The organism is Pedobacter nutrimenti (assembly GCF_003208655.1).
Classification (GTDB): Bacteria; Bacteroidota; Bacteroidia; order Sphingobacteriales; family Sphingobacteriaceae; genus Pedobacter; species Pedobacter nutrimenti.
Window position 1 is genome coordinate 57,672 of sequence record NZ_QKLU01000003.1, and the last position, 230,686, is coordinate 288,357.

The 230,686-nt window shown below is 40.7% G+C and carries 192 protein-coding genes and 1 tRNA gene (2 of these 193 only partly in view); 130 read left to right on the top strand and 63 right to left on the bottom strand.

The annotated features are described in order from the left end of the window. Together B0O44_RS08450 and B0O44_RS25375 are read right to left on the bottom strand one after the other, a co-directional pair. Positions 1-766, bottom strand: the start of a protein-coding gene (locus B0O44_RS08450) for a CusA/CzcA family heavy metal efflux RND transporter (RefSeq protein ID WP_068402223.1). Its footprint begins 3,608 nt before the window's first position; only the first 766 of its 4,374 coding nucleotides appear in the window; its start codon is at positions 764-766; the stop codon falls past the left edge of the window. A 93-nt stretch (positions 767-859) separates the two neighbouring features. Beyond that, positions 860-1,177: a DUF6660 family protein gene (locus B0O44_RS25375; protein WP_368388870.1), complete on the bottom strand. Its 318-nt coding sequence runs from the start codon at positions 1,175-1,177 to the stop codon at positions 860-862. 271 nt (positions 1,178-1,448) lie between these two features. On the opposite strand from B0O44_RS25375, the gene B0O44_RS25355 reads away from it, so the two are divergent. Further along, complete coding sequence (locus B0O44_RS25355; RefSeq protein WP_073233006.1) at positions 1,449-1,664, top strand: GDCCVxC domain-containing (seleno)protein; 216 nt, start codon at positions 1,449-1,451, stop codon at positions 1,662-1,664. A gap of 224 nt (positions 1,665-1,888) precedes the next feature. Here B0O44_RS25355 and B0O44_RS08465 read toward each other — a convergent pair whose 3' ends face one another. Genes B0O44_RS08465 through B0O44_RS08475 form a run of 3 tightly spaced genes read right to left on the bottom strand, consistent with a single transcriptional unit; the run spans position 1,889 to position 4,760 of the window. After that, a complete protein-coding gene (locus B0O44_RS08465; RefSeq protein WP_068402219.1) occupies positions 1,889-3,118 on the bottom strand; it encodes a hypothetical protein in 1,230 nt (409 codons plus the stop codon). After that, positions 3,115-3,558: a QcrA and Rieske domain-containing protein gene (locus tag B0O44_RS08470; protein WP_068402217.1), complete on the bottom strand. Its 444-nt coding sequence runs from the start codon at positions 3,556-3,558 to the stop codon at positions 3,115-3,117. The genes B0O44_RS08465 and B0O44_RS08470 overlap by 4 nt, the downstream gene beginning before the upstream one ends. 2 nt (positions 3,559-3,560) lie before the next feature. Next, positions 3,561-4,760: a di-heme oxidoredictase family protein gene (locus tag B0O44_RS08475; protein WP_068402215.1), complete on the bottom strand. Its 1,200-nt coding sequence runs from the start codon at positions 4,758-4,760 to the stop codon at positions 3,561-3,563. A 121-nt stretch (positions 4,761-4,881) separates the two neighbouring features. Between B0O44_RS08475 and B0O44_RS08480 the strand changes: the two genes are divergently transcribed. The 16 genes from B0O44_RS08480 (at position 4,882) to B0O44_RS08560 (ending at position 24,825) form a co-directional block, all read left to right on the top strand. After that, positions 4,882-5,547: a metal-dependent transcriptional regulator gene (locus B0O44_RS08480; protein ID WP_068402213.1), complete on the top strand. Its 666-nt coding sequence runs from the start codon at positions 4,882-4,884 to the stop codon at positions 5,545-5,547. A 395-nt stretch (positions 5,548-5,942) separates the two neighbouring features. Next, positions 5,943-6,314, top strand: a complete 372-nt coding sequence (locus tag B0O44_RS08485) for a hypothetical protein (RefSeq protein WP_110829289.1) — start codon at positions 5,943-5,945, stop codon at positions 6,312-6,314. Between the two features lie 85 nt (positions 6,315-6,399). Then, the gene (locus B0O44_RS08490; RefSeq protein WP_110829290.1) at positions 6,400-10,785 is read left to right on the top strand and encodes a CusA/CzcA family heavy metal efflux RND transporter; all 4,386 of its coding nucleotides are present in this window, start codon (positions 6,400-6,402) and stop codon (positions 10,783-10,785) included. A gap of 17 nt (positions 10,786-10,802) precedes the next feature. Continuing rightward, positions 10,803-11,966 (top strand): efflux RND transporter periplasmic adaptor subunit, encoded by a 1,164-nt coding sequence (locus B0O44_RS08495; protein WP_110829292.1) that lies wholly within the window; start codon positions 10,803-10,805, stop codon positions 11,964-11,966. Then, entirely contained in the window at positions 11,966-13,198 is a 1,233-nt protein-coding gene (locus B0O44_RS08500) for an MFS transporter (RefSeq protein ID WP_110829293.1), read from the top strand. Before B0O44_RS08495 ends, B0O44_RS08500 begins: the two co-directional genes overlap by 1 nt. Before the next feature lie 35 nt (positions 13,199-13,233). Further along, positions 13,234-13,446 (top strand): hypothetical protein, encoded by a 213-nt coding sequence (locus tag B0O44_RS08505; protein ID WP_110829295.1) that lies wholly within the window; start codon positions 13,234-13,236, stop codon positions 13,444-13,446. 64 nt (positions 13,447-13,510) lie between these two features. Next, positions 13,511-14,200: a HupE/UreJ family protein gene (locus tag B0O44_RS08510; RefSeq protein WP_110830376.1), complete on the top strand. Its 690-nt coding sequence runs from the start codon at positions 13,511-13,513 to the stop codon at positions 14,198-14,200. Between the two features lie 11 nt (positions 14,201-14,211). After that, entirely contained in the window at positions 14,212-14,838 is a 627-nt protein-coding gene (locus B0O44_RS08515; protein WP_110829297.1) for a hypothetical protein, read from the top strand. A gap of 246 nt (positions 14,839-15,084) precedes the next feature. Then, positions 15,085-15,552, top strand: a complete 468-nt coding sequence (locus tag B0O44_RS08520) for an HYC_CC_PP family protein (protein WP_110829298.1) — start codon at positions 15,085-15,087, stop codon at positions 15,550-15,552. A gap of 81 nt (positions 15,553-15,633) precedes the next feature. Further along, positions 15,634-16,113 carry a DUF3347 domain-containing protein gene (locus B0O44_RS08525; RefSeq protein ID WP_110829300.1) on the top strand — a complete coding sequence of 160 codons (480 nt, stop codon included), beginning with the start codon at positions 15,634-15,636 and terminating at the stop codon, positions 16,111-16,113. A 60-nt stretch (positions 16,114-16,173) separates the two neighbouring features. Further along, the gene (locus B0O44_RS08530) at positions 16,174-16,740 is read left to right on the top strand and encodes a DUF3347 domain-containing protein (RefSeq protein WP_110829302.1); all 567 of its coding nucleotides are present in this window, start codon (positions 16,174-16,176) and stop codon (positions 16,738-16,740) included. Positions 16,741-16,745: 5 nt separating this feature from the next. After that, a complete protein-coding gene (locus B0O44_RS08535) occupies positions 16,746-17,222 on the top strand; it encodes a heme-binding domain-containing protein (protein ID WP_110829304.1) in 477 nt (158 codons plus the stop codon). A gap of 11 nt (positions 17,223-17,233) precedes the next feature. Next, complete coding sequence (locus B0O44_RS08540) at positions 17,234-20,029, top strand: multicopper oxidase domain-containing protein (protein ID WP_110829306.1); 2,796 nt, start codon at positions 17,234-17,236, stop codon at positions 20,027-20,029. Positions 20,030-20,047: 18 nt separating this feature from the next. Continuing rightward, on the top strand, positions 20,048-22,609 hold the full coding sequence (locus B0O44_RS08545; protein WP_110829308.1) for a heavy metal translocating P-type ATPase: 2,562 nt from the start codon (positions 20,048-20,050) through the stop codon (positions 22,607-22,609). A 1,719-nt stretch (positions 22,610-24,328) separates the two neighbouring features. Further along, entirely contained in the window at positions 24,329-24,496 is a 168-nt protein-coding gene (locus tag B0O44_RS24950; RefSeq protein WP_170123289.1) for a hypothetical protein, read from the top strand. A gap of 83 nt (positions 24,497-24,579) precedes the next feature. After that, the gene (locus tag B0O44_RS08560) at positions 24,580-24,825 is read left to right on the top strand and encodes a hypothetical protein (protein WP_110829313.1); all 246 of its coding nucleotides are present in this window, start codon (positions 24,580-24,582) and stop codon (positions 24,823-24,825) included. A 429-nt stretch (positions 24,826-25,254) separates the two neighbouring features. Here B0O44_RS08560 and B0O44_RS08565 read toward each other — a convergent pair whose 3' ends face one another. From B0O44_RS08565 to B0O44_RS25380, 5 genes are all read right to left on the bottom strand, one after another. Beyond that, on the bottom strand, positions 25,255-27,222 hold the full coding sequence (locus B0O44_RS08565; RefSeq protein WP_110829315.1) for a heavy metal translocating P-type ATPase: 1,968 nt from the start codon (positions 27,220-27,222) through the stop codon (positions 25,255-25,257). A 171-nt stretch (positions 27,223-27,393) separates the two neighbouring features. Continuing rightward, a complete protein-coding gene (gene feoB / locus B0O44_RS08570; RefSeq protein ID WP_110829317.1) occupies positions 27,394-29,508 on the bottom strand; it encodes a ferrous iron transport protein B in 2,115 nt (704 codons plus the stop codon). Positions 29,509-29,953: 445 nt separating this feature from the next. Next, complete coding sequence (locus B0O44_RS08575) at positions 29,954-31,201, bottom strand: efflux RND transporter periplasmic adaptor subunit (RefSeq protein ID WP_245943624.1); 1,248 nt, start codon at positions 31,199-31,201, stop codon at positions 29,954-29,956. A 4-nt stretch (positions 31,202-31,205) separates the two neighbouring features. Beyond that, positions 31,206-35,576, bottom strand: coding sequence for a CusA/CzcA family heavy metal efflux RND transporter (locus B0O44_RS08580; protein WP_110829319.1), 4,371 nt, complete (start codon positions 35,574-35,576; stop codon positions 31,206-31,208). A gap of 183 nt (positions 35,577-35,759) precedes the next feature. Next, positions 35,760-36,131: a DUF6660 family protein gene (locus B0O44_RS25380; RefSeq protein WP_394340866.1), complete on the bottom strand. Its 372-nt coding sequence runs from the start codon at positions 36,129-36,131 to the stop codon at positions 35,760-35,762. A gap of 897 nt (positions 36,132-37,028) precedes the next feature. Here B0O44_RS25380 and B0O44_RS24955 point away from each other — a divergent pair. The 4 genes from B0O44_RS24955 (at position 37,029) to B0O44_RS25360 (ending at position 38,532) form a co-directional block, all read left to right on the top strand. Next, positions 37,029-37,199 (top strand): hypothetical protein, encoded by a 171-nt coding sequence (locus B0O44_RS24955; protein ID WP_170123290.1) that lies wholly within the window; start codon positions 37,029-37,031, stop codon positions 37,197-37,199. Positions 37,200-37,339: 140 nt separating this feature from the next. Then, positions 37,340-37,723 (top strand): ArsR/SmtB family transcription factor, encoded by a 384-nt coding sequence (locus tag B0O44_RS08595; RefSeq protein WP_110829325.1) that lies wholly within the window; start codon positions 37,340-37,342, stop codon positions 37,721-37,723. Beyond that, the gene (gene merTP, locus B0O44_RS08600) at positions 37,716-38,324 is read left to right on the top strand and encodes a mercuric transport protein MerTP (RefSeq protein ID WP_110829326.1); all 609 of its coding nucleotides are present in this window, start codon (positions 37,716-37,718) and stop codon (positions 38,322-38,324) included. Before B0O44_RS08595 ends, merTP begins: the two co-directional genes overlap by 8 nt. After that, entirely contained in the window at positions 38,314-38,532 is a 219-nt protein-coding gene (locus B0O44_RS25360; RefSeq protein WP_110829328.1) for a GDCCVxC domain-containing (seleno)protein, read from the top strand. The genes merTP and B0O44_RS25360 overlap by 11 nt, the downstream gene beginning before the upstream one ends. A gap of 232 nt (positions 38,533-38,764) precedes the next feature. Here the strand turns inward: B0O44_RS25360 and B0O44_RS25190 are convergent, their stop codons facing one another. Beyond that, a complete protein-coding gene (locus tag B0O44_RS25190; protein ID WP_110829330.1) occupies positions 38,765-39,220 on the bottom strand; it encodes an ArsR/SmtB family transcription factor in 456 nt (151 codons plus the stop codon). 782 nt (positions 39,221-40,002) lie between these two features. On the opposite strand from B0O44_RS25190, the gene B0O44_RS08620 reads away from it, so the two are divergent. The 7 genes from B0O44_RS08620 (at position 40,003) to B0O44_RS08650 (ending at position 46,665) form a co-directional block, all read left to right on the top strand. Next, entirely contained in the window at positions 40,003-40,491 is a 489-nt protein-coding gene (locus tag B0O44_RS08620) for a DUF3347 domain-containing protein (protein ID WP_110829339.1), read from the top strand. Positions 40,492-40,575: 84 nt separating this feature from the next. Beyond that, a complete protein-coding gene (locus B0O44_RS08625) occupies positions 40,576-41,469 on the top strand; it encodes a hypothetical protein (RefSeq protein WP_110829341.1) in 894 nt (297 codons plus the stop codon). An 80-nt stretch (positions 41,470-41,549) separates the two neighbouring features. Next, positions 41,550-42,197, top strand: coding sequence for a DUF4136 domain-containing protein (locus B0O44_RS08630; RefSeq protein ID WP_110829343.1), 648 nt, complete (start codon positions 41,550-41,552; stop codon positions 42,195-42,197). 26 nt (positions 42,198-42,223) lie between these two features. Then, positions 42,224-43,141 (top strand): DUF2231 domain-containing protein, encoded by a 918-nt coding sequence (locus tag B0O44_RS08635; RefSeq protein ID WP_317047143.1) that lies wholly within the window; start codon positions 42,224-42,226, stop codon positions 43,139-43,141. 11 nt (positions 43,142-43,152) lie between these two features. Continuing rightward, positions 43,153-45,414: a multicopper oxidase domain-containing protein gene (locus B0O44_RS08640; protein ID WP_211321342.1), complete on the top strand. Its 2,262-nt coding sequence runs from the start codon at positions 43,153-43,155 to the stop codon at positions 45,412-45,414. 114 nt (positions 45,415-45,528) lie between these two features. Next, entirely contained in the window at positions 45,529-45,909 is a 381-nt protein-coding gene (locus tag B0O44_RS25415; protein ID WP_110829347.1) for an HYC_CC_PP family protein, read from the top strand. Positions 45,910-45,972: 63 nt separating this feature from the next. After that, positions 45,973-46,665, top strand: a complete 693-nt coding sequence (locus B0O44_RS08650; RefSeq protein WP_146229787.1) for a hypothetical protein — start codon at positions 45,973-45,975, stop codon at positions 46,663-46,665. A 207-nt stretch (positions 46,666-46,872) separates the two neighbouring features. Here B0O44_RS08650 and B0O44_RS25280 read toward each other — a convergent pair whose 3' ends face one another. Further along, positions 46,873-46,998, bottom strand: a complete 126-nt coding sequence (locus tag B0O44_RS25280) for a metal-sensitive transcriptional regulator (RefSeq protein WP_262512044.1) — start codon at positions 46,996-46,998, stop codon at positions 46,873-46,875. 138 nt (positions 46,999-47,136) lie between these two features. On the opposite strand from B0O44_RS25280, the gene B0O44_RS08655 reads away from it, so the two are divergent. The 32 genes from B0O44_RS08655 (at position 47,137) to B0O44_RS24960 (ending at position 84,217) form a co-directional block, all read left to right on the top strand. Next, complete coding sequence (locus B0O44_RS08655; RefSeq protein WP_211321343.1) at positions 47,137-48,408, top strand: type II restriction endonuclease; 1,272 nt, start codon at positions 47,137-47,139, stop codon at positions 48,406-48,408. A 64-nt stretch (positions 48,409-48,472) separates the two neighbouring features. Then, positions 48,473-48,868, top strand: a complete 396-nt coding sequence (locus B0O44_RS08660) for an HYC_CC_PP family protein (RefSeq protein ID WP_110829352.1) — start codon at positions 48,473-48,475, stop codon at positions 48,866-48,868. Between the two features lie 100 nt (positions 48,869-48,968). Beyond that, positions 48,969-49,337, top strand: coding sequence for a heavy-metal-associated domain-containing protein (locus tag B0O44_RS08665; protein WP_110829354.1), 369 nt, complete (start codon positions 48,969-48,971; stop codon positions 49,335-49,337). A 47-nt stretch (positions 49,338-49,384) separates the two neighbouring features. Next, entirely contained in the window at positions 49,385-50,677 is a 1,293-nt protein-coding gene (locus tag B0O44_RS25285; protein ID WP_110829356.1) for an efflux RND transporter permease subunit, read from the top strand. Positions 50,678-50,679: 2 nt separating this feature from the next. Further along, positions 50,680-52,617, top strand: coding sequence for an efflux RND transporter permease subunit (locus B0O44_RS25290; protein ID WP_110829358.1), 1,938 nt, complete (start codon positions 50,680-50,682; stop codon positions 52,615-52,617). Beyond that, positions 52,604-53,851 carry a TolC family protein gene (locus B0O44_RS08680; RefSeq protein ID WP_110829360.1) on the top strand — a complete coding sequence of 416 codons (1,248 nt, stop codon included), beginning with the start codon at positions 52,604-52,606 and terminating at the stop codon, positions 53,849-53,851. The genes B0O44_RS25290 and B0O44_RS08680 overlap by 14 nt, the downstream gene beginning before the upstream one ends. Further along, positions 53,829-55,037, top strand: coding sequence for an efflux RND transporter periplasmic adaptor subunit (locus B0O44_RS08685; protein ID WP_110829362.1), 1,209 nt, complete (start codon positions 53,829-53,831; stop codon positions 55,035-55,037). Before B0O44_RS08680 ends, B0O44_RS08685 begins: the two co-directional genes overlap by 23 nt. A 4-nt stretch (positions 55,038-55,041) precedes the next feature. Further along, the gene (locus B0O44_RS08690; protein ID WP_110829364.1) at positions 55,042-56,259 is read left to right on the top strand and encodes an efflux RND transporter periplasmic adaptor subunit; all 1,218 of its coding nucleotides are present in this window, start codon (positions 55,042-55,044) and stop codon (positions 56,257-56,259) included. A 31-nt stretch (positions 56,260-56,290) separates the two neighbouring features. Next, a complete protein-coding gene (locus B0O44_RS08695; protein WP_110829366.1) occupies positions 56,291-56,848 on the top strand; it encodes a DUF3347 domain-containing protein in 558 nt (185 codons plus the stop codon). 164 nt (positions 56,849-57,012) lie between these two features. Continuing rightward, positions 57,013-57,459, top strand: a complete 447-nt coding sequence (locus tag B0O44_RS08700) for a hypothetical protein (RefSeq protein ID WP_110829368.1) — start codon at positions 57,013-57,015, stop codon at positions 57,457-57,459. A 93-nt stretch (positions 57,460-57,552) separates the two neighbouring features. After that, entirely contained in the window at positions 57,553-58,746 is a 1,194-nt protein-coding gene (locus B0O44_RS08705) for a TolC family protein (protein ID WP_110829370.1), read from the top strand. After that, a complete protein-coding gene (locus B0O44_RS08710; RefSeq protein WP_110829371.1) occupies positions 58,743-60,422 on the top strand; it encodes an efflux RND transporter periplasmic adaptor subunit in 1,680 nt (559 codons plus the stop codon). Before B0O44_RS08705 ends, B0O44_RS08710 begins: the two co-directional genes overlap by 4 nt. Before the next feature lie 7 nt (positions 60,423-60,429). Continuing rightward, positions 60,430-60,891, top strand: coding sequence for a YybH family protein (locus B0O44_RS08715; RefSeq protein ID WP_110829373.1), 462 nt, complete (start codon positions 60,430-60,432; stop codon positions 60,889-60,891). 373 nt (positions 60,892-61,264) lie between these two features. Continuing rightward, positions 61,265-62,248 carry a heavy metal-binding domain-containing protein gene (locus tag B0O44_RS08720; RefSeq protein WP_110829374.1) on the top strand — a complete coding sequence of 328 codons (984 nt, stop codon included), beginning with the start codon at positions 61,265-61,267 and terminating at the stop codon, positions 62,246-62,248. 37 nt (positions 62,249-62,285) lie between these two features. Next, positions 62,286-62,720: a hypothetical protein gene (locus B0O44_RS08725; RefSeq protein WP_110829376.1), complete on the top strand. Its 435-nt coding sequence runs from the start codon at positions 62,286-62,288 to the stop codon at positions 62,718-62,720. 124 nt (positions 62,721-62,844) lie between these two features. Next, positions 62,845-66,063 (top strand): efflux RND transporter permease subunit, encoded by a 3,219-nt coding sequence (locus B0O44_RS08730; RefSeq protein ID WP_110829377.1) that lies wholly within the window; start codon positions 62,845-62,847, stop codon positions 66,061-66,063. Positions 66,064-66,247: 184 nt separating this feature from the next. Continuing rightward, positions 66,248-66,430, top strand: coding sequence for a hypothetical protein (locus B0O44_RS24865; protein WP_146229788.1), 183 nt, complete (start codon positions 66,248-66,250; stop codon positions 66,428-66,430). Between the two features lie 24 nt (positions 66,431-66,454). Beyond that, complete coding sequence (locus B0O44_RS08735; RefSeq protein ID WP_110829379.1) at positions 66,455-67,762, top strand: multicopper oxidase family protein; 1,308 nt, start codon at positions 66,455-66,457, stop codon at positions 67,760-67,762. Positions 67,763-67,772: 10 nt separating this feature from the next. Then, positions 67,773-69,869 (top strand): copper-translocating P-type ATPase, encoded by a 2,097-nt coding sequence (locus B0O44_RS08740; RefSeq protein WP_110829380.1) that lies wholly within the window; start codon positions 67,773-67,775, stop codon positions 69,867-69,869. Between the two features lie 26 nt (positions 69,870-69,895). After that, on the top strand, positions 69,896-70,408 hold the full coding sequence (locus B0O44_RS08745; RefSeq protein ID WP_110829381.1) for a GNAT family N-acetyltransferase: 513 nt from the start codon (positions 69,896-69,898) through the stop codon (positions 70,406-70,408). A 32-nt stretch (positions 70,409-70,440) separates the two neighbouring features. Next, a complete protein-coding gene (gene lgt, locus B0O44_RS08750; protein ID WP_110829382.1) occupies positions 70,441-71,283 on the top strand; it encodes a prolipoprotein diacylglyceryl transferase in 843 nt (280 codons plus the stop codon). A gap of 99 nt (positions 71,284-71,382) precedes the next feature. Further along, the gene (locus B0O44_RS08755; RefSeq protein ID WP_110829383.1) at positions 71,383-72,252 is read left to right on the top strand and encodes a class I fructose-bisphosphate aldolase; all 870 of its coding nucleotides are present in this window, start codon (positions 71,383-71,385) and stop codon (positions 72,250-72,252) included. Positions 72,253-72,430: 178 nt separating this feature from the next. Next, positions 72,431-72,964, top strand: coding sequence for a helix-turn-helix domain-containing protein (locus B0O44_RS08760; protein WP_170123291.1), 534 nt, complete (start codon positions 72,431-72,433; stop codon positions 72,962-72,964). A gap of 681 nt (positions 72,965-73,645) precedes the next feature. Next, the gene (locus B0O44_RS08765; RefSeq protein ID WP_110829385.1) at positions 73,646-74,428 is read left to right on the top strand and encodes a phosphatase PAP2 family protein; all 783 of its coding nucleotides are present in this window, start codon (positions 73,646-73,648) and stop codon (positions 74,426-74,428) included. 1,044 nt (positions 74,429-75,472) lie between these two features. Next, positions 75,473-75,997, top strand: coding sequence for a helix-turn-helix domain-containing protein (locus tag B0O44_RS08770; RefSeq protein WP_245943625.1), 525 nt, complete (start codon positions 75,473-75,475; stop codon positions 75,995-75,997). A gap of 62 nt (positions 75,998-76,059) precedes the next feature. Then, entirely contained in the window at positions 76,060-76,737 is a 678-nt protein-coding gene (locus B0O44_RS08775) for a DUF305 domain-containing protein (RefSeq protein WP_110829386.1), read from the top strand. A gap of 58 nt (positions 76,738-76,795) precedes the next feature. Further along, complete coding sequence (locus tag B0O44_RS08780; RefSeq protein ID WP_110829388.1) at positions 76,796-77,416, top strand: DUF305 domain-containing protein; 621 nt, start codon at positions 76,796-76,798, stop codon at positions 77,414-77,416. Positions 77,417-77,442: 26 nt separating this feature from the next. After that, positions 77,443-77,787: a four-helix bundle copper-binding protein gene (locus B0O44_RS08785; RefSeq protein WP_110829390.1), complete on the top strand. Its 345-nt coding sequence runs from the start codon at positions 77,443-77,445 to the stop codon at positions 77,785-77,787. 274 nt (positions 77,788-78,061) lie between these two features. Beyond that, the gene (locus B0O44_RS08790) at positions 78,062-80,851 is read left to right on the top strand and encodes a multicopper oxidase domain-containing protein (protein WP_245943626.1); all 2,790 of its coding nucleotides are present in this window, start codon (positions 78,062-78,064) and stop codon (positions 80,849-80,851) included. A gap of 10 nt (positions 80,852-80,861) precedes the next feature. Next, positions 80,862-83,414, top strand: coding sequence for a heavy metal translocating P-type ATPase (locus B0O44_RS08795; protein ID WP_110829392.1), 2,553 nt, complete (start codon positions 80,862-80,864; stop codon positions 83,412-83,414). Positions 83,415-83,446: 32 nt separating this feature from the next. After that, positions 83,447-83,935: a DUF305 domain-containing protein gene (locus tag B0O44_RS08800; protein WP_211321344.1), complete on the top strand. Its 489-nt coding sequence runs from the start codon at positions 83,447-83,449 to the stop codon at positions 83,933-83,935. A 218-nt stretch (positions 83,936-84,153) separates the two neighbouring features. After that, positions 84,154-84,217 (top strand) — tRNA-Met (locus tag B0O44_RS24960). Between the two features lie 148 nt (positions 84,218-84,365). On the opposite strand, the gene B0O44_RS08805 is transcribed toward B0O44_RS24960, so the two are convergent. Both B0O44_RS08805 and B0O44_RS08810 read right to left on the bottom strand, forming a co-directional pair. Further along, positions 84,366-86,543, bottom strand: a complete 2,178-nt coding sequence (locus tag B0O44_RS08805) for a TonB-dependent receptor (protein ID WP_110829396.1) — start codon at positions 86,541-86,543, stop codon at positions 84,366-84,368. Between the two features lie 114 nt (positions 86,544-86,657). After that, positions 86,658-87,056 carry a hypothetical protein gene (locus tag B0O44_RS08810; protein WP_110829398.1) on the bottom strand — a complete coding sequence of 133 codons (399 nt, stop codon included), beginning with the start codon at positions 87,054-87,056 and terminating at the stop codon, positions 86,658-86,660. 558 nt (positions 87,057-87,614) lie between these two features. Here B0O44_RS08810 and B0O44_RS08815 point away from each other — a divergent pair. Beyond that, positions 87,615-88,427: a helix-turn-helix domain-containing protein gene (locus B0O44_RS08815; RefSeq protein WP_245943627.1), complete on the top strand. Its 813-nt coding sequence runs from the start codon at positions 87,615-87,617 to the stop codon at positions 88,425-88,427. Positions 88,428-88,518: 91 nt separating this feature from the next. Next, the gene (locus B0O44_RS08820) at positions 88,519-89,751 is read left to right on the top strand and encodes a TCR/Tet family MFS transporter (protein ID WP_110830384.1); all 1,233 of its coding nucleotides are present in this window, start codon (positions 88,519-88,521) and stop codon (positions 89,749-89,751) included. A 96-nt stretch (positions 89,752-89,847) separates the two neighbouring features. On the opposite strand, the gene B0O44_RS08825 is transcribed toward B0O44_RS08820, so the two are convergent. From B0O44_RS08825 to B0O44_RS08840, 4 genes are all read right to left on the bottom strand, one after another. Then, on the bottom strand, positions 89,848-90,705 hold the full coding sequence (locus tag B0O44_RS08825; protein WP_245943628.1) for a HipA domain-containing protein: 858 nt from the start codon (positions 90,703-90,705) through the stop codon (positions 89,848-89,850). A gap of 61 nt (positions 90,706-90,766) precedes the next feature. Then, positions 90,767-91,096 carry a HipA N-terminal domain-containing protein gene (locus B0O44_RS08830; RefSeq protein ID WP_110829402.1) on the bottom strand — a complete coding sequence of 110 codons (330 nt, stop codon included), beginning with the start codon at positions 91,094-91,096 and terminating at the stop codon, positions 90,767-90,769. Between the two features lie 2 nt (positions 91,097-91,098). After that, on the bottom strand, positions 91,099-91,317 hold the full coding sequence (locus B0O44_RS08835) for a helix-turn-helix transcriptional regulator (protein WP_110829404.1): 219 nt from the start codon (positions 91,315-91,317) through the stop codon (positions 91,099-91,101). Positions 91,318-92,017: 700 nt separating this feature from the next. After that, complete coding sequence (locus B0O44_RS08840) at positions 92,018-92,902, bottom strand: hypothetical protein (protein WP_146229789.1); 885 nt, start codon at positions 92,900-92,902, stop codon at positions 92,018-92,020. A gap of 397 nt (positions 92,903-93,299) precedes the next feature. Between B0O44_RS08840 and B0O44_RS08845 the strand changes: the two genes are divergently transcribed. The 7 genes from B0O44_RS08845 (at position 93,300) to B0O44_RS08870 (ending at position 98,989) form a co-directional block, all read left to right on the top strand. Next, entirely contained in the window at positions 93,300-93,908 is a 609-nt protein-coding gene (locus B0O44_RS08845; RefSeq protein ID WP_110829409.1) for a porin family protein, read from the top strand. Positions 93,909-93,931: 23 nt separating this feature from the next. Continuing rightward, positions 93,932-94,990, top strand: a complete 1,059-nt coding sequence (locus tag B0O44_RS08850; RefSeq protein WP_110829411.1) for a sensor histidine kinase — start codon at positions 93,932-93,934, stop codon at positions 94,988-94,990. 4 nt (positions 94,991-94,994) lie between these two features. Then, positions 94,995-95,744, top strand: a complete 750-nt coding sequence (locus tag B0O44_RS08855; RefSeq protein ID WP_211321345.1) for a LytR/AlgR family response regulator transcription factor — start codon at positions 94,995-94,997, stop codon at positions 95,742-95,744. 274 nt (positions 95,745-96,018) lie between these two features. Then, positions 96,019-96,867 (top strand): hypothetical protein, encoded by an 849-nt coding sequence (locus B0O44_RS08860; protein ID WP_211321346.1) that lies wholly within the window; start codon positions 96,019-96,021, stop codon positions 96,865-96,867. Positions 96,868-97,188: 321 nt separating this feature from the next. After that, the gene (locus B0O44_RS08865; protein WP_245943629.1) at positions 97,189-97,710 is read left to right on the top strand and encodes an RNA ligase family protein; all 522 of its coding nucleotides are present in this window, start codon (positions 97,189-97,191) and stop codon (positions 97,708-97,710) included. Between the two features lie 18 nt (positions 97,711-97,728). After that, on the top strand, positions 97,729-97,896 hold the full coding sequence (locus B0O44_RS25200) for a hypothetical protein (protein ID WP_245943630.1): 168 nt from the start codon (positions 97,729-97,731) through the stop codon (positions 97,894-97,896). Next, positions 97,868-98,989, top strand: coding sequence for an AAA family ATPase (locus tag B0O44_RS08870; protein ID WP_245943631.1), 1,122 nt, complete (start codon positions 97,868-97,870; stop codon positions 98,987-98,989). The genes B0O44_RS25200 and B0O44_RS08870 overlap by 29 nt, the downstream gene beginning before the upstream one ends. 474 nt (positions 98,990-99,463) lie before the next feature. Here B0O44_RS08870 and B0O44_RS08875 read toward each other — a convergent pair whose 3' ends face one another. Both B0O44_RS08875 and B0O44_RS08880 read right to left on the bottom strand, forming a co-directional pair. Beyond that, on the bottom strand, positions 99,464-99,871 hold the full coding sequence (locus tag B0O44_RS08875; RefSeq protein ID WP_110829416.1) for a hypothetical protein: 408 nt from the start codon (positions 99,869-99,871) through the stop codon (positions 99,464-99,466). Continuing rightward, a complete protein-coding gene (locus tag B0O44_RS08880; RefSeq protein WP_110829418.1) occupies positions 99,868-101,256 on the bottom strand; it encodes an MFS transporter in 1,389 nt (462 codons plus the stop codon). Before B0O44_RS08880 ends, B0O44_RS08875 begins: the two co-directional genes overlap by 4 nt. An 86-nt stretch (positions 101,257-101,342) precedes the next feature. Between B0O44_RS08880 and B0O44_RS08885 the strand changes: the two genes are divergently transcribed. After that, on the top strand, positions 101,343-102,197 hold the full coding sequence (locus B0O44_RS08885; RefSeq protein WP_110829420.1) for an AraC family transcriptional regulator: 855 nt from the start codon (positions 101,343-101,345) through the stop codon (positions 102,195-102,197). Positions 102,198-102,283: 86 nt separating this feature from the next. Here B0O44_RS08885 and B0O44_RS08890 read toward each other — a convergent pair whose 3' ends face one another. Next, the gene (locus tag B0O44_RS08890) at positions 102,284-102,634 is read right to left on the bottom strand and encodes a GNAT family N-acetyltransferase (protein WP_110829422.1); all 351 of its coding nucleotides are present in this window, start codon (positions 102,632-102,634) and stop codon (positions 102,284-102,286) included. An 88-nt stretch (positions 102,635-102,722) separates the two neighbouring features. Here B0O44_RS08890 and B0O44_RS08895 point away from each other — a divergent pair, with 88 nt between their 5' ends. Continuing rightward, entirely contained in the window at positions 102,723-105,011 is a 2,289-nt protein-coding gene (locus tag B0O44_RS08895) for a glycosyl hydrolase family 95 catalytic domain-containing protein (RefSeq protein WP_110829424.1), read from the top strand. Positions 105,012-105,272: 261 nt separating this feature from the next. On the opposite strand, the gene B0O44_RS08900 is transcribed toward B0O44_RS08895, so the two are convergent. Beyond that, complete coding sequence (locus tag B0O44_RS08900; protein WP_110829427.1) at positions 105,273-105,665, bottom strand: RidA family protein; 393 nt, start codon at positions 105,663-105,665, stop codon at positions 105,273-105,275. A 214-nt stretch (positions 105,666-105,879) separates the two neighbouring features. On the opposite strand from B0O44_RS08900, the gene B0O44_RS08905 reads away from it, so the two are divergent. Beyond that, positions 105,880-106,854, top strand: coding sequence for a helix-turn-helix transcriptional regulator (locus B0O44_RS08905; protein WP_110829430.1), 975 nt, complete (start codon positions 105,880-105,882; stop codon positions 106,852-106,854). 151 nt (positions 106,855-107,005) lie between these two features. Next, positions 107,006-107,491, top strand: a complete 486-nt coding sequence (locus B0O44_RS08910) for a hypothetical protein (RefSeq protein ID WP_146229790.1) — start codon at positions 107,006-107,008, stop codon at positions 107,489-107,491. A gap of 76 nt (positions 107,492-107,567) precedes the next feature. Here B0O44_RS08910 and B0O44_RS08915 read toward each other — a convergent pair whose 3' ends face one another. Together B0O44_RS08915 and B0O44_RS08920 are read right to left on the bottom strand one after the other, a co-directional pair. Beyond that, entirely contained in the window at positions 107,568-108,290 is a 723-nt protein-coding gene (locus tag B0O44_RS08915; RefSeq protein ID WP_170123292.1) for a LytR/AlgR family response regulator transcription factor, read from the bottom strand. Positions 108,291-108,301: 11 nt separating this feature from the next. Further along, positions 108,302-109,339, bottom strand: a complete 1,038-nt coding sequence (locus B0O44_RS08920; protein ID WP_110829437.1) for a sensor histidine kinase — start codon at positions 109,337-109,339, stop codon at positions 108,302-108,304. Between the two features lie 200 nt (positions 109,340-109,539). Between B0O44_RS08920 and B0O44_RS08925 the strand changes: the two genes are divergently transcribed. Continuing rightward, on the top strand, positions 109,540-110,961 hold the full coding sequence (locus B0O44_RS08925) for a C1 family peptidase (protein ID WP_170123293.1): 1,422 nt from the start codon (positions 109,540-109,542) through the stop codon (positions 110,959-110,961). 30 nt (positions 110,962-110,991) lie between these two features. On the opposite strand, the gene B0O44_RS08930 is transcribed toward B0O44_RS08925, so the two are convergent. The 6 genes from B0O44_RS08930 to B0O44_RS08955 form a co-directional block, all read right to left on the bottom strand. After that, positions 110,992-111,489, bottom strand: coding sequence for a DinB family protein (locus B0O44_RS08930; protein WP_110829441.1), 498 nt, complete (start codon positions 111,487-111,489; stop codon positions 110,992-110,994). A gap of 90 nt (positions 111,490-111,579) precedes the next feature. Next, the gene (locus B0O44_RS08935) at positions 111,580-112,446 is read right to left on the bottom strand and encodes a helix-turn-helix domain-containing protein (protein ID WP_110829443.1); all 867 of its coding nucleotides are present in this window, start codon (positions 112,444-112,446) and stop codon (positions 111,580-111,582) included. Between the two features lie 100 nt (positions 112,447-112,546). After that, positions 112,547-113,899 carry an MFS transporter gene (locus B0O44_RS08940; RefSeq protein WP_110829445.1) on the bottom strand — a complete coding sequence of 451 codons (1,353 nt, stop codon included), beginning with the start codon at positions 113,897-113,899 and terminating at the stop codon, positions 112,547-112,549. 8 nt (positions 113,900-113,907) lie between these two features. Then, positions 113,908-114,708, bottom strand: coding sequence for an alpha/beta hydrolase (locus B0O44_RS08945; RefSeq protein WP_110829447.1), 801 nt, complete (start codon positions 114,706-114,708; stop codon positions 113,908-113,910). A gap of 4 nt (positions 114,709-114,712) precedes the next feature. Further along, positions 114,713-115,828, bottom strand: a complete 1,116-nt coding sequence (locus B0O44_RS08950) for an alcohol dehydrogenase catalytic domain-containing protein (protein ID WP_110829449.1) — start codon at positions 115,826-115,828, stop codon at positions 114,713-114,715. A gap of 21 nt (positions 115,829-115,849) precedes the next feature. Then, complete coding sequence (locus B0O44_RS08955) at positions 115,850-116,980, bottom strand: alpha/beta hydrolase-fold protein (RefSeq protein ID WP_110829451.1); 1,131 nt, start codon at positions 116,978-116,980, stop codon at positions 115,850-115,852. 128 nt (positions 116,981-117,108) lie between these two features. Between B0O44_RS08955 and B0O44_RS08960 the strand changes: the two genes are divergently transcribed. The 9 genes from B0O44_RS08960 to B0O44_RS09000 all read left to right on the top strand — a co-directional run bounded on the left by B0O44_RS08960 (position 117,109) and on the right by B0O44_RS09000 (position 129,533). Next, a complete protein-coding gene (locus tag B0O44_RS08960) occupies positions 117,109-117,969 on the top strand; it encodes an AraC family transcriptional regulator (RefSeq protein WP_110829453.1) in 861 nt (286 codons plus the stop codon). Between the two features lie 119 nt (positions 117,970-118,088). Next, the gene (locus B0O44_RS08965; protein ID WP_110829455.1) at positions 118,089-118,913 is read left to right on the top strand and encodes a phytanoyl-CoA dioxygenase family protein; all 825 of its coding nucleotides are present in this window, start codon (positions 118,089-118,091) and stop codon (positions 118,911-118,913) included. A gap of 63 nt (positions 118,914-118,976) precedes the next feature. Next, positions 118,977-120,554 carry an alpha-amylase family glycosyl hydrolase gene (locus B0O44_RS08970; RefSeq protein WP_110829457.1) on the top strand — a complete coding sequence of 526 codons (1,578 nt, stop codon included), beginning with the start codon at positions 118,977-118,979 and terminating at the stop codon, positions 120,552-120,554. A gap of 43 nt (positions 120,555-120,597) precedes the next feature. Next, a complete protein-coding gene (locus B0O44_RS08975; RefSeq protein WP_110829459.1) occupies positions 120,598-123,558 on the top strand; it encodes a SusC/RagA family TonB-linked outer membrane protein in 2,961 nt (986 codons plus the stop codon). Positions 123,559-123,574: 16 nt separating this feature from the next. Next, positions 123,575-125,173: a RagB/SusD family nutrient uptake outer membrane protein gene (locus B0O44_RS08980; RefSeq protein WP_110829462.1), complete on the top strand. Its 1,599-nt coding sequence runs from the start codon at positions 123,575-123,577 to the stop codon at positions 125,171-125,173. Positions 125,174-125,183: 10 nt separating this feature from the next. Then, a complete protein-coding gene (locus tag B0O44_RS08985) occupies positions 125,184-126,197 on the top strand; it encodes a SusE domain-containing protein (protein ID WP_110829464.1) in 1,014 nt (337 codons plus the stop codon). Between the two features lie 11 nt (positions 126,198-126,208). Then, positions 126,209-128,518 (top strand): glycoside hydrolase family 65 protein, encoded by a 2,310-nt coding sequence (locus B0O44_RS08990; RefSeq protein ID WP_110829466.1) that lies wholly within the window; start codon positions 126,209-126,211, stop codon positions 128,516-128,518. Positions 128,519-128,575: 57 nt separating this feature from the next. Continuing rightward, positions 128,576-129,139: an RNA polymerase sigma factor gene (locus tag B0O44_RS08995; protein WP_110829468.1), complete on the top strand. Its 564-nt coding sequence runs from the start codon at positions 128,576-128,578 to the stop codon at positions 129,137-129,139. Further along, positions 129,126-129,533, top strand: coding sequence for a hypothetical protein (locus B0O44_RS09000; protein ID WP_110829470.1), 408 nt, complete (start codon positions 129,126-129,128; stop codon positions 129,531-129,533). The genes B0O44_RS08995 and B0O44_RS09000 overlap by 14 nt, the downstream gene beginning before the upstream one ends. A gap of 63 nt (positions 129,534-129,596) precedes the next feature. Here B0O44_RS09000 and B0O44_RS09005 read toward each other — a convergent pair whose 3' ends face one another. Continuing rightward, positions 129,597-129,962, bottom strand: a complete 366-nt coding sequence (locus B0O44_RS09005) for a DUF6249 domain-containing protein (RefSeq protein WP_110829472.1) — start codon at positions 129,960-129,962, stop codon at positions 129,597-129,599. Positions 129,963-130,085: 123 nt separating this feature from the next. After that, complete coding sequence (locus tag B0O44_RS09010; RefSeq protein ID WP_110829474.1) at positions 130,086-132,476, bottom strand: TonB-dependent receptor domain-containing protein; 2,391 nt, start codon at positions 132,474-132,476, stop codon at positions 130,086-130,088. 138 nt (positions 132,477-132,614) lie between these two features. Between B0O44_RS09010 and B0O44_RS09015 the strand changes: the two genes are divergently transcribed. From B0O44_RS09015 to B0O44_RS09060, 10 genes are all read left to right on the top strand, one after another. Next, the gene (locus tag B0O44_RS09015) at positions 132,615-133,634 is read left to right on the top strand and encodes a sensor histidine kinase (RefSeq protein WP_110829476.1); all 1,020 of its coding nucleotides are present in this window, start codon (positions 132,615-132,617) and stop codon (positions 133,632-133,634) included. Between the two features lie 14 nt (positions 133,635-133,648). Beyond that, complete coding sequence (locus B0O44_RS09020; protein WP_110829478.1) at positions 133,649-134,347, top strand: LytR/AlgR family response regulator transcription factor; 699 nt, start codon at positions 133,649-133,651, stop codon at positions 134,345-134,347. A 141-nt stretch (positions 134,348-134,488) separates the two neighbouring features. After that, on the top strand, positions 134,489-136,879 hold the full coding sequence (locus B0O44_RS09025; RefSeq protein ID WP_110829480.1) for an ABC transporter permease: 2,391 nt from the start codon (positions 134,489-134,491) through the stop codon (positions 136,877-136,879). Between the two features lie 106 nt (positions 136,880-136,985). Beyond that, positions 136,986-137,558, top strand: coding sequence for a hypothetical protein (locus tag B0O44_RS09030; RefSeq protein ID WP_110829482.1), 573 nt, complete (start codon positions 136,986-136,988; stop codon positions 137,556-137,558). A 10-nt stretch (positions 137,559-137,568) separates the two neighbouring features. Then, positions 137,569-137,853: a winged helix-turn-helix domain-containing protein gene (locus B0O44_RS09035; protein WP_110829484.1), complete on the top strand. Its 285-nt coding sequence runs from the start codon at positions 137,569-137,571 to the stop codon at positions 137,851-137,853. A 149-nt stretch (positions 137,854-138,002) separates the two neighbouring features. Further along, complete coding sequence (locus tag B0O44_RS09040; RefSeq protein WP_211321347.1) at positions 138,003-140,126, top strand: TonB-dependent receptor; 2,124 nt, start codon at positions 138,003-138,005, stop codon at positions 140,124-140,126. Between the two features lie 16 nt (positions 140,127-140,142). Then, on the top strand, positions 140,143-140,793 hold the full coding sequence (locus tag B0O44_RS09045; protein ID WP_146229791.1) for a hypothetical protein: 651 nt from the start codon (positions 140,143-140,145) through the stop codon (positions 140,791-140,793). A gap of 33 nt (positions 140,794-140,826) precedes the next feature. Continuing rightward, positions 140,827-141,513 carry a hypothetical protein gene (locus tag B0O44_RS09050; RefSeq protein ID WP_110829490.1) on the top strand — a complete coding sequence of 229 codons (687 nt, stop codon included), beginning with the start codon at positions 140,827-140,829 and terminating at the stop codon, positions 141,511-141,513. A gap of 135 nt (positions 141,514-141,648) precedes the next feature. Further along, positions 141,649-142,257 carry a Crp/Fnr family transcriptional regulator gene (locus tag B0O44_RS09055; protein ID WP_110829492.1) on the top strand — a complete coding sequence of 203 codons (609 nt, stop codon included), beginning with the start codon at positions 141,649-141,651 and terminating at the stop codon, positions 142,255-142,257. Positions 142,258-142,304: 47 nt separating this feature from the next. Beyond that, a complete protein-coding gene (locus B0O44_RS09060; protein ID WP_110829494.1) occupies positions 142,305-143,000 on the top strand; it encodes an alpha/beta fold hydrolase in 696 nt (231 codons plus the stop codon). A 21-nt stretch (positions 143,001-143,021) separates the two neighbouring features. Here B0O44_RS09060 and B0O44_RS09065 read toward each other — a convergent pair whose 3' ends face one another. Then, positions 143,022-143,789, bottom strand: a complete 768-nt coding sequence (locus B0O44_RS09065) for a DUF4253 domain-containing protein (RefSeq protein ID WP_110829496.1) — start codon at positions 143,787-143,789, stop codon at positions 143,022-143,024. A 63-nt stretch (positions 143,790-143,852) separates the two neighbouring features. Here B0O44_RS09065 and B0O44_RS09070 point away from each other — a divergent pair, with 63 nt between their 5' ends. Both B0O44_RS09070 and B0O44_RS09075 read left to right on the top strand, forming a co-directional pair. Continuing rightward, positions 143,853-144,242: a nuclear transport factor 2 family protein gene (locus B0O44_RS09070; protein ID WP_110829498.1), complete on the top strand. Its 390-nt coding sequence runs from the start codon at positions 143,853-143,855 to the stop codon at positions 144,240-144,242. A gap of 73 nt (positions 144,243-144,315) precedes the next feature. Beyond that, on the top strand, positions 144,316-145,248 hold the full coding sequence (locus B0O44_RS09075; RefSeq protein ID WP_110829500.1) for a hypothetical protein: 933 nt from the start codon (positions 144,316-144,318) through the stop codon (positions 145,246-145,248). A gap of 53 nt (positions 145,249-145,301) precedes the next feature. On the opposite strand, the gene B0O44_RS09080 is transcribed toward B0O44_RS09075, so the two are convergent. Continuing rightward, a complete protein-coding gene (locus B0O44_RS09080; protein WP_146229792.1) occupies positions 145,302-147,314 on the bottom strand; it encodes a M1 family aminopeptidase in 2,013 nt (670 codons plus the stop codon). Positions 147,315-147,383: 69 nt separating this feature from the next. Then, positions 147,384-148,184 (bottom strand): helix-turn-helix domain-containing protein, encoded by an 801-nt coding sequence (locus B0O44_RS09090; RefSeq protein WP_110829505.1) that lies wholly within the window; start codon positions 148,182-148,184, stop codon positions 147,384-147,386. 113 nt (positions 148,185-148,297) lie between these two features. Here B0O44_RS09090 and B0O44_RS09095 point away from each other — a divergent pair, with 113 nt between their 5' ends. Then, positions 148,298-148,903: a hypothetical protein gene (locus tag B0O44_RS09095; protein ID WP_110829506.1), complete on the top strand. Its 606-nt coding sequence runs from the start codon at positions 148,298-148,300 to the stop codon at positions 148,901-148,903. Next, positions 148,900-149,145: a hypothetical protein gene (locus B0O44_RS09100; protein WP_110829508.1), complete on the top strand. Its 246-nt coding sequence runs from the start codon at positions 148,900-148,902 to the stop codon at positions 149,143-149,145. Before B0O44_RS09095 ends, B0O44_RS09100 begins: the two co-directional genes overlap by 4 nt. Positions 149,146-149,216: 71 nt before the next feature. On the opposite strand, the gene B0O44_RS09105 is transcribed toward B0O44_RS09100, so the two are convergent. After that, the gene (locus B0O44_RS09105; protein WP_211321348.1) at positions 149,217-150,071 is read right to left on the bottom strand and encodes an AraC family transcriptional regulator; all 855 of its coding nucleotides are present in this window, start codon (positions 150,069-150,071) and stop codon (positions 149,217-149,219) included. A gap of 86 nt (positions 150,072-150,157) precedes the next feature. Here B0O44_RS09105 and B0O44_RS09110 point away from each other — a divergent pair, with 86 nt between their 5' ends. The 4 genes from B0O44_RS09110 to B0O44_RS09125 all read left to right on the top strand — a co-directional run bounded on the left by B0O44_RS09110 (position 150,158) and on the right by B0O44_RS09125 (position 154,067). Continuing rightward, on the top strand, positions 150,158-151,693 hold the full coding sequence (locus B0O44_RS09110) for an MFS transporter (protein WP_110830397.1): 1,536 nt from the start codon (positions 150,158-150,160) through the stop codon (positions 151,691-151,693). Between the two features lie 399 nt (positions 151,694-152,092). Further along, a complete protein-coding gene (locus B0O44_RS09115; protein ID WP_110829510.1) occupies positions 152,093-152,758 on the top strand; it encodes a DUF6266 family protein in 666 nt (221 codons plus the stop codon). A 2-nt stretch (positions 152,759-152,760) separates the two neighbouring features. Beyond that, entirely contained in the window at positions 152,761-153,390 is a 630-nt protein-coding gene (locus tag B0O44_RS09120; protein WP_110829512.1) for a DUF6266 family protein, read from the top strand. Positions 153,391-153,446: 56 nt separating this feature from the next. After that, positions 153,447-154,067 (top strand): hypothetical protein, encoded by a 621-nt coding sequence (locus tag B0O44_RS09125; RefSeq protein WP_110829514.1) that lies wholly within the window; start codon positions 153,447-153,449, stop codon positions 154,065-154,067. Between the two features lie 65 nt (positions 154,068-154,132). Here B0O44_RS09125 and B0O44_RS09130 read toward each other — a convergent pair whose 3' ends face one another. The 5 genes from B0O44_RS09130 to B0O44_RS09150 all read right to left on the bottom strand — a co-directional run bounded on the left by B0O44_RS09130 (position 154,133) and on the right by B0O44_RS09150 (position 159,703). Beyond that, positions 154,133-156,778 carry a carboxypeptidase-like regulatory domain-containing protein gene (locus B0O44_RS09130; RefSeq protein WP_146229793.1) on the bottom strand — a complete coding sequence of 882 codons (2,646 nt, stop codon included), beginning with the start codon at positions 156,776-156,778 and terminating at the stop codon, positions 154,133-154,135. 97 nt (positions 156,779-156,875) lie between these two features. Continuing rightward, positions 156,876-157,718 (bottom strand): GLPGLI family protein, encoded by an 843-nt coding sequence (locus tag B0O44_RS09135; RefSeq protein ID WP_110829518.1) that lies wholly within the window; start codon positions 157,716-157,718, stop codon positions 156,876-156,878. Positions 157,719-157,732: 14 nt separating this feature from the next. Beyond that, positions 157,733-158,287: a thioredoxin domain-containing protein gene (locus B0O44_RS09140; protein WP_110829519.1), complete on the bottom strand. Its 555-nt coding sequence runs from the start codon at positions 158,285-158,287 to the stop codon at positions 157,733-157,735. A 2-nt stretch (positions 158,288-158,289) separates the two neighbouring features. Next, the gene (locus B0O44_RS09145; protein WP_110829521.1) at positions 158,290-159,333 is read right to left on the bottom strand and encodes a BF3164 family lipoprotein; all 1,044 of its coding nucleotides are present in this window, start codon (positions 159,331-159,333) and stop codon (positions 158,290-158,292) included. Between the two features lie 136 nt (positions 159,334-159,469). Further along, the gene (locus tag B0O44_RS09150; RefSeq protein ID WP_146229794.1) at positions 159,470-159,703 is read right to left on the bottom strand and encodes a hypothetical protein; all 234 of its coding nucleotides are present in this window, start codon (positions 159,701-159,703) and stop codon (positions 159,470-159,472) included. Between the two features lie 327 nt (positions 159,704-160,030). On the opposite strand from B0O44_RS09150, the gene B0O44_RS09155 reads away from it, so the two are divergent. From B0O44_RS09155 to B0O44_RS09175, 5 genes are all read left to right on the top strand, one after another. Next, complete coding sequence (locus B0O44_RS09155) at positions 160,031-160,606, top strand: RNA polymerase sigma-70 factor (RefSeq protein WP_110829525.1); 576 nt, start codon at positions 160,031-160,033, stop codon at positions 160,604-160,606. 82 nt (positions 160,607-160,688) lie between these two features. Then, positions 160,689-161,810 (top strand): FecR family protein, encoded by a 1,122-nt coding sequence (locus tag B0O44_RS09160; RefSeq protein ID WP_110829527.1) that lies wholly within the window; start codon positions 160,689-160,691, stop codon positions 161,808-161,810. Between the two features lie 351 nt (positions 161,811-162,161). Beyond that, positions 162,162-165,440: a TonB-dependent receptor gene (locus B0O44_RS09165; RefSeq protein WP_170123294.1), complete on the top strand. Its 3,279-nt coding sequence runs from the start codon at positions 162,162-162,164 to the stop codon at positions 165,438-165,440. Between the two features lie 11 nt (positions 165,441-165,451). After that, positions 165,452-167,023 carry a RagB/SusD family nutrient uptake outer membrane protein gene (locus B0O44_RS09170; RefSeq protein WP_211321349.1) on the top strand — a complete coding sequence of 524 codons (1,572 nt, stop codon included), beginning with the start codon at positions 165,452-165,454 and terminating at the stop codon, positions 167,021-167,023. Positions 167,024-167,034: 11 nt separating this feature from the next. Continuing rightward, the gene (locus tag B0O44_RS09175; RefSeq protein WP_110829531.1) at positions 167,035-168,117 is read left to right on the top strand and encodes a TlpA disulfide reductase family protein; all 1,083 of its coding nucleotides are present in this window, start codon (positions 167,035-167,037) and stop codon (positions 168,115-168,117) included. A 67-nt stretch (positions 168,118-168,184) separates the two neighbouring features. Here the strand turns inward: B0O44_RS09175 and B0O44_RS09180 are convergent, their stop codons facing one another. Then, on the bottom strand, positions 168,185-169,126 hold the full coding sequence (locus tag B0O44_RS09180; RefSeq protein ID WP_110829532.1) for a bifunctional UDP-sugar hydrolase/5'-nucleotidase: 942 nt from the start codon (positions 169,124-169,126) through the stop codon (positions 168,185-168,187). A gap of 326 nt (positions 169,127-169,452) precedes the next feature. On the opposite strand from B0O44_RS09180, the gene B0O44_RS09185 reads away from it, so the two are divergent. From B0O44_RS09185 to B0O44_RS09205, 5 genes are read left to right on the top strand one after another with little or no spacing between them, the layout of a single operon-like run. Then, positions 169,453-169,998 carry a phage tail protein gene (locus B0O44_RS09185; protein WP_110829534.1) on the top strand — a complete coding sequence of 182 codons (546 nt, stop codon included), beginning with the start codon at positions 169,453-169,455 and terminating at the stop codon, positions 169,996-169,998. 10 nt (positions 169,999-170,008) lie between these two features. Beyond that, on the top strand, positions 170,009-170,575 hold the full coding sequence (locus tag B0O44_RS09190; RefSeq protein WP_110829536.1) for a phage tail protein: 567 nt from the start codon (positions 170,009-170,011) through the stop codon (positions 170,573-170,575). 11 nt (positions 170,576-170,586) lie between these two features. After that, the gene (locus tag B0O44_RS09195; RefSeq protein WP_211321350.1) at positions 170,587-171,144 is read left to right on the top strand and encodes a phage tail protein; all 558 of its coding nucleotides are present in this window, start codon (positions 170,587-170,589) and stop codon (positions 171,142-171,144) included. A gap of 6 nt (positions 171,145-171,150) precedes the next feature. Further along, positions 171,151-172,296 (top strand): ABC transporter substrate-binding protein, encoded by a 1,146-nt coding sequence (locus B0O44_RS09200; RefSeq protein WP_110829538.1) that lies wholly within the window; start codon positions 171,151-171,153, stop codon positions 172,294-172,296. Between the two features lie 44 nt (positions 172,297-172,340). After that, positions 172,341-178,574, top strand: coding sequence for a YDG domain-containing protein (locus B0O44_RS09205; RefSeq protein WP_110829539.1), 6,234 nt, complete (start codon positions 172,341-172,343; stop codon positions 178,572-178,574). Between the two features lie 71 nt (positions 178,575-178,645). On the opposite strand, the gene B0O44_RS09210 is transcribed toward B0O44_RS09205, so the two are convergent. Then, positions 178,646-179,134: a hypothetical protein gene (locus B0O44_RS09210; RefSeq protein WP_110829541.1), complete on the bottom strand. Its 489-nt coding sequence runs from the start codon at positions 179,132-179,134 to the stop codon at positions 178,646-178,648. A 400-nt stretch (positions 179,135-179,534) separates the two neighbouring features. Between B0O44_RS09210 and B0O44_RS09215 the strand changes: the two genes are divergently transcribed. From B0O44_RS09215 to bglX, 8 genes are all read left to right on the top strand, one after another. Then, positions 179,535-183,647 (top strand): hybrid sensor histidine kinase/response regulator transcription factor, encoded by a 4,113-nt coding sequence (locus tag B0O44_RS09215; protein ID WP_110829542.1) that lies wholly within the window; start codon positions 179,535-179,537, stop codon positions 183,645-183,647. A gap of 502 nt (positions 183,648-184,149) precedes the next feature. Then, positions 184,150-187,410: a SusC/RagA family TonB-linked outer membrane protein gene (locus tag B0O44_RS09220; RefSeq protein ID WP_170123295.1), complete on the top strand. Its 3,261-nt coding sequence runs from the start codon at positions 184,150-184,152 to the stop codon at positions 187,408-187,410. 14 nt (positions 187,411-187,424) lie between these two features. Then, positions 187,425-189,200: a RagB/SusD family nutrient uptake outer membrane protein gene (locus tag B0O44_RS09225; RefSeq protein ID WP_110829545.1), complete on the top strand. Its 1,776-nt coding sequence runs from the start codon at positions 187,425-187,427 to the stop codon at positions 189,198-189,200. Between the two features lie 49 nt (positions 189,201-189,249). Next, on the top strand, positions 189,250-192,138 hold the full coding sequence (locus tag B0O44_RS09230; protein ID WP_170123296.1) for a SusC/RagA family TonB-linked outer membrane protein: 2,889 nt from the start codon (positions 189,250-189,252) through the stop codon (positions 192,136-192,138). An 11-nt stretch (positions 192,139-192,149) separates the two neighbouring features. After that, positions 192,150-193,865: a RagB/SusD family nutrient uptake outer membrane protein gene (locus B0O44_RS09235; RefSeq protein WP_110829548.1), complete on the top strand. Its 1,716-nt coding sequence runs from the start codon at positions 192,150-192,152 to the stop codon at positions 193,863-193,865. Positions 193,866-193,889: 24 nt separating this feature from the next. Next, a complete protein-coding gene (locus B0O44_RS09240; protein WP_110829550.1) occupies positions 193,890-195,167 on the top strand; it encodes a DUF1735 domain-containing protein in 1,278 nt (425 codons plus the stop codon). Between the two features lie 33 nt (positions 195,168-195,200). Then, complete coding sequence (locus B0O44_RS09245; RefSeq protein ID WP_110829552.1) at positions 195,201-196,157, top strand: glycoside hydrolase family 26 protein; 957 nt, start codon at positions 195,201-195,203, stop codon at positions 196,155-196,157. Between the two features lie 32 nt (positions 196,158-196,189). Then, entirely contained in the window at positions 196,190-198,433 is a 2,244-nt protein-coding gene (gene bglX, locus B0O44_RS09250; protein ID WP_110829553.1) for a beta-glucosidase BglX, read from the top strand. A gap of 115 nt (positions 198,434-198,548) precedes the next feature. Here the strand turns inward: bglX and B0O44_RS09255 are convergent, their stop codons facing one another. From B0O44_RS09255 to B0O44_RS09290, 8 genes are all read right to left on the bottom strand, one after another. Further along, entirely contained in the window at positions 198,549-200,963 is a 2,415-nt protein-coding gene (locus B0O44_RS09255; protein ID WP_110829555.1) for a phosphocholine-specific phospholipase C, read from the bottom strand. Between the two features lie 54 nt (positions 200,964-201,017). Then, positions 201,018-202,583 carry a SusD/RagB family nutrient-binding outer membrane lipoprotein gene (locus B0O44_RS09260; RefSeq protein WP_110829556.1) on the bottom strand — a complete coding sequence of 522 codons (1,566 nt, stop codon included), beginning with the start codon at positions 202,581-202,583 and terminating at the stop codon, positions 201,018-201,020. Between the two features lie 12 nt (positions 202,584-202,595). Continuing rightward, complete coding sequence (locus B0O44_RS09265; RefSeq protein ID WP_211321351.1) at positions 202,596-205,928, bottom strand: SusC/RagA family TonB-linked outer membrane protein; 3,333 nt, start codon at positions 205,926-205,928, stop codon at positions 202,596-202,598. 266 nt (positions 205,929-206,194) lie between these two features. Then, entirely contained in the window at positions 206,195-207,349 is a 1,155-nt protein-coding gene (locus B0O44_RS09270; RefSeq protein ID WP_110829559.1) for a FecR family protein, read from the bottom strand. 110 nt (positions 207,350-207,459) lie between these two features. Beyond that, positions 207,460-207,999, bottom strand: a complete 540-nt coding sequence (locus B0O44_RS09275) for an RNA polymerase sigma factor (RefSeq protein ID WP_110829561.1) — start codon at positions 207,997-207,999, stop codon at positions 207,460-207,462. A 138-nt stretch (positions 208,000-208,137) separates the two neighbouring features. After that, on the bottom strand, positions 208,138-208,626 hold the full coding sequence (locus B0O44_RS09280) for a cupin domain-containing protein (RefSeq protein ID WP_110829563.1): 489 nt from the start codon (positions 208,624-208,626) through the stop codon (positions 208,138-208,140). Positions 208,627-208,630: 4 nt separating this feature from the next. Further along, a complete protein-coding gene (locus B0O44_RS09285) occupies positions 208,631-209,692 on the bottom strand; it encodes an alpha/beta hydrolase (RefSeq protein ID WP_110829565.1) in 1,062 nt (353 codons plus the stop codon). Between the two features lie 22 nt (positions 209,693-209,714). Continuing rightward, the gene (locus B0O44_RS09290) at positions 209,715-210,470 is read right to left on the bottom strand and encodes a carboxymuconolactone decarboxylase family protein (protein WP_110829567.1); all 756 of its coding nucleotides are present in this window, start codon (positions 210,468-210,470) and stop codon (positions 209,715-209,717) included. A gap of 167 nt (positions 210,471-210,637) precedes the next feature. Between B0O44_RS09290 and B0O44_RS09295 the strand changes: the two genes are divergently transcribed. Both B0O44_RS09295 and B0O44_RS09300 read left to right on the top strand, forming a co-directional pair. After that, the gene (locus B0O44_RS09295) at positions 210,638-211,531 is read left to right on the top strand and encodes a helix-turn-helix domain-containing protein (RefSeq protein WP_110829569.1); all 894 of its coding nucleotides are present in this window, start codon (positions 210,638-210,640) and stop codon (positions 211,529-211,531) included. A gap of 165 nt (positions 211,532-211,696) precedes the next feature. Then, complete coding sequence (locus tag B0O44_RS09300) at positions 211,697-212,314, top strand: hypothetical protein (RefSeq protein ID WP_110829571.1); 618 nt, start codon at positions 211,697-211,699, stop codon at positions 212,312-212,314. Positions 212,315-212,351: 37 nt separating this feature from the next. Here the strand turns inward: B0O44_RS09300 and B0O44_RS09305 are convergent, their stop codons facing one another. The 4 genes from B0O44_RS09305 to B0O44_RS09320 form a co-directional block, all read right to left on the bottom strand. Continuing rightward, the gene (locus B0O44_RS09305; protein ID WP_110829573.1) at positions 212,352-213,155 is read right to left on the bottom strand and encodes a helix-turn-helix domain-containing protein; all 804 of its coding nucleotides are present in this window, start codon (positions 213,153-213,155) and stop codon (positions 212,352-212,354) included. Between the two features lie 19 nt (positions 213,156-213,174). After that, a complete protein-coding gene (locus B0O44_RS09310) occupies positions 213,175-213,576 on the bottom strand; it encodes a GlcG/HbpS family heme-binding protein (protein WP_110829575.1) in 402 nt (133 codons plus the stop codon). Positions 213,577-213,613: 37 nt separating this feature from the next. After that, complete coding sequence (locus tag B0O44_RS09315) at positions 213,614-214,402, bottom strand: SDR family oxidoreductase (RefSeq protein ID WP_110829576.1); 789 nt, start codon at positions 214,400-214,402, stop codon at positions 213,614-213,616. 123 nt (positions 214,403-214,525) lie between these two features. After that, the gene (locus tag B0O44_RS09320) at positions 214,526-215,356 is read right to left on the bottom strand and encodes an AAC(3) family N-acetyltransferase (RefSeq protein ID WP_110829578.1); all 831 of its coding nucleotides are present in this window, start codon (positions 215,354-215,356) and stop codon (positions 214,526-214,528) included. A gap of 134 nt (positions 215,357-215,490) precedes the next feature. Between B0O44_RS09320 and B0O44_RS09325 the strand changes: the two genes are divergently transcribed. Genes B0O44_RS09325 through B0O44_RS09345 form a run of 5 tightly spaced genes read left to right on the top strand, consistent with a single transcriptional unit; the run spans position 215,491 to position 220,371 of the window. Further along, a complete protein-coding gene (locus B0O44_RS09325; protein ID WP_110829580.1) occupies positions 215,491-216,042 on the top strand; it encodes a hypothetical protein in 552 nt (183 codons plus the stop codon). Between the two features lie 57 nt (positions 216,043-216,099). Next, positions 216,100-216,819 (top strand): YARHG domain-containing protein, encoded by a 720-nt coding sequence (locus B0O44_RS09330; protein WP_110829582.1) that lies wholly within the window; start codon positions 216,100-216,102, stop codon positions 216,817-216,819. A 31-nt stretch (positions 216,820-216,850) separates the two neighbouring features. Next, entirely contained in the window at positions 216,851-217,792 is a 942-nt protein-coding gene (locus B0O44_RS09335; protein ID WP_110829584.1) for a hypothetical protein, read from the top strand. Positions 217,793-217,812: 20 nt separating this feature from the next. Then, positions 217,813-219,402, top strand: a complete 1,590-nt coding sequence (locus tag B0O44_RS09340) for a Na+/H+ antiporter (protein WP_110829586.1) — start codon at positions 217,813-217,815, stop codon at positions 219,400-219,402. A gap of 42 nt (positions 219,403-219,444) precedes the next feature. Beyond that, positions 219,445-220,371, top strand: coding sequence for a hypothetical protein (locus B0O44_RS09345; RefSeq protein WP_146229795.1), 927 nt, complete (start codon positions 219,445-219,447; stop codon positions 220,369-220,371). A 25-nt stretch (positions 220,372-220,396) separates the two neighbouring features. Here the strand turns inward: B0O44_RS09345 and B0O44_RS09350 are convergent, their stop codons facing one another. Further along, complete coding sequence (locus tag B0O44_RS09350; protein WP_110829589.1) at positions 220,397-220,984, bottom strand: FG-GAP repeat protein; 588 nt, start codon at positions 220,982-220,984, stop codon at positions 220,397-220,399. A gap of 162 nt (positions 220,985-221,146) precedes the next feature. Here B0O44_RS09350 and B0O44_RS09355 point away from each other — a divergent pair, with 162 nt between their 5' ends. Both B0O44_RS09355 and B0O44_RS09360 read left to right on the top strand, forming a co-directional pair. Continuing rightward, positions 221,147-221,995 (top strand): helix-turn-helix domain-containing protein, encoded by an 849-nt coding sequence (locus tag B0O44_RS09355; RefSeq protein WP_110829591.1) that lies wholly within the window; start codon positions 221,147-221,149, stop codon positions 221,993-221,995. 62 nt (positions 221,996-222,057) lie between these two features. Next, on the top strand, positions 222,058-223,485 hold the full coding sequence (locus tag B0O44_RS09360; RefSeq protein ID WP_211321352.1) for a S41 family peptidase: 1,428 nt from the start codon (positions 222,058-222,060) through the stop codon (positions 223,483-223,485). A 17-nt stretch (positions 223,486-223,502) separates the two neighbouring features. On the opposite strand, the gene B0O44_RS09365 is transcribed toward B0O44_RS09360, so the two are convergent. The 6 genes from B0O44_RS09365 to B0O44_RS09385 form a co-directional block, all read right to left on the bottom strand. Continuing rightward, on the bottom strand, positions 223,503-224,432 hold the full coding sequence (locus B0O44_RS09365; protein WP_110829593.1) for a helix-turn-helix domain-containing protein: 930 nt from the start codon (positions 224,430-224,432) through the stop codon (positions 223,503-223,505). Between the two features lie 78 nt (positions 224,433-224,510). After that, the gene (locus B0O44_RS09370) at positions 224,511-225,410 is read right to left on the bottom strand and encodes an SDR family NAD(P)-dependent oxidoreductase (RefSeq protein WP_110829595.1); all 900 of its coding nucleotides are present in this window, start codon (positions 225,408-225,410) and stop codon (positions 224,511-224,513) included. Between the two features lie 143 nt (positions 225,411-225,553). Further along, positions 225,554-226,300, bottom strand: coding sequence for a hypothetical protein (locus tag B0O44_RS09375; RefSeq protein WP_110829597.1), 747 nt, complete (start codon positions 226,298-226,300; stop codon positions 225,554-225,556). Between the two features lie 129 nt (positions 226,301-226,429). Continuing rightward, the gene (locus B0O44_RS09380) at positions 226,430-226,777 is read right to left on the bottom strand and encodes a DUF1801 domain-containing protein (RefSeq protein WP_110829598.1); all 348 of its coding nucleotides are present in this window, start codon (positions 226,775-226,777) and stop codon (positions 226,430-226,432) included. 14 nt (positions 226,778-226,791) lie between these two features. Next, positions 226,792-227,058: a hypothetical protein gene (locus B0O44_RS24870; protein WP_146229796.1), complete on the bottom strand. Its 267-nt coding sequence runs from the start codon at positions 227,056-227,058 to the stop codon at positions 226,792-226,794. Between the two features lie 226 nt (positions 227,059-227,284). Continuing rightward, positions 227,285-228,562: an erythromycin esterase family protein gene (locus tag B0O44_RS09385; protein WP_110829600.1), complete on the bottom strand. Its 1,278-nt coding sequence runs from the start codon at positions 228,560-228,562 to the stop codon at positions 227,285-227,287. Between the two features lie 109 nt (positions 228,563-228,671). On the opposite strand from B0O44_RS09385, the gene B0O44_RS09390 reads away from it, so the two are divergent. Together B0O44_RS09390 and B0O44_RS09395 are read left to right on the top strand one after the other, a co-directional pair. After that, positions 228,672-229,790: a sensor histidine kinase gene (locus B0O44_RS09390; protein WP_110829602.1), complete on the top strand. Its 1,119-nt coding sequence runs from the start codon at positions 228,672-228,674 to the stop codon at positions 229,788-229,790. After that, entirely contained in the window at positions 229,787-230,467 is a 681-nt protein-coding gene (locus B0O44_RS09395) for a LytR/AlgR family response regulator transcription factor (RefSeq protein ID WP_110829604.1), read from the top strand. Before B0O44_RS09390 ends, B0O44_RS09395 begins: the two co-directional genes overlap by 4 nt. A 19-nt stretch (positions 230,468-230,486) precedes the next feature. Here B0O44_RS09395 and argH read toward each other — a convergent pair whose 3' ends face one another. Beyond that, positions 230,487-230,686, bottom strand: partial view of an argininosuccinate lyase gene (gene argH / locus B0O44_RS09400; protein ID WP_110829606.1) — the 3' portion only. It continues 1,414 nt past the right edge of the window; 200 of the gene's 1,614 nt are visible here — the last part of the coding sequence; the start codon falls outside the window, past its right edge — the gene reads right to left on this strand; its stop codon occupies positions 230,487-230,489.

A 230,686-nucleotide genomic window follows, 5' to 3' on the forward strand; every position in this document is an offset into this window, starting at 1 on the left:
GACTATTTTTAACTACGATCTTGTTAATATCAGAGATACTGCCTACGAATCCTTCACTTCGGATGAAGTATGCATTAGGTTTTTTATCAATATAAGCGCCACCCGTGTTTTGATTATTCTGTTCTAATGAAGTGAAGACGTCATTAATACTTAAGTTAAAGCTTCTTAACTTATCAGGATCCAGCGCAATTTCATATTGTTTTAATAAGCCGCCGAAGCTGTTCACCTCTGCAATGCCGGGTGTGCCTAAAAGTTGCTTTCTTACAATCCAGTCCTGAATGCTTCTAAGTTCAAGTGCAGTATATTTTTTCTCAAATCCCGGCTTGGCATGGATCACGTATTGATATATCTCACCAAGACCAGTCGATATAGGTGAGATCTCAGGGTTTCCCAAACCGCCGGGAATATTATTTTTAGCCTCAGCTAACTTTTCATTAACCTGTTGACGTGCCCAGTAAATATCTACGTCATCGTGGAACACAATGGTCACTACGGATAATCCGAACCTTGATATGGAACGAACCTGCTGTATTTCAGGAATAGTAGACATGGACTGTTCTACCGGATAGGATATTAAGCGTTCTATTTCCTGGCTGGCCAGTGAAGGGCTTAAAGTAATAACTTGCACCTGATTGTTTGTAATATCAGGTACTGCATCTATAGGAAGCTGTTTAAGGGAATAAATACCCCAGGCAATTAATGCAAGGGTAAACAGTCCAATAACAAGCTTGTTCTGTATAGAAAACTGAATGATTTTTTTCAGCATCGAATTAAAATTATGTTAGATAAAAAACTAATTAATGCATAGTCGACAACACTTCATGAGAAATGAACCGCAAGCAATAACATGATGATTTAACTAACTTAATTGAGGCGGTTGCCAAATGGAAAGAGAAACGGAAGCTGCATTGGCCGAATATAAATCAACATATTCCTTTTTCAATATTAAGGATATGGTTTTTATATGCACAACTTGATTGATTGGTATAGGTGTATTGCAGCAGGAGCAAGAACAAAATGGAGAACAGGAATCAAGATCAGATTTTGAATGGCCGTCGTCTGCTATAGTTTTAGAAATTCTATTTGTTACAGTAGCTCTGGAATTGTTCATATCCTTACAAGGCACGAAATTCATGACAAGGATGATAATAACAATAAGCCAGTTAACTATTTTCACAAAAAAATATTTTTTCCAAATGTATAAAAATATAATTCAGTATTACAAGAGAAAAATAAAATTTTTGCATCTATTGTTGAAGGTAGGATAAATCGTGTAATTTGAAGACGTATTGAAGAGATCCGGATATTATTTGCTAGGAACTCCAAAAGCATTGCTTATGGGGAAGGACAAGCTGTTGTAAAATTTGATTCTACGCAGATTTCTTTAGCACAATTGGAAGAGGCAGTAGAGAAAGAAACAGGTTATAAAATCATAAATAAATCAACCAATGACAACTAAAGCAATAATACTAGAATCTACCATAACTTGCCCTGTTTGCCAACATCAAAAAATGGAGATAATGCCGACAGATTCTTGCCAGTACTTCTATGAATGCGAAAAATGCAAGACAAGATTAAAACCTCAAGATGGAGACTGCTGTGTGTTCTGTAGCTATGGGACAGTTCCATGTCCCCCAATACAAGAAAACAAATCGTGTTGCTGAAATTCTGTAGAGGTGTAACAAACTCGTAGGAAAAAACAACATGGCGGCGAAGTCAAATCGTGGGGACAAAAAGAAGAATTTAAAAATGTCAATTACTTTCTTAGACATTATTTTTTTATTCTTCTATACCATTTCGATTCAAGTATGGTTTTTGGCGCGTATGCGTACTTCGCCCTGTTAAATAATGTAAATTGATTTTGGCTATTTCATTTTCAAAGTTCCAATTAAAAATAAGTTGATACTCCAAATTGTATTGCGGCAGTTTTGGTTGGTGGGTTGCCTAACAAATCCTTTTGACTTTGAATTCTGTAATTAGCCCTTAGAACGGTTTGTGGTCTTGGTCTAAAGCTAATCCCAGGCATTATGCTCCATAATTCATCACCAATATTTTCGTCTGTTTCTTTGAATTTTCCAACATTCCAATCAACATATTCAAAGCGGCAGGCAAGATTGATGGTGGCATTTTGCCAACCCAGAATTTCTCTTTTTAATATTGGCTGTACAATGTCGGCATATCCTCCTTGTTGTTTATTACCAAATTGTTGCGAATATGTTGTGGGAACATCTATATTGATCCATGCCCATTCTGCGGTAATAAAAGTGTTAAGGTTAGGCAAAGTGGTGTTAAAATCAATAGCAAATATATTTAACCTTCTTTTGTCGTCTATTACAATCCCGTCATCTAGCCATTTGTTATATATCCCGCCCATATAGGATAATCCGATTTCTCCTATTTTATTATGTCGGACTGCAATTTTTCCTGTCAATAGCGGTTGACCGCTGGCCATTTCTTCAAACCTTTCAGTATTCTCTTTTGCAGCTGGTAAAAAGGTCTTATTCTCTTTGTTGGCAATAATCGAATTATCAAACCCACTGGATGCATAAATTTCATAACCAAACATCCAATTTGTATTATAGTGTTTTCCATAAATGCCAAATCCGGCGTTACTCCATGTTGCAGGTAACATTTGTGTCATCGCAATCGGACGATCCGTAAATTCCCATTTTGGCCCATCATGGTTTTGATTGAAGGCACCTATTGGGTTCATAATCATTCCACCTCTTAAATTCAATAGGGGATGAAGCTCAAGATCGAGGGCGGCAAATTCTATTGCAATTTCCTTTTCGGCTGGTTCAAATTCAATTTCAGATAAAAATTTAATGCGTTTGCTAATAGTGGAAGCAACAAATAGCGTCATTCTTCTAAACTGAAATTGATGTCCCTCGGAAACACCATCTGTACCTGAATGTTGCCAGTTTGCTTCCATATACCCCCCTAAAGAAACTGGTAATTTCCCCACAGTGATGAATGGTCGTTCGTAAACGGCATCCATATTTAAGGATTGTTTAGCTGTGTCTAATGTTGATCTTTTAAGAAGTTTCGGGTCAATTTGAGCTTCTGCTATGTAGTATCCAATTAATATAATTGTGAGTGTAGTAATTACTTTTTTCATATCGCTTTAAGGGAGATTTTTAGTTGATTCGTTTCGATAACGATTGCAAATGTTCGCAGGTTGGTATCAGCCGGGCCATTTTGCATTATTCCTTTGTTGTTAAATTCACTACCGTGGGCGGGACATTGCAGTTTGTCTCCAAATACTTGTAATTCTGCTCCTAAGTGAGTGCATTCCATCCATAAAGCGGAATACGTGTTTTCATTAAAGCGGTATATGCATATAGGAAATTTTAGCAGATCATTGGTCACAATGATATATTTCTTAAATTGTTTTTTATTAGACTTGATTATAAAATCTGATATAGGGACAACCAAATTATCATCAGCAATTTCTCCTGATAAAATCTGTAAAGAACTACAACTTTCTAGCAGGGTTGGAATTCCCAGCCCTGCTAAACAAGCATAACCACAGTTTTTTATAAAATCTTTTCTTTTCATGGCTACAGTGACTTTAAAAATTTGATGAGTGCATTTTTATCAGCCGCTGAAAGCTGGATATATTCATTTCTTGCATTAGCAGCCTCGCCACCATGTAAGGTTATAGCCTCTTCAATACTTTTTGCTCTCCCGTCATGTAATAGGTGATATTGTCCGCCTTGAGAGTTTGGTGAAAGACCTAAGCCCCAAAGTGGTGGTGTTCTCCACTCAAAAGTTTTTGCAGTCCCTTCTGTATAAGCATCATCAAGTCCTGCTCCCATGTCATGCAATAATAGATCAGTATAAGGATGGAAAGTTTTGTTAGACAGTGCCTTTGTAGTGGATATGCCTGTTTTTAAAGTGGGTTTATGACAACCTGAACAATTTATCCTGTCAAATATTACCCGACCATTTTTAACTTCAGAGTCATTTTGCTGACGTTGAATGGGGGCTTTAAGCGTTTGCAAATAAAACACAACATCATTTACGGTTTGGGTCGAAATCTCTGGATCAATGGTAAGATGAGTATAAACATCTACCGGATCGTAACTTGAAGTAATTCCTATATCTTGGTTATATGCATTTACAGTTTGATGTAACAGACTATAAGCAGCAGCCTTTTTACCAAATCGATGGATATATTTTCCATCTTTTTGAATTGCATTAGCAAAGGGAATTATATACTGCGGCAGGTTACCATAGTTTGGAACTCCGGAAATCCCATCGTTGTCATTGTCGTCTGGATCTGCCATTGCCAGAATGTCTGCATCAGAAACAAGTTCTAAAAGACCTAATCCAGTATTAGCAGGAGGTGTGAATTTAGAAAAGGTAGCTCCTAAGGGTATTTGTTCTGGCATATATCCAGGTATAGCTCTATTCTGTAATTGAGGGCCACCCTGATTTAGAAACTTGTTACCTGTTTCGTCAATTTGTCCGAAACGGGTAAGTGTGGTAAATGGATGTCCCTTGCCATCCCCTGCATGGCAACTTCCACAACTTGTAGCTACAAAAACTGGCCCTAAGCCTTTTTCAGGAGTAAAGATTTCGTCATTAAATGCTACATCTCCTGATAGAAACCTTCGGCTTTCCTCATAACTTAACCCTTCAACCGGCCCATCTAATAAGTTCTCGTCTTTAGGCGAAGCTGGTTCCAGCTTAGAACAGGATTGTATAATTGTGACAAGTCCAACTAAAATACATGTAACAAGTAAAGATTTTTTCATTGGTCTAATTTTAATATTTCAATATGCAAATATATAAAGTTAGATATCACTAACAAAATTAATTCGACTATTCGATTTTTTATTAGATGATTCGGAAAGGTTTTATGTTTAACTTTGTTCTATGATTTCCCAAACAGAAGAAAACTATCTAAAAGCGCTTTTCATTTTGGCTAATGAAAACGGAGAGACTGGTGTGAATGAATTGAGTAAGTTTTTAGGAATAAAGATGCCAACTGTGACTAGCATGATGAAGAGTCTAGCAGATAAAAATTTAGTTCGGTATATAACCTATAAGCCAGTAATCCTTACGGTGACAGGAAAGAAAGAAGCTGCATCAATTATCCGAAAACACCGTCTTACTGAAATGTATCTAGTGGAAAAAATGGGGTTTGGCTGGGATGAAGTGCATGAGATAGCAGAACAGGTTGAGCATGTAAAGTCAAATGCCTTATTTGATAAAATGGATGAAGCCCTCGATTTCCCAAAATTTGATCCTCATGGTGCGCCTATACCTGATAAAAATGGAAAAATAGATTTTCCTGATCAAAGAAAATTAAGTGAGTGCAAAGTTGGAGAAACTATTCAATTATCTGGTGTTATTCACTCTTCTGATGTTTTTTTGAAGTTTTTAAACAGTAAAAATTTAAAACTAGGAACCATACTTACTGTTCAATTAATAGAAGCATTTGATGGAACAAGGGAGCTTAGCTACGACGAAAGAACAGCAGAAATTCTAAGTGAAATTGCTTGTGAAAAACTATTGGTGCAGAACTTAAAGCATATATGATTAAAGACCTCAGTTGGGCAATTCGTTTGAAGCAAAAAAACATACAATGGAATTAAAATTTTGATATATTTGAAACCATGAAATGGTTCGTTTGCCTTTTTTCATTTTATGTACTCTTTTTAACTGGTGTTCCCTGCAACCTAGAGGATAATTGTTGTACTGATGAGATCTGCTTTGAACGAAATAATAATAAAGAACTAGAAGGTCAAAAGAATCAAGAAAATTGCCCATGACCTTTTTTTGCTTGTGGTGTTTGTTTTGGAGTGCTTCCAGTGACGGCTTTTATAGCATTTTTTTCAGGCCTCACCTGCAATGTCTGAGTTAAATTATTTCTATTTCGATAGCAATTTATACAATTGCACAGGATTTCTAACAGTTAAGTATATATTTGCAACATGAGATTATGGATTGCCCGTGTTTTTATTGGCTTTGCGTTCAGCCTTTTATTGGCTCATAACCTCATTTCGCACCATCATGATGAAGAAGCAATTGAGTATGCCGGAGATCACCACGATCATCAGGATCATCATGAAGACCGCTCAGCGACCCCTTTTGATAATGTAAAACTTGATGGTGACTTTGTTCAGAAATTAGATTTCCAGCACTTAGATGTCAGTGTACCTGTGAATTTGGTTTTGGTGTTGTATAATTTTACACAGGAACCCATTGTAATTGTTCAACAGTATTGTACACCACCACCTGAGCATCCCCCTGCGCTATTTCATATAGATGCAGCTTCACTAAGAGGCCCCCCTGTTTATTGTTAATTACCGGAATTATTTGCTGTTGAAGTAAATGAACAGGATTGCCTATGCAATCTCTTTTTCTGATTTTTTACAATAAACTTTCAAAATGCTCAATAAGATCATAGAGTTTTCTATTAAGAATAAGCTTGTTATTGGTTTATTTACCCTTGCATTGATTGCATGGGGTGCTTATTCCATTACCCGATTACCTATTGATGCCGTACCTGATATTACAGACAATCAGGTTATGGTCATCACTGTCACCCCAAGTCTGGCCGCCCAGGAAGCCGAAAGGTTAATTACTTTTCCGGTAGAGCAAACAATGGCCAGCATTCCGGGCATTAGTCAAATCCGTTCCTTTTCCCGTTTTGGCCTGTCCATAGTTACTGTAGTTTTCAAAGAAGATGTAGACATCTATTGGGCACGTCAGCAGATTGGAGAACGTTTAAATGATGCCGCCAAACAAATTCCTGAAGGTGTGGGTAAGCCTGAAATGGCTCCTCTTACCACAGGTCTGGGTGAAATATACCAGTATGTGATCCACCCTAAAAAAGGTTATGAAAAGAAATACGATGCCACTGAATTACGTACCATTCAGGATTGGATCGTTAAACGCCAGTTATTGGGTACTCCGGGAGTTGCCGAGGTCAGCGGCTTTGGTGGTTATGTCAAACAGTATGAAATTGCTGTAAATCCTGATCGCCTGCGTAGTGTAAATGTCAGTATTGCCGACATATTTAAAGCACTGGAAACCAATAATCAAAATACTGGAGGTGCTTACATTAATAAGTCACCAAATGCCTACTTTATCAGGAGTGAAGGCTTAGTGGGTGGTTTGGACGATATTGGAAAGATCGTGATCAAAATCAATAACAGAATCCCCGTACTAATCCGGGATGTGGCTACTGTTCAGTTTGGAAACAGTGTGCGTTATGGTGCTGCAACACGAAATGGAGAAGGTGAAACAGTTACAGGTATTGTGATGATGCTGAAAGGTGCCAACTCTTCTGAGGTGATCAATAACGTGAAGGAAAGAATTGAGCAGATCAAAAAGACCTTACCTGAAGGTGTAACTATTGAGCCTTTTTTAGATCGTAAAAAGTTGGTTGATAATGCGATTGGTACGGTATCCAAAAACCTGATTGAAGGAGCATTGATTGTGATCTTCATTTTAATCCTGTTTTTGGGGAACCTACGTGCGGGGTTGGTAGTGGCTTCTGTAATTCCATTATCTATGCTGTTTGCCATCTGTATGATGAACCTGTTTGGGGTTTCGGGCAATTTGATGAGCCTGGGGGCGATAGATTTTGGACTTATTGTGGATGGGGCAGTAATTATAGTGGAAAGTATCGTTCACCGTATTGCCATAGGAAGCTTTGCCGCAAAAGGAATTGCCCGGCTCAATCAGCAGCAAATGGATGAAGAGGTTTATCAGGCTTCCTCTAAGATCAGAACAAGTGCCGCATTTGGGGAAATCATAATCCTGATTGTATACCTGCCTTTATTGGTATTGGTGGGTATTGAGGGTAAGATGTTCAGGCCTATGGCAGAAACGGTGATGTTTGCAATTCTAGGTGCATTTATTCTATCACTTACCTATGTGCCTATGATGGCCGCTTTAGGTTTAAGCAAGAACACGACCCATAAGCGTAATTTTTCAGATAAAATGATGGATTACTTCCAGAGATTATACAGTCCGCTAATCAAAAAGGCTATTCAGCACAAGGCAGTTGTGGTCATAGCAGCAATTGTTCTTTTTGTGATCAGCGTAATAACCTTTAACCGTTTGGGCGGGGAATTTATCCCTCAATTGGATGAAGGAGATTTTGCGGTGGAAACAAGGGTGCTAACCGGAAGTTCGATTGACCAGATGATCGAGGTATCCAGAAAGGCGCAAAAGATCATTCTTGGCTTTCCTGAAGTCAAACAGGTGGTAAATAAAATCGGATCAGGAGAGATTCCAACCGACCCGATGCCCATTGAAGCGGGTGATATGATGGTGATCCTGAAGGATAAAAGCGAGTGGACAAGTGCCAAGACCAGAGAGGAACTGGCCGATACGATGCAGAAGGCGCTTGCTGTAATACCAGGGGCTACTTTTGGCTTTCAGCAGCCCATCCAAATGCGTTTTAATGAGCTGATCACTGGTGCCAAACAGGATGTGGTGCTGAAGGTTTACGGAGAAGACCTGGATGTACTGACCGCTGAGGCGGCAAAGATCGGTAAACTGATCAAGCCTATTCAGGGGGTGTATGATACTTATGTCGAAGAAGTGACAGGTTTGCCTCAGATACAGGTGAAGTTTAACCGGGATAAAATTGCTCAATATGGATTAAATGTTGAAGAGATCAACCGCACCATTAAAACCGCATTCGCAGGTGAAACCGCAGGTTTGGTTTACGAGGGGGAAAAACGGTTTGATATGGTTGTACGCTTAGACAAACAAGATAGACAGGATATTGGTAATGTTAGAGGACTATATATTTCTACACCAACAGGTCAGCAAATTCCTTTGGAGGAAGTCGCTTCAGTGGAATTTAAAAATGGCCCAAATCAAATTCAACGGGACGATACCAAGAGAAGAATCACCATTGGTTTTAATGTCCGTGACCGTGATGTGGCCAGCATTGTAGAAGAAATTCAAGCTAAGATTGATCAGAAAATAAAGTTTCCTGCTGGTTACTATGTTACCTATGGCGGCCAATTTGAAAACCTTCAGGCAGCCAACAAACGATTGGCGTTTGCGCTTCCGGTGGCGTTGTTGCTCATTCTTTGCTTACTCTATTTTACTTTCAATTCTATCAAACAGACCTTGCTTATTTTTACCGCCATCCCGCTTTCCGCTATTGGTGGTGTCTTTGCATTATTGATCCGGGATATGCCTTTCAGTATTTCAGCAGGTGTTGGTTTTATTGCACTCTTTGGTGTTGCAGTGTTAAATGGAATTGTTTTGATCTCTGAGTTTAACCGCTTAAAAGAAGAGGGTATGTCCGATATTACTGAGCGGGTACTCACCGGAACCAAAATAAGGTTACGTCCGGTACTCATGACTGCGGCGGTTGCTTCATTGGGCTTTCTTCCCATGGCCATTTCTAATTCATCGGGAGCGGAAATTCAGCGTCCTTTGGCTACAGTGGTGATCGGTGGTCTGCTTACCGCTACATTGCTTACGCTGTTGGTACTCCCTGTGTTATATATCTTTTTTGAGAAAAAATTTAACAAACCAAAAGCAGGTACTGCCTTGAACACACTTATTGTTCTGGCATTGTCATCTATTTTGTTCATGCCTTCTGGTGCATTTGCCCAAGATGGCCCGGTAGAAAAGTTGAGCCTTCAACAAGCGATTGATTTAGCCTTGAAAAATAATAATGGTGTTAAGGCTGCGGCATTTGGAATTGATTATCAAAAGGAACTAAAAAAAGGCAGCCTTACGCTTGAACGTACCAATGTGATCTATCAGCAGGGACAGATCAATAGTAATACAAGGGACAACCACATTAGTGTCAGCCAAAAAATAGAATTTCCAACCGTTTATTCAGGACAGTCCAAGTTAGCATCAGAGAATGTAACCAAGGCACAGGGGCAATTTGATGTTCAGGCATTGATATTGATTAATAAGGTTAAAAGTGTTTACTATAAGCTGGTATATCTGGACGAAAAAAAGACCCTGATACATTATCAGGATAGCCTATATACCAATTTGCTAAAGGCGAGTGACCTGCGTTACCGTACAGGAGAAAGTAACCGATTGGAAAAGGTAACCTCGGAAACACAATTAATGGAACTTAAAAATGCGGGTAGACAAGTTGAAGCAGATATTCATATTGCTCAAAAAGAACTGCAAACATTGCTCAATACCGACCAGCAGATTATTGTCCTTGAAAATAAACTTCAGAGAAAGCCTTTTAAGGTTAATCAGGATAGCGCCATACTAGCGGATAATCCTTACCTGAATTATTTGAAACAGGAATTGAGAGTTAAGCAACAGGAAACCCAGGTTCAAAAAGCAAAAGGATTGCCTGATTTTTCGGTTGGATATTTTAACCAGTCTTTTAATGGGCTGCAAAACTTTAACGGGATGACACAGAACTATACGGGCTCGGATCGGTTTAGTGGTTTTCAGGTAGGTATCGGTATTCCATTGTTGCCTGGGGGAAACAGGGCTAAGGTAAATGCGGCTAAAGTAAGCCAGCAAATTGCATCAGCAAATCTACAGGATCAGCAAAGTATTTTGCAGGGCAATTTTAGTCAGCTTTTACAACAGAGTCAGAAAAATGCCAGCACACTGGACTATTATGAACAAGGCGCGTTAAAACAAGCTGATCTGATCATTAAGAATGCAGAAGCAGGGTTTAAAGGGGGTGAAATTGCTTACCTGCAATACTTACAAAGTTTAGCCTTAGCCATTAAAATTAAATCTGATTACCTGGATGAGCTGTTTGCTTATAACCAGAATCTATTGGATATAGAAAATATCACAGGTAAAAAGTAAAAATAGAAAATAGCAAAATGAAGACACTTAATTATATCGCAGCTTTCACGCTGTCACTTTTAACCATTACAGCCTGTAATCAGGCTTCCACAGAAGAAAAGAAAGAGGAGGCTGCCACCGCTAAACCTAGTGATGAAGTAACCTTGTCTAAAGACCAGTACGAAGTTGCCGCGTTACAAACAGGTAAATTAGAAATGCGTTCATTGAGTGATGTCATTAAAGCAAATGGTGCTATTGATGTACCCCCGGAGAATATGGTTTCCATATCTGCTCCTTTAGGAGGGTATATCAAAAGCGCTGGTTTATTATTAGGTCAGCAAATCAGCAAAGGACAAGTAATTGCCACTATTGAAAATCCTGAATTTATTGATATTCAGCAGGAATATTTGGAAAGCAAAAGCCGTTTTGAGTTTTTGGCCCTGGAATACAAAAGGCAGGAACAACTTAGGCGAGAAGATGTAAACTCGGCAAAAATTTTTCAGCAGGTAAATTCTGAATACAAAATAATCCAGGCGCGAATGAATGGGTTGGAGCAGAAACTGTCGCTGATAGGGATTAATGCGAAAAGCCTTCAATCTGGAAAGATTTCTAAAACCAGTAATTTGTATTCACCTATTAACGGATATGTAACGCTCAACAACGCAACTACCGGAAAATATGTCAATCCAACGGACGTAATATTTGAACTGGCCAATAAAAGTCAAATGCACCTCGCATTGAATGTTTACGAAAGGGATGCTTCTAAAATTAAAGTAGGTCAATCTATTAAATTCGCATTGGCGAATGAAACCGGATACAATCGCAATGCGAGAGTTTTTCTGATTGGAAAATCGACTGGTAATGAGGGAACTGTACCTGTTCATTGCCGTTTGCTTAATGCCGAAAACGCAGCTTTGTTCCCAGGTATGTATGCCAAAGCAATGATTGAAACTACAAATCAGTCTGTACCAGCCTTACCTAACGAAGCTATTGTGCAATCAGATGGCCTGGATTACATATTTATCCAGACCACTTCTTCAGATGCAAAAGGATCTACATTTAAAATGATCCCGGTGAAGAAAGGTATTGAACAGGAAGGACATACAGAGGTTATCTTGCTAGAGACTTTTGACCGTAATTCTACTGTTGTACTTAAAGGAGCTTACACGCTTCTTTCAGCAATGAAAAATGTAGAGGAATAATGGCACAGGCAAAACTCATAACGGTGTTAAAGGAGCCTTTTCAGGCGCTAAGACATAAAGCATTTGCTATCTTGTATTTCGCGCAAACTATCAGTTTGTTAGGTGATGCGTTTACCTGGGTAGGGCTTGCATTGTTATCCTATCAGTTTGGTAAGGAAAATTCAGCGGTAATTCTAGCCTCTGCATTAACGCTTAGAGTGGTTGCCTTCATCATTTTTTCCCCCTTTGCCGGAGTACTAGCGGATCGGGTTGACCGAAAAAAAATATTGTATATCACACATTTTATCAGAATGGTAATTATCTGCTGTTTGCCTTTTGTAAATGCCGAATGGCAGATTTATGTACTGGTTTTTCTTTTAAATGTGTTCAATGCTTTTTTTACGCCAACTTATAAATCTATAATTCCACAGGTTGTTGACCAACGGAATTACAGGCAGGCGATTGGTTTATCTACTGCAACATTTCAATTGTTAGGGGTACTTGGGCCAGGATTAGCCGGAATTATAGCCGTATGGTTTGGAGCAAGGGATATATTCTTTGTTGATGCAGCATCATTTATTCTTGCAGGTATATTGATCTTGATGCTTCCAGCTCAACTGATAAGTAGACCTGTTCATTCAATATCAGAGAAGCCTTTATCTGCATGGGCAGATGTAGTCAAAGGAGCAAAACTACTCTTTGGAAATAAGCTGATCCGATTTGCCCTGGCCATTGAATTTATTTCTGCAATTGCAGGGGCACAAATCTTAGTGAACACAGTTGTTCATATCAAAAGCGGGCTTTTACTGGGTGATAAACAATATGGTTGGGTAATGGCTGCCTTTGGTATCGGCGCAGCGGTAGCGGCTTTTGTTGCGGGCAATCTGGATAAGTCTAAAAGCAGACGTGTATCGCTGATAGTTGGTGTATTGCTACTTGGACTAGCTATAGCAGGAGCAAATTATGTCAGTTATACTGTTTTGTTAGTCCTTTGGCTGTTTGCCGGATTAGGTCAAAGTTTAGCAGAGATGCCTTCCGAAACGTTGATAGGAGAAAATATAGCCTCAGTGGAACAAGGGAAAGTATTCGGTTCTCATTTTGCCTTTTCCCATTTATGGTGGGCGATTGCTTATCCCATTGCTGGGTTCACCGGAAGCTATTTTCCAGGAAATGACTTCCTTTATGGGGGCATCATTTCATTGGGGATATTGGCGATTGCCCTTCTTCTTATATCAAAAACAAATAAACAATAAATTCTATAATCCATTAATCATTAAAAAAAATCAAAATGAAAAAAACACTAATTATTGCAGCCATGTCTTCGATGTTATTCGCGGCTTGTTCAAATGAAACTAAGAAAGAAGCAACCACAGATTCAACAGCTACAGAAACTATGGCGACAACTGTGGATACTACGGTCGTGAAGTCCGATAGTACAGCAGTAGCTAAAGACACAGTAGCAATGGACAGTGCTGAAGCGGCGCATGGTCACAAACACTAATTAAATAAAAAATTGGTGTATCCTGATTATAAGATTTGGATACACCTGCTTTTAAATGGAAAATATGAATTTTAAAAAAATAATTTCGTTTGCCGTACTACTTATCCTGGGCGGTATGAGCAATCACCTTTTTGCGCATGGGGTGGATGGTGATACACAGACCTTCTTAACAGGTAATGAAGGTGTGGCTTTCGGCCCCTTTCTTTACATTGGAGCTAAGCACATGCTTACAGGATATGACCACCTGCTTTTTCTTGTTGGGGTGATTTTCTTTTTATATAAGCCTAAAGAAGTACTGCTTTACGTCAGCTTCTTTACCATAGGCCATAGCATCACTTTGTTGCTGGGGGTGATGTGCAATATTGCCATTAATGCTTATCTGATAGACGCAATTATCGCACTTTCTATTGTGTATAAAGGATTTGACAATCTCGGAGGTTTTCAGCGTTTCTTCGGTAAACAACCCAATACCAAAGCCGCAGTACTGATATTTGGTTTATTTCATGGTTTTGGTTTAGCCAGTAAATTGCAGGATTTCAATTTCGGTAGGGAAGGTTTATTTACCAATTTATTAGGCTTCAATATCGGTGTGGAAATAGGCCAGTTTATCGCACTTGCTCTGGTTCTTGCATTGATCACCATATGGCGCAGATATCCAAGCTTTATGAAGTTCTCTACTTTTACAAATACCATGCTCATGGCAGCAGGATTTCTCCTATTAGGTTTCCAGTTAACAGGTTATTTCACATCTTAATAAAACATACAATGGCAGAAATGAGTCATCAAATCTTAGAAAAAAGTAAAATTATAAAAGCAGTATTGATTGCATTAGTAGCCGCCGCTATCTTATTGGTTACAGCAATCTTACCTGCTGAATACGGTATTGACCCATTAGGAACAGGGAAGGCTTTTGGTTTTGGAAAACTATATGTTCCAAATAATGGTATGGGTGAAGAGTCTCAAATGATGGTCAAAAAAAACAACCCTGTTATCAAATTGGAAAAGGCAGGTTCAGGTCCAGATGTAAAAAGACCAACAGAGGCTGATTTACCCGCTCCGATGCAACAATATGCACATAGAGAAGATAGCATTGAAGTAATTGTTCCGGCGGGTAAAGGAATAGAATATAAAATTCACATGCTTAAACACGGACAGATGAAGTACGAATGGGTGACTAATAGTGGTGATCTTTATTTCGATTTTCATGGAGAACCGAAAGAATTGAAGCCAAGTAAAAACACTTATTTTGATAGTTATACCATTGCTTACTCAAACAATATGGTGGGTACTTTTCTGTCCCCGTTTGAAGGAAAACATGGTTGGTATTTCAGGAATAGTGGTGACAAGGAAATTAAGGTCACTTTAAGAATGAAAGGTGAGTATGCACTTTAACATCCTATAAAAGCTATAATTAAGGGTTTACTGATATTCGTAGACCCTTAATTGCTCTACTGGGAAATAACCATCTTACTATTGACTATTAATTTATTATCTTGCTATCAAAAGGTTCTGTTAAACTATTTTAAACAATAGCTGTATTGAACTGTTCTACAATTAATGATGCATGCCAGAATTATATAAAATTATAACAAAATAATATAAATCCAGGTGGTGAAATATCACGTAATTTTGATATTGATGAAAGGAAAACTATCCGTACCATTAAAAGCAGTGTTTTTACTGGTTGTGTTTTTATTAAACACAGTGGTTGGTTTTGCCTGCGCTGTTACGATGCAGCATAGTACTCCTCAAGAGGAGCAACATGCTATAGAATCACATAAACATACAGGTCATGATCATGCTAATCATGACCATTCTAAATCAGCGGACGCTCATCATGATTTAACAGATAATCATACCACTAAAAAAGATAAAGATGAATGCTGTAAGGATGAAGTCACAAAACTGTTAAAGGAAGACAAAGTATCGCCTTCTAAAATAGCATTCAGCATACAGCCAACGACTTTTTTCACTTTACTTCCCACTTATTGTCAGTTAGATGCTTTGGCATTCTCTGTATATCAACCCAATACTAAATATTTCGTAAGAAGCTATCATCCACCCATACGGGATATACGGATAAGCATTCAAAGTTTTCAGATTTGATTAAAGTGATTTCATAGTTTTTGCATGGAGGAGTAACTCCTATGCCTATAATTTTCTATAAATCATTGAAATCAAATCATCATGAAAAGAATATTTCTTTTAGTTGCATTTTTAGCAACATCCCTTGTATATAATAGCTATGCGCAAGACCACTCTGATCACACTCAATCTGGCGACCTGCTAAATCTTTACTATAAAACCAAGGACGCACTTGTAGCAGGAAATGCTAATCTTGTGGCCTCAAAATCAGCAGAATTGGTTAAGGTATTAAATAGTACTGAAGATAAAACTGTCAGTAAGACAATGAAAGTTTCTTTGTTGGAACATGCGGGTATGATTGCTGAAAGCAAGGACCTGAAAAGTCAACGTGAACATTTTGCAGGTCTTTCTAATGGAATGATTGCACTCGCTAAATCTACGAAGTTATCCGCCGAACCTATTTACCAGCAATATTGCCCAATGAAAAAGGCCAACTGGCTAAGCAGTGAGAAAGCAATTAAAAATCCGTATTACGGCAACTCCATGCTGACATGTGGCAAAATAGTAGAAACCATTAAGTAATCTTTTTTTAGCCTCAAGCTTTTTGTTTGGGGCTTTACTTCGTATTTTAATAAAAACATCATGAAAAACATCATATTGAGTATGGCTGCGTCCATCCTTTTTTTAGCTGCCTGTAACAATGAAACCAAGAAGAAGGAAACTACTGACAGTATATCAGCAACCACTGTAGACACTGCTTCAAAATCACAACAGAACTCACCGATCCACAACATTATTCGTGCTTATTTACAGTTAAAGAATGCACTTGCTAAAGATAACGACAAAGATGCGGCATCGTCTGGTAAAGCGTTGGAAGCTGCGTTGGCAGGCTTTGATAAATCTTCTCTGACCGCAGAGAAGGCTAAACTATATGAGGATATAGCTACCGATGCAAAGGAACATGCAGAGCATATTGGTGCAAATGTCGGCAACATCAAGCATCAGCGTGAACATTTTGAAACGCTAAGTCAGGATATCTATGATCTGGTTAAGGGATTTGGTGCGGGGCAGAAGCTGTATGTTGACCATTGCCCAATGTACAATGAGAACAAAGGTGCAAATTGGATTAGTGAGTCCAAAGACATCAGCAATCCTTATCTGGGACAGTCTATGCCGACATGTGGTACTGTTAAAGAGGAATTACAATAATAGCCATGAGCGGCATAAAGAAAATTCTTCTTGGGTTATTGGTAATCCTTATAATGATCCAGTTTATACACCCTGCCCGCAACAAAAGCGGGCAGGGTATGCCAAATGATATTTCCAAAATGGTTGCCATGCCAGGTGATGTACGGGGAATCTTGAAAAAAGCCTGTTACGACTGCCATAGTAACAATACAGATTATCCCTGGTATACCTACATACAGCCCATGCACTGGTTTATGAATTACCATATACAATCTGGTAAGGAAGAATTAAATTTTAATGAATTCGGCGCCTACACTCCAAGAAGACAGCAGAGTAAATTACGCTCCATAGAGAACAGTTTAAAAGATGGCAGTATGCCCTTGTCTTCTTACACCCTGATCCATAGAAATGCGATTTTGAGCGAAGCGGAGAAATCGCTAATTATCAATTGGGTTCAAACCTCAAAGGATAGTTTTAAAAAAGAATCTTTAACTAACCCTTAATCACCAAGGAAATGAAAAACATATTAATGGCCTTTTTATTGATCTTTTATTCTATAGCTTCTGCTCAGGATGCCAAGAGAATGAAAATGCCTAACAACGGAACTGATAAACAGGTACAGACTATTTATACCTGTCCTATGCACCCGGAAATACAATCTAATAAGCCTGGAAACTGTCCGAAATGTGGTATGAAGCTCGTGGTTCAAAAAACAAAAGCTGCTAAACCAAAAGCGTCTGCCCCAGCTAAGAAGCAACAACCTGCAAAGGCATCAGATATGGGTAATATGAAGATGCCAATTCAAAAACAAGGAAGTAACGAACCATCAAAAGCGGTACCTTATACTTGTCCGATGCACCCCGAAATACATGCTTCAAATCCTGGTAATTGCCCTAAGTGCGGAATGAAACTGGTGCCGGAAAAAATTAAGACTACCACACCTAAGCATGACCAAATGGAAATGCCGATGAAAGATACGCCCAAAAAGAATGACAAAGAGGAAGACATGGGGGGTATGGACATGGGGGATAACAGTACCACATTAGAAAACATTAAAAAGGCAAAGGTAAATTTAGGGCCAATTAAAACGATCGCAAGTAAAGTCCCACCTCGTACTGTTCGTTATGATCTTTACATTGCTGATACAACCGTTACCTACGGGAAGAAAACAAAACGAGCAATTGCTGTAAATGGACAGATACCGATGCCAACACTAACTTTTACACAAGGTGATACGGCATTGATATATGTACATAACAAGCTGAATGAAGAGACATCCCTACACTGGCATGGCCTGTTTTTACCAAACAAAATGGATGGGGTTCCTTTCCTAACTCAAATGCCCATCAAACCACATTCTACATACATATATAAATTCCCCATCGTTCAGCATGGTACACACTGGTACCATAGTCATAGCGAACTCCAGGAACAGATTGGTATGTACGGTGCTTTCATTATGAACAAAAGAAAAGAATGGGACATTCCAACCATTCCGGTTGTGCTAAGTGAATGGACGGATATGAAACCTGAAGAGGTACACCGAAGCCTGAAAAACGCCAATGATTGGTTTGCAATTAAAAAAGGAACGACCCAAAGTTATGCAGAGGCAATCAGATCCGGTCATTTCAAAACCAAAGTAACCAATGAATGGAAACGTATGAATGCCATGGATGTTAGTGATGTGTACTATGATCGATTTCTGATTAATGGCAAGAACCAGGATCTGCATACTCAGTTTAAGGCTGGTGATAAAGTAAGACTTCGTATCGCTAACGGCGGGGCATCTGATTATTTTTGGCTGACTTACGCAGGAGGTAAAATAATTGTGGTTGCAACCGATGGAAACGATGTGGAACCCGTAGAAGTTGACAGATTAATTATAGCGGTATCCGAAACTTATGATGTGGTGGTGACCATTCCGGAAAATAAGAGTTATGAATTTTTGGTAACACCTGAAGATCGCACTAATTCGGCGTCACTTTGGTTGGGCAAAGGGGAAAAAGTTCCCGCTCAGAAATTGCCTAAACTGAAATATTTTGCAGGGATGAAGATGATGAACGATATGATGGATATGAGCGGTAACATGATCGAAATGGAGGGGATGAAAATGCAGAACCAGGTCATGGACATGAACACGGTAATGTATCCCGAAGTAACAGGTGAAGAGAGCCTGAAAAAAGAAAATAAAAAAGCGAAGACGCCAGATATGGAAATGCCTAATGATAAAAGTATGGCAGGCATGAATATGATAGCGGAAAGCCCCGACATCATAACATTGAACTATAATATGCTTCGCGATCCAAAGAAAACAACCTTACCTAAAGGACCATGGAAAGAACTGAAGTTTGATCTTACCGGAAATATGAACCGCTATGTGTGGACTTTAGATAACAAAACGGTTTCTGAAAGTGATAAAATCCTGATCAAAAAGGGAGAAAACGTAAGGATTATTTTGTTTAACAACAGTATGATGCGTCATCCTATGCACCTGCATGGTCATGATTTTAGGGTCGTTAACGGACAGGGTGAATATGCACCCATGAAGAACATCATCGATATTATGCCAATGGAAAGGGATACGCTTGAATTTGCAGCTACAGAATCCGGAGGTGATTGGTTTTTCCATTGTCATATCCTGTACCACATGATGAGTGGGATGGGCAGGGTATTCAGTTATGAGAACTCCCCACCTAATCCAGAAATTCCTAATCCTAAATTAGCACAGCGAAAACTGTTCAGCGATGATCGGGAATTTCATCCCATGGCGAGAGTTGGAATTGAAAGCAATGGTAGCGATGGTGAAATTATGCTGGCTAATACCCGTTATCGTTTCACTACAGAATGGAGGATTGGATTTAAGGCTCACCACGGATACGAAAGCGAAAGTCATTTTGGTAGATACCTCGGAAGGAACCAATGGCTCTTCCCGTATGTTGGTTGGGATTTCCGCAAACGAACAGTTGACCCAATGGACAAGAATATCTTTGGACAGTCTACTGCACCTGGGAATAATCTTTTCGGACAAGGCAATACCAAAAACTTTAGGCAGGTATTTCATTTAGGGGTACAGTATACCTTGCCAATGCTGATTGTTGCAGATGCTTCAGTTGATAACAAAGGAAATGTCAGATTTCAACTAATGAGAGAAGATGTTCCAATTTCCAAAAGACTGCGATTTCAATTTATGGTCAATACAGACAAGGAGTATATGGCAGGATTTAGATACATCATTACTAAATATTTTGGCCTTTCTACCCACTATGATAGCGACATGGGCTACGGTGGCGGACTAACATTGAATTATTAACTAATTATTCATCACATCATGACGCATACCTATAAAATAACCGGAATGAGCTGTCAAGGCTGCCGAACTAAAGTTGAGAATGCATTGAATGGAATCGATGGGATTTCGGCTAAGGTCACTTTAGAACCCACTGAAGCAACCATTACTATGGAAAAACATATTTCAACTGATAAATTGCAGAAGGCAATAGCTGCGGTGGGAGATTATAGGATTGAAATGAATGTTCATGGAAAGGATACAAAAGTTGATCAGATACACAAGAAAACTGATCATACAAATCACGGATCAGCCGTACATCGCCATCATAGCACAACTCCTGTAAAGGTAAACAAGGCAGAAACTGGAGGGGTGTACTATTGTCCCATGCATTGTGAAGGCGATAAAACTTATGATAAACCAGGGAATTGTCCGGTTTGTGGAATGGATTTGGTGAAGCAGCCTATTTTAAAACAAGCTACACAATTTACCTGTCCTATGCATTCTGAAATTATTAGGGATCAACCAGGTTCATGCCCAATATGCGGGATGGATTTGGTGCCGTTAGGGGTTAATTTGGAAGAGGAAGACAAAACCTATGAAACGCTTTTGCGCAAGTTTAAGATTGCAACCATTTTTACTGTACCCATCTTTTTGATTGCGATGTCGGAAATGATACCAGGTAATCCGATTTTCAAGTTAATAGAACTGAAATATTGGAACTGGGTTCAGTTTGCATTTTCTATTCCGGTGGTTTTTTATGCGACATGGATGTTCTTTCAGCGTGCATGGCAATCGGTGATCACTTGGAAATTAAATATGTTTACGTTGATAGGAATTGGTGCGGGGGTGGCTTGGCTTTTTAGCCTTGTCGCCCTGCTTTTTCCTGGCGTTTTTCCAGATCAGTTTAAAACCCACCACGATACAGTCTATGTTTATTTTGAAGCGGCAACCGTGATATTGACCTTAGTATTGCTTGGTCAGCTTTTGGAAGCACGAGCGCACGGTAAAACCAATAGTGCCATTAAAGAACTATTGAAATTAGCACCAAATACGGTGACAAAGGTTGTGGGAGATAAAGAAATATCAGTTTCAATTGACGATATCCAAAAGGGAGATTTATTAAGGGTGAAACCCGGTGAAAAAATACCTGTTGATGGTAGTATCAAAACAGGAGAAGCTATAATTGATGAATCCATGATATCTGGTGAACCTGTCCCGGTTGAGAAAAAAATCGGAGACAACGTAAGTTCAGGTACAATTAACGGTAATAAAACTTTTGTAATGCTTGCCGAAAAAGTGGGTTCGGAAACTTTGCTGTCCCAGATCATCGAAATGGTAAACTCGGCAAGCAGATCGAAAGCTCCCATTCAAAAGATGGCTGATAAGATTTCAGGATATTTTGTTCCTGTAGTGGTGTTAATTGCAATAGCCACATTTGTGGTATGGGCAATCTATGGGCCTGAACCATCTTATGTTTATGCATTCGTTAATGCTATTGCGGTATTGATCATTGCTTGCCCATGTGCGCTTGGTCTTGCTACGCCTATGTCGGTAATGGTAGGTGTAGGAAAAGGTGCACAGTCTGGTGTGCTTATCAAAAATGCAGAATCCTTCGAAAAAATGAATGCCATTGATGTTGTCATCATTGATAAAACAGGAACCGTTACAGAAGGAAAACCTTCGGTTGAAAAGGTCGTTAGCGTAAATCCTGATTTTACTGAAAAGGATATCCTTGAAAAAATAGTGGCACTAAATAGTAGCAGTGAACATCCTTTGGCACAAGCAACATTACGTTATGGGCAAGAAAATAAGGTGAAAGTTCAACCGATATCAGGTTTTGAAGCAGTAACTGGTAAAGGGGTAATCGGTAAGTTTAAAGAGGAGAAATTAGCTTTAGGTAATCAGAAATTAATGGAGCATGTTAAAGCTAAAAAAGATCCTGCACTGGATGAGCAAGTCAAATCTGCTCAAAAACAAGGTAAAACAGTTTCCTATTTAGCTGTCGGAGATAAAGCTGTGGGATTTGTAGTTATCTCAGATAAAATAAAAGAGTCGAGCAAAGAAGCTATTCATAAGCTTCAACAGGAAGGCTTAAAGGTAATTATGTTCACAGGGGATAATGAAGATACAGCCAGAGTAGTTAGCGGAACATTGAATTTAGATGGATTTAAAGCACAAATGCTCCCAGAGGATAAGTTGAATGAAATAAAAAAACTACAGGCTGAAGGTAAAAAGGTCGCTATGGCAGGCGATGGGATTAATGATGCCCCTGCGTTGTCTCAGGCCGATATTGGGATTGCGATGGGTACAGGAACCGATGTTGCTATTGAAAGTGCTGCTATTACCCTTCTAAAGGGAGATTTGAATGGGATTGCAAAAGCCCGATTGTTAAGCCACAAGGTAATGGCTAACATAAAAGGAAACCTGTTTTTTGCACTTGGCTATAATGTATTGGGCATTCCGGTAGCAGCGGGTCTATTGTATCCGGTTTTTGGTATTTTACTTTCCCCGATGATTGCAGCCTTAGCTATGAGCTTTAGTTCAGTATCTGTTATTCTGAACTCTTTAAGGTTAAGAAGTGTAAAATTAGATGTCAGATAATTTGTGAAAAAATTGAAAAACTAGCAAAAATGGTCTCCATTGTAGAAAACGAAACATGCTATAAAGTCCTAAATTTAAAAGCTCATGTCAACTAAAGAGCAATATTGGAATCCGTAATCAAATGTCCTGAGTGCTCCTATGAAAAATTGGCAGTTGCTCTATTTTTATGAATGTGGAAACTGTCATGTGTTTAAAACCACGGCAAAGAGACTACTGAGTGTTTTATAGTTATGGTACTGTGTAGACATTAAACTGTAATTATTCATCTTTCCTGAATAAAACCGTTACAGGTACGTTACGGAACTAAATTTTGATTTTTAAAAAAAGTGATTATATTGCTTTTGTAAGCTAGAAATGATGATTTTTGTCCTTTAATGTGGGGATTTCGCTAAAAGTGGTTCTTCCCCCCTTCATATCTTTGAAATCAGTAAGAGATTGATTGAAAAGGAACTGCTGAGACAGCAGTTCCCGTGTAAACGGATCGCAGACCAAAAGTGGGGAAGAAGCTAAAAGTGTGCACCAGATTTCATTCCAAACTGTGCACCCCGCTTTTTACCATCCGGTCTTGATGGAATCGTAACGACTGAGCCAAATATATCCAATCTTCCCAGATTCCTTCTCTTCATTTTCCAATCTATCTTTCCTGCATTTGATCTGTCAATCCACCACAGAAGATGGTTTTGCAAGAAAAACGATCTTCCAGGACACGATTTACAGCAAATCAGCCCATTAAAAAAAAAACACACCAGAATAAGAAATATAATTTTTGATTTTAAGGCTATTAGAACATCTCCATTTCGGTTTCTCTAGGCGAAATGATCGATGAGAATCTAGTCCTGCTTTTCAGAAGCTTAAAACCGCTTAAGATGAGCCGAGTGGCCACTTTCAAGCAAAATCTAGTGACCAATATAGGGGTTCTTCATCACTTTTGGTGAAAACTATAAATTTGAATGTCATCGGACCTAGCAGGTTAGTTTTTAAGCAGCCTCTTGGCGAATCAGAATAGTTATTTTAATACTGAGTGTTTATTCTTCACCAAAAGTGACGAAGAACCAATATAGGCCGAAAAAGATGACCATGGTTACACCATAGTAAAAGAATGCTGGTCCAAAGATATGCACCTTGTTCCAGCATCGTCCGGGGTCTAGCTAGTTAATAATGGGTTTCCGGCACAGATAAGAAACCTATTTTTAAGCCACTTTGCTGCTGATATTCTTTGCTTTTGTCAACATAGACCAGATTGGTTACGAGTTTCCGATAACATTGCCTTTGCCGCTTTAGGACTAGTTGCGTCTGACGCACAGATCAATTTCCTAAAAGACCATTTTGTCAATGCTAAAGTCTATACTCTTTTTGATGCTGGAATTACAGGTGGGGTAACAGATTGTAAAGTAGCTCTTTGGATGAAGGGGAAAGATGCTGCTTTCAAAGTCAATGGAGAACAAATAGCTGTTTACTATAATAAAAATGAATTAATAATTCCTATCGAAGCATTCTCACTCAGCTGTTTTGAAAAAACGGTCGCGATACGGAGTGGTATCCGTCCCTACAAACCAAAAGGGAGTTTTAATTTTTATTACGATCTCTTTGTAAGCACCTAGTCCCAACTAATGAAAAACACCCTGGTTCCTATAGACTAGGGTGTTTTATTATGCCCAAAATTTTAGGGACCGATTTAAAAACTGCGAATAAAAGTACTAACCAATTATTGAAAGAACTATGAAAATTGAATTAAAGAACATTAAGTATTTTGATGCACTTAGTGAAGAAACAACACTTTTTAATGCCAATCTGTATATTGATGGCAAAAAAGCGGGGATAGTAAAAAATGATGGGCGTGGTGGTTCAACCTTTCATATGGGGACCACAGCCAAGGGGGTGAACTGATAAGACAGGCTGAAACTTATTGTAAAACATTGCCAGACAAGTAATATGCTAAGGATAAATACTTAGAAACTTTCTCCATCCCAATGAGCTTCGATGATCTGCTGACAGAGTATCTGATCAAAAAAGATTTAGAGAAAGTTCAAAAGAAGGTACTTAAAGACATGGAAAAAGGTATTGTTTTTGGTAAACCGAATGATTATTCATGGATTTTACAAACGTTTAGCGTACCGTTGCCAGCTGCATTAGGACATCCTAAAGGTGGGGAGATCATAGCGAACTCAATAGCAAAAAAATATTCAAAGAACTTAAGGGTTGAGTTAAGATATTAAATACTAACATTCCAGAAACTATCCTAAAAATGGCAGGTCTCTTTAATGAAGAATATGTAAAAACCGCAGTTAGGGATATACAACAAGCGGTCAAGCCAGCCGAAGCAGGGAATGAATCAGGTAATTATAGAAATCGAACCAGATAATAACAATAAAATCATTTCACAAACTTAGAATGGGGATTAACCAGTCGCCATTCTAAGTTTGTGAAATATAAAAGTACAGTTTTTATTTGCTCAAAATTTTGGAAATGCTAAAAATATGAGCATTGCTTTGTTTCGCAAATTTCAATTTAAGAATGGTAAAATACATACCGCTTACACTGATTAGGATACTGGTTTGCCCAGCTTTTTAACTTTCGAGTTATCCAAGATTAATAGCAAAAGGTTGTTCATAACGATATTTTTTAGAGTTAAAGAATATTGTTAGCTATAGTTTTATCCGTTGAATTCTGACGGCGTTCAAAATAGCGAGTAGTGCGACTCCAACATCTGCTATTACAGCTTCCCATAAATTAGCTATTCCCCCGGCACCCAGGATGAGTACAACTATTTTTACGCCCATAGCCAAAGAAATATTCTGCCAAACGATATTCCTGGTAATTTTCCCAACCTTAATTGCTGAAACGATTTTTGAAGGCTGGTCGTTCTGGATTACTATATCTGCTGTTTCAATTGTCGCATCACTTCCTAAACCTCCCATTGCAATACCGGCATCTGCCAGGGCTATAACAGGTGCGTCATTAACGCCGTCCCCCACAAATGCGATATGTCTTCCCTGGTCTTTTAGCCATTGTACTTTTTCTACTTTTCCTTCGGGAAGTAAATCACCATAAACCTCATCAAGGCCAATTTGCCTAGCGACATGATCGACAACAGATTGCTTGTCCCCCGATAGCATAACCGTTTCAATATTTAGTTCGTGCATTGCTTTGATTGCTGATGCAGCATCCTCCTTAATTTCATCGGCAATGGTTATATATCCTGCATAACGATTGCTAATTGCGACGACTACGATAGTATCTACTATCTGTTCAATTTCCCGCGGATAGTCTATTGAATATTTTTTTAGCAATTTTAAATTGCCAGCTAATATTCCTTTGTTATCAATCGTGCCTTTTAAACCATGCCCTGCAATTTCTTCAACGTTTGTAGCCTTTGTGTCATCTGCTGTTTCGCCAGCATAATCTGTTATGGCCTTTCCCACGGGATGGGTTGAGTTACGCTCTAATGCCGATGTAAGCCTTATCAGTTCATTGGCCTCCATTCCTTCCGGTACCACTTGCTGTACCTTGAAAACGCCTTTGGTCAGTGTGCCGGTTTTATCCATAACAATGGTATTTACCCTGGTCATAACATCCAGGAAATTGCTACCCTTAAATAAAATACCGTTACGTGAAGCTAACCCTATTCCTCCAAAATAGCCTAGCGGAATAGATACTACCAATGCACAAGGGCAACTTATTACCAAGAACACCAAGGCTCTGTAAAACCATGTATAGAAATGGTAGGTGTCTACAATGAAATAGGGAACTACTACAAGTGCCAAGGCTAAAAAGAAGACAATAGGGGTGTAAACTTTTGCAAACCTTGAAATAAACAATTGCGTTTGCGATTTGCGGGCAGTTGCATCCTGTACCATTTCTAGAATACGGCTTAGCTTGCTGTCTTTAAAAGCTGCTGTTACTTTTACTTCTGATACGGTATTTAGATTAATCATTCCCGCTAAGACCGGTTCACCTTTATACTTCGTGTCCGGCTTGCTTTCGCCTGTAAGTGCTGCTGTGTTGAATGAGGCATTTTCTGAAATCAGTTCTCCATCTAACGCTACTTTTTCTCCTGGTTTGACCATTATGGTTTCTCCGATGTCTACCAAAGAAGGATTTAAAACCTCCGGTTTATCATTTCTGATTACGGTTACTTCATCCGGTCTGATATCTAACAACGCCTTAATGCTTCTTTTTGCCCTGTTAACTGCTGCACTTTGAAACCATTCTCCTATCTGATAGAATAGCATAACGGCTACGCCCTCTTCAAACTCGCCTATACAGAATGCACCAATAGTGGCCACGCTCATTAAAACAAATTCATTGAATATGTCACCACGTATTGATTTTCGGAATGCCAATGCAAGTACTCCCCGGCCTGCCAATAGATACGCTATGCTATTTATGGTTAACGCTACTGGTCTTGACAGTTCCATCTTAAAACCATATTCCAGAACCAATACAATTGTTAGGATAAAAAAGGAAAGCAGCAAATCCCAATGAGCCTTCCAGCTATTTTCATCTGGTTTTACCACAGATGATTGTTCAATTGGTAAGATTCCTTCTGTTTCTGAATAGCCGGTTTTGGTTTCAGGGTCTAGTAGCGTTTTTTCTTTATTAGGTTCTGTCATAGTTATGATATTTAAAATGTTCTAAACATGGTATTATTTTTCTTGGGCGGAACCCATAGATTTTGATTGTAAATAGATTCCCCTTTGTATATATGTACGTTTCCGAATAGTTTTTCCAAAGACGTAATTTTAAATATAATATTACCAAATTCGGAAACACCCGAAGTAAAATCATTTGAGAAGGTGGTAAACACCAAAGCTCAAAAGATAAGCCAAACTTGTCATGTATACAAATTGAATTACTGGCCATTTTAGAGCGTTAGTTTCCTTATAAACAACCACCATAGTACTCATACACTGCATAGCAAATGCGTAAAATATCAAAAGTGAAAAACCAACGGCGGTAGTGAAAACAGGAAGTCCGCTATCAGGGTTTTTGGCTTCCTTTATTTTTTGTAGGATAGCCTCCTGGTGATTCGAATCACCATCTGCGCTGTAAATAGTCGCCATTGTACCGACAAAAACCTCCCTTGCAGCAAAAGAGGTAATCAAAGCGATACCGATTTTCCAGTCATACCCCAATGGTCTGATGATAGGTTCAATGGTCTTACCAAGTATACCTGCATAGGAAGCTTCTAATTTAGCGGAAGCGACAAGGCGATCAATTTCCCCCGTAGTGACTTTTTTAGTGGACTGTTGGGTTTGATAATAACGTTCTATTGCCGCAAACCGGCCTGGGGGAGCATAATTAGCCATTACCCAGAGAATAATGGAAACTGCAATGATCACCTTTCCTGCTTGGAAAGCAAAGGCCTTTACTTTCTGTAACATCGTTAATCCGACATTTTTCCATCTTGGCCACTGGTAAACCGGAAGTTCCATAATAAAATAACCCTTTCGTTCGGATTTAATAATTTTTTTCATCACCCAGGCCACTATAAATGCTGAAAAGAAACCCAAGAAGTACATCATCATCAATGCAATACCCTGCAAACTGATAAAACCCCATATCATGCGTTGCGGCACGATCAAAGAAATCAGTAAAGTATATACGGGTAACCTCGCCGAGCAAGTGATCAAGGGGGTTACCAGTATGGTAATGATGCGATCTTTCCAATTCTCAATACTACGGGTGCTCATGATCGATGGAACAGCGCAGGCCAGACCACCGATAATCGGAATAACTGATTTACCGTTCAGTCCAACCTTGCGCATGATTTTATCCATCATGAAGGTTACTCTTGCCATGTAACCGGTGTCTTCCAATATCGAAATGAAAATAAAAAGGATAGCGATTTGGGGTATGAACACCAGTACGCCGCTTAAACCGGGTAATAAGCCATTTGTGACCAGTTGTGTTAATGGCCCTGGGGGTAAATGTTCACTTAAAAGATCTGTCAGATAAATAAAAGAAATGGAAATCAGATCCATAGGGATCCTGGCCCAGGTAAAAATAGCCTGAAAAATCAGAAATAAGATCAGTATAAAAATCAAGAAACCCCCAATTTTATGAGTCAAAACTTTATCTATTCGATTGCTGTAGTTTTCCTGGGAAGGTTTGCTATCTCGTTGAACTGTATCATATAAAACGTCATTGATAAATTCATATCTGGCAATCGTTTCCTTTGCCTGTGCTTTCGAGGGATTTATATCATATTCATTTTCTAATTGTTTCAGTTTTGATATTTCGATAGCTGTTAGGTATCTGATATATGGGTATTGATAAACTAATTGTAATGCTAGATAGGGATTGGTTACAATAAAATCATGCTTAACTCTGGTGATTAAACCGGGATATAAAGCATTCAGGTCAATGGTATCTGCTTGTAATGGTATATGTGTCGCTTCTACAATAGCTTGTTTTAACTCAATAATTCCTTTTCCTTTTCTTGCTGATATCGGAATAACCCTCACGCCGAGTTTTTTGGAAAGCGCATCAACGTTTATACTTATACCTTCACGATCTGCCATATCCATCATGTTAAGCGCAATGATTACCGGAATCTTTAGATCTGCAACCTGGGTGTACAACAGTAGGTTTCGCTTTAAATTTGAAGCATCTGCAATGAATATCAGGAGATCAGGGTGGCCGCTGTTCTGCGTATCGGCCAATACCTCCAGGACTATGGCTTCATCTTTGCTTTTAGGGTATAAGCTATAGGTTCCCGGAAGGTCGGTAACCTGCGCGATCCGGTCATCAGGCAATTTTGCGAATCCTGTTTTTTTTTCAACGGTAACCCCCGCAAAATTTCCTACTTTCTGATTCATGCCTGTCATGGCATTAAATAGGGACGATTTCCCTGTATTTGGATTGCCGATCAGGGCAACTTTATAATCAATTTTCACTCGTTTTCAGATTTATCATATTAACAATATAATGCTTGTGCTAATTATTAACAATTTATAATATCTCCATAACTTATAGATGACCACAAAATCATTCATCCGCCTATTATGAATATGGCTATTATCCTTACAATTCGTATCCACATCGGCCTTTTATAGATTTTGCTTGGCCATTCAAGCCAAAGATCGAATATACCACCCCCAATTGGTTTTACACGGCTTTACCAATGGACGGTAAAAAAATGCCTTAATCTCATATAGATAACAACCAGTAGCAATAATACCATAATCCAATAGATACCCATCAGCCAGGGCTTGGGCTTATGGGTATTGCTTTTCTTTTTCTTCTTTATAGTTCTTTGGGAAGTAACCGGGGACTTGTTTGCCCCGGTTGGTCGGCGATGGTTGTTTTTATGTTGCGTTTCGTCCATCTCTGATCAATCTATTATTCCTCTTCGGCTGAACCCATTGATTTTGATTGCAGATAAAATGCTCCCTTTGTAACGATCTGTACGTTTTCGGGTAGTTTTTCCAAAGGTGTTATTTGAATATAGCCAAGCTCTGAAACACCCGTAACTACTTCTACTTTTTTGAAATGTGTAGCCTCTTCTGCTTCTTTTTCTTCGTCGCTTTCTGAATGTGCCTCATGTTTTTTTTCGCTGCTTTCTTCTACAACAAAAATGTATTCTTTTCCCTCTGCCTTTACTACGGCATCTAGAGGAACTACAGTTAATAATTCAGTTCCTACATTAATCAAACCAGTTACATACATTCCCGGAATTAAATTCCGCCCTGTTTTGTTGATAATAGCATGCACCACAACTCCCTTACTGTCATTTTCAAAGGATTTGTTAATACCGTAGATTTTACCTTCGATTAGCTGATTGTCTTGGTTTGTCAACTGGAAATTTACCTTTTGCCCAATCCTTATCTTAGATAGATCCTTTTCATATACGATAAGATCTGCATGTATATTGGAGTTGTCCACTATATCCATAAGTGACGTTCCAGGCTGAGCGTAGGAACCCGTTTGAGCGCTAATTGTTCCTATAGTACCCTTTATAGGTGAAGTGATGGGGTATTGAGATGTCAGATTACCTGTAGCAATTTGTTTAGCTGAAATGCCAAGCTGTTGGAGCTGGCGCTCTAGGGCTTTTATCCGTGATAGTTCGGAATTGTAATTGGCCTGTGAAAGCTGAAATGATTTCCCCGTGCCAGCCCCTGCGTCTTTTAATTGTTTTTGTCTGTTATACTCTGCTTCAACATAGGTAAACCCATTTTTTGCAGAAAGATAATCTTGCTGTATTTTGAGTAGATCCTGATTTTCTATAATAGCTATAATTTGTCCTTTACTAACTTTCTGGCCTTCAATTACATTGATTCTGAAGATCACTCCACCTGAAAGGACATTCACCTGAGCTTTATTTTGAGGGGGGACTTCCAATTTGCCACTTGCTTTTACAACAGCAGAGAGGTTCTTGTGCTCGATGTTTCCGATTTGTATACTTACTGCCTGCATTTGTGCCTTAGATAGCTCAAGCCCTTCGGCAGGTTCTTCTTTTTCTGCATGGCTTTCTGTCGGTTTTTCTGATGGAATCGCTTTTCCATTTTTACACGCCGTCATCATTGTACCTATGAAAAGCATAACAAGGATAATACTTAGTCCCTGTTTTATATTGATTGGTAATTTCATCTGATTATTCTCCTTTTAAATATTGTAATTGAATGGCCGATTGATTTAATTGATTTACCATTTCCAAATAGGTAAGCCTGCTCTGTATGGCTAATGAAACATTCTGAATGAACTCGATATAGCCAATCTCTCCCAGGTCAAAAGAAACCTGGGCGATACGAAGCTGTTCATCTGCTTGTTTTAAGCCTAATGAGGTATAATAGTCCACGAGCTGTTTATTTTTGATGTATTCTTGTAATGCCTGTTGGTATTGGGTCTGGAACTGTGCCTGAATACGCAGGTAATCAGTCTCGGCAATCTGAGCTGCTATTTTTTCGCTATTTACCTTGGCACGTCCTGCTCCATTAAACAGAGGAACAGCAACTCCTAACTGGATACCTGCAATCCGGGTACCTGGGGTATATCCCCGATTAATTTTAGCGGGATCAAAAGATTTGATAACCAATTGCTGACTGTACCCCAAGGTAAGGTCAGGCATAGCCCTTGATTGCTGTAGTTTAATCCTGGCGTTTGCGACTTCAATTTGTTGCTGATAATAGCCAACCAATGGATTACTGCTTGTAAACGCTGTACCTGGTTCATTGATCAATAATATCGGCAGACCGATTTCCGCCAATTGAACAGGAGCATGGATATTAAGTAATTGTTGTAAGTTGAGTTCCTGAATTTTGAGATCTGTTTGGGCCGCTTTTTTTAATGCCTGTACTTCCTGATATTTGTTCCTGGCGGTGATCAGTTCCAGGTTGGAGGTTTCACCGGTTTTAAATCTAATCTCCGATTTGTTTATGAAGTTCCGATAAACGCTGTCCTGAAAATCTAAAGTACGAAGTGTTCGCAAACTGAACAGATAACCATAATAGGCTATTTTTGTATCCCTTATAATTTCTGCCTGTGTAAAATTTCGCGATTTTTCTGCGAGCCGGGTTTGCAGGTTTAATACCGTACGCTGGTTTTTGTAAAGCCCAGGCCAGGCGAAAGTTTGGGTTGCACCCAAAGAATTGTCGCTTCCTCCGCCTCCGGAAGGATCTTGGGAAAGCGTAAATTCTGTTTTAGCGGGATCAAATCCTGTTTTCTGTAAGGCCCTTGCCTGATCCACACTAAGATTTGCAGACCTGACCTGCAGATTGTTTTTTACTGCCAGTGAGATAATGCTGTCCAAGGTGAGCGGCGCCGTTTGGGCTTGTGCTGTGCTGAAACTTCCAAACCCTGATAGAACCAATAAAAAAACGATCACCAATGGTTTCCTGGCTTTGCTGATCTTTATTTTTCTACCCGAGAACAGGATATAAAGACAGGGCAAGACGAAAAGAGTTAAAAATGTGGCAGAGATCAATCCCCCGATAACAACCGTAGCAAGTGGCTTTTGTACTTCGGCACCGGCTCCCGCAGATAAGGCCATTGGTAAAAAACCAAGTGATGCTACTGCAGCGGTCATAATTACAGGCCTAAGCCTAACTTTTGTCCCTTCAATTACCCGTTTATAAATATCTGTGACCCCTTCCTGTTTCAGCTGGTTGAAATAGCCGATCAGAACAATACCATTGAGCACCGCAACACCAAACAAGGCAATAAATCCTACACCTGCCGAAATACTAAATGGCATCCCCCTGGCAAGCAAAGCGAAAACGCCACCTATTGCTGATAAAGGAACGGCAGTAAAAATAAGGAGCATTTGTGTAAAAGACCGGAAGGTGACATACAACAGCACCAGAATTAAGATCAATGCAGCAGGGACTGCGATTGCTAATCGTTTCTTGGCTTCAAGCAGGTTTTCAAACTGTCCGCCATAAGTCACATAATAACCCGGCGGAAGTTTCAGTTTTTCACCCATTATTTTCTGAATATCAGCTACGGTACGTTCTACATCACGCCCCCGAACATTAAAGCCTACATAAATTCTCCGTTTTCCATCTTCCCTCGATACTTGTGCCGGGGCTTCTTTCAAAGATATCGAAGCTATTTGACTCAAGGGGATTTTGTTGCCAGAGGGTAGGGGTATAAATAGGTTGCCTATACCGGATATGTCTTGCCTTAGGTCTTTTTGTAAGCGGACTACCATATCAAAGCGTTTCTCACCTTCAAATACGACCCCCGCCACCTGTCCGGCATAAGCCGTTTTTAGTATTGAATTTACATCACTGATGGTTAATCCATATTGGGCAATCTTATCCCGATCATATTCCACAACAACCTGCGGTAGCCCGCTTACCCGTTCCACTATTGGTTCACTTACACCTTCAACAGGCGTTATTAATTTGGCTATTCGGTTGGCTTGTTGGGTCAGTATATCCAGATCTTCCCCATATACCTTAATCGCAACATCCTGGCGGACACCGGTCATAAGTTCGTTAAAACGCATCTGCATCGGTTGTGTAATTTCTATGTTGACACCCGGTAATACAGAGAGTGCCTCCTCCATTTTTTCAACCAATTCTTCTTTAGTTTCTGCACTTACCCATTCGCCTTTGGGTTTCATGGCAACCATCATATCCGCACGTTCTACCGGCATTGGGTCAGTTGGAATTTCTGAACTGCCTATTCGTGTAACTACCTGTTTTACTTCAGGAAACTGACCTTTGAGGATTTTTTCTGCTTTGCCGAAAGTTTCTACTGCTTGTGTGAGCGATGTTCCTTGTGCCATTGCAATTTCTACGGTCAGATCCCCTTCATCTAATTGGGGTATGAACTCGCCACCCATACCACTAAATAGCCAGATTGAAAATCCAAACAGCAACAAAGTAGCGGCAACAGTGAGTTTTTTGAACTTCAGTACCTTTTCTAAAGCAGGCTGGTAAATATCCCGGAGACGATCCATCAATTTATCAGAAATAGTACGCTTGTGCACAGTATTCTTACTAAGGAATAGGGCGCTCATCATAGGTACATAGGTCATAGACAATATGAATGCCCCGATAATGGCAAAAACAACAGTTTCTGCCATCGGCTTGAACATCTTTCCTTCGATCCCCACCAGTGATAATAAAGGCAGGTAAACGATAAGAATAATAATTTCGCCGAAAGCTGCACTATTACGGATCTTGGAAGAGGCTGTAAAAACCTCCTGATCCATTTGGCTTTGAGTTAGCCTTGGCTTATCGGGAAAAAGCTTGCTTTCTGTTAAGCGGAAAACAATGGCCTCAACGATAATTACCGCCCCATCTACGATCAGACCAAAATCAATGGCTCCTAAGCTCATCAGGTTTCCTGAAACACCAAACAGACGCATCATAGCAAAAGCAAAAAGCATCGATAGTGGGATTACAGATGCTACCACCAAACCTGCGCGCCAGTTACCTAACAGAAGGAGCAAGACAAAAATAACGATCAGCGCACCTTCAATCAGGTTTTTTTGTACCGTGCTGATAGCACGTCCAACCAGTTCTGTACGATCAATAAATGGTTCTATGACCACCCCTTCGGGCAATGATTTTTGAACTTGAACGATACGTTCTTTTACATTTTTAATAACCTCGTTAAAATTTTCTCCTTTGAGCATTAGGGTAATCCCTGCTACTACTTCTCCTTCACCATTCCGGGTTACCGCACCATAACGGGTGGCGCTACCAAATTGAACAGTCCCTATGTCTCGGATCAGGATGGGTACACCACCTGCATTCTTTACTACGATTTTTTCAATATCGGCAAGTGTCTTTACCTGGCCTATTCCACGGATTGAATATGAATTACTCTGTTGTTCAATATACGAGCCCCCTGTATTTTCATTGTTCTGTTCAAGTGCCTGATAAATTTCTGGGATAGTGATGTTAAATGAATTGAGTTTATCGTTGTTTAGGGCAATTTCATATTGTTTGACATATCCGCCCCAACCGCTCACTTCGGCGACCCCCTTTGTCCCGGCCAGCTGTGTTCTGACAACCCAATCCTGTAAAGTTCGTAGATCGGTAGCCGAATACTTGCTTTCATATCCCTTTTTGGTATGAAGAACATATTGGTATATTTCACCTAAGCCAGTAGTAATAGGTGCTAGTGCAGGTTCTGCAAGACCTGCCGGTATTTTTCCTTCTGCTTCCTTTAATTGGGCATTTACCTGTTGTCGTGCCCAGTAGATATCTGTTTCATCCGTAAAAACGATTGTAATCACCGAAAGCCCTGATCTTGAGATGGAACGTTTCTCAAGCACATTCGGAATGTTGGCCATTGCCAATTCTATGGGAGCCGTGATAAATTGCTCAACTTCCTGCGCCCCTAAACTTGGGGCCTGTGAAATGACCTGTACCTGGTTGTTGGTAATATCAGGTACGGCATCAATGGGTAGCTTGGTTAATGAATAAATTCCCCATATTATTAGCGCCAGGGTCATTATACCTATTGCTATTTTATTCTTTATGGAGAATAAAATGATTTTATTAAACATAAACGTTATTGATCTTGAGGTGTAGAATTTAAACTCAACTGTATGACACTAATAGGTGCCTCAGTTACAGTATGAGTCTTGTCCGTTATAAGTATTAACTATTAGTGGTTTGTATTTGCTATTAATAAATAGTTGGGTTCGGCAATTCCTACCTCACCTCTTTAATACATACCCAAAATAAATTTAATATTTTGGAGGTTGCCAGATTGACAATGATATAGAAGAAATAACTTGGGGATAAAAAGCATTATAAATTTTCTGCCCGAAGGTATATAATAAACTAAAGGAAGGTGATACAGTTGTTGTGATTGGAAAACCCAAACAGCTGGAGCAGCTACAGAAGGGGGAACAGATGTCTGAAGTAAAAGGCAAATTTTGTGTATCACTCTTTTTGATGTGGAGTGTCTTGCTTTCATTTTTGCTCGCAATTGCTTCTGCTTCTGCACACGGAATGCAACTTAGCACGAGCACCATAATGGCCATTATGAAAGTAAAAAATCTCATTAGATTGCAAATATAGGATAATATACCATGCAATAGTATTACAATTGTCATTTATGTAGTGCATTGCCCGAACAACCCCTTGATTGCCATGTTAATTTTCTTTGACCCAAATTTGTCAGGGAGGATACATCAGATATAATATTTTCTGGAACGCAGAAAGTTTGTCTGCATTTCGTACAATGAAAATGTACGTGCAGATTTTCAGGGTGGCACTCACATCCCTTTCAAAAAATTGATCTAATTGGTGAAGGCTAAATGCAGCCTCTTGGTTAGACAACACATCCATGACTAATAAATTAATGACAGTGGGCTTCACACCTTTACTGATTAATTTTTTTCTATATTTTTCGGGCGCATGCTAGTAAACTTTCGAATAGGTCAAATTTAACCATTCTATAACTTAATATTATGCTAAAGAGATTTTACTTTAAGGAATTATACTGTCTGTAGAAAGGGGCATTATCTTCAAGTCATCGAACTGAAGATCTAACTTATTATTCTAATTTACATCCCTTTCAAAAACCTCTTATCTGAAACCATTTGAAACTGGCCAATAAAAAAGTCCTATTTATGCCTCATCGCTTAAAGAAATAAGGACAGCATTTAATCTTATATTCATGTGCGTTTTTCTTATCAATGCCAGTTCAAAGATCATGATAGGTATCGTGATTAATGAGACCCCTGAGAATCTACAATCAGGGAAAATTCCTAAGACCAGTAATTTGTATTTGCTTATTAATGAGTATATAGCAGTCAGTAACGTAATTACTAGAAAATGCGTAAATCCAATAAACGTGATATTTGGGTTGACCAATAAATGCCTCATGAATCTGGCATTGAATTGTTAAATTCAGGGCAGGCCAATATAATAAATTCGCACTGGCGAAAGAAATAGCATACAATTTGCAGGAAATACAGCTTTATTTCCCGGTATGTAATGCCAAAACGATGATTGAAATTACAGATCAGTCTGTTCCGGCCTTGCCTAATGAATCTATTGTACAATCTGATGGTCTAAACTATATCTTTATTCAAGCATCATCTTCAGAAACCAGAAGATTTACTGTTAAAAAGATTCCGGTTAAAAAAAGCATTGAGGGGAAAGTTGCACAGAGGTAAGATTACAAGATAATTTTGACAATAACTTTATACTGCATGGCTTTTGAAACACAAAATACTTTAGCAGTTCACTTGCTTATTTAAGTATTTGCTTAAGTAAGTAAATACACTTACCTTTAACCCGAATTATTAAGAATACTATGGAGAATTTGAACGTCTGTATCCGGGATAAAGCAAACCCATTACAGATTAACGAATGCAGGAACAAGATGGCTGCAAATGAGGATTCATTTACACAATTGTCCAGCATATTGGCATTGACGGGGAATCAGGTACGGTTGAAAATTCTTTACCTGCTGAATCAGGAAAAGGAGCTGTGCCCCTGTGATCTTAGTGATATCCTGGGCATGAGCATTCCGGCAGTCTCTCAACACCTGCGGAAGATGAAAGATGGGAACATTGTTGAATTCCGGAAGGAAGGACAAACGATCTTCTATTCTCTTAAAGTTGAACATTTGGATCTGCTGCATCCATTTTTCAGTATCATTAACGGGAAGAACTTAACAGTTGAACGGTATGAGTAAAGCAAAGTATAATAATAAATTATTAGGTTCAGGGATATTGTTAGCCCTTACTTCATCCATGTGTTGCATTATGCCAATGCTGGCTTTATTTGGTACTGCCGGTAGTGCTGTAACTATGTTTAGCTGGGTAGCCCCGCTAAGACCATATTTGCTGGCTGCAACGGTCCTGATATTAGGAGTCACATTTTATCAGGCATACAAACCTGTTGCAAAAGATGATTGCGGCTGTGCTGAAAGGAGAACCGGGATGCAATCAAAAAGTTTCTTATGGATTGTCACCATCTTATCCATTGGCTTCTCCACTTTTCCTTATTACGGACCATATTTCCAAAAGAATGTACAAAGACAGTCAAAGGCGAACATTTCTAATGTTCAGCAAACAGTAATTCAAATACAAGGAATGAGTTGTGCCGCTTGTGAAGGGCATGTCAACCGCGCTTTACAGGAGAGAAAGGGTGTACAGGAAGTAACAACTTCATACGCAAAAGGTGAATCCGTTGTGAAGTTTGACAGCACCCAAATATCCATCCGGCAATTAGCGAATACCATACAAAGCGAAACAGGTTATAAAGTAACAAACGTAAAAACAGATGTCAACTAAAAGAGTAATCCTTCAATCCATTATTACCTGTCCTTTATGTCATCATAAAAAGGAAGAAACCATGCCCACCGATGCTTGTCAGTATTTCTATGAATGCGAAAATTGTCATCAGCGGTTAAAACCATTGCAAGGGGACTGCTGTGTGTTTTGCAGTTATGGAACTCTAAAATGCCCTCCAATGCAAATGGGCAATTGCTGTTCAAATTAAAATTGATTGGATTTTATTTTGATCTTAGAATAAAATGGCCTTAAAAATGTAAGGTTATTTAGTCATCTATTTTAATAATTTAATTCTTATTCCTGCTTTGATCAATGTTCCGTGTTATAGTTCATAAATGGTCCTAAATATTAGACGGGGAATACTGCCAATATAAGTATTCTCCAGGGAGTTTGTTAAGCAGGTATGCGTATTTCAATGAAATTTGGAGCGGAATAGAACGTCAGTTTAATTGCGGATTGAAGGGGTCAGTTTTACGGTTCTTCGTCACTTTTGGTGAAAACCTATAAATGATACGCTTTTTGCAGAGATTCCTACTTGCATATTGAGCTTTTTCGAGATTGAAAATTATTTTTTTAGAGTCGGATATGGAATTCTTCACCAAAAGTGACGATGAACCAGTTTTACCGAAACTCCCAATATTACCATCTTTCATTTTCCGCAAATGTTGCGAAATTGCCGGAATGCTCATTCCGAGTATGTCACCTAGGTCACAGGGGCATAACTCTTTTTCTTGTTCCAACAAATAGAGAATTTTTAAACGCACCTCATTTCCGGCCAAGGATAATATTCCAGATAGTTGGGTAAATGAAGTCCCATTCGTTGCGATCTTACTTCTGCATTCATTAATCTGAATTGGATTAGCCTTTTCCCGGATACAACTATTTAAATCTTCCATGTTTTCAAGTTGATATAGGGCAAATATATATGTTTTTAATTATTTAAGAAAATACTTAAATAATTAGTCGGCCTGAAGAATAGTATCAATGTGAAATTTATACTTTGGTTTTGTTAAACCATAAATTAAAGATCAATGGGAGATTGGTAATGAAGCCTATTACATTATTAAACAAAGGTTGATGAATGTAACAACTGGAACGAGTATTTGATGAAATTAATAAGATAAAAGCACGGAGTAATTATATTTTTTTGCATCTTTATATAGTCATGAGGAGTAAAGCTATCTTTCTGTTAGTGATTTTCATGCTAAATACCATTGTTGGTTTTAGTTGCTCTCTATTTGTGGAAGAAGATCATCATGATGACAAAAGCCATAATCACCATCATGCAGGTTTTAATGAGGAAAAAATCAAACTCATTTCTGGCTTAAGTATTTCTAAAGAAGACCCTTGCTGCAAAACTTTGGTGAACGACCTTCTTACACAGGGAAAATTAATTCCAAAGACTGTCAAAGTAATCATCAATTTACCTGTTATATGGTTACAAGATTATTCTTATACTTTATTATTTCAGGTCGAGAGTATTAAACTGAACCATAGTGTTTACGCAGGCCGGAGATATAGACCGCCCAATTGGGACATTCGAATAGCCATCCAAAGTTTTCAGATATAAACTTTAATGTGAAATGCAAAATAGCCTATTGGTTTATTTGCATGGAAATACATTTCACATAGCCATTGCTATGACCAGGAATAAGTATAAACATTAAATAAAAACATCATGAAAAATATATTTTTAATGGTTGCGCTAATTGCAACTGCATGGATCAAACCAAGTTTCGCTCAAAGCAGCCAAACACAATCTCTATTAACTTTTTATTATGACATCAAAAATGCACTGGTAAACTCTGATGCAACTGTAGCAGCAGCGAAGGCAACTGAATTTTCGAAAGCATTAAGTAGCATTGATATGAAATCACTGCCTAAGTCAAAAATGACAGCCTTTATGGGTTTTCAGGATAAACTCGCATTTGATGCCAACCATATCACCAAGAGCAAAGAGATTTCCCTTCAACGTAATGTTTTTGCGAACCTTTCATCCAATCTTTTTAAACTTGCCAAAGTCATAAAATTGACAACTGAGCCAATTTATTATGACTACTGCCCAATGCAAAAAAGTTATTGGCTGTCTGATAATGCAGTCATCAAAAATCCTTATTTCGGAAAACAGATGTTAAACTGCGGTACAATAAAAGAAACTTTAAAGTAGACCTGTTCCCTAACTGTAGTGAGATTGACTTAACGTCGTACTATAACTGTATAATTGATTTTTCTAGTCCTTAATCGACGAAAAATGTTTAAACAAAATAAACAAAAACCGTGGCGTGTATCAAATACTGATATGTATATTGAGTTAGGTACTGTTGTTTTAGTGATTTTATTAGTCTTTCTTTTTGCTTTAGGGATCTGTTGGGTAAACCATAGCCCAAAAATGCAAAATGTTTGGAGTGGCTTTCCTCTTGGCATCACAGGTATTGCTTCTGCTTTTTGCGAAAAAACAAAGCTGAGTAATCCTGTACGCCAACCGGTTAACTCATTTAGTAGTGTAGTTTATTTAATTGTAGCGATAATTATCTTAAAAGATAGACAATTCTATTCCAATACTTCTTCTAATGTAGCCATCCGATTATACCAATTGCTTTTTGGAGTTATCCTACTTTATATTTTTGTTACAAGTTTCTTCTATCATGCCTCGCTTATTAGGCTAGCGCGTAAGCTTGATTACTCAGGTGTTTTTGCTTTTTCGCTATTCCCGATTTTGTATTTTTCACACCGATGGCGTTTGGTATATAAAAGTAAAAAAAGGCCAAATAAGAAAATACGATTATATGACCATATCTTATTAGTGTTTCTTTCAATATGCGTCCTGCTATCATTATTTATTCCCCATGGATTGGAGAATAAGATAGTTTTTTTGATTATATTAGTACTATTCATATTGGCATTTGCAGCCGAAAAATTAAGTGTAGCAAATACTAATCGTATGTATTTAATGAAAAGTGGTTTTTCTGTTTTTATGGCTCTGTTTTGGTTTGAATTTGATAAGTATAAGCCATTATGTAATCCGGATAGTTATTTTCAGCCACATAGTTTGTGGAATTTGTTTATAGGAATTGCAGCTTTCCATTTCTATCTATATATACGAAGTGAAAAAGAACCGATAACTTATTCAATTAATCTGATATAAATATTGAGTTACTTATTGATAAATTTTTTATAACAAAAAGTAGATGTAATAAACAGTTTAAAAAAAATAGAATAAAAATTATGAAACATAAAATTATCTACCCGTTAATTTTGCTGTTACATATAGCAAGCGGGTGCAGCACAGCGTATAACGTTACTTATGCTGATTATGATAGAAGTGTTGATTTTGCTCTTTATAAAACATTTTCCTGGATTCCAAACCAGGAAAATGATAGTACGGCTTATCATAATCAAATTATTTTTAATAATACCATCAATTATTTTTCACATGAACTTGCAGCCAGAGGTTTAATGATAGATAATGATAGCCCAGATTTACTCCTGAGTCTGAAGGTGACAGAAAGCAAAAAAAACAAAACAGAGACAACTGGCTCAAACTTTCCAAGTTACAATTACAATAATTTTTATCATTACCGAGCTATGTCACCCCGCAATCCTTATTTTAATATAAACCCACATTCTTATTATTATCACGGGCCATTTAATTACAGTGGTTATACATACGCTTATACAACAAGAACCGTAGAATATACCCACGGCGCCATAACACTTAATGTAATGGACAGGAGACACAAGAAATTTATTTATACTGCTACTGTGGAAGCTGATTTATATGACCCTTCGGTTTTACAAAAAGAATTGCACCCCGCCGTGCATAAACTTTTAGAAAATTATCCAATGAAAGTTCCAGCTAAAAAATTAAAATAAATTATCTAATCCAACCAATTGAAAATATGTTTTCCGATTTTCCCTCCTTACATCCTCTGGCAATACATTTCCCAATTGTACTCATCTTGATGGCTGCAATTTTTCAAGTTTTTGTAGTATGGAAACCCCACTGGCAGGAAATTCGCTGGGCCACCTTGCTTGTGATGGGCGGAGCCTTTTTTTCGGCATTAGCAGCAAGCACGTTATTTCATGCAATGATTGCCCCTGACGCTCCCAAAGCTGCAATGGCTGCTTTTGAAGAACATGAAAAATATGCGCAACTGACCCTATGGATGTCAGGTATTACTTTATTGCTTAAAAGCATTGGTGTTTTATTTAAAATTGACCGAAGGCTATATGAAGTAATCGTCCTAATTGCTGCGATTATTGCTGCTGTTTTTCTATCCATTACTGGCCATCATGGAGCAAAACTCACCCATATTGAAGGTGTAGGCCCTAAAGGAAACTATTTAATGAAGGACCATGCTGGCCACGATGAAAAAGATATGAAAGGCATGGGGATGCCCGATAAGGGTTCAGTTCAAATGAACGATTCCATGCCAGGCATGAAGAATATGCCGGGCATGGATACTATTAAAAACGTGAAAGGCATGGATGACATGAAGGGGATGGATAACAAGAAAGATATGAAGAATATGAAGGGGATGGACAACATGAAAAATATGAAGAACATGAAGGGGGTGAAAAACATGAAAGATACGAAGAACATGAAGGGGATGGAAAACATGAAAGATACGAAGAACATGAAGGGAATGGATAACATGAAAGATATGAAGGATATGGATACGATGAAGAACATGAAGGAGATGGATAATATGAAGGACATGAAAGGAATGAATATGAAAGGAAATGCAATGGATAGCCTTCGTTTCCCCGATAATAATCCTGCTAGGAAAATCTCAAAGAAACCAGTAAAACAATAAATCAGTATACAATGAAGCAACTTTTATTCTTTTTATTGTTCATTCCTTTTTGCAGTGTAGGACAAGTTGACCATCTCATGCATAAGAGTATGAGTAAAGATTCAGGAATGCAAAAAACAACAACCTATAATTATCCCTTGCAATCAGGTCAACCCAAATCAGGAATGGCCAACTCGGGAAAAAAAGTAGAGTATGACCTATATGTAACCGACACTATGGTGAACTTTACAGGTAAACAGCGCCATGCCATTGCGATCAATGGACAGATACCGGCACCCATTCTTGAATTTACAGAAGGGGATACCGCCATCATCCGTGTGCACAACCTGATGAAGATGGAAACCTCTATTCACTGGCATGGCATACTGTTGCCTAATAAAGAAGATGGTGTACCCCATTTAACCACATCCCCAGTTGAACCCGGTGAAACTTATACCTTCACTTTTCCGCTTATTCAAAGCGGCACATACTGGTACCACTCTCATACCATGTTGCAGGAGCAAAGTGGCTTATATGGTTCAATCGTAATACATCCTGCTCAACCAGAGCCTAAACTAAAAGAATATGTACTGCTTTTATCAGATTGGACTGATGAAAACCCCCACCAGGTATTGCGTTACCTGAAACGGGGCGGTGAATGGTATGCCATTAAAAAAGGAGCATTGCAAAGTTATGGAGAAGCTATTGCAGCCGGTTATTTTAAAGATAAACTGAAACAGGAATGGCAACGTATGCCCGCTATGGATGTGTCGGATGTCTATTACAATAAATTCCTGATGAATGGGCAGGAAAAAAATTATTTTAAAGATGCAAAACCTGGCGAAATAATAAGGTTACGCATTATCAACGGTTCAGCCTCTTCTTATTTTACATTGCAATATGGAATGAGTTACATGCGGCTGATTGCAGCGGATGGGATTAATGTTACTCCCATTTCCATAAGCAAATTGGAAATTGCAGTCGCAGAAACTTATGATGTTTTAATTACTGTTCCTGAAACCGGCTCTGCCGAATTAAGAGCCACCTCTTGGGATGTGACTGGGTTTTCCTCAGGTTATTTTGGGAATGGCCCCATTATGAATGCCCCTGATATTCCCCGGCTCAATTATTTCAAAATGATGAGGGAAATGGGCAGCATGAATATGGGCGGTATGGATATGAAAAACATGGATATGAAAAACATGGACATGAAAGGAATGGATATGCAGCCAGATACTATTCCTAAGAAAAGAGATATGGGTAATATGGATGGCATGAAGATGGACAGTATGCCGGGAATGGAAATGGGGATGTCCGGGGAGTTTAATTATAACATGTTGCGGGCACTACATCCAACCACATTAGATTCCACTTTAAAATCAAGAGAAGTTAAATTAACGCTTACTGGTAATATGCTGCGCTATGTATGGTCGTTTGATTTTAAGACTTTATCTGCAGCGGATAAAATCCTTATCCGCAAAGGGGAAAGGGTAAGATTTGTTTTAACCAACAATACGATGATGCGGCATCCGTTGCACCTGCACGGCCATTTCTTCCGCTTCATCAATAGTCAGGGGGATTATTCGCCAATGAAGCATACGTTTGATATTAAGCCAATGGAAACCGTTACCATTGAGTTTGAAGCAAACGAAGAGAAGGACTGGTTTTTTCATTGTCACATTCTGTACCATATGATGGCTGGTATGGCACGAATAGTAAGCTATGAGGGAAGTGAGCAGAATGAATTTGCCAAATCAGGCTATAAGGAATTGAAAAAAGAAGATAATATACTTTATCCGTGGTACGACCTTTCGGTACATTCACAAGGTACATGGTTATCAGGGAATATATCCAACAATAAAAATGCCCTGGAATTTGAAGGCCGGGTAAGCTGGAAAGGAGATTATGAAACTGAAACACATTTGCTCCGCTATTTGGATAAAAACCAGTACTTGGCTTTTTATATAGGTTTTGATTATCGAAAAAACAAAACACTGCCCTTAGCCAATAAACCCAACAGTAAAGACAATCGTAGTGTTTTTGATGTCGGATTTTACTATTTGCTTCCTATGCTTATTCGTTCTGAATGGCGGATAGACCATACAGGCAAACTTCGTCTGCAGTTGGAAAGAAGGGACATACCACTGAGCAATAATTTCTTTTTTGACATCCGTGCAAATACGGACAAAGAATATGCTGTTGGCTTTCGGTATATGATAGCAAAACCTTTTTCCATCAGTACAAATTATGACAGTGATTATAAATGGGGAATTGGGTTGACATGGCATTATTAAATCTTTTAGTAGATATAGTTTCATTTTTTTTAAACTAAAAAGTAGTAAAATATTTTACTAAAAATTTATAATATTGTAGTCTATAATGACATGGTAATTTGGTATATTTAGTTAATGAAAAGGTTAGCTGTCATATTTTTACTTTTTATTTATACTATTTCCATTTTTGGATTGGCGATAAATAAATTTTATTGTTGTGGTAACCTTACTTCTATAAGTCTGTTTGAAAATTCGAAGTTCGTTGATGCAGCTAAAACAACAAAAAAAGGATGCTGTAAGTTAAACAAAGAAACTTTTAAAGTTAAGGATAGCCACCTAGCATCTACAACTAAAGCGGTAGACTTAACATTTTTTGCTATACCAATAGTCCCTCTGCATTTTCCCGAACTACTTTCTCCCTTAACTTCCAATGGGTTGATAGCTTGGAATAGTAAGCCTTCTCTTGACTATTGTAAGAAGCCTATCTACATCCTTAATTGTATTTACCGAATATAGGATTATACACAATCAACCAGTTTTTCAAGTATAAACTGAGTTGTGAACATAAAGTTCATTTTAATGAGTGGACCAACATGCTATTTGGATCGGATTATTCCATTTGAATGGGATATAGTATTCGAAAATCTTCACACTTATAATTTTTACAATTTTATAACAACAAAAATGAAAATAATTTTTTTTGTGGCTTTGACAATAGGGATTGTTGTTGCCAATCAAAGTTTTGCTCAAAATAATAATTTAGATAAAAGTGGAATATATTTCTCATCCGGTGATTTCATCAAGCAAAACCTCAGCTATAGGCCCGATAACAATATGAGAGATTACAGAATTAAACTACATGAGTTGTTTGAATCTCCCAGTATAGCCATCATTTATGATGGTAAAAAGCAAAAGTTAATGAAAAATGAGGTTTATGGATATCGTGATAAACTTGGCCGTGATTACAGATTTACAAACAATAAGGTTTATCAGATTTTAGATACGACAAACTTCTATCTTTATAAAAAAGACAAATACCAACAAATAGGTAAAGGTCAGAAAATAGTTCCGGAATATTTTTTTAGTTTAAAAGCTGGGGAAAAAATTCAAGATTTAACATTATACAATCTAAAAACAACTTTTTCTAAAAATGCTGCCTTCCAGGATTTGATCGATGCCCAATTTAACTATGATAATGAATTGATGAAATATGACGATGTGTATGAAACTTACCGTATTAAGCATATTTACAGTCGATCATTGATAAAATAATCATCCTGATTTAACCCAACTACATGCAGGTAGTACATAGATATTGCTATCTGCATGATTGTCCACCAGTTAACTCATATAGTTCCAGGTCAGAAAACTTATTTTTAAGAAACTCAATTTTATCAGCATCCTGACAGTTTCCTGGACATGCATTCATTACATCCACTAGCTTTAATGCCAGACTCTTTCTAAATACTTCATCTAACACTATAAATGAGCTTTTTGTAAGGCTTTATCTGCTGCTTTAAATTGTATATTTACAATGCCTTCGATTTGACCTTTTACAGAATTTAATCTTTTAATTAGATCCCCTGTAAGCTCACGTGGTAGCATAGGTTTCTTGTTTTAGTCAAATGTAAAACAATTGAGGGGTGATTGGATTAAAAGAATACAATAAGCTATATTGAAAAGAGTAAAGTGAATGCTTATTTATACCTAAGAATATATAAATATCATTTAAATGCTAACTTAGTGGAAAGAATTCATTTTTTAATGAGCAAAGACCTAACCCAACTAATTCATCAGTATAAGTCCGATACAGAATCCGTTTACAATACGTGGTTCATTAACAATGATGAACGCTTAAAAGCTTTTCGATCTATTCGCAGAGGTGTTTTACAGGTAATAGAAGATATTCGCAATAAAAAATTTGGTAATGATTTCAAAGGTTCATCCCTTGAGTTTGTTTTAACTTGTATTGCCGAGCAGAAACAAGTATTTGAGGGAGCTTCACACCCCTTTTATTGGAAACCTAAACTGAGAATACCGGATATTTATGAAAATGAACAGAATAAAACGTTGTTTGGACAATTTTTAGAAAGTTGTGTTTACGCAAAAAATGAAGATCAGCTTATTAATGCGATTATCAAACTGGATTCTTTTAAGATAAAAGGTCTTGGTCCAGCCGTTGCCAGCATTATTTATTTCTTACATCCCACTATTATACCCCCTTTTAACACCGCAATTATTAATGGCTTTAATACACTTTTTAAAGACAAAAAGAAACTAGGCAACTGGACGGAATACCTTAAAATAAGAGAAGTCATTATTGACACAAATAAGAAACATTGTAGAGACTTATCGCTGGACCTTGGTGCAATGACTGGACTTTTATTTGAAATAGGAACACAAAAGCTGGCTATGGGACACGATGAGTATTTATCAGAACAAGATAAAACTCGATTGGAAAAACTTATTGAGAAGCGTCACAAGGAAGCTAAAAAAGAAAAGGAAGATGAAAATCTCCATTCCGAAATGCAATATCATTTATTAAAAATTGGGGCTTCTCTTGGTTACGATGTTATTGCTGCAGCAAATGATCGCTCAAGATCATGGAATGACAATAGATTTTCCTTTATCTCACTTAAAAAATTCCCGGAGCTGTCAACTGAGGTGGAAACACTCAATTCAATTAAGTTAATTGATGTGTTGTGGTTTGAAAAGGATAGTAATAAAGTAGTAGCAGCATTCGAAGTTGAAAAAAGCACTAGTATTTATTCCGGTATTCTACGCTTAAATGATTTAAGCTACACTATTGGAAAAGGAAAAGAAACCTTGTACCTTGTAATTCCAGATAGCAGGGAAAAAGATGCGATTCTTCAATTGTCGAGACCTGCCATTAAAAATTCAAACATCTTAATAAAATACATTTGTTTCTCCGAATTAAGGCAACACTGTGATGCCCTTTGTAAATTTGGTGACAATTATCAAATTATAGAAAAAATTGCACGCATGGCTTGTTAGTATAACAAATTTTCTTTAAATTAAATAGCATAAATTACTTTTTATACATATATTTGTCTCAATAATGAAAAGAATTGTAGTCTCTTTATTGCTTTTACTCTATGTGGGTACATCCAATGGGGCCACTGTGCACTTTCACTATTGTATGGGTCGACTGGTAAAATGGGGACTCAGTCAACCTGAAAAAGCTCTCTGTGATTTCTGTAAAGCGCCCAAGAAAGCTTGTGGAAAATCATGCTGTAAGGATGATTATAAACAGACTAAAATTGACAAATCACAGAAAACCTCTGTGGCTGTTTATCAGTTTAAACAAGTCCAGGTAGCTGAGTTGAACAAAATTTCATGGAGTCCGGTTTACGTTGTCGTACCCATCGAAATAGGGAAAGCAGCATTGAGTAATGCACCTCCATCAGCAGAAGACATCCATGTCTTTATCCGTAATTGTACCTATAGAATCTAAGATTTCCTTTCCAATATTCTGCACATTCGTGTACCGGCAATAGCATAGCTATAGCCCAAATTTTATATAACCAATTTTTTTTCTTCAAATCAATTTAATTATGAAATCATTGAGATTTTTCTCGGTGGTCGTATTGACCTTCCTAAAAAAAGCTGTATTTGCACAGTCTAAAACTGACAGCATCAAAGTATCAGGCAATTGTGGTATGTGCAAAAAACGCATAGAAACTGCATTAAAAGTTCCGGGAATAACTTCCGCGGATTGGAATGTAAAATCTAAAATGTTAATGGTGAACTATGAAACCTCCAAATTAACCTTAAATGAAGTACAACAAAAGGTTGCTGATGCTGGTCATGACACGCCTAAATTCAAGGCAACTGAAGCTGCCTATTCTAAGCTTCCGGGCTGCTGCCAATACGAAAGAGTAGGTGAAACAGGTAAACAAACAGTGACAGATCACAAGCATTAACCCACCCGGCACCTGAGGCCAGGTGCCGGATTTTGAAAAAAAATAAAATGGTACATAAAATTATAGAATGGTCGCTAAAAAACCGCTGGATTGTGCTGCTCCTAGCAACAGGACTGTTTGTATGGGGCGTTTTCTCTGTTAAAAAGAACCCTATTGACGCAATACCAGACCTTTCGGAGAATCAGGTTATCGTATTCACCGAATGGATGGGCAGATCGCCACAATTAATAGAAGATCAGATTACTTACCCTCTTGTCACAAATTTACAGGGTATTCCAAAAATTAAATACGTAAGAGGTTCTTCCATGTTCGGAATGAGCTTTATCTATGTGATCTTTGAAGATAACGTAGATATTTACTGGGCAAGGGAACGGGTTTTGGAAAGGTTAAGCACTGTGACCCGCTCCTTACCAACCGGAGCTTCTCCTCAATTGGGACCTGACGGAACCGGTGTTGGGCATATCTTATGGTATACACTGGATGCGCCAAATACAGACCTTGGAGAGCAGCGTGCCATTCAGGACTGGTATGTGAAATTTGCTTTACAGAATGTACCTGGGGTTAGTGAAATTGCCTCTTTCGGAGGATTTCAAAAGCAATACCAGATTGCTGTAGACCCTAATAAGTTGTTGTATTACAAATTGTCAATACCGGAGGTTATTGCAGCCGTTAGGGCCAATAATAATGAATCAGGAGGGCGAAAGTTTGAAATGAGTGATATTGGGTATATCATCAAGACTTCCGGTTACTTGAAGTCTCTTCAACAAATTGGGGATATACCAATCAAAAATCAAAATGGAACGCCTATTAGGGTATCTGATGTAGCTGCGGTACAAATGACTGGAGAAACCAGGCTTGGAATCTTCGACCAAAATGGCGAAGGAGAGCGTGTTGGGGGGATCGTGGTTATGAGGTATGGTGAAAACGCCGCTGAAGTAATTGAAAAGGTCAAAACAAAAATGAAAGAAGTTTCCAAAGGTTTGCCGGCAGGAATGAAGTTTGACATTGTTTACGACAGAGGTCATCTCATCCAGGAATCTGTAGATTCCATTAAAAATACGCTGATTGAAGAGATGATTGTGGTATCTCTGGTAGTCATCGTCTTTTTATTCCATTGGCGTAGTGCCCTCAGTATTATCATTCAAATACCGATTACTATTGCCACCAGTTTTATTTTATTAGACGCCTTTGATATCTCTTCAAATATCATGTCATTAACGGGCATAGCCTTGGCCATAGGGGTCATCGTTGACAATGGAATTGTGATGAGTGAAAACGCTTATAAACATCTAGCCGAACGATATGAATTGTGGCAAAAAGAACAAGAAAAAACAAATTAGTTATGAAAACTTGGTTTAAAAAATTATTTAAAAAGAGTCCTGACTGGATTTCAGAAGAAGAGCGATTGCAAATTATCGAGAAATCAAGTAAGCAAGTGTCAAGAGGGGTGTTTTTTGCTACAGTTATTATTATAACCTCCTTTCTTCCTGTATTTATGCTGACAGGTCAGGAGGGGAAATTATTCCACCCATTGGCCTATACCAAAACATTCATCTTGATTGTTGATGCTTTGTTAGTACTTACTTTAGCCCCAGTTTTAATTTCCTTTTTTATGAAGGGTAAATTTCGGCCTGATGATGCGAATCCGGTGAATAGGTTTTTAGAGAAATATTATGAACCGGTGATCCGGGTTGTTTTGAACTGGCGTAAAACAACAATTGCTATAAACATTATTGCTTTATTGATCACTATTCCATTACTTAGAAACCTGGGCAGCGAGTTTATGCCCCCCCTAGATGAACAAAGTATCCTCTTTATGCCGGTAACATTACCTGATGTTTCCAACAATGAAGCTAAACGCATTTTACAGGTTCAGGATAAAATTATAAAATCCGTGCCAGAGGTCGATAAGGTTTTAGGTAAAGCTGGACGTGCAAGTACCGCTACAGATAATTCACCTATCAGTATGATTGAAACGATCATTATGCTGAAACCAAAGACAGAATGGCGAGAGGGAATCACTAAAAAGGACATTATCAATGAACTGGACAAAAAGCTCCAGATTCCCGGTGTAGTTAATGGCTGGACACAGCCTATTATTAACAGAATTAATATGCTCGCAACAGGTATTCGTACCGATGTAGGGATTAAAGTGTACGGGCAAAACCTGGATACACTGGCGGCAGTATCCGAAAGGGTAAAACTGGCACTGGAAGGCACCAAAGGTATAAGTGATCTGTATGTTGACCCTATTACCGGAGGCAAATATTTGTCTATCGATGTTAAGCGTGCCGAGTTATCCCGTTATGGATTAACTGTTGATGATATCAACCAAACGGTTGAGTCTGCTTTAGGTGGTGCTACCATTGGTAATACAATTGAAGGAAGGCAACGTTTTTCTATTAGTGTGAGGTTAGCCCAGGAATTTAGAAACAGTGTGGAGCGTATCAGGCGGATTCCTATTCAATCTGCAAGTATGGGTGAAATCCCTTTATCGGCAGTGGCAGATATCAAGTTTGAAGATGGGCCTCCTATGATCAATTCTGAAAATGCCCTGTTAAGGGGGGCAGTTATGTTTAATGTCCGGGACAGGGATTTGGGCAGTACAGTAAAAGAAGCTATTGATAAAATAAATCAAAGCAATGGCATTTTGCCGGAAGGCTATTTTTTAGAATGGAGTGGGCAATATGAAAATTTAATTCGCGGTGAGCAAACCCTGCTGTGGATAGCTCCAATAGTCCTTTTAGTGATATTTTTTTCCCTTTATTTTGCTTTTCATTCACTAAGAGAAGCCTTTTTAAGTCTGATCACCGTCCCCTTTGCGCTTATCGGGGGAGCCTATATCATCTACTTCTGGGGTGTTAATTTATCTGTTGCAGTTGCAGTAGGGTTTATTGCCCTGTTTGGGATTGCAGTAGAAACAGGGATCGTAATGGTTATATACTTAAATGATGCCATGACTCAACTTATCAAGTTAAAGGGCAATTCAAGTGAGACCATTACCAAAGATGACCTTAGGGAATTTGTAATCAGGGGAGCAGCTAAAAGACTTCGCCCAAAACTAATGACTGTCTGTGTATCTCTTTTTGGTTTGATACCAGTATTGTGGGCTACCGGAGTAGGTTCCGATGTGATGCAGCCAATTGTATTGCCTATGATCGGTGGGGTTTTAACCTCATCCACTCACATTTTATTAGTGACGCCATTGATCTTTTTAATGTCAAAAGAATACGAATTAAGGAAATACGGAAAACTGGAGGTACACGATGCTCAACATTAAAAAAATCGGATTAGTGCTGGCTGTTTTACCTTTCCAGCTTTTAGCACAACAAAGTCCGGTAAGTTTAGATACTGTTTTGCGACGAATTGAAAGGAATAACCTTCTGCTGCAGACTTATGCTTTAAAGGCAGAAAGTTTTAAACATAAGGCAAAAGCAGGAACAGCCTGGATGGCACCAATGGTAGGGGTTGGGACTTTTATGACTCCTTATCCCGGAATTGAAGTAATGGACGAACGGGACAAAGGCTCCATTATGTTCCAGTTGGAACAGGATATTCCAAATCCAGGTAAGTTAAATGCTCAAAGACGATATATCGAATCTAAAGGTCTTGTAGAACTAGCTGGAAAGGGCATCGCGCTGAATGATTTTAAGGCACAGGCAAAGCGTTTGTATTATACCTGGATTGTGGCTAGTCAGCGCATTCAAGTATTTCGCGAGAACGATAAGATCATGCAGATGATGAAAAAAATTGAGCAGATCCGTTATCCCTACAATCAATCGCAGTTATCAGGCGTTTTTAGAGCTAACGCTAAAATCGAAGAGAACCAGAATATGATCAGAATGCAGCAGGGGGATATCTCCAAAGCGAAGGCCTGGCTGAATAGCCTGATGAATTTGCCCGGTAATCAGGATCTTGAAATTGATACCGCATATATCCCCCAGTTTTTTGCTGAAAGTTCAATCGACACGGCTCTTCTTGCTGGTCAGCGTAAGGATATAGTACAGATGGAACAAAACATTCGTTCCATGAAACTGGGGATAACAGCCATGAGGGCCCAGGCTAAACCCGATTTTAGGATCAGATTCGATCACATGTCTCCTTTAAGTAAAATGATGCCCAAAGCCTATAGTGTGATGGGAATGATAAGTGTTCCTATTGTGCCTTGGTCGTCAAAAATGTATAAATCAGAGGTTAAGGCCATGAATTATGAAATACAGGCGATGGAAAAACAACGTGCAGGGATGTTGCAGGAAAGCCAGGGTATGCTCTATGGGATGCAATATGAAATACAATCCATGCAGAAAAGAATAACTGCGATGGAAGAAAAGATCATCCCTGCGCTGAAGAAAACCATGGATGCTGATTTCGTGAATTACCAGGAGAATAAACTACAGCTCACTGCAGTAATCAACTCGTGGGAAGCATTGACCATGATGCAAAACACGGTTCTGGATGAAAAAATGAAGTTATACCAAATGATTGTTGATTATGAAAAGGAATTATATCGTTAGGTTGCTGGTGTTACTGACAGGGATCAGTTTAGCAGCCTGCCAGAATAAGAAGCCGGAAGATAATTCCAGCCATAAACAGCATGCCCAAGTGGATACCAGCTTGAATTATTTACTTAAACCAGTGAATGAACAGGTCGTTGCCAGTATTCCAGTGATTCATGCGGGGCAAGGCTCAAGAATATACATCCGGGAAGTCCAGGGACGGGTAACCTATGATACCCGAAACCAGGTTAACCTGGCCAGCCGTGTTTCAGGGCGTATTGAAAAACTGTACATCAAATACAATTACCAACCTGTTAAAAAAGGCCAGCTGATTCTGGAATTATATTCCCCCGATCTTGCCGCCGCACAACGTGAGCTGTTAATGATCGAGCGTTCTGGAAACCAGGACCAAATGCTCGAATCGGCAAAGCAACGGCTAATGCTCCTGGGCATGAACCTGGCCCAGATTGGCAGGTTAATACGCACAGGTGATATCTCGTATAGGATTCCTGTTTACAGCAATGCTACGGGATATATTTTGGAAAAGCAGGCAGCGGCAAGCGTAGCAAATGCACCTGCTCCAAAGTCCGCTGCATCTGCTTCAGCAGGTATGGACAATATGACTTCGGGAGGTGGTACTTCTGCCAGCCAAGCAGCTTCAACTCCGGTAAGTTCACCAGTCCTGCTACGAGAGGGGCAATATCTGAGTGCAGGACAGAGTATTTTTACTATTTACCGTACAGGTGATCTGGTCGCAGAATTCTCACTTACTCCGCAGGTTGCCTCACAACTGAATAAAAAGGCAAAAGTGATTATTCAAAGAACGGCAAATAAAGAGGAAAGCCTGACGGGCAACATTGGTCTTATACAACCTGTATTTAATTCTGGTGAGAATTTTGTATTGGCAAGAGTTTACCTCCAAAAAGACCACTTGCAGGTTGGCGAATTGGTAACAGGCCAGTTTCCGTTTTTAAGCGGGAAAGGATATTGGCTGCCAAAAGAAACAGTTTTTTCCACTGGGAATAGGTCTATAATTTTTAAAAAGGTAGGGAAAGTTTTCATTCCCAAAACAGTGAAAACTGGTATTGTTCAAAATAATCAGATACAGGTTCTGGATGAGCTTAACGGTTGGGAAATTGCCAGAAATGCTTATTACCTAATTGATAGTGAAAGTTTTATAAAAACAGAAAGCAAAGGAGATTAATCAAATGGAAAGGAAAGAATTTATCAGGAAGTTTGCAATTGTAACATTGATGCCCTCCTTGTTTGTTGCTGCTTGCACTGATGGAAATAAAAAACAAAAAAAATCGGCGGGTAAAACAAAGACCTACACCTGCCCAATGCACCCTCAGATTGTTCAGGACAAACCTGGTACGTGTCCCATCTGTGGAATGGACCTGGTTCCTTTTGAAAAAAATGCTGCTGAAGCAGCTTTAAATCTTAATGAGAGCCAAAGAGCTTTGGCCAATATCACTACAATGGCAGTTGGTTTAAATGGATTTAATGCATTCAAACAATTGAATGGCCGTCTGGTTGTTAATCCTGAAGGAACGGAATATATATCCAGCAGGGTTGCGGGCAGATTGGAACGTTTATACGTGCGCCAGACTGGGGAACAGATTTCGAAAGGCCAGCCATTGTATAAAATTTATTCGGAGCAGCTGGTTACCTTACAGGAGGAATATCTCTTGGCTATGGTACAGTCAGCACAATTTCCGAATGACCAGACTTTTGTCCAATTGCTGAAATCATCAAAACAAAAATTGAGTCTTTATGGACAATCAGAAAGCCAAATCAGGCAGCTCGGGACCAGTAAAAAGACTGATCCTTACATTACCTATACTTCGCCAGGAAATGGTATGGTAGCAGAACTCTCGGTAACAGAAGGTCAGTATGTATCCGAAGGAAGCCCGATTATGCGTTTGGAAGGTTATCAGTCCCTGTGGGTAGAAGCTGATATGTATCCTTCAGAAGTTGGAAGTATTAAAGATGGGCAGAGCCTTAAGGTGGTGATCCCAGGCTGGGAAGATCAGCCGCAAATGATGACGGTAAGATTCATCAACCCTGAACTTAATTCTGGTTCGCAGGTGATCCAGCTCAGGGGCTCCATTCCTAATCCAAATCATCAGTGGCAACCAGGTTTACAGGCCAATGTATTTGTACCTTCGGGTAGTAAGGGGGACGTAATGAGCCTTCCGGTTGATGCGGTGATCCGGGATGGTAAAGGAACGCATGTATGGATAGAAAAATCCAAGGGAAAGTTTGAACCACAAATGGTTAAGATTGGTATGGAAAGCTTTGATGCGGTAGAAATCAAGGAAGGATTGAAGACCGGCGACCAGGTAGTGATCACTGGAGCGTACCTGCTCTACAGCGAGTATATCCTCAAAAAAGGCAAAAACCCAATGGCGGGAATGAAAATGTAAAACGAAAACTAAGTATATTTAAACAATTAAAATGATGAAAACAGGTATGAAATCTATTTTTTTATTAGGCATGGTCGTTCTAATGGCGGCATGTAACAGCAATCAGAAGACAGAAGATAGCCATGAAGGCCATGACCACAGCCAAGAAGCTCCGGCAGCTGTATCTTCAGCTTTAACAGCTTCAGTTAAAATAAAAGACGATAAACTAAACGCAGTGTATCAGCATTATATACATTTGACCACTGCCCTTACTAATGATAATACAGCAGAAGCAAAAGTTGCCGCCTCAGCAATTGAAATTGGTGCAAAACAAATTGATGGAGGTGCAACTTTAGCTAAAGCTGCTGCAGAGATTACAGAAAGTAAGGATATCGAAGCACAAAGAACTACCTATGCGTCATTAAGTAGTGAATTTATTTCCCTATTGAAAAAGGCGGGTGTGGATAGCGGCGAACTTTATATATCTCACTGCCCAATGGCACTAAATGATAAAGGGGCTGATTGGGTTAGCAATTCTAAAGAGATTCGAAATCCTTATTTTGGGGAAAGCATGTTGACCTGCGGCTCAGTAAAAGAAACAATTAAATAGTAATTTTCAATTTCATCGGATTATTTAGTGTCAATGGGATTCTGTTGACGCTAAATAATTCTGTTAAAAACTGTTAAATTCCTGAGAATTACAATAAGATGTAAGAAATATTAGGAATTCTATAAAATAATACTAATATTAGTATGTATATTTGCGAACAGCATATGAAAGGTAAAGCACTATTTCTTTTAGTTATATTTCTGCTCAATACAGTAGTAGGAGTTGCGTGTGCTTTACATTTAAGTCCGGATTTTGATTCTTCTGAGGTTGAGGCCCATGAACACGGTACTCATACACATTCAAATGATCATCATCACTCAGCAGATAAAGCAACAAGCAGCTTACTTAAGCTTGCTTCTTTACAAAATTTAACTGCTAAAGAACACGCATGCTGTAAGGATGATGTGAATACCTTTAATTTATCGGCTAAAAACATATCTTCTGCCGGAAATACAGATTTAAAGGTTCCGGTATATTTTATTTTACCTCAATTTTTCTCGCCAAATCTTCAGGTAGTGCGTGCGAAATCAAAAACAACAATTTTTGCAACCTATAGAAAACCGCCTTCATCAGTCGATATAAGGGTTTCTATAAGTTCTTTCTTAATCTGAGTTTCACATAATGTCATGTAGAGCGATGCTCTACGTATAATTTTTATTGCCTCAATATGGAGCAATAGATTACTCATTATGTAGAAATTTATTATGTTAATCAAAAAAATTTTATTTATCGCTGTCTTTGCAGCGTCTATAACTGGATTAAAGGCACAGACAGTTTTATCTGAAAATGACGCTGTTGCTAAAGCATTGAAAAACAGTAAAAATGCAGAAGCTGCTTTGCTAAATATTCAGCAGCAAAAACAACTGTTAAAAAGTGCTATTAATCTGCCTAATCCCCAGTTTCTTCTTCAAAGTCCATCAGGTGAAAGATATACTGGCGGAGTAACTCAATCTTTGGAGTTTCCTCTTGTATATGCGAAACAATACCAATTACAAAATCAGCAAGTTGGTTTAGCACAAACTCAAAAATCTTTTACTGATGTCCAAATAGCATATCAGGTGAGGTCTTTATATCTCAATATCCAATATATTGACTCTTTAAGCGGGCAGCTCTACGTTCAGGATACAATTTATAGAAAACTGGCTTCTTCAGCGCAACGTCAATTCGATGCAGGTCAAATTGATTATTTGCAAAAAACTTTTGTCGAGACCCAGTATGGAGAGGTGCACAATCAATATGAACAATCCAAATTAAATTACTCGGCACTCATCAATCAGCTAAGGTATATTACTGGGATAAATGATAGTACTAAGGTGGTGCCATTAGGTGAATACAAGTCTCCTTTCCTTAACCGCGCTGACACTAGTCCAGGTTTACTTAATGAAAATTTAGAAGTCGGAATTTTCAAACAGATCGAAAAAATTAGTCAGAAAAACCTCGAACTTCAACGGAGTAAAGTACTTCCAGGCCTTTCCTTTGGTTATATGAATCCAGCTGACAAAAATACTCCTACAAAAATGCGGTTTCAGTTCGGATTGAACTTTCCACTTTGGTTTTGGCAATATAAGGGCAATATAAATGCTGCCCGTACTGAACTTGCGGCGAATCAGCAGCGTACTGCTGGTTTACAACAACAATTGACAGTACAGCTATTGCAGGTGCAGAATGAGCTAGCTGTTAATAATCAGTCCTTAAGCTATTATCAGAATGTTGGTTTAAAAAAATCAAATGAGATCATCACTACGTCCAAACGATTTCTAACCAGTGGAGAAACTGACTATATCAATTACCTACGGAACATCAATGACGCCTACGTAATCAAACAAAAGTATTTGGATGCACTTAAAAATGTGAACCAAAGTATTATAACCATAAATTATTTATCTGGAAAATTATGAAAAAGCTGTTAATTATATTATTATTCCTCCCATTTTTAGGTTTGGCTCATGGTGGTGAGGATCACGGAGGAGGCGCTAAGTCGGCACCTGTTGCTGCTTCTTATTTTACCTCTGTGGCAAATTCGGAGCAGTACGAGCTACTCCTTAAGTATGAGCCTATTAAAGGAGGTAAAGATGTGAGTATGCATCTCTATGTTAGCGATTTTAAAACCAATAAAGCGATCGACGACGCTACAATTGACATTTCGATGGCGGAAGATGCAAACCAAAAATTCGTGATTAAGCACTTAGAAAGCGGAATCTATCTGGTGACTGGGAAATTTCCGGCCAATAAGGCATATTCCCTTAATATCTCAATTAACTCTTCAAATGGGCCGGATTTGATGGTTCTTGAAAACGTGGAAGTAGGAAAAGAATTTCATGTAGCCGAAATACCTCATGAAGAAGGGGTATTTTCAAGGAACAACATTCTAATGGTGTTGGTTGGAATGGGCATTGGGGCTATAATTGTTCTAATCGTTTTTGGAATAAGAAAACGCAGAATTCAGCCCAAATATGCAGCAACATTTCTCCTTTTACTAAGTTTACCGCTATCTACAACAACAATTTCTGCGCATGGTGGTGAAGATCATGGAGATGGAGCTAAGAAACCGCAGGCCGCAAGCTCAAGTACTACCTTTACGGTTCCCAAAGAAACTCAGTTCCTATTCAATATATTAACTGTAAATGCTAAAAAAGCTGATTTTTTGGGTTCCAATGAGTTTCTGGGTACAGTTATCCCTTCAACCGGAGGTATGGCAGTTATCCAATCCCCTCAGACAGGTAAAATAGTCTCTCTTCGGACTACAGTTGGCCAAAAGGTTAGCAAAGGACAAGTCCTTGCAATTATTGAACAAAGCATCGATGCAGGAACTCAGGTTGGGTTGCTTACTCAACGTAACAACGCAGAAGCTGAATATAATGCTGCCAAAGCACAATACGACCGTTTAAAAACAATCTCAGATATTGCTGCAAAAAAGGATGTTCAAGAAGCAGAAGCACGTTTTAGAAGTGCAGAAAGTAACCGCAAGTTGCTTAGACAGCTAGGTTCATCAGGAAATGGAAACAGTAAACTGGTAAGTCTTACTTCGCCAATTAATGGAGTAGTAGGAAGTTTTAATTTTGCTATAGGCGCTACAGTTAATGCAGGTGAAACGCTTTTTTCTGTTACCAATCTTTCTAAAGTTTTTATTGAGGCACAAATTTACAGTAAAGACGTACAGGTACTCAAAAATGCACGTGAAATTTTAGCAATCAACAGCACAGATCCTTCTGTGAAAGGTAAACTTAAACTGATATCTACAGCTCAATCTGTCAATGATGCAAATCAAACCCAGAAATACATATTTGAGCTAACTGATGCTGAAGGTGATTTTAAAATTGGTCAAAATATTTCTGTAAGAGTGTTTTCGGGTCAGACTTCAAGCCAGTTGGTGATACCAAATTCGGCGATTACTGAAGTGAATGGCAAACCTGCTGTTTTCGTAAAAGATACTCCTGAAAGTTACACCATAAGTTATATCCAAAAAGGAACTGATAATGGCTCCTTTACAACAATCTTAAAAGGAATCAAAGAAGGCGCCCAGATAGTAGATGCCGGCACTTACCAAATGAAAACCATGTACTTAAACCAATAGACCTAATATGAAAATTCAAATAAAAAAAACAGCATTTATTTTTAGCTTGTTAATCGCCATCGTTATAAAGGGTTATTCACAAACGTCCGACACAGACGCGGTAAAAAAAGTATTAAACAGTTACAAATCATCTATCGAGAATTTATCAGTTTCAGGCATTTCAGAACTTTTTGTTAAAAATTCCGAAATTGTTGAATCAGGTAGTGTTGAGGGTACAATTGATACTTATCTTGAACATCACCTAGGTCCGGAACTGAAGGAGTTCAAATCATTCAAGTTTAATGATTACACCGTTAAGGTTGAATTGGACGGCAATTTTGCGTTTGGTACTGAAAAGTACGTCTACGTAATTACGTTAAGAGATGGAAGAGAAATTAAAAAAAGAGGGGTAGCGACGTCGGTGTTGGAAAAAACGCAACAGGGCTGGAAAATTAAGTCTACTCATTCCTCATCACGAAATGCAAAATAGGTCCGATTAGATTTATAATTATGAAAACGCTATTGATCGCTTTAACCTTTCTGACCTCTTTTTTTTGATGGCACGAAAAAACAACTTCCATTAAAGTTAGGGAAATTGTGAGATGTGTAAAGCAGGAATTGAAAAGTTCATTAAAATAGATGGCATCAAAAAAGCGGATTAAAACGTAGAAACGAGAATACTTACAGTAATATACGATACGCATACAATTAGCCTGGATGAGATACAACAGGCTGTTGTCAAGGCGGGGTATGATACCAAAAGAAATAGGTCTACCGATTTAGTGTATGTTAAACTCCCTGGAGGCTGCCAGTACGAGCGGGGCCAAAAAAGAATAATTATGTTAAAAAATATAAAAAACAGAATGGACAAAATTAAATTGGTAGCACTTGGTGTTGCGTTTTCCAGCTCGCTTATCCTTGCGGCCTGTAATCCTAATACAAAAACAGCCTCTGCCAAAGAGGTCGTTGCCGAAGGTAGTCATGCCACTAAAGATCATGTTTTCGCATGTCCGATGCACTCGGAAGTAACTGGAAAGGAAGGTGATAGCTGCCCTAAGTGTGGTATGAAACTGGAACATAATGACAATGCAGGTACATCTACTACGGCTAATTACTACATGGATTTTAAAACTGCCCCGTCTTCTGTAACACCTAACCAAGAGGTAACTTTAACGATGACTCCTAAAATAAAAGGTAAAGAAAAGGAACTGGTTCCTTTACAGGATGAACATACAAAAAAAATACACCTGATCGTGGTTAGTGATGATCTTTCTTATTTCGATCATATACATCCCGAATATGGGGCTGATGGAACCTATAAGGTAAATACCAAATTTCCAGTCGGAGGCAACTATACCCTTTTTGCAGATTTTAAACCTTCAGGAGGAAATCATACGGTCGACAAACTAAATGTGAACGTAACAGGTCAGAAGGCCGCTGAAAGAAAATACGGTGCGGACAAATTAACCGCTACCTCAAGTGATGGTTTTTCTGTTACCCTTTTACCAGAAGGTGGAAAGTTAGAGACAAATGTACAGGTGCACCTTAGCGCAGTATTAAAGCAAAACGGTAAAGATGTAGATCCTTCAACTTTGGAAGATTATTTAGGAGCCAAAGCACACATGGTTGTCATTAGCCTAAAAGATAAGGAATATCTGCATGTACATCCAGGAATTGAAAACGGAAAATTTGATTTGCATACCACATTTGAAAAACCAGGTTTATACAGAGGTTGGATACAATTCCAATCTAAAGGCAAGGTGCATACTACTGATTTTGTGCTAAATGTAAAGCAAGGTGCCAGCAAGCAGCAAGCAGATGAGGGTATGGAAGGAATGAAACATTAATTATTAACAACTATAAACACTTTAATTTAAAAAAATCATGAAAAAAGTAACATTTTTATTAAGCGCATTGTTGCTTGTAGCAACAAGTTTATTTGCTCAGGAAGATCACAAACATGGCTCACCACATGGCGGAGACGTTAAATCAGCTGGAACTGGCTTCCATATGGAAGCTGTAGTAAAAGATGGTATGGTAATGGTTTACTTACTCGATGGCAGTGAAAAAACCATGAGTATAGCCGGAGCTACCGCAACGGCAACCATTCAAACCGCTGATGGAAAAATTAGTAAAGAAACCCTTAAGACGATGGGAAAAGACAGCTTTATGTATATGTTGGATAAAACAAAAAAATATAATAAAGCTATTGTAACGATTAAAACCAACGGTAAGACTGCTTCTGCATCTTTTGACCTCAATAAGAAAGCTGATGATCATAAGGATGATGATCATCATGGTGCAGGTCACAAACACTAAAATTAACAGGAGGATGGCTTAGGCTGCCCTCCTGTTATAACGAATCATTTAAAAGATGTAAAAGCTTTATGACTAGGCAGTCTGTCTGTCTGTTAGATTGGTTTTTTGCAAAGAAATTATAGTTATGTTAAACAAATTAATACTTTTTTCATTACGAAACCGCCTGTTTGTTATTGCAGGTGCGGCTTTATTAATGATATATGGAATTTACACCGTAACAAGTCTTCCGGTTGATGTGTTGCCGGATCTAAATAGGCCACGGGTAACCATATTCCTGGAAGCAAATGGTATGGCTCCAGAAGAAATTGAAGCGCAAGTACTATTACCCACAGAAACAGCCTTAAATGGTTCTCCTGGTGTAGAAATTGTTCGTTCAGTCGCATCACCAGGCCTAGGCTTGGTCTTTGTCGAATTTGATTGGAACACGGATGTTTATCGGGCCCGTCAGTTAACAGCTGAAAAACTACAGACCGTGCAATTGCCGAAAGGGATAACACCGGTTATGGGACCAATCAGTTCTGTAATGGGGCAGTTTATGCTTATTGCTGTTACCGGCACAAAAACTAGCCCAATGGATGTGCGGACTCTGGCCGATTTTACCATCCGTAGAAGGCTCATGAGCATCAAGGGAATTTCCCAGGTCATCCCGATTGGAGGGGAAAGAATGCAATATCAGGTTCTGTTATCTTCGGATAAGCTACGCCAGTATGGGCTATCTATCGAACAGGTAGATGCTGCATTAAACCTCACCAATCTGAACACAACAGGAGGCTTTTTTAATAACCAGGGTTCTGAAGTTTTGATCAGGAATATAGCCCGGGCTAATGCAAGCTCACTTGATGATATTGGGAATACTGTAGTGGCGAATAAGAATAATGCTCCAGTGCTGCTTAAACAAATTGCTCAAGTAAAATATGGTCCTACTTTAAAACGTGGCGATGGCTCGTTAAATGGTAATCCTGCTGTGATTTTGAGTATTGAAAAACAGCCTAATGGAAATACAGTTGAACTTACTGAGGAAATTAAAAAGGCAGTCGCCGAGATGCAGTTAACGATGCCTAAGGATGTGAAGATAAATACTGATGTTTTCCAGCAAAAACACTTTATTGAAAACTCTTTAACTAATGTTGAAGACGCTTTAAGGGACGGATTTATCCTTGTTGTCATTATCTTATTCCTGTTTCTGCTTAATTTCCGCACTACGATTATTACCTTAACAGCTATTCCACTGTCTTTAATTATTACGGCAATTATTTTTAAATCCTTTGGGATTTCTATAAATACCCTAACACTTGGAGGTTTGGCAATTGCCATTGGAGAGCTGGTAGATGATGCAATTGTCGATGTAGAGAACGTATACCGGCGTTTAAAGGAAAATTGGGCAAGTGAACACCCACGTCCGTTAATGCAGGTTATATACGAGGCAAGTAGTGAAGTTAGAAATTCAATCGTTTACGCCACAATTATTGTTGTACTTGTTTTTCTTCCATTGTTCTACTTACAAGGTATCGAAGGTAAGATTTTTGCTCCCCTTGGCATTGCTTACATTACCTCTATTATTGCCTCATTAGTTGTCTCATTAACGGTAACCCCAGCTTTATGTAGTTATCTGATGGGATCTGAAAAGGCATTAAAACATGTGAATTTGAAGTTCTGGAAGAAAAAGGACCCTAAAGAGATTACAGAAGAATCGGATAATAAACCCTATAATCCGGATGAACATGACAGTCCTTTAGTGCGTTTTTTAAAACGACAGGACACCAAATTGCTGAATTGGGGACTAAATCATACCAAAATAGTTATCGGTTCGGCTATATTTTTAATTGTAGCTGCTATGAGTATCATTCCATTCTTTGGGACAGAATTCCTACCTCCATTTAACGAGGGCAGCTACACGGTAAACCTTTCATTGCCGGCTGGTACATCACTGGAAGAAGCTAATAAAGTGGGTGCCGTTGCTGAAAAACAAATGCTAAAAGTTCCGGAAGTATTGGTCACTGCCAGAAGGACCGGACGTGCTGAATTGGACGAACATGCAGAACCACCGAGTAATTCTGAGATTGAAGTAGCCTTGAGAGATCCATCGGAAATCAAACGTTCTAAAGAAGTAATTCTTGCGGATTTAAGAGAACGGCTTTCAACCCTCAAAGGTGTAACAGTTAATATCGGACAACCTATTTCACACAGACTGGATCACCTGCTTTCTGGGGTAAGAGCTCAGATCGCTATTAAGGTGTTTGGAAATGATTTGGCGGAACTTAGGGGTAATGCGTCTAAAATACAGGATATTATTACTAAAGTGCCTGGAGTTGTGGATGTGCAAATTGAAAAACAGGTTCTAGTCCCTCAACTAATGATCAGGCTAGATCGTGTGGCTATCCAGCAATATGGGTTACAGGTGGGAAAAGTAGCTGAAGATCTTGAGGTTTTTTACAATGGAAAGGTTCTCAGCCAAATTTTAGATGGACAGAAGACCTTTGATTTACTCCTAAGAACAGATGATAGTACCAGGAACAATGTAGAGGCTATTCGTAATACCCAAATCTCATTACCTAACGGTTCTCTGATCCCTTTAAAACAAATTGCAAAAATTGAGTTTGAAAATGGTATAAATTCAATTTACCATGAGAATACTCAGCGCCGGATAGTGATCTCAGCGAACGTACAAGGACGTGATTTAGGAAGTACCGTTCAGGAATTACAGGGAAAGATTAAGACAGGATTACAGTTGCCACAGGGGTATTATATCGAATATGGTGGACAATTTGAAAGTCAGCAATCAGCTTCCAAATTAATTATGATCTTGAGCATATTTTCTTTGGCAGGTATATTCCTGGTGCTTTACAGTCACTTTAATTCATCGCGTATTGTTTTGCAGATCATGCTGAACATCCCGCTTGCATTGATCGGAAGTGTGGTGGCCGTTATTTTAACTGGTGGAATATTTTCTATTGCGACTATGGTAGGCTTCATTACCCTTACAGGGATTGCATCCAGAAACGGAATTATGATGATTTCACATTACATCCATTTGGTAGAACATGAAGGTGAAGAATTTAGTAAGCATATGATCGTTCGTGGCTCCCTGGAACGGCTCGTACCAGTATTAATGACGGCACTTGTTGCTGCTTTAGCTTTAATTCCTCTTACCATGGATGCTACTGCTGCAGGTAAGGAGATTCTATACCCGGTTGCGACAGTGATTTTGGGCGGATTAATTAGTAGTACAATGCTTGACATGATTGTTACACCAGTTGTATTTTTCCGTTTTGGCAAAAAAGCCCTAGATGCTTATATAAATCACAAAAATAAAACTAACGCAGAATTAAATGTTAATCATTAATTTATTGTTATGAAACAAATCCTTATAAAGTTCTGGAACACACGAGAATAATTATATAGGATCCCTCGTTGACCGGTCCATCATATTTGGTGGATTTGGTCAATTGGGTTATTAGTAATGGAGGACTTAAAAATATAAATACTGACAACTATATAATTTCATCTCTATAATCTCTATAATTATTATGAAACGCAACCAATTTATTAAGCTTACAGGAGCTGGCAGTGTCTTTACATCAATAGGAGGAATTTCCTGGTTAATGCAAAGCTGTGATGGTCAAAGTATAAATAATGCTAAGGCCCAAAGTCTAAATGTTATTAATGGTAGTTTTGATACCCTACTTCCATCCCCTCCTTTATTTGATTAAAAAAACACATCTGCATTTGAAACAATGCAGACGCAGGTTGAAATATTAAAAGGGAAGAAAACAAATGTATATGGTTATTACGATGGTATGTTAGGTAAAACCTTTGTCGTAAATAAGGGTGATATAATCAATCTTCGGTTTACCAATTCGTTACAGCAGGCTACTAACATACACTGGCACGGGCTTATTATACCACCCGAAATGGATGGCTTTCCTTCACATGTAACAGGGCCAGGAGGCACGTTTAAATACCAGTTCAGTATCAATCAAAGAGCCGGCACCTATTGGTATCACCCACATCCTGATGGATTAACAGCGGAACAGGTAATGAAAGGTTTAGCTGGTTTTTTTATCATAAGAGATGAAGAAGAGGCTGCGTTGAAACTACCAACTGGAGATAGTGAAATCGCTTTTGTAATTCAGGACAGGCGTTTTAAAAATAGTGGCGATTTTGATTATGCTCCTACGGATGAAGAAATAATGACAGGTTTTTTTGGGGACTATATTCTAGTGAACGGTGCATACAGTCCTTACAAAGATGTAAAAGCAGGGTGGAATCGTTTACGTATCATTAATGGTTCTAATGCCAGGTTGTATAACCTCGCCTTCAGTAATGAACAGGAATTTTTTGTAATAGGTTCAGATGCAGGGTTATTGACTGTACCCGAATCTGTAAAAAACATTTTGCTCTCACCCGGTGAAAGAGTTGATTTGCTTGTAGATTTTACCCAGGAAGTAAATAAAGAAATTTTTCTTCAAAGTGAAACATTTAATGGTGGGGGCGTACAGGGTAAAGATGCGTTCAGGATTATGAAGTTTAAAGCAGGCCCAAAAACTAACGAAACATTCACCTTACCAAATACTTTATCAGCCATAACAAAAATTAATCCTTCCTCTGCTACAAAAATAAGAACATTTGATATCAGTAACGCTTCCATGCATGGCGAAAAAAAGATGTCTATGGATCAAAAAGAAAAGAATAAAATGAAGATGGGCATGCACACCATTAATGGTATTGCTTACGATGCAAATGTTATTAATGAAACGATTACCGCAGGAGCAACAGAAATATGGGAATTTGATAATAGTAAAGGAGATGAAATACATCCTATGCATTTTCATGGCAATCATTTTCAGTTTTTAGAAAGAATAGGGGGTAGAGGAAAATTAATTGCTACTGAAAAAGGATGGAAAGATACAGTGTTGCTAATGCCTGGTGAAAAAGTGAAAGTAATAACTGCTTTCTCTCAGTTTAAAGGGAAATATGTTCTACACTGTCATAACCTCGAACATGAGGATAGCGGCATGATGCTGAATTTTGAAATCGTATAAAATAAAGGCCATGGAACACAAACACGAAGAACTTGAAATGGGCATTTCTAAATCGGCGTCCAAAAATAAGCATGCTGGTCACGATATGACAGCAGGTTCAAGTCATAGTAAAATGGATCATAGTGCAATGAAAGATGGGGCTAATCCTAAAATGGGTATTGAAGGTCATAATCATCACGCTATGATGATCGCTGATTTTAAAGGGAGGTTTTATATCGTCCTGCTTCTCACTATTCCAATAGTATTGTTGTCTGCTATGATTCAGAAGTTTATTGGGGTTGATTGGCAGTTTACTGGTTCTTCCTACATTTTATTAACACTTTCTTCTGTTGTATACTTTTATGGAGGCTGGCCCTTTCTAAAAGGTCTGGTAGACGAGGTCAAAGTAAAGACACCTGGTATGATGTTTTTGATTGGCTTTGCTATAACAGTAGCTTATATATATAGTGTAGCTGTTGTTTTTGGATTAAAAGGCATGGACTTTTTTTGGGAATTGGCAACCCTTATCCTGATTATGCTTTTAGGACATTGGATTGAAATGAGATCTGTAGCCGGGGCGTCGAGAGAATTGGAATTATTGGTCCAGTTAATGCCTGCAGGCGCGCATCTGATAAAAGACAGTCATACTGAAGATGTACAAACCGATACATTGAGAGAGAATGATGTGATCTTGGTTAAGCCCGGAGAAAAAGTAGCCGCCGATGGTATTATCATCGAGGGAGATAGTTATTTAAATGAATCTATGCTAACTGGGGAATCCAAACCGGTGCAAAAAATAAAAGGTGATAAGGTAATTGCAGGCTCTCTCAACGGAAACGGGTCGTTAAAAGTGACAGTACTCCATTCAGCCGCGGAATCCTACCTTTCACAGGTAGTGAAGTTGGTGGAAGATGCCCAAAAAACTAAATCAAAAACCCAATTACTGGCAGATATAGCAGCCAAATGGCTAACAATTATTGCTTTGATCGCCGGTATAGGTACATTTCTTTTTTGGTGGTTAAGTGGGGAACCATTGGCCTTCGCAATTGAACGCATGGTAACAGTGATTGTTATCTGTTGCCCACATGCATTAGGATTGGCAGTGCCATTAGTTGTTGCCAAATCAACAGCCCTTTCGGCTAAAAATGGACTGTTGATTAAAAACCGAACCGCCTTTGAAAATTCCCGAAAAATCTCAACTATTGTTTTTGATAAAACCGGTACATTGACTGTGGGGAAATTCGAGGTCTCAAGGATTGTCATTTTGGAAGAAGGAATCAAGGAAGACAGTGTGTTAAGGGCTGCCTCAGCCCTGGAAAAAAATTCAGAACATCCTATCGCTACAGGAATTATGGCTATCGTAAAAGAACGTGCAATTGCCGTTCCGGAGGCGAACGATTTCCAGGCGATTACCGGACAGGGTGTCCAGGCCAAGATAGATGGTAAAGAAGTTAAAGTAGTCAGTCCTGGTTATCTTAAAGAAAAGGATATACCCTTACCTGAAAACTTCAACGCCAATGAAAATGAAACTGTAGTGTTCGTCATCATCGAAAACCACTTGGTTGGTTATATTGCACTGTCGGATATGATTCGCCCTGAATCCGCTGAAGCTATTAAAACACTTCACGATCACAAGATTAAAGCTATTCTTTTGACAGGAGATAATAAGCAGGTAGCTAAATCCGTAAGTGACAAATTGGGTATGGATGGATTTTTTGCAGAGGTTCTGCCTCATCAAAAATTGGAGAAAATAAAAGAATTACAGGAGAAAAAAGAGTTCGTCGCAATGACGGGTGATGGAGTAAACGATGCTCCTGCACTAGCACAAGCTGACGTAGGTATCGCAGTTGGTAGTGGAAGTGACATTGCCGCCGAAACTGCTGGTATTATTCTCGTAAATAGCAATCCTAAAGATGTTGTTAGCTTGATTCTTTTTGGGAAGGCTACTTACCGTAAAATGATTCAAAACTTAATCTGGGCTACTGGCTATAACCTCATTGCCCTGCCGTTAGCAGCTGGGGTACTTTACAATCAGGGGATTTTATTGAGTCCAGCTGCTGGTGCGGTTCTAATGAGTGTAAGTACGGTTGTTGTAGCGATCAATGCCGGTTTGTTGAAAATAAAATAACAAAGAAAAATAAAAAATTAAAGCAGATGGATTATTCGATCTATATCAGGCCTTTATTAATCAGTGATGCTGAAAAATCTTTTTTATGGCGCAACGACCCTGACTTATGGCGACATACACGCGAAGAGTGGAGTAAATGCACTGAACTGGAGTCGGAAGTTAGCTGGATAAAATATACGTTAGAAAAAACGACAGATAAATGCTTTGCCATTTGCCTGAATTCTCCAGACCAGCATATCGGAAATGTTGAATTAACAAATATTGCCGATCAAAAGGCAAGGTGTTCGGTGCTTATTGGAGAAAAGGTGCTATGGGGAAAGGGCATAGCGAAGAGGGCCATTAATCTTGTGTCCGATTATGCCTTCTCCTATCAAAAATTAAAAGCATTATTCATTGAGGTTTACAAAGAAAATTATGCATCACTTTCAGCATATAAAAAATGTGGATTTGTAGAAGATGGACTTCTAGAAAATGGTTTTGTTTTATTGATTCTTAATAGTGAGAAGTACTTCGCTAATAAGTCCAAAGCCCATGAATAATAAAATCATTGTATAATTTTAAATAAATATTTATGTTAAGTGGTTTCTTGCTTCAGATTTATTGGGATATTAATCCGGAAATTTTTCGAATTGGAGGATTCGGTATAAGATACTATTCCTTGTTTTTTGGACTAGCTTTTTATTTCAGCTATCTCATCCTTGTTAAAATTTATACAAAAGAAAATGTTTCTGTAGATTTATTAAGTACACTTACAATTTATGTATTTCTTGGCACTTTAATCGGGGCGAGGCTGGGTCAGGTTTTCTTTTATGAGTTTGGTTATTATCAAAACCATCTTCTTGAAATCATATTACCCTTTCGCGTTGATCCTAAAACCGGTTTTGAATTCACCGGCTTTCAAGGACTTGCAAGCCATGGGGGTGCAATAGGCATTCTTACTGCTTTGTTTTTTTACTGCAGGAAATACCATCAATCTTTCTTTTGGATAGCCGATCGGCTTGCAATTGTTGTTCCACTAGCGGGCTTTTTTATTCGTTTGGGGAATTTGTTCAATTCTGAAATAATTGGTAAACCCTTTAATGGCAAATGGGCTTTTGTTTTTACGAGAGTAGACCGCCTGGCCCGCCATCCCACTCAATTGTATGAAGCATTTGGTTATTTGATAGTTTTCTGCATCATGATGATAATTTATAATAAAAAGAATAAACAATTTAATCGAGGTTTTCTGTTTGGATTATTCCTGGTTCTTGTTTTTTCAGTTCGTTTTATTGTGGAATTTTATAAAGAAAATCAGGAATCCTTTGAAAACGCAATGCCTATTAATATGGGCCAGGTTCTAAGCATTCCCCTTATCCTTATTGGATTATATTTAATTTTCAAAAATGGTAAAATTCCTGTAAATCAATTCGTATGAAAAGATCCAAAAATTTTATAACCTTATCTATTTATATTAAAAAGGTTATTTTCTATTTAACGTCAACTCATAATTTAATTGGCATTAAACATTATTATTATGAAATGTCATGATGTAGAACAACTGCTTGGACAGAAAGCAGAAAACCTTCCTGGGTATAAAAGTAAAACACTGTCTAAAGATTTACTTCATATACCTTCTCCTGATTTTGTAGACAAAGTATTTGCTTTAAGCAATAGGAACCTTAAGGTATTGCGCAGTTTAAGTACTTTATATGCTCATGGCAGACTCACTAAAACTTGTTACCTCTCGATCAATCATAATGAGCTGCTTACCTATCCTACAAAATATGACCAAATCATGTTTGGCTCTTTTAAGGAGGCCTGGAATTTGGGAGCAGTCGCCGTTAGAGCTACTATCTATTTTGGTTCTGAAAATTCAAGTCGACAGATTGTACAAGTAGCAGAAGCTTTTGAACGGGCACATCAATTAGGTATGGACTGTATTTTATGGTGCTACACCCGGAATAACAGGTTCAAGAAGGAGGATGTAAATTATGAGGTTGCTGCTGATATTAGAGGACAGGAAAATCATTTGGGAGTAAGCATTCAGGCAGATATCATAAAACAGAAAATGCCTGAAAACAATGGCGGAATTACGGCGATTAACTTTTCAAAAAGTGATCCCAGGATGTATAGTGAATTGGCTTCTGATCATCCCATAGATTTATGTTGTTACCAGGTAATCAATTGCTATATGGGCAGAACAGGCCTTATAAATTCGGGAGGGGAATCTAAAGGTGAAACAGATTTAATAGAGTCAGTAAAAACCGCAGTCATCAATAAAAGAGCTGGAGGAGTGGGATTAATATTAGGACGCAAAGCTTTTCAACGGCCTTTTGAAGAAGGGGTAAAATTCCTTCGCACTATTCAAGATGTTTATTTAGCTAAAGAAATTGATTTAGCTTAAATTTCGCTGAAACACATTCCGACGACTTAGATGGCGTCCTATAACATCACATCTTTTGGTTGTTATAAAACGGCCCCTATTGCTGTTATTAAAAAAGTGGAAATATTTTATACAAAACTAAATGACAGAGTTATACATCAAGAACATGGTATGCAAATGCTGCATCTATGTCGTAAGAATGGAATTGGAAAAGGCAGGGTGGACGCCACTTTACGTGGATTTAGGCAAAGCAAAAGTAAAGGAAGTTTTAAGTGGCAAATCAAAAAATGAGTTTGACACCGAATTGCAGAAATATGGATTAGGCTTACTGATTATTAAGAAGAGTTATATTATAGAAAAGATAAAAACTATTATTATAACAAGTATTCATAACGCAGATACCCTTTCACAAAAACAAGATTGGCACCAAATTATATTAAGCCAATTACAAGAGGACTATACTCATGATCGTCTCAGTAAATTTTTTTCTTCAGTAGCAGGAATTACCTTAGAGCATTATATTATCCTTCAAAAGATTGAACGGGTCAAGGAATTACTATTTCAAAATGAGCTTAGCCTCAAAGACATATCAAAAAAAATGGGATTTGCAAGCCAACCTCATCTTTCTTACCAGTTTAAACGGGTTACAGGAATTACACCATTAAAATTCAGAGCAGGCAGGATAAGAAAAATAAAAACAAAAAAAATGAGAATGAAACTCTCTCGTGAGTAAAATTGGTGCAATGTAGACACTAAGGTGCGGTCTATCTAAGCATTTTTTTAAAAGTATAGTTCTTTAAATTGCAATTATTCAATTTTAATCTTCAATTTCTGTTATACGTTGAATTGCCCAATAAGGGACGAATGATTCACCTCGATTATGAAATGCGGTTAGACGGTTCGCCTTTTATGCCATTTGACAATTATACCATACAAAAATAAGCCTAGGATAACGAGTAAAGCAACGTCAACTACACAGCATATATAGCTTGTTTTTGTTTCGCAAAATTCTGAAACAAGATGGGCAAAGAAATCTGACATTGTTTAGTTTTCAATAAAAAGTACTACTAATATACGGAATAAAATTATTTTTTCTACACTACTATTTTTCTTTGCTTATGTTGTTTTTGGATGAAGAACATGATTAATGATCACTAACTTTTGTTTATTTTTTATATGTATATGCTACTCATTAATCTATCATAACATGACCAACTTATATTTTTGTTGGGATATATCTAATGAACGGTTCAATTGGATGATCTTGTAGGAGAAAACATTACGATCTCCACAATTTATTATCTTATTACATACCTTATGATATTTATCACAATTGTCTTTTTAAGATTATAAACTGAATGAGAATTTTATTTACCATATCTATATTGATTTTATAACCATCATCAAGAAAATTATGAATAAACTCATTATATATTGTTGTGTTTGGCTTATTTTAGCTAGTACAACGACGTTAGCCCAGATGTCTGGCGCTGAACAGATTGATTCATCCAATTACAAAGCTAAAATGTATGATACAGGATTCAGAGTAAAGATGTCACCCTATACTGCTATAGGTGCTTCAGCAAGCATAGCCTATGGATTTGCTAAGTTTGGCAGTCACAGCCTGAATGATCTTGATATACTGGCAAGAAAGGAATTTGCGCTCGAACATCCACATAGTCGGCTTCGATTGGATGACTATCTGCAGTTCGCCCCTGGCGCCTCAGTCTTTGTGCTAAGTGGACTTGGAATAAAAGGAAAAAGCTCGACTGTTGATCAGAGTGGTATTTACCTCCTATCTAATATAATCCTTAATATCACTGTTCAAAGCTTAAAAAGAAGTACCAAACTACCACGCCCAGATGGAACCAGTAATTCCTTCCCCTCCGGACATACAGCAGAGGCTTTTGCTTCCGCTGAACTTCTGAATCAAGAATATGGTCGTGCATCGACAGTTTATCCGGTTCTCGGGTATGCTACCGCTCTCAGTACAGCTTATTTAAGAATGTATAATAACAAACATTGGTTGAGTGACGTAGTTACCGGAGCTGGAATAGGATTTTTTTCAACTCGTTTGTCATATTGGTTATATCCAAAGATAAAAAAAGTTTTCTCTTCACGTCGAACCAGCACGTCAATGATTATGCCCAGTTATAGCTATGATTCAATAGGTGCTAGGATGGTCAGATCGTTTTAATTTCGATATAAAGTAATCTTCTTAGTATGATGTTGGTAATAACGTGTTTTATACTAACTAAACATGTTGCCGAAGATTATAATAAGGCTATTATATATAATATACTTATTACCTACACTTTATCGATGGTATAACCGACTTGTAAAATTTATTTAAATCTATTTTCATTTAGGGTGCTGTTTTAATAATATCATTGTTATCTCGTTTTCTTTCTTGTCGTAGGTAAATCAAAATTCGCATAACCAGATCAGGTGATACAATTGTAATTTTAGGAGAAATCTTGTAAAATAAATTCTCTGCAAGATAAAGGAGGAATTTAATTTCAAGAGATAGGTTCACTACTGGTCACAACATAGCAATAGCCCTTCCCATTCAGTTCATGCCGAAGCTGTACATACAAAAATTCTCCTTACCTTCTTAGCAGTTTTTCAAGTGCTTCCCCAGATTTGTAATATCACTCAACTGGTGGAATCTTAGGTTATTGGCTTGGCTCGAAAAAAAACAGAACAAATCCCTTTAATTTTTTGTTATAAACTCATTGACATTATGAGAAAAACCTGTGCCATAAGTTTTGCAGCATTCTACCTGTTATTAACAACAGGGATGTTTGTCTGTATTGTTCATTGTGCAGGCGAATATTTATTTAAACCGCAGGTAAGCAATAATCATCATAGCGAAGAAGCCAAATCTCACGATGAGGCCAAGCCACATTCCTAGGAAGAAGAACCGTGTTCTAAAGACAAGGATTGTAAGTGCTGTGACCAGCATGGCCAGTACGCCATCAGTGAAAATATTCAAACAGCTGGCGGCCCATTTTTCTTTGGCATTGCAGTTTTAACTTTTTCAATCAACTCTAAAGACCTTTTTATCTTTCACAAGGAAGTAAAATCTATGGATTGGCCAAAAGGCAATGCACCTCCTGGCATTTTAAAAATACCACTTTATATTTCCTGCCGTGCCCTTCTGATTTGATCAAGCTTTGACTATTTCTTAGTCTAGGAACGCTCTGTTTCCTGTTTTTCTCATTTCGCTTGATCTTAAAAAATGCTATTACGTATAAAAAACATGGTTTGCTACCGTTGCATAATTGTTGTTCGCCAACAGTTACAACACCTGGATTTACAGGTTCAAGAAATCTCTCTTGGAACGGCTTTTGTCTGTCCTGACCCTTCCGTAAATAAATTGAGAGAAATCGCAGCTTCTCTTAAAGTACTTGGCTTTGAACTGATCGATAAGGACAAAGATAAGTTGATTGAAGGTATCAGAAACACTGTTATAGAAATTATACATCATTCGGATTTAGTTGAGCACGTTACCTTCAGCCAGGTATTAACTGACCGTCTACATAAAGATTACAACTATCTAATCCGCCTATTCTCTGAAAGCGAAGACCTCACCATTGAAAAATTCATCATACAGCAAAAGGTCGAAAAAGTAAAAGAGCTGCTTCAATATGGAGAACTCAATCTGAAAGAGATTTCATTGAAAATAGGTTACATCAGCAGTGCACAACTTCCAATCAATTTAAATCAGTTACCAGTTTATCTCCTAGATACTTTAAGGCTATGAAATCAAATAGTTGGAAAACACTGGAAAATGTATAAATCTATTATTAATTAAAAACGAAAACAATGAAAAACAGATTAATTATGCCTTTAATTGCAATAGCGGCAATCGTAGCAAGCTGCCAAAACCAGCAATCCAACAATCAAAACGATTCTGTAGCGAACGCCGATAGCTCCGGCCATGCGATGAGCGACACGAGTAGTAATATGAAAGATTCGCCTATTATGGTTTCCATGAACAAGATGATGGAAAATATGCATAAGATGGAGAAATCAGGAAATGCGGATCATGATCTTGCAGCTTCTCTACATGAACATCATATGGGAGCCATTGATATGGCAGAGGCTGAACTGCAAAACGGTTCCGATGACAAGCTGAAAAAGATGGCGCAGGCCATTAAGGAGAAACAAGGGAAGGAAATTCAGGATTTGGATGGGTTGATAGCGAAGTATAAAAACGCGGCTAAGAATTATGATCCAACTAATTTGGACAAAGGTTTAGGAAAAGCCACGTCGGATGATATGATGGCCATGATGGCCATGCCAAAAGAAAAAGCAATTACCGTAGATCAACAGTTCGTCATGATGATGAGCAAACATCATGCGGATGGCTTAAAGATGGGCAACACCATCCTACAGTTTGCCAAAGATCCAATGTTCAAATCAATGGCAACAAAAATGGTTGCTGATCAAACTAAGGAGATTAAGGAGTTTGAAAACTGGCAGGTGCAGCATCATAGATAAAGTTTACGTAAAAACCGATAACACCATAATAAATATAAACTCATTTAATACCTACATCATGAAAAACACACTAAAAATGTTATCTCTTGCCTTGCTAATGATTTTTGCACAGGCATGCAGTAAAGATAACGATAAGCAAGTCACCATCCAGGAGCATGACAAAAACCAAATGATGACCATCATGCACCAGATGATGGTCAAGATGAATGCCATGATGATGAGCAAAGATCCCGATAACGATTTTGCCCTGATGATGAAAATGCACCATCAGGGTGCAATTGATATGGGTAATGCAGAACTACAAGGTGGCACAGACGCTACGATGAAAGCAATTGCGCAAAAGGTGATCACCGCACAGACCCAAGAAATTGCCCAGCTTAACACATTTTTACAGGGCCATGCAGCGCACCTGAATGTACCTGAATTTGATGCGAAAATGATGATGGGAATGGAAAAGATGGGACGGAACGCAGACCTGCAAATTATTAATGGCCGCACTGACCATGACTTTGCGATCCTGATGACCGGGCACCATCAAAGTGCCATTGAAATGGCCAAAATGGAGCTGGATTACGGAACCCATGCGGAGATGAAAACAATGGCTTCTAAAATTATCGAAGACCAGGAAAAAGAGATCAAAGAATTACAGGAGTGGTTATTGGCCAATAACAATAAATAAATGTTTCAAATTTAAACAGTAAAATTATGTCACATCAAAAATTTCATGACTGTATCCAGGCTTGTGTAGCCTGTGCAGTAGCTTGTAGCCATTGCGCTACCGAATGTTTAAAAGAAGAGGATGTAAAAATGCTTTCCCGTTGTATCCAGTTGGATCTGGAATGTGCTGCAATCTGCCGGTCGGCGGCAGAAGTGATGAGCCTGGGCAGCGAGTATAGCGGAGAGCTGTGCCGTATTTGCGCCGATGTCTGTAATGCCTGCGCCGAAGAATGTGAAAAACATGCCGAAATGGGCATGGAGCATTGCCGGGAATGTGCGGAGGCTTGCCGCGGATGTGCAGAAGCTTGCGAGCAAATGGCAACAGCCGCTTAGATCTTTTTGATAATTCTTACCTGTCCTAAATGATGGGTAAGAATTATTATTATATAGCTCCTCTAAAGTAGAGGTAGCAAAGTTGTCATTGGACTAGTTTCAAGTTTTTTCTACAATTTGAGATTGTTAACTAATTCTAATCATGCAAGAAATGAAACACTGGTGCCTACCAAAAAAAGGCTATATTAACGATCGCTTCATGACCAGCAAATAAAAAGTTTACGAGTTTATTTATGCACATAAAACAATAAAATGTATCAATAATGATAGAACTATGAAAACCATATTAACGGCCTTTTTATTTATCCTCTATTCCATAACTTCTGCACAGGAAATGAAAGGAATGAGAATGCCCAATAACGAAAGTAATAAACAAGAAGGAACTATCTATACTTGTACCATGCACCCGGAAATACAATCAAACAAGGCAGGTAATTGTCCGAAATGTGGGATGAAACTCGTTGTAAAAGAGGCAAAAGTAGCTAAAGCGAAATCTGGGGCAAAGAAGAAAAAAACCTCTCCATCGAAAAGTGAAGGCATGGGTGACATGAAAATGCCAATGAAAGAGAAAGATAGTGGTGAGCCAGCGCAGAAGGTCACTTACACCTGTCCAATGCATTCCGAAATACATGCTGCAAAGCCAGGAAATTGCCCTAAATGCGGAATGAAACTCGTACTGGAAAAACCAAAAGGAACATCACAGAACCATGACGAAATGCCGATGAAAGAAGCGCCAAAAAATCAGGATGGTATGGACGAAATGGAAGGTATGCAAATGGGAGACAATAGCGCAACTGTGGAAAACATCAAAAAAGCTAAAGCTAATTTGGGGCCTATTAAAACCATTGCTGCTAGTCAACAACCTAAAACAGTGCGCTATGATCTTTACGTTGCAGATACCACTGTAACCTATGGAAAAAAAACAAAAAGGGCAATTGCAGTAAATGGGCAGATACCAATGCCAACACTAACTTTTATCCAGGGGGATACAGCACTGATATATGTACATAACAACCTGAATGAAGAGACATCCCTGCATTGGCATGGCCTGTTTTTGCCAAACAAAATGGATGGGGTTCCTTTCCTAACCCAAATGCCTATTAAACCTCATTCTACATACATATATAAATTTCCTATCGTACAGCATGGTACACACTGGTATCATAGTCACAGCGAGCTGCAGGAGCAGATTGGTATGTATGGCGCATTTATTATGAACAAAAGGAAAGAATGGGACATTCCAACTCTTCCAGTGGTCATCAGTGAATGGACGGATATGAAGCCAGAGGAAGTACACCGAAGTCTGAAGAATGCCAACGATTGGTTTGCCATTAAAAAAGGTACTACCCAAAGTTATGCAGAGGCGATCAGAACCGGACATTTCAAAACCAAGGTGACTAATGAATGGAAACGTATGAATGCTATGGATGTAAGTGACGTTTACTATGATACATTTCTAATCAATGGCAAGAACCAGCAATTACAGCCCCAGTTTAAAGCGGGAGACAAAGTAAGGCTTCGTATTGCCAATGGAGGGGCATCTGATTATTTCTGGTTGACTTATTCTGGTGGTAAGATAACTGTCGTGGCTACTGATGGAAACGATGTTGAGCCTGTAGAAGTGGACAGGTTAATCATTGCCGTTTCTGAAACTTACGATGTGGTGGTAACTATTCCGGAAAATAAGAGTTATGAATTTCTGGTGACGCCTGAAGACCGCACGAAGTCGGCCTCTCTGTGGTTGGGTAAGGGAGACAAAGTCCCTGCTCAAAAATTGCCTAAGCTGAAGTACTTTGCCGGAATGAAAATGATGAATGACATGATGGACATGAGCGGCAACATGATCGAAATGGAAGGTATGAAAATGCAAAACCAGGTCATGGATATGAATACCGTCATGTACCCCGAGATAACAGGTGAGGAGAATCCAAAAAAAGAGAATAAAAAAGCAGCCATACCAGGTATGCAAATGCCAAACGATAAAAGTATGGTAGGAATGAATATGGCGGCTGATAACCCGGACATTGTTACTTTAAATTACGGCATGCTCCGTGACCCGAAGAAAACTACTTTACCTAATGGCCCATGGAAAGAACTGAAGTTTGACCTAACAGGGAATATGAACCGTTATGTATGGTCTTTGGATAACAAAACGGTTTCTGAAAGTGACAAAATTCTCATTAAGAAAGGCGAAAATGTTAGGATTATCTTATTCAACAACAGTATGATGCGTCACCCGATGCACCTCCACGGTCATGATTTCAGGGTAGTTAATGGACAGGGGGAATATGCACCTATGAAAAACATCATTGACATTATGCCAATGGAAAGGGATACGCTTGAATTTGCTGCTACAGAACCAGGTGGTGATTGGTTTTTCCATTGCCATATTTTGTACCACATGATGAGCGGTATGGGAAGAGTATTCAGTTATGAAAATTCTCCACCTAATCCAGAAATACCAAATCCGAAATTAGCACAGCGCAAGTTGTTCAGTGACGATAGAGAATTTCATCCTATGGCAAGGATTGGAATTGAAAGTAATGGCAGTGACGGTGAGATTATGATTGCGAACACCCGCTATCGCTTTACAACTGAATGGAGAGTTGGCCTGAAAGCTCACCATGGTTATGAAAGCGAAAGTCATTTTGGAAGATATCTTGGAAAGATGCAGTGGCTCTTCCCTTATGTGGGTTGGGACTTTAGAAAAAGAACAATTGATCCCCTCGACAAAAATATTTTCGGACAATCTTTAGCACCTGGAAACAACCTTTTTGGACAAAGAAATACCAAAAACTTTAGACAGGTATTTCATTTGGGGGTACAGTACACCTTGCCAATGCTAATTGTTGCAGATGCTTCAGTTGATAACAAAGGAAATGTCAGATTTCAATTGATGAGAGAAGATGTACCAATCTCCAAAAGATTACGCTTTCAATTTATGGTCAATACAGACACAGAATATATGGCAGGATTTAGGTACATCGTCACCAAATATTTTGGTCTATCAACTCACTATGATAGTGACATGGGCTATGGTGCAGGACTAACATTAAATTATTAACCTTAACATTATGAAGCATACTTATAAAATAACCGGAATGAGCTGTCAGGGGTGTCGCAGTAAAGTGGAAGATGCCTTAAATAGTATTGACGGGATCTCAGCGAAAGTAACCTTGGAGCCAGCTGAAGCAACAATTATGATGGATAAACATATCCCGACAGAAAAATTGCAGGAAGCGCTTTCTGCTGTTGGAAGTTACAGGATTGAAATGTCCGGTTTTCAAAAGATTACTGAACATAAACATACACCAAATCACTCTAGTCATCATCACCATGGTTCAGCTCATCAGGATCATGGCATCGCTCCGGTTAAGGATAATAAGGACGAAACAGGTGGAGTGTATTACTGTCCCATGCACTGCGAAGGAGATAAAACTTATGATAAACCAGGTCATTGCCCGGTTTGTGGAATGGACTTACTGAAGAAGCCTGTACTAAAGCATACTACTCAATTTACATGTCCTATGCACCCGGAAATTATTAGGGATCAGCCCGGTTCATGTCCAATCTGCGGGATGGATTTGGTGTCGTTAGGGGTTGATTTGGAAGAGGAAGACAAAACCTATGAAACGCTTTTGCGCAAGTTTAAGATTGCAACCATTTTTACCGTACCCATCTTTTTGATTGCAATGTCGGAAATGATACCGGGTAATCCGATTTTCAAGTTAATGGAGCTGAAATATTGGAACTGGGTTCAGTTTGCTTTTTCTATTCCGGTGGTATTTTATGCGACATGGATGTTCTTTCAGCGTGCATGGCAATCCATAGTCACATGGAAACTGAATATGTTTACCTTGATCGGTATTGGTGCGGGGGTGGCTTGGTTGTTTAGTCTTGTCGCCTTGCTTTTTCCTGATGTTTTTCCAGACCAGTTTAAAACCCACCATGGTACGGTCTATGTTTACTTTGAAGCGGCAACCGTTATCCTAACTTTGGTATTACTTGGGCAACTTTTGGAGGCCAGAGCACATAGTAAAACAAATAGTGCGATTAAAGAACTATTAAAGTTAGCCCCAAATACGGCAACAAAAATTGTTGGAGATAAAGAAACGACAGTTTCCATAGATGACATTCAAAAAGGCGATATGTTGCGGGTAAAACCGGGCGAGAAGATACCTGTTGATGGTAGTATTAAAGTTGGAGAGGTGACGATTGACGAGTCTATGATCTCGGGTGAACCTGTTCCGGTTGAAAAGAAACCTGGTGATAAAGTGAGTTCTGGAACCATTAATGGTAATAAAACTTTTGTCATGCTTGCCGAAAAGGTAGGTTCAGAAACACTACTTTCTCAGATCATCGAAATGGTAAATTCTGCGAGTCGTTCAAAAGCACCTATTCAAAAAATGGCTGATAAGATTTCGGGATATTTTGTGCCTGTAGTGGTATTGATTGCCATTGCAACTTTCATAGTTTGGGCAATATATGGACCTGAACCTGCTTATGTCTATACTTTTGTAAATGCGATTGCTGTATTAATCATCGCTTGCCCATGTGCGCTTGGTCTTGCTACGCCAATGTCTGTAATGGTAGGCGTAGGTAAAGGCGCGCAGTCTGGTGTGCTTATCAAAAACGCAGAGTCCCTGGAGAAGATGAGCGCTATTGACGTGGTCATCATTGATAAAACTGGAACGGTTACAGAAGGAAAACCATCGGTTGAAAAGGTCGTTAGTGTAAATCCGGATTTTGATGAAAAGAAAGTCCTTGAAAGAATAGTAGCGTTAAATAGCAGCAGCGAACATCCTTTAGCACAGGCGACATTACGTTATGGGGAAGAAAACAAAATAAAAATTCAACCAATTTCAAATTTTGAAGCTGTAACAGGCAAAGGTGTAATGGGTACTTTAAAAGACGAAAAACTTGCTTTAGGTAACCAGAAACTAATGGAACACGTTAAAGCTAAGATTAATCCTGAATTGGAAGAACAAGTTAAGGCTGCCCAAAAACAAGGAAAGACCGTTTCTTATTTGGCCGTCGGAGATAAAGCCGTTGGTTTTGTGGTTATTTCTGATAAAATCAAGCCCTCGAGTGCAACCGCTATCAAAAAGCTTCAGGAAGAAGGTTTAAAAGTAATTATGTTCACTGGCGATAACGAAGATACAGCAAGAGCAGTTAGCGGAACCTTAAATTTAGATGGTTTTAAAGCAGGAATGCTTCCAGAGGACAAGCTGAATGAAATCAAAAAACTGCAGTCTCAAGGTAAAAAGGTTGCTATGGCAGGTGATGGTATAAATGATGCCCCTGCCTTGTCACAGGCAGATATTGGCATTGCTATGGGTACAGGAACAGATGTCGCCATTGAAAGTGCAGCAATCACATTAGTGAAAGGCGACTTGAACGGAATTGCAAAAGCGAGATTATTGAGCCATAAAGTTATGGGCAATATTAAAGGTAACCTATTCTTTGCCCTTGGCTATAACGTATTGGGAATACCTGTAGCTGCGGGGCTTTTATATCCGTTTTTTGGAATTTTATTGTCACCGATGATAGCTGCACTTGCGATGAGTTTCAGTTCGGTATCTGTTATTCTAAACTCATTGCGCCTTAGAAGTGCAAAAATGGACTAGTTTTTAATTCAAAACACTTAAATCACATAATTATGGAACATAAATATCATAAACAAATGGAAATGTCAAAAAATCATGACGACCATTACAAAAAGTTGCTCATTATGGCGGTACTTTCATTCATAGCAATGTACATTCTAATGTATTCAATGGCAAATAGTCTGGCAAATGTATATCCGAATATTAATCAATTTTATATGGCTGGATTGATGACTATGCCTATGATTATCATTGAACTCCTTTTGATGGGAAAAATGTACAGTAATAAAAAACTCAATATAAGTTTGATTACGATATGTTCAGCTGGATTAATTGCATTTTTCTTATTAATTCAATCCCAAACGGCTGTTTCAGATAAACAATTTTTAAAGGGAATGATCCCACACCATGCAGCTGCAATATTGATGAGTGAACAATCAAAATCTCAAGACCCTGAGATTAAGAAATTACAACTGGAGATCATTTTAAGTCAGCAAAAGGAAATAGAAGTTATGAAAGCAAAGTTGGAATCTTTGAAATAGTACAGTTATTAAAGTCGCTCTTTAATAGTTGTTTGGCTGTGGCAATACCTTTTGTTTGACAAAATTTTTTTGATAAAAAAAAGGAGTGTCAGATATTTGAGGTAATACACATTTTTCGCGGAAAACCGTTACAAATATGTTACGGAACAAAATTTCATGGTTTCAATAAAAGTGATTATATTGCTTCTGTAAGCTAAAAAAGATGATTTTCGTCCTTTATAGGATGGTCAGAGTAGAAGACTCATAATCTTTTGGTCGCTGGTTCGAGCCCAGCTGGGCCCACTGCCCCTCAGAGTATTCTGAGGGGTTTTTTGTGTCTTTTGGGGTGACTTTAAGGACTGAATATGATTTTTGTAAGATGCCCTGAATGATGTTACAAGGTGTTTTTGCTGTAACTTTGAGTTTATAATCTTACGAAAACCTTACAACGTTAATTAAATAATTTAATTCTGATTCCGGCATTAATCACAACTCCGTCTAAGGGGGCATAAATATCTTCGAAGTTTGGATTTGTAATACTACCCGTATAAATACTATTCCAACGGGTTTGCCTGCGATCGGTTAAATTTTCTGCATTTATAAATAAATCGAAACGTTTCCACATCTTTTGTGCCAGTAGACCAAATGTTATATAGCTTTGTCCTATAGTTCCATTATTAAGTAACTGATGGCTGGTGTAAAAACTTTCTGCCCCGAAACGGAAGCTCTTTTCAATCTCATAAGTTACATCCAAGCTAACCCTGTTTCTTGGTGTTAAAGGTTGCGTATTGGATTGGCCGTTAAAATGTTGTTTGGTGTCTGTATAAGTATAGCCAAGATAGAATATAAGTTCATCCATAACCAGTTTGATATTGGTTTCAGCTCCTTTTGTAATCAAATGTCCCGGAGCATTAATCAACTCACTATTTTGTACCATTAACGGCTTATTAACCTTTGTGTAGAAAAAAAGCTGATTGATAGTGATAAAAGCTTCGCTACCAATGGAGCTTCTGTAGTTTAAATCCCCATTTGCACCGTAAGATTGTTCGGCCTTGATGTTACCCATATTTAAAGGTTTGATATTTTGATAGCCATCTTGTTCGCTTTGATCATTAAAAAGTGTTGGCATCTTATAACCAAGACCTCCACCTATACGACTGGTAAAGTGATTGTCAAGTTTAAATAGAGCATTTACCCTTGGCAAAATAAAAAGACCGTTCGATGGTTTATTGGATGCTGGAGAATTTTTATCAAGGCGTAAGCCGCTTTCCATTGAAAACCAATCTGCTATCTTATACGTGTTTTGTATAAATGCGCCTATTGTAGTTAAGTTCTGATCCAAATTGTTTTGTGGCGGGCTTGCGGTAAAATGATCTGTAATTAAATTTGTACCAGCTACCCAATTGGTTCGCTCACCATTTCTTACATAGTTAAATTCACTGAAAGAAGAAAGTTCCTTACCCTTAAAGTTAAATCCTGGTTTACCTAATTGTCTGTCAAAATATCCAACACTATTTTTGAAATTGATACTGCTTTCTTCATCAAATTTATGTGTAAAGGATAGCTGGGTTGAAAAACGAAAGGTTTTATTTCGCTCAAAATACTGGTGGATGTCATCGGTTTTACCGGCAATGACCTGCATATCTCCGCCATAACGGTTTTCGTAAGATGTATTAACTCCAAACCACCCTGAATTTTTCTCATCCAGGTAGAAAAATACTTTGGGTTTAATGGTGAAACGTTTAGTCAGTGGAATAGCAGATAAGCCAATATTAGAGGGATCGTAAGCATTATTGTAATTGTAAGATCCAAATATTGTGGTACCGACGTGCCCCCATTTTCTGGAATAATAGCCACTTGCATCAGCCCCTTTTGCATTGGTACCGTTCAACAAAAAAGTAAGTTCAGGGGCACTTTGAGGCGTTTTGCTGATCAGGTTAACTAATCCAGCAATAGCGCCTCCCCCATAAAGGGTAGAGGCAGAGCCTTTTATAAATTCAACCTGTTTTAAATCCAAAGGACTGATCTGTAGCAAGCTTAAGCTTCCAGAAAAGCCAGAATACAAAGGCATACCATCTTGCAATAATTGTGTGTAACGGCTGTCTAAGCCTTGTATGCGAAAACTAGCTGCCCCACTAACCGCAGAAGTTTGTTGTACATGGATACCTGTTGCTTCCCCTAAAAGCATTTTTATATCCCCGGGTCGCATTGTACTTTTTTCATCAAGCTCTTCCAGTGGCAAGGCTTCTATTCTGGTTGGGATATCCCGGAGGTTTTGATTGGTACGGGTAGTTTGTATATTTACTTCAGTCAATTCGCCTGAGGATGGTTCCAAAGCTATTTCTATTATTGACTCTGGTCGTTGACGCGGAAAGGTATAGACCTTTTCACTTTTACCATAACCAACATAACTTATTTCTATTTCAAATTTTCCATTTGGAATATTGCTGATAAGGATCACGCCATTAGTGTCTGCTTTTACAGTGATCTTTAAATATGGAATAGTGGCGGTAGCACCCTTTAAAACCTCTTTTGTGTTGCCGTTTCTCACTATGGCTTTAAAAGTGTTCTGACCCATTACTAATTGGGAAAATAATATTGATATTATAAGAAAGAAAAAAATCTTCATTGTGAAACTCGGTTTCGGTGCATTGTTTTAGTATGATGTGAACATACGTTTGTCGTTGCACGTATATTGGAAAATAACGTGTTAATTAATTAAAAAGAAGTGTCGTTAATTGAATTAAGCGAGGGGTGGCTTAAACAAATCGTTACAGTAGTCAGAAGTTTGGAATGACTGCCTGAATAAAGTATGTTCCTCATTAACCTCGGAAATTGAAAACACGTTTACAAGAGGTTGACAAAGGAGAATGTTTAATGAATTTGCCTGATGTTGGAATTGCACACCACCAGAATCACTCTGGGGTTTGTCATGTTCATTGTGGCCGAAAATTTCTTTCCCATGTAAAAGATAATCTCCAATGAAATCGACAATATCCAATTCTTCATCAGAGCAGATTTTTGTATAATTTCGATACATACCAGGGATATCCTGCATTAATGAGAAATCACCTAAAGGCAATACCACACTACTTGTTAAAAACAAGCTTGCAAAAAAATAACTGATAATTTTGTTAAACATTCTCCGCAAAGATAAGAAAAACTACTATGCTATACATAGTACCGTAAAAATTATGCTATTTTTATTCTTGTTAAACCTCTTTACGAATAGGTGTTTTTGCAATCCTAAGTAAATGATTTTTAAATTGGTTCGACCTAAATTTGGCGTAGCGTAAAAGACAAGGATATAGTAAGTCTGATATTAAAAACCATAATCCATTTTTTTAGACAAATCACTGATTAAACGTAAATCAGATAGAAAATGGTTCGAGAAACGCCCAGCTGGGCCCACAAAAGAAAAAGCCGTTTTTCGATAAGAAGAACGGCTTTTTTTCTGGTACATTTTAAGCAATATCTTTCAGTCAAAACCGCCATCATAATAGACATATGCTTCAAATTTTATTCATAAATATGCCCACTAAAATAATCTCATACCCTTATTAAGACCAGGGATTCATATAAGATTGAACATTGAACACCTTTTTGCTATAAATGTGCATTTTGCCGACATTTGAACATGGCCCTATTCTTAACCTTGGACAATGTCTATAAATTGTACAACATTGATCCTTCAAAAAAGATGGAAGGGATAGTTGTTCTACATCAGCAGAACCACCCTGAAAAGAAATATACTGAGCATAGTCGCCTGTTTGATGGATTGCTGCTGGGCTTTATGATACAAGGTTCCATGAAAGCCCAAATACATTTTTTAGAATACGAAATCAACGCAGGCGATATAGCAGTTTTGCAACCGCAATTGATGATAGATACAAAATCGCTGAGCGAAAATGCAGAAATAGTGACCATCGGCCTTTCGTTAGATTTTATTGCAGCGTTTCCAATCTTGCATGAGTTTGTCATGAACAATCAAATTCGATGGCAACCCGTTATCAGACTTCAAGATGAAGAAGTAAGGCTAAAAAATGAACTGGTAGAACTTATACAAAACTTCTATCATAAAAGCCAGAGCCCCAGGAAAACTGAAATGCTGCGACACCTCATTATTACCCTTATGTATATGATTTCTGAAGCATATTCGGGTCTGACTGACCATAACAGTTTGGTGAAGAACCGAACACATGAAATCATTGACGATTTCTATATTTTGATTTCAAAGTATGCAACGCAGCAACGGAGTGTTAAATTTTATGCAGAAAAGTTGCATTTGACTCCTCAGTACCTCTCCACTTTTCTGAAGCAAAAAACAGGAAAGTCAGTTTTACAATGGATTGATCATGCCATGATATTGCATGCCAAAACATTGCTGAAATCTTCTGGTTTATCCATCAAACAGATCAGTAATGAGTTGCATTTTGGAGAAACAAGCCTGTTCTGCAGGTTTTTTAAAAGGGTCTCCGGAGTTTCTCCAGGTTTTTTTAGAAATACACAATAGGGAATGCCTGTGAGCAATTATCTTACAAATTGTATGTAAATGCCATAAATGTGTGAAAAAAACAGGCTCAGGTGCTGTTTATTTTTACACCATGAAAAATTCAACGAAAAAAGCAGCTATTGGGTTCATCTTTGTGACTTTGCTGATTGATATTACCGGATGGGGAATCATACTTCCAGTGGTCCCAAAACTGATTAAAGAACTTATTCATAGTGATGTTACAGAGGCTGCCAAATATGGGGGCTGGCTTGGTTTTACCTATGCTTTTACACAATTTATATGTTCACCTGTGGTGGGCAACCTTAGTGATAAATATGGAAGACGCCCTATTATTTTAATTTCTCTTTTTGGGTTTGCTGTAGATTATATATTTCTGGCTTTTGCCCCCTCTATCGGCTGGCTATTCTTAGGAAGAATCATTGCCGGGTTGACGGGAGCCAGTATCTCAACTGCAAGCGCGTATATCGCTGATATCTCAACCGATGAGGACAGGGCTAAAAATTTTGGTATGATTGGGGCTGCTTTGGGACTGGGGTTTATTATAGGCCCAACTATGGGAGGCTTGCTGGGGCATTATGGCGCAAGAGTTCCATTCTATGCTGCAGCCGGGCTATGCATGTTAAATTTTCTGTATGGATATTTTATCCTTCCGGAAAGTTTAGATAAAGATAAACGCAGGGCATTTGATTGGAAACGTGCAAACCCGGTTGGGTCTTTTAAATTCTTAAGAAAACATCCTGAAATTTCAGGTTTGGTCATTGCCCTGACATTGATTTATATTGGTATGCATGCTGTACAAAGTAACTGGCATTTCTTTACCATGTATAAATTTGACTGGACTGAGCGAATGGTTGGTATGTCCCTTGGGGTGCTTGGATTATTGCTGGGATTGGTTCAGGGCATCTTAATCAGATGGACAACCCCTAAGTTGGGAGAGCAGAAAAGCGTTTATTATGGGCTGATGTGTTATGCCCTGGGCTTGTTGTTGTTTGCATTCGCAAATCAAGGATGGATGATGTTTGTTTTCCTGGTCCCTTACAGCCTGGGTGGTATCTGTGGCCCCGCACTTCAATCCGTAATCTCTAAAAACGTTCCATCAAATGAACAAGGCGAACTACAAGGGGCCTTAACAGGCTTAGTGAGTGCAACTTCAATCATAGCGCCACCTTTGATGACCAACTTGTTTTATTACTTTACGCATGACCAGGCACCTGTTCAGTTTTCGGGTGCGCCATTTTTCCTTGCATCGGTTTTAATGGCCATAAGTGTAATGATTATATACTCCGCCTTTCAACGAAAAGGTAAAGAACGGGTTGAAGACTAAAATGACGAATAAGTTTTGTTTTGTATTAATGGCTGATTTAGCTGAAATTATTTATTAATAACCTAAGTGATTTTTTAGTTAAATCAGCCAGTAAACTTACTTTAACCGATTGAGTTTTTCAGTCCAAATATTTTTATAATCCGTTTTATATTCATTGCTCAGAAATGACTGATCTATTAATTTGAATACCTTATCTGTATTTTTGTAATACTTATCCAATATCCTCTTAAGCGTTTTGTCCGAAATCTTTAAGACACTGGCTAACATTTCAAAATCTTTCTTAACGAGCTTCTTCTTTTTACCATTCAAGCTAAGCGCAACATCCTCCTTATCCTTTGGATTAATCAAGTTACTATTGATTAGGTCATAAGCTGGAGAAAGAAGGATTTGACCTTCTCGATGGAGTACGGAAAAATTCTTCATATGCATATCATTATTCCCAGACAGGAAAGAGAATACCAAAAGCTCGAAATAGTTAACCAAATCCAAGCCAGAGTTTGTACAATACTTAGTTATCAGTTTTCCGCAGCGTTCGTATGAACTGTTATATTTCTGTTCTGTCTGGAATTCTCCAATCTGACAAAAATCCTCCATATGTATTTTTTGCCTTTTCTCTCTATCAAATCTTTTAGCAATATATACCATCTGGCCATCAGAAGCTTTAAGCAAGCAGTGCTGACAGGTATTCAGTTTAAATATTGCTGCCAGGTGCATAGTCAGGTCTTCTGCTTCTGGCATTTGTTCATAGTGGATATTCTGTGGCTTTAAGATGTAATTCCCCCATAGTCCAACAATAGTAAGCCGTTTTTCAGCTCCTTTCACATCTTCAAGTTCAACCGAAAGCTTCGGTTGCACGCCAGTTACTGAAATTCTATTGTTAACTGTTGTTTTTGCAAGATCATTAAAGAGGTCTTTATTTAAAGTCAATACAGGTAGTTCAGTTATTCCAAACATTTTTTTACAACATTTGCTATGGAATGTTCCTTTATCAACTGATTGGTAACAAAATGGACATTTATTCACTTCCAACCTCCTCTCCGATAACCGTTACAGCGCCAATAGTATCCCTGCATAGTGTAGCCAATAGTTCAAAACGATCATTGCTTTTAAAATTCCAATATTCTTTTGCAATATTTAGAAGCCACCCCTCCGGGATCAGTCCATCAAAAAAGGGGAATAGAATATTACTGTTATAAGGATAATTAGAAATGGGTAAGGTAAGACTTATTGGCTTAGCTTCTGACTGTTTAAGGTAGGTACTGTCGTATGAAAACCGATAACCAAAATCTGTTTTTTCAAGATAACCTGCCAGAGTTTTATCATAATATACCTTTGCTCTGTTCATTGTTAGTTTTCCTCCTCTTCTATGTGATCAAGGTCAGTAATCCCTACTTGTTTACCAAAAAGAGCCAGCACCTGATTAACTTTATCTAATCGAAGAGTAGCTTTACCTCGTTCCAGTTCGCGAACAAAGCGGAGACCCACACCAGATTTAAATGCAAGATCAGCTTGGGAAAGCTTTAACGCTTTTCTTTTTTCTTTGATAAATGTTATAATTGGTGTCATTTTATACCCTTTTGGGTACTAATTTAGTGAAAATAATTTAAATAGTACCCGATGGGGTATATTTTATATGTAGATGGATTTTTTATACCTTATCGGGTATAACTTTATGTATTGTTGAGTAGATCAGATAAAGAGACACCTTATTACTAATTCCATTTTTTCATTAAATTTAGTGGTTAGCTATATAATTCATTTTTTTACTCAAATCTGTGATTAAACTTAAATCACACAAAAAATGGTTCGAGAAACGCCCAGTTGGGGCCACAGAGTGAAAAAGCTGTTTCTTGATTCAAGAAACAGCTTTTTCATTTCAAAACGCAGATTTTTAGCCTCCATCACTGAATTAGGCAGTCGTTCAGCAGTCAGGTTCAATAAGAGTTTTTTGTTGAACTTCAGGGAAAAATGTTAAGTAAAAGTTCGGGCAAACAATCATTTTTGGCTACTGTTACTGCAAAGGTGTTTGCCTATTATAGGTGAAGCTATGGGACTTATTTAGTAAAGTATTGTGTATTTTATACTAAATGGAGGAAATATTTTGAACCCAATCATTTCCTATATTTAACGTGAATGATAAAAGTAAATGGCTGAATAATCAATCGCTTCGCAAATTAAATTATTCAGCCATTTAGAAGACGGGGCGCAAGGGGCACTTTCCTACACCCTTATTAGACTTGTACCCCTTCTCTCAGCTATACAGCTCTTATTTTCCATAACTGAATGAGGTGGTCAGGGTGGTGTTTGCCGTATTTCCATTGCTGGTGGTTGCACTCGAAGCGACCTGTTTCACTGGCAGATTAACCATATTATATTGGTAGCTATTTTTGGTAAGCGTCACAATGGAATCTTTTTTTGAATTGATATTTACATAAGTAACCGATATCTTCTCCAATGCATTCTGTTCGCTGAATTCCTCTCCCTGGCCAGACAAAATCAGGTATGGCAATAATGGATTGGTAGAGTAGGAAGGATGCCCGTCATAACCAGATACTTTGAGCTTGTAAAGGATATCCTTTCCGGAAAACCCTGTAACCTGTCTAACATTCCTATCATTGCTATAATCGAATTTGGCGATCAGACTATCTTTTTCACCTTTCAGCAAAGTCGCCATACGGATCACTTTGTTTTGGGAATCATATCCGTAAACCGTTGTGCTTAAAGCACCGCTGACAGAAGGTGTTGTGACCACCTTGCGTGCGATATTTCCCCGGCTGTCCAGTTCAAATACTGAAGTACGGATTTGAAGCGATTTTCCATTTGGTAAAGGCTGCCCATAAGTGATGACTTTCAATAGTTTCCCTTGAACGTTATAAATACAGGAATCCCTTTGTACCAATTCTCCACGTGTTGTTGTCATAATGACTTGTAAGGGGTTTTTATTGGCACCATAGGTGATCTTTGTAAGACCTCCTTCGCCTTCTTCTTTAATTCCTGTAAGCTGTTCTGCTTTAGGTTCCACTGATGGGTTTGTGGGTAAACTGGAGTTATCCTCTCCAGGACCGGCAATAGGTCCAGGTTTACAGGATAGGAACAGGCTAACGGACAGTGCAAAAAACAAATAGGATTGGGCTGTTCTTTTTTTTAGCATAATTTTCATTTTTTTAAGATGGATGATTAATGGTTTGTAAATCATGAATATGGCCACAAAAAAAAGCTTAAAATCAGTTCCTGTTTTATAAATTTGACTATTGGTCCTATCGCTTTGACGAACTGCTGTGAATACAGTTCATAAAAATCAGTAAGGTCCATATGGCAAAATTCAGCTCATTCCGAACCTGGGTTTTTAATATAGCGGATATGGCTATGATGACGGGCATGGAGATTGTTTTTCCAGATATGTATACAAGCAAAAAAGAGACAGGTGTCCCGTAGGCAGATACCGGACAGCCCGCCAGATGAACCAGGTGTCCTTGCTGGGCTGCCCTTGGTCAAAGAGTTTTCAATAACTGTGTGAAATGCTCCTCCTTTGAGGAAAATTTTATAAAATGAAAACACGATTTAAGAAAAAAAAACTGCTTTTATTGCCTTTGATGGCCATTGCTTTGTTCAGCATCCCTGCAAATGCCCAAAATTCCAGTCCTATCCATATCGGGTTAAAGGCAGCGGGAAATTTCTCCAGCCTTTCGTTTTCTTCAGAGGGATTGACCTCTAAGTATGCACCGGGCTTTTCTGCGGGGGCTTTTGCCCGTGTGGATATTGCCAGATTGTATGTTCAGGGGGAATTGTTGTACTCGAGAAAAACCGCGGAACTTGATGCTGGCAGTCTTGGTAGAGCGAAAGCGAGCTGGAACAGTATAGAGGCGCCGGTGTCGCTGGGCTATAAGATTTTGAAAACTGACCGGACCAGTCTCCGGGCATATGGTGGCGGTGTTTATTCTTATGTATTGAATGACCATGCTTCACTGCTTGGCGAAGTTAAGACATCTTTCAATGCGTTTGACAAATCAAATATTGGCTATCAGGTGGGCGTAGGTGTTGATTTGCGCCGTCTAACCCTGGACCTGCGTTATGAAGGCAGTTTGAGTAACCTGAGCAGTCAGTTCAAATCGCGTCCAAGTTCGTTCCAGGTCAGTGTAGGTTTCATGATCTTCTAAAAAATCTTTCTAATTTTATTTTGATGAAACAAATCCTTGGCGGTACCCACCGAATTTTTATCAGTGTTTTTTGGCTGATCCTTGTTCTGACACTCTGGGGACAGATCTGCCGTGAATTTTCATTGTGGACGGCTCTTGGTCAGGCGATAGCGATTCTAGCTATGGTTTTTCCTACAGCCCACCTGCTTAGTGATGTCTGGCTGCCCAGAGCTCTGGCCCGGAAAACAATGAAGGTATTTGCCTTGCAGGCCATTGGAATGGTTTTGCTCCAGGCCTTTCTCATGGGGTTAATCGAGGTCTTGTTTTATAGGATGTTTACACATGGAACCTTAGTGGATAACCCTTTGAAGCTGTCCAGTTTTGGGACCTGGAGAGCCAGGTTTTATAGTTCGATCCCATCTGTCCTGCTGATCAATGGGACGGCTTGTGGTTTCCGTTTTTATCATGAGCACAACCGGATAGAAAAGAATCATGCGAGGCTACAGCAGGCGCACCTGGAAGCACAGCTCAGGATATTGCAGGATCAGATCAATCCGCACCTGATGTTTAATGTGCTGAACCATATCCATATTCTGATGCAGAAAAACGTGGAACTGGCTTCTGTATTGCTGGTGAAGTTTTCAGATATCCTCCGCTATCAATTGTATGAGTGTAACCATGAATTTGTCTTGCTGGAACGGGAAGTCAAATACCTTAAGGACTTGGTAGCGGTTGAAAAGATTCGCTGGGGAGAAGAATTGAACGTAGATTGTATCTGGAATATGGATGATGGAAAGAGGGCTATTGTCCCTCTTTTACTTGTTCCGTTTGTAGAAAATGCGTTTAAGCATGTTTCCCGTTTGCCTTCTGAAAAGGGTTTTGTGAACCTGGTTTTAAAAGAAGAGAACAGTACGCTTTTCTTTGTTGTTGAAAATTCCAGTTCTGCGCAGCAGCCACGTAAAAATAACGGTCATGGTTTAGGTCTGGAGAATGTCCGTAAAAGACTTGATATTTTGTATGCGGATCGCCATGAACTGGTCATAGAAAAAACAGCTAATCTGTTCCGGATTGCCTTAACTTTGCAATTAAAATCTAATATTTAGTCTGATGAGCCTTAATCCAAACCCAGTATCTAATGAATCTCCAATGCAGTGTCTGGTCATTGACGATGAGCCTTTGGCCAGAGAGGGAATTATCGATTTTATAGCTAAACTGGATTTTTTACAAGTTGCTGGTACTTGTTCTACAGCTATGGAGGCCTCTGAATATATTCAAAAAGGTAATATTGACCTGCTTTTTCTGGATATTAATATGCCTTATCTTTCAGGACTTGAGTTTCTGGAATCCCTTGAACATCCGCCTTTAACGATTTTAACAACAGCTTATTCTGAGCATGCGATGGAGGGTTACCGCTTGCAGATTGTAGATTATCTGCTTAAACCGATCACCTTTAAACGTTTTTATCAGGCTGCTTTAAAGGCCAGACAATTTTACCTGATGAGTTTAACGCCTAAAAACCCTAGGCCCATAGATACATTTTTATATGTTCGGCAAGGGGATTGTTTTCTGAAAATCTCCTGGGTAGATATATTGTATATAGAGGGAATGCAGAATTATGCCAAGCTGCATTTTAAAGACCGGGAACTGGTGATCCACCAGACGATGATATCCCTGGAGGAAACTTTGCCCGGGGATAATTTCTTCAGGATCCATAAATCTTTCCTGATCAATATTGCGCATATTGATTCTGTTTCAGGCGGCCGTGTTTTTATCAATGGCCAGGAACTGCCAATTTCCCGGACGCGCCGGGAGGATTTGCTTAAGGAAGTGGTGTACACAAAATTGTTAAGCCGTTAGTTCTTTTTACTGAAATTCCACTTCATTAAATCGAAATACCTCAACCAAAAGAAAAGCCTCTTTTGCAAGATACTTCACTACCTGCATCTGCTTAATATCTGAAATGTTCGCAGCCAAAACATGCAGATATTCAATTCAATAATAGAAATTAACATTTCACCCTTTGTTTTTGCTACTTCACTAAAAATTAAGTTCAAGACCTTTTGGTTAAGGATACTTTTGCATCACCGAAAAAATAAAACCAATTATTCGGGTGTGTTAAATTCGTATTGAAATGAAAAAAATGTTAGCATTATTGTTTGCCATATCTACTGTTAGTGTATGCGCGCAAACTAAAAAAATTGATAAAATAATTAAAAAAGATCATTCGGTAATTGAGGCAACCGTATCAAAAATCTCAGATAAAAGTATAGAATATGTTTTTTCTGGAGAGACGTTAGTCAATAGTTTAGATGTCTCTCAAATTGTTCGTATTGAGTTTGCAAATGGCAGAAAGCAAAATTTTAATAGTGCCCCTGCTGAGGCTCCGTCACCAAAACCAATTGCGGAATCGGTTTCAAAGAGCGCGTCGCCCGAAGTACAGATTCTTAAACCAAATACCATTGCGGTGTTGCCAGCTCCATTTGTAAATTCAGAAAACCTGTCTAGCTCTGAAGAAATGGCGAAATTTGCACAAAGTGATATATACAATAAACTGGTTGCAAAGCTGACCAACATATTTCCATTAGTCGTGCAAGATGTCAGAACAACTAACAGCTTATTAAGAAAAGCAGGAATCGATTATAAAAATATAGATGAAACCCCAATTGAAGATTTGCAAAGAATTTTAGGTGTTGATAATATTTTAGCAGCGAAAGTTTCTTACAGTTTAAAAACCATGCAAACATCAACCGGTTTTGGTTCTACAAATGCTAAAGTTGAAGATCATAAAATAAAAGGTACTGATTTTTCAAGTGCAAACTCGACAACGAGCAGCTTATATGATTACAATGTATATTTCGATTTTTATAAAAATACATCGAAAATATACACAGAAACCCGTTCGCCGGTTTTTAAAACTAAAGATGCCTGGATGGATTCCATTAGCTATTTGTTAAAAAGATGCCCGATTTATAAAAAATAAAATTCAATCTCAAAAAGGACTATCTTATCTGCATTGGTTTTTTACTCTAATGCAGATTTTTTTGTCATATTTTTGAAATGAAGTCAATCATTAGTGTGTTATAAATCTCTTGATCGCTGATTCTAGTCCACTAAGGGCAATACTAAAGAAGTCGTTAAAAAGTATCCTTTGAAAAGAAAAACCAAATCTTTTGTTACTTTTGCAAATACATCAACTGTTTAAGTCTTGAGTCATGTAATATCATTTCGCATACACTGTTAAATGACCTTTCCCAGTCGGGAAGGGAGTAATTACTATTTTTTTAATTTTACTTATTACAATATGGCTATTTCACAAAAATATGGTCGTACTTTTCATTATCCGTTTTCGCCTGGAACAACAAGTGATGATAGGATTCAGTACGACTATTGGAAATATTTACAAGAAATACAGACGCTGATACATACAGAAAAACTAGATGGAGAGAATAACTGTTTGTCCAAGCATGGTGTATTTGCCCGCTCACATGCAGCTCCGACTACATCACCCTGGACAGAGAGTCTAAGACGGTTTTGGAAACTCGTTAAATACGACCTTGGCGACCTGGAGTTCTTTATGGAAAACCTGTACGCAGTCCACTCAATAGAATATCGTAATTTAGAACATCATTTTTATGTGTTCGGAATTCGGGAACATGATCGTTGGTTAAGCTGGGAAGAAACCCAGTTTTATGCTAATCTACTTGATTTGGCTACAGTTCCTGTTGTTAAAATTGAACAGAAGCCGGAAAATAGAGCGCAGTTTGAAAAGGAAATGCTAATGCTGGTTAATGGTCCAGGTGCGTTTGACCCTTACGATGTTTAGGACAAATCAGAAACCACCATGGAGGGGATTGTTACCAGAAATGTTGAGGGGTACACTGTCGATGATTTTGCACAAAATGTATTTAAATATGTGCGTAAAGGGCATGTTAAAACAGATGATCATTGGACAAGAAAGTGGAAACGTGCATCCTTAATAAATGAAGGAGGTGGTTATGTGGACTATTAGTGAAAACAAACAATGGGCTGATCTCGAAAGTCGATTTGATTGGGTGAGACATATGAAAGAGGTCCCACAAGATCCTCGTTATCATGCAGAGGGCGATGTAGCAATACATACGCAAATGGTATTGAAAGCTTTGCAAAACGAACCGGCTTTTCAGCAGCTATCGGCACAAAATCAGGAGATTTTATGGGCTGCGGCTTTGTTGCATGATGTAGAGAAATACACCACTACAGTTCATGAAACTGATGGGAGCATTACCTCAAATGGACATGCGCGCAAAGGAGCGCAGTTTGCCAGGCAGCTGCTGTACTTTAATGAACCTGCACCTTTTGCTATTCGTGAACAAATTGTGGGTTTAATCAGGTATCATGGCTTGCCTATCTGGTTATTCGAAAAACCAAACCCTTTAAAAGCTTTAGTAAAAGCAAGTTTGGAAGTTAATTTGGAATGGCTGTGCTTGTTGGCAAAGGCCGATATGTTAGGCCGTATTTGCAACGATCAGGAAGAGATGTTGTATCGCGTCGCTTGTTTTGAAGAGTACTGCAAAGAAAATCAATGTTGGGGTAATGCGAGACGGTTTGAATCAGAGCAGGCACAAATGTACTATATGCAAAATGAGGATGCCTATCTGGATTATATTCCGTTTGAAGCGCAGGGAGCAGAAGTTATTCTGATGTGTGGTTTGCCGGGTGCAGGAAAGGATAGTTATGTTAAAGCGCATTATAATGATTGGCCAATCATTTCGTTGGATGGTATTCGTAATGAAAGGAGGATACTGCCAACGGATAAAGCGGGTAATGGACGGGTGATACAGGAGGCAAAAGAACGAGCAAGGGTTTTCTTAAGAAAACAACAATCTTTTGTGTGGAATGCCACGAATACAACCAGTCAGATGCGTATGCAGTTGATCGATCTGTTCCTAACTTATAATGCAAAAATAAATATTGTGTATATCGAGGTGCCATATCATAGTTTGCACAACCAGAATAAAAATAGAGAGGATGTGGTGCCAGCGGGAGTGTTAGATAAATTGGTTCGTAAACTAGAGGTACCTGCATTATGGGAGGCACATAAAGTGGTTTATCAAATCAGATAATAAGGTTGTAACACCTATTTAACCAAATCATTGATTAAGCATAAATTATATAGGAAATGGTTCGGGAGACGCCTTCGGACCTACCTTAAAAAAGCCACTTTTCGTTAAGAAAAGTGGCTTTTTTAAGGTAGGTTGTCTTATACAAGTATTTTGGAATTGACTAGCCCTTTTCTTTCCATACCAGAGGTTGAATTCCTATAATTAAGTTTTCTTTGTCAAATACGACCTTTATGACTTCTTTAGGCTGTTCAGGAGCATCATCATATGCATATTGAATGGTTAGATAATTGCTACCGTTGATGAGTTGCAGTATTTCCTCGATCAGAGATTTTTGTCAAAAATGGATACTTTAAAAATTAAATTAGTAATCTTAGTAAAATAAAACCTGATCCCATGAGGATCAGCCCGAACCACAATTATTTAAACTCTTACAAAAACCTTACAACATTTATGGCAACTGGAGATCCAGTAGTTTTAAACGGCCCATTGTTCAACCAGATGATACCATAGTGCTTTTTTCTGATGAATAACAAATACAGCAGATGACTGTCTCTTTGTTATCAAATCATCTGTAAATTGAGCTTCTGTAAATTGAACAAGGACATGGTGCGATGTGCTATAACCTTTTAAATCGCTTACTTGTATTTTTCTTGTCGGGAACTGGCCATAAACAGATGTTAACCATGTTAAAAAAGTCTGATAATTGATTTCGTTTCCATCTCCGGTTATCATAGCAAAGGACGAATCGAATGAGGTTGAAATGCGCTGATATAAAGTATCTTTGCCCGATGCAGTGCCATTGAACCAAATTTCAATATTTTTGCAAAATTCCTTTACTTGTTGTTTTGCAATAGTTACGTTTAAACTGTCTGGAGTTTTCATATTATAATAGGCTTAAATTGTTTTTTATGGATTACTTTATAGAAAGCTATACTCATTAGCTGAACGATTCCAATGGTTCCTAAAGCTATTGCAAAAGCGGAAGAATAACCGATTACTTCACTGAGGCTAAAGAATATCGTGCCTATTATGGCTCCTCCCAATACACCACCTATTTGCATGATGGTACTGACTATACCGGAGGCCTGGCCAGCTTGATTGAGGGATATGGTTTGAATACTCTGTTTCATCATCACGGGCATTATTAATCCATGACCGAGGCCCGCAAATAAAAATAAGATATGCGTAATTGCATGTGGCTTTTCTGACCAATAGAATAATACTCCCAATACTATAAAAGAAACGAATAGTAAACCCAGTGCTGATTTGATCCAAAAAGAATTGTTTTTAAGTACTCTGGCAAAAAGTAAAGGGCCCAGAAAGAATCCGATTCCATATGGTACTATTGCAATCCCGGATGCGAGTACCCCCCAGGTTAGATGTGATTGCAGGTAATAGGGGTAGCATATAAAAAGACCTGAGGTGAAATTGTAAAATAGGATAATCGGCAGGTTGTAAGCAAATGTTTTGTTTTTGAACAAACGCAAGGAAATCAATACAGGTTGGTTGCGCTTTTCTCTATCTTGTTCATACTTAACAAATAAACCGAGTAAGATAAAACTGAATAGAATAACTGTAAAGATCCACCAGGCCCAGTTAAAGGTTCTGCCGTAGATAAGTGGGGTAATAAAGGACAGAAGACTACTGATAATCAGGAGTACACCTATGTAATCAAGTTTTTGTTTTTGTACTGGTTCTTTAGGCATTGTGCCATAAATACCATATAGACAAACACCTGCTACAGGGATATTGACCAAAAATATAAGTTCCCAACTTAATCCCCAGAGGTTTAAGTCTAGTAATATTCCCCCAAATAGTTGACCAATAATTGCCGCTAATCCAAATACAGCACCAAATATTCCGAGCGCTTTTGGTCTTTCTGCATCATTAAATAAAATTTTGATTGAAGCTAAAACCTGAGGGCCCAATAAAGAAGCACCAATCCCTTGTATAAACCGGGAAAATATAAGCCCATTGATAGAAGGAGAAACTGCGCAGGCTAAAGAAGAAAATAAAAAGATCCACAAGCCCAGCGTAAATATTTTTCTTCGGCCGTAGATATCACCTAATTTTCCACTGCAAACGACAAGAGCAGCATAGGTCAAGCCATAGATTGCAATTACCATTTGAAGTTGGTTTTCTGTAGCTTGAAAAGAGGATTTTATTGCTGGCAAAGCCATATTGACAATAAAATAATCCAGTGGGGATAAAAATGCACCGATTACCAAATAGCGTAGTATAAGCCATCTGTTTTTATATTCGTTCATGAATTTGTTTTTTTATTTCTTTGCAAAGAAAATAGAGTAGATACAAATTAAATTGTATTTTAAAAGGTTTTTATTGTGTACACTTTATGGGTAAAAATGGAATTGATCCTATTGTAGTCAAACAAATTACGCTGGATAAAGAGTCACTTGTAATACGGTCAAAAAATGAGTTGACTATTGTCTATGTTCTCCAGGGCAAAGGAATTGCATGGTTTGATTCACAACAAGTACCTTTTAAAAAAGGAAGGTTATTTATGATTCCCTTTGACATGAAGTACGTATTTCAAGGGGATACAAGCGATTTACTGGTTATAGAATGTCCACAAACATTTGTAACGCAAATACGCTTAGAGGCTGATCGTCTTGAAACGTGTGATAACATCAATAAACTCACTTATATAACAAATAATTATCACACAAAGACCGGATGTGTTTTTTATGTCAAAGAAGATGGAATACTGGCGGAACAGTTATTGAAAACAGTTGAGCGGGAACATGTTAATCACACCCGGGACTATCTGATTACCAGACAGTGTATTGCTATTTTATTAAATCTTGTTGCGCGTAATCTCATACAGGCAGATTATGATGAGACCGGGAAGGGTAAAAAGGGACAAGATGTGATGAAAATCATTACCTATATCCAAAAGAATATTGGAAACAAATCAATACTTTCTATTGAAGCATTGGCTATGGAGTTTAAAATGGCCAAAAATTATATCGGGGAATATTTTAAAAAACAAACAGGCGTATCTATTCAGGATTATATTTTAGATTATAGGCTAAAACTAGTAGAAATTCGATTAAAACACAGTACAATGCGATTAAAGGAAATTGCCTTTGAACTGGACTTTAACGACGAAAGCCACTTGTCTAAACTCTTTAAAAAACACAAACAAATAACTCCTTATCAATATAGAGTACTACATCGAACCTTTTAGCATGGATTGGTTTAGGATGTACAGGAATTGACCTCCGTCGTTTTTCGACTAGGAGAACAGCTTTTTTGATTTTGACTTAAACGATTTCAGTCCTTAATTTCAGGAATTACTGCTGTCATATATGGAGTATATACACTCCATCCAAGTTTTTCATATAATACTTTGCCTTCTGTGGTTGCTACAAGTATTCCTTTTCTTATTCCACGATTTATAGCTAGGGCTTCAAGCGTTTTCATAACAATACTTGCAAGCCCGTTTCTTCGATGACGCAGGTTTGTTTCAATTCTGTCATAGATAGCGAAATGGCCAACAAAGACCACTCTGCCAATTGCTGCCTCCATGTGTTCAGACGTGAGTACTCTAACGATTGGGACGGGTGTATCGTCGTTTACATCAAGGACATATCCTTTTGGTAATTCTGTTTTCGATAATGTCATTGTATCATAACATTAAATTAGTAATCTTAGTAAAATAAAGCCTGGCTCCATCAGGATTAGCCCGAACCACATCATTTAAACTGCTTCTATGAAAAAGATCATTGCAATTGCTGCCTATGTTTTATTAAGCAAGAGCGTATTGGGGCAATTGCCCCGGCACGATTTACAGTTTAGCAAACTGGCAGCGCAATGGGATGAAGCCATTCCTTTGGGCAATGGAATGCTTGGGGCTTTAATTTGGCAGAAAGCAGCGCATTTAAGGTTTTCGCTCGATAGGGCCGATCTTTGGGACATGCGTCCAATGAAGGGGCTGCATCGTAAAGAGTTTAGCTATCAATGGGTAATAGATCAGGTACAGAAAAAGGATTATAAGCCCGTACAGGAGTTTTTGGATGCCCCTTATGACCACCAAGCAGCACCTTCCAAAATTCCCGGAGGGGCCTTGGAAATGGACACAAAAGATTGGGGCGGCGTCAGCGCCGTTCATTTATACCTGAAAAATGCTTTATGTGAAGTCATCTGGGAAAATGGAACTAAAATGAAAACTTTTGTTGATGCGACAAAACCGGTTGGCTGGTTTAAATTTGAAAACCTGAAAGGGGATTTTAAACCCCAGCTGATTGCACCTAAATATCAGGGAGAGGTAAAGGTTTCGGGTGATCCGGTAGGAGGCGATGACCTTTCTAGATTGGGTTACGTTCAGGGAACTATAAAACAAAGCGCAAACAGTATAACCTATCACCAGGAGGGCTGGAATGGATTTAGTTACGACATTGTGCTCCGCTGGAAAAGGACGAAGCCTACGACCATAGAAGGTGTTTGGAGCATTTTCTCAAAGTACCCCGGTCAGGACAAATCCCAAAAGGCCACCTTGATTACCCAGAATGCGATAAAAGGGAACTTTAGCAAAAGTTTTAGTGGCCATAGTTTATGGTGGAAAGGTTTTTGGGGCAAATCTGAGCTGCATGTGCCAGATCATTTATTAGAAAAACAATGGTACCTGGAGCAGTATAAATTCGGATCAGTGGCCAGAAAAGATGCCCCGCCAATTTCTTTGCAAGGGGTGTGGACTGCTGATAACGGCAGGTTACCTCCCTGGAAAGGAGATTTTCATCATGACTTAAATACGCAGCTCAGTTATTGGCCCGCATACAGCGGTAACCACCTCGACCAGGCTCTGGGATACATCAATCATTTGGAGCAAAATAAAGCCAACTACCTTCGTTACACCAAAATATATTTTAACCATAATGGCCTAGCCGTTCCGGGTGTGACCACGCTAAATGGAACAGAAATGGGTGGATGGATTCAGTATTCCCTTTCTCCAACCGTATCTTCCTGGCTGGGCCAGCATTATTACCTGCAATGGAGGTACAGTATGGATAAAGCATTTTTGAAGAGTAAAGCCTACCCATGGCTAAAGCAAACCGCCATATTTCTGGAGAACATTACAGTGCGGGATGATCAAGGCCACCGCAAGCTAAAAATAAGCTCAAGCCCGGAAATAAATGACAATGACCTTAGCGCATGGTTCTCTCAAAACACAAACTATGACCTGGCCTTAATGAAATTTACTTTTAAAACAGCAGCTGAGCTGGCAGGGGAACTCGGTTTAAAAAAAGAGGCAGCACACTGGTCGGCAATATTTAAGGAATTTGACGATTACTCGCTTACAGCTAACAAGGAGTTGATGATTTCACCTTCATTAGCTTACCAGCAGTCACACCGCCACTTTTCTCATATGATGGCCATTCATCCACTGGGTTTAATTAAATGGGAGGATGGTCCCAGGGCACAATCTATTATTAAAAATACAATTGGGCTACTCGACAGTATTGGGCCAGCTTATTGGTGTGGTTATTCCTATGCCTGGTTGGCCAATATGAAAGCAAGAGCAAAAGATGGAAACGGTGCAGCAAAAGATTTACAGATTTTTGCCCGTGCTTTCTGTTCTGTTAATAGTTTCCATTTAAATGGGGACCAGACTAAGTCGGGATTGTCCAAGTTTCAATACCGCCCTTTTACGCTTGAGGGAAATTTTGCTTTTGCAGCTGGTTTACAGGAAATGTTGTTGCAAAGCTATGCAGGTTTTATAGAAATTATGCCTGCCGTTCCAGAGAGTTGGAAGGACATTTCTTTTGAAAAATTGAGAACGGAGGGAGCCTTTTTGGTCAGTGCAAAAAAGGTGGAAGGGAAAGTTGCCGAGGTAAAGATTCGGGCTGAAAAGAGAAATACAACACGCTTAAAGCTGCCGTTTAAAGCGTATACGATAGCCTCAAATAAAGGATTCACAGTAAAAAAAGAAACAGAGGGGGTCCTGAAGTTAAGCGGCGCGCCCGGTAGCCTATTGGTCTTAAAAAGTGAAACGGTTAAATAAAATGCCTACCCCTTATAACTTATGTTTTACCAAAAAAGAAAGCCTGACTATTTATTCGAAACCAAGTTTAATTTAAGTGTTTTTGATAAGAATAAGCAGGTACAAAGCATAGAAAATGTTGGCATACTTAATATCCAATAGAATTGTAAAGAACGCTAAAATAGGGCCTGTTTGCCAGCTATAATTTCTGTAAATTATCGACAACAGGATAAGATGTGTTTTGCAACAATACTGCAAAACACATCTTAATTTTTTTCATGATCACCTCACCACAGTCGCTTCCAGCTCAACGGTAAGGCTTGCGAACAGACCTTTAACCTCCAGTAAACTGGTGGCTTGTTTTATGCCATATTTCTGCAAAAATTCCTGATACACCTCTGTGCAGGTACTAAAAAAATCTTGCACAGAAGTTGTATAGATATTCAAACGAACAATACCGGAGCACTCATATCCGGCACTGCGGATCAGTTCCTCCAGGTTATAAATCGTAAGCAGCAGTTGGGTTTTCATATCTGCTGCACTGGGTTGTCCATTTGCATCTATTGCAGCCTGCCCTGAGCAATACAGTGTGCCATTTACATTTTTAACTTCAACCGCCTGGGCTGAATTCGTGTATTCACCCCATTTCCAGGGGTCAACCGATCTTTTTTCCATTTTTTTGATTTAAGTGTTATTTATTTCCACAAACTTAAAATGCCCTGGTGACAAGGGTTTGTCACCTCAAATCCCGATTTTTTTTGAATGCACCTAACCCAATAATATATTGGAAATTAAAAATGGTGATGACATAGGGCTGTCACTGGCCACCTTAAATTTGCTCCTAATAGATTATTCATGATAAGAAATACCAGAAGCAAGAACCCTAAATATGGAAAACATAAAAAAATTTGAGCGGATAGTTCATCTGTTTTTTCTGCTTCAGTCGAGGTTTGCTTTACCGATCCAGGAACTGACAGAAAAATTTCAGGTTACCAAACGGACCATATACAGGGATCTTAGTCTGCTCGAGCGTGCAGGAGTTCCAATAGTGCACAGTTCTGGATCGGGTTATTCAATAGTTGATGGTTTCAGGCTTCCTCCGGCCAGGCTTACCCAAGCAGAAGTCAGGAGTGTAATGATCGCAGAAAAAATTATGCTCCATCATGAAACCGAATCCGTCCGGAAAAATTTTGAACGGGTCCTGACCAAAATCAAGGGCTCATTTCAAGGTCACCAGAAAAATGAAATCCTGCAACTTCAGGATAAGCTCCTCATCAATAGGAAACCAAATGAAAAAGATTATATTCCAGACATTATGGATACTTTACTCAAAAGTTCCGTAGACAAGAAGCTGACCAGAATTTTGTATAAAAATGCAAAAGACGATGTGCCCAATTTAAGGACCATAGAGCCAGTTGGTGTTTTCAATGAAAATGGCAATTGGTATCTTTTGGCCTATTGTCACTCCAGAAGGGATTACAGAAATTTCAGATTCGACAGGATACAAAAATTAGATGTTCTGGAAAAACATTTCCATAAAGACCACCCCCTGGTAAGCGAACTCAATAAGCAGCACGGTCACTCTCCGTACTATACAGAAATTGCAGTGCTTGTGGATAAGAAATATGCTCATTTTCTATCATTTGAACGGGATAATTTTGGTTATGTTAAAGAAGTCATAAATAGCGAAGGCGTATTGATGTATTTTAATTGTAGCGCCCATCCGACATCGTTTGTCAGGTGGTTTTTACGATTTATTGATGTCGGGGAAATTATAGAACCCATCCATCTTAAACAAGAGCTGCTGGTCATCGTAAAGGCAGGTATGCTCAGGAACGGTTCATCCAAAGCGCGCCCGGATTGAAGATGCCATCTGTACTGAGCAGTCAAATTGTGGAAAAGCCATTACAATTACTCCCCTAAATTTAGGAGAATAAAAACCCCTGTTTCTAAGGATTGCCAGGATGATCCGGCTCCAATAACTTTGACATCATAAACTCTATAATATGAATGACATGAAAGCAAACAAAATTAATTTTAGTCTTTTTCTGGTGGTAGCAATGGGTATTTTGGTTGCTGGCTGTAGTAAAAATAAGGATCCAAAGCCTGGGGATCAAAGTCAAATAGCAATGAAAATTACGGTAACCGCCAGCGGGGCTGATCAAACCGACCAGGTAGATTTTGGTGTTATGGCAGCAAACCACAATACCAGTCAATACAATGCTCCGGTATGGAAAATGAATGGGACAGTTCAAGGCAATCAGAACTCCATTTTACTCGATTTAAATAACTTTACAGGCAGCACGAAAACATATGTGTTTGAAACGGTTAAACCATTTGATTTTGGTGGCTTACAGATACATGTTTCAAACCTTTATGGGGGGCCAATAACAATTAGCTATAAGGCCGAAATTAATGGAAAGATTGAAACTAGTGCCGAGAATGTGGTCATTGCAGACGGACAATCTCATGATAAAAATTTCACCTATGCACCCAAATAATAAGGTGGTTTCTTTGCCGGGTCTGAGAAATAACAAAAGAGTTGTCAAATACAGACCCGGCAATGGCAAATTTTTTTCAGGATTTAATTAAATACCCATCTTTTATGATCCTGGAAAAATGTTCGCGATAGGTAATTCCAATAGGCAGCTGTGTTTTATTAATGGTAATCTTCGCTTTATTTATAACCTGAATGTGCTTTAATGAAATAATGTACGATTTGTGAATGCGGATAAAGAGGTTGGCTGGAAGCATTTTTAGGATGTCATTTAAAGGCAAAAGCGGCATCACGTTACCATTTTTAGTAAAAATTGTGATGTAGTTTCCACAACCTTCAATATAAAATATATCTTCATGGGTGATTTTGAAAAGCTGGGAACCACTTTTGATCAAAATAGAATTGTTGTCGTGTAATTGACCCATATTCATCTGCTGATTTTCTTTTTTTAAAGCCGGATAATTTTTTGCCTTATTTACAGCCCTCAAAAATCTATCATATTTTACAGGTTTTAAGAGATAATCAATGGCGTCAAACTCATAGCTTTCTACACCGTATTCGTTATAAGCAGTGGTAAATATTATTTTGGGTGTAAACGTTAATGATTTTAACAATTCAATTCCAGAAAGCCCGGGCATGCGGATATCCAGGAAAACCAGGTCTACCGGTTCATCCAAAAGAAATTCCATGGCTTTAAATGGATTCGTAAATCCCCTGATTAATTCCAGAAAGGGGGTTTTGTCAATATAACCGGTAATCAGGTCAAGTGCAAAAGGCTCATCATCAATGGCTATACATTTCATATAGGTCTTCATTAAAGGTCCAGGGTTAATTTTATATAAAAAACATCATTGCTACTGTCAATCCACAAGGAGTGCCGCTCAGGATAAAGAAGTTGCAGGCGTTCACTGGCATTTTTTAAACCTATGCCCGCAATGGATTCATCTTTCTTTATGGTAATGCTGTTCCTGGTTTCGAGCACCAGACGGTTGGCTTCCAGGTGTATTGAGATCAGGACCTCCGAATTTTTACTCCATATAATCCCATGTTTAAATACATTTTCGATAAATGGAATAAGGATCATCGGTGCGATATGATACTTTTTCCATTCCCCATGAAGCCGGTAGCTGATCTGGTCAGCAAGTTCTGGTGCAAGACGCTGGAGCTGGAGCTTGGTATAACTGTCTATATAATTAATCTCTTTCTCCAGCCAGACGCTTTCACTATTGCTTTCATACAAAACATAACGCATCAGACCAGATAATTTTTCAATAATATCTGCAGTGAAATGATCACCATTTTTAGTGGCACTGGAATAAGCTAAGTTGAGGGAATTGAAAAGAAAATGTGGGTTGATCTGACCCCGAAGGTATTTTAATTCGGCAATAAGTTTCTCTTTGATCAGGCCCTGCTTTACTTTTTCATCCTTAATCCGGTGTTTGGTCAATCCATAGCCCAATGACATAGACAGGATAAATATTTTAGTTCCCATATTTAAAACGACGTCATCCAGTAAAGGTTCTTTTTCTGAGGATAACAATGTGATGCTATAGAAATGATCAAGCACGGAATTTATGATGACGATGCTGATGTACAAAAATATCACCCATATAAAATATGCACTGTAACGTTGCACAGCGATGAACTTGGGGATAAAATATAAAGAGTTAACATAAAATAAGGTCAGGTTTAGCAGCCCGCTCCAAATCAGTACCGGATAAATGCTATCATTGGTTTTTCGGAACGGGCCCAATGTTTCGGATGCTTGCCAAAGTATGAAAAACAGACATCCCCATATCAGGGCATGCAGAAGTGGTTCTAAATATTCTTTTATTTTAAATGCCTTGTTCATTTATGCTCTAAATATAAGGGCCAGTATTTTAAGAATAATAGCTAGAGGCTTTTAATTATTCAAACGGTACAATTTTCTATTTGTATTGAATTGATCATTTAAATCCCGATTTCGAACTGCCTTTCAAGCTGTACAGATAATTGATTTTCAGGAGATGGGAAATGATATTTCTTTGCTTCAAAAAATTAAAAATTCATTTTATGAAAGCAAAAATATTAGCAATTCTCAGCCTGGTCTTTTTCGGTTTATCGGTAAATGCACAGAACAATGACACCAAACGGCTGCCTGGTTCCTGGCTAGGGGTACTGACTTTACCAGACGGTCAGGTCATTCGGATGGTGATGAATTACAAAATGGACAAGGATAAGTTTTCCGGGTCATTTGATGTGCCTGAACAGTTTGTTAAAAATGGATATATTGATTCTGTGTGGGTTGAAAAAGACAGTGTTTTCGCCGATTTTGGAACGAAGTTCGGAAAGGGTACCATGTATAAAGGGGTATTTTTACCTGGTGATTCAGTCATTGAGGGGAAATGGATACAAGGTGCAGTATTCCCGTTAAATTTTCGTCCTACTACTTACGTGTATACTCCAAAAAGTAACCTCAATCCAAAATTCGGAGGCTATAAGATCCTAAAACTCATTGAAAGCACACCGACCAAAGACCAGCAGAATACAGGTACATGCTGGAGCTTTGCGACAACCTCTTTTATTGAAACTGAGGCGATTCGTCTGGGAAAAAAGCCAGTTGTACTTTCACCAATGTTTTTTGTGGTCCCGGCTTTAATGGACAAATCAGAAAGGTACATCAGAATGCAAGGCAATTTGCTTTTTAATGAAGGGGATCTAACATTTAGTGCATTGAAAGCCTATAAAAAGTTTGGGGCAATACCAGAGGCTGTTTACTCAGGCAAAACCGATCCTTCATCCACCCATGATCATACAAAAATGGAAAACACCCTGTTGGCCAGATTAAAGGATTATGTAGAAAACGGACGTGGCCGTATCAGCCCTGATGAATATAAAAAGTCCATAGCCGACATCATTTATAAGACGATGACCAAAGCACCGGACACCTTTAACTATAACGGGAAAAAATATACGCCAAAGTTATTTGCAAAAGAAAATGTAGGAATTGATCCTGATGATTATGTTGAAGTTACGTCTTATACCCACCATCCTTTTTATTCGAAATTTGTTTTGGAAATGCCATCCAACTGGGACCATAAACTTTATTTGAACGTTCCGCTCAATGATTTGATTGCCATTATTGACCATGCTTTATTCAACAATTATTCAGTTTGTTGGGATGGGGATATCCAGGGACTTAACAATGGTTTTTGCAAACTGGGTAAGAAAGAAAATATTACCCAGCAGTCCCGTCAGGCAGCCTTCGATAATTATACGACTCAGGACGATCACAATATGCATATTGTTGGCATTGCTGCGGATCAGGATGATGGGCGTTATTATATTGTAAAAAACTCTGCTGCTTATGCAAATTGTGGCGGATATGTTTACATGTCAAAAGACTATCTGCTTTTAAGGACCATTTCAGTATTGGTTAATAAAGGGGCGCTGCCAGGGGAGGTAACAAAAAAACTAAAGGCCGGAGTGCTCTAACCTGTACCGAAGTCCGAAAATATCGCCTTATCATTGTATTGTGATGTAGTAAGTAGCAAGATCAATGGACCGAAGGTTTATAAAGCCCACCTGGCGCAATAAGGTGACCAACTGTCCCCTGTGGTAGGTAGAGTGGTTTATGATATGGGAAAATGTTTGCCAGAATTCCAGTTGACCCGTTCCGCCCCTTGGGTACCTGAATGTAACCGGTTGGAGATAATTTTCTTCAGGATAATTGTTGATGAAGTTTTGCAAACCCTGAGAGGTTTCTTTCCAGATGTCCATCAGGTCTTGTTTGGTACCTTCAAAGTGGGTAGAGAGGTAGACCGGATCAGGGACTATTGTCCAGAAATCGATCCATATTTTTTCTGCACTTGCGATATGAATTGCGGTTTGCCTGATGCTGCTGAAACTGCTGGTGATGATCTTGTTCCATTGCTGCTGGTCAATCTGATCCAGCCAACCCATAACGATCTGATTTGCCCAGCAGTTATAGGCAGCCAGGCCTGTGAAATACTTTTTGTTCATTTTTCCTTTTGTCTTTTAATTAGGTTCAAAAGTAGCCCGGCAAAAGGGCTCTGGAAGACATCAGGACGTTCAAAAAGTGTAGCTAAACGTTCAAATTGACATTTGATATTGTTTGGGTGTAAGCCCATGAACCTGTTTAAAGGATTGAATGAAACTCGACAAGTTTTCATAACCCAGTTCAAGATAAATTTCACTTGCTTTAAGTTCACCTTTTTTCAGCAGGCTGGCAGCTTTCTGCATTCGTTTTTCCAGAAGCCATTTGGAGGGGGAACTGTTATATATTTTTGCAAATCGACGTTTAAATGTAGACAGGCTCATATGACATAGAAAAGCCAGTTCTCCAACGGTAATTGTATTGGTCATGTTATTTGTCACCGTTTCCCTGATCCATAGGTCCCCATCGGCCTGATACGTGGAAGTACGAAGCCGCAGGATCTTTTCAGGATAGCAGTCATTTAAATACAGGAGCAATTCCTCCAGTTTTACTTTTTGCAGTTCAGCAGATAAAGGCAGGCCTGAAGTCATCATAAAACCAAGTGAGGCAATAAAGTTCAGCAGGAAGGCATCTTTATCAAACACCAAAAAAGGTTCGTCTTTGTCTTTTTTTATTGAGATGATAGCAGGTTTTTGATGTCGAACAAAAAAATCTGCCAGTAGGCTCTGATCAAAAAACAACAATAAACTCCTGTAACGACCGTTTTTTGCCACAATTTTCTCACTCATGAGGCAATTACCTGATGAAAGCAGGTAAAATTGATCGGGATTGATTTGCGCCCGGGACCCTGCATATTGAATGCTTTTCTGACCTTCCAACAGAAAGCTAAACAGGTTTTGCCGGAGCTGGATGGTGGAGTTTATGCTGCCCTTATCCGATTCATACAATAGGATCGATACCGGCCCTGCTGAAACATGTGCACCTGAGGAATTTAAGTTATCGGATAGTTTGGACACTTTCATAAAAAGCTGTTTAATGCACTGGTTCTTTGGATGCAGAAAACAAAGCTATGTAATTCTATTTTTTAATTAGGCCCAGCAAGGTTAGAAGGATAGAAAAAGCTTAAAGTTTTCCAGGTAGCCGGAAGCTGACCGCTGCGGCAAGCAGCATAAAAATACCTGCACTGACCAGGGCATAGATGGCCTGACCGTTAAAAATGTGTTTCACCAGAAGACCACCCAGAAAACCGTTGACCAACTGGGGCAAGGTGATGAAAAAATTAAAGAGCCCCATGTATAAACCCATTTTGTGTGCCGGGAGCGTATTGGAAAGAATGGCATAAGGGGTAGCCAGAATACTTGCCCAGGCAATTCCAACGGCAATCATCGGATAAATGAGCAGACGGACATCCTGTATCAGGTATAAAGACAACAAACCTGCGCCGGCTACAGAAAGGGAAAGGATATGGGTATTCCGCTTTCCGATTTTTTTATAAAGAAAAGGAAGAAATATGGCATATACCGCGGAAACGGCATTGTACACACCAAAGAGAATTCCTGTCCAGTTTCCTGCATTGGCGTAGGCTGGTGAAGAAGTATCATTTGAAGGCAAATGGTAAATGTGCTGGGCAATAGCGGGAGTGGTAAATACCCACATAGAAAATAAAGCGAACCAGGAAAAGAATTGTACCAGGCCTAGTTTTATCATGGTTGAAGGCATTTGCCTGAAATCTGTAAAGATAGACCAGAGCCCGGGCTTCCCGGTCTCTACTTCCCTGGGATTAAATTTTAAATGTGTTTCAGGATCGTATTCCTTTGTACTGATGACTGTCCATAAAAGCGTGATCACCAGAACAACCGCTCCGGCATAAAAGGAATAGACCACATTATCCGGAACTTTTCCCGGATCTGCAGTTTTGGAAATTTCAAAATACTCTGAAAGGATATAAGGGAGAAAGGAACCAAGGATCGCTCCTGTACCAATTAAAAAGGTTTGAATAGAAAAACCGGTCCCCCGTTGTTTTTCATTGAGGTTATCGGCAACCAGTGCCCGGAAGGGCTCCATGGCAACATTAAAGGAACAGTCCATAAGCATCAGCATACCGGCCCCAATGAGCAAAGGAGGAAATAAAGCCGTAAAAAGGGCCGCATTGGGTAAAAGCGCCAAAGAAAGGGCGGCGATCAGGGCCCCAAACAAAAAATAAGGCCTTCTGCGGCCCAGTCTTGTCCAGGTCCGGTCACTGTAATAACCAATAATGGGCTGGATCAGCATACCGCTAATGGGAGCGGCCAGCCAGAATAGGGATAAATGCTCTACATCGGCCCCAAAAGTTTGCAGAATGCGGGAGGCATTGCCTGTTTGCAAAGCAAAACCAAATTGTATGCCCAGAAAACCAAAACTCATATTCCAGATGTTTAGCAGCGAGAGATTGGGTTTTTGAAGGCCTTGGGATGAGGAGGTAATGGCTGTATTCATGGCAGGTTTTAAAGAATAGCATTAAAGAACAGTAAAGTGGCGGCAATATGTTTTTCCCAGTAAGCCCATTGATGGCCACCCTCAAACTCTTGGAACCGGTGACTGATGCACTGCCGGCGGAGTTCCTGGTGCAGCAGGCGGTTGTGTTCAATCAGCAGATCGTCTGTGCCGCAATCAAAACGAAAAGGAGGGAGATGGTCGCGGTTGGCCAGAATGGTTCTCAGAACACTTTCATCGACCGGATCATGCTGCGCATATTCAGCATATTCCTCTTCAGTAAAAAGCTTCATCTGGTCCAGGTTGGTGATGGAGGACAGTCCGGACATGCCTTTAAAACGCTGATGGTACTTTGCCCCAATCCTTAAAGCCCCAAATCCACCCATAGAGAGTCCGGCAATAAAAAAGGCTGAAGCTTCAGAAACCTGGGGAAAACATTCTGTAAGTGCCTGGGGAACATCTTCTGCAATCCATTTCTCGTAGTTCAGGGTATGGTGGGGAAGATAAGCGGAGCCATCGCCCCATAAACCATCTGATGGCATGGCCAGTATCATTGGTTTTAGTTGGGCATTTTCAATCATTTTTGCGGCCAGCAGGTGTACACCGGAGCAAAAAGGCCAGCTCCATGCACTGCCATATACACCATGGAGCAACAGGGTAACCGGTAAATCCTTCATTTGCGAGGTCCCGGGGGGAACAAATACGCAAATGTCTGCCCGGCCTTTGAGATAAGCTGTTTTTACCGTTATAAATCGTAAATGATCCCGCTCAAAGGCAGGATTGGACATTTCTATAGTCCTGAATTTTGACATAGGCTTAGAATATAATAACACCTTTTGCATTTTTACCCTGCAACATGTCCTGGAAAGCTTGCTTCAGTTCGGTCAGGGGATAGGTACGGGTAATCATTTCTTCGAGCATAAGCTGCTTGTCGCTGTAAAGGGCGATCAGTGCAGGAAAGTCAATTTGTGGTTTGCATTTGCCATAAAGAGGATTCATATAAATTTTATCCCATTCAAACAGGTTCATGTCAAAAGGGATGCTTTGTTCAATGCCACTCACTTGTATTGCCGTTCCGGCATTTCTAACCATGGCCAGTGGCGCAGCACCCAGCTCTGGCCGGGCGGTGCATTCAAAGGCATAATCAGCCCCACGGTTCTCACAAATTTCCTTAACCTGAAGGGATGCAGAAATTAATCCCTGGTCTTGTGAATTTGCCAGGATAAGATGCGTGGCCCCAAAGGTGCTGGCCATCTCCAGCCGTGCCGGATTAATATCTATGGCAATGATCTTTACTGCGCCGGATATCCTGGCGGCCTGGATCACACTCAGGCCTACACCTCCGCTGCCCAATACCACTACCGTGCTACCTGGTCTAACCCTGGCCGCATTGACTACAGATCCATAACCGGTCATCACACCACAACTCAAAATGCTGGCGGCGGGAAATGACATTTCTGCAGCGGTATTGAGTACCGCTGCTGCGGCCTTTACCAGGGTGTACTCCGAAAGGGTCCCAAGGTTAAATGACCTTTGTATTGGGACATTGTTTTGTGTAGTACCCATTGCATGGGCATGACCAGTATTTGGGCCGTGGGTGCCACCGGTAACAGGCGAATTGTTTTCACAGAGGTGTACATTGCCCTGACCGCACTGAAAACAATGCCCGCAAGACATGGCCCAGTTCAGGATCACCGGATCTCCTGTTTTAAAATCTGTTACAGCTGATCCGGCTTTGACCACAAGCCCTGCACCCTCATGTCCCAGGATCATGGTTTTTCCCCAATTCAGCGAGTCATAATCGGTATGGCACAGGCCGGCGGCTTTAATTTGTACCAGGATCTCGTCCGGGGCCGGGTCAGCCACAATGATTTCTTCAATAGAAAAATCCTGCTTTCCCCTGGTGATGGCGGCTTTACAATGTATTGGCATTTTACAGAATTAGAATGATGATCAGGACTTTCCAAACAAAAACAGAAAAGGGATATACAAGCGCCTGGCCCAGGCATATTCATTGTGTTTATCGTTTGGAAAGTATTTGTATAAAAGCTGTATGGACCTGTTGGCAGAAAGAACCTGGCGCATGCGCTGGTTATCGGGTAAAAAATCTTTATCCAGGTCAAGGCCACCACAATCCAGGTAGAGCCGGCTTCCGTTTAACCTTGAAGTGGATGCAAGGCATTTGGCCAGAATATCGCCCTCATCGAAATAAAAACCGCTCGACAGACAAGCTGCTTTGGAAAATACTTCCGGGTATAGCCAAACCATATAGAAGGAAATAAGCCCGCCCATTGAAGAACCTATGGCAGCGGTATTGGCTTTATCTTTTTTTGTACGGTAATGGCCATCAATAAAGGGTTTGAGTTCTGTGGCAATAAATTTAACATAGTTATAGCCTTCCGGGGTTCCCGAATATTCAATCCAGCGGTCCTTGGTATTGGCTATGCCAACAATAATAAACTCCTCTATTTTGTTTTTTTTCATCAGGCTATCGGCCGTTTCGTCCATATGCCATTCCTCGCCTGCACCATTGGTGTGGTCAAAAATATTCTGACCGTCATGCGCATACAGGACCGGGTATCTTTTTCCAGGAGAACTAAAATAAGAGGGCGGTAACCAGACCACGATATTCCTGGTGTTTTTCAATAAGGGGCTGCTGAAGTTATGATGGTAACGGACCGTTCCGGTAATACTCCGCTGATAAAGGTCGTTCCAGTTGCTGGGTTTGAGAACAATGGTCGTGTCCTTTTTGAGCTGTAAAGCGATTTCCTGTGGAACACCAGTGTTGTTGTAAACAGCTTCTTTATAATAAGAGCCGCGGGTAACTTTAAAATGAACAGTAGTGCCGGCAGGGAATGTATTGGACTGTTGCCAGGTGCTGTCATTGATTTTTTGCATGGAACGGCTTTTAGGATAGATCCAGTTGCCCCAGACATCCTGGTTTCCAATAACCAACAAACTGTCTTTTATAGGGGTGTTTTTAGGGGTTTTTACCTGAATGGTTAGTTTGACCTGCTGAGCGGACAAGAGGCCGGGAATCCATAAAATACAGGACAAAAAGATAAAAATGCTTTTGACGTTCATGTGTTTATACTGGTTGTTGATCAAAATAAGGTTTAAATTTTTGGAACAACAATGCAGAAGTTGGCGCAATTATGGGATATTTTATCTTTATTGCTCTTGAAACCTTAATTTAGTGTTAAAAAAAGACAATGCTTAAAGCCACGCACGAAATCCTCCAGTTTGTTACAGAACAATCTTTCCTGCTCCGGAAGTTTGGTGCCGAGGCCTTTAAGGCACCGTATCATTTTCACCAGGAATATGAACTGACTTTAATTTTAAACGGCTCGGGTAAAAGGTATATTGGAAGTCATATGGCCGACTTTAATGCCGGGGACCTGGTGATTGTCGGGGCAAATCTTCCGCACTGCTGGAAACTGGTGCCGGAAAAACAGCCAGATGCCCAGGCAGTGGTGATCCAGTTCACAGCCGATTTTTTGGGGACTTCTTTTTTTGAAAAACCGGAACTGGTCCTGATCCGGGAACTGCTGGAAAAAAGTGCTTCGGGAATCAGTTTTTCGCTATTGGATTATCAAAATACTTTTTCTGCGCTGGTTGAAATGGAACATCAGGATAGCTTTAAGAAACTGATCACTTTTATTGAAATTCTGCAAAAGCTGGCCGCCTCAGGTCATTTTACTTTATTGGACAAGCAGCCCGGGCCGGTCGTCCACGATCTAAGCGATCAAAAACGGATTAATCCGGTACTGGCTTATCTGGTCGAAAATTTCAGAAAAGAGGTGAGCCTGACGGCAGCAGCGTCTTTAACCAATATGACAACCAATGCTTTTTGTAAATATTTTAAAAGAGTGACAAGAAAGACTTTTATGGAAATGGTGATACAGTACCGGTTGAACTATGCGACCCAGCAGTTGGTACAAACGGATAATCCGGTTACAGATATCGCTTTTGAAAGCGGTTTCAGTGATGTTTCCCATTTTTATAAAACTTTTAAATCGAAAATGGGGCTGAGCCCATTAAATTACCGGAAGAAGTTTATGGTAGAGCTTTAATTTGCATGATTTAATCTGTGTTTTGTTGATATGGATAAAATACACCATTTTTTAACCAACATGTTCATTTTTTGAGGCTTGCTGTTGCCCCTAACTTTGATTTAACCAAGTTATAAATTATGGAAGCAAAGGAAATTCAGTTACCAGATCTCAGCAGTTTTAAAACAATTTCAGCCGAACAAATCGAAGCGTTCAAAGAAAATGGCCATACCCTGATCAAAGGGGTAATTTCACCTCAGGAAGCTGCGGTTTATGGAAAAGTCATTAGCCAGGCTGCAGATAAATACAATATGGAAAAACGGAAACTCGAAGACCGGGATACCTATGGGAAAGCATTTTTACAGATCATGAATTTGTGGAGGGGAGACCAAAAGGTAAAGCAGTTTGTGCTGGCCAAACGTTTTGCAAAAATTGCAGCCGACCTTTTGGGAGTGGACAATGTACGTCTTTACCATGACCAGGCGCTGTTTAAAGAACCAGGTGGCGGACCGACTCCCTGGCACCAGGATCAGAATTACTGGCCACTGGATACCAACAAAACCATAACCATGTGGATGCCACTGGTAGACATTCCAAATCCCGAAATGGGGATGCTGACTTTTGCCTCCGGCTCCCATAAAAAAGACAATGTATTTGACTTTATTATTTCCGATGAATCTGAAAATGCCTTTGAGGACTATGTTCAGGAAAATGGCTTCAAAATTTCCAGGGCCGATTCAATGAAAGCAGGGGACGCCACTTTTCATCGCGGATATACCATTCATAATGCACCGGGCAACAGTTCGGATAAAATGAGGGAGGTGATGACCATCATTTATTTTGCCGATGGGGCGAAAGTGACCGAACCACAACATAAATGGCAGGAAAATGACCGTCAGCAATGGCTGATGGGAAAAGCACCGGGAACAGCGGCAGACTCCGAGCTGAACCCTGTTTTATTATAAAGAACCACACACCTATACCAGGGGAGGTTGTTTTAGGACAATGTCCCCTTTAACTAACCAAATATGAAGTTATCAACACCTGTAAGCGGTCTGGCACTGGCTTTCATCTTTTTTATTCAGGGTGCTTTTGCCCAGAGGGGTCCTAATGATGAAGTCATTTATCATGTTTTTCAGCGCAGTTTTTATGATGCTAACGGCGATGGGCATGGTGACCTGAAAGGACTTGAACAAAAACTCGGCTACCTTCAGGACCTGGGCGTGACTTCTATTTTGCTCACCCCGCTTTATGAATCCTTTTATTACCATAACTATTACGCCACAAGCTTTGACCGCATTGACCCGCGTTACGGGACCATGAAAGATTACCTGAGCCTGGTGCGGTCCATTCATAAAAGAGGGATGAAAATCTATATGGATATGGAAACCCAGTACGTGACCCAGGACCATCTCTGGTATAAAGACTCTTTTAAAAATCCTTCTTCTAAATATTCAGATTATATTCTCTATGAAGATGCAGCACAAACCAGGCCCTCCACGATTGTTTTTAACCTGAGGGATTTAAAAGGTTATGATGGTACGCTCAGAAAGATCACTACGGTTAACCTTCATAACCAACAGGTGAAAGATTACAATGCGAAATTATTTAAACATTGGCTGGACCCTAATGGAGATGGCAAATTTGAAGATGGGGTGGATGGCTTTCGCCTGGACCATATGATGGATGAGCTGGACCATAAAGCGGCCCTTAAAGACCTTTTTAAAAGTTTTTGGGTGCCCTTAATTGAGCAGCTCAAATCTATAAACCCGAAAATCAGCATTATGGCCGAACAGGCAGACTGGGGTTCTTATGGGATTGACTATCTGGAAAAAGGAGGGGTAGACCGTGTATTTGCTTTCAGGATCCAGCAGGCCATTCGAAGTTTTGATAAAAATAAGATCGCTGCCTATGCCGACACCACTTTTGCCCGTACCCCAAAGGGGAAACAACAAATTGTTTTTATAGAAAATCACGACATACCGCGATTTGCAACTGCCGTAAAACGTGACCCCGGAAAAGAGAAGGTCGGTGCAGCATTAAACCTGCTCATTGGCGGTATCCCTTCCATCTATTATGGTCAGGAGATCGGGATGCTGGGCGACAGTTTCTTTGGTAAATATGGGGGCATTACAGATGCAAACGAAATTCCTTACCGTGAAGCTTTCGAATGGTACAAAGAGGCGACGGGAAAAGGCATGGCCTTCTGGTATAAAAACAGCGGGCCCTGGTGGGACAGCAGTTCCGTAAAAAGCAATGACGGGATTTCCTATCAGGAGCAGAAAAATGATCCCGCTTCTTTATGGAATTTTTACAGATCACTGATCAGCCTGAGAAAAGACCATCCTGCAATGATTAATGGCGCCTACCGTACCCTGCAAAATTCTACCCAGCAGGTGTATACCTTTGGCCGGGATACAGAAACTGAACAGGTGATTGTCGCTGTAAATTTATCGGCAGCAGAGCAGGCCGCAGAAGTTACAGTTCCCTGGCCCGCCGGCAAGATAACCAGTGTGTTTGGGGCCTCAAAATACACCTTTGCTGACCAGAAGATACAAGCCCGTTTAGGGCCTTATGCCGTACAAGTATGGAAATTGAATAAATAAACCAACCAAATATCAACCAGATTTTTTAACCAAAACCAATTGTATGAACCTATTATACCTGTTGAAAAGAACGGGGGTACTGATGCTGCTTGTTTGTTCGGCATTAGGCATTTCCGCCCAGACCGGACAGCTGTCCGGCAGGGTTCTTGATGAAACCGGGCAGCCCTTGCCCGGAGCTTCAGTTGTTGTCAAAGAAACAAACGGGGGTACCTCTACCGACGGAAATGGTTATTACAGGTTAACCGGGCTCAGTCAGGGAAACTATACAGTCAGGGTCAGTTTTATCGGTTATCAGCCTTTAGACCAAACTGTAAGTTTAACCGCCGGAGGTGTTTCCCTGAATTTTAAGCTGGTTCCCGATGCAAAGTATTTAAATGAAGTGGTGGTGATCGGCTATGGGAGTGTAGAAAAGAAAAACCTTACCGGGGCTGTAACTACGGTAAATGCCAAAGATTTCCAAAAAGGGGCCATTACCAGTCCCGATCAGTTACTGGCCGGAAAGGTCGCAGGCTTATCCATTACGCCAAACGGAGGCAATCCAGGGTCTGGAAGCACCATCCGCATCCGGGGCGGTGCTTCTTTAAATGCCAGTAACAATCCGCTTATTGTCATTGATGGAAACCCCCTTAGCGGACAAACGCAAACCGCTTCCTCCAATCCGCTTACGCTGATCAACCCCAATGATATTGAAAGTTTTGTGGTGCTCAAGGATGCCAATGCTACAGCAATTTATGGATCCAGGGCCTCAAACGGAGTGATCCTGATTACCACAAAAAAAGGTGGTGGCGCGGTGCCGGTCATCAATTTCAGTAGCAATAACTCGCTTGCAACGATTGCAAGAAAAGCAGACGTGCTGTCTGCAGATGAAGTGCGGACCTATATTAATGCAAATGGCAGTGCTGCTCAGAAAGCCTTACTGGGCACGGCCAATACAGACTGGCAGAATGTGATCTTTGACAATGCTTTTAGTACCGATAACAACCTGAGCCTTGCAGGTACTTTTCAAAAAGTACCTTACCGTATTTCAGGGGGCTACCTGGACCAGAAAGGGATGTTACGGGGAGACCGTTTGAAAAGGGCAACTGCAGGCATCAGCCTTTCTCCTAAACTGTTTAATGACCATTTGAAAATCGAACTTAATTTAAAAGGGTCCTTGTCCGATACTAAATTTGCAAATACAAGCGCTATTGGAAATGCGATCGTATTTGATCCGACACAAGCCATTTATGCGGACAATGCCTATGGTGGTTATTTTGAATGGTTGACCGGGAAAAACCCAAACAACAGTGCCCCGAAAAACCCCCTGGCCTTGCTGGAGTTGAATGACAACCAGGGAAAGGCCAGCAGGAGTTTTGGGAATGTTCAAATGGATTATGCAGTTCATTTTTTAAAGGAACTGCATGTGAACCTGAACCTGGGTTATGATGTTTCCAGCGGGAGTGGAAGGACCTATGTTCCGGCTTATGCGGCTTCAAATTCAGCAACGGGCGGGCTTTACCAGCCTTATATGGGAACACAAGACAATCGTTTTGCGGAGGCTTATTTAAACTACAACAAAACCGTAAAAAGCATCAACAGTAATTTTAACGTCACTGCAGGTTATGGTTTTTACGATAATGCCTATACCAATTTTAACCTGACTTCCTATAATGCCCTTGGTGCAGTCATCAGTACCCCGGCCAGGCCTTTTGTGGTGGAAAGAAATAAACTGCTGTCGTATTATGGCCGCTTTATCTACACGCTGGCCGATCGTTACATCCTTTCGGGAACGATCCGGGCCGATGGTTCTTCCAAATTCAGCCCGGAAGGGCGCTGGGGTTATTTCCCATCGGCGGCTTTTACCTGGAAGCTTAAGGAGGAAGCTTTTCTGAAAGACAGCAAAGTGTTATCTGATCTTAAACTGAGGTTAAGCTATGGCCAGACCGGTAATAAAGATGGGATAGGTAATTATGCCTATCTGCCAACCTATTATCCTTCTGCGAACGAAGGACAGTATGAAACGGGAAATGGTTTTTCTCCGGTTTATACCCCAATGGCCTATGATAAGACCCTGAGGTGGGAGTCCACCACAACCTCTAATGTGGGGATCGACTATGGTTTTGCCGGTGGAAGAATTTACGGAAGCATTGATGCTTATTATAAAAAAACCAAAGATCTGCTGGCTACGGTAGAAATTCCGGTAGGCACCAATTTCAGCAACCAGTTGCTCACCAATGTAGGCAATATGGAAAACAAGGGGATAGAAGCAAGCCTGAACATTGCTGTATTTAAGGGCGAAAGATTCAATTGGGACCTGGGCTTTAATGTGGCCTATAACAAAAACAAGGTCACCAATTTAACCCTGAACAATAACCCTGCTTACCGCCAGGTGGCCAGAGCGATCACCGGAGGTACAGGAAATAATATAGAATACCATACTGCCGGCCTGGAACCTTATGCCTTTTTGGTCTATAAACAGGTTTATGACGCGCAGGGAAAACCAATCGAAGGCACTTATGTGGACCTGAATGGTGATGGGAAAGTGACACCGGAAGATATGTATTTCTACAAGTCCCCGGCACCAAAATATGTTTTGGGTTTCAGTACCGCTGTAAACTACAAAAAATGGACACTCAGTACGGTTCTGCGGTCCAATATAGGAAATTATGTCTATGATAATGTGTCTTCCAATTTTGGTGTGGGCAGAAGCATCCTGAATACGGCAGGAACAGTAAACAACGTGTTGAGGGACTTCTTTAACACCGGTTTTGCTGCCAGCCAGTTCAGCAGCGATTATTATGTGAAAAATGCATCATTTCTCAAAATGGACAATCTGGGACTTGTTTACAATGTTGGCCGGTTGTCTAAAAATGGGACAACGACTTTAAGCCTTTCGGCAAACTGTCAGAACGTATTTGTACTGACCAAATATAAGGGTATAGATCCGGAGGTTTCTACCGGAATAGACTATATGCTTTATCCCCGTCCGAGGACCTATACATTGGGCGCAAATTTTGGTTTTTAACTCAACAACTCAGAAGATGAAAACATCATACAAAATATTTACTGCAATCCTTTGTACGGTTTTAACGGTATTGGTTTCCTGCAAAAAAGATGCACTGAATGTAAACCCAACCAACGACCTGACCGCCGATCAGGTATACAGTTCCCCGGCAGGGTATAAACAGGCGTTCCTGAAAATTTACGCCAGCTTTGCACTAACGGGTGGAACAGGGCCGACCAGTGGAGATCTGGCAGGCATAGATCCCGGACAATCGGATTTTTTACGTCTGTTCTGGAACTTACAGGAACTGAGCTCTGATGAGGCCATCTGCAACTGGAACGATCCGGGCGTCTATGATACCGATTACAGTATGCCAGGCTCAGACAACATTATGATCAAAGGATTATATACCCGGAGCATTTATCAGATTACCGTGGCTAATGAATTTTTAAGAGAAAGCACCCCCGACAAACTGAGCCGTAGGGGCATTACCGGTAGCGATGCTGCTGCAGTTACCCGTTACAGGGCAGAAGCCAGGTTCCTGCGGGCCTATCAGTATTGGGTATTGCTGGATCTTTTTGGTAACCCACCCTTTGTCACCGAACAGGATGAAATAGGAAAAACCTCTCCTAAGCAAATCAAAAGGGCCGATCTGTTTAAATACATAGAATCCGAACTCAAGGCGATTGACGGTGATCTGGCCAGTCCAAGGACAGGTGACTATGGAAGGGCAGATAAGGCAGCAGCCTGGACCATACTGGCCCGTTTGTACCTGAATGCAGAAGTTTACCTTGGACCTGGAAATGCCCGGTATACAGATGCGGTTACTTATGCCGCTCAAGTGATCAATGCGGGTTATGGACTTGCACAGAATTATAAAAACCTGTTCCTGACCGACAATAAAAATACCAGTGCCAATGAGATGATACTGACCATTAATTACGATGGTTTCTATACCCAGAATTATGGAGGGACCACATTTCTGGTCAATTCTATGGTGAACCCCGCGGAGGTAGACCTGGCTTCATTCGGCATCCCAAATGGCGGCTGGTGGGGCAACCGGAGCAAATCGACCTTACCCGCCCTGTTTGGAGATTATAGTGGTAAAACCGATAAAAGGGCATTGTTTTTTGGTGCCAAAACGGCCAATGACGATGTTGGAACATTCACTGACGGCTTAAGGGTTTTCAAATACAGAAATGTGAGTTCCACTGGGGCAGCAGGCGGTTCACAGAACGGGATCTTTTGTTCCCTGGACTTTCCTTTACTTCGTTTGGCAGACGTTTATTTGATGTATGCCGAAGCAGTGCTGCGTGGTGGGGCAGGCGGAAGTACCGGACAGGCGCTGGGTTATTTTAATGCACTTCGCCAGCGTGCTTATGGCAACAGTTCAGCAAACCTGGGCAGCATTACTTTAAACGACATCCTGAATGAACGTGCCAGGGAATTGTACTTTGAAGGATACCGCCGGACAGACCTGATCCGCTTTGGAAAATATACCGATGCTTCCTATTTATGGCCATGGAAGGGTGGGGTCAAGGGAGGTAAGGGGCTTGAGTCATTCAGGACCTTATTTCCGCTGCCAGCCTCTGATGTAATTGCCAATACAAATCTGACACAAAATACAGGTTATTAATACATAAGATATGAAACCTTTGCTGATAAAATCCATGGCTTTGGGCCTGCTGCTCCTTAGCCTTTGGTCTTGTAAAAAAGATGAAAATAAAACCATCGCTACTGCCGGAACACCTGGAAGCTTAAAAGCTTCTGTGAGCTCGCTGGTACTGGATAAATCTATGCTGACAAGTCCGGTCATTACATTTTCTATGGGAGCACCAGATTTTGGTTACCAGGCCGGTTTAACCACCGTATTGCAGTTTGACCGCAAAGGTGCTGGTTTTTCTGCACCCAAAGAGGTTACCGTAGACGCTCCGGCAGCCGTGAAGGCATTCAATGGCCTGGATTTTAATAACCTGCTGCTTTCGCTAAACCTGAGCTCCCAAAGTGCAAGTGACATAGAAGTCCGTATGAAATCTTCCATTTCTAAAGACAAGCCGGCAGTATACAGCAATACGGTGGTGCTGAATGTGAAACCATTTCCCTTAACTGCCTGGATCTATGTACCCGGCGCTTATCAGGGCTGGAACATTCTGACTGCCGACAGCCTGATTTCTGAAACCGGCAACGGAATTTATTCGGGGGTAATTGCTTTTACAGCCGGCAATCTGGAATTTAAACTTACCCCGGCAAAAAAATGGGACGTTTCTTACGGAGATGGAAAAAACGGGACATTGAGTTTAACCGGAGGGAATTTAAATGCCTTAACTGCGGGCGCTAAACAACTCAATGTCGATTTAAATGCCAAAACCTGGAGCATTACACCTCTGGTTTGGTCAGTGATTGGTGATGCCACCCCGGGGAACTGGTTTGGAGATACCGATCTGAAGTATATTAATGATGGGAAAGGCATCTGGAGGGCAACTGTAAACCTGGTGCCCGGTCAGTTGAAATTTAGAAAAAATTACGATTGGGGAACAAATTATGGAGGTACTGCTGGTAAGTTGGCTTTAAACGGTGCAAATATTTCTGTTACAGCAGCAGGAAGTTATACCATCACTTTTGATTTGACCAACAATGCCTATAGCCTGATAAAAAATTAAGAAGCGACTTGATGAAGAATTATATTAAAGCCGATCCCTGGAACATTATAGAAGAAGGATTTAATCCTCAGCTGAACAAAATTTCAGAAAGTATTTTTAGTCTGGGCAATGGAAGGATGGGACAGCGGGCAAATTTTGAAGAACAGTACAGTGGCCCCGCTTTGCAAGGCAATTATATAGGTGGCGTGTATTATCCCGACAAAACCCGAGTGGGCTGGTGGAAAAATGGCTACCCCAATAAAATTGACAAAGTGATCAATGCAACCAGCTGGATTGGTATAGATATAGAAATTGACGGAGAAGTTCTGGACCTTGCCCATTGTGAGGTAGAAGATTTTAAACGCATACTGAATATGCGTGAGGGCTATCTGGAACGTCGTTTTACGGCCAGATTAAAAAACGGCAAATGCATTCGTGTACAGGCCCTTCGTTTTTGCAGTATTGCAGACGATGAAATTGGGGCAATACGGTATTGTTTATGGCCCTTAAATTTCGAAGGAACATTAAAGATCACCGTTTACCTGAACGGAAATGTGTACAATCAGGACAGCAATTACGGAGAAAAATTTTGGGAACCCGGTGTTACCGAAGTTTCAGATGAAGGGATGTATTTGTTCAACCGGACAAAAAAAACCGGATTTGAAGTGTGCACAGGAAGCAATTTTTTAATACGAAAAAATGAAAAACAAATCCGGATAGACTTAGAGGATATCTGTGACCAGGATTATGTCGGACAGCGTTTTTTTGTAGAGGTAAAAAAGAACCAGCCGCTTTCCATAGATAAGATTTCAGTTCAATTGTCATCGCTGAACCATCCCGGAGGACAGCTGATGCAATGTGCCCGGCAATCCCTTGGGCAGGCAATGCATAAAGGCTTTGATCAGTTGAAGCAGGCGCAGGCGGTAGCCTGGGCAAAAAAATGGGAGGAAAGCGATATTTTAATTGAGGGAGACGCCAGTGCCCAGCAGGCCATTCGCTTTAATATTTTTCAACTGTACCAAACCTATACCGGAAAAGATGACCGCTTGAACATTGGGCCTAAAGGGTTCACCGGGGAAAAATATGCAGGTGCTACTTTTTGGGATACGGAAGCCTATTGCCTGCCTTTTTACCTGGCCACAGCTGAAAAACAGGTGAGCAGAAATTTATTGCTTTACAGGTATAAGCAATTGGATAAGGCCATAGAGAATGCAACATTACTGGGTTTTGGAGATGGGGCCGCCCTCTATCCAATGGTCACCATGGATGGGTCAGAATGTCATAATGAATGGGAGATTACCTTTGAAGAGATCCACAGGAACGGGGCCATTGCTTTTGCGATTTATAATTATGTCCGTTATACGGACGATCGTTCCTATCTGGCTGATTACGGCCTTGAAGTATTGATTGCCATTGCCCGTTTCTGGAAACAGCGGGTCAACTGGAGCGGGGCAAAGCAGCAATACGTCATGCTGGGGGTTACCGGTCCGAATGAATACGAAAATAACGTAGACAACAACTGGTACACCAGTAAAATGGCGGTGTGGTGCCTCAGGTATGCCAGGGAAGCGGCAAAGCAGGTATCCAGGGCATCGCCAGGCAAATACAAAGACCTGCTGCAAAGGGTCCATTTTAAAGAAGAAGAGTTTGAAGCCTGGGCAGCGATTTGCAGCAATATGTACCTGCCATATGAGCCTTCCATGGGAATCTTTCTGCAGCAGGATGGCTATCTGGATAAGCAACAACGGCTGGTTACCGACCTGCCTGCCCAGGACCGGCCATTAAATCAAAACTGGAGCTGGGACCGGATCCTGAGGTCTTGTTTCATTAAACAAGCCGATGTCTTACAGGGCCTGTATTACTTTGAAGAAGAATTCGATCTGGAAACCCTGAAACGGAATTTTGATTTTTATGAACCCAGAACTGTACATGAAAGCTCACTTTCCCCATGCATCCACAGCATTCTGGCCTCCAGGCTGAAAGATAAAACACGGGCCTATGAATTTTATTTGAGGACCGCGCGCTTAGACCTGGACGATTACAACAACGACACGGAAGATGGTTTGCACATTACTTCCATGGCCGGGACCTGGATGAGCATTGTGGAAGGTTTTGCCGGTATGAGGGTCATCAACGACAAACTGAACTTTGACCCGCTGTTGCCTGAGGGCTGGACATCATTTTCCTTCAGGGTACAGTACAGAGAATGTATTTTATTGTTCAAAATAGCTACAGCTGAAATCACCATTGAAAATAAAGGCCACAAAGGCATCGATCTAAAAATCAGAGAGAAAGACCGTCACATTCCCGGGAATAAAGTTGTACAGTTGGATCAGGATTAAAATCTTTATTTATATTGCAACCTTATTCACTATGATGTTGTCTACTTTGATATGTCCATGGACGAAGAAAAGAAAATTATAGTGCGGATCATCAAAGGAGATCCTAAGGCATTTTCCTTGCTGGTCGATAAATATCAGAATTTGATTTTTCACATCACCAAGGGGATTGTCCCGGAGCAAATGGATGCAGAGGATGTCTGTCAGGAGGTGTTTGTGAAAATTTATAAAAGTATAGGTACTTTTAAATATCAGTCAAAGTTGTCTACCTGGATTGCAAGAATAACCTATTTTACCGCCCTTAATTACTTAAAAAAAAGCAAAAGAAACGCTACCGAAGACTATCCCGAAGACTTTCTGGATCTGGAAACAGATCAGGATGATCCCCAGGAACTATTGATCAAAAAAAGCACTTCAGCATATATTAACACGCTCATTGGCCAGTTACCGGAAAATTATCGTGTGGTGTTGACCCTGTACCATTTGGAAGAATTTTCTATCGAGGAAATAAGTGAAACGACAGGCATGCCTGAAGGGACCGTAAAAAATTACTTGTTCCGGGCGCGCAAGCTGCTTAAGGATATAATTGCACCTCATTTAAAAAAGGATTATGAAGAAAGATGATGATTTAAGAATTCAGGAAATTCTTGACCGCAAAATGAAAGGAACGGCACATGTTCCTTTTGAAAAGGTAAACGCTGAAGACTTACAGGCCTATGAATTGCTTTACGATCAATTGGCCAAAGCGCCTACTGAACATCTTTCGATGTCCTTCAAATCAAATGTCCTCAGGCGCATCCAAGTCGAAAAGAAAAAAAACAGTGATGTGTTATTTTACTGGCTCTTGGGGGCTGTTTGCTTGATTGGTGCCGTTGTAATTGTCTCGATGTTCTTTGTTTTTAAAGAGTCCCTTGCACCGGCCTTAAGTATTGCCGATCGGTTTAAAGGCTTTATTCTCCTTGGCCTGGTTGCCATATTTGCATTCAACAGGGTCGAGAAAAAACTAAGCAACGGCTAAAGAGAACTGGCCACAAAAAGGCTGAAAAAATTAATGGGGCCATTATAGCCCCATTAATTTTGTTTAAGCATCTTGGTTGTTTTTTGAAAGGTGGTTGTTCAACAGGTAATAGAACAACAAGCCAACAGAAAGGAAAATCAGAATTACGCCATAAGGCAGCAGGGATTCATCCATATTATAGGGAATAAATTCCTGGACAATTAAGCCAAGGCCACCAAAGCCCGCCAGAAAAACCCACTTCAGGGTGTTCTGTTGTCTCTCTTTATACCCCAGGCTATCTTTTAATATGGCTTTTACCAGACTTTCATCAGTCAGTCCGGCTTCCACTATTTTCTTTTTGATTCGAAATTTTAACAATTGAACAATGGCCATTGAAGTGATCCAGGTGACCATTATGATCATTAAAAAAGGTGCAATTTTGTATAACATGGTGTAATGGTTTTTAAAAGTAGACAATTGCTTTTGGATTTAGGTTGCAATAAAATGTAAATAATTTAAATCAGTTTAAATTTTGCTCCTGCAATTTATTGGTTAGCTGTCCATGGTCAACAATCAGTTGGCCCGGTTTCTTTCTTCTTCGTTTCCCGGATTCCTGTTTTTGGATTTTAAACTGATGTTTCCAAATTTATAACTCAAAGCGATTCTAAACCCCCTTGTATCTCTGTAAGTTTTAACATTGTTTTCTACACCATTGGATTTGTAGGTCATCAAAGGTTTCTGAGCATTTAACAAATCTTCCCCGGTAATGGTAAGGGCCAGGTTTTTTTGCAGAAATAAAAATTTCATGGAAGCGTCCAGCATATTCAATGATGAAAGGTGAAAAATCTGGTAACGTCCGGGCAATTGTAAACTATAGTTCAAACCCAGGAATACCGATTTCGATGAATTGAGTGTGAAATCGTTATTGGTATAAAAATATCCATTAGCCCCGTCAATAGATTGTATAAGACTAACTTTTGATTTTACGTTCTGATAATTGATGTTAAAGCCAGTAATGCTGTTCCACCAGGACCATTTTTTAAAATTGTAATAGGTGGAAAATCCAATCTGGTAGGTATTGGCATAATTCAAAGGGGTGCTTTTTGTCCTATTTGTAGCCGCATCTACAATGGAGAGCTCCTGTCCAAAATCGGTGACCTGGGAAAAGTAAATGTTGCTAACCCAGTTTTGTTTTCTGATATAAGAAAATTCTATATTATTGATAAAGGAGGGCTTTAAAAATGGATTTCCTTCAGCATAATAATAAGGGCTTGTTTTCACCACAAAGGGGTTCAGGTAATCAAAGTCCGGTCTTCTGATTCTTCGGCTGTAATTAAGGGAATAAGAATTTTGATCATTTGGAACATAGGTGATGTATGCGGTGGGAAACAGTTTGAGGTAATTGTTTTTATGACTTTGGTCCAGGTTCCCCGAATAACCTTCAGTTTGTGTAGCTTCCATACGCAAGCCAATTTGAGTTTCCCATTGCGCATTTATTTTTTTATTGCCCGAAAAATATAAGGCTTCATTGTGTTCCTTATAGTTAAAGATGTTGGATTGATCGAGGTCCAGGACCGGGATTCCTGTCTGACGATTGTAAACAACCAGATCATTATGGGTATTGGTATAGGAAAGCTTTGCCCCAAAGCTGATGTTGGCCCAGTGACCAGGCAATGAAAAGTCTATTTTCCCTGAATAATTTTCAATTTTATTCATGTTGTTATTGCTTGATGAAAAGAATTTGTTTTCAATAACCTGTTTTTGCTGATCTAATTCATTCCCTTGAAAAAAGCGCTCATCTTTTTTTCTGTAATTGAAGTAGTCGAAATCCATAGTGATATTTTTTCCCAGGGAGTCTAAAGCAAATGAATGGTACCAGTTCAGGGAATTCATTTCAGGTTTGTTGTTTGCCCAAACATCGGAAACCACATAAGCATTAATGGTTTTTGTCGTCCTGTCAAACCGGCTTGTAAAAGGATGGTTGGTAGATTCTTTATCCGTTAAACTGCTCAGGTACCTGATGCCGCTTGTCCATTTATCGCTGAACTTGTAATCCAGTCCAAAGGATAAGCCCTGGGTCTGGCTTTTGGATTGGTTTCTGATTTCCTGGCTCCATAGTTCATCTGTATAAAAAATCTGACTGGTTGATGTAGTCAATAGCTTTTGTGTACCCTTATTGAGTGAAGCCTGTAAAGAAAGGGGACCATGATTATAATTGAACATCGTTTGCAGATTTCCTCCTGCGTACGTTTTTTGGGTATAGGTCGTACCGATACCAACATTCCATGAGTTTGCTTTAGCCGATTTCAGTTTGATGTTGATTAGCCCGTTGTTTCCCTCTGCATCATACTTTGCAGGCGGGGCGGTGATGACTTCTATACTTTTAATATTGCCCGAAGGAATAGATTTCAAAAAATCAGCGAGTTCCTGTTGTGGTATTCTTTGTAAGCGGTCATCAATCATGACCAGTACCTCGCCCTTTCCTGAAATGGAAATATGATCATTTTGAACACTTACCGTTGGCGTCGCCTTCAATGCATCCAGAGCCGTTCCGCCACTAGCCATTACCGAATTTTCAACATTAAATACCAACCTGTCTAACTTTCGTTCTATGACTCTTTTTGTACCGCTAATGGTTACCCCCTGAAGCGCTGTTGTTTCATTAACTTCTATCAAACCCAGGTCAATATTCTGATCCAAGCTAAGTTCCCGGCTGGTAAATTTTGTACCCAATTGTTCCAAAATCAAACGGTAATTTCCTTTTTCAACCTGCATAAAGAAATAACCTGTCGTGTCGCTGAGTGCTTGTCTGACGAGCAAACTGTCATTTTTGAATAAATTGGCGTACACAAATTCTATGGGAACTTTATGAGTGTTCACGATCTTGCCTTTTAATGAAAACTGCTGACCGAAAACATTGACCTGAAGTAAAACGGCAATTAATAGAGGAATAATCTGCTTCATAATTTCTGTTAAATTTTGTACAAAACTGTAGTACGGAGACCTGTTTGGCTACTTTTTTCGACGAACCCATGCGGTTGATCTACTAACCCATTTTTTTACCTTTATGCGAATAGATACTTTTGTCTAAAACCATTACAGATGTACCACAGCACATTATCCAAGCGGTCAGAACAACTTATTCACCTTATATTTTGGACATTTACAGCATATTTTGCCTGCGTGATTAATCTTTTTGAATTCAGGTTTATTGATCCTGAGTTGTTTTACCTCACTTATGTGATTGTTTTTGTGGCAACCTTTTATTTTCATTACCTGTTTATAATGAAATGGGTCTTTAAAGCATTTCAATGGAAAAGATTAGTGTTTGGTTTATTTATCTCTTACCTGGTTTTTACTTCATTAAGGTGGTTTGCAGAACAGTTTCTGACCGGGGTTTTATTGGATAAAGTCAATTACATCCATCCGACTTTTATCCGCTATTTAATCGATAACCTACAGTATAGTGTAAGGCCAATCGTGTTCAGCTCCTTTCTGTGGTTTACTATTTATTTTATCCATGTTTTAGAAGAAAACAAAAACGCAGAGATCAAATTTCTCAAAGCCCAGATCAATCCTCATTTCGTTTTTAACAGCCTGAACAATATTTATTCGATGGTTTATTTTCAATCTGAAAAAGCTTTACCTGCAATTGAAAAATTGAGTGAGGTGATGCGGTTTACAACCTATTACTCCCAAAAAGAAAAGATTAATCTAAGTGAAGAAATCAATTACATAAAGGCATACGTGGAACTGGAACAGTTCAGACATGAGGAAAGTGGTTTTGTACAAATGAACATCAAAACCGATGATGACCATGTTGAAATTCCGCCCTACACGTTATCTCCGCTGATCGAGAATGCTTTAAAACACGGGCTTGTCTCTGTACAGCATCCCATCGTTATAGACATCAGCGTTTATTCAAAACAATTGTCTTTTTTTGTGAAAAATGAAATTGGAACACAGAAAAAAGATAAGCTAGGGGGAATAGGATTGGATAACCTTAAAAAACGATTGGATATTTATTATCCAAATGCACATCAACTGAACCTGACCAATGAAAATAATCAATTCACCGCCCAGCTTCAAATTGATTTAAAACGATACCTTAATAAGCTATAAATATCAAAGGCCCTATGCTGAAAAAAAGAATAAACTGTATTATCCTGGATGATGAACCTTTTGCTGTAAAACTTATAGCGGATTATGCATCGAAAATTGCCCAGCTAAATGTTTTGTATGCGGGGAGCGATGTGTTCAAAGCCATAGAGATACTCAACAGTCAAACGGTGGATTTGATTTTTTTAGATATTCAAATGCCAGAACTGACAGGCATTGAGCTAATGCAAATGTTTAACCAAAAGCATAATTTCATCATTACTTCCGCTTATGCCGAATATGCTCTGGATGTGTACCAGTTTCATGTGATCGACTTTCTGTTAAAACCAATTGTATTCAACCGCTTTTATCAGAGCATAGAAAAATATAATCGCTGGCAACAAACCTTCCAAAGTGCTGATACAGATGATTTTTTGTTTGTTAAGGCAGACCGGAAACATTATAAAATTGCCACAGATTCAATTTTGTATATTGAAGGACTGAAAGACTACATCCGGATCCATACCCATACCGAAAGGATCATCGTTTTGGAAAATATGAAAGACATTTTGGAAAAACTGCCTGAAAACAGGTTTGTCCGTATCCACCGTTCCTATATTATTCCCTTAAATAAAATCAAGGTCATCGAAGGAAATCAAATCCTGATGAGCAGCGGGGAATACCTGTCTATCGGGGAAACTTACCGGAAACTGATCGGAGAGTGGATCACTAAATAAAGAAGCCCTGCATTGTACATTTTCGATCTTCTACTGTGCATTAACGAACAGCATCTAAAGCTTCAATATACCTTGAATATCGATTATTGCCTATTTTTGAGTTTGGCATATCATTAGCAGGGCCAGACAAAACAACCGCGTATGCTCAGGACCAATTTAAAAATCGCGCTGCGTAACCTCTGGAAAAATAAGAGTTATACTTTGATTAATATTCTGGGCCTTTCCATTGGTATGTCCAGCTGTATCCTCATTTTTATCTTTGTTCATTACCAGCTGAGTTTTGATGGTGGTTATAAAAATGAAAGCCGGATTTACCGGGTGGTTACCGATTGGAAATACAATTCTTACGACGATTATTCTGCCGGGGTGCCCATACCCTTTACTTCAGCAGCCAGAAATGAAATTGCAGGCATAGAAAAAATTGGTGCAATAGCCAAAACAGGGAATGTTGTTCATGTGAAAGACCCCAGCGGCAAAGAAATTTTAAAAAGCAAGGAAGAGATTTACTATACAGAACCCGAGTTTTTTGAGGTATTTCAGATAGACTGGTCTTATGGTAAACCATCAGAAGCACTGAAGGAGCCTAATACTGTAGCACTATCAGAAGCTACGGCCATTAAATACTTTGGTCAGGCACAAAATGCCATTGGCAAAAGCATTATCGTTGGAAGCAAAACGGTGGTACGGGTTACCGGGATTTTTAAGGACATGCCCCAAAACAGCAGTTTCCCTTTAAAGGTTGTGCTAAGCTATAAGAGTTTTTGGGACAGAAACGGTACTTGCTGGGATTGTATCAACTCCAGCTTCTGCAGTTTTGTATTGCTTAAAGAAGGGCTGAAGGCAGCTGACCTACAACAGACGCTTGAAAAGTTCAATAAAACGCATTATACAGATCAAAAAATTGCAGGCAATCAGGTGAACAGGCTTCAGCCTTTAAGCGACATTCACTTTAACGGGCGTTATGATAATTTTGCCGATGCAACTATTAGCAAGCACCAGATTTATGGTCTTTTAATCATAGGCCTGTTTTTAATCTGTACAGCCTGTATCAATTTTATCAATTTAAATACAGCGCAGGCTGTGAACCGCTCTAAAGAAGTTGGCGTTCGTAAAGTGATGGGAAGCAAACGTAAAGAGCTGGTGCTTCAGTTTTTAACCGAAACCTTTGTTTTAGTTGTCATTGCCTTATTGTTTGCCTGTATCCTTAGCGAGCTGGCGATCCCTTCCATGCAAAACCTATTCAAGAACCAACAATCCTTTACCCTGTTCGGCCATTCCACTATTTTTCTGTTTATGGCTTTACTGGTCATATTTGTCAGTCTTTTAGCCGGTTTTTATCCGGCAATGGTCATGTCTGGTTTTAGCCCGGCCCTGGCCATTAAAAACAAAGTTTCTTTGAACAATAATGGACTCAGTCTGCGTAAAATCCTGGTCGTTGTACAGTTTGCGATTACCATTATACTGATTATTGGCACTTTGGTGATTGTTCGTCAAATGGAATACCTGCAGCAAAAACCACTGGGTTTCAGCTCAGGCGCCGTAGCTATGGTCGGAATGCCGGGCGATAGCACCAGTAAAAGCAGACGTGAGGTATTCAGGGAAAAAGTTTTACAAATCCCCGGGGTACAGATGCTCAGTTATTGTCAGTCGGCCCCATTGTCCCAGGATGTGAATTCTAATAATTTTACTTATAACGGCATAAAGAACAAGGACTTTGAAGTCCGGACTTCAAATGCAGATGAAAACTATTTTAAGCTTTTTGGCTTAAAAATTATTGCTGGCAGAATTTTTACCAAAAGCGATACGGCCAACGGTTATGTAGTTAATGAAACCTTTCTTAAAAAAGTGGGTGTGGCCAACCCGCAGGATGCCATTGGTAAAATGATCAAAGCTTCAGGGGGCAGTCTTCCCGTTGTTGGAGTGGTAAAAGATTTTAATGATAAATCTCTAAAAGAAAACATTTCAGGGCTCATTATTTCTCCGAACAGGAACCAGTACTGGAACGCAGCCATAAAACTGGAAGGAGAACAAATGCTTGCTGCGATGAAACAGATTGAAGCTGTATGGAACGTAACTTTTCCCACCAGCATTTACGATTCGAACTTTGTTGACGAAAGAATTAAAGGCTATTATGAGAGTGAGCTGATCATGGGCGTATTGTTTAAAGTCTTTGCCGGTGTCATTATTTTTATTTCCTTTATTGGTCTATTTGGTTTGATCTCATTTGTTGCTGCGCAAAGAACTAAAGAAGTTGCCATTAGAAAAGTACTGGGGGCTTCCACTTTCGAACTGGTCAAAATGCTCAACAGCTCATTTCTGATAATGGTTTTTCTGGCCAATCTGGTGGCCTGGCCATTGGCCTACCTGTTTGTTTCCAAATGGCTGTCTACTTTTGCTTACCGGATAGATTTGAGCATATGGCCTTTTGTGCTGGCCATGTGTATTTCTATGCTGATCACCTTGGTTACCGTGAGCATCAGATCGTATAAGGCGGCCAGTGCCAATACCATAGACGCACTTAAATACGAGTAATACAGGAGCTTTACCGGTGAAATAGATCCGTTCACCGGGTTTTTCTTTGTTGTTCTTGTTTGTAGTGCAAACTATATTTACATTTGAATATCAAAAGATTAAGTTTATGGATGCGATTGAAAACGAAATGAATCCTTTACAAAGCCTGAAATTAATTTCGGACGTAATTTTACGGACCAAAGAACAATTGAGAAGCTATAGTACCCTTTACCTGATTTGGGGCTGGCTCATTGCAGTAGCAAGTTTGGCTTTTTTTGCCCTGCATACTTATACGTCTTCCCCTCTTTTCTTTTTGCCCTTTCCGGTTCTTGGACTAACAGGTATCCTCCTCACTATACGTTACTATCATTCTGCAAAAGAGACTTCTGAAACTTATCTTGCGAGTTATTTAAAAAATTTATGGTTTGTGCTGGGCATTTGCTTTGTCCTAACGGTTTTCATTAGCCTTTCTCAAAAAATGCAACCATTTACCTATACCTTGCTGATCGGAGGAGTAGGGACATTGGTTTCCGGCCAAAACCTGCGTTTCAAACCATTGATCACCGGAGGCATATTATTTTTTACTTTTGCGGTCATTAGTATTTTAATTCCGGAACAATACCGTTCTCTGTTGCATGGTTTTGCAGTCATCACAGGGTATCTTGTTCCGGGATATTTGCTTAAGTACACTAAAGCCTAATTAAAATTAAATGTATAAGGATCTTGACCCTGTTTTAAATACACCCGTAAGATTAGCGATTGTTTCGGTATTGATTAAAATGAAACAGGCCGACTTTGCCTATTTAATGGAAATGACCAAAACCACCCAGGGAAACTTAAGCCACCAGATCAAAAAGTTGCATGAAGCAGAGTATATTGAAGTGGTCAAAACTTTTAAAGGCAATTATCCCCATACCATTTGCAAACTGACCGAAAAAGGTAAAAATGCATTTGAAAAATATGTGAAAGACATTAAAAAATATTTACACCTATGATCGGATCTTCCATCTACCATTCTATTCCTGCTCCCTTGAGGACCTTCTTTTTTGGCAAAAAGTATGCGTGGCTTTTTTTTGTGTTTTTTTGGTTTGTATTGCAAACTACATTAATAAGAAGAATTAAATGGAAAAGCCTCCTAATACTGATGCTTTGTGTATCGGTTAAAACTTATGGTCAAAGGACGATAAAAGGAAGTCTTACTGATGAACATCAATTGCCTGTCCCTTATGCCAATGTTTCGATTAATGGCACTTTAGATGGAACCAGTGCCGATAGTTTGGGCCATTTCAAACTGCTGACCACTACAAAAGGGAAGCAACTGTTAAAAGTCTCTGCAATTGGTTTTGAAACCCTGTATTATCCCCTGAATACAGATACAGATGCCGGCATCCTTCAGTTAAAATTAAAACAGAGCGCTGGCCAGCTGGCAGAAGTAGAAATCACTGCAGGAAATATGGATGCCAATGACAACCGGATGCTGAGCCATATCAAACCAGTTGATCTTTTATCCAATGCAAGTTCACAAGGTGATCTGATCGCTGCCCTGCAGAACTTGCCTGGTGTACAACGGAACGGAGGTGATCAGACCGGCTTGTTTGTCAGGGGAGGAGATGCCAGTGAAACCGTGGTTTTAATAGATGGTGTTACTGTACAGAACCCCTTTTTTAGCAGCGTACCAGGCGTTGGTCAACGCAGCAGGTTTAATCCTTTTCAATTAAAAGGGACCTCATTCAGTACAGGAGGTTATTCTGCAAGATACGGGCAGGCCCTTTCTTCAGTACTGGACTTGCAAACCACCGACTTACCGGAAAAGACCATGCTGTCGGCCGGGGCAAATCTGGGCGGTGTGATGTTAAGCGGAACCAGGCGCAGCGGAAACCAGGCACTTGAATTTTACGGTAATTATACCAATTACGGCCCATATTTTGCCTTATCAAACACCAACTACGATTTTTATCATGCCCCGGTGTCTACCGGAATTTCTTCCAGATGGATAGCCGCAACGGATAAAGGGTTATTTAAGATCAGTATGGGTTATAACAACAGCAGCAGTGGTACAGCAGTTCCAAATCCAAATTACATCCGTTCATTGCTGAATTTCGATCTGCGGAACAAAAACACCCTCCTGAATGCATCTTATACGTATTGGCCGGCCAGTCAGCTAAAGTTGTTTGTGGCTTTTGCCTGGAGCCACAATAAAGACCACATCAAATGGAGTGACACCACCTTTACCAGGGCCGATGATCGTAGCCAGTTGCGTGCAGAACTGAGCTGGCAGGCGGCAGCCAAGTTGAAGATCAGCACTGGAACAGAACTGGCTTATTATTCTTATGCGCAACAATTCGATGTACACGAAGGAAAGTTTAGTGAAAGCCTGGCTGCAGCATACCTGGAAACCGAATACAGACCTTTGCACTGGCTGGCCATTAAACCTGGAATAAGAACCGAATACAGCAGGCTATCGGGAAGGGGCGAGGCAGTGCCCAGATTGTCTTTAGCGGCGAAAATAAGCGCACAGAGCCAGTTGGGGGCAGCCACAGGCCTGTTTTACCAATCCGCTCCTGGCCTGTACCTGTTGCAAGGCTACCGGCCTTCAGCCCAGAAGGCGGCCCACTATCTTATCAATTATGAATGGGTGGCACGCAGCCGCTCCCTTCGTATAGAAGCCTTTTACAAGGATTACAGTCAGCTGGTCAGGGAAAGCGGAACCCTGTACCGTCCTGATCCTTATCGTTATGATCTTGGAAAGGTAGATAATTCCGGGTATGGCTTTGCCAGGGGAATTGATCTTTTTTGGCGGGATAAGTCTTCCCTGAAAAATTTAGATTACTGGATCACTTATAGCTTTATTGATACCAAAAGGTATTATCAAAACTACCCTTCAGCTGCCACTCCGGATTTTATTTCTAAACACAACCTCAACCTTATCCTGAGGTATTATCCCGAAAAGCTGCACACTGTTTTTTCCCTGGGTTATAACTATGCCAGCGGAAGACCTTATTACGATCCATTAGCCACTTCATTTTTACAGGAAAAATCTCCGGCCTATCAAAACCTGTCCTTTAAAGTAAGTTATCTGACCAATATCAAAAAGCTATTTGCCGCGTGGTATGTCAATATAGATAACCTCAGCAATTACAAAAACGTATTGGGGTACCGCTATTCAGCAGACGGGCGTTTCAAAAGTCCGTTGCGCCCTCCCCAATACAGGGCAGTTTTTGTAGGTGTATACCTGTCGATCTCTGAATTCAAAAAAGATGAACTATAAAATAAAACAACAGAAAATGAAAAAAATCACGAGCGCTGCTCTGGGAGTTATGCTTTTCTCCCTGTTTGCAGTACCCACCAAAGCACAAAACATGGAAAGCGCATTGAATGCCGCTTACAAAGACCTGCAATCGGCCACAAGTGCCCCTGCTATGCAAGAGGCCGGCAATAAGTTCGGCCTGATGGCATCCAAATGGCCAAAAGAATGGGTGGCCAATTACTATGCAGCCTATGTTAATGCCTATATGGCCATAAAAGAGCCTGATGTCAAACGTAAAGATCAGTTGTTAGACCAGGCGGACCACTATGTAAATATCCTGAACGCTATTGATGCCTCCCGCGACGAGAGCCTCGTGCTAACCGCTTATGTGGCTTTTTCCAGATTTTTGGTGGACCCGGCAAACCGCTGGAAAAAATACCTGGACATCATGAACACAAATCTTGAAAAAGCCAAAAAGGTCAATCCGGATAATCCCCGCATTTATTACCTGCAGGGGATCCCGATTTTTAACAAGCCCGTATTGTATGGCGGAGGCAAGAAAAAAGCCAGGCCGTATTTCGAAAAAGCCGAATTGCTCTTTGAGAAAAAGGGAATGGCCCCATCGGTGCTTCATCCCTATTGGGGCGAGAGGGAGAATGAAGATTATTTGTTAAAATGTGAAAACTAAAATCAGCCATTATTTACTTAAGACCAGATTGAAATGAATACAACAACACATCCAACCATCAGTTCGGTGGAAAAATACCGGGGTCCCCATCCTGGAATCACGGCCACTATATATGTCCTGTTATTTGTGGCGAGTCTTCTGTTTTTTTCTTTATTATCCAATGGATCCGCATTTCCCTCACCATTTACCGGTACCAGAAACATTCAGCAATTGCTTGCTGACTTCCCCTGGGCACTAAAAATCAATGCTTTTCTGCAATTTGGAGCGGCCATTCCATTGGGGCTGTTTACCGCTGCTGTGGTGACCAAAATTAAAACCCTGGGTGTAAATGCAGCGGGGTTGAATATTGCCTTATTCGGCGGCATAACAGCTTCGGTATGGGTAAGTATTTCCAGTCTTTTGACCTGGCTGATCTGCCAGCCTGGTATTGCAGACCAGCCCGGCACCCTGCAGGCATTTCGGTTGCTGAGCTTTGCCACAGGAGGAATAGCACATATGTTGCCTCTGGGCCTGTTAATGGCAGGGGTTTCCGTGCCATGTCTGTTGCTCAAATACTGCCCGGCATGGATTGCCTGGCTGGGTATGGTGCTGGCTGTACTTGCAGAACTTTCCATTTTCGGATTGGTATTTCAGCAGGCATTCCTGCTATTGCCTGTTGTTCGTTTCCTTTCCTATATATGGATGATCGCCATAGGCTTTGCCCTGATGAAAAACAAATAAAGATAGTTTGCATGAAAGATGTGGTCGGGTTTCAGCTGACCACATCTTTAAAATAATTTTTAGCATCGGGGCCAGGGCCCAGACTATTTTGGGAAATTGACCGTTTAAAAACAGAACTGATCTAAAGTACTTTATATGAAATATGACGCTTCCCCATGGTACCAAAGAATGATGAAAAAGTATCCGATTGTCACAGAACAGGAGTGGAAACTTCTGGATTCTATGACCAAGGTAAAGGTCATTAAAAAGGGCGATTCCTTTTTGCAATTTGGTAAGGTGGCCCGATATGCGGCATTTGTACTCTCCGGACAGTTTAAGTTTTCGATTCTGGATGAAGAGGGGAAAGAGAAAATTTTAAAATTTGGATTTGCCGATGATTTTTTGGCCAACTGTGAAAGTTATTACAATAATGCGCCCTCCAATGTCAGCATCATAGCTCTGGAAGATGCGGTGATCCGGAGGATAAACATCAAACAATTGCAGCCCCTTTACGATTTATACCTCAATCTTTCCCGTGTTAACCTGCAGATTTACCAGGAAGCTTTAGAACAGCAGTCTGAACATGAATACATCCTGTCGATGAAAAGTCCGGTAAGACGGTATCGGTTTTTACTGGACCGCAGACCTGCCATCATACAGAAAATATCCTTAACCAATATTGCCAGGTATCTGTACGTCAGCAGGGAAGCGGTGAGCAGGGCACGTTTATATCTTTTTAACCAGTCGGGTAAATTAAGTGACTGAAATCACATTTTCATTTTTTGCTGGCAAATACATTTGTGTAAAAAAGCATGAAACGAAATGTCATTTTACTACATGGACTTTTTGGTGGCCTGAGCAACTGGGAAAAGGTCATCACACATTTTCAAAATGATTTTAATATCCATATCCCGCTATTGCCCATTTACAATCAGCATAGGGAAAACATTCTCGAGTACCTGGTTTCTTTTTTGCAGCATACCATTGATTCCGGTCAAATGGAAAAGGTCATCCTGGTCGGGAATTCATTGGGTGGGCATGTAGCCATTATTTATGCACACCGCTACCCCCAGCGTGTTGAAAAGCTGGTTCTTACCGGAAGTTCGGGTTTATATGAAAATTATACGGTTGGAAGTTACATCAGGCGAAAGGATTACTTTTACCTGAAAGAGCGGATTGAATATACATTTTATGATCCGGCTGTTGCCACTGCAACGCTGATCGAGGAAGTAATGCTTACCCTGGCCGACGATCAAAAATGTATTCGCATAATCAAAACTGCACAAACGACCCAGCGAAACTATGTAACCGCGCTGCTTCCTCAAATCAGTATGCCGGTATTGCTCATTTGGGGAGCGGAAGATAAAATTACACCGCCTGATGTGGCCCGGGAATTTAAAAAGTCTTTGCCAGATTCGACCCTGGTCTTTTTGTCCCGCTGCGGACATGCCCCGATGATGGAAAGGCCCGAGGAATTTAATAAACTGCTGGAAGACTTTATCTGTTAACCCGGTTATAACTAAACTCTTCTAGTCAAACCAGAGATAAAGCATTTTTGATGCCTTCATTTGTTTTGCCAATTCTGCTACAGTTTTTGTACCCTGCTCCACAATGTCGGGGCAAAGTTTATAAACCTGGGCAGCAAATTTATCCCAGTCCTGGGGATCCTTATCAATTTTAAACTCACACCACTCGAAATCAGCACCAGATAATTTTAAATCCAGGCCCTCACTTAAAAGTTTAATGCGAGCGATTAACCGGGCATTGTCCAAGCCATAATTAATTCCATTGGTTTGCATATATACCAATGGTGTAAACTCATCGTCACATTGGAGTACCGCTATCCATGGCCCGTCGTTAACATCTTTTCCATCACAACTGAATGCCCTGTAACCCAGTGTACTGATCTTTGAATTTATCTGTTTGATCAGGGCATACTGATTTGTGCCGGATTTGACACTTACACATATGCCCGGTAAGTGTACTGACTTTTCTGCAGGTTTTTTTTGAGAAGGGTAGTTGGTATCGACAAGACCGGATTCGTGTCTTGTGAGCTGTTTCGCTTTAGCGCCTGTTTCTGATTCCAGTATTTTTATCACAGAAATGGAAATTCCTGTCTGTTGGGATAATGTCGCCAGCTGAGGTGAAGGGCCTTGTAACGGCTCACTTTGCCTCCCATCACAAGCCCAAAAGAATACAAGTAAAATTAACGGAATGAATTTTCTTAAATCAATTAAGGCCAAACCAACGCCGAGACTGTTGTTGGTCTGGAGTCTTGTATGGCTTGATCCTTTCATTTTTTATGGCTTTACAACTAGTAGTCAGTAAATTCGTGTTAAATATAATAAATTAGCCGAGCAATGAAAGAGGAACAAATACGTGAAATCCTGGAAGCACACTGGCAGGCCTCTGCAATTGGCGATCTGGATGCAGAGCATGACATTTACGATGACCAGGTCGTTTGTGATTACCCGCAGTCAGGCGAACGGATTCTGGGAAGAGAAAATCTGCAAGGCCTGAGAAGTCACCACCCAGGCAAACCTGCTGGCTTTAAGGTGAAGCGCATCGTCGGAACAGGTGATCTGTGGGTTACCGAATATACGATCACTTACCAGCAACAATCTGCTTTTACCGTCAGCATTATGGAATTTCAAAACGGGAAGGTGATCCACGAAACGCAGTATTTTGCAGACCCCTTCCAGGCACCGGCCTGGAGAAGTCAATGGGTTCAACAGACCGCGCCTTTGTAGACATATTGTAGACCGCTGAAGTTTGCGATCTGTTTTTTGGAAATGTAGTTTTGACAAAGCAATTCATACGACCATGAAATACGATTTTACGATCCCTAATTTTACCAGAATCATTCAGTCGGTGCTTGTTCCTGACCAGGACAGTGACGGGCTGGAACTGGAGCTGGGCAACACAGAAATTAACATCAAAAAGCCATACCTGGATGCCGATGGTGAGCAGATGGGCAACAGCATTTTTATCCGTGCTGATCAGGGACTGATCATTTCCATGCGCATGGAGTCTGATTTTCTGTTTACTTTTTACCGGGAAAACCCGGAAGATGGTTTTAAAAACCTGGAGGCAGGTAGCCCTGAGCACATTAAACAATTTGCATGGCAAATCTGGACCGGAATCGTTGATTATATTGAAAAAGCCGAAGAAGCGAGTGGCCAGCAAGAAGAGGATTACCTTGCTTTTGAAAAACAATTTGGGATATATGGTGTCCCGGATGATCTGAAAAAGTTGTTTGAATTTGACAAGGAGTATGGCGGGGGGACCTATGCCGAAAGCTTTGCCCTGATGGTGGTGAATAAAACAGGTTTAAAAACCTATTCGCAGGAAGAAAGCTTTCTGCGTTCATTTATAGAATTTGCAAGCGCAACAGGCGGAGGAAGTACCTATGCCATTTGGGTCATTCACGATAACCTGGAAAAATGTCCCATTGTGGTTTTTGGCGATGAAGGCGGGATACATCCGGTGGCCCAAAACATACAAGACCTGATCCGCTTGCTCAGTTATGATACGGAAATCTCTGTTGGCTGGGATTCGGTCTATTTTTATAAAAACGAGGAGTTCCAGGAGGAAGTGTCTGAAAACCAGCAGGCATTTTTGCAATGGGCCGAAACAAACTTTCAGATCCGGCAGGTGACCACAGATGAACAGGCAGAACTAATCCTGAAAACTGCCGCTGACCGTTATGCCGATAGCTTGAATGTTTTTTTAATAGGGTACGGTATTGATGTGTAATGACCGGGACAACTATGCCCCAGGCCATCACAAAGCAGTCATTGATTAAAGGGTCATTTTGTAAAGCCGTTTTCCAGGTTTTCCATTTTCGGGATCATATGGTCGGCCTCCTTGTTCAATGCATCCGCTGAAAGTGCGTTTTCTTTTGCCCAGTGGAATAAAGCCTGGTCTTTTCGGCCAGCGGCAATCTGGGCAATTCTAAAATAAGTATAAGCTAAAAAGTCTGGGGTTCGTACGGCCATTTGTACGGCCCTTTTATAATAAGCCAATGCCTCATCAGTTTTACCTTCGTTGGCTTTGATCCTTCCCAGGTAATATAAGAGCTTAAATTCCAGTCCGAAACGATCATCAGGAATGCCATTTCCAATATAAGATAAGGCCAGCTTTTCTGCTTCCTGAAATTTTTGTTCCATACGCAGTTTCTGAATAGTGGCTGTTTTTCCCAGTGCCCGGGCCTGCTCGGCAAGGTCCGGTGCCCAGTGGGGTATTTTAAACTCCGGGTCCGGGCTGACAGATTTTACTTTTCCCTTTACCGGTATCACCATTGTGGTATTGCGGGCATTGACTTCCATTTTTCTGATCACAACGGTATTGTCCATAAAAACAATCTGGAGCTCGATAGAAAGCCGGTATACCGGTCCCTGCTGTGCAATCTGTACCTGAAGCCCTTCTGGCAATTGAGTCCAGGAGCTTGTCCAGTCAGGAACGCCGGTTTGTTCACACCACTGCTTGAAAAACCAGCCAAGACTGCTTCCGTGTGCTTTCTCGATCTCTTGTACAAAGGAGGCCCAGTTTAACCGGCTTTGGGTATACTTGGTTGTAATTTGTTTCAGTGCGGCATGAAATTTTTCTTTTCCTATGGTATTGGAAAGCAGTTCCAGGACCAGAAAACCTTTACTGTCGGCGATAATGTGTTCATTGCTGCCCTTCAGATCCGTTAAGGGCTCATCAATTCCGGCAGATGCATTTTTAAGATAACCAATTCCAGACTGGTCGCTGATGTATCCGGGATAACCTGTTTTTCGATACAGGATGGCATTTTTCTGGTCAAAATGGTCCACCACCTGGAGGGAGCCATATTGGGCCAGCCCCTCAGACAGCATGGCATTTCCCTTTGTACCGGTGGATTCAATGAGGTTTCCCCACCATTGGTGAGAGACCTCATGGCCAAACAAGGCATAATTAAAACGCCTAAGCTCACTGGTGGGAATCAGGATGCCGCCCAATAAACTGGCACCCCCGATTCCGGTTTGTTCGGCAACATATTCCGGAAGTTCTATGATGGAAAAATTTGGGATGTGCAGGGCACCGAATTTCTCTGTTAAAAAGGCAATTACTTCAGAAGTGTTTGTAATGAGCTTAGGATCACATACCGTCGTTTTTAGGGTGTAGGTGTAGCAGGGAATCGTTCCACTATGATGGTTTACCTGATAATTTGCAATGTAAAGCGAAAAAATGTCAGGGCGGTCATAGGTAAACCGATAGGTTTTCATTCCGGCGGAACTTACCGTGTCCAGTTTACTGGCGGCCATGATAGCGGTGAGCACAGCCTTAGTGCTGACACTGATCTGGCCTGCCCCACGCATATAGCCCTTACTTCCGTCCTGATCGACACGGTTTACCTGTGGATACCAGGCCGATCCGTAACCACTGGCCATGCAAAAATTAGCATCCAGACTATACTGAAAGCTGGGGACACTTCCCCGGTCGTATTCATATTTGAGCTGGAGCCGGGTGCCGGCATCCAGTTTTTTAGGGAAACGGAAACGGTAAACAATGTCATTTGATGCATTTCTGAAGGTATCCAGCTTCTGGGCAATATGGAGGGCCATACCGCTAAGGTCAAGCTGGGCTTCTCCTTTACCCTTACTTAGTACAATTTCAACAGAATCACGGGATTGTTCCGTCGTTTCAAACCAAAGATCACCCTTAACCTTAAACGTTTTTTGGGGAAGATCGGCATCAACATGCAGGTTATAGTGTAAATTTTTCTGCCCATAAACTATGGTGCTGCAGATCAGCATACAGCAGGTAAAAACGTATTTGAATTTTGTGCGGAAGTCCATTACTTTTTTTGTTAAAGAGAGCAAATCCGGCACACAAAAAATTGTATGGGATAAACTTTTTAACAAGTCCTATTTACCTCTTGTTAAAGAACGGAACCTGAAAGGTGAAACCGGATAATACAGGCGGAAGGATTTGATAAAGTGTGCCGGATCTGTAAATCCTGTGGTGTAGGCAATTTCTGAAATGGGGAGGTCGGTCTCAAAAAGCAGCCGGACGCTTTTTTTTAAACGCATCTTTAAGCGGTATTCTCCAATGGTGAGGCCCTCTTTTTCCCGGAATGCACGTGCAAGATAAACCGGATGCACAAAAACCCGCCCAGAAAGCTGCTCCAGGCTGTGCTGGGTTTCCAGTTCATCTTCCAGAATTTGCCTGAGCTTTGCCAGCCAGGGCAAACGAAGGGCCACTACAGGTGGTTTCATAGAAGAAATCCAGTTGATCACATGCTCCTGGGCATTGCAGGCATCGCCGTCATTAATAAACAGGTATAACAATTTGTATAAATCGGTAAATGCACCCGCAGGGTATACTTTGGTTTTTTCCGGAATATAAGCAGCAATGTCCAGCGATTTAAGAGCATCCTGGTGAAATTCGATATTCATACAGCTTCCCCCGGGCGCAGGGAAAGAATTTGCATGGTTGTAACCCGATGGACGAAGAATAACTTCACCGGGAGCGATCCTGCGATTCATATCGCTGCTGTTCTCCAGGTAAGTTCCCCGGACCAGCATGCTCAGGTAACTGTTCTGATGATAATGCTGTTCAATGGTACTGTAAGATTGGTAATTGGTCATATTGATGCGAAAAAGCGGGCTTTCCACCTTTTTCTCCTCTGTACCAAAATATTTTCCTGTTGTCAGTGAAATTGACATGATCAATGCATAATGGGATTAGGATAAATATACAATTTTCATATTTAAGAGTTTTGAATATCTTTAGGGCTTTGTAAAAACCAAATGATCCCCGGACGCTATTACCTCTGTTAATGAAATACCTGGAAAAAATTCAAACCTTACTTCCTTTGGGTTATCTGTACCTGATTGTTTTAGGCCTTTTAAAAGAAGGTATCGAGTATTATCAGTTGGGAATCAATATTTTAAAATATTCCTCTATTACAGATATTTTAATCAGCCCGATATCAGACGTCACTTCCAATCCGGTATTGATTGTGATGATCTTTTCGTTTTTTGTGTTTTTCTACCTGGGTCAGCTTATAGTGATCAAAAACAGTCATAAAAACTGGGCAAAAAAAATATTGGGACAAAAAAGGTTTAGCCAGGACGCCAGTAAAACAGAAATACGAAAAGCGATTTTTCCATTTTTTATGTTGTTTTTTGCAGGTGAGCTGCTGATGATGTTTGTTGGATTGGGATTCGGGTCGGGCGCTAAACTAGCGCTAAGAATAAAGCAGAATAATTTTACCTGTGACTACAGGATCAATTTTAATTCGGGCAAATCTGCAGATATCCTGTTGATCAACATGACCAGTTCTTATTTCTTTTATGTGACAAAGGACGATAGAAACATCAAGATCGCCCCGGTAGGGACCATTAATAACCTCGAATTGATAGACAATAAAAAACTCAAATGAGCAATAAAAAACCAGCAGACCTTAGTGACGAAGAATTAATCAGAAACGAAAAAAGAACGAAAGTTTTGGTTGTAACTTTTGTGATCATATTGACCCTCTTGTTTGTGACAGTCATACTCCTGATCATAAAAAAGGGTTTTACCCCATTAATTGCCACTGTAATTGCTTTAGTTGCTGTATGTATAGTTTCCATGAACAATTGGAAAGAATTGAAAAAAGAGATAAAGCTCAGAAAGCTGTAAGCCTGTTTTATCTGGCACAAATTAAAACCTATAAATATCAGGATATCTTTATATCCTGATATTTATAGGTTTTAATCCATTTGGAAAATGCTTGTGGTATTTTTTTCTTTCCGATAGGCCGTAAGGCTCAGGTTTTTGTGCTTCTTGAAAAACTTATTTAAATGGCTTTCATCAGAAAAGCCAAATTCATGAACAATTTCATTGATCCTCATATCGCTAAAGCTTAAGCGGTGTTCCACCATGCGGATCCTGTAATTGGAAATAAATTGCTGCAGGGTTTCCCCGCATTGGTTTTTAAAATAACTTCCTAAATAAGTAGGGGAGATGTCGAATTTATCTGCAATGTGGGAAGCTTTCAGGTGTTGAGGGGAAAAAATATTGGACTGTATATAACTGACAATCTCCAGAATGCGTTTGTCGGAGTTTTCTTTAATGCCAGGTGGTTTTATTTTTGAAATGTTGCGCACAGCAATCACAATCAGCGCATTTACATAATGTGCCGTTAAGTCTTCATCGTACACATCTTTATATTCAATAGCATGCAAAAGACATCCAACAATCGATTTCACCAGAAATTCATCTTCTTTTTGTTTTAAGATGCAGCCCGATAGATGAGAAGCATAATACAATAAACACTCTATACAGTTTAAATTCTTAGACCTGTATTCTTTCACATAATCGCTGTTGATGCTCACCAGTAAAAATTCAGTCGGTTCGGTAATGTCAAAATTATGCTGATCATTGGGCGTCATCAACATCAGGTTGCCGGTTTTGTAGGCAATGCAATTGCCATTGACCCGTAGAAAGCCTTTTCCGGAAATGACATAAGCCATTTGGAAAAAGTTAAACTGTAAATCACTGGCTGAACATTCCGCTATCTTACGGTAAACCACCTTAAAGGACTGGTGCATATTTTCCCTTTTCATAGCGTAAAAATACATTTTTATCCTTAAAATGTACTGATATATCTTTAATGTTCGGTTTATTTTTGTCAAATAGAATTGATGTAAAAATGAACAATCAAAACGCAAGAAAAAATACCATGGCCCTGATTGCCATTTGTATGGCCACACTGATGTTTTCCCTGGAAATTTCCAGTGTACCGGTCATCCTTCCAACCCTGGAGGAAGTACTGGGGGCCAATCTGAAGGATATGCAATGGATTATGAATATCTATACCATTGGCTGTACAACGGTCCTGATGGCGGCGGGTACGCTCGCCGACCGCTATGGGCGCAAGCGGATCCTGCTCATTACCCTGGTGTTGTTTGGTATTGCTTCTTTGTTTTGTGGCCTGGCCCAAAATACGAGCCTGCTCATTATAAGCCGTTTTTTTCAGGGAGTCAGCGGTGGGGCAATGCTCATTTGCCAGATATCGGCCTTGTCCAGCCAATTTCAGGAGGGCAAAGCGCGTAGTAAAGCCTTTGGCATCTGGGGCATTATCCTAGGACTGGGACTGGGTTTCGGTCCCATTATAGGCAGTGGCATTGTAGGACTGCTGTCCTGGAAATGGGTTTTTCTGATCCATGCACCTATTGCTGCCCTGGCCGCATTTCTGGTTTATGGAAATGTTACAGAATCCAAAGACCCGGAAGCCAAAAGCCTGGATGTTTTTGGGATCATCACTTTGTCTTTAGCTGTTTTTGGCTTAACTTATTTTATTACCCAAGGCGGTGATCTGGGTTTTGGCAGCAGTACTGCAATTGCTATCCTGATGGCCGCGGTGCTTAGCTTTATTATTTTTATATGGGTCGAAAAAAAGAACAAGTACCCCATGTTCGATTTTAGCGTATTTAAAATCCGCCAGTTTTCGGGGGCTATTTTTGGTTCTGTGGGTATGAATTTTAGCTTCTGGCCATTTATCATTTACCTGCCTATTTATTTTCAGGGCTGTTTGGGCTACGATGTCATGACGGCGGGCCTTTCTTTACTGGCCTATACACTACCCACTTTAATTATCCCCCCGCTTGCCGAGCGCCTTTCCCATAGGTACCGCCCCGGAATTATAATTCCTTTGGGGCTGTTTACCATAGGACTGGGCTTTTTGGTGATGCGGTACGGAAGCCTGGTCCAGAACCCGGGCTGGCAGAGTATGCTTCCGGGCTCCATACTGGCCGGTATTGGTTTGGGCTTAACCAACACCCCGGTAACCAATACCACCACCGCTGCGGTTTCCAGCAACCGGGCCGGAATGGCATCGGGTATAGATATGAGCGCCAGGCTCATCACACTGGCCATTAACATTGCTTTGATGGGATTTATTCTGGTCGAAGGAATTGTAGCTTACTTAAAAACGGCAATGCCAGCTGGCGTGCTGCAGAACTTATCCCTGCATGCGCTGGCCGAAAAAATAGCTTCGGGAAGTTTCAGTAACCTAAAGCACAATTTCAGCCAGTTAGCGGCCACCGACCCTTCAGGGACTATGGTGCACGCGGCACTGCTGCAGGGGTTTGACTGGGTGATGTTGTATGGAGGAATCGGCGTCTGGGTTTTGGCCCTGGCAAGTTTCATCACTTTTGGAAAGGGGAAAGGGGTTTCAGGAAAATAATTCCAAACATCAAATGATTTCAGAAAGAAGTTTCCGGTAAACAAACAAAATCAGTGATAATGAATTTTGAACGAGTTTGCCTAAATCAACATTACCATCCGTACAAGACACATTAAGCCAAACACAAGATATTTTACTAATAAAGCCCTGATAAAACACTGAATATCCCTAGGGTTGGCCTACCGTTGCCGTACCGTTGGCGTAGGGTTGCTGTACCCCTGGGGTACAGCAACCCTACGCCAACCCTAGTTTAACCCTGCGGGAATTATTTAGTTTATTAGAATTTTATTAATCTTTATTGTGTAATTATTATTCAAAATATTTGTTTTTGTGTTACTTTTAAGATATGTTTGTTATTATTTATTAAAAAAGGGAGGCGTTGAACAAATGTAATGGGTTATGGCAATAGCAGAAAACGGACCTGGTGGTCGTCATAGGGGCAGAATAGGGAATATTGTTTATTATATGCTTGGGGAAACCAATGTGGCAAGGGGCGTTGGCATAACGACTAAAGCCTCAACACAAGCACAGCTTAGGCAAAAGCTAATCACCAAAATGCGCAGCGAGCTGCTGCGTGATTTGCTCGATTTTGTCAATACCGGCTTTAGTATAGAGGCCATGCAGCATTCGGACAACGGTTTTAACCGGGCTGTTAAAAATAACCCCGGCATTATTACGGGAATTTACCCCGACCTGGAAATCGCTTATGATCAGGTTTTACTGAGCAAGGGCCGCCTAAATCCGGCGCAGAACTGGAAGGTAAACCTGGTAGAGGCCGGACTGGAGTACACCTGGGACACCGATCCGCAAATGCCCTGGCCGCAGGCTACCGATCAGGTGATGCTTTTGGCTTATTTCCCTCAGCAACAAAAAGTTTTTTATACTTTGTTTGGCAACAGCAGGTTATCTGGAAGTGATTTTCTTGAAATTCCGCCAAGTTTACAAGACAAGTATATGGAAACCTACATGTCTTTCATCTCCGCAGACCGTAAACAGCTGTCTGACAGTATTTACACCGGGAGTTTTAATTCAGATAATAAGGAAAACAAACCATTAAAAAGTTGATCATGGGAATTTTAAGATCAGGGCTGGTGGGGCCCTTCCGAAAAAAAGTTGGTTCTGTGATCGGGCGCAGGCACAGGAAACAGAATGTAATTACAGCATTGCATAATACCAGTCATAAACCTTTTTCCACCGCACAACAGGATTCACAGCTTAAACTTGGTTTGCTGAATGGTTTTTTAAGTGATATTGACCAGTTGGTGAACATGGGATTTAAAGCCCTGACCAAAAATAACAGTCCTGTAAATGAGGCTTTCTCCTATAACTATAACCATGCCTTTGTTAAAAATGGTGATGCTTTTTTGATCGACTACTCTAAAATTGTATACAGCAGGGGACATATCGTTATACCGGAGCATCCCCAGGTTGTTTTCACAGCCGGTCAGATTACTTTTAGCTGGCTGCCCCAAAAACAATCGGCTTATTGTCAGTTTACCGATCTGGCGAGTTTTTTAGTGTACAATTTTTCGAAAAAGAAGTACATCATGCAATTAAATGTTACCAGTAGGTATGCGCAGCGTCATAGCATTGAAATACCACCCGATTATAGGGGTGATATACTCCATTGTTATATGAGTTTTGCATCAGCAGACGGAAAAAAGAATGGAGATAGCCTGTATGTCGGAGCAATTTAGCATAAAAAACATGTTTCCCCTTTCATTTATATTAATTTATGATTTAAAAATAACTTATGAGTATTTCCAGAAACGATCCTTTTGACCTGACGCTCTGTATGAGAGGGCTTGCCGTATTGATCACTTATATGCATTCCGATGTATATGAATACGTGTACTTTTTTACTTTTAAAAAAACAATGAAAAGCTATGCCAAGGATTTTAACAATCCCTGGGAGCAGCCCATAGAACATGGCGATTTTTTTGACGGGATTAAAGATCCTTTTGTCTGGAATGCACTTAAGGCCGAACGGAGGCTGGTAGAGGGTAAGCACGAACTGGCCTTAAGATTTGGCATAGCGGAAATTGAAGACCTTATGGATGAACAGATCACCATGCAGGCAGAAAGATTTAAGCCGTTTAGATTGGTTTTTAAACGGTCTAAGAGTTATAAAAAACTAAAAACTTATTACGAACGGACCTTATCGGCTATTATAGATAGCCTGTATTTATATGCTTGTGCCCTCACAGCCCAAAGCTATAAAATACCACTTGTATTGAAACGGCAATTCAACCTTTCCCAGCAGGAGGGACTCAGGCTGTTAAATCATGATGACCCTAATGTGCAGCTGCTGGCCAACCTAATTGATGGGTTAAGGGCAGATCTTGAGCGATTAAGCGTATTAAATAAAATCTAAACTTAACGGTAAAGGATAGTCTTAGGGAGTTCCTATAGGTTTGGGATCTGATGTGATAAACAGGGTTACAATATATAAATTACTCTTAAAATAACCATTGTACCCCTAATGTTATAAATACGCTCTTGTAATTGACTGGAACTTATTGACGAAGTCGTATAGTTTTTTGTGTTGAAAAGGTTTGTAGCTTCCAAACCCAGATCAATCCTGTTGTTAAAAAGTTTATACCTTAAATTACTGTTCATCAGAAAAAACCGGGAAGTTAGATTTTCCTGCTGTCTGTTTATGATCTGCTGGGCATTTGCTTCTATGGACAGTTGATCAGTTGGACTATAGGTTAAAGTCAGATACTGATCAAAACGGGTAGTGGTAAAGTTAAATTTCTTAAACTCCTCGTTTTTTTGGCCCCCTTCAGTATATCCGTAGGCGAGGTTGTAATTTAGTGATATGACATTTGCCAGTTTTGTATCGTAGCCAAAATTCAGGATCAGGTTATTATTAAAGTAGGGGAGTAACTGATTGTTTAAATACAGGTTTGTCTTTAACTTACTGTAATTGGCAGACAATTCTATTTTACCCTTTAGTAAAAAGAAGTATTTACTGAAATCAGTATGTACAGATAACCTGCTGGAATTGTTTTTTACAGGAACAAGAACCGTTTGTTGTATATTGTCTGATAGCAAAGTAAAAGCAATTGAACTTGCCATTATTTGACTAAAATTGATTCCAATATTACTAAAAGCTAAATCTATTGACTTTTCCAGATGATATTTTAACCCGAAACGGAGATTTTTCTTTACTTGTAAATCTGCATCGTTATTTTGCAGGGTCCGGTAATTTGTCAGTATGCTCCCCCGGTAAACACTATTCACATCCCCCATATTATTTACGTAAGAAAGGTCGGCATTGATATAATTTTCATCTCCGGTTTTTAGATTTACATTCACATACGGCCCTACAGAAAGTTGGTTTGTTTTTTTATCAATCTGGTATTCAGGTTGATTGTATCTGACCAATTGCAGCTGTAGGGGGGAACTCAGTGATAGTTGCCAGATATCTGTTTTTAAACTGTAACTGGCATTGATATAAAACTTATGACTTTGCCAGTTTAGGGCGTTTCCTGCATCATTTGGATAATTATGTCCTGCTGGGTCGGTATCAAATATTCTGATGTTGCTGTTTAACTGTTTAAATTCATTTGATATTCCTATCTGATAATTTTGTTTGACCAAAGCATCAGGGATAATAAAATTTGACGAAACATCTGAAAAGAAAACCGGGATCTTCACATTCTGGGTTAAACCGTTATACTTCGTGTTGTTGTTCATCACCTCTGGATTGATGCCCTCATCAATAAATAATCTTTGCGGATTGGAGAAGTAATTGACATTCCATTTAAGGATGATGATGTCGCTGTTTTTTAATTTCGGGATGTAACTAAAATTATTTGAAAAATCATAAGCTTGATTTGTTAACCTTTGATTAAAACCAAGCCCATTAAAATTTAGGGGACTGAGGTACTGGTCATGTTTAACATTAAAATTTAAGGTATTATTGAAAAAGACCCGGTAATCATTTTTACTGACCGAAAAACCTGTATTTATTAAATTTGTCTTTTGGGTAAGTGTCTGCCGTTCATTAAAAATAATGGTATCCCCTGGTAAATAATTGGCTACTTTACTGGTGTGGGCAAGGCTGTTTTGATCGGTAAACCCCTGGACATTAAACCTCATTTGTAAACCTTTTTTGGTGTTGACCAGGTTATTGAGGTTTATGACAGCTGATTTATTGTCATAATAGTTTTTTCTAGGCAAGTCGGGAGCACCTGTTGTTCCATTAGACGTTAAAAACTCGGGCTTCGAAAAGTGATTGCTGATCAGGGAATTGTCAGAACTTAAATCTTTAAAGTCGCTCCTGTAGTCTATGCCACTGTTATTGGTTTTAGCACTGTTTAACATTTTAAGGCGCTTATTTAATGCAATAAGGTTTAATGCCGCGTCAAATTGCGAAGGAACACCGGCACCAAGCATCCCTTCCCCGGAAAGTTTCAGGCTATTTTCATCTTTTAGCACCAAATTCATGGCTATATTATTGGTCAGTATTTTATCTTCCAGAACCTTAATTGGCTGGTGATTTTTAAGTACCTCAATGTTTTTGATGAGGTCTTTTGAAATGGATCTGGTTGCCAGCCCATATCTTCCCCCCATCAGATCATCACCGCCAATGAATAAATTGCTAATCGGCTGACCATTAAAGGAAATTTTTCCGTCATCACCAACTATCACTCCAGGAAGGTGTTTTAGCACATCACCAATACTGCGATCCTCATTCCGTGCAAAGCTGTTCACGCTATAGCTTAAGGTATCTCCCCGTTTGGTAATGGTTGGTTTATTTTTTATGTTGACCTCACTTAATTCAACAGGATCTATCTCCAGTAAAAAATCATAAATAGATTTATTTGTCTTCAATTGGATTTGCTTCTTCTTGAAACCTAAATAGGTTGCCTGCAAAAATAAAGTGGGGTCTTTGCTTAAGCTATCGGTTATCAACAGCGCATATGCTCCATTTTCGTTCGTGTAAAGGGAACGGAGGATTAAATTTTTTCCGTTTCTTAAAGAGATATTTACATTGGAAAGTAAAGTGCTGTTTAGGTCTGTAACTTTACCAGAGAGCATGCGGTTTTGGGCGGAAACCGAAATGCTTTTACCCATGAAAAACAAAAGTAATATCCAGTATTTTAGCTTTACCTTGATGCTCAAAATTGAAATTATTTGATAAAAAAAATGAATTTGCTGATGTAATAAAGGCTTATAATTCAATTGGGTTGTATATCACTTTTTTAGATTTGGCATTCTTGTCATTGCTTTCTGTTTCATATACCTTAGAGACCTTTGGCGCCCCAACAGATAATTGGGACTGCATAAATGTATCCGGATGGAGCATGTAAGCCTTTTTTGCTTTGTTGTAATCCGTAATTGTTATTTTAATCGGAGCGGAACCTATAGGTTCAACTTTTCTGGTGGCATCTGTTTCCTTGTTGATGTCTTTAAACAAAAACCGGACTTCCTTTTTGCTGTCTTCTGCTTCTAAAATTAAACCCGGTAAACCCCAAAGTTTAAATGGGCCGTTTTGAAAAGGCAAATCGGGTGCAAACCAGGCAATATAAGTTCGTCCACCATACTTTCCAACCGCTTTCTGGCAGCTAATCCCACCTATTTTTCTGGTTTCATTGCCCATTTCCCAGTTGATTTTTTCGGGTTTTGTTTCCACTAAATAATCTTTATTACCCAGTATCGCTACAATATTCAGCTGGTTCAACAGGGGCCATTGATAATAGGATTCGCTCACAATGCCACCCCCAGAGTTCACGGCAACGACCGGCTGACCGGAAACCACTCTTGCGCTGGGAAGAAGCTTGGGGACTGGTGCAAGGGACCTGTTGTAAACATCGGCGGCTATATATCTGCTGGTCGTTTTACCAACGGACAAAACCATGTCTTTTTTTACAGGGTGTTCTTTATCGTTTAAATTGTTTATATGTATAAACTGGTAAGTTACATTTAGTAAAACCGGGTCCGCCTTTTTGGTTTGAGCAATTACAAAAGATGTTAAATGAATAATCAATAACTGGGAAAGAAGTGTCTTTTTCATAGTCGTATTTCTTTTTATAGGGCGTTGATTTTTTTAAGAAAAAGAGTTTTAACCTCCGGGAAATGGAGAGGGTTTCCTTGTAACAGAATATTGTTGTCTTTATCCGTAAGCACCGCATTAAGCTCCGCACTTTCTTTGATTACCTTATTGAGGGCAATAAATTCTCCTTTTTGATCAAGAAAAAATGGATAGGGAAATTTCTTTATGGAGTTTTTTTTGATCAAATACTTGATCAGCTCAAAGCGGTCATCTGCGTTTGCGATAATGATCACAGGAACATTGTTTTTAGCGGAGGATTGTGGTATTAACTGCGCCCATTTACTGATCTTATCTATACAGGTAGGACAAGAAAAATTTATGGAAACATACAGCTTTAGTGCAGAATTTGCGATTTGAGTACTGTCAAGTACATAATTGTCAAATGGAGCATAAACCTTCAGATTTGCCGGAACGATTAGTTTTTTTTGATCTGTATTTGTTACTGTTGCTTGTTGTCTGTTGTTGTTGCAGCCAAACATTACGATAGAGAGAAATGCAAACAAAATGATAAATATCGAATAATTTTTCATGTCTAGAGGTTGAGGATGATCGTTTTGATTGCTTTGTCTTTAATGTCAAAAATATATGCCGTCTTATCATTACTTATAGCAAAACAAGAAATATATGCTGGTAAATTAAGTTTTTTGATCGCATTGCCCTCCCAGTCATACACAAAAATGGTTTTCCCATAATCCAGGTGCTCACTCATATGATTGTTTCCTGAATATAAAAGATAGATATACTTGTCAGTTACATAACCATTGACAAATGCAAAGCGTGTTTTTTCGTTTCTTTCTATGATATAAGAGCCGTTAAACTTAATGGGATTAAATTCGGGTTCATAATTTTCTGGACCTGAAATGATTTTGCTTTTAAATGTCGATAAATTAAATATCTCAATTTTATCCGTGAACCTGCAGGCAGACACCAGCTTTTCACCTTTTGGCTGCAGGAACAAAAAGCTTTCGTTTGCATTTCGCCAGGCCGCCGGGTCAATCCCCTTAGGGGCGGTGTCATATTGTCCAAAAGCTTTGATCACCTGATCAGAAGGTAGATCAATCAACTGAATTTTTGATGTTTTTTTATAATCACCATTTGCAAATATCCTGGAACTGTCTGTAAGCTGTACAGAATAAAGCAGGCTTTTAAGACCGAATTCTTTACTTCCGGAACGATCATCTGGTCTTTTAAGAACTGGCTGTGTTACTATTTTTTTGGTGGTAATGTCATGGGCCCACAATAAATTTTTATAAATACCTGTTGACATGGGACTAAGAATTTCATTTGCGTTACTGCCCACCTTAAACTGGCTGTCAAGGAGTTTTTTAGTCCGCAAGTTGTATATGAAAAAAAAATAATCTCTTACGGTCAGTTTAGTATTTCTAACAATCAAAAGGGAATCTTTAAGGAATATTTTATTGACTTTCCCGCTTGGAAAATCAATGAATTTTTGAGGAGTTGGTTTTTCTTCTTTAGCAAAGGAAGTAAATGAAGTGCTGTTCTGAGCGGATATATGGTTATTGCTACAGCTCCAAAATAGTAGAGAGCTTAACATAAACAGATAGTATTTGTTCATAAATGAGTGTAGGTTAAATTAGATCAACGAATAAGGTTAAACTAAAAAGGCTGTTTCGATGGATTGAAAACAGCCTTTAAAGTTGCCGGAAAACAACTTTATGAAGTTAAAAAGTTCTGGTTACCAGTGGTGGAGTTTAAGATTGTGGTTCATCACTAGGTGTAGGTACACTGATACCGCATGAAGCAGCAGTGGTATTATTGGCACAATTCGTTATCTCATAATTGTTTGTGCCATCTGTTGCCAGACACCGATCGCTTTCCACTCCGGTATAGCGGCATCCTGAAACAGGGACTGTCTGCTCTTTGGCGGTAGCATTGAATGAAATTGCAGCGGTTGTTGTTGCAACTGCGAATGCAGTTATCAACATAAATCTCTTGATGTTTGTAGGTTTTTTCATGATTTAGGGATTTAGTGAACTGGAATTTGACAAAAAAAAGTGACATATGCAAATTTTTTATGAACTATCTTGTTGTATATGTGTTGTTTAATTCCATAATAATAGTTTGATGTTCTTACTGCGGAGCCTGCCCGAAAATTTTTGCTTTCCATTTGGAGACTTCTTGTTTTATTGTAAATTAGTTGCCAGCTTTGGTACAAATAAGCGATTTTGTGTAACTCCCTTTTGAAATCTAATTTAATTGACTTGAAGTTAATTTTTAAGTTTGATTAAGTACTATTATTTACCTTTTCCAACATGGACGACTATACTGCATATTCGGATGCTGAATTAACAGTTTTACTCAAACTTGGAAAACAGAATGCCTATGCCGAAATATATAACCGCTATGTTTTTGCCTTGTTGAACCATGCCAACAACAAGTTGAGGAATAGGGAAGAGGCCAAAGATGTTGTCCAGGAAGTTTTTACGCAACTTTGGTCCAAACGGGGAAATTTACAGATCAGCAACCTTTCGGCTTATCTTTATACGGCTGTCCGCAATATGGTTCTCAACCAAATTGTCCATAAAGGTGTTCAGGATAAATATATGCTCAGTATGCTGCATTTTGCGCAGCAGGGAAGTGTTGTCACAGATCATCTGGTGAGGGAACATCAATTGGCCGAGCTGATCGAAAAGGAAATTGCCGCGCTTCCCCCTAAAATGAGACATGTTTTTGAACTGAACCGTAAAGAACACCTGAGCCATAAAGAAATTTCCTTAAAGCTGGATATTTCCGAGCAAACCGTAAGCAAACACATTACCAACGCCCTTAAAATATTGAGGACAAAATTGGGTGTGTATTTCTTTTTATTGTGGTTTTTCCACCGCTAAAAAAATATTTTCATTTTCTTTTACCTGTTGTGCTTCTCCAGATTGTCTTACTGTTAATTGAGGAGGTAAAATCCTTAAAAGTATGCAGGAAAAGGACATCACCGACATCATTTACAGGTACAAAACCGGAACAGCTTCAGAACAAGACAAGGCTTTTCTGGAGTCCTGGTATTTACAACATCAGGATCAGGAAGAATTCCGCTATGAGCTGGACAGCCGTTTGGAGGATGCAGAAGAAATATGGGGCAACTTGCAAAAACAAAGCAGGAAAACAAAAAGGTTTGCAGCCTGGCCGGCAGTTGCAGCAGCGGTATTTGTGGTGGTCTTCGGTGCAGCTTATCTGTTTGTGCAGCAGCGTGAGGGCCTGAATCCATTTAAGCAGATCGCAGCGCAGGATGTCGCGCCGGGTGGAAATAAAGCGATACTTACCCTGGCCGACGGAACTAAAGTTTCTTTAACGGATGCCAAAAAAGGTGAAATTGCAGATCAGGCCGGCGTTGTACTGGAAAAAGGAGAGGAAGGTCAGATTGTTTATGCTGTGCCTGCCCATGAAAAGACCTTAAAGTCTATAGAATTCAATACCATTGAAACCCCCAGGGGCGGACAATTTCAGATCCATTTGCCCGACGGGTCCAAAATCTGGCTGAATGCCGCTTCTTCCTTAAAATACCCGGTATGCTTTGAAGGCGCAAAAGAAAGAAAAGTGGAGCTTAAAGGGGAAGCGTATTTTGAAATTGCAAAGGATAAAACAAAGCCTTTTATCGTGGAGTCCCAAAGTCAATCGGTAAAAGTACTGGGAACGCATTTTAACATCAACGCCTATACGGATGAAGCTTCAGTAAAAACAACATTATTGGAAGGCAGTATCCAGGTTTCCTCGGGCCTGGTGACCCAGCAAATCAGACCTGGTCAGCAGGCCATTCTGACCAATCAGCATTTCAACATTATTTCCGTAGACGGACAGGAAGCAACCGCCTGGAAAAAAGGAAATTTTGAATTTGATAATGCCGATATCCAGGCCGTGATGCGACAGTTATCCCGGTGGTACGACATCCAGGTGATTTACATTGGTGAAATACCAAAACTTCATTATTCGGGCTGCCTGCCCAGAAACAGCAACATCTCTGTGGTGTTAAACATGCTTAAAGAAACAGGGAAAATTAACTTTAAACTGGATAAAAAGACCATTACCGTATCTAAATAATTAATTTTTTAAGCTAAGCAAGAAAGGAGGACCATAAAGAAAATTTAAACCAGAACCAGAACCAAATTCCGGCATAAAGCAGCCGCAGAATGCGCTAACATTCTACGGCTTGAATTCCATAAAATGGAATGCAGGAAAACAGTTAATTAAATCTAGAGAATCAACTAAACATTAACCTAAACTAAAGGTATGAAACTATTTGTACAATCTCAAAGAATTGTAGGGGGCGGGCTATGCCATCACCTCAGTCACAGTTCAGCTGAGCAGCCAATATTGCCCTATAAAAAAAGATATTGGGAAAAAGTATTACAAACAATGAAGATAATAGGGTTTTTAATTTTTGCATGTATCATGCAGGTGCACGCCGGGGTTTACTCTCAGCAGGTCAGCCTGAAATCAAACCGGGCTTCTTTGAAAAGCGTGCTTAAAGAGGTCCTTGTACAAACCGATTACACTCTACTGTACAGCGATGAGGTGCTGAATTTATCCGTTCCGGTTTCCGTAAACCTGAATCGCCTTCCCCTGAAAGAAGCACTTGACCAGATTTTTAAGGGACAGCCCCTGACCTACAATATTCAAGAAAAAACAATACTGATCAGTTCCCAGGAAGACAACCTGATCAGCAGGCTCAGGAGGTATTTTAGTTCGATACACGTAACGGGTAAGGTGGTAGATGAAAACAACCTCCCTTTACCAGGTGCATCCGTACAGGTTAAAGGAACTAAACAGGAAACCGTTACCAATGCCGCCGGGGTATTTAACCTGGAAGATGTGCGGGAGAATTCCACGCTGGTGATTTCTTTTGTGGGTTACCAGAGCCGGGAAGTTAAGGCCCAGAAGGATATTGGAAGTTTGCAACTGACAGTGCTGCCTGCAAAACTGGAAGAGCTGGTGGTGGTGGGTTATGGTACCCAGGAAAGGCGGGACCTGACCGGTTCTGTAAGCAAGGTACTTGGATCGGCCATTGAAACGGCGCCGGTAGAAAGTTTTGATAAAGCACTGGCAGGCCGGGTGACCGGGGTTTTGGTTAGCCAGGGGAGCGGCCTGCTGGGAGACCGGCCAACCATTCGCATCCGGGGCACCAATTCCTTAACCTCAGGAAACGATCCTTTGTATGTCTTAGACGGGGTGCCGATCATTACCGCAGACAATAGTGCCATTGTTCCCACCAATCCGCTGGGTGACATTAACCCGGCCGATATTGCCAGTGTGGAGGTTTTGAAAGACGGTTCTGCTTCTGCAATTTATGGGTCCCGGGCCTCATCGGGTGTGATTTTGATCACCACCAAAAAAGGAGAAAAAGGAAAACCGGCAGTACATTATGACTCCTGGTTTGGGCTTTCCCAAACCGCTAAAAGGTATAAACTGCTCAATGCACAGCAATTTATAGACATCAACAATGAAAAGTTTACCAATGCGGGTTTAGATCCGCAGGCCTTTCCGACTATAGGGCCTGATGGAAAACCTTACGATACCGACTGGCAAAAAGTCATTTTTAAAACCGGTTTTTCACAATACCATAATTTAACGGTCAGCGGGGCTACAGACAAGTCCAACTATTACTTTTCTGGCGGATTTACCGACTTGCATGGAATAACGGTAAACAATACACAAAGAAAATATTCACTAAGGGCCAAAGTAGAGCAGAAAGCACTGGATATTTTTACTTTTGGTTTTAATACGGCCATCAGTTATGTGCAGAACAATGGTTTAAACACAGACCCTGGTGCGGTTAGTGGCAATACCGTTGAGGCCTGGGCCCTGTTCCCGAATGTTCCGGTGTATAATCCGGATGGTTCCTATAATATTGTTGGCTCGGCGATAGGCCGGGGGGCAAACAAAATTGGCATTGCCAATGACCTGCCCAACATCAAAGCCGTACTGGATAATAATGTGTTCCGTAACCAAAGTACCACCATTAATGGAAATGCATTTGTCAGCGCAAAAATTATCGATGGCCTGACTGTAAAAACACAATTGGGTGTAAACGCCTTGTTTGGTGAAGATTACAATTACTGGAGCCCGCTTACCGGTGATGGCAAGAGTTTAAACGGTTATGTTTATCAGCAGTACAACCCGGCTTTTAATTATGTGTGGACAAACAACCTGAGTTACAACAAGACCTTTAACCGCCATACCTTGTCTGTTGTTGCCGGTACGGAATTTCAAAAAACCAGGACAAGAAATTTTAATGCTTCAGGAACAGGTCTGTCCAATGTTTATTTCGGACCAAATAACTTAATATCTGGCACGGTGGCCAATCAGTTTGTTGGTGGAGATTTTACAGAAAATGCCATCAACTCTTATTTTGGAAGGGTAAATTACAGTTATGCCGATCGCTATTTACTGACGCTGACTTACAGATCGGACCGCTTGTCGAGCTTAGGCCCTGACAGTAAAGCGGCCAGTTTACCTGGCGTCTCTTTAGGCTGGAGGTTATCGGAGGAAGATTTCTTTAAAAACTCAAATGCCCTTAAGTTCATCGATGATCTTAAAATACGTGCCAGTTATGCTAAAACCGGTAATGCAAGTATTGGAAATTATCCTTTTGCCAACCTGTATGCACCAAATACGTATGGTTCACAAAATGGAGTGTCTTATTCTACCTTTGGAAACAACAGTTTAAAATACGAGACCGCAAATAAATACGATGTAGGTCTGGATGCTTCCTTTTTAAAGAACCGCATTACCTTTACTGCCGATTATTATCAAAACAACAACAACAACCTGATTTTAAGTGTACCTACGCCGCCTTCGGTAGGGGTGCCTTCCAATAAAATTGCCGAAAATATAGGTTCTTTGTATAATCATGGATATGAATTTGGCATCAGTTCAAAAAATATACAAAACAGTTCTTTTTCCTGGAGCACGGATTTTAACCTTTCTTTTAATAAAAGCAAAATTACAGCGCTTTACAGCGGACAGGACATCATCTATTCTGCATCCATTTACCGTGTAGGTCTGCCCCGAAATGAAAACTATTTGTACCAGTCAGCTGGGGTAAACCCAGCTAATGGGAATCCGCTGTTTATAAAAGCCAATGGTCAGGTCGTGCAAGGAAATCTTCCGGATGCAACCTATTACAATTACGATCCGAAAAACCCATCCGATCTTTCTACCCGGAATACGCTGTCGGCTACAGACCGCTTGCCATCGGGAACCTTTACGCCAACCTATTTTGGAAGTTTAAACAATGTGTTTACCTATAAAAACTTTGATCTGACTTTGTATTTTGTGTTTTCAGGTGGAAATAAGATCCTCAACAGTGACCGTGCCGGATTTGTCACAGACAATAGTTTTGAAAATACCAGTATCGATATCTTAAACCGCTGGACCACGCCCGGACAAGTCACGGATGTTCCAAGGTTGTATTCGGGAGGAACCTCTTTTCATACCGCATCCACAGCTTATTTAGAAAGTGGCAGTTTTATCCGCGCGCAACAATTTAAGCTGGGTTATTCTTTGCCTGCCCGTTTAGTCAACCGCATTAAACTCAATAAGGTACATATTTATGCGGCGGCGGATAATGCCTTTCTGATTACCAAATATAAAGGACTTGACCCCGAATTGAACTCTGGTGGCAATCCAAGGCCAAGGACAATGACTTTAGGTTTAAATGTTGGATTTTAATTACTGATCAAATGAAATATTTTCAATCAATCATAAAAACCACAGGTCTTGCTATGGCATTTGCCTGTGCGTTGTCAATAAGTTCTTGCAAAAAATCTACCGATTTACAGCCCAAGAATGCACTCCCATCTTCCATTGCTTTTAATACAGCTGCAAACGTCGAGCTTGCGGTTATAGGTATCTATGGAACTGCCCAGGGCACTATTTTTAATGGAGATGAAATTATCCGCAATGAAATGCGTGGAGAGGACATGGTGTCCAACGGTTTTAATCCGAATATATACCAGAACAACATCATTACCACAGATGGGAACATAAGCAGTACCTGGAGTCAGTTGTACTCGGTGGTTAACCAGACCAATACTTTTATTGATGGTGTGCATGCTGCACTGGCCAAAGGGGTGCTTACGCCGGCCGTTGCAGCTTCTTATGAAGCTGAAGCCCGTTTTCTGAGGGCATTGTCGCATCATGAACTGGTGATTAATTTTTCCAGGCCCTTTTTGGACAATGCCGGGGCTAATCCTGGAGTCCCTTACCGGACCATTTCGGTGAATACGGCCGATGGATTAAGTGCTGCGCTGCAGGTCGACAGGGGAACAGTTAAAGACGATTATGTCAAAATTCTGGCCGACCTGGACTACGCAGAGGCAAATCTGATCGACAACAAAGCACATCCAATATCACGGGCCAGTAAAGGGGCAGCTATTGCCCTTAAAACTCGGGTTAAATTGCATATGGGCGATTGGGCTGGTGTGCTCACCGAAGCGGCCAAACTGGGGGCAACCGGAAGTAGCACCAGCTATAGCAGCCCGATTGGCGGATACCGTTTAACCCCAAGCCCTGATGGTCCGTTTGTAAACAACAGTGGCAACTCAGAGTCGATGTTTTCTATTGAAAATTCATCGAGCTCCAATGCACAGGTCAATAATGCCCTGGCGGCCCTTTTTGGTTATACTGACGGAAACGGAAGGGGATTTTACATCACCAGTCCTAATTTATACAATGCCGCTTTCTGGGTTTCCAGCGACACCAGAAGGACCTTGTTGCAAATTCAAAATACAAGTTCGGGCTCCTCACAGTTTGTGTTTAACAATAAATACCGGGACCAGACAAATTTAACCGACTGGACACCCATTATCAGGTATGCAGAAGTTTTGTTAAATGCAGCAGAAGCCGCTTCTCGAAGTGGTTCTGCGGACGCGCTCAGCTTGCTGAATGCCGTCCGTAACCGTGCCGTTGCTGCGCAGGACCAGTACACCAGCGCCTCTTTTCCAAACGCGAATGCTTTAACGCAGGCTGTGCTGAACGAAAGACGGATTGAACTTGCAGGTGAGGGGTTCCGCTGGGGAGATATACAGCGCTTGTCTAAAGATCCAAACTTTTCGACAGGGGGCATTCCTGCGAAAGTATCTTTTACCAATGTAAAAGACGATGGTTCGAACTATGACATTGTAAACCGCCCGGTTACCGTTTCTAAAATTCCTGCGGTAGCTTACAGCGACCACCGTTTTATCTGGCCTTTTCCGCAAGCCGAGGTGACCTCTAATCCATTGCTGGCCCAAGAACAAAATCCGGGATATTAAAATAAAGCATCATGAACTTAAAAAATATAATTGTTGTCGCTGTTCTGGCTTTATCGGTCCAGGCATTCGGGCAGCCCCCAAAAGGTCCATACCATATATCAGGACATCTTTCGGGATTGAAGGAAGGCAGCTGGATTTATTCAGGAGAAGACTCTGTGCAGATCAGCGCTGGCCGTTTTAAATTTACTGGCCATACCCTTGAACCTAAAATGGCCCAGGTGTATACCAAATCGGAACCACAAATTTACTTTGTGTTTTATGTGGCTAAAAATGAAACCACCACAATTGAGGGAAAAGCTTCGGCTTTTAAACAGGCTGTAATTAAAGGGCCTGTGGCACAAACAGACTACAACCGGCTGAATGCCATGTTAAAGTCTGTTCATATACAGGAAGAGAAATTATCTGCTGGATATGACGCTGCTGAAAAGGCTAAAGACAAGGTTAAATTGGCTGCAATTGAAAAAGAATTTCAAGCTTTAAGCCATCAGTCCGAAAGTAAAACCAGGGCTTTTATAAAGCAAAACCCAAAAAGTTTTGTAAGTGCTGATCAGATCAGGGAGATGAGTTACAGCAATAGCGCAGCGCAGCTGGACCTGTTGTTTAAAGAACTGGACCCTACTATAAAGCAATCTGTTCTGGGTTTGAAATTGCAGAAAATGATTACGGTTAAGAAAAAGAGTGAGCTGGGTAAACAGGTCATGGAGTTTACACAACCTGATAGCTCGGGAAACCTGGTGAGTATCTCTTCCTTTAAAGGAAAATTTGTACTGCTTGATTTTTGGGCAAGCTGGTGCGGGCCCTGTCGGGCAGAAAATCCGAATGTCTTAAAAGCGTACAACCAGTTTAAAGACAAAGGTTTTACTGTTTTTGCGGTTTCCATTGACAGCAAAAGAGAAAACTGGCTGAAGGCCATTAAAGAAGATCAGCTTCCCTGGACCCAGGTTTCAGACTTGAAACAAAGAAACGCAGCGGCAGATCAGTTCGGAATAGAAGCCATCCCTTCTAATTTTTTGATTGATCCTACGGGCAAAATTGTGGCTTCGAACCTTAGAGGGGAGGACCTGTCGAAAAAGCTGGGAGAATTGCTGAAGTAAACCCAAAAAAAGGAAGCAGCATTTCCTGCTTCCTTTTTTTTATGCATTGTATTTCTGGAAAGTTAAATTATACAAGATTTTCAATCCCGCCGGTTACGGTCCCGTGTAGCTGTGCATAAGATTGCGCTCTGCTGTTGATCAGGTTTTGTGTGTGGGCAGTATGTTTCTGCTGAGCTTTGAGCTCAAAGGTCATTCTGCCCATCGCTAAGCCACTTGGGCTGGCCTGGCCAATAAAAACATCATGGCCAGTTGCATTTTTCAGCACCATGGTGCTGCCCATAGGGTGTTTTTCGTTGCTGCCAATGATCATATCGACATGGGCAGATGCAGCCGAAAGGTCCCTGTCGTCGGTTGTTCCTTCTTTTTGCTGGTAGCCTAAAGCCGAAAGACAAATCACCAAATGACAGTTCAAGGTATTTTTAAGGTAGTCTGCCATTTTATTGAGTCTTTGGATGGGATCCTGGAAGTCAATGCCGGGTATTTGTGGGCCTACGCCAGTTACACCTATTTTGAATTTGCCAAAAGAAATGACCTGATAAGGTTTTACAGCAGCAGCCAGCTCGGTATTGCGGAATGTATAGTTACAGTTCAATAAACTGAAGTTCATTGCCTTTGCCAATCGGGCCAAATGCGCCTGTCCGTGAATCAGTTCTTTTGGGCTCAGGGTGCTGGCATGATAACCTGTGTTGTTCATGGCGGTAACCACATCGTAATGATGGTCTTTGTCAGCGGTTTCGCTTAAAAAACCACCGGCATCCAGGATCAGACCACCCATTTCCTGTTTATCCAATAAACCGCCAAGCCGGGAAATTCCCCCTATATCCTGTTTTAAAGGATTTATTTTGCCGTTCAGGTTGTTGCTGTGGTAAATGATGACGCTGCTGCCCGAGGCCTCCAGGGTCATTGCGCTTTTACTGATTTGCGCCAAAGAATTGATGGGTTTACTCAGCAGGCTTGCTGCGGTGACAAGGGTGGTGTTTTTTAAAAAAGACCTGCGGTTATTTGACATGAGTATAGCGTTTTTATTGAACATAAACTTATGCAAAATTAAACAGCTAAGCAAAAGTTAACGAAGGAAAATAAAATTTATTGTTTGAAATGGAAAAAAATATTACTTTTATACTGCAGTTTATGGCATTCCAGTTCTGTCACCGCAGATAAGGACGGCTCTCAATATATGATTTTTTATTGGACGGGTTAAAATAAGGCAACATATTGACGGATGTACGCTTTTACATCTTTATTGAAGTGCTCTGTTTTTCCGGAGAGAGCAGGTGAGGCTGGCTTGAATGAGTTGCATAATAGTATAAGGATAACATTAATTGTAGATTATATATGGCGTCAGGTGAAGATTTTATGGCCTCAATCATCTTGTTTTCGTTCAATTTTGCACCAAAGGGTTATGCCATGTGTAATGGTCAGCTCTTGCCGATCAACCAAAATCAGGCTTTGTTTTCCTTATTGGGGACAACCTATGGTGGTAATGGACAGACGAACTTTGCGCTGCCCGATTTCAGAGGGAGAACAGCCTTACATCCCGGACAGGGCATTGTTTACGGGCAAAGTGCCGGAGAAGAAAACCATACCCTTACGGTTCCGGAAATGCCGCAACATGTACATACCCTGAATGTGGACCAGAACTCTTATGTAAAGGCCCCGGCAGGTGCCCTCGCTGATACTGCCGATCCTAACGGGGCCTATTATGCAGCCAACCCGGCCGTAACAGGCCGTTTTACCAATCACCAGGACACCGGGATGTACCAGAATACACCCTTTAATACAGGGAATACTGGCAGCGGGCAGCCCCACAACAATATGATGCCTTACCTGGTGCTGAACTTTTGTATTGCCATCACTGGCATTTTTCCATCTAGAAACTAAAATTATCATTATGGCTGCTGGAGCGAATCCTTTTGTTGCTGAAGTTTGTATGGTGGCGTTTAATTTTGCGCCGCAGGGTTATGCCACTTGTGACGGGCAATTGATGCCACTTTCGCTAAATACTGCCCTGTTTTCCCTTTTGGGAACAAATTATGGGGGAGATGGGAAGGTTACTTTTGGACTGCCTAATTTCCAGGGCAGTGCCCCCATGGCACCAGGACAGGGCCCCGGGCTTTCATTGCATGACTTGGGAGAAGTTGGGGGAACGCAAACTGTAACGCTCCTCTCCAACGAGATGCCTGTGCATACACATGGTTTTACGCCAAAAATTAAAACGGGGATTGCACCCAATACGATCAATGCAGTAAACAGCCTGCCGGCTGTACCGGATGGAGCAAGCCCACCGAATTTATACTCGGCAACCACAAACGGGACCGATTTTATGGCCCCAATGAATGTGAACCTGGACCCCCAAACTTCATTGGCCGGAGGATCTGCAGCGCACAACAATATGCAGCCCTACCTCTGTGTGTATTTTCTCATTGCCCTTCAGGGCATTTTTCCACCACGTCAATAAATTATAAGATTATGGCATCACAACCTTACGTAGGAGAAATCAGGATGTTTGGTGGCAATTTTGCCCCGCAAGGATGGGCATTCTGTGATGGGGCGCTACTTTCCATTTCTGAAAACGAGACTTTATTTAATTTGATCGGGACAACCTTTGGGGGCGATGGGCAATCAACCTTTGGCGTACCTGATTTAAGGGGTCGCATCCCGGTACATATGAGTACCACTCAAGCAGGCTCAACCTATTCTCTTGGAAGTTTTGCGGGGACTGAATCCGTCACACTGACCGGCAATCAGATCCCGTCACATGCCCATGCAGTTACCGGAGAGCTGAATATGAAAACCAGGGCGTCCAATCCGGATAATCAGCTCTCGCCTATTGGAAACGCCATCGCGATTGCCCCGGGGAAAAAATATTTTTCCAGGAACCCTTCTGCAAATGGGTTTATGGGACCTTTGTCTACAAACATTACCCTAAATTCCAGCGGCGCAAACATACCCCATAACAACATGCAACCTTATGTTTGTGTCAATTTCATCATTTCATTGTTTGGGGTATTCCCAACGACAGGTTAAAGAGATATGAAAATAGGTATATTGCTCCCCGGTTCTACCACTTATCCTTTAATTTCCTATAACTTCATGGCAGGGTTAACAGGTTGTCTGACACAGCTTGCCCCCGATATGGTGCCCCAATTGCATACCGCGGTGATTGGTTTTGGGACCGATAAAGCACTGATGTTACAAGAAGCCCAGGTGCTTTTACTGGAAAAAAACACCGATATATTGATCGCATTTGCAGACCATCCGGCTGTAGAATGCCTTTTTCCGCTAATGGCCTCGGTTAAAAAATTACTAATTGTGGTCAATAGCGGGGCAAAATATCTGCCTGTACAAGCGCAGCCTTATGTCGTTTACCATACCCTGGCTCATGCTTTGCATTGCCGTTTAACGGGCAGCTTTGCGGCTGGCCTGGGGAATAGTGCAGCTATGGCCACTTCTTTTTACGATGGGGGCTACAGTTTATGCCATGCCATAAGTAAAGCCTATACCGATAAAGGAGGGGCTATTGAATTTAACTTTGTCAGTAAATTCAAAGCACAGGAATTTGATATCAACCCGCTTACCGGATTTTTAGATCAAAATGATGGTACAAGGAGCATTTTGGGGATATATAGTGATTTGAGCCCTGTTTTTTATCAGCAGCTGATGAATGGATTCCCCCAGCAGAAGTTGAACGTATTTTCCAATCCCGCCATGCTTGATGAGTTGCATTTACCCCAGAACGTTTTGGACAAGTCCATTTCTGTAAATGCTTATGTGCCCTGGACGATTTCCCTGGGTAATGAACAGCACCTGACCTATGTTGCCACTTTTGAAAAAGAGACCGGCCGGGAACCTGATGCTTTTGGTGCATTGGGCTGGGATACGGGTATTTTGCTGCACTATATCATTTCCGATACTGAAAACCCTTTGTTCCGCATGCCACGGCTGATGGAGCATTTGCTGCAACTGCATGCAGAAGGTGCAAAAGGGGTTTTGATTTTTGATAAAAACACACATCTGGTGCTCTCGCCGGCTTACAGGGTAAAACTGGAAGCAGGCAACACTTTGATGATTAAAGATACACTGCCTTTAAATGAGGTTGTACAAGAATGGACTGCAATATGTGAGGATCTGCCCAAAGGACATGTGTCCGAATGGATCAACACCTATATGTGCTCTTAAACGCTATTGTTATTTAAATTAACCGCTTATTAATCCATTGCTCTATGGAAATCTTTAGCAAAAGAATGCTTAAAGGCATTTTGCTGTCCCTGATGATGCTGACCTGCATTAGCTTTAATGCAACGGCACAATGCGCCCTTGGAAAGGGCGATCTGGTCTTTTCGGGTTACAACGTTCTTGACGATGGGGTCAACGGGGCCACGCAGGATGACCAGTTTTCATTTGTCTTTTTACGTAAAGTAATGGCAGGCACGGATATTTACTTTACCGATTTGGGCTGGACTTCGGCCAATGCTTTTCAAACAGACTCGAAGGCCATTAGTGACGGGATTATTAAATGGACAGCGGACAAGGATTATCCCGCAGGGACGGAAATTTACATCAATTGTAAGTTTCAGTTAAAGGCTTATGACAAGAATAATTTTCCCGCGGGCACGGTGACCGGAGTACTTCAAACCTACGATACCAGGGTCAATTTTCCGGCTTCGACCAAAGAATGGATGAGCTTGGGAGAGTTTAGCGGGGACCAGATCTTTGCCTTTACGGGCAGCCCGGCAGCACCCTTGCTTTTAGCAGGAATCAGCATCAATCATGACAATGGTTTAAACAATGGCAGCGGCTGGGACAGTAGTTTGTCCGCAGCAACCTTTGCTGCCGACCGTTCTATGTTGCCGGCTGCCCTGAATAGCGGAGCTCAGAATTTATCCATTATTCAGTTTGATCCGGCAGACCCCGCCTCCCTGATTGCCTACACGGCGAGGTTTAAATATACAGGGCTGCCAACAGTGGGGACAGCTGCTGCAATTGTGGGCAACCTGAATACGACTTCCAACTGGGAAATACGAAATGACGGATTAACTTTTACCCCTAATTTTCTGGCAGGACAATTTTTTGTTGTAACCGGGGCCATGATCAGCAGCCAGCCACAGGATAAACTTTTGGTCTGCGCGGGAACAGGTACCAGTTTTAGCATTACAGGGACTGGCATTTGTGCCTATCAATGGCAGGTCAGTACCGATAATGGCGCGTCATTTAGCAATGTAACCGATGCCGGGGTCTATACCGGATCGGCGACCGCTACGCTCAGCATATCGAGTGTTACGGGATTGAATAACTATAAATACCGGGTAAACTATACAGATGTCGCAGGCGTAACGGCTTCATCGGCAGCATCTTTAACACTGGCTTCCCAGGTCATTACCCTAAATCAAACGACTTTGCCTGACGGCACTTATAATACGGCCTATAGCCAGACTTTAACGGTTGCCTCGGGTGGGCAGGCGCCTTATACCTACAGCGTAACATCAGGAACTTTACCGACAGGTTTAAGCTTATCCACAGCAGGGGTGATATCGGGTACTCCTACAGCTGCAGGGACCTTTAATTTTACGGTTTCGGTAACCGGTGCTTGTGTGAGCTCGGGAAGTCTGAGTACTTCGATCACCATCGCCAAGAAAAACCAAACCATTGCATTTGCCGCACCGGCCAGCCAGGTTTATGGTGCAGCAGATCTGGATCCGGCAGCGACAGCAAACTCCGGACTGGGGATCACTTATACAAGCGCTGATCCAACAGTGGCTACCATTACCGCCGGACAGAAAATTCATATTGCTGGAGTAGGTACAACCACCATTACCGCCCATCAGGCAGGTGATGGCAATAACAATGCAGCTCCTGATGTATCGCAAACTTTTACAGTGACGCAAAAAGCATTGACCGCAACAGCGGCTTTGATCAGCAAGGTGTACAATGGTGATGCCGTAGCATCGGTAAGCTTTAATGCCTTAAATGCAGCCAGTGGGGTGGTAGGCAGCGATGTGGTCAGTGTAAGCTATACTTCGGCCAGTTATGACAATGCCAGTGCCGGGACTTTAAAACCGATTTCATTTGTTGGCTTGGGCCTTAGTGGGGCCGCCAGCGCAAACTATAGCCTGAATGCACCTGGTTTAACAGGGACCATCAGTCAAAAACCGCTGACAGCAAGCTATGCCTCGGCAACGAAAACTTACGATGGCAATCCGGCCGCTACCGTAACTTTTAATCCATTGATTGCATCAAGTGGTGTGATCGGGACCGATGTGGTGAACGTTTCTTATACATCTGCCAGTTATAACAATTCGGGTGTAGGTACCTCTAAACCCATTTCTTTTGTTGGATTGGGTCTTTCAGGTGCAGCAAGCGCCAATTACAGCCTCAATGGTATTGCTGTGGTGGGAGACATCATCCCCAAAACACTAACGCCAAGGACCAATACCATTACTAAAGTCTACAACCGCAATGCGGCCGCCACCGTTAACTTTATTCCTTTTAATGCAGGGGACGGACTGGTAGGGGCTGATGCAGTGACTGTAACGTATACCACTGTGGCTTATCCGGACGCCAATGCAGGGACAGGCAAAACGATGGTGTTTACCGGCCTGGCTTTAACCGGCCCTGCAAGTGGTAATTATACCCTGGATGCCAGCGGCATAAAAGGCAGCATTACCGCTGTACCGGTTACAGTCAGTTTGATCGGCTTCATTACAAAAATTTATGATGGAACTACGCTGGCCTCACTGACCGGAAGCAATTATAGCCTGAGCGGGGTGATACCAGGCGACGACGCTGCGCTGAATAACCCAACCTCAGGAACCTATGCGAGCAGAAATGCTGGTTCAAGTGTGGTTACGGTGAACAATTTGGCCTTAACAGGTACCAGCGCCGGAAATTACAGCTTAGCATCGGGCTCTGCAACTGTAAATGGATTGATTAACCCCGCCGGCGTTATCCCTATACTTTCGGGATCGGTGGACAAGGTATACGATGGAAATACCACCGCCAGTCTGAGCGCATCGAATTATTTTGTTGCTGGAAAAATTGGGGCCGATGATGTGGCGCTTAACAATCCCCTTACGGGCACCTACAGCAGTAAAAATACAGGCAGCCGTACTGTGAACGTTTCGGGATTGGTATTGGTTGGAGCAGATGCAGGCAATTATGACTTGATCAGGACCACTGCAAGTACAGGTGGAATAATTTCTGCGGCCTCTATTGTACCGGCATTGACCGGTACCCTAACCAAAGTATATGATGGCAATACCAACGCGGCTTTAACAGGGGTCAATTATAGCTTTATCGGTAAAATAGGTACTGAAAATGTGGCACTGAATAATCCTTCGACGGGTGCCTACGATTTAAAAGATGCAGGGAGCCGGACCGTTACGGTAACCGGACTGAGTTTAACAGGAACTGATGCGGGCAATTATACGCTGTCGGCCACCACAATCAGTAAGGGTGGAACGATTACCGGGGCCAGTATTGTGCCTATATTGTCCGGACCGCTGAACAAAGTTTATGATGGAAATACAGCCGCGGTTTTAAGCGGAACCAATTATAGTTTTACCGGTAAAATAGGTACTGAAAATGTAGCGCTTAACAACCCGGTGGCAGGTAGCTATAGCAGTAAAAACATTGGAAACCGTACCGTTACAGTAAGCGGGCTTGCTTTGACAGGAACCGATGCTGCAAATTATACTTTAGCAGCTACAACGGTCAGTACCAGCGGAACCATAAGCCCGGCCAGCATTGTACCGAGCTTAACCGGCACCATTGCCAAGGTATATGATGGCAATGCGAACGCCACTTTATCCGCAGCAAACTACAGTTTTACCGGTCAGGTTGCTACCGAAAATGTAGCGCTGAACAATCCGGTATCGGGTACTTACGACAGTAAAAATATAGGTAGTCGCACCGTTACGGTAAACGGCCTTGCCCTGACAGGAACCGATGCAGCCAATTATAGCCTTTCGGTTTCAAGCTTAGCCGCTCCAGGCAGCATTAGCGCAGCCAGTATTGTACCAACCCTGGTTGGGCCGGTGACTAAAGTTTACGATGGCAATACCACGGCAAGCTTAACAGGGGGCAATTATAGCTTTACCGGTAAAATAGGTACAGAAAATGTAAGCCTTAATAATCCTGTTGCGGGGGCTTATGATGCTAAAAATGTGGGCAACAGAACCGTGAGTGTAAGCGGGCTGGCCTTAACGGGCGCTGATGCGGCCAATTATACCTTGTCTGCGACAAGTTTAAGTACCAGTGGAACCATTACCGGTGCCAGCATTGTACCGGCACTGGCAGGGCCCGTGACCAAAGTATATGACGGGAACGTAAATGCAACTTTAAGCGCTACAAATTACAGCTTTACCGGTAAGGTAGGTACGGATGATGTGGCCTTAAACAATCCGGTGGCAGGAACGTACAGCAGTAAAAATGTGGGTAACCGGACAGTCAGTGTAAGTGGCCTGGCCTTAACAGGGGCCGATGCAGCCAATTATACACTTTCGGCTACCAATTTAAGTACAGCAGGGACCATTACCGGGGCCAGTATTGTACCGAGCTTAGTGGGTACAATCACCAAGGTGTACGATGGCAATGTGAGCGCGGCTTTAACGGCAGCAAACTATAGCTTTACCGGTAAGGCAGCATTGGACGACGTGGCCCTCAACAATCCGGTAGCAGGTGCCTATGACAGTAAAAATGCAGGTAACCGTAGTGTGAATGTAACCGGTCTTGCACTTACAGGAGCTGATGCAGCCAATTATAGCCTTTCGACCACAAGTTTAACTGCTCAGGGCAGCATTACCACCGCCAGCATTGTACCAGCCTTAGTTGGGCCGGTCACTAAAATCTATGATGGAACACCTGTCGCAAACTTAACGGGGGCCAATTATAGCTTTACCGGTAAGGTAGGGACAGACAATGTGGCCCTAAACAATCCCCTTACAGGAACTTACAATAATAAAAATGCCGGTACCGCAAAAACAGTTGTGGTCAGCGGCCTGAACTTAACCGGTACAGATGCAGGTAACTATACGCTGGGCAGTACCGCGTTGAGCATCAGCACAGCAGTGATCAGCCCGCAAGGGTTAACCATAACAGCCGACAATAAAACCATGATACAAGGGAATGCTGTACCTGCTTTAACATTAACTTATAACGGTTTTGTAAACGGGGAAGACCAAAGTGTTCTTGGAGGTCCGGTGGTGGTCAATACTACCGCAACGAGCACTTCTCTGGCCGGTGATTATCCGATAACGGTAAGCGGTGCCACTTCAGGCAATTATGCCATTACCTTTGCCAATGGAATCATGACGGTGAAGCCGGGTGCGCCAACCAGCATCAATCTGGCAGCGGTCACTTTATTTGAAAACAGACCGGCGGGAACACTTGCCGGAACGTTGAGCAGTACCTCACAGGATCCCGGGGCAACCTTTAGCTATACCTTGGTTAGCGGTACGGGTAGTGCAGATAATGCCTTGTTTAGCATTTCGGGCAATCAGGTGCTGACCGCGGCAAGCCTGGATTATGAACAAAAGTCAAGTTATAGCATTTTGGTCAGAAGCACCACCCAGTACGGGTTAACGCTGGATCAGCAATTTACCATTCTGCTCAATGATGTCAACGAAGCACCAACTTTAAATGCCATTGCAAACAGTACCATTTGTTATACATCCGGACAACAAAGCATTGCATTAAGTGGCATAAGCCCTGGACCGGAAACTGCGCAAACGACTACGCTGAGCGTAAACTCCAATAACCCTTCGCTGTTCAGTGATTTGAGGGTTACACAGGGCTCGGGTGGAAATGGTACGCTGACTTACCGTTTAAACGGAAACGGAATAGCAGGAACAGCGAGTATTACCGTTACGGTAAAAGATAATGGTGGTACAGCTAATGGTGGGGTGGATACTTTTACCAGAACATTTGTACTGACCGTTAACCCGCTTCCTGTAATTGCCATTACCTCGGATCAGGGTACTGACTTGTCAAAAGGCATTACGGCCAAACTGACCGCGACCGGAGGCATTAGTTATGTATGGGCTGATGCTTCAGGCATTATTGGAGCAAAGAATACCGCAGTGCTGACCGTAAGACCGGCATCGACAACGACCTATACGGTAACGGCAACCAACGCTTCGGGTTGCAGCAGTATTCAGACCATTACCCTAAATGTACTGGAAGATTACCGCAGCCTGCAGGCGACAAATATTTTAACGCCAAATGGTGATGGCATAAATGACCGCTGGGAAATCAAAAACATTGACATGTACCCGAACAATGAAGTCAAAATATTTGACCGTGCGGGAAGAACGCTGTATAGTAAAAAAGGCTATGACAACAGCTGGGATGGAACCGCAAACGGTGCGGCGCTGGGTGAAGGGACCTATTACTATATTGTAGACTTTGGGGACAATAAAGGCAAATTCAAAGGCTTTATTACACTGGTCCGCAATCAGTAAAGCAATGAAAAAACCTCCTGTTTTTTGCCGGTGCATAAACAGGAGGTTTTTTATTTTGTTAAGACCCGCTTTTACAAGCTATGGATCCTTGATTTTTCAAACAGCCTGATCCAGGCTTTCTTTGAGATCATAACGGTTTCATTTTTATAAGTGGAACCTTTTTTGTAAACATCAAACATGATGTTGTTGATGCCCAGTAACTTCATCGGATGTGGGACAATCCGGACCCCGCTAAGGGTAACCTCATTGTCTTTAAACTCATCAAACAAACCCAATACATACTCATAAAAATCTTTTTCTTCTTTTGCAGATGAAAAATTAATGGTTTCATAAATCTGTGTGTTCATCCCGCCTTTGGTGACATACTTTAAGTACTCCTTATCGTTTAAGGAATACAATTCGTAATCTGGCGTTAATAAGGTTAGCTTGGCACCAATCCTTTTGGGCTTGGCATTGGTTTCGTCTGTTTTAATTTGTTCCTTGCTTCTGCCCACTTGAAATTGTGAAAAAGCGCTCAGGGAAAGCGTTGTCAGGGCAAGGATCAGAAATGGTTTTTTCATAGGTGATCAATTATCTGTTAAATTCCGAAGGTAAAAAAAATAACCATTGGTGTCAACGTAAGGTGACTTCCTTTTATATAAATATTCATTGCAACCGTCATCTCGAAGGAAGCGCAGCGATGAGAGATCTGTGCAATTAGCTTACAGATCTCTCCATTGTTCCTCATGTCGAGATGACGATCGCATTATAATACGCCTTCTTTTCATCTACCTTTCAGTACCTGCTTTATCCCCAATCACCCCAGGTGCATCGGCAACTCATCAGGGTGCCTGTACTGTTGACTTATCTTCTAAATTGCGTTGTTTATTGAATTAATTGTATCTTCAAAAGATATATCCATTTTAAAATTTATACCTAACCAACAAATTGTACCGAATAGATAAACGGGCCATTTTGGTCATGATATTCCTCCTGTCATTTACTAAATTTACAGGGGTTTTTGCTCAGGCCATCCAATACCAGTTCAATGCCATTGATACCAGGCAGGGGCTGTCCAATAACCAAATCAGGGCAATATTTAAAGACGAAAGCGGATTTGTATGGTTTGGGACAATGTCGGGCCTGAACAGGTATGATGGTTATAATTTTAAAACTTTCAGGCACCAGATTAACGATCTGAAATCGATTGACGAAGATTATATCAATCAAATTGTCCAGGGGCCAAACCGTACCATGCTGGTGAGTACCTCCCGGGGATGGAATATTTACGATCCGCGTACAGAACAATTCAGTCCCGATATTCTGGGTTTTTTAGGGGATATCCATCTTCCACAACAGCGTTTCACAGATGTAGTTCAGGACAGACAAGGTAATTTTTGGTTTGTTTTTCCTGGTGTTGGTATTGGTAAATTTAACGCTTCGTCCGGTAGGTCGATTTTGTACAAGGAGCAGGGTACTTCCTTAAAGTTGTATTCCAATAAGGTTACAGCCCTAACTATAGGGGACAACAACACTGTCTGGGTTATCTACTCCGATGGTGTATTGGAAAAGATAGACGTAGCCAGAAGCAAAGTTCTTTTCAGGAGCGATGGCCTGCAAAAGACATTGGGAAAGCAACAGACAGACTATAAAGTTTTTGGGGACAGCCAGGGTGACCTTTGGATCTACGCAAATGCTAAAATAAAGGGTGTGTGCTGGTATAATGCGCATAACGATAAAGTGTTACCGATTAGCCAGAGTTCGGGAAGACTGCACCTGAACAACGACATCATCAATGGCATTACGCAGGACAATACGGGGAAAATATGGATTGCCACAGATCATGGGGGTGTTAACATTATTGATAAAGCCTCATTTTCTGCTACTTACTTGTTGAACAACGAAAACGACAGTAAAAGCCTTAGTGAAAATGCAGTCAATACCATTTATAAAGACAATCAGGACATCATTTGGTTGGGTACTTTTAAAAGGGGGATCAATTTTTTTCATCCTAAAAATATCCTGTTTCCTTTACATCAGCATCAGCCGAACAATCCTTCCAGCTTGCCTTATAACGACATTAACCGCTTTGTAGAAGATAAAAAGGGGAATTTGTGGATTGGCTCCAATGGCGGGGGATTGATTTATTTTGACAGAAAAACAGGCAGGTACCAGCAATACCTTCATCATCCGGCCAATAACAACAGCTTGTCTAATAATGTGATCGTCAATCTTTTTCTTGATCAATCGGATAAACTATGGATTGGTACCTATTATGGCGGATTGGACTGCTTCGACGGGAAAACATTTACCCATTACAAACACGATAAAAATGCACCCTTTAGCATTCCTGATGACAGTGTCTGGGAAATTTTTGAAGACAGCCAGAAGCGCCTTTGGGTGGGTACATTAAATGAAGGTCTGCAATGGTTGGATAGAAAGAACAATAAGTTTGTCAGTTATAAACGCGAAGGCAATAATCCCATCAATGTAACGGCCATTTTAGAGGATAAGCAGGGGAATATCTGGACAGGCACAAGTTCGGGTATAGACATTTGGAATAGCAAGGGGGTATATCTACAGCACATTGTACATGCGGAAAAAGATGCAAAGAGTTTGAGCCATGATAATGTAAATGATATTATTTTAGATAGCCGCGGGTGGATTTGGATAGCGACCAGAGATGGGTTAAACCTGTACAACCAGAAAACCAAAACTTTTAAAGTTTACAGGAAAGAAGATGGATTGCCTGACAATGTGATCCTCACCCTGCTGGAAGACAAGCAGCACCATTTGTGGTTGAGTACGCCCAATGGCTTATGCAACATCACGATTAACAAGGCAGAAAGCCAGGACCCGGTTTTGCAATATAAAATATATGACGAAACGGACGGACTACAGGGCAGACAGTTTAATGTTGATGCCGCATTAATGACCAGGGCAGGGGAACTGGTCTTTGGGGGGCCCAATGGCTTTAATTTGTTTATGCCCCCGGGAACTGGAAAAAGAATGCCAGTACCAAAATTGGTGTTGACCGATTTACAGGTTTTTAACAACAGTATTCAAATTGGTAAATCGTATAAAAACAACGTCATCTTGCCCGAAGCAATTTCTACAGCCAAAGAGATTACCTTAAAATACAATCAAAATGTGTTTACAATTGCTTTTGCAGCATTAGAGTACAGCAATGCCGCGAAAATAAAATATGCTTACCAGCTCAAAGGCTTTAGTGAGGAGTGGCTCAGTGCGGATAGCAAAGACCGTAAAGCCACATTTACCAATTTGAGCCCGGGTACTTATACTTTACTGGTCAAAGCTGCCAATGAAGACGGGGTCTGGACCCCCGAGCCCTTAAAACTGATGGTTAGGGTATTGCCACCGTTTTGGTTAACAAACTGGGCCTATGTCTGTTATTTATTGGTTTTTGCAGGGATATTGGTTTATGCCAGACATAGAATTATACGCAGGGAAAAAGGAAAGTTTGCTTTTGAGCAGGAACGATTGGAAGCACAGCGTATTCATGAAATGGATGTCATGAAAATACATTTTTTTACCAACGTGAGCCATGAATTCAGAACGCCTTTGTCCCTGATCATTACACCCATTGAGAAGTTAATTCAGCAGTCGGCGCAAACGGATGAGAAAAAACAATTTCAACTGATTCAACGAAATGCCAAACGTTTGCTAAATATGGTCGACCAGTTGCTGGATTTTCGTAAACTGGAAGAACATGAACTACGTTTGTCTAAATCAGTTGGTGACCTTGCAGGTTTATCGAAAGAAGTGTTTGAATCTTTTTCTGATGTTGCCGAATACAAGAGGATCAAATTTAACTTTCAAACGGATGGGGAAGCCTTTATTACCTGGTTTGACCATGATAAATTAGAAAGGGTACTGCTCAATTTGTTGTCGAATGCCTTTAAGTTTACACCAGAAGGGGGACAAATTGGTTTATCCCTAAAAGCAGGCCAGCTAAACGGGGAACGGGCTGTTGAAATAAGGGTGAGCGACAATGGGATTGGAATTGAAAAAGAAAAACAGGAAAAGATATTTGAACGGTTTTTTCAAAATGTATTGCCCGGCCGGATTATTAATCATGGAAGTGGTATTGGTTTGTCTATTACCCGTGAATTTGTGCTCATGCATGAAGGCAGCATCAGGGTAGAAAGTGCGCTGAATGAGGGCAGCAGTTTTACCGTATTACTGCCCTTAATACCTGTTGGAGAAGAAACCGAGGTTGAAAAAATAACTGTGGCTCCTAAGCAAGAGCTTTTGCCGGGCCCGCTGCTGACCGAAAGAAAAGAAGATAAGGCCTGGATCAAGGGCATCAAAAAGACCCTGCTGCTGGTGGAAGATAACGACGACCTTAGGTTTTATATTAAAGATAACCTAAAATCGTATTATAACATTATAGAGGCTCCCAATGGCAAAATCGGCTGGCAAAAAGCCCTAGCAGAACATCCTGATCTGGTGGTGTCCGACATCAATATGCCAGAGATGAGCGGGGTGGAACTCTGTCAGAAAATAAAGGAAGATAAACGTACTTCTTTTATCCCGGTGATTTTGCTTACCGTGATCAATTCACAACAGCAGCAGATTATGGGGTTGAAGGCTGGGGCGAATGACTACATTACCAAACCTTTTAATTTTGAAATTCTGCTTTCCAAAATCAGGAACCTGTTGTCCCAACAAGATAATTTCAAAAAAACCTATCAGAAACAGGTTAAGGTAAAATCTTCAGAGTTAAATGAAGTGGCATCTGCAGACGAAATTTTTATTCAAAAAGCACTGGCCTTTGTGGAAAAAAACATTTCGGAACCGGAGCTCTCGGTGCAAATGATGAGCAAGGAATTGTTAATGAGCCGGGCTGCCCTGTATAAAAAATTATTTAACCTTACCGGGCAAAGCCCCCTCGAGTTTATCCGTGCCGTACGGATGCAGCGTGCGGTACAGCTGCTTGAAAAAGGACAGATCAATATCTCAGAAGTGGCTTACGCGGTAGGCTTTAATAACCCCAAATATTTTACAAAATCCTTTAAAGAAGTCTATCATGTTACCCCTTCTGCTTACCTGGACCTTAAGTCCGGTTCTTAAAAAATCATCATGCCTGCTTCGGGAAGTTTATAGCTTACTATTGGTGTTTAAACTGTTTTTTTAAGGTTAAGTTAACATTTAATCCCCTAATCAAAGACAATTGAATACCCTATGGGGTTACACTTCCTGTTATTTTTGATGACATTAATATTGACTTCCGGCTTGCACAGTCACTGCTGCTGCTTCAGTCAATTTAAGACCAAACCAATATAAACAAACGTGTATGAAACAAAACTTACTTAAGAAAAAGTACTTCTTAAAATTATCTGCAATTTTTTGGAGCGCGCATCCATCATCTGTCCTGCAGTCTGTACCGCTATACGGTGAGCAGCCCAATCGATCCTTCCCGGAATAATTAAAACACCTCGTATTAATTAACAGGACTATTATTTAAATGTTGCTTTCAAAAGCAATAAAACTTCAAATAATTATGATGAAATGCGTACAAAAAAATAAGAGATCGTTCTATATAAATAGGGACGGGTTGCCAGATTGTAAAAGAATGTTCCTGATCCTTCTTTTAATGATGACCAGTTCCATTTCCTTATTTGCTCAAAAGCAGATAAAAGGTATTGTAAAGGAGCAGGGCGGAGGGATACTTCCGGGGGTTACCCTGCAGATCAAAAACACCAAAAATGTATTCAGGACAGATTCCCTGGGCAGGTTTTCTGTTAGTGCTTCCAGCGATGCGGTTTTGGTGTTCAGTTATGTCGGATTTACAACTCAGGAAATCCGTGTTGGGGACCAGTCGCAACTTACGGTTATCTTAATGCCCAGTGAAAGCAACCAGCTTGAACAGGTTGTAGTAGTAGGGTATGGAAAGCAAAAAATGCCAACGGTTACCGGTTCGGTAAGTGTAATTGCAGGTAAAGATTTGGTTCAAACGCCGGTTGCCAATGTAACCAATATGCTGGTCGGTACTGTTCCTGGTTTATCGGGATTGCAAAGCAGCGGGGAGCCCGGACAAAATGCAACCAGTATCCGCATCAGGGGAACTGCCACTTTAAATGGCTCCAATGCGCTGGTGGTTATTGATGGGATCCAACAACCGGCCGAGAATCCTTTCATGATGCTCAACGCCATTGATGCCAACGATATAGAAAACATCAGTATCCTGAAAGACGCTTCAGCTACCGCAGTTTATGGAATCAGGGGGGCAAACGGAGTCATTATTGTAACTACAAAAAGAGGCAAAATAGGTAAACCGACATTTAATTTTTCAGCGAGCCAGGGTTTTACCAGGCCCACATCATTAATGCCCTTATCCAATTCTTATGATTTTGTGTCGGCAAGAAATGAATCTATAAAAAGGGAAATTGCCGGCGGGGTTACCGTAAACAGTAATCTTCTTTTCTCGGATGATGAGCTTTGGAAGTTTAAAAACAACCGGGATTATACACCTGCACAGGTCGATGCCATGACCAATTTGACCGCTGCACAAAGGGAGGCCCTGAAAAACAGCCCTGCTTTATATTATACCAGTCAGGATTTTTACAAAGCATTGTTTAGTGCTACAGGTTTGCAAAAACAGTCGAATATTAGTGTTTCTGGTGGAACGGAAAAATTAAGGTATTCCAGTTCTGTGGGTTATTTTGATCAAACGGGAATATTGGGCTATACGAAGTTTGCCGGAGCTGATGTGGGCTCAAAGCAGACCCGATATAATTTTCGCAATAATCTGGACATCAATATTGTCAAAAACCTTCAGTTGAGTTTTAACCTGAGCGGACAATTTATACGAAATAAATTTGCAAACCCTAAAGATGATGTAGGGGCCGATGTGGATCCGGGTAACCTGGCCGCACGCTACCGGGGCCTGATGCAAAGGATTTACCAAACCCCTTTTATTTCACCCGGCATTGTAGATGGAAAAATGGTGTTGTATTTTGTAGGGGATGATCTTTCGGCCACCAATCCTGTAGGTGGCAAAAGGGGAGGCAATGCGGGTCGCCCGACACAAACCTGGGACCCTCTTAATGTGGTCGGTAAAGGCTATGGTTTGGCTTTTGGCACAAATATAAGTACACAGGCCGTATTAAAACACACCATGGATTACCTGACCAAAGGTCTTTCCAGCCATTTTACGGTTGCTTACGATGACAGTTATACCAAGGGCTTTAATGTCTTTCAATCGATACCCACTTATATCGCTTACAGAGACCCTGTTAACCCAAACAACATTAATTACATCGGTGGAACTGTAGGGACCAACTACAGCTATGAAGATTATAAATACCTGTCGGGCTGGCGAAAAACTTATTTCGAAGGCGGTTTTGATTATGCACGCAGTTTTGGGTCTCATTATGTAACTGCCCTTATTTTGGGTAATGCGCAAAAGTATGTAGACCGCGACCTGCCATTTAATACGCCTTCGGGTTTAATGGGACTGGTGGGGCGTGCGACCTATAATTTTAAGGAGCGTTATTTACTGGAAGGTAGTGTGGGTTACAATGGAACCGAAAATTTTGCGCCAGGAAAACGGTTTGGGTTCTTTCCTGCAGTAGCAGCAGGTTGGATTATTTCTAATGAACCGTTTTTTAAACAAAACAAATGGATCAGTTTCGCGAAACTTCGCGGTTCTTATGGTGAGGTAGGTAATGACCAGATTTCCTCTGATGGAAGGGCCAGGCGCTATTTATACCTAGACAATTCCTGGACCCTGAATGGTGGTGGCCAGTATTATTTTGGCAATACAGATGGTTCGAGTACAAATCCGGCCATCCCAGGCGCTGCGGAATCTTCTCTTGGTAATCCTTTGGTGACCTGGGAAAGGGCAAAAAAGATGAACCTGCAGCTGGACCTGAATTTTTTAAGCAACAGGCTGAGTTTTTCAGGTGCTTATTTTAGTGAAAAGAGAAACAATATTCTGGTGATTCCGGGTATTATACCTGCCACTTTTGGGGTTTCGGGTACTCCGGTTTCTAATTCCGGAAAGGTGAGCAATAAAGGGATAGAACTCGAATTGGGTTGGAATGACAAGATCACCCAGGCCTTTACTTACTTTGTAAAGGGTTCCTTTTCTTATGCAAGAAATAAAATTGATTATATGGCGGAGGCACCTTTTCCTTATCCCTGGATGGACCAAACAGGCTTTATGATTGGCCAGCCAAAAGGACTGATTGCCGATGGTTTTTACAATACCAAAGAAGAACTGGCAAACCGGCCGCTTTATCAGGCCAAAACAGAGCTGGGGGATCTCCGCTACCGCGACATTAACGGAGATGGGGTCATTAACGATCAGGACAGGGTTCCCATAGGTTATCCCTCCTTCCCATTAATTCAGTACAACTGGAGGGTTGGCTTTTCTTACAAAGGATTTGATGTTTCGGCCCTTTTTATCGGAACGGCTAAAGGATCCTATAATACCTTGAATACGGTTTACGCCAATGGTGCGCTAATTCAGGCCGCAACCCAGGGCCGCTGGACACAGGAAAAGTACAACAACGGGGAAAAAATTACGTATCCTGCATTTAATGACATTGGTAAGCCTTCCGCTGCATCTGCGGGTGAGTTGAGTACCTTTTGGTTACAATCCACCGATTTTGTAAGGCTTAAAAATGCAAGTATTGCTTACACTTTTAAAAGTGAGCACCTGCAAAGGCGGCTTGGGATAACCGGCATTACCCTTACAGCAACGGGCAATAATTTATTGACCTGGACCAAACTGTTAAAAGGTATAGACCCGGAATCTGCTAACGCGAATGGCCCTTACATTTTCCCATTAACCAAAACGTACAATTTAGGATTAAACGTATCCTTCTAATCAAGATATAGATTATGAATACTAAGAAATTAACCTGGTTTGCAACCGTATTAATGTTTGTATTTGCAGTGGTTTTTACCTCGTCCTGCAAAAAGGATTTTTTACAGGTCCCTCCCGGAGGAAACCCGACGGTAGATTCTGTTTTTGCCCGTTCCAGCACGGCATACAATGCGATAGCGGGTGCTTATTTTGCCTGTTTACGACAGGGCCTGAATTGGGACGGCAGGCTTTATGCGCCCTGGACAGATGATCAGCTTGCAGGTAGTCAGGCTTTTTGGCGCCAGGGGGATAACAATAGCGGAAGTATTTGTAACACCGCAATACTCGGCAGCGGATTGTCTGCCAATGCCTTCACTTCTGAAGACATGAGCGGTTACAATGACAATTTTACTTGTATCCGTAAAGCCTACCTGGTCAAAGAAAATATAGATAAAGTACCCGACATGTCCGCAGGCGATAAAGCGATTGTTAAAGCGGAAATGCAGGCGATTGTTGCCTACAGGTATTCGCAAATGTTTATTATGTATGGCGGGGTGCCTATTGTTTCAAAAAGCTTTTCTACAGGTGCGCCCAATGATTTGCCCTCCCTGGCCATACCCAGGGCGTCGTTGAAATCAACACTGGATAGTATTGTTTTATGGTGCGACCGGTCGGCCGCGGTACTTCCATCTGTATGGCCGGCCAACTCACTCGGCAGAATGACAAAAGCTGCAGCCCTGGCCATTAAAGCCAAAACGCTTCTGTATGCTGCACGTCCGTTGTTTAATACGGCAACTCCTTATATGGGGCTGGGTGCAAATAACAACATGATCTGTCTTGGCAGCTTTGATGCCGCTTTGTGGACCAAAGCTTTGGCCGCTTCAGAAGCGGTTATACAGGAAGCTGAAGGCCCAGGCGGTTTGGGGATCATCAATACCGGACATCCACTGGATGACTATGGAACAGCAACTTCCACACCAAGTAACCGCGAGGTGATCCTTGCTTTTAAGCAGCAGGTGAGCAGTGGGAGTGGTAATGGCCCTTATAATATATTTAATGTATATGGGTTTAATTACAACTGGCAGGCCAATGGCAGTGTATTGGCCACAAGCATGCTGGAAAACTATTATAAGGCCGATGGGACCGAGCAAAGCTGGCCAGGCGTAGGGGAACTGGCCCCCTTTACAGAGTATAAGCGCAAATTTCTGGAAATGGAACCTCGTTTTCAGGCCGACTTCAATGGATATGAAATGCAGGCTGCAAATAATCCAGGTGACCAGGGCTGGAACATGAGCCAACACCTGAAGGATGTAAACAATTTTGGTGCAGGGCAACCTACAAAATTTTATTACCATGCCGGTAGCCGCCCCTGGTTTGATTTTCCTTTGTTTCGTTTAGCTGCTTATTACCTCAGTTCGGCCGAGGCTTATAATGAAAGCGGGCAGCCCGGGCAGGCCTTGCAGCGTCTGAATAAAATACACGAGCGTGCCGGCCTTCGCCCCATTACAGAGATGGACCAGACAAAACTGAGGCAGATCATTCACCGGGAATGGGCCACAGAATTCATGATGGAAAAATACAGGCTGCACGATTTAAAACATTGGAAAGATCCTGGTATTGACAAAGGTATCATTGGCGGGCCTATCCGGTTCCTTACGTTTAATAATGGCGGTGATGCATTGATCAGCGGTAATCAAAACTATGGCAACTCGGTAAAATACAACGGCTACTGGCATGTGAGACAATACCTGAACCCATTCCCGCAATCCGAAGTCAACAAAGGTTACCTGGTTCAGAATCCAGGGTACTAAATGTCAAGCTCATTCAAAAACAGAAACAAATCACTTTTATAGGATGAATATGAAAAAGTATTGTAATATATATTTAACATTCCTTTTTACGCTATTGGGGGCTGTGGGTTTTGCAATAAGTGTGCAGGCCCAGTCGGAAACGAAAAAAGATACCTCAGTCGTAGAGTTGGAACCTGGTCCGCTTTTGCGCATTCCCAAAACAAGATCAATTCTTTCTTATTCTACGGTGCAGGGAAACGTTTTAGGCCGTATTCCGGTACCTAACCTGAGCAATACGCTTTATGGTCAGCTGGGCGGCTTAATGGTTTCTCAGGGTTCAGGCGAACCGGGAAATGACCAGGCTTCACTTTCTTTCAGAGGCAAGGGGACCTACGACAATTCTAATCTGGTGTTTTTTGTAGATGGTTTTCAGGTTGACTATACGGTGTATTTCCAGTATATGTCGGCCGGAGAAATAGAAAACATCAGCCTGTTAAAAGATCCTGTTACCTTGGCCACTTTTGGTATGAAAGGTGCCAATGGGGTGCTTTGGGTAACCACCAAAAGAGGCAGTCTGCAAAGGCCCACCATCAATGTTCAATTGACATCGGGCATCGGGCAACCTGTTCACCTCAATAAACCTTATGGATCTTATGACTACGCAAGGTTGTACAACCAGGCCGTAAGCAACGATAAATATGCTTTGAACGGGTACCAGTACAGCTGGCAGCCTGCTTACAGCGACACACAAATGCAGGCCTATAAAAATGGTACGGGTACTAATGTAGACTGGTATAATGAAGCCTTAAAAAACCGTGGCTGGTATTCCAACGCAAATGTAAGTGTTAGGGGTGGGGCCGAAGCCGCAAAATATGGGGTGTTTATAGATTATATGAACCAGACCGGATTATATAATGCAACTAAAAACAATAACCTGGGCAGCAATACGCAGTTGCAAAAGTTTAACATCCGCTCTAATGTTGATCTTAAATTCTTTAAAATATTTGAAGCTAAAATTGATTTAGGCGGAAGAATTGAAAATCGTACTTATCCCAGGAATGTAAGTGACAATGATTATTCATCGGCTGCTTACTGGGCTACTTTGGCGAGCTACCCTAACAATATCTATCCTGTAAAAGATGTGACGGGCAACTGGTCGGGTACGACGCTATATCCCAATAATCCTGTCGCCCAGATCAATGCAACAGGCATAAGGACCTTTCACGACCGGACATTGCAGGCCAATTTTCAATTGAAAGAAGACCTGAGCCTGATTACGCCTGGTTTTTACCTGAGCCAGTCTGTATCCTTTAACACCTGGAGCAGGATCCGGCAATTGAAAACAGCCGCCTATGCCCGGTATTTCCAGGGGGCACAAAGTACCAGCGATAAACAAACCGTCATTCAATTTGGTGCAAGTGACCCATGGGGTCAGCAAACCTGGAAACAATTGAACCTCAGCTCGGGTTACGACCGTACATTCGGTGCGCATGACATCTCGGCTGCGGTAAATTATTATGTAAGTGATCTGCTTCCTGATGCCAATGGCGATGTAACCCGGTTATACTACCATTTTGAAAATTTATCCGGCCGCTTTAATTATACTTATAAATCCAGATATACAGCTGATTTGGGTTTTGGTTATAGTGGTTCTGATAACTATGCACCCGGAAACCGCTGGAGCTTTTATCCGGCACTTGCCCTGGGCTGGCTGGTTTCCAATGAGCCATTTTTTAAGGAAAATAAAATAATCGATCTTTTAAAGTTACGTGTATCGGCCGGACAGTCGGGTAATGACCAGACCTACAGCTCCAGGTATCTTTTTCAGCAATATTTTAACAATACCGGTGCATTAAATACGGGCAATAACGGACTGAACGTAAACGGAGGAATAAACCTGGGCCGTCTTGCTGCCGCAAACATTACAGCCGAAAAAAGCACAAAATACAATGTGGGTGTTGATCTTTCTTTATTGCACAAAATTTCCCTGTCTGCAGAATGGTTTTTAGATAAAAGGAGCGGCATTATTGGCCAGAACAATTTTGTGCCGGGATATTATGGGTACACGGGTTTAGGGGTTTTGCCTTTACAAAACATTGGAAAAATGACCAACAAGGGTGTAGAAATTAGCCTTAACTATTCCGATAAGATCGGTGAGCTGAATTATGGAATAGGTGGAACACTGACTTATGCCAAAAACAGAATTGATTTTATGTCTGAAATCCCGAATAAAAACAGTTTTACAAATAGTACCGGTTTGGCCTGGGGCACCCCGATAGGACTTACCGCTATTGGTTTCTATGATGTTACTGATTTTAACCCCGATGGCACCTTAAAAGCGGGGCTTGCCAAACCCAGTTTTGGTGCAGTCCAGCCCGGGGATATTAAATATAAGGATTTAGACAATAACAATGTGATCGACAACAACGACAGAACAGCAATTGGCAACCCGGCTTATCCGAATTTGTATTATTCTTTTAATCTGCAGCTGAGTTACAAGGGATTCGATTTGTCGGCCTTATTTCAAGGGGCCTCCGGCCTTAGTATTAATCTTTTAAATGCTGGGATTATACAGCAAATCGTACCATTTGTAGGCAATGCATCGGTATATCCAATTGCAAACAATGCCTGGGCTTATTACCCTGATCAAGGCATTGACACCCGGGCTACAGCTACTTTTCCCCGTCTGAGCACTTTAAACAATGCCAATAACTATACTTCTTCTTCATTTTGGATAAAAAGCGCCAATTTTTTAAGACTCAGGAACATACAGCTGGGTTATAATTTACCGGCCGTTATGGCGAAAAAAATGGGAATGAGCAGACTTAGGGTGTTTATCAGCGCGGTGAACCCAGTGCTTTGGTCGGCTTTCTATAAACAGTACCGTATGGACCCGGAAACACCATCTGGTTATCCGGCCATTAAATCGTACGACACGGGTATTTCATTAACCTTTTAAAGAAATTTTTTATGAACCTGAAACATATAAATATAGTATTGGTGGCTGTTGGGCTAATGTTTAGCCAGACCAGCTGTCGCAAAAGCTTTTTAGATACAAAATTAGATACCCAGCCTACACCAGAAAACTTATATCAGGATTATAAAAACCTGATCAAGCTGGCCAATGCACCTTATGCCTACCTGCAAAATTACAATGAATTTCAGATCCTGGATGGCAACCTGATGGCACCGGTTACCGACGAGGCTGTACAAACAAACAATTACGGTAGCGTTTATACTTTTAACGAGGGCAGCTGGAACCAGTTCAATAATCCAAATGATTATTACAACTATTACTATGCAGGCATTTTTAGCACTAATTATTTTTTTGAATTTCTTGGAAAAATAGGGGATTATAAAAAATTCCTGGCTTTAAACAGGGATACCATCACCACGGCCTCAAAAAATGAGTACCACAACGATGTACAGAAAATGAAGTGGTCTATTGCCGAAGCACATATATTGCGTGCTTATTTTCATTTTGAGCTGGCCAAAAGATATGGCCGGGTGCCGCTGGTTAAACAAACTTATGCAGCCGGGGAAAAAGCGGGCCTTGTTCAATCTTCATTTGAAGATGTGGTTAGTTTTATCGTGAGCGAAGTGGATCAATACAAAAACGACCTCCAGCCCAACTGGAAGGTATCCAGTTTTGCCACCGATGATGGTAAATTTAGCAAGGGATCGGCACTGGCTTTGAAAGCCAGGGTATTGCTGTATGCAGCAAGTCCCCTTCACAATGCGTCCAATGATGTTTCTAAATGGCAGGCCGCTGCTGCTGCTGCCAATGAAGCGGTCGTTTTTGCCCAGCGTACAGACATTAATGGTGGCCAGAACAATCTGGATGCAAATTACCGCAATTATTTTCTGGGCAACAATACACTGACCAGCAGCGAAACGATTCTTGCTGTACGTTACTTTCCAAGCAGCACTATGGAGCAGTTGAATTATCCTGTGGCCACCCCGGGAGGAAATACCGGGATTACCCCAACACAAAACCTGGTGGATGCCTATGAATATACTGCCGCACCAGACCCGGCTAATCCTTATGCCAACCGCGATCCCAGGCTTGGTTTTACTGTAGTGACCAATGGCAGTACCTGGAATGGACGGACTATAGATCAATCTTCGGCAGGGACAGATGCCATGACAAGAACCAATGCCAGCAAAACAGGTTATTATCTTAAAAAATTCTTAATTGATAATGTGGACCTAATCAACAATTTTACCAATCCGCACAACTGGCCTGTGTACCGTTACGGCGAACTTTTACTGGAATACAGTGAGGCCATGAACGAAGCCTATGGTCCCGACAACAGCAATGGCTATATCCTGAGTGCCCGCGGGGCGCTTAATATGGTGCGGGCCAGACCAGGGGTTGGCATGCCTGGGGTAATAGCTGCAGGTAAGGATGGTTTTAGAAATGCCCTAAAACGCGAGAGACAAGTCGAACTGGCTTTTGAAGATCACCGGTACTGGGACCTGCTCAGGTGGAATGATGCTGCGGTTGTCCAAAACCAGGCGGTAAATGGCGTGGCCATCACTAAAAATAGCAACGGGCAGTTTTTATACACGCCGAAGGTTGTGCAGAAAAGGGTATTTGTTAGTCCAAAAATGTATTACTTCCCTTTTCCACAGTCTGAAATTTCTATTTCCAATGGTAGTCTGGCGCAAAACCCAGGCTGGTAATTCAAAGAACGTAAAACTATACAGATGAAACTAAAAAATATAACCAGCAAAATTTTGCTTTTGTTCATTGTAATGGTGGCCATGGGCGCCTGTCGTAAAGACGATTCGAAACTGGACTATGGATTGTCAAAAATTTATATGCCACAAAGCTTCAATACCGGGAAATCGGTTTACTCGGTTCCGGGCTTTGCCAGTAACAGCAGCCCTACGAGTGCCAATTATCAGCTCGATACCATCGCTAAAAAGATAAATGTGCTGTTGGGCGCCGCTTTGTCGGGAACAAATACAGGGGCATTTAGTGTAGATATTGCTGTAAATACCGACACCGTTCAGAAATTACTTGCTTCGGGTGCCTATGGAACGGATTATATGCTGATGCCCGCCTCGGTTTACCGGCTTCCTTCTAAATTGGAAGTGCCGGCCAGCGGATCGGCTTCCTTCAGTTTATCACTGGACATTCAACAATTGATTCAAAACCGCGATGTTTTTTCGGGAAAACATTTGTTGCTCGCCGTGAAGATTGCCAACCCTTCCAAATATGAACTGGATGTGGCTAAAAGCACCACCATTATTGATTATGTGTTTTCGGACAAACTGATTGGATATCCGGTTATTAACGGTGCTTCTGAATATAATTTCAGTGGGGGAGAGCGGGTAACCATTTATGGGGCTAACCTGCAAAAAGTATCAAGGATATCTTTTAAAGGCTCTTCCGCTCCTTTACCTATTCGTTTTATATCCGCAGATTCCATAGGCATTACCTTACCAACACCCGATGCGGGTTTTATACGGAGTGCCCTGGACATCATTAATCCGACAGCTCCGGTAAGCACCAGTTTTGAATTTGTAAACCTCAACAATACTGTTCCTATTTTTACTGAAGGTTATGCTCCGGGTTATGAAGCGGCATGGTGGGCTCCGATTACGCCTTCTACGGATGTTTCCAAAAGAGGCCAAACTTCTTTAAAAATCAGTTATAATGACTTTGCCGTTGGCGGTATTGCGAATTACGGGCCAGGATTTGTTTTTAACGCTGATTATAAATACCTGACCTTTTGGGTAAAGGGTGATGGGAATGACCATACGATTTATCTGTCTGGCAGCGGCAGGATCACAGATTACGGCAATACCGACAGGAGTACGCCGATACTGGTCCCGAAAAATGTATGGACCTATGTTAAACTGCCCTTAAATACCTTAAATCTTTGGTCAAAAGGAAATAGCTTCCAGCTTCTTGGCTGGATTGTTCCGGAAAACGGGGCCCAGCTGCTGTATTTCGATGATGTGTTGTTTGTAAAATAAGAAGATCCGTTTTTTTAACTTAAATATATAAATGTGAATAAATACTTAATTGCAATTGTTGCATTTGCACTGCTCCTTTCCTGTAGTAAAACAAATGGTTCATCCGTGAAGCCAGAACCCAATGAAAATCCGGTAAACCCGGTGTTTTGGGGTATTTTTGACGATACTCCGGGATTGCCCTCTTCCTTTTACACCAATTTGGGAAAATTGCCCAGTACGGTCATGATGTTTATGGACTTTGGCGATTTTCCAATGGATTTTTGCAGGAATACAGCTCAACTTGGATCTATGCCCTATGTGACCTGGGAACCGCGCATTGACATTACAAAAATTCTTAGTGGCCAGTACGACAGTTACCTTGAAAAATTTGGCGGGGATATGGCCAAATTTGGAAAACCTTTATTGTTGCGCTTTGGCCATGAATTTAACGGCGACTGGTACCCATGGAGTATATATGATGATAAGCTGGTACCCGCTTCCACCTATGTGAAGGTATACAAATATGTTCACGATAAAGTTATTGCAGCAGGTGGTACCAAAGCGATATGGGTATGGTGCCCCAATGCAGGTAACGGAGGCCGAAATCCGCAAGATGTTTTATCCTATTACCCTGGCGATAACTATGTGAACTGGATTGGTATGGATGGTTACAATTGGGGAACATCGGCACCAGGTTTTAACTGGAGAAGTTTTTCGGGTGTATTTAATGCGCTTTATCAGCAGCTGACCACAAATTATCCGGGAAAGCCAATTATGATCGGTGAAATGGGCTGCTCCTCAACAGGTGGCGACAAGGTGGCCTGGATCAATGACATGTTTACCCGTTTGCCCATTGATTTTCCAAAAATCAGGTCCTTTACCTGGTTTAATATTGATAAAGAAACCGACTGGCGTTTTAATGTGAGCCCGCAAAGTACCGATGCTTTTAAAGCGGGCATCGCCAAGCCATTTGTTCAATACGATCCGGCACTGGGAAACCTGGGTAGATAATATAAATGCTGAAACCCTTAATAATTAGTACGATGAGACAGATTTTATCCTTTTTATTTTTTTTAAGTTTTGTGTATACCCTGGCTGGGGCGCAAACAAAGGTTCCTTACAAAAATGCGTCTTTGCCCGTTGAAGCGCGCGTTAAAGATTTATTACAACGCATGACTGTGGAAGAGAAAGCAGGGCAGCTGAATCAAATTGTCGGCGATCTGCTCACTGGCCCTTCCTCAGGCAATGCAGGCTGGCAATCGAAAATAAAACTGATAAAAGAGGGGAAAGTGGGGTCTATGCTCAATGTAGTTGGTGCTACTAACACCAGGGCTGTCCAGGAAATTGCCCTGAAAGAGAGCCGTCTGGGCATACCGGTTATTTTCGGATATGATGTGATCCATGGTTATAAAACGATCTTTCCCATTCCCCTGGCCGAGGCTTGCAGTTGGGATATCCCTCAGATGGAAATCAATGCAGCCATTGCAGCAAAAGAGACAGCTGCGGCAGGTGTGCACTGGACCTTTGCACCGATGTGCGACATTAGCAATGACCCCAGATGGGGGCGTGTAATGGAAGGTATTGGCGAGGATCCCTGGTATGGTGGCCTGGTATCGGCGGCAAGAGTAAAAGGTTTACAGGGCAATTTAGACCCCGACCACATTTTGGCCTGCTTAAAACATTATGTAGGTTACGGCAATGTAGAGGCTGGAAAAGAATACAACCGTACCGATATGTCGCGGGTTGAGCTTTGGAATAAATACTTGCCCCCGTTTAAAGCTGCTATAGAGGCTGGTGCGGCTACCGTGATGAACGGTTTTAATACCTTTGAAGGTACTCCGGTAAGTGCCAGCAAATATTTAGTAACCGATGTTTTAAAAAAGAAGTGGGGTTTTAAAGGTTTTTTGGTGAGCGATTGGAATTCATTCGGAGAAATGATCAACTGGGGTTATGCATCTGATCAAAAAGATGTGGCCTATAAGGCTTTTTCAGCCGGATCGATGATGGATATGGAAACCCAGGCGATGGTGGAATACATTCCTTTATTGATTAAAGAAGGCAAAATAAAAATGGCCGAACTGGATGAGGCAGTAGGCCGCATTTTATATTACAAATTTAAATTGGGTTTGTTTGATGGCCAGCATCGTTTCACTGATCCAAAGCGGGAATCGGCCAGTTTATTTACAGAGGAGAACAGACAACAGGCTTTAAAGGCGGCTAAGCGTTCGGTGGTCCTGCTAAAAAATAACCAGCAGACATTGCCCTTAAATGTAAATTCTAAAAAGATTGCCTTAATTGGTTTTTACGCCAGGAGCAAAAATGATCTGTTTGACTTTTGGGTGGCGCAAGGTGATTCAAGTCAGGCGGTTTCTCTTTACGAAGGCATGATGCGGCGCTTTGGAGAAAATAAAATCAGCTACAGCGATGGATACCGGGCAGATGCAAGTACAAATGAGCACCTGATCAATGAAGCGGTTGCCAATGCGGCATCGGCCGATGTTGTGGTCCTGAATATTGGCCTTTCCGGAAAACTGGCGGGAGAAGACCGTTCACTTGCTTATCCGGAAATACCAGAGGGGCAGATTGCTTTGCTAAAAGCATTAAAGAAAACGGGAAAACAAATCATCACCGTCGTTTCTGCCGGGCGCCCGCTGGTTCTTACACCGATCCAGGACCTTAGTGATGCGATCTTGTATACCTGGATATTGGGTACTGAAAATGGCAATGCCGTCGCACAGATTTTAGCCGGAGATGAAAATCCTTCCGGGAAAACAGTATTGAGTTTTCCTTATGCTGTAGGACAAATACCGGTTTATTACAATCATTTTAATACGGGCAGACCAAGCACAACCGATGGTCAGGGCAACTGGTACAGCCGCTACAGGGATATTCCCAATAAGCCACTGTATCCATTTGGTTATGGCTTAAGTTATACCCATTTTTCTTATGGCAACCTGTCTTTGAGCAGCAACGTAAAACAGCGCGGCAAAGCTTTGCAGGTAAAGGTAACTTTAAGCAACGATGGTGCTTATGATGGTGAAGAGGTGGTTCAACTTTATATTCAGGATGTCGTTGCGAATATCGTCCGGCCGGTAAAAGAGCTGAAGGCTTTTCAAAAGGTACTGTTGAAAAAAGGAGAACAAAAAACACTCGTGTTTACACTTGGAGACCAGGAGCTTTCCTATTACAATGCAGAAGGTAATCCGGTTTTAGAACCTGGGCGCTTTAAAGTGTTTGTGGGGGGAAATTCGCAGGAGGTACTTGAACAAAGTTTTGAACTGAAATAATTTGAGTTCGCTTTTGTTTAAAGCGGGGTCTCTTTAAGAAAAAAGGACCATTGGTTTTCCTATACTTCATGTGAAAACCAATGGTCCTTTCTCTTTATAGAGCATGGTTTTTAAATTATAAGCCACCTAAAAGGGGGTCGGTAAAACTTTCTGCCTGACGTTCCAGGTGACCGGCAAATTGCTGGCTGAAAGCCGGGTATTGATCTGTTTTTAAGATCAGGTCGTACCAGTTATAACTTTTACTGAGGTCTATGGTGACCCTAAGCTCTGTTTGGCCCTTTGCGAGCACAATTTCCCGATGCCCTTGTCCATAAGACAAGTCGGTGAGCACAAATTTTATTTCTTCCATGCCCGCTTCTCTTTTTAATTGCAAAACCAGGCTGCTCTTTTTGTGTTCATAGCTCAAAGTGGCCGATAAATCCGGATCCTTAAGGTTACCTTTATACCTTCTGTAAAAACCGTTTGCGCTGTAGATTTTTAAATCATATTGCTGCTGCTTAAACTTTTCCAGCGGCCATTGATAATGTAAGGTATCTCCGGCCGCTGCGGTAAAGGCCCAGCAATCATCAGCGGCATATACGTTAAAGCCTACTCCACTGGCAGCCTCACCAAAATAGGTATTCCCGGCGGTAAAAGCGACATGAAATTCGCCTTTGAGCTGATCCAGTTTTCCATGGGCATAGACCTCATAAGGCAAAGCGTTTGCGGGTTTTATTCCCGGTTCCTGTTTGGGAAGGTGGCTTGTTTTAAGGGGGTCTTTAATGACTTCTAAAATCTCTTTTTGAGAGAGGCTTTTGAAATTGTCCGGTAATTTGGCAAACCTCGCTTTATGAATACCCTCGATAAAAGGTTTTCGTTCTATTTTTTTTGGTAAAGAGAGTTTTTCTCCATGATATGGCCTGAACACTGTGGTCAGGTCTCCGCACAAACTGCGCCTCCAGGAGGTGATGTTGTCTTCATGGACTTTTTTTCCGGTTTTATGACTTAAAAAATGCTCCAGAAACTGAATGGAGGAGGTATGGTCAAAAACCTGAGAATTTACATAACCTCCGCGGCTCCAGGGAGAAACCACAACCATAGGCACCCGGTAGCCTAAACCAACAGGACTTTCCCTGATGTCTTTTTCTGCAGGCACAAACTCTGCCGAAATATCCAGGGAAGCTGAAACCAGCCCGGTGGCAGGGTTTTTAGGGTTTGGAGCGACAAAGGGAGGCATATGGTCAAAATAGCCGTCATTTTCATCGTAGGTTAAGACAAAAATCGTCTTTTTCCATACCTCGGGGTTTTTTGTTAAAATATCAATGACTTCAGAAAGGTACCAGGCCCCGTACCAGGGTGCGCTTGGGTGATCAGAAAAGTTGCAGGGGGCGACCAACCAGGAAACTGCCGGCAATTTGCCTTTATCCACATCTGCCCTGAACTGGTGTAAAACATCGCCTTTTGGAACACGGACTGTTCTCTGGATTCCATTGTCCAGGTAGGTAATGTCTTCCAGACGGTGATAATCGGGGTCATTGCGGTTGGTTACAAATGCCCTGCGGTGGAGGTCCTGTTGCTGCGGGCTTAACTGCTCCAGCGGGTTTTGTTCCAGAAAATCCAGTTCTTTAGTTACCCAGGTTAATTTTTTTTGAAGCTTGGGATCTGCTTTCTCCTGAATTTTTAGGGTCAGCTCTGCCTGGCTCTTTTTTAAAAAAGAAATGTGCTCAGGGTGTCTTTTTACATGATATTGTTTGAAAAATTCGATCGGATTATCGGTGAAATTTCCCAACCACTCGTCTTGTTCCCCTTCAAAACCGACACCTGCGCTCAATTCATTCTGGTAAATTTTCCAGTCTATATCATGGGCACTTAAACGTTCCGGAAAAGTACTCCAGGAGATCCTTTCTGAACCGTCAATATCACCATTTGATAAGTGGGGCTTTGATGCTGCATTCTGCTCTTCTCTGATTTTAGCAGTCCAGAAGAAGCAACGGTTTGGACTGGTCCCGGTTAATGAAGAACAGAAATTATGGTCGCAAACGGTAAAGGCATCGGCCAATGCGTAGTAGAAAGGAACATCTTCTCTGTTGTAATAGCCCATGGTTAAAGGCATATCTGCATAGGCTTTGTTCCCAGACCTTTTGGCCTCAAGCCAGCCATCGAATTTTCCATTGTTTCTTGCATCTACCTGGTTGTCCCAGGAATGGGGCAAAGAACTCATCCAGGTTGCTTTTGTATCTTTAATGTTTAAGCGGAAAGGGGCGTAGGTTTCGTTTTTTTTATTGGTCTGCAGCCACACAGGATAGTTATTGGCCAATGTAATTGCTCTTGGGTCATTAAATCCACGTACCCCTTTTAAGGAACCAAACACATGATCAAAAGACCGGTTTTCCTGCATGAGAAAAACCACGTGCTCGGCATCAAGATAGGTTGTTCCCGGATCGGGGTTGATGGCCAGGGCCCTTTGAATAGAAGGTGGCAAAATACCGGAAAGACCAAAGGTGCCGGCCAGTAAGGAAGCTTTCTTTATAAAATCTCTTCTGTTATCCATTTTTTTGTTCAAATAAAGCCTGCCGGATTTTGTTCCCGGCAGGCTTTCAGGTCATTAATTCTTTAAAACCCACATGGTTTGGTTGGTGTCATCACTGCCGCCGTATTGACTTTGAATGGCATCAGAGACATTTTTTGCATTATAATCGAGTTCATTGGAAGGATACAACCACCTCAGGGGCATTTTAGTGGATGGGTTATTTAAATTCGTTGAGCTATTCAAATTAAATAGGGGATAGCCCGTTCTTCTGTTTTCAAACCAGGCCTGATATTTACTGCCCTGCAGAAAATTAGCAAGGTATTTTTGAGTAATGACCTGCGAAATCTGTTGCTCGGTTGTACCCGAAAGGGCTACAGCTGAACTGGCCGGATAGGCATTAATATAAGTGGCATCCATTTTCATGTTGTGGTTGTAATCTGGTACATCAGGTGTATTGGCTGCAATGAAACTCATGGAACTGGTAATGCCCAATGCATAATAAGCCTGGGCGGTCGTTCCGCTGATCCACCCCCTGATGGTCGCTTCTGCCAGAATAAACTGCAGGTCCCAATAACTGAATACACTTACTGGTTCTGCATTAACCAGTTGTACATAGCGATAATTGATGTCTGCGTAATCTTTTCCTACCCGCTGGGTTTGCAAATTTGCAAATGCATTGGAAGGTTCTGCTCCGGGATAAGCGTTATAGTCCGATTGTAAAAGGCCGGCCGCCAGTTTAACGGCCGAAGGTCTGGCATAGTAAAACAAACGTTTATCATTCATTGCTTTTAATGGATCCAGCAGGGTGTTGGAAAGCATGGTGTAATTTGATTTAACGAAGGAGTTACCGGAGCCTGCGGGTACATCGGACCATGGATAATTCTGATTGGTGATGTTGCTGTAAGCTAAAGCAAAATTGTCATTGTAATTGCGCATCAGCGGCCTGTCGGTCACAATGCGGTTAAACCGTTCGATAACTTTAAGATCGGCATCGCTCGTTTTTTTATAGAGGTTCAACAGCACATGCAGTTCAAAACTATTGGTTAGCCTTCTCCAGTTGTCTACCTTTCCTGAGTAAATCGGATCGCCATCAAAATTGCTTCCCTGGGCAAATAGTTGATCTGCCTGGTCCAGTTCGTTCAATATTCCCAAAAAAACTTGTTTCTGGCTGTCGTATTTCGGCTGCAGGACAGCGTCGCTTTTTCCTTTGATCGCTTCTGCATAAGGGATATCTCCAACCTGCATGGTGGCTATGAAAAATTGCCAGGCCCTTATAAAATGCCCCAAAGCCTGATAAGACTTTTTAAGCCCGTCACTTGTCGCATAGTTTTCCATATAAGGAATATCCCTTAATATGCTCATCCTGTTAAAATCTGTCCGGCCAAGTTTATTGTACTGGAAATTTTCCTGACCTTCTCCCCAGGTTAAATATTTTCCCAGCAGAAAGGGTTGCATAAAAGATTTTTGGCTGCTGATGTCCGTTCTGGTCACATTTAAAATCAAAGAGGTGGCCAGCAAACCTGAAGTGACTTCAGTGGTCGCGTTTGGATTTGTATTGATGTCATCAAATTTTTTACAAGCATTGATCATGAGCATCAATACGGGTAACAATACGATATATTTTAAAGATTTACTTTTCATAATTACATGTATTTAAAAACCTACTTTGATGTTAAAACCGAGCATTCGTTGAGAGGGTGAATTCAGGTTCTCTGTATCCACATCGGGATCTGAGTATTTAAAGTTTGTCCATAAAAACAAATTCTGACCAGTCACCGAAATGGAGGCTCTTTTAACACCGAGCTTACCTGCAAGTTTGGCCGGGAAAGAATAACCCAGGGAAACCTCGCGAAGTTTAACGAAGGATTCGCTTTGGATGCCCATATCCCCACCTCTGAATGTTTGTGCGAAATCCTGATAGCCAACCTGGACATCATTTTTAGCATATTGCCGGGTATCACTGGTAATGTTGCCATATTTATCATAGGTAACACCACCCGAAATCACCTTGACCCCATTGCCTATATAATTGTTCAGTCCCTTCACCACCTGGTCATAACGGTATTGATTATCAGAATCGGGATTGGTACCACTGTCCCACATTTTATCATACATATAATTGTACATTAAGCCACCTATCCTGCCATCAATGTTAATGCCCAGGTTCCAGTTCTTATACCTGAAGTTGTTGATAAATCCAAAGCTGAAATCGGGATCTCCATAGCCATATTTCTTCTCGTAATCACTTTCTACCGGAAAACCATTATTGTAAATGATATTTCCCTGAGGGTCCCTGAGCCAGTAAGTCTTGGTGTAGGTATCCATCCTTTCTCCCTTTTTTGACCAGAGTTTATCTGGTGTATAGATCGGATCTGTATCTACATAATAACGGTGCTGTTTAGACCAGTTGATGGTACTGCGCCATTCAAAATCCTTTGTTTTTATAGGCGATCCGTCTACGGTAATTTCCATGCCCCTTCTTTCATAGGTTTCTTTTGTGTTGACAATAACCATATTAAAGCCTGTGGAGACGGGCAGGTAAGCGGTATTCCCGGCTTGCTTTAAGTCTGTTTGCCTGTTGTAATAATACTTGTTGAAATAGGCCACATCAAAATGCAAACGTTTTTGGAATAAATAACCTGCAGCACCGACTTCCCAGGTTCTTGCAGAGGTTGGAAGTACACCGTCGGCCACCAGGTAAGATGGATAATCTGCGGCATTCAAAGTGTTCCAGGCAGATGTTCTTGTGGAATAGGGACTGTTGATGTTGTAAGGATCTGAAGCATATTTAAACACCGTCCAGGATCCCCGGAGTTTGAGCATGTCGATGGCAGCTGGCATTTTGATCAGCTCGGAAAGTACAACACTGGAACCTAAGGAAGGATAGAAAAATGACCTGGATGTTTTTGGCTGGGCAGAGTTCCAGTCATTTCTGCCTGTAAAATCAAAAAATACAGCATCGTTCCAGCCCACTGAAGCCCGGCCATACAAGCTGTTAATTTGCCTTGAGGATCCGCCCTGATTGATGGTAGCTGGTTCAACAGAGCCTTTTAAAGAAAAGAAGCGGGGCGAGATCAGTCCTCCCTTTGTCGCTGCATTCAAACTTTCATCCACATAATAATATAAGGTTCCTCCGGCTAAGCCATCAAATGACCATTTATTCACCTTCTTGTTGTACGTTAAAATCAGGTCATTATTGGTGCTGAAACCCCAGGTTTTATATAAACGGTATAAACCTTTGGCATCCCATCCGCCAATATCTTTGCCCCGTGTGGAAAATATATTTGCAGTAGGATTGGTCATGGTCTCTTTATTGTTGTAATTGTCATAGCCCAAACGCAGCATCAGGTTAAAATCTTTGCTGAATTTATAATTTGCTGTAACATTTGCATTTACCGTGTTTTGGGTAATTCCATCTAACTTTTCATAAGCAATCAGATAGGGGTTGTCATACCAGTTGGTGTACATCCAGTTCTGTGTTTTATTGGGAACCTTCCAATAATCCTTGTAATCCCGGATGTCATATTCAGTACCTGTCCACATGGTCAGCTGATAGAGATAGCCCTGGGTGCCGTAGCCTGCGCCCCATATTTGGGGTGCCGAACGTCTGCTTACACCAAAACGGCTCTCTATTTTGAATTTATCATTAATCCGGATCTCCCCACCGGAAGTAAAATTCATCATATTTAATTCCTGATTCGGAAATTGCCCCTTATTGTAAACGTGGTTAAGCCCTATTCTGAAACTTCCGTTTTCTCCGGTCTGTGCAATGGCAATATTGTTGTTGGTGACCAGCCCTGTGTTCATAAAATTTTTCAGGTTGTCTTTGCCAACTGAAACCAGGGGCCTGCCATCTTCAAATTGTTTAGTGACCGGATTCCAGTCCCTGGCAGTGTTTCCTGCATCTAATTTTGGGCCCCAAACGTAATCGTTATCAATCTTTCCGTTCTGGCCGCGACCGTAAGAAGATTGCACTTTAGGTATGGCTAAAAAGCCAAGCTGGAACATGGTATTGCTGTTAACATCTATAGCAAGGCCTTTTCCTGCAGCTCCTTTTTTTGTGGTGATCAATAAAACCCCACCTTCAGCTCTTGAACCATAAAGGGCTGATGCGGTAGAACCTTTGAGTAGATCCATGCTTTCAATATCATCTGTGGGCACGTCTCTTAAGGTCATATTTCCATAGGGTACACCATCAATAACCAGCAAAGCATTCTCGCCTCTGAGTTCCAGTGTGGGTCTGGCATTAAACTCTGTGGAATTTTTTACCACAAGACCAGAGATTTGCCCGGTCAATGAAGTGCCGATATCTACACCTTTAACGGTCTGTAGCTTCTCTCCGCTAATCTTCTGGACAGCATAACCCAATGACTTTTCGGCTCTTTTTATGCCCAATGCGGTGACCACAATTTCCTCCAGGTTTTGTTTTACCGCTTCCATAACTACAGTTAAGGCAGCTTCTGAAGAAGTTACCGTAAGCTCCTTTGTTACAAAACCAACGTACTTGATCACCAGGACGTCCCCGGCCTTTGCATGGATTGAAAATTGACCGGCCACACTGGAAGTTGTGCCTTCCTTAGTGCCTTTGATTTGAACTGAAGCTCCGGGCAATGGCTTACCTTCGGCATCGGTTATTAAACCATGCACATTAATTAAATTAACAGACACTTCCATAGGACGGGAAACAACAGGGGGCTGTTTTTTAATCACAACCGTCTTATCTATGATGATATAAGTGAAAGGTTGGCCTTTTAAAATGACGGTCAGGGCTTCGTCCATACCCGCGTCTTTTAGATCAATGCTAATCTTGCCTGCTGCTTTGAAAGATTTATTATTGTAAAAAAAGCTATAGCCAGTCTGTTTTTTAATGTGCTCAAAAAGACTGCTGAACGAGCTGTTTTGTTTTGACAAAGTAATTTTCTGACCATATCCTTTAGCCGAGACCTGAAGGCATCCGATAATTAATACAACAATTGTCAGTTTCATTGCCAATAAAATTTTAAATGAGAAAAACCTCCTCTTAAAAGAGGCTTTTCTGCATAAACTTAAATTCATACTTTTGAATGTTTGGGTTAATTCACAATTTATTTAACAAGGTATTTTCTGAAATCTTCCTGGACTTTTTCCATTCTGATTTATCCGGGTGGAATGCTGCCGGATCCTGTTGCAACCAGGGTCCGGTTTTTTTTACCCATGTGGATTTGGCTAGATAGTTATTTGTTCATACACAAGTGGTTTAAATGAAAACTCTGTTATTTGGTTACAATTATTTTTCTGCCTTCAATTTTGAAGCGGGCCCCGCCATATTCCAGGATCTTCAACGCCTCAGATAAGTGGACTGAACGGGGGATATCTCCAACAAATTCGTCATCTGAATTAAGGCCCTGATAAACGACTTCTACATTATACCATCTTTCTAGTTGTCTCATTACGGTAAACAGATTGTCTTTTTCGAAATGAAAGTAGCCGTTTTTCCAGGCCATCACCTGTTCTATATTGGCTGGTGCGATTTCTATTTTACCAGAAGAGGTTAAGCTCGATTGTTGTCCGGGTTTCAAAAATTGTGCTTCTGACTGCGCATGCCCGCTATGGACCGATACGCGTACAGATCCTTCCAGCAATGTCGTTTTGATATTTTCTTCATCATTGTAAGAATTGACATTGAAATGTGTACCAAATACCTGTACCGTCTGATTTTTGGTGATGACCCGGAAAGGGCTCTTTTTATCCTTGGCAACCTCGAAGTAAGCTTCTCCGTTTAATTCTACCCGGCGTTCCTGCTGCTTTTTAAAACTTGGCGGAAATTTAAGCGAAGAAGCAGAATTTAACCAAACTTTCGTCCCATCGGGCAAAGCAATCTGGTATTGTCCCCCTTTTGGGGTCGAGATGATATTTGTAAGGTTTTTTTGATCCGGACCGGGGTTTACATCCATATCTTTCAGTTCATACACCAACCTGCCGTTGATCTTCGTAATTGAAATTCCGGCCTGCTCGGCGAGTTTTCCATTCTCTGCATTTGAAAGGGAAATCTTTGATCCGTTACTTAGGGTTAAAATTGCTTGGTTTGACCCCGGGGCAATATCGTTTGCATAAGCGGGCGAACGGGAAATCTGGGAACTTGGTTTTTTAGGGTTGAACAGAAAAATACAGACGCCTGTAAACAGGATTACTGCTGCACAAAGGGCAATCTTTGGCCATAAGGGTTTGACGGGCTGGGTGTGGGCATTTTTCTCCTGGATTTTTGTCCATAGTTTCTCTTTAACCTGCCAGTAGTCCGGCTCGTCGAATGTTTGGCTCTTATCGCTGGTCTGTTCTAAAAACCAGGATTCGACAAGTGCATTTTCTTCATCAGTAGCGTTGCCTTTCAGGTATTTATTCAGGAGTTTGTCCGATTTTTTATTTCCCATTTTTATGGTCCTCTATCTGATCTGAAGCTCAATTTATAGTTGAGTTTCAGCTTCAGGATATGACTAAGAACCGTAGCGCGGACGAAAGTAGTAGATGGAGAAGAAAAAAATTAAAAAATTGTAAAAAAGAGGCTAAAAGTATCGGCAAGTCTCATTTTTAATGTCTTTGTGGCATTGCTTACTTGTTTTTTAACGGTAAGTTCGGAAATGGCTAATTTTTCAGAGATCTCCCTGTAAGAAAGGTGTGCTTTTCGGCTTAACTCAAATACTTCCCGCATTTTTGCGGGCAGATAGGCCAGTTCAGCCTCTATTCTGGCGGCCAGTTCACGTTCTCTGACCAAATGGTCTGTGATACATTTCCCTTCTTCCATAAATTGCTGAAGGGAATTTAAGTAATTGGTGCGCACCTTGCTCCGCTGAAAATGTTTTAGAATGCGGTTGCGGATGGATGCATTTAGAAAGGAAGACAGGGAGACCCGGATATCCAGTTCCCTGGACTTGCTCCAAAGCATGACAAATATATCCTGGACGACATCTTCAGATTCATCTTCGTTTAACAGAATTTTTCTTGCATAACGATATAAAATAGCCCAGTACCTGTCGTAGATTTCGGCATAAGCCGCCTCATCGCCCAATTTTAGCAGATCCATTAACTGACCATCTGTAAGATTACAATAAGAGTCCAAAGCCGGGTATTTAGGCTGTGAATATATCAAGGAGCAGGCGTATTCCAAAAATTAAATTTTAACATTCTGAGCGCAAACGTTTGTGTAGATACACCAGGGCCGCTATTTACCAGAGCCGCCCCGGTAGGTATCTTCTGTGACAGCTTCAAGCCATACAGTAGGGCCTTTCTCCCTGCCCGTTATGGCAACCTGACTGAAAGCGGTATCTGCACTTGCACCATGCCAGTGCGGTACATTTGCCGGGCACTTTATGGAATCTCCCTTGCGGAGTATAATTTTAGCCTGCCCTTTTTCCTGATAATAGCCAACCCCGCCGGTAGCCAGTAAAATTTGTCCTGCCGGATGGAGGTGCCACTTGGATCTTGCCCCTGGTTCAAAGGTTACATTTCCAACATCAACGGTGTTTATACTGTCGGCAGCGATCATCGGGTGCAGGTACACGGTCCCGGTAAAATTTCCATTGCTGATTTTTTTACCCTTAGGGAAAACCTGCGCGCTTTGTTGTTTTGCATTTTCCATTTTTTGGTTGTTGTGGCAAGCCGTAAAAAAGGCAATCAGGGCCAGCGGTATATATTTAAAATTGTGCTTCATTGTTTTATAGATTGGTTTGGTAAAAAGTTACCAGTTTATTCACAGCTTGCGACACATATTCTGCCTTCCAATAGGTTTGAATGTGGGTGGCGCCCTCAATCAAAAACAATTCCTTGTTTTTTGCATTGATGGCTTTTTTGAATGCCTCTTCTGTCATGTAATAGCTATCTGCTTTACTTCCGGCCATCATCAAAAGGGGTTGGTTGATCAAATCCATATTTGTGGCCGCATCGAAAGTCATTAAGTCCAACAGGCTGCTTATGGTATATTTAAACGTAGAGTTTGGGTGTGCATGGGTTTTGTAATAATACTCATATCCTTCCCGGTACAGATCGGTCGGAATTTTGGCAACTTCTGCTGCTGTTGGACTGCCGGTACCTGCATAAATCACTTCTCCACCTGCTGCTTCCTGTGCCCGGGCATCTGTAGCTTGCTTTAAACGTTCCTGAATGGTTGCCAATTGAGAATTTTGGAAGCCATTACGTCTTACTTCTCCTGAATTAAACATGCTCAGGGTGGCTACAGCTTTAAATCGTTTATCGCTTTGTGCTGCTTTTAACGTATAACCACCGCCACCACAGATCCCTAAAACACCCAGGCGGTTGGCATCGACCCCAGCGTAGCGGGTAATAAAGTCGGCCATACCGCGAATGTCTTCAATGCGGTTTGCAGGTTTATCGATATGACGTGGCTGTCCACCACTGGCACCCTGATAAGCTGCATCGGCAGCAATGGTGATGTAGCCCGACTCGGCCAGACGTTGAGCATATAATCCGGCCGTTTGTTCTTTGACGCCTCCATTTGGATGAGCGACGACTATGGCCGGATATTTTTTTTCGGCCTGATAATCTGCTGGGGTATATACATTGGCAGCGATCGTAATGCCGTTGAGCTGGTAGCTAACCGGGTGGATATTTACTTTTCCCTTTTCATTTTTAACAATAGCCCCTTCATAAACCAGGGTATAGGGATTTTGAGGGTGGGCCTTTGAAGTGAGCTGTGCGTTTACGGTATCTGCGGCTGTCATTGACATGGCCAGTGCCACTATTGATGTTATTTTTTTCATTTCTTTAAATTTTAATTTTTTGTTATAAATTATTGGGAAACCGGACCTTTATTCCATTGCTTTGGAGTACTTGGTCCAATACGTTTTGAGCCGATTTGGCTTCCTTTACACCCAGATTTGATTTTATAAGATGTACAAATTCCTGTAACTGCCCGGGAGTTAGGCCTATGTGAAGACAAATGTTAAAATGGGAACTGAGCATGGGTTCCACACCGCCAATACTGCTGAGCACGGATATGGTTACCAGTTCCCTGTCGGAATAGCTGAGTACGTCCCGTTCAAAAATATCGGCAAACAAATGTTCTTTCAGAAATATTTCTATTTCAGGGGCAAATGCCGCATAACCGGCTCTGGGTCCATTTTGCGGAGTCCCTGTCAGTTTTTCCAGGATTTCTTTTCCCCGGTCGTATTTGTCCCGTTGATCTTTAACCGGGGATGCTTCTGGCCCGGGTTTATCGCTGATCCCTGTCGCTTTTCGTTCGTCAAGCACGACCATTAGGGTTTGAAGTCCGCGGATACTGCGGGGAAAACCACAGTATGCATAAAGTTGAACAATGGCTTCTTTTATTTCACTGATCGTCAATCCGGCATTAAGTGATGTATTCAATTCCCTTTTTAGTTTTAGTAAATCGCCTTTTGCGGTATAAGCAGCAATACCGACCAGCTGCGTTTCTCTGGAACTTAATGATTTTTCCATAGTGTTTTTTTGTTGTGCTGCTACATTGGAAATTAGACCTGCCAATGCAATTAATAAGGATGCTGTTCTGAATAACTTCATATTGGTTTTTGATTTTCAATGCGCTGATGCAGCAAAGTTGATAAGAACTAATTTGCTGACAGTAGATGGATTACGGTTATTACTACCAATATTACCGATTGGGGTATTTGCGGCCCGGCAGAAACTTTTGAATGTTTATTTTTGTTTCAAAGAAACAATAGAAGGATATGGAAGAGGCAATCAGTTTCGCTAAGATTAGTGAATACAATACTTTTAACAACCAGGAAACCTTACATCCTTTGGTCAGTGTTGTGCATTTGGATAGGGCAGAGCCTCGTGTGCACCGGCGTTTGCGTTACGAATTTTATACCATTTTTTTAAAGCAAATTAAATGTGGTGATCTTCGTTACGGACTTAATAACTATGATTATGAAGAAGGAACATTAATATTTCTTGGCCCCGGACAGGTGATTGGGGAGTATAAAGAGGAATATTATCAGCCTCAGGGAATTGCCCTGGTGTTTCATCCTGATCTGATACATGGAACAACCTTAGGAAAGAAGATCCATGAGTATTCATTTTTCAGCTATGCGGTAAGTGAAGCTTTGCATTTGTCTGAACAGGAACGGAAAATTATAATGGATTGCCTGTCAAAAATTGAATATGAATTGCAACATGCAATTGATAAGCACAGTAAGCAGTTGATTGTATCAAATATTGAATTGTTTTTGAATTATTGTGAACGGTTTTATGACCGGCAGTTTATCACAAGAGACACCGTTAATAAAGGTATTCTGGAGCGGTTTGAGGAATTGTTGAACAGTTATTTTGAATCAGAAAAACCATATTCTATTGGTTTGCCCTCTGTTGCCTATTGCGCGGGTGAATTGCATTTATCTGCCAATTATTTTGGTGATCTGATCAAAAAGGAAACAGGAAAGTCTGCGCAGGAGTACATTCAGAATAAAATTATTGATGTGGCCAAAAACATGGTTTTTGATCGCAATAAATCGGTTAGTGAAATTGCTTATGAATTGGGTTTCAAGTATCCTCAGCACTTTAGCCGGTTGTTTAAAAACCGTGTTGGAATGACTCCAAATGAATACAGAAGCGCGAATTAAAAAAGGAGTACGGTATCCTTGAATGCGTATCGATAGGGCAAATTGATCAAAAAATAAAGCTTTTTAAGAAATGCTCCTATAATGATTTTAAGAAAAAATAATTGACATTTTGTGTAGCGTTTTAACCTGTAGTAACGTTTAGTGTTTTAATTTGTTACTTATACTATGAAAAATCTTTATTTACTCTTTTTTGTTCTTTTCCTGTCTGCATGCTCCAAGGAAAAATTGTACGGTCCTTTTAACCTTAAAAATGGGCAGGAAGTAGAATTGCTGGTGGACCACCGTTATGCTTCCCTTAATGAAACTTTATTAATCCTGCCGCAGAATAAACAGGCCGATGCATCCCTGCGGGGATTTGCCGACAGAAAACCCGGCTATATTTATCGCGTGAAGGCCCGGTTCACTATTATAGAAAATCCGCCTGCGGATGGTTCAGACAGATGGTTTGATTTTTTAAGAATTGTTAGCGAGAATAAATACCAGGGAACTGAGGCTTTTGATATGACACTCGTGGGATCCTTTATCCCAGGGGGAACGGCCATTTTGTTGAGAAAAAAGGAGGATAAATATTATATCGGGGAGAACCTGGAACTGACCTATACCACACCAGCGGTGAAAGCACAACTGGAAGAAATATGGCAAAATTTTTTAGAAGTTCAGAAGAGCTGGGAGGATAAGAAACCGATCCAACCCAAATGGAGGTCCGTAAAGGCAACGGTAACTCATGACCCTAATAATTTTGGAAAGGCTTATCTGGTACAGCGTGTGGATTTTGTCAATTGAGCAGGATCCCGAAGCATAAATTATAATTTGGAAGCTGTTATAGCTTAGTGCTTGTTACACCAAATTTCTGTTTAAAAGCGAAATAAAAATGGGAAAGGTTCTCAAAGCCCAAATCCAGATAAAAGGCCGATGGTTTTTGGCGTTTGTGCTTGATCAGGTAATGCGCTTCCTCTAAACGCCTTTCCAGTAACCACCGTTTAGGTGGCATGTTAAAGGTTCTGTCAAAATCCCGTTTAAATGTAGAGAGGCTGCGTCCGGTGAGCACCGCAAGGGATTCCAGTGGAACATTAAACATATAATTTTGGTTCATGAATTCTTTCAGATCTGTTTTGTAAGATCCGGAAAAATCGAACAACAGGTTTTTCAGGTCAGGATTGCTTTGAAGGAGGAGTTCCATGGCCTCCCTTATTTTTAATGCAGCCAGTTTTGGTGTGGCCTCTTTTGTTTTGTTAATGTAGGGGGCAAGGGAAAGAAAATAAGAGCGCAGAAAATCGTCCGGTTCAAAGAAAAGCTTTTGATTTCCCCGAAAGGGCGTATCGACTGTGATCTTATTTTCAATAGCATATTGCTGTAGGGTTTCCTTGTCCAGGGTGATGGAAACAAACTGATATTTGCCTGATTTGTTGGGATATTTAACCGTCCGGATCAACTGGTTTTTCCGGACGAGTACAACCGTGTTCTCGGTAACAATGGTATGGCCATGTGCATGGAAGGCATGAGTTTCCCCGGACAGCTGAAAACCCAGAAAAAAATCAGGTATAAATTCTTCATCTCCCCTTTGTTTTTCAAAAACACAGGAATAAACTAAATTTCCAAAGATGATTTTATTGGAGGCGGACATAGGGCAAATATCTTAAAATTCAGGCAATTACTGCTGCACCGGAAATGGCAATTTCTTTATCCTGCGCAGGACTACCACCTGAGGAAGCAATAGCACCAATAACATTGCCCTCTTTATTTTTCAACACGATACCCCCGGCAATGGTCAACAGGCCCTGGTTAGCGTTGAGCATTCCAAAACCTTGCATTTCTGCTGCTGCAATAATGCTTCCCATGACGTCGCTGTCCACTCCGAACATGACAGCGGTTTTGGCTTTTTTAACAGCAAAGTCAATGACACCGAAAACACTGTCCAGCCGTGCAAAACTGACCAGGTGTCCTCCGGTGTCTACTACGGCTATACTTACTGGTATTTTAAGGCTCTTTGCTTTTTCAATGGCGGCCTCAAGTACTTTTACAGCCTGTTTATAAGTGATGTTCATTTGATGTTTTTTAGTTAAAGGGAAAGGTTGTGCTGCTCTAGCTTTTCGCAGTCCAGGCTTCGGCCTGCAGCTGTTTTACAAAATTTTCGGTCTCTTTTGGATGGACATTCCTGAAATTACTGTTGTCGTCCAGTGCTACATTTACAATACAATCGGCCATAGATTTCGGATCAAGCTGATTGGCCAGGGCCTCTGCCATCCCATCAAAGGCTGTGGAAGGGGTGAAGTTGGTTTCAGGGTCATACCAGCGAAAAATAGAGTCGGCACCACGGTCGTTAAATCCTGTCCCAAACACACCAGGGTTGCAGGTAGCAATTTTAATGTTGAAAGGCTCCAGTTCTGTCTTAAGGCCTTCAGCAATTGCTTCCAGCGCATGCTTGGAAGCACAATAGGCTGCTACATAAGGAACAGTCCACAAACCACCCATTGAGGAGGTAAATACAATTTTTCCCGATTTCCTTTTGACGAATTTTTTGATGAAACCCTGTGCCAGTTCCAGTGCACCAAACACATTCGTCTCAAACATGGAACGGATCAGGTCCAGGGGCTGTTCAGCTATGGGGCCACCCTGCATAATGCCTGCATTGCTGATCAGAATGTCGATATCGTATTTTTTTAGGGCATTGGCAATGTCCAGCGCATCCGTCACATCCAGCTTATCAACGATAAGGTCGATCCCTTTTTCTTTTGCTTCCCTGATCAGATCACTCATTTGCGGATAAATCTGTGTGGTTGCGATTACTTTATGGCCTTTTGTGGCCAGATCAAGGGCGGCAATTTTACCGAAACCGCTTGCTGCTCCTGTAATTAAGATCGTTTTGCTCATTTTTTATAGATTTAAAATTTATGAATCAAAATTGTCTTATAAATCAGAATTTTTTCTTGCTGGAAAGGCCAATTTTATATTGCTGAAAAGGCCAGCAAAAGAGGTGGATTTTTTAAAATGATTTCAGTTATTTAAAACAGGACCTCCCAGTAGGGCATCGTTACACCGGTCGCACTGGCTATTAGCACAATGTGTAATGTGTGGATTTCGGATGATTTCGTTCGCACATAGCCTGGTGATGTCTTTTGCTTTATAGCAGCGCCAAAGGCTTTTTCCAACCTCAATTTCGCTTGCTGTATTTTTTAAAATACCTTCAAAGTTTTCAAAGCCGTCTGAGCAGCCTCCGGTAAATACAGGAATTACATTGTAAGCTTTGTCCAGTGCCCAGCGCATAAATGGTGTCCGGCCGGCGAGCTGTTCGGCATAATGAATAATGGTGGCCTTGTCAAGGCCTACACCCATAAGCAGTACAAAGCCATTGTCATCTGTTAAGGTCCTAAAAGATGCGTAAAGGTCTGTCGGATTTTGATTTTCAGTAAGTTTTTTGGCTTTGGGACCAATGGCCGTAAAGGAGTTGAGCGGATGGTTTCCACGATGGCTTTCCTGTTGACTCAGGATATATTCCGGCAATAGCCCCATCTCCTGGGTGGAAATGTCTTTGCCTGTTATGGAAAAGATTTGCCCGGTGTCATCATAACTCCCATTCAAAAAGTAGGTGTAATCTCCTGCACCGTTTCTTTCGGGCATATAGGGGGGAATGGGTTTAACCTGATAATGATAGGTAAATGCGGGCGCCAGAATGGTACAACCGCAGGACAGGAATGCATCGGTGATGGTTTTTGCTCCTCCGTTTACTGGTTCACCAAAAGAACGGAGTGAAGCATGTATACAGACTTCAGCACCTTTTAGACCGAGTTGTTCTATAGCCCTTATGAGGTCCTGTTGTTCTATCATGGGAATACTGCTTTACACTATAAAATTAGTGATTAATTAACCGAAACGAATAGATAAGGCTAAATTGCCTGATCAGGAATTTAAGGTGAGGCTTTATTTGTTGTGGCATTATTTTGGTTGAATACTTTTAAGATATGAAGGGTAAAGCTGGCATTAATTTTCCTGCTGTTTTTTTAAGGTGTGCCTGCCTGTTGTTAACAGGTCTTTTTGCTGTGTATCCTTGTTTTGCCCAGACCGGAAAAAAAATAGATGTAAATCATGATGGGAAACCAGATTTCATTTTACACCATCCATCTACCAATACCTTTGAAGTTGATTGTTCAGTGGGCAAACAGCACTTCAAAAAAACAATCCGTTTTTTCGAAGACTATGATCAGCACCTTGCCAACATGAGCTACAATACTAAAAATGGGTTGTTGTGGTTTTCTATCCGTTTTGCCCCAAAATACCTTGACCAGGACACGCTTTGGTTCCGTTTTGATAAGAATAAAAAGGACTGGGCCCTGCAAAAAGTGACCAGTTATCGTTTTAATACCATGGATCCGGCACTGATTTCCAGCACCTGTACTTTTGTCCTGAAAAAGAAATTGTGGCTGCTGAGAGATAATTACCAGCTGGTACAGGAATTAATGGAAAACAGGAAAAACCGGATCAGCAAAAAATGTATAGAAAAACAGGAACATTAAATGCATTGGGTATAGTCTATTTATGTTAAATTCATCAGTTGGATTTTAATTGGGCTTATGATGAGAATATTTTACCTCGGTCTTTTGACCCTATTTAGTTTTAAAGCTGCGGTTGCGCAGGACCTGAAAGACTGTGTTTCCTGCTCTGCAAAGATGATTAAAACAGAGCAGGTGAAAAACCTGAGCATTGATGAGCTGCGGTTTCTAACCAACGATCTTTTTGCAAGAAAGGGATATCGTTTTAAACAGGGAGAGGTGGACAGCTATTATGCTCAAAAGGAATGGTATAAACGGGTAAAGGACAATAACGACATCGTGTTTAGCGATGTTGAAAAACAGAATATTAAATTGTTTCAGGACCGGACTTTATATTTAAAAGGGGAAAGGGAAAAGCTGCTTGCTGAACTTAAAGTCCTGAAACAATATGTATTGGCCGATAACCAGCAGGGACTTTCCAGCCGGTTTGCTTATTCGAAAACCAAGAATGATTTTCAGTTTTTGAAAAAGGCTCTGGAAAAGGTGAGCATTGGGGACATCAACTGGTTTAAACACAAAGCAAAGTACGAGATGACCATAGATGACGGAGATTTTGTAAGGGCTTATTCCATTGATATTAACGGGAGCAAAGTAGTGATCAAATTCAATAACCAGGGAGGATCCAGACTTGACGAACAAAACACGATGTACCCTACGGATTACAACAATGAGTTTGCGTATTGGTGGATTTTTGAATTTGATGGCGCTTTGAAGTATGTCAAGTTTGACGTAGCAGGATAAGTTTTAAACAGAATTAAAGAAAGGAAGGTAAATGATAAAACTGGAAATCGTTAAACAATATGAAACAGATCATGTGGAGTATTTAAAGAGCAGTACCACCTTCAATGAAAGTACAGCCGTGCTGCTGACCATTAATAAAGAGGATAAATTTGATTTGACTTTTGTGTCTGAAGATGAAATGTATTTTATAACACTGGAGGACCTGGGTAGTTTTTTCGACCTGAGTGACAAGCCGGTATTATTTTCAATGAACAATTATGTAGGGGTCATTAAAAATTCAACTGAAATCTATCTCTATGCCATTGGAGTGAGGAAACCTGAAATTGTAACAATTAACAATCCCATTCTTCCTGCAGCCATCAGGCTTAGTTATGAAAGCCCTGTGAGCGATAGTGATGCCTTAGCTGTTTGTTTTGAAAAAGATTATTATTCCGGTCAGGGCCGTTACCTGGCTTTTCTAAATCTGGATACTGATAAAAAGCTGGCCAATTGGGAATCCTGGATGAACCTGGATACAAAAACTTTCACCTACCACCGGGATCAGAAATATCCGCCTAAAATTGACAGTGCTATGCTTAAAAAAGATGATTTGTATATTTTTACTTCAGGAGGAATGACAACTTCTGTTCATAAATGGGGAATGGATTATTTTGCTTTGGTAAAAAGTACAAATAAGGGTGTGGTTACCGAAACATTGCTGGATAGCGGAGACTTAACCCGGGACCAAAAGAAAAGGGGCGTAAACGGTATTTTCAGTAGTTCCGAAAAATATGTACTGTTAACGCCAGTATTTCAGAACGATGAATGGGAAGGAAAACAAAAAATATTTTCCCTGGAAACAGAAGAATTGCTGACCATTGAATTTCCACGCAGCCTGGGCAAATATCCCCAGGTAATTGATCATTATGGAAATTATTTTTGGGTTTATTTGCGCGATAAAAAGCATTTTGCAATTTGCAGGGAAATTCATTAACCAGACAAAATCTTAACTCTATGCATTCTATTCTACCTTTTTTGCTGGCCATGATTATGGTTATTGTGCTGTTGAACATGTGGGCAGCTAAACTAAAAATTGCTTATCCTATTTTATTGGTGGTAGGGGGCTTGCTGATTAGTTTTATACCTGGACTGCCCATGGTTAAAATTCATCCTGACCTCATTTTTTTTATATTTCTTCCACCTTTACTGTTTGAAGCGGCCTGGTCGATCTCTTTTAAAGAAATGAAAAAATGGTGGCGCATCATTGGCAGTTTTGCTTTTCTTGTGGTCTTTTTTACGGCGCTTTCGGTTGCCCTGGTGACCAATTATATGATTCCCGGATTTACCATCGGGTTGGGATTTTTGCTTGGAGGCATTGTATCTCCGCCAGATGCGGTAAGTACCGGGGCAATTACAAAATTTGTCAAAATACCCAGATCAACCTCGGCAATTTTAGAAGGAGAAAGTTTATTGAATGATGCATCTTCGCTAATTATTTTCCGTTTTGCATTAGTGGCAGTGGGCACAGGGCAGTTTATCTGGCAAGAGGCCACCCTTAGCTTTTTATGGATGGTCATTGGCGGGGCGGGTATAGGTTTGCTTTTGGGCTGGGTATTTGTTCAGGCACATAAGCATTTGCCTACCGATGCACCTTCGGACATTGCAATGATGCTTATTGAACCTTATTTTCTGTACTGGATTGCCGAACAGGCACATAGTTCGGGTGTGCTTGCAGTGGTTTGTGGTGGCTTGCTGATGTCGGCAAAAAGACTGACCTTTTTAAACAGCACCAGCCGCATCCGGGCATTCAGTGTATGGGAAAGTTTTATATTTATTTTGAATGGGATCGTCTTTCTGATTATAGGCCTGGAACTTCCTGAAATTGTAGGTGGGCTCCGTTCAAAAGGTATTCCCCTTAGTACGGCAATTAATTATGGGATATTGGTTACCGGGGTACTCATTGCAGCCCGGATTATTAGTTCTTATGCGGCCATGGCGGCCACATTGATTTTCAGGCCAAGCGTTGCACCCGCGGCCGCGAACAGGAGGATAAGACTGACCATGCCCTTATTGCTGGGCTGGACAGGAATGCGTGGTGTGGTATCTTTGGCTGCTGCCTTATCCATACCGCTGGCCCTTGATCATGGGAAAGGACCTGCTTTTCCGCACAGGGACCTGATTTTGTTCATTACATTTGTGGTTATTTTACTAACGCTTGTTGTTCAGGGGCTTACGCTACCTTTTTTTATAAACCGTTCGAGTGCATTTGGCCAGATATTTAATCAGGAAGCGGAAGAATCGGCCCGGCAAAAAATGAAACACGGGCTGAAACAGCATGTTTATGAGTTTCTTAAAGATAAATATGAGCATGAACTGAATGGATATGCTGGTATGGAAAAGCTTTTGAAGCACTGGGAGGAAAAATCCAAAGCCACCGACGACAGCTGGATGAATGAAAAAACAAAGGTCATTTTTGTGGAAATGCTGGAAAGTCAAAGGGCCTATCTTTCCGAACTCAACAAAGATCCTGCAGTCAATGAGGAGATCATCCGCCAGCAGTTGTTCCAGATTGACCTGGAAGAAGAACGGCTTAAAATGATTTAAGGGAAAACTGCAGTGGCATTATTTTAGCTAAAAGTGATTTGTATGATAAAGATGTCCCTGAAGATTTTAGTGCCTTGTCTGCTGACTGCTTTGGTGTCCTGTGCACAAACAGGCGGGGGCACAAGCAATAAAAATATGTCCTATACCACTGATGAGACTGTGATTCCCCGGGAGAAACAAATTTCCTATCAGCTGGCAGTTCATGCCGGTACGGGTTATGAACTGTTTATCGATGATGTTTTATGCGGGTTTTCTTTAAATGAAGGTACAGAAAACAGCGGTGCTTTATTGAATGCCTATTTACTGGGAAATGGAAAGCATAAACTTAAAATAAAGATTTATCCAAATGAAAAAAACAACCAGATGGCTGGGGAAGTGCTTCTTGAAAAAGTCTTTTTAAAGGAGGACAAAAAGGTGACGCTGAAAAGCTATCCTTTTATGCTAAAGGATAAAAAAACAAACAGAGAGTTTTCATGGGAAATAGATATTGATGACCTTCCGTACCATTTGAAGGGCTGGTCTGAAGGGCGTGATTTGCGCAAGGAAGACCAGGTGGCATTGAGAAAGGAGGTCTTAGACTTTTACAATCACGCCAGGTTGTTGTACCAGGATGGCGGAAATGCAGATGCCCTTGTGGCCCTGACAAAAATGGCCAAAATGGAAAAACGGGTGTATGACTATAAAATTAAAGCGGTGGAGGATTATGCCGATCAGCTGGAAAAGGAAGCTTACAACAGGAAAACCAGGATGGGGCCTGTTGAGGATTATAAAATGGTTATTTATGGGGAGGGGAAATTGGTGGCTCTGGAACGAAACCCCATAAAGACCATTGCCGGATATCCCAAAGAAGGCGACTTTACGCACTGGAGTGCCTTGATCGGACATTTTGAAGATGGGAGTGGAATTTATCAGATACCGATGTTACTTTATCGTCCAAAGGCAGGAGCAGCTCTGGAGCGGATCAGATAAGGGATGGTTGGTTCAGACCTGGTTTTTACCTATAGTCTTCAAATTTTAATTTACCATAATCGCCTTTCCTGCTTTCGGTTTGAACAACTTTAATTTCATTCCCAGGATTTTCTTCCGGTCTGCTGCTGTAAGATCGCATGTTGTTTTTACTGAGGAACCATGATTTTCTTTTTGGGTTGTATTTAAAAGCAATTGTAGTTTCGGTTTTATCACTGGCCCCATAAAGCTGGACAAAACTAAAGCCGCCCTTGCTAAGGACTATTTTACGGTAGGGGTCGCCAGCACCTGCACCCCCGCAAACTGCGCAGCCAATGATGTTGCTGTTGGTGGCGGTAACTTTAAAGGAATCCTTGCCCACACAAATTAAAAGATATACTTTCCTGTTTTTTTCGTTATCGGTTTCCGTCGTTCCAATCAGGATGACATCCGGTTTGCCATCATTATTGAGATCACCGGTTTTAAAATCCAGTAAAACCTGGTCTTTGTCCAGAAATCTGGAAAGCTGTTCTTTCAGTTTATTTTTTTGCTGGAGGTGAACCACTTTTCCATTGTTTTGTGCGCTTGCCGATAATTGAAATACAAAAGATAAAAGGAGAGGCAGAATTGTTTTCATGGTATGGTCTTTTATAGCCAGATTAAATTTAAGTGTTGTTAAGGGAATAAAAGAAATGATATTATTGGTAAATTTGCAACTAATGAATAACAAAGGGATTGGATTGTATAAGGAAGAGGTCATTGAATTTGATTTTGGTGTGTTCAGGGAGCATTTGAGTTTATGAATCCGGTCATCATTAAACCCCACAGTGAGGTCTTAAAGAGATACGTTCAGTATTTTCTGTTTTTCAGCAAAACGGACAACAGTATTTTTAGTTATACTACTTTTCCTAATAATAACCTTTGTTTAGCGATTTATAAACAAAACCATGTCAACTACATCAATGACCGCCAAACGAATCATTGTATCCTTACCCATGGAAATGGAAACTTTGTAAGCCGGTTGTACGGATTTCATAAAATGCCATTTCAGGTACATGTAAGTGCTCCTGTTGACCAGGTCTGTATTGTTTTTTATCCCTCGGCAGCGGGTGCCTTTACCTGTACTCCTTATTCAGACCTGATGGGCCTGGAGCATGTTTTTGAAGCAATGTTTTCCGGAAAGAATACCTTTTTTCTGGAACAGCTTTTTGCGGAAGATGACGTGGTCAAACGTGCCGGAAAATTGGAAAGTTTTTTACTCGGCAAGCTGAACGATCAGGTGTCAAATAAACTAAAAGAGGCATTGCTGTTGATTTCAAAAAGTAATACTGAAAACCTGAGCGTTGAAATTCTGGCCAGACAGCTTGGATTAAGTGAGGTTTCGATATTCCGGCTGTTTAAAAACCATTTAGGGCAAAATCCAAAATCATTTTTGAAGACCCTCCGTTTTCGGACCGCCCTGGATAAAATGCTTACAAAAAAAGGCTCTTTAACGGAAGTGGCCTATCTCAATCAATATTACGATCAGGCGCATTTAATCAAAGATTTCCAGTCATTCTCCGGTCACTCTCCAAAACATTTGGTGCGTAAAGTGGCGCTTTGTCAAAATGACCTGGCCTGGATTTACGACGATGACCGTTTTGAATGATTTTTACAATTTTTTATGAACCATAGTGATTTTCTTTACTGCTGGAAATGATAATACAACAGATGAAGATCAAAATAATTCTTTTTGCAGTTTTACTTTTTGCCGTAAATGCAGCTGGTGCACAAGAGATTTGTGCTTGTAGTGAAGCATTGGAACGATTAACAGTCAAAATTGAAAGCGAGTATCCCGGATTTGAACAAAAGACGAAAGACAAAATTTTATACAACAGTTTTAAGCAGCAGCTTCGGGAACAAGCTGCCAGTACCGATAAAACGAAATGTTTTGAGGTCTTAAAAAAATATACTTCTTTTTTTCGGGATGGGCACATCTGGATCAATCCGGCAACTGCTGTGGATCAAAAAGGTGTGGTGAGTACAAAACTAGTCGACATTGATCTGAAAAAATTTAAAAATCAATTGAAAGCAAGCCCGGATCCGCTGGAAGGAATCTGGAAAAATAAATTTGAATGGACAGGTGGAACAGGTTATGAAATTGGCATCACCAAAAATAAAGATGGTGGACAACTGGGCTTTGTGATGAGTTCGACATCTGGTTTCTGGAAGCCTGGTGAAACCAAATTCAGGTTGTTTCCCGATGGAAAGTTCGAATTCTATTCCTTTGATAAAACCCTGAAAACCGGAACATATGAGCTATATGGGAACAGTATCCTTTATTTCAGGGAGGCAAGAGCAGTTTTCATCAAAGAATCACCACAGTCAAATTTGACCCAGCAGCAGGTTAGACAAAAAGTGGGGGAGTTTTATGGCTTTGGAATAAAAAAACTGAGTAACCAAACCACGCTGCTTAGCCTTCCATCTTTTGATTATCCTTTTGTAGACATCATTAAAGACCTTGTTACCTATAACCGGCCGCTGCTGGAGGGACAAAAAAACTTAATTATCGATATAAGAGGAAATTCAGGTGGCACAGACAACGCTTATCAAATTCTACTGCCTTATATCATGAGTAATTCCATCCGGAGCATGGGCGTGGAATATCTGGCCAGCCCAACTTTGGTGAAGGGACTTGAAACTTATCTGAAAACGGCATCTGACGATAAGGAAAAGGAGGAAGAGGTGGAGATGGTAAAGAGATGGATTGGTCTTTTTGAAAAAAATATGGGAAAATTTGTCAATGTTGGTGACAGTACAGTTTCTATACAAAAAGTGTTGTCCGCTGGGAAAGGCCCGGATCATGTGGTTATCCTCACCGATAAAAGAGTAGGAAGCTCTGCTGAAAGTTTTGTGTTGAAGGCCAAACAAAGTAAAAAAGTGAAGATAGCTGGTACTGTAAGTTCGGGGGGATTGGATTATGCTTCTGCACGTATGTTCGACTTTGGCTGTCCGGAATACTTGTTGCAGTTGCCCACTTATCGTTCCTTAAGGTTACCGGATTATCCGATTGACAACATTGGTATTCAGCCAGATCTTTACCTGGACAAAAGTGTCAAAGACTGGGTGCAATTTTGTGTAGAATATTTAGAACAATAAGATGGTCCCGGAAGGTTTTATCCAGCCTGGTGAAAAGACCGCCTGAATGCTATGGGAGACAGGCTGGTTTTTGTTTTGAACAGTTTACTGAAAGATTGCGGATGTTCAAAACCCAATTCATAGGCAACTTCGCTTACCGATAGATTGGTTGTAGATAATTTCTCTTTTGCTTTTTCAATGAGTTTGTAATGTATATGCTGCTGGGCATTTTGTCCGGTAAGGTTTCGGAGAATGTCGCTTAGGTAAGTTGGGGATATATTTAGTTTTTCCGAAAGCTGTTGAACAGTGGGGATTCCATGGCTTAGGGCATTATTACTTTCAAAATAATGTTCTAAAATTTCTTCCAGTTTTTGCAGCAGGTCATTGTTCAATGCTTTGCGGGTAATGAACTGACGTTTATAAAAGCGGTTGGCATAGTTTAGCAATAGTTCAATTTGAGAAATAACAACATCCTGGCTAAAGTCATCAATACGGCTGTTCAATTCATTTTGGATCATTTTAAAAATTTCCATGATGGTCGCTTTTTCCTCTTCTGAAAGATGCAGAGCTTCATTGGTTGAATACGAAAAGAAGCCATATTTTTTGATTTCTTTGGACAGGGGATAACTCAAAAAGAAATCGGGATGAATGAGTAAGGTGTATTCAGAGCAAACACTGGCGTCGTTGTCGTTGTTGCCCATAATCTGACCTGGAGCGGCAAACAATAAACCACCTTCATCAAAATCATAATAACTCTGACCGTATTTTAACTGGCCACTGAGTTTGGGTTTATAGGATATCTTATAAAAGCCCAGTACATGATGATGCGGAAGTTTTATGTTTTCTGCCGGAATATTGGAGCCGTGGATCAGGCTGACCAAGGGATGCCGGGGTTTAGGCAAACCAAAGACCTGGTGTGCCTGGGACAGGGAGGCAATTTTCTGCGGGCTGCTTTCTTCCTTTTTCATATTTTGAGTAATCATGAAAATGATAACCGATAACAGGACCAAATATCGGTTATCATTAACGTCTTATCAAGTAGGGTTTTATATTTCGGACTTGTTTGGGCCGGATAAGGTCTGGGCAGCACTAGAAACTTCTTCCCAGGCTTCCCAGGTGGTTAAGCGCTCCTGATAAGCTGCACGTACCCCAGGTAAGCAATCCTTGCCCAAAAAGAACCGTAATGGCGGGTTTTCTGAGTCTACTACTTTGAAAAGGGCTGTCGGTGTTGCATTTGGATCACCTCTTTCTATTGTTTTTAAGCTTTGTGCAAACTGCGCTTTAAAATCTGTATAAATGTCCAGACCTTTTGCAAATTTTAAAGATTCCGGACTTCCAAATTCGGTCGCATAAGCTCCAGGTTCTATAATGGTTACCTTGATTCCGAAATCTTTAACTTCTGCTGCAAGGCTTTCATGGATGGCCTCGAATGCCCACTTGGATGAACAATAATAACCGATAACCGGTAAAGTTACATGACCAAGATTACTTGATGTACCTAGTATATGGCCGCTTCCTTGTTCTCTAAGTATGGGTAAGGCCGCCTGAATAACAGAAACCGGACCGATGACATTTGTTTCATAAAGTTCACGAAGATCGGCTGCGCTGGCTTCCTCAATGGTACCCACCAGGGAATATCCGGCATTGTTGAACACAATATCCAGCTTTCCGAAATGCGCATGAGCTTGCGATACGGCCTTCTTTACCTGCTCATGTTTGGTTACATCAAGCTCAAGGAGCAGCACGTTTTCACCATACTTATCTTTTAGGCTGGTTATGCTTTCCAATTTCCGTGCTGTAGCAACAACCCGGTCACCGCGCTTAAGTGCCGCTTCGGCCCAAACGCGACCAAAGCCCCTGGAAGTGCCCGTAATGAACCAAACTTTAGTAGATGGACCTGAAACTGGCTTTAAAGGAGCTACTGAACTTTCATTTTGAGGAGACATAATCTTATATTTTAAATTAATAACACCACAAAGATCAGCAAGGGCAAATGGAGACTTGTAGCCTAACTGAGACTTTTTGTAACCTAAATGAGAATAAAATGGATGGTTGGCAATTGTACTTCGGTTTGAGGTTTTGACTAGGTTTATTGTGAAATTTCTACTTTGTAATAGCCATATTTTTTAACCCATTTCTGATGTTCATAAATTTCCTGATAACCTTTTACGTAAAGGGTAGTGTCATTTGCCCATCTGATTTGCGCTATGGCAAATTCATCAGAATGCAAACTGGCAAACAGACTAAATATTTTTCCTTTTCCTGCTTTTGGATTAAAACTTAAAACACCCAGGTCTGAATTTTTATGTTTGTATTCGGTGTTGCTGTAGTAAACAACAAAACGTTGCTTGGGCGATGGCTGAGGTAAAGAAACATGCCAATCTCCAAAAGAGGCAATATGGTAGCGGAAACCATTTTTAGCATCCAGAAGGAACAAGGTGGCAAATCCAATGCCTTCTGCTGTCGAATTAGCCGTTAAGGCATAAAGATTTAATAAGGATGAATAGCCCAGGAGTTCATAGCCGTTCCATCCTTTGCCCGCCCCGCCATCACTATATTGCTTGAAACGTTGTTTTCCCTCTCTTGTACGGATCGAAAAATAGCCTTTTAAAAGTTTTAATTTTGGTTTGGTCCAGCTATTTTTTTGGACCAGCTGATCATATTGCCGGGATGTTGCTTTGGTAAACTTGAGTTTGGGCAGAACCTCATACTGGTCGGCATATCCAATAATGATTTGATTGTCATTTAGAGGAGCTTTGTGCTGTTCTGTTTTTCTTTGGGCCTTTGCCAAAAGAGAAGGAATAAGCAGCATCAGCATGAAAACATAATTTTTCATATTCCTTTAGTAGATGTTTATCCTATACAATATGGTGTAATTTTGTTTGATAAACAATAACTGGTAGTCTTAAGTGTTTTGTGGGAAGTTATACCTGGAAGATGACCTGGTGATATGGTGAAAAACAGGTTAAGGGTATAAGTCCAAAGCGCTTTGTAAAATGTCGCGAATAACGTCCAGGGCCAAATCTTCATCCGGGTTAATCCTTAATATTTTCATTCTGGAGCGCTTCCCCTGTTCCAATGCTGGATGATCCAGTAATTTCCCTTCTACCATTAAAATATAGGGGCTTTTTGTCTTTTGATCCTGCCATAAATAGCAAAATGGTTTTTTTTGAAAACAAAAGCAGGGCATTCCATATTTCTGTGTTTCGGTAATGTGAACATCCTGTTCAAGAATGATTTTTCTTAAGGCAAGTAAACAACTTTTACCAGGTTCTTGCTGCTTTAAATAAAAGTGTTGAAGGGCCTCAGTCATTTATAAATTTTATTTCAGTTGACCATACTGACCAGTTGAAGTGTTTGATTCATGGCAAGGATTACCCCAATAACCAGAAAAAACCAAAAACGTATGGTACGGTAGTTTTTCTCAGTCGTAATGTACAATATTAAACAGAGCATCCAAAAAGCCAAAGCAAAACCTTTAAAAGCCATAGAATGCTTCATATACGTATTTCCGATCAGTAGAAAAATAATGCCCAAAAACTCCACATGGGGACCGTACTTTCTCCAGAAGGTAATTAATCCTCTCAACATCATAGAATAAGATCTTATGTGCTGGAATTAACATAATCTGTGCCACCTTTCCTTGGATTTTACAACAGCCCAAATCAAAGACCGCTGGATTTAATTGTGACCTTATTAAAGGTGCCGGAAGCTGGTATTGTAAGAGCTACCGAACTTTAAAACAAAGTCCGGCAGCCGCAAAAAGAAAATGCAATCGGGTTGAGAATAAGGTATGCTGACAGCAGACACCGGCCTGTTGTTACTTTAAAGGGCTGGCTGCATTTGAATTGCTGACGAACAGAAAGGCATCAAAGTGCTGGCTGATATTGGTTTTTTCATTTGTACTTGGATCGCTTTTTGGTCCATAGCCAATAAAACGTATAGGTTTTACTTCATTTTTGCTGTTGTATTGGGTAGGGAAAAAATAGAAGGCTGGTTTGGAGTTGGTTAAAAACTGAGTTTCCCAGGAGTCAGCTACTGTTTTTTCTAAAGGATAGGCTTTCATAGGATTGGTATAGGAGTCCCGGGATTGTTCGGTGGCTGCAAAAGTACCGGTAGCGGTACCAGTGCCCATAACAAAATATTGCCCCGGAAAAAGTTTTGCAATTTCTCCGCCCATACCACCAACGGTATTGTTAAAAACACCTGTTTTGGCTACATGGGCATTATGTGCCCATATGACCATTTTGTCATTGGAATTTTTTAGAATTTCAGCTACGTTACCGGCCATATTTACATCACGGCTGGGCTCATTCGTTTTGGTAATATAATGATAGAAGGGTGAAAAGCCCTGTTTAATGTTCATCATGATCAAATGGCTTGCAGATTTGATTTCTGCAGACAAATTTGAAGCATTAATTCTTTGATCAAGGCTATCGGCTACTAAATAACCTTTGTAACTGCTTTTGTACATTGCAGGAAAGTCAACTTTAACATCTTTTTTATTCATGGCTTCCCAAACTTCGTCCTGTAAAGATGCAGGTGCCTGGAGTTGCTCAATACCTGCTGAAAATGCAGCCTCACCAGTTAATACCTTTCGCAAGGCTTCTATATCTGAATTGAGGTAAACATAGTCTATGCCATCAATGCTTACCCTTTTTTTATGGGTTTGATTATAGTTTCTTACCCAGGTCAGTAATTCTTTGGTTTCTTCGTTTTGCCAAATGCTCAACAGACGCTTTTTCATGATGCTATTTAAATCTGCTTTCCCATTGAGCTCCTGGTTCAGCAACAGGCCATCGCTAAGGTCATTTTCTAAGGCAATATGGGTAAAACCGTGTTTTTCGATTAATTCCCGGGTAATCCAGTAACGCAGTTTATAGAATTCGGCCGTGCCGTGTGTACCCTCGCCCAAGGCAACTATTCTTTTTTTGCCCATTAGCCCGATGAGGGCTTTTGCATCATTGACGAATTTTTTTTGACTGCTGATGTTAACCTGATGTATAACCGGCGTACTATTTTGATCAGGAGTTTTTTGTGCCCGGCTGTTTAGAGATAAACAAAGCATTGCAATAAGTAATGGAAGGATCGTTTTCATGTTTTTGATTTTGTATGCAGCAAATCAACGGACAAAAAATAGTTCCCCTTTATATTATTCGACCGGGGGCAAGGAGTAGCCTATTAAAACAGGTTTATTTTTTTTAATCGTGCAAAAACAGGCCCTGGTCGAAAACAAGCTATCGATAATCAATAAATATGACGAATTTAGCTTTGTCATGAAGAAACCCGGATTAACCTTTCCTCTTTTTTTTGAACTTGTCATTTGGTTGTTGTACGTTGCTGTCTATAAGTATTCCTTTTACATGGAGCTTGCAAAATTGCCCCGTATCCCAAAGAATGATTTTCCTTACCTGGAAATTGCCTTATACAGTATTTGTTCAACTTTGGTGGTCATTCCTTATTACCGCTGGATTATTCCTTATTTCTTGCAGCGTAAAAAGTATTTATGGTTGTTTTTAATCACAGTTGTCTATTTTTTACTGGTTATCCCTTATAACAATGTGGCTGTTTCCTGGATGTTCAGTCAAAGCACAAAAGGTACCGCTGTTCATGTGTTTTTTAATTCTGCTTATCAACTTTGGGATTGGAACATGGTAATGACCGACCTGATCGCTTTCTTTTGCATTGGGTTATCCAGGTTCTCCTATCAGAGTGAAATGAAACGCCGCCAGTATGAAACCGATAACCTGCATTTGCAGTTGAACATGCTTAAAACTCAATTGCAACCTCATTTTCTATTCAATACCCTAAACAGTTTATATGGACTGAGTTTGGTGGGATCTAAAGAAACACCGCGCTTTATCTTATTGCTTTCGCAAATGATGCAGTATATTTTGTACGATTGCGATAAAGAGGAGGTAAGCCTGCAGGAAGAAATTGAATTTTTAAGGGGCTATTTTGAACTGGAGCAGCAAAAATTTCCTAAAGCCAGTATTGTATTCGAGGCGTTGGAGGTGGATGAAGCCATTATGATCCCTCCCTTGCTGTTTTTGCCCCTGGTCGAGAACAGCTTTAAACATGGAAAACATAAACTGGAGGACCAGGCTTCAGTATATGCCTGTTTACAGGTAACGCCCAGAGAAATTATTTTTACCATTCAAAATGATAAATTGCAGGATACACCCGGTATCAACACAAAAAAAGTGGGGGGGATTGGCTTGGTTAACATCAGGAAAAGATTGGATCTTTACTATCCAAAACAGCACCAGTTGATTTTAAAAGAAAATGAGCAATATGTGGCAACCCTAATTTTAAACCGCAAATGAACTGCATTGTAATAGATGATGAACCAATGGCTCATCAGGTATTGGAACACTATATTGATCAAACGCCCGGATTGCGGCATTTGGCTTCTTTCAGAAATGCTATAGAGGCGTTTGAGTATTTAGGCCAGCATCAGGTCGACCTGCTGTTTTTAGATATTGAGATGCCTTTAATTAACGGATTACACTTTTTGAAGGCTTTGACGACCAGACCCAAAACCATTTTTACCACGGCCTACAAGCAATATGCTTTTGAGAGTTATGAGCTCGAAGCAGTTGATTATTTGTTGAAACCATTTTCTTACGAACGATTTACAAAAGCGGTCAGTAAAGCTGGTTTATGGAGTGGGCCTGCTGAAGATGACCAAATCAACCATTTACTAATTAAGGACGGCCAAAGTCTGCTCAAGCTTAAACAGCAGGATATTATTTATGTAGAGGGTTGCAAGGATTATGTAAAGGTATTTACAAAGGATAAATTCTATTTGGTCTATCAAACTTTAAAAGGCATACTCGAACAGTTAAGTTCAGCTTATTTTGTACAGGCCCATCGCTCTTATATTGTGAATAAAAACTATGTAGAGCGTATTGTAGAAAATAAGCTGATTATTGGTGATCAATCTTTTATTCCAATTGGACCTTTGTATAAAAAGGACTTGCTGGAAGCTATGAAGCGCTAAAAGGTATTTTCAGGGTGAATTACTGACTATATTTTTTAACCAACTCCATCAGCTGATGGTTTTTTCCGCTTAAATAGGTTTTTTGCTTTTCCAGCCAAAGGGTCTTTGAAGCAACATCTTTTTGCCCTGTGGAGATCATTTGTAACACAGAAGATGCTGCCGGCATTCCTGTTCCTGTTTTATGGGCTACGCTTTGAAGGGGGGCCAGGGCGGTTTTTA

Excerpts from the sequence above, each read along its gene's own strand:
- B0O44_RS25355 (WP_073233006.1), top strand. The coding sequence starts at position 1,449 with ATGACAACTAAAGCAATAATACTAGAATCTACCATAACTTGCCCTGTT.
- B0O44_RS08465 (WP_068402219.1), bottom strand. The coding sequence starts at position 3,118 with ATGAAAAAAGTAATTACTACACTCACAATTATATTAATTGGATACTAC.
- B0O44_RS08470 (WP_068402217.1), bottom strand. The coding sequence starts at position 3,558 with ATGAAAAGAAAAGATTTTATAAAAAACTGTGGTTATGCTTGTTTAGCA.
- B0O44_RS08475 (WP_068402215.1), bottom strand. The coding sequence starts at position 4,760 with ATGAAAAAATCTTTACTTGTTACATGTATTTTAGTTGGACTTGTCACA.
- B0O44_RS08480 (WP_068402213.1), top strand. The coding sequence starts at position 4,882 with ATGATTTCCCAAACAGAAGAAAACTATCTAAAAGCGCTTTTCATTTTG.
- B0O44_RS08485 (WP_110829289.1), top strand. The coding sequence starts at position 5,943 with ATGAGATTATGGATTGCCCGTGTTTTTATTGGCTTTGCGTTCAGCCTT.
- B0O44_RS08490 (WP_110829290.1), top strand. The coding sequence starts at position 6,400 with ATGCTCAATAAGATCATAGAGTTTTCTATTAAGAATAAGCTTGTTATT.
- B0O44_RS08495 (WP_110829292.1), top strand. The coding sequence starts at position 10,803 with ATGAAGACACTTAATTATATCGCAGCTTTCACGCTGTCACTTTTAACC.
- B0O44_RS08500 (WP_110829293.1), top strand. The coding sequence starts at position 11,966 with ATGGCACAGGCAAAACTCATAACGGTGTTAAAGGAGCCTTTTCAGGCG.
- B0O44_RS08505 (WP_110829295.1), top strand. The coding sequence starts at position 13,234 with ATGAAAAAAACACTAATTATTGCAGCCATGTCTTCGATGTTATTCGCG.
- B0O44_RS08510 (WP_110830376.1), top strand. The coding sequence starts at position 13,511 with ATGAATTTTAAAAAAATAATTTCGTTTGCCGTACTACTTATCCTGGGC.
- B0O44_RS08515 (WP_110829297.1), top strand. The coding sequence starts at position 14,212 with ATGGCAGAAATGAGTCATCAAATCTTAGAAAAAAGTAAAATTATAAAA.
- B0O44_RS08520 (WP_110829298.1), top strand. The coding sequence starts at position 15,085 with ATGAAAGGAAAACTATCCGTACCATTAAAAGCAGTGTTTTTACTGGTT.
- B0O44_RS08525 (WP_110829300.1), top strand. The coding sequence starts at position 15,634 with ATGAAAAGAATATTTCTTTTAGTTGCATTTTTAGCAACATCCCTTGTA.
- B0O44_RS08530 (WP_110829302.1), top strand. The coding sequence starts at position 16,174 with ATGAAAAACATCATATTGAGTATGGCTGCGTCCATCCTTTTTTTAGCT.
- B0O44_RS08535 (WP_110829304.1), top strand. The coding sequence starts at position 16,746 with ATGAGCGGCATAAAGAAAATTCTTCTTGGGTTATTGGTAATCCTTATA.
- B0O44_RS08540 (WP_110829306.1), top strand. The coding sequence starts at position 17,234 with ATGAAAAACATATTAATGGCCTTTTTATTGATCTTTTATTCTATAGCT.
- B0O44_RS08545 (WP_110829308.1), top strand. The coding sequence starts at position 20,048 with ATGACGCATACCTATAAAATAACCGGAATGAGCTGTCAAGGCTGCCGA.
- B0O44_RS24950 (WP_170123289.1), top strand. The coding sequence starts at position 24,329 with ATGAAAATTGAATTAAAGAACATTAAGTATTTTGATGCACTTAGTGAA.
- B0O44_RS08560 (WP_110829313.1), top strand. The coding sequence starts at position 24,580 with ATGAGCTTCGATGATCTGCTGACAGAGTATCTGATCAAAAAAGATTTA.
- B0O44_RS08565 (WP_110829315.1), bottom strand. The coding sequence starts at position 27,222 with ATGACAGAACCTAATAAAGAAAAAACGCTACTAGACCCTGAAACCAAA.
- B0O44_RS08575 (WP_245943624.1), bottom strand. The coding sequence starts at position 31,201 with ATGAAATTACCAATCAATATAAAACAGGGACTAAGTATTATCCTTGTT.
- B0O44_RS08580 (WP_110829319.1), bottom strand. The coding sequence starts at position 35,576 with ATGTTTAATAAAATCATTTTATTCTCCATAAAGAATAAAATAGCAATA.
- B0O44_RS25380 (WP_394340866.1), bottom strand. The coding sequence starts at position 36,131 with ATGACAATTGTAATACTATTGCATGGTATATTATCCTATATTTGCAAT.
- B0O44_RS24955 (WP_170123290.1), top strand. The coding sequence starts at position 37,029 with ATGATTGAAATTACAGATCAGTCTGTTCCGGCCTTGCCTAATGAATCT.
- B0O44_RS08595 (WP_110829325.1), top strand. The coding sequence starts at position 37,340 with ATGGAGAATTTGAACGTCTGTATCCGGGATAAAGCAAACCCATTACAG.
- merTP (WP_110829326.1), top strand. The coding sequence starts at position 37,716 with ATGAGTAAAGCAAAGTATAATAATAAATTATTAGGTTCAGGGATATTG.
- B0O44_RS25360 (WP_110829328.1), top strand. The coding sequence starts at position 38,314 with ATGTCAACTAAAAGAGTAATCCTTCAATCCATTATTACCTGTCCTTTA.
- B0O44_RS25190 (WP_110829330.1), bottom strand. The coding sequence starts at position 39,220 with ATGGAAGATTTAAATAGTTGTATCCGGGAAAAGGCTAATCCAATTCAG.
- B0O44_RS08620 (WP_110829339.1), top strand. The coding sequence starts at position 40,003 with ATGAAAAATATATTTTTAATGGTTGCGCTAATTGCAACTGCATGGATC.
- B0O44_RS08625 (WP_110829341.1), top strand. The coding sequence starts at position 40,576 with ATGTTTAAACAAAATAAACAAAAACCGTGGCGTGTATCAAATACTGAT.
- B0O44_RS08630 (WP_110829343.1), top strand. The coding sequence starts at position 41,550 with ATGAAACATAAAATTATCTACCCGTTAATTTTGCTGTTACATATAGCA.
- B0O44_RS08635 (WP_317047143.1), top strand. The coding sequence starts at position 42,224 with ATGTTTTCCGATTTTCCCTCCTTACATCCTCTGGCAATACATTTCCCA.
- B0O44_RS08640 (WP_211321342.1), top strand. The coding sequence starts at position 43,153 with ATGAAGCAACTTTTATTCTTTTTATTGTTCATTCCTTTTTGCAGTGTA.
- B0O44_RS25415 (WP_110829347.1), top strand. The coding sequence starts at position 45,529 with ATGAAAAGGTTAGCTGTCATATTTTTACTTTTTATTTATACTATTTCC.
- B0O44_RS08650 (WP_146229787.1), top strand. The coding sequence starts at position 45,973 with ATGAGTGGACCAACATGCTATTTGGATCGGATTATTCCATTTGAATGG.
- B0O44_RS25280 (WP_262512044.1), bottom strand. The coding sequence starts at position 46,998 with ATGCTACCACGTGAGCTTACAGGGGATCTAATTAAAAGATTAAATTCT.
- B0O44_RS08660 (WP_110829352.1), top strand. The coding sequence starts at position 48,473 with ATGAAAAGAATTGTAGTCTCTTTATTGCTTTTACTCTATGTGGGTACA.
- B0O44_RS08665 (WP_110829354.1), top strand. The coding sequence starts at position 48,969 with ATGAAATCATTGAGATTTTTCTCGGTGGTCGTATTGACCTTCCTAAAA.
- B0O44_RS25285 (WP_110829356.1), top strand. The coding sequence starts at position 49,385 with ATGGTACATAAAATTATAGAATGGTCGCTAAAAAACCGCTGGATTGTG.
- B0O44_RS25290 (WP_110829358.1), top strand. The coding sequence starts at position 50,680 with ATGAAAACTTGGTTTAAAAAATTATTTAAAAAGAGTCCTGACTGGATT.
- B0O44_RS08680 (WP_110829360.1), top strand. The coding sequence starts at position 52,604 with ATGCTCAACATTAAAAAAATCGGATTAGTGCTGGCTGTTTTACCTTTC.
- B0O44_RS08685 (WP_110829362.1), top strand. The coding sequence starts at position 53,829 with ATGAAAAGGAATTATATCGTTAGGTTGCTGGTGTTACTGACAGGGATC.
- B0O44_RS08690 (WP_110829364.1), top strand. The coding sequence starts at position 55,042 with ATGGAAAGGAAAGAATTTATCAGGAAGTTTGCAATTGTAACATTGATG.
- B0O44_RS08695 (WP_110829366.1), top strand. The coding sequence starts at position 56,291 with ATGATGAAAACAGGTATGAAATCTATTTTTTTATTAGGCATGGTCGTT.
- B0O44_RS08700 (WP_110829368.1), top strand. The coding sequence starts at position 57,013 with ATGAAAGGTAAAGCACTATTTCTTTTAGTTATATTTCTGCTCAATACA.
- B0O44_RS08705 (WP_110829370.1), top strand. The coding sequence starts at position 57,553 with ATGTTAATCAAAAAAATTTTATTTATCGCTGTCTTTGCAGCGTCTATA.
- B0O44_RS08710 (WP_110829371.1), top strand. The coding sequence starts at position 58,743 with ATGAAAAAGCTGTTAATTATATTATTATTCCTCCCATTTTTAGGTTTG.
- B0O44_RS08715 (WP_110829373.1), top strand. The coding sequence starts at position 60,430 with ATGAAAATTCAAATAAAAAAAACAGCATTTATTTTTAGCTTGTTAATC.
- B0O44_RS08720 (WP_110829374.1), top strand. The coding sequence starts at position 61,265 with ATGGACAAAATTAAATTGGTAGCACTTGGTGTTGCGTTTTCCAGCTCG.
- B0O44_RS08725 (WP_110829376.1), top strand. The coding sequence starts at position 62,286 with ATGAAAAAAGTAACATTTTTATTAAGCGCATTGTTGCTTGTAGCAACA.
- B0O44_RS08730 (WP_110829377.1), top strand. The coding sequence starts at position 62,845 with ATGTTAAACAAATTAATACTTTTTTCATTACGAAACCGCCTGTTTGTT.
- B0O44_RS24865 (WP_146229788.1), top strand. The coding sequence starts at position 66,248 with ATGAAACGCAACCAATTTATTAAGCTTACAGGAGCTGGCAGTGTCTTT.
- B0O44_RS08735 (WP_110829379.1), top strand. The coding sequence starts at position 66,455 with ATGCAGACGCAGGTTGAAATATTAAAAGGGAAGAAAACAAATGTATAT.
- B0O44_RS08740 (WP_110829380.1), top strand. The coding sequence starts at position 67,773 with ATGGAACACAAACACGAAGAACTTGAAATGGGCATTTCTAAATCGGCG.
- B0O44_RS08745 (WP_110829381.1), top strand. The coding sequence starts at position 69,896 with ATGGATTATTCGATCTATATCAGGCCTTTATTAATCAGTGATGCTGAA.
- lgt (WP_110829382.1), top strand. The coding sequence starts at position 70,441 with ATGTTAAGTGGTTTCTTGCTTCAGATTTATTGGGATATTAATCCGGAA.
- B0O44_RS08755 (WP_110829383.1), top strand. The coding sequence starts at position 71,383 with ATGAAATGTCATGATGTAGAACAACTGCTTGGACAGAAAGCAGAAAAC.
- B0O44_RS08760 (WP_170123291.1), top strand. The coding sequence starts at position 72,431 with ATGGAATTGGAAAAGGCAGGGTGGACGCCACTTTACGTGGATTTAGGC.
- B0O44_RS08765 (WP_110829385.1), top strand. The coding sequence starts at position 73,646 with ATGAATAAACTCATTATATATTGTTGTGTTTGGCTTATTTTAGCTAGT.
- B0O44_RS08770 (WP_245943625.1), top strand. The coding sequence starts at position 75,473 with ATGCTATTACGTATAAAAAACATGGTTTGCTACCGTTGCATAATTGTT.
- B0O44_RS08775 (WP_110829386.1), top strand. The coding sequence starts at position 76,060 with ATGAAAAACAGATTAATTATGCCTTTAATTGCAATAGCGGCAATCGTA.
- B0O44_RS08780 (WP_110829388.1), top strand. The coding sequence starts at position 76,796 with ATGAAAAACACACTAAAAATGTTATCTCTTGCCTTGCTAATGATTTTT.
- B0O44_RS08785 (WP_110829390.1), top strand. The coding sequence starts at position 77,443 with ATGTCACATCAAAAATTTCATGACTGTATCCAGGCTTGTGTAGCCTGT.
- B0O44_RS08790 (WP_245943626.1), top strand. The coding sequence starts at position 78,062 with ATGAAAACCATATTAACGGCCTTTTTATTTATCCTCTATTCCATAACT.
- B0O44_RS08795 (WP_110829392.1), top strand. The coding sequence starts at position 80,862 with ATGAAGCATACTTATAAAATAACCGGAATGAGCTGTCAGGGGTGTCGC.
- B0O44_RS08800 (WP_211321344.1), top strand. The coding sequence starts at position 83,447 with ATGGAACATAAATATCATAAACAAATGGAAATGTCAAAAAATCATGAC.
- B0O44_RS08805 (WP_110829396.1), bottom strand. The coding sequence starts at position 86,543 with ATGAAGATTTTTTTCTTTCTTATAATATCAATATTATTTTCCCAATTA.
- B0O44_RS08810 (WP_110829398.1), bottom strand. The coding sequence starts at position 87,056 with ATGTTTAACAAAATTATCAGTTATTTTTTTGCAAGCTTGTTTTTAACA.
- B0O44_RS08815 (WP_245943627.1), top strand. The coding sequence starts at position 87,615 with ATGGAAGGGATAGTTGTTCTACATCAGCAGAACCACCCTGAAAAGAAA.
- B0O44_RS08820 (WP_110830384.1), top strand. The coding sequence starts at position 88,519 with ATGAAAAATTCAACGAAAAAAGCAGCTATTGGGTTCATCTTTGTGACT.
- B0O44_RS08825 (WP_245943628.1), bottom strand. The coding sequence starts at position 90,705 with ATGTTTGGAATAACTGAACTACCTGTATTGACTTTAAATAAAGACCTC.
- B0O44_RS08830 (WP_110829402.1), bottom strand. The coding sequence starts at position 91,096 with ATGAACAGAGCAAAGGTATATTATGATAAAACTCTGGCAGGTTATCTT.
- B0O44_RS08835 (WP_110829404.1), bottom strand. The coding sequence starts at position 91,317 with ATGACACCAATTATAACATTTATCAAAGAAAAAAGAAAAGCGTTAAAG.
- B0O44_RS08840 (WP_146229789.1), bottom strand. The coding sequence starts at position 92,902 with ATGCTAAAAAAAAGAACAGCCCAATCCTATTTGTTTTTTGCACTGTCC.
- B0O44_RS08845 (WP_110829409.1), top strand. The coding sequence starts at position 93,300 with ATGAAAACACGATTTAAGAAAAAAAAACTGCTTTTATTGCCTTTGATG.
- B0O44_RS08850 (WP_110829411.1), top strand. The coding sequence starts at position 93,932 with ATGAAACAAATCCTTGGCGGTACCCACCGAATTTTTATCAGTGTTTTT.
- B0O44_RS08855 (WP_211321345.1), top strand. The coding sequence starts at position 94,995 with ATGAGCCTTAATCCAAACCCAGTATCTAATGAATCTCCAATGCAGTGT.
- B0O44_RS08860 (WP_211321346.1), top strand. The coding sequence starts at position 96,019 with ATGAAAAAAATGTTAGCATTATTGTTTGCCATATCTACTGTTAGTGTA.
- B0O44_RS08865 (WP_245943629.1), top strand. The coding sequence starts at position 97,189 with ATGGCTATTTCACAAAAATATGGTCGTACTTTTCATTATCCGTTTTCG.
- B0O44_RS25200 (WP_245943630.1), top strand. The coding sequence starts at position 97,729 with ATGGAGGGGATTGTTACCAGAAATGTTGAGGGGTACACTGTCGATGAT.
- B0O44_RS08870 (WP_245943631.1), top strand. The coding sequence starts at position 97,868 with ATGAAGGAGGTGGTTATGTGGACTATTAGTGAAAACAAACAATGGGCT.
- B0O44_RS08875 (WP_110829416.1), bottom strand. The coding sequence starts at position 99,871 with ATGAAAACTCCAGACAGTTTAAACGTAACTATTGCAAAACAACAAGTA.
- B0O44_RS08880 (WP_110829418.1), bottom strand. The coding sequence starts at position 101,256 with ATGAACGAATATAAAAACAGATGGCTTATACTACGCTATTTGGTAATC.
- B0O44_RS08885 (WP_110829420.1), top strand. The coding sequence starts at position 101,343 with ATGGGTAAAAATGGAATTGATCCTATTGTAGTCAAACAAATTACGCTG.
- B0O44_RS08890 (WP_110829422.1), bottom strand. The coding sequence starts at position 102,634 with ATGACATTATCGAAAACAGAATTACCAAAAGGATATGTCCTTGATGTA.
- B0O44_RS08895 (WP_110829424.1), top strand. The coding sequence starts at position 102,723 with ATGAAAAAGATCATTGCAATTGCTGCCTATGTTTTATTAAGCAAGAGC.
- B0O44_RS08900 (WP_110829427.1), bottom strand. The coding sequence starts at position 105,665 with ATGGAAAAAAGATCGGTTGACCCCTGGAAATGGGGTGAATACACGAAT.
- B0O44_RS08905 (WP_110829430.1), top strand. The coding sequence starts at position 105,880 with ATGGAAAACATAAAAAAATTTGAGCGGATAGTTCATCTGTTTTTTCTG.
- B0O44_RS08910 (WP_146229790.1), top strand. The coding sequence starts at position 107,006 with ATGAAAGCAAACAAAATTAATTTTAGTCTTTTTCTGGTGGTAGCAATG.
- B0O44_RS08915 (WP_170123292.1), bottom strand. The coding sequence starts at position 108,290 with ATGAAATGTATAGCCATTGATGATGAGCCTTTTGCACTTGACCTGATT.
- B0O44_RS08920 (WP_110829437.1), bottom strand. The coding sequence starts at position 109,339 with ATGAACAAGGCATTTAAAATAAAAGAATATTTAGAACCACTTCTGCAT.
- B0O44_RS08925 (WP_170123293.1), top strand. The coding sequence starts at position 109,540 with ATGAAAGCAAAAATATTAGCAATTCTCAGCCTGGTCTTTTTCGGTTTA.
- B0O44_RS08930 (WP_110829441.1), bottom strand. The coding sequence starts at position 111,489 with ATGAACAAAAAGTATTTCACAGGCCTGGCTGCCTATAACTGCTGGGCA.
- B0O44_RS08935 (WP_110829443.1), bottom strand. The coding sequence starts at position 112,446 with ATGAAAGTGTCCAAACTATCCGATAACTTAAATTCCTCAGGTGCACAT.
- B0O44_RS08940 (WP_110829445.1), bottom strand. The coding sequence starts at position 113,899 with ATGAATACAGCCATTACCTCCTCATCCCAAGGCCTTCAAAAACCCAAT.
- B0O44_RS08945 (WP_110829447.1), bottom strand. The coding sequence starts at position 114,708 with ATGTCAAAATTCAGGACTATAGAAATGTCCAATCCTGCCTTTGAGCGG.
- B0O44_RS08950 (WP_110829449.1), bottom strand. The coding sequence starts at position 115,828 with ATGCCAATACATTGTAAAGCCGCCATCACCAGGGGAAAGCAGGATTTT.
- B0O44_RS08955 (WP_110829451.1), bottom strand. The coding sequence starts at position 116,980 with ATGAACGTCAAAAGCATTTTTATCTTTTTGTCCTGTATTTTATGGATT.
- B0O44_RS08960 (WP_110829453.1), top strand. The coding sequence starts at position 117,109 with ATGCTTAAAGCCACGCACGAAATCCTCCAGTTTGTTACAGAACAATCT.
- B0O44_RS08965 (WP_110829455.1), top strand. The coding sequence starts at position 118,089 with ATGGAAGCAAAGGAAATTCAGTTACCAGATCTCAGCAGTTTTAAAACA.
- B0O44_RS08970 (WP_110829457.1), top strand. The coding sequence starts at position 118,977 with ATGAAGTTATCAACACCTGTAAGCGGTCTGGCACTGGCTTTCATCTTT.
- B0O44_RS08975 (WP_110829459.1), top strand. The coding sequence starts at position 120,598 with ATGAACCTATTATACCTGTTGAAAAGAACGGGGGTACTGATGCTGCTT.
- B0O44_RS08980 (WP_110829462.1), top strand. The coding sequence starts at position 123,575 with ATGAAAACATCATACAAAATATTTACTGCAATCCTTTGTACGGTTTTA.
- B0O44_RS08985 (WP_110829464.1), top strand. The coding sequence starts at position 125,184 with ATGAAACCTTTGCTGATAAAATCCATGGCTTTGGGCCTGCTGCTCCTT.
- B0O44_RS08990 (WP_110829466.1), top strand. The coding sequence starts at position 126,209 with ATGAAGAATTATATTAAAGCCGATCCCTGGAACATTATAGAAGAAGGA.
- B0O44_RS08995 (WP_110829468.1), top strand. The coding sequence starts at position 128,576 with ATGGACGAAGAAAAGAAAATTATAGTGCGGATCATCAAAGGAGATCCT.
- B0O44_RS09000 (WP_110829470.1), top strand. The coding sequence starts at position 129,126 with ATGAAGAAAGATGATGATTTAAGAATTCAGGAAATTCTTGACCGCAAA.
- B0O44_RS09005 (WP_110829472.1), bottom strand. The coding sequence starts at position 129,962 with ATGTTATACAAAATTGCACCTTTTTTAATGATCATAATGGTCACCTGG.
- B0O44_RS09010 (WP_110829474.1), bottom strand. The coding sequence starts at position 132,476 with ATGAAGCAGATTATTCCTCTATTAATTGCCGTTTTACTTCAGGTCAAT.
- B0O44_RS09015 (WP_110829476.1), top strand. The coding sequence starts at position 132,615 with ATGTACCACAGCACATTATCCAAGCGGTCAGAACAACTTATTCACCTT.
- B0O44_RS09020 (WP_110829478.1), top strand. The coding sequence starts at position 133,649 with ATGCTGAAAAAAAGAATAAACTGTATTATCCTGGATGATGAACCTTTT.
- B0O44_RS09025 (WP_110829480.1), top strand. The coding sequence starts at position 134,489 with ATGCTCAGGACCAATTTAAAAATCGCGCTGCGTAACCTCTGGAAAAAT.
- B0O44_RS09030 (WP_110829482.1), top strand. The coding sequence starts at position 136,986 with ATGGATGCGATTGAAAACGAAATGAATCCTTTACAAAGCCTGAAATTA.
- B0O44_RS09035 (WP_110829484.1), top strand. The coding sequence starts at position 137,569 with ATGTATAAGGATCTTGACCCTGTTTTAAATACACCCGTAAGATTAGCG.
- B0O44_RS09040 (WP_211321347.1), top strand. The coding sequence starts at position 138,003 with ATGCTTTGTGTATCGGTTAAAACTTATGGTCAAAGGACGATAAAAGGA.
- B0O44_RS09045 (WP_146229791.1), top strand. The coding sequence starts at position 140,143 with ATGAAAAAAATCACGAGCGCTGCTCTGGGAGTTATGCTTTTCTCCCTG.
- B0O44_RS09050 (WP_110829490.1), top strand. The coding sequence starts at position 140,827 with ATGAATACAACAACACATCCAACCATCAGTTCGGTGGAAAAATACCGG.
- B0O44_RS09055 (WP_110829492.1), top strand. The coding sequence starts at position 141,649 with ATGAAATATGACGCTTCCCCATGGTACCAAAGAATGATGAAAAAGTAT.
- B0O44_RS09060 (WP_110829494.1), top strand. The coding sequence starts at position 142,305 with ATGAAACGAAATGTCATTTTACTACATGGACTTTTTGGTGGCCTGAGC.
- B0O44_RS09065 (WP_110829496.1), bottom strand. The coding sequence starts at position 143,789 with ATGAAAGGATCAAGCCATACAAGACTCCAGACCAACAACAGTCTCGGC.
- B0O44_RS09070 (WP_110829498.1), top strand. The coding sequence starts at position 143,853 with ATGAAAGAGGAACAAATACGTGAAATCCTGGAAGCACACTGGCAGGCC.
- B0O44_RS09075 (WP_110829500.1), top strand. The coding sequence starts at position 144,316 with ATGAAATACGATTTTACGATCCCTAATTTTACCAGAATCATTCAGTCG.
- B0O44_RS09080 (WP_146229792.1), bottom strand. The coding sequence starts at position 147,314 with ATGGACTTCCGCACAAAATTCAAATACGTTTTTACCTGCTGTATGCTG.
- B0O44_RS09090 (WP_110829505.1), bottom strand. The coding sequence starts at position 148,184 with ATGTCAATTTCACTGACAACAGGAAAATATTTTGGTACAGAGGAGAAA.
- B0O44_RS09095 (WP_110829506.1), top strand. The coding sequence starts at position 148,298 with ATGAAATACCTGGAAAAAATTCAAACCTTACTTCCTTTGGGTTATCTG.
- B0O44_RS09100 (WP_110829508.1), top strand. The coding sequence starts at position 148,900 with ATGAGCAATAAAAAACCAGCAGACCTTAGTGACGAAGAATTAATCAGA.
- B0O44_RS09105 (WP_211321348.1), bottom strand. The coding sequence starts at position 150,071 with ATGAAAAGGGAAAATATGCACCAGTCCTTTAAGGTGGTTTACCGTAAG.
- B0O44_RS09110 (WP_110830397.1), top strand. The coding sequence starts at position 150,158 with ATGAACAATCAAAACGCAAGAAAAAATACCATGGCCCTGATTGCCATT.
- B0O44_RS09115 (WP_110829510.1), top strand. The coding sequence starts at position 152,093 with ATGGCAATAGCAGAAAACGGACCTGGTGGTCGTCATAGGGGCAGAATA.
- B0O44_RS09120 (WP_110829512.1), top strand. The coding sequence starts at position 152,761 with ATGGGAATTTTAAGATCAGGGCTGGTGGGGCCCTTCCGAAAAAAAGTT.
- B0O44_RS09125 (WP_110829514.1), top strand. The coding sequence starts at position 153,447 with ATGAGTATTTCCAGAAACGATCCTTTTGACCTGACGCTCTGTATGAGA.
- B0O44_RS09130 (WP_146229793.1), bottom strand. The coding sequence starts at position 156,778 with ATGGGTAAAAGCATTTCGGTTTCCGCCCAAAACCGCATGCTCTCTGGT.
- B0O44_RS09135 (WP_110829518.1), bottom strand. The coding sequence starts at position 157,718 with ATGAAAAAGACACTTCTTTCCCAGTTATTGATTATTCATTTAACATCT.
- B0O44_RS09140 (WP_110829519.1), bottom strand. The coding sequence starts at position 158,287 with ATGAAAAATTATTCGATATTTATCATTTTGTTTGCATTTCTCTCTATC.
- B0O44_RS09145 (WP_110829521.1), bottom strand. The coding sequence starts at position 159,333 with ATGAACAAATACTATCTGTTTATGTTAAGCTCTCTACTATTTTGGAGC.
- B0O44_RS09150 (WP_146229794.1), bottom strand. The coding sequence starts at position 159,703 with ATGTTGATAACTGCATTCGCAGTTGCAACAACAACCGCTGCAATTTCA.
- B0O44_RS09155 (WP_110829525.1), top strand. The coding sequence starts at position 160,031 with ATGGACGACTATACTGCATATTCGGATGCTGAATTAACAGTTTTACTC.
- B0O44_RS09160 (WP_110829527.1), top strand. The coding sequence starts at position 160,689 with ATGCAGGAAAAGGACATCACCGACATCATTTACAGGTACAAAACCGGA.
- B0O44_RS09165 (WP_170123294.1), top strand. The coding sequence starts at position 162,162 with ATGCAGGTGCACGCCGGGGTTTACTCTCAGCAGGTCAGCCTGAAATCA.
- B0O44_RS09170 (WP_211321349.1), top strand. The coding sequence starts at position 165,452 with ATGAAATATTTTCAATCAATCATAAAAACCACAGGTCTTGCTATGGCA.
- B0O44_RS09175 (WP_110829531.1), top strand. The coding sequence starts at position 167,035 with ATGAACTTAAAAAATATAATTGTTGTCGCTGTTCTGGCTTTATCGGTC.
- B0O44_RS09180 (WP_110829532.1), bottom strand. The coding sequence starts at position 169,126 with ATGTCAAATAACCGCAGGTCTTTTTTAAAAAACACCACCCTTGTCACC.
- B0O44_RS09185 (WP_110829534.1), top strand. The coding sequence starts at position 169,453 with ATGGCGTCAGGTGAAGATTTTATGGCCTCAATCATCTTGTTTTCGTTC.
- B0O44_RS09190 (WP_110829536.1), top strand. The coding sequence starts at position 170,009 with ATGGCTGCTGGAGCGAATCCTTTTGTTGCTGAAGTTTGTATGGTGGCG.
- B0O44_RS09195 (WP_211321350.1), top strand. The coding sequence starts at position 170,587 with ATGGCATCACAACCTTACGTAGGAGAAATCAGGATGTTTGGTGGCAAT.
- B0O44_RS09200 (WP_110829538.1), top strand. The coding sequence starts at position 171,151 with ATGAAAATAGGTATATTGCTCCCCGGTTCTACCACTTATCCTTTAATT.
- B0O44_RS09205 (WP_110829539.1), top strand. The coding sequence starts at position 172,341 with ATGGAAATCTTTAGCAAAAGAATGCTTAAAGGCATTTTGCTGTCCCTG.
- B0O44_RS09210 (WP_110829541.1), bottom strand. The coding sequence starts at position 179,134 with ATGAAAAAACCATTTCTGATCCTTGCCCTGACAACGCTTTCCCTGAGC.
- B0O44_RS09215 (WP_110829542.1), top strand. The coding sequence starts at position 179,535 with ATGATATTCCTCCTGTCATTTACTAAATTTACAGGGGTTTTTGCTCAG.
- B0O44_RS09220 (WP_170123295.1), top strand. The coding sequence starts at position 184,150 with ATGTTCCTGATCCTTCTTTTAATGATGACCAGTTCCATTTCCTTATTT.
- B0O44_RS09225 (WP_110829545.1), top strand. The coding sequence starts at position 187,425 with ATGAATACTAAGAAATTAACCTGGTTTGCAACCGTATTAATGTTTGTA.
- B0O44_RS09230 (WP_170123296.1), top strand. The coding sequence starts at position 189,250 with ATGAAAAAGTATTGTAATATATATTTAACATTCCTTTTTACGCTATTG.
- B0O44_RS09235 (WP_110829548.1), top strand. The coding sequence starts at position 192,150 with ATGAACCTGAAACATATAAATATAGTATTGGTGGCTGTTGGGCTAATG.
- B0O44_RS09240 (WP_110829550.1), top strand. The coding sequence starts at position 193,890 with ATGAAACTAAAAAATATAACCAGCAAAATTTTGCTTTTGTTCATTGTA.
- bglX (WP_110829553.1), top strand. The coding sequence starts at position 196,190 with ATGAGACAGATTTTATCCTTTTTATTTTTTTTAAGTTTTGTGTATACC.
- B0O44_RS09255 (WP_110829555.1), bottom strand. The coding sequence starts at position 200,963 with ATGGATAACAGAAGAGATTTTATAAAGAAAGCTTCCTTACTGGCCGGC.
- B0O44_RS09260 (WP_110829556.1), bottom strand. The coding sequence starts at position 202,583 with ATGAAAAGTAAATCTTTAAAATATATCGTATTGTTACCCGTATTGATG.
- B0O44_RS09265 (WP_211321351.1), bottom strand. The coding sequence starts at position 205,928 with ATGAAACTGACAATTGTTGTATTAATTATCGGATGCCTTCAGGTCTCG.
- B0O44_RS09270 (WP_110829559.1), bottom strand. The coding sequence starts at position 207,349 with ATGGGAAATAAAAAATCGGACAAACTCCTGAATAAATACCTGAAAGGC.
- B0O44_RS09275 (WP_110829561.1), bottom strand. The coding sequence starts at position 207,999 with ATGGATCTGCTAAAATTGGGCGATGAGGCGGCTTATGCCGAAATCTAC.
- B0O44_RS09280 (WP_110829563.1), bottom strand. The coding sequence starts at position 208,626 with ATGAAGCACAATTTTAAATATATACCGCTGGCCCTGATTGCCTTTTTT.
- B0O44_RS09285 (WP_110829565.1), bottom strand. The coding sequence starts at position 209,692 with ATGAAAAAAATAACATCAATAGTGGCACTGGCCATGTCAATGACAGCC.
- B0O44_RS09290 (WP_110829567.1), bottom strand. The coding sequence starts at position 210,470 with ATGAAGTTATTCAGAACAGCATCCTTATTAATTGCATTGGCAGGTCTA.
- B0O44_RS09295 (WP_110829569.1), top strand. The coding sequence starts at position 210,638 with ATGGAAGAGGCAATCAGTTTCGCTAAGATTAGTGAATACAATACTTTT.
- B0O44_RS09300 (WP_110829571.1), top strand. The coding sequence starts at position 211,697 with ATGAAAAATCTTTATTTACTCTTTTTTGTTCTTTTCCTGTCTGCATGC.
- B0O44_RS09305 (WP_110829573.1), bottom strand. The coding sequence starts at position 213,155 with ATGTCCGCCTCCAATAAAATCATCTTTGGAAATTTAGTTTATTCCTGT.
- B0O44_RS09310 (WP_110829575.1), bottom strand. The coding sequence starts at position 213,576 with ATGAACATCACTTATAAACAGGCTGTAAAAGTACTTGAGGCCGCCATT.
- B0O44_RS09315 (WP_110829576.1), bottom strand. The coding sequence starts at position 214,402 with ATGAGCAAAACGATCTTAATTACAGGAGCAGCAAGCGGTTTCGGTAAA.
- B0O44_RS09320 (WP_110829578.1), bottom strand. The coding sequence starts at position 215,356 with ATGATAGAACAACAGGACCTCATAAGGGCTATAGAACAACTCGGTCTA.
- B0O44_RS09325 (WP_110829580.1), top strand. The coding sequence starts at position 215,491 with ATGAAGGGTAAAGCTGGCATTAATTTTCCTGCTGTTTTTTTAAGGTGT.
- B0O44_RS09330 (WP_110829582.1), top strand. The coding sequence starts at position 216,100 with ATGATGAGAATATTTTACCTCGGTCTTTTGACCCTATTTAGTTTTAAA.
- B0O44_RS09335 (WP_110829584.1), top strand. The coding sequence starts at position 216,851 with ATGATAAAACTGGAAATCGTTAAACAATATGAAACAGATCATGTGGAG.
- B0O44_RS09340 (WP_110829586.1), top strand. The coding sequence starts at position 217,813 with ATGCATTCTATTCTACCTTTTTTGCTGGCCATGATTATGGTTATTGTG.
- B0O44_RS09345 (WP_146229795.1), top strand. The coding sequence starts at position 219,445 with ATGATAAAGATGTCCCTGAAGATTTTAGTGCCTTGTCTGCTGACTGCT.
- B0O44_RS09350 (WP_110829589.1), bottom strand. The coding sequence starts at position 220,984 with ATGAAAACAATTCTGCCTCTCCTTTTATCTTTTGTATTTCAATTATCG.
- B0O44_RS09355 (WP_110829591.1), top strand. The coding sequence starts at position 221,147 with ATGAATCCGGTCATCATTAAACCCCACAGTGAGGTCTTAAAGAGATAC.
- B0O44_RS09360 (WP_211321352.1), top strand. The coding sequence starts at position 222,058 with ATGAAGATCAAAATAATTCTTTTTGCAGTTTTACTTTTTGCCGTAAAT.
- B0O44_RS09365 (WP_110829593.1), bottom strand. The coding sequence starts at position 224,432 with ATGAAAAAGGAAGAAAGCAGCCCGCAGAAAATTGCCTCCCTGTCCCAG.
- B0O44_RS09370 (WP_110829595.1), bottom strand. The coding sequence starts at position 225,410 with ATGTCTCCTCAAAATGAAAGTTCAGTAGCTCCTTTAAAGCCAGTTTCA.
- B0O44_RS09375 (WP_110829597.1), bottom strand. The coding sequence starts at position 226,300 with ATGAAAAATTATGTTTTCATGCTGATGCTGCTTATTCCTTCTCTTTTG.
- B0O44_RS09380 (WP_110829598.1), bottom strand. The coding sequence starts at position 226,777 with ATGACTGAGGCCCTTCAACACTTTTATTTAAAGCAGCAAGAACCTGGT.
- B0O44_RS24870 (WP_146229796.1), bottom strand. The coding sequence starts at position 227,058 with ATGATGTTGAGAGGATTAATTACCTTCTGGAGAAAGTACGGTCCCCAT.
- B0O44_RS09385 (WP_110829600.1), bottom strand. The coding sequence starts at position 228,562 with ATGAAAACGATCCTTCCATTACTTATTGCAATGCTTTGTTTATCTCTA.
- B0O44_RS09395 (WP_110829604.1), top strand. The coding sequence starts at position 229,787 with ATGAACTGCATTGTAATAGATGATGAACCAATGGCTCATCAGGTATTG.